Source organism: Chitinimonas lacunae (assembly GCF_042650885.1).
GTDB lineage: Bacteria > Pseudomonadota > Gammaproteobacteria > Burkholderiales > Chitinimonadaceae > Chitinimonas_A > Chitinimonas_A lacunae.
Map to the genome: position 1 here is coordinate 1832131 of NZ_JBHSBU010000001.1, position 230686 is coordinate 2062816.

187 protein-coding genes, 4 tRNA genes and 1 pseudogene (2 of these 192 running past the window's edge) are annotated in these 230686 nt (G+C 61.9%); 85 read left to right on the forward strand and 107 right to left on the reverse strand.

Going from position 1 to position 230686, the window contains the following annotated elements:
• On the forward strand, positions 1–421 hold the 3' portion of the coding sequence (locus ACFOW7_RS07415) for an alpha/beta hydrolase (RefSeq protein ID WP_378162674.1). 254 nt of this gene lie to the left of the window's left edge; the window shows 421 of its 675 coding nt (coding positions 255–675); its start codon lies off the left edge, out of view; its stop codon occupies positions 419–421.
• A 277-nt stretch (positions 422–698) separates the two neighbouring features.
• Here the strand turns inward: ACFOW7_RS07415 and ACFOW7_RS07420 are convergent, their stop codons facing one another.
• From ACFOW7_RS07420 to rpoE, 15 genes are all read right to left on the reverse strand, one after another.
• Positions 699–2423: a hypothetical protein gene (locus ACFOW7_RS07420; protein ID WP_378162676.1), complete on the reverse strand. Its 1725-nt coding sequence runs from the start codon at positions 2421–2423 to the stop codon at positions 699–701.
• 111 nt (positions 2424–2534) lie between these two features.
• A complete protein-coding gene (locus ACFOW7_RS07425) occupies positions 2535–2894 on the reverse strand; it encodes a SpoIIAA family protein (RefSeq protein WP_378162678.1) in 360 nt (119 codons plus the stop codon).
• A 105-nt stretch (positions 2895–2999) separates the two neighbouring features.
• Complete coding sequence (acpS, locus tag ACFOW7_RS07430) at positions 3000–3383, reverse strand: holo-ACP synthase (RefSeq protein WP_378162680.1); 384 nt, start codon at positions 3381–3383, stop codon at positions 3000–3002.
• 77 nt (positions 3384–3460) lie between these two features.
• Positions 3461–4264, reverse strand: a complete 804-nt coding sequence (recO, locus tag ACFOW7_RS07435; protein ID WP_378162682.1) for a DNA repair protein RecO — start codon at positions 4262–4264, stop codon at positions 3461–3463.
• 16 nt (positions 4265–4280) lie between these two features.
• Positions 4281–5180: a GTPase Era gene (gene era / locus ACFOW7_RS07440; protein ID WP_378162684.1), complete on the reverse strand. Its 900-nt coding sequence runs from the start codon at positions 5178–5180 to the stop codon at positions 4281–4283.
• Entirely contained in the window at positions 5177–5869 is a 693-nt protein-coding gene (gene rnc, locus ACFOW7_RS07445) for a ribonuclease III (protein ID WP_378162687.1), read from the reverse strand. The genes era and rnc overlap by 4 nt, the downstream gene beginning before the upstream one ends.
• A 28-nt stretch (positions 5870–5897) precedes the next feature.
• Positions 5898–6257, reverse strand: a complete 360-nt coding sequence (locus tag ACFOW7_RS07450; RefSeq protein ID WP_378162689.1) for a DUF4845 domain-containing protein — start codon at positions 6255–6257, stop codon at positions 5898–5900.
• Between the two features lie 91 nt (positions 6258–6348).
• A complete protein-coding gene (lepB, locus tag ACFOW7_RS07455) occupies positions 6349–7356 on the reverse strand; it encodes a signal peptidase I (RefSeq protein WP_378162691.1) in 1008 nt (335 codons plus the stop codon).
• 28 nt (positions 7357–7384) lie between these two features.
• Entirely contained in the window at positions 7385–9178 is a 1794-nt protein-coding gene (gene lepA / locus ACFOW7_RS07460; RefSeq protein ID WP_378162693.1) for a translation elongation factor 4, read from the reverse strand.
• A gap of 87 nt (positions 9179–9265) precedes the next feature.
• The gene (locus tag ACFOW7_RS07465) at positions 9266–9514 is read right to left on the reverse strand and encodes a glutaredoxin family protein (protein WP_378162695.1); all 249 of its coding nucleotides are present in this window, start codon (positions 9512–9514) and stop codon (positions 9266–9268) included.
• 2 nt (positions 9515–9516) lie between these two features.
• The gene (locus tag ACFOW7_RS07470; RefSeq protein ID WP_378162697.1) at positions 9517–11013 is read right to left on the reverse strand and encodes a DegQ family serine endoprotease; all 1497 of its coding nucleotides are present in this window, start codon (positions 11011–11013) and stop codon (positions 9517–9519) included.
• Complete coding sequence (locus ACFOW7_RS07475; RefSeq protein ID WP_378162699.1) at positions 11010–11525, reverse strand: SoxR reducing system RseC family protein; 516 nt, start codon at positions 11523–11525, stop codon at positions 11010–11012. Before ACFOW7_RS07475 ends, ACFOW7_RS07470 begins: the two co-directional genes overlap by 4 nt.
• Before the next feature lie 22 nt (positions 11526–11547).
• Positions 11548–12513: a MucB/RseB C-terminal domain-containing protein gene (locus ACFOW7_RS07480; RefSeq protein WP_378162701.1), complete on the reverse strand. Its 966-nt coding sequence runs from the start codon at positions 12511–12513 to the stop codon at positions 11548–11550.
• 28 nt (positions 12514–12541) lie between these two features.
• Positions 12542–13057 carry a sigma-E factor negative regulatory protein gene (locus tag ACFOW7_RS07485; RefSeq protein WP_378162703.1) on the reverse strand — a complete coding sequence of 172 codons (516 nt, stop codon included), beginning with the start codon at positions 13055–13057 and terminating at the stop codon, positions 12542–12544.
• Between the two features lie 16 nt (positions 13058–13073).
• Positions 13074–13679: an RNA polymerase sigma factor RpoE gene (rpoE, locus tag ACFOW7_RS07490; protein ID WP_378167988.1), complete on the reverse strand. Its 606-nt coding sequence runs from the start codon at positions 13677–13679 to the stop codon at positions 13074–13076.
• Positions 13680–14051: 372 nt separating this feature from the next.
• On the opposite strand from rpoE, the gene nadB reads away from it, so the two are divergent.
• Positions 14052–15632: an L-aspartate oxidase gene (nadB, locus tag ACFOW7_RS07495; protein ID WP_378162705.1), complete on the forward strand. Its 1581-nt coding sequence runs from the start codon at positions 14052–14054 to the stop codon at positions 15630–15632.
• Between the two features lie 385 nt (positions 15633–16017).
• On the opposite strand, the gene ACFOW7_RS07500 is transcribed toward nadB, so the two are convergent.
• From ACFOW7_RS07500 to ACFOW7_RS07520, 5 genes are all read right to left on the reverse strand, one after another.
• Positions 16018–18723 (reverse strand): TonB-dependent receptor plug domain-containing protein, encoded by a 2706-nt coding sequence (locus tag ACFOW7_RS07500; protein ID WP_378162707.1) that lies wholly within the window; start codon positions 18721–18723, stop codon positions 16018–16020.
• Positions 18724–19299: 576 nt separating this feature from the next.
• Complete coding sequence (locus tag ACFOW7_RS07505) at positions 19300–21963, reverse strand: TonB-dependent receptor (protein ID WP_378162709.1); 2664 nt, start codon at positions 21961–21963, stop codon at positions 19300–19302.
• A 252-nt stretch (positions 21964–22215) separates the two neighbouring features.
• Complete coding sequence (locus ACFOW7_RS07510; RefSeq protein ID WP_378162711.1) at positions 22216–22647, reverse strand: protein YgfX; 432 nt, start codon at positions 22645–22647, stop codon at positions 22216–22218.
• A 6-nt stretch (positions 22648–22653) separates the two neighbouring features.
• Positions 22654–23340 (reverse strand): SIMPL domain-containing protein, encoded by a 687-nt coding sequence (locus ACFOW7_RS07515; RefSeq protein ID WP_378162713.1) that lies wholly within the window; start codon positions 23338–23340, stop codon positions 22654–22656.
• A gap of 48 nt (positions 23341–23388) precedes the next feature.
• The gene (locus tag ACFOW7_RS07520) at positions 23389–23748 is read right to left on the reverse strand and encodes a hypothetical protein (protein WP_378162715.1); all 360 of its coding nucleotides are present in this window, start codon (positions 23746–23748) and stop codon (positions 23389–23391) included.
• 148 nt (positions 23749–23896) lie between these two features.
• On the opposite strand from ACFOW7_RS07520, the gene ACFOW7_RS07525 reads away from it, so the two are divergent.
• The gene (locus ACFOW7_RS07525; RefSeq protein WP_378162718.1) at positions 23897–24241 is read left to right on the forward strand and encodes a hypothetical protein; all 345 of its coding nucleotides are present in this window, start codon (positions 23897–23899) and stop codon (positions 24239–24241) included.
• A gap of 153 nt (positions 24242–24394) precedes the next feature.
• Here the strand turns inward: ACFOW7_RS07525 and ACFOW7_RS07530 are convergent, their stop codons facing one another.
• Both ACFOW7_RS07530 and rnr read right to left on the reverse strand, forming a co-directional pair.
• A complete protein-coding gene (locus ACFOW7_RS07530) occupies positions 24395–27115 on the reverse strand; it encodes an ATP-binding protein (protein ID WP_378162722.1) in 2721 nt (906 codons plus the stop codon).
• 3 nt (positions 27116–27118) lie between these two features.
• Entirely contained in the window at positions 27119–29392 is a 2274-nt protein-coding gene (gene rnr / locus ACFOW7_RS07535; RefSeq protein WP_378162724.1) for a ribonuclease R, read from the reverse strand.
• Positions 29393–29464: 72 nt separating this feature from the next.
• Between rnr and ACFOW7_RS07540 the strand changes: the two genes are divergently transcribed.
• From ACFOW7_RS07540 to ACFOW7_RS07550, 3 genes are all read left to right on the forward strand, one after another.
• A tRNA-Leu gene (locus ACFOW7_RS07540) sits at positions 29465–29551 on the forward strand.
• Between the two features lie 212 nt (positions 29552–29763).
• Positions 29764–29850, forward strand: a tRNA-Leu gene (locus ACFOW7_RS07545).
• A gap of 197 nt (positions 29851–30047) precedes the next feature.
• Positions 30048–30134: transfer RNA gene (locus tag ACFOW7_RS07550), tRNA-Leu, on the forward strand.
• A 155-nt stretch (positions 30135–30289) separates the two neighbouring features.
• On the opposite strand, the gene ACFOW7_RS07555 is transcribed toward ACFOW7_RS07550, so the two are convergent.
• From ACFOW7_RS07555 to ndk, 17 genes are all read right to left on the reverse strand, one after another.
• Complete coding sequence (locus tag ACFOW7_RS07555; RefSeq protein WP_378162727.1) at positions 30290–31045, reverse strand: pyridoxine 5'-phosphate synthase; 756 nt, start codon at positions 31043–31045, stop codon at positions 30290–30292.
• Positions 31046–31049: 4 nt separating this feature from the next.
• Positions 31050–32345, reverse strand: coding sequence for an adenylosuccinate synthase (locus ACFOW7_RS07560; RefSeq protein ID WP_378162729.1), 1296 nt, complete (start codon positions 32343–32345; stop codon positions 31050–31052).
• A gap of 116 nt (positions 32346–32461) precedes the next feature.
• Positions 32462–33619, reverse strand: coding sequence for an ATP phosphoribosyltransferase regulatory subunit (locus ACFOW7_RS07565; RefSeq protein WP_449252218.1), 1158 nt, complete (start codon positions 33617–33619; stop codon positions 32462–32464).
• A 143-nt stretch (positions 33620–33762) separates the two neighbouring features.
• A complete protein-coding gene (hflC, locus tag ACFOW7_RS07570) occupies positions 33763–34641 on the reverse strand; it encodes a protease modulator HflC (protein ID WP_378162731.1) in 879 nt (292 codons plus the stop codon).
• 1 nt (position 34642) lies between these two features.
• Positions 34643–35848 carry an FtsH protease activity modulator HflK gene (gene hflK, locus ACFOW7_RS07575; RefSeq protein ID WP_378162733.1) on the reverse strand — a complete coding sequence of 402 codons (1206 nt, stop codon included), beginning with the start codon at positions 35846–35848 and terminating at the stop codon, positions 34643–34645.
• Positions 35849–35851: 3 nt separating this feature from the next.
• Positions 35852–36958 carry a GTPase HflX gene (gene hflX, locus ACFOW7_RS07580; RefSeq protein ID WP_378162735.1) on the reverse strand — a complete coding sequence of 369 codons (1107 nt, stop codon included), beginning with the start codon at positions 36956–36958 and terminating at the stop codon, positions 35852–35854.
• Between the two features lie 91 nt (positions 36959–37049).
• On the reverse strand, positions 37050–37304 hold the full coding sequence (hfq, locus tag ACFOW7_RS07585) for an RNA chaperone Hfq (RefSeq protein ID WP_378162737.1): 255 nt from the start codon (positions 37302–37304) through the stop codon (positions 37050–37052).
• Positions 37305–37409: 105 nt separating this feature from the next.
• A complete protein-coding gene (der, locus tag ACFOW7_RS07590) occupies positions 37410–38738 on the reverse strand; it encodes a ribosome biogenesis GTPase Der (protein ID WP_378162739.1) in 1329 nt (442 codons plus the stop codon).
• A gap of 9 nt (positions 38739–38747) precedes the next feature.
• On the reverse strand, positions 38748–39875 hold the full coding sequence (gene bamB, locus ACFOW7_RS07595; RefSeq protein WP_378162743.1) for an outer membrane protein assembly factor BamB: 1128 nt from the start codon (positions 39873–39875) through the stop codon (positions 38748–38750).
• A gap of 4 nt (positions 39876–39879) precedes the next feature.
• Positions 39880–40512 carry a YfgM family protein gene (locus ACFOW7_RS07600; protein WP_378162745.1) on the reverse strand — a complete coding sequence of 211 codons (633 nt, stop codon included), beginning with the start codon at positions 40510–40512 and terminating at the stop codon, positions 39880–39882.
• Positions 40513–40539: 27 nt separating this feature from the next.
• The gene (locus ACFOW7_RS07605) at positions 40540–40776 is read right to left on the reverse strand and encodes a hypothetical protein (RefSeq protein ID WP_378162747.1); all 237 of its coding nucleotides are present in this window, start codon (positions 40774–40776) and stop codon (positions 40540–40542) included.
• A gap of 2 nt (positions 40777–40778) precedes the next feature.
• Positions 40779–42041 (reverse strand): histidine--tRNA ligase, encoded by a 1263-nt coding sequence (gene hisS, locus ACFOW7_RS07610; protein WP_378162749.1) that lies wholly within the window; start codon positions 42039–42041, stop codon positions 40779–40781.
• A 43-nt stretch (positions 42042–42084) separates the two neighbouring features.
• On the reverse strand, positions 42085–43350 hold the full coding sequence (ispG, locus tag ACFOW7_RS07615; RefSeq protein WP_378162751.1) for a flavodoxin-dependent (E)-4-hydroxy-3-methylbut-2-enyl-diphosphate synthase: 1266 nt from the start codon (positions 43348–43350) through the stop codon (positions 42085–42087).
• Positions 43350–44189: a helix-turn-helix domain-containing protein gene (locus tag ACFOW7_RS07620; protein ID WP_378162753.1), complete on the reverse strand. Its 840-nt coding sequence runs from the start codon at positions 44187–44189 to the stop codon at positions 43350–43352. The genes ispG and ACFOW7_RS07620 overlap by 1 nt, the downstream gene beginning before the upstream one ends.
• Positions 44190–44207: 18 nt before the next feature.
• Positions 44208–44969, reverse strand: coding sequence for a type IV pilus biogenesis/stability protein PilW (gene pilW / locus ACFOW7_RS07625; protein ID WP_378162755.1), 762 nt, complete (start codon positions 44967–44969; stop codon positions 44208–44210).
• Complete coding sequence (gene rlmN / locus ACFOW7_RS07630; protein WP_378162757.1) at positions 44966–46087, reverse strand: 23S rRNA (adenine(2503)-C(2))-methyltransferase RlmN; 1122 nt, start codon at positions 46085–46087, stop codon at positions 44966–44968. The genes pilW and rlmN overlap by 4 nt, the downstream gene beginning before the upstream one ends.
• An 11-nt stretch (positions 46088–46098) precedes the next feature.
• Positions 46099–46524 carry a nucleoside-diphosphate kinase gene (ndk, locus tag ACFOW7_RS07635; RefSeq protein ID WP_378162759.1) on the reverse strand — a complete coding sequence of 142 codons (426 nt, stop codon included), beginning with the start codon at positions 46522–46524 and terminating at the stop codon, positions 46099–46101.
• Positions 46525–46724: 200 nt separating this feature from the next.
• On the opposite strand from ndk, the gene ACFOW7_RS07640 reads away from it, so the two are divergent.
• The gene (locus tag ACFOW7_RS07640) at positions 46725–47852 is read left to right on the forward strand and encodes an SPOR domain-containing protein (RefSeq protein WP_378162761.1); all 1128 of its coding nucleotides are present in this window, start codon (positions 46725–46727) and stop codon (positions 47850–47852) included.
• A gap of 364 nt (positions 47853–48216) precedes the next feature.
• On the opposite strand, the gene tilS is transcribed toward ACFOW7_RS07640, so the two are convergent.
• The 3 genes from tilS to fliW form a co-directional block, all read right to left on the reverse strand.
• Positions 48217–49578: a tRNA lysidine(34) synthetase TilS gene (gene tilS / locus ACFOW7_RS07645; protein ID WP_378162763.1), complete on the reverse strand. Its 1362-nt coding sequence runs from the start codon at positions 49576–49578 to the stop codon at positions 48217–48219.
• On the reverse strand, positions 49547–50515 hold the full coding sequence (locus ACFOW7_RS07650) for an acetyl-CoA carboxylase carboxyltransferase subunit alpha (protein WP_378162765.1): 969 nt from the start codon (positions 50513–50515) through the stop codon (positions 49547–49549). Before ACFOW7_RS07650 ends, tilS begins: the two co-directional genes overlap by 32 nt.
• Before the next feature lie 227 nt (positions 50516–50742).
• Positions 50743–51159, reverse strand: a complete 417-nt coding sequence (gene fliW, locus ACFOW7_RS07655; protein WP_378162767.1) for a flagellar assembly protein FliW — start codon at positions 51157–51159, stop codon at positions 50743–50745.
• 211 nt (positions 51160–51370) lie between these two features.
• Here fliW and flgM point away from each other — a divergent pair, with 211 nt between their 5' ends.
• Both flgM and ACFOW7_RS07665 read left to right on the forward strand, forming a co-directional pair.
• Entirely contained in the window at positions 51371–51682 is a 312-nt protein-coding gene (gene flgM / locus ACFOW7_RS07660; RefSeq protein ID WP_378162769.1) for a flagellar biosynthesis anti-sigma factor FlgM, read from the forward strand.
• Positions 51683–51685: 3 nt separating this feature from the next.
• Positions 51686–52165 carry a flagella synthesis protein FlgN gene (locus tag ACFOW7_RS07665; RefSeq protein WP_378162772.1) on the forward strand — a complete coding sequence of 160 codons (480 nt, stop codon included), beginning with the start codon at positions 51686–51688 and terminating at the stop codon, positions 52163–52165.
• Between the two features lie 116 nt (positions 52166–52281).
• Here the strand turns inward: ACFOW7_RS07665 and motD are convergent, their stop codons facing one another.
• The 5 genes from motD to ACFOW7_RS07690 are packed head-to-tail and all read right to left on the reverse strand — an operon-like array spanning position 52282 to position 55995.
• Entirely contained in the window at positions 52282–53073 is a 792-nt protein-coding gene (gene motD, locus ACFOW7_RS07670) for a flagellar motor protein MotD (protein ID WP_378162774.1), read from the reverse strand.
• A 37-nt stretch (positions 53074–53110) separates the two neighbouring features.
• Positions 53111–54049 carry a S49 family peptidase gene (locus ACFOW7_RS07675; RefSeq protein WP_378162776.1) on the reverse strand — a complete coding sequence of 313 codons (939 nt, stop codon included), beginning with the start codon at positions 54047–54049 and terminating at the stop codon, positions 53111–53113.
• The gene (locus ACFOW7_RS07680) at positions 54046–54414 is read right to left on the reverse strand and encodes a Rieske (2Fe-2S) protein (protein WP_378162778.1); all 369 of its coding nucleotides are present in this window, start codon (positions 54412–54414) and stop codon (positions 54046–54048) included. Before ACFOW7_RS07680 ends, ACFOW7_RS07675 begins: the two co-directional genes overlap by 4 nt.
• Positions 54393–55049, reverse strand: coding sequence for an HAD-IA family hydrolase (locus ACFOW7_RS07685; protein ID WP_378162780.1), 657 nt, complete (start codon positions 55047–55049; stop codon positions 54393–54395). Before ACFOW7_RS07685 ends, ACFOW7_RS07680 begins: the two co-directional genes overlap by 22 nt.
• Entirely contained in the window at positions 55042–55995 is a 954-nt protein-coding gene (locus ACFOW7_RS07690; RefSeq protein ID WP_378162782.1) for an RluA family pseudouridine synthase, read from the reverse strand. The genes ACFOW7_RS07685 and ACFOW7_RS07690 overlap by 8 nt, the downstream gene beginning before the upstream one ends.
• A 592-nt stretch (positions 55996–56587) precedes the next feature.
• On the opposite strand from ACFOW7_RS07690, the gene ACFOW7_RS07695 reads away from it, so the two are divergent.
• The 6 genes from ACFOW7_RS07695 (at position 56588) to ACFOW7_RS07720 (ending at position 70844) form a co-directional block, all read left to right on the forward strand.
• Positions 56588–59818 carry an Rne/Rng family ribonuclease gene (locus tag ACFOW7_RS07695; RefSeq protein WP_378162784.1) on the forward strand — a complete coding sequence of 1077 codons (3231 nt, stop codon included), beginning with the start codon at positions 56588–56590 and terminating at the stop codon, positions 59816–59818.
• Positions 59819–60343: 525 nt separating this feature from the next.
• Positions 60344–61141 carry an HDOD domain-containing protein gene (locus ACFOW7_RS07700; RefSeq protein WP_378162786.1) on the forward strand — a complete coding sequence of 266 codons (798 nt, stop codon included), beginning with the start codon at positions 60344–60346 and terminating at the stop codon, positions 61139–61141.
• A 126-nt stretch (positions 61142–61267) separates the two neighbouring features.
• The gene (locus ACFOW7_RS07705; protein ID WP_378162788.1) at positions 61268–64015 is read left to right on the forward strand and encodes a response regulator; all 2748 of its coding nucleotides are present in this window, start codon (positions 61268–61270) and stop codon (positions 64013–64015) included.
• A gap of 613 nt (positions 64016–64628) precedes the next feature.
• On the forward strand, positions 64629–66659 hold the full coding sequence (fusA, locus tag ACFOW7_RS07710) for an elongation factor G (RefSeq protein WP_378162790.1): 2031 nt from the start codon (positions 64629–64631) through the stop codon (positions 66657–66659).
• Positions 66660–66802: 143 nt separating this feature from the next.
• On the forward strand, positions 66803–66946 hold the full coding sequence (locus ACFOW7_RS07715) for a hypothetical protein (RefSeq protein WP_378162792.1): 144 nt from the start codon (positions 66803–66805) through the stop codon (positions 66944–66946).
• Positions 66947–68099: 1153 nt separating this feature from the next.
• Positions 68100–70844 carry a collagenase gene (locus ACFOW7_RS07720; RefSeq protein ID WP_378162794.1) on the forward strand — a complete coding sequence of 915 codons (2745 nt, stop codon included), beginning with the start codon at positions 68100–68102 and terminating at the stop codon, positions 70842–70844.
• Between the two features lie 525 nt (positions 70845–71369).
• Here the strand turns inward: ACFOW7_RS07720 and ACFOW7_RS07725 are convergent.
• Positions 71370–72122, reverse strand: coding sequence for a helix-turn-helix domain-containing protein (locus ACFOW7_RS07725; protein WP_378162796.1), 753 nt, complete (start codon positions 72120–72122; stop codon positions 71370–71372).
• Positions 72123–72236: 114 nt separating this feature from the next.
• Between ACFOW7_RS07725 and ACFOW7_RS07730 the strand changes: the two genes are divergently transcribed.
• Complete coding sequence (locus tag ACFOW7_RS07730; protein WP_378162798.1) at positions 72237–72989, forward strand: ceramidase domain-containing protein; 753 nt, start codon at positions 72237–72239, stop codon at positions 72987–72989.
• Between the two features lie 83 nt (positions 72990–73072).
• Here the strand turns inward: ACFOW7_RS07730 and ACFOW7_RS07735 are convergent, their stop codons facing one another.
• Positions 73073–73930: a hypothetical protein gene (locus ACFOW7_RS07735; protein WP_378162801.1), complete on the reverse strand. Its 858-nt coding sequence runs from the start codon at positions 73928–73930 to the stop codon at positions 73073–73075.
• Positions 73931–74150: 220 nt separating this feature from the next.
• Between ACFOW7_RS07735 and serS the strand changes: the two genes are divergently transcribed.
• Entirely contained in the window at positions 74151–75434 is a 1284-nt protein-coding gene (serS, locus tag ACFOW7_RS07740) for a serine--tRNA ligase (RefSeq protein WP_378162803.1), read from the forward strand.
• Positions 75435–75638: 204 nt separating this feature from the next.
• Here the strand turns inward: serS and ACFOW7_RS07745 are convergent, their stop codons facing one another.
• Positions 75639–75959 (reverse strand): DUF2917 domain-containing protein, encoded by a 321-nt coding sequence (locus ACFOW7_RS07745; protein WP_378162805.1) that lies wholly within the window; start codon positions 75957–75959, stop codon positions 75639–75641.
• Between the two features lie 97 nt (positions 75960–76056).
• Between ACFOW7_RS07745 and gcvA the strand changes: the two genes are divergently transcribed.
• Entirely contained in the window at positions 76057–76953 is an 897-nt protein-coding gene (gene gcvA, locus ACFOW7_RS07750) for a transcriptional regulator GcvA (RefSeq protein ID WP_378162807.1), read from the forward strand.
• Positions 76954–77025: 72 nt separating this feature from the next.
• Positions 77026–79227 (forward strand): patatin-like phospholipase family protein, encoded by a 2202-nt coding sequence (locus tag ACFOW7_RS07755; RefSeq protein WP_378162809.1) that lies wholly within the window; start codon positions 77026–77028, stop codon positions 79225–79227.
• Between the two features lie 266 nt (positions 79228–79493).
• On the opposite strand, the gene ACFOW7_RS07760 is transcribed toward ACFOW7_RS07755, so the two are convergent.
• A complete protein-coding gene (locus ACFOW7_RS07760; RefSeq protein ID WP_378162812.1) occupies positions 79494–80825 on the reverse strand; it encodes an alpha/beta fold hydrolase in 1332 nt (443 codons plus the stop codon).
• A gap of 160 nt (positions 80826–80985) precedes the next feature.
• Between ACFOW7_RS07760 and rarD the strand changes: the two genes are divergently transcribed.
• The 5 genes from rarD (at position 80986) to ACFOW7_RS07785 (ending at position 86463) form a co-directional block, all read left to right on the forward strand.
• Positions 80986–81876: an EamA family transporter RarD gene (gene rarD, locus ACFOW7_RS07765; protein ID WP_378162815.1), complete on the forward strand. Its 891-nt coding sequence runs from the start codon at positions 80986–80988 to the stop codon at positions 81874–81876.
• A gap of 176 nt (positions 81877–82052) precedes the next feature.
• Positions 82053–82520, forward strand: a complete 468-nt coding sequence (locus tag ACFOW7_RS07770; protein ID WP_378162817.1) for a (2Fe-2S)-binding protein — start codon at positions 82053–82055, stop codon at positions 82518–82520.
• On the forward strand, positions 82517–84685 hold the full coding sequence (locus tag ACFOW7_RS07775; RefSeq protein WP_378162819.1) for a xanthine dehydrogenase family protein molybdopterin-binding subunit: 2169 nt from the start codon (positions 82517–82519) through the stop codon (positions 84683–84685). The genes ACFOW7_RS07770 and ACFOW7_RS07775 overlap by 4 nt, the downstream gene beginning before the upstream one ends.
• Positions 84685–85707 carry an XdhC family protein gene (locus ACFOW7_RS07780; RefSeq protein WP_378162821.1) on the forward strand — a complete coding sequence of 341 codons (1023 nt, stop codon included), beginning with the start codon at positions 84685–84687 and terminating at the stop codon, positions 85705–85707. The genes ACFOW7_RS07775 and ACFOW7_RS07780 overlap by 1 nt, the downstream gene beginning before the upstream one ends.
• A 123-nt stretch (positions 85708–85830) precedes the next feature.
• Complete coding sequence (locus ACFOW7_RS07785; RefSeq protein WP_378162823.1) at positions 85831–86463, forward strand: nucleotidyltransferase family protein; 633 nt, start codon at positions 85831–85833, stop codon at positions 86461–86463.
• A 324-nt stretch (positions 86464–86787) separates the two neighbouring features.
• On the opposite strand, the gene ACFOW7_RS07790 is transcribed toward ACFOW7_RS07785, so the two are convergent.
• Together ACFOW7_RS07790 and ACFOW7_RS07795 are read right to left on the reverse strand one after the other, a co-directional pair.
• Positions 86788–88161 (reverse strand): phosphomannomutase/phosphoglucomutase, encoded by a 1374-nt coding sequence (locus ACFOW7_RS07790; protein WP_378162825.1) that lies wholly within the window; start codon positions 88159–88161, stop codon positions 86788–86790.
• Positions 88162–88199: 38 nt separating this feature from the next.
• On the reverse strand, positions 88200–89201 hold the full coding sequence (locus ACFOW7_RS07795; RefSeq protein ID WP_378162827.1) for a YheT family hydrolase: 1002 nt from the start codon (positions 89199–89201) through the stop codon (positions 88200–88202).
• A 589-nt stretch (positions 89202–89790) separates the two neighbouring features.
• Here ACFOW7_RS07795 and ACFOW7_RS07800 point away from each other — a divergent pair.
• On the forward strand, positions 89791–91086 hold the full coding sequence (locus ACFOW7_RS07800; protein WP_378162829.1) for a peptidoglycan DD-metalloendopeptidase family protein: 1296 nt from the start codon (positions 89791–89793) through the stop codon (positions 91084–91086).
• Positions 91087–91235: 149 nt separating this feature from the next.
• Here the strand turns inward: ACFOW7_RS07800 and ACFOW7_RS07805 are convergent, their stop codons facing one another.
• Complete coding sequence (locus tag ACFOW7_RS07805; RefSeq protein WP_378162831.1) at positions 91236–91778, reverse strand: RNA polymerase factor sigma-70; 543 nt, start codon at positions 91776–91778, stop codon at positions 91236–91238.
• Positions 91779–91976: 198 nt separating this feature from the next.
• Here ACFOW7_RS07805 and ACFOW7_RS07810 point away from each other — a divergent pair, with 198 nt between their 5' ends.
• From ACFOW7_RS07810 to ACFOW7_RS07820, 3 genes are all read left to right on the forward strand, one after another.
• Positions 91977–92684, forward strand: coding sequence for a hypothetical protein (locus ACFOW7_RS07810; RefSeq protein WP_378162833.1), 708 nt, complete (start codon positions 91977–91979; stop codon positions 92682–92684).
• A 109-nt stretch (positions 92685–92793) separates the two neighbouring features.
• Entirely contained in the window at positions 92794–93948 is a 1155-nt protein-coding gene (locus tag ACFOW7_RS07815; protein WP_378162835.1) for a hypothetical protein, read from the forward strand.
• 257 nt (positions 93949–94205) lie between these two features.
• On the forward strand, positions 94206–96005 hold the full coding sequence (locus ACFOW7_RS07820) for a diguanylate cyclase (protein ID WP_378162838.1): 1800 nt from the start codon (positions 94206–94208) through the stop codon (positions 96003–96005).
• A gap of 232 nt (positions 96006–96237) precedes the next feature.
• Here ACFOW7_RS07820 and ACFOW7_RS07825 read toward each other — a convergent pair whose 3' ends face one another.
• A complete protein-coding gene (locus ACFOW7_RS07825; RefSeq protein ID WP_378162840.1) occupies positions 96238–97329 on the reverse strand; it encodes a DUF3616 domain-containing protein in 1092 nt (363 codons plus the stop codon).
• Positions 97330–97504: 175 nt separating this feature from the next.
• On the opposite strand from ACFOW7_RS07825, the gene ACFOW7_RS07830 reads away from it, so the two are divergent.
• A complete protein-coding gene (locus ACFOW7_RS07830; RefSeq protein ID WP_378162842.1) occupies positions 97505–97633 on the forward strand; it encodes a hypothetical protein in 129 nt (42 codons plus the stop codon).
• Between the two features lie 246 nt (positions 97634–97879).
• Positions 97880–99199, forward strand: a complete 1320-nt coding sequence (rlmD, locus tag ACFOW7_RS07835) for a 23S rRNA (uracil(1939)-C(5))-methyltransferase RlmD (protein ID WP_378162844.1) — start codon at positions 97880–97882, stop codon at positions 99197–99199.
• A gap of 65 nt (positions 99200–99264) precedes the next feature.
• On the opposite strand, the gene ACFOW7_RS07840 is transcribed toward rlmD, so the two are convergent.
• A complete protein-coding gene (locus tag ACFOW7_RS07840; protein ID WP_378162846.1) occupies positions 99265–99957 on the reverse strand; it encodes a Bax inhibitor-1/YccA family protein in 693 nt (230 codons plus the stop codon).
• A gap of 162 nt (positions 99958–100119) precedes the next feature.
• On the opposite strand from ACFOW7_RS07840, the gene ACFOW7_RS07845 reads away from it, so the two are divergent.
• From ACFOW7_RS07845 to ACFOW7_RS07885, 9 genes and pseudogenes are all read left to right on the forward strand, one after another.
• A tRNA-Ser gene (locus tag ACFOW7_RS07845) sits at positions 100120–100210 on the forward strand.
• 258 nt (positions 100211–100468) lie between these two features.
• Positions 100469–100699, forward strand: a pseudogene (locus ACFOW7_RS07850) (transposase); the annotation flags it as partial.
• A 466-nt stretch (positions 100700–101165) separates the two neighbouring features.
• Positions 101166–101888 (forward strand): substrate-binding periplasmic protein, encoded by a 723-nt coding sequence (locus tag ACFOW7_RS07855; RefSeq protein ID WP_378162848.1) that lies wholly within the window; start codon positions 101166–101168, stop codon positions 101886–101888.
• Between the two features lie 159 nt (positions 101889–102047).
• Entirely contained in the window at positions 102048–102785 is a 738-nt protein-coding gene (locus ACFOW7_RS07860) for a ubiquinone/menaquinone biosynthesis methyltransferase (RefSeq protein ID WP_378162850.1), read from the forward strand.
• Positions 102786–103179: 394 nt separating this feature from the next.
• Complete coding sequence (locus ACFOW7_RS07865; RefSeq protein ID WP_378162852.1) at positions 103180–103800, forward strand: hypothetical protein; 621 nt, start codon at positions 103180–103182, stop codon at positions 103798–103800.
• Between the two features lie 150 nt (positions 103801–103950).
• A complete protein-coding gene (locus ACFOW7_RS07870) occupies positions 103951–104892 on the forward strand; it encodes an ADP-ribosylglycohydrolase family protein (protein WP_378162854.1) in 942 nt (313 codons plus the stop codon).
• Entirely contained in the window at positions 104889–106040 is a 1152-nt protein-coding gene (locus ACFOW7_RS07875; RefSeq protein ID WP_378162856.1) for a M14 family metallopeptidase, read from the forward strand. The genes ACFOW7_RS07870 and ACFOW7_RS07875 overlap by 4 nt, the downstream gene beginning before the upstream one ends.
• On the forward strand, positions 106040–106756 hold the full coding sequence (locus ACFOW7_RS07880) for a hypothetical protein (RefSeq protein ID WP_378162858.1): 717 nt from the start codon (positions 106040–106042) through the stop codon (positions 106754–106756). The genes ACFOW7_RS07875 and ACFOW7_RS07880 overlap by 1 nt, the downstream gene beginning before the upstream one ends.
• Before the next feature lie 52 nt (positions 106757–106808).
• Positions 106809–107081, forward strand: a complete 273-nt coding sequence (locus ACFOW7_RS07885) for a DUF1653 domain-containing protein (protein WP_378162860.1) — start codon at positions 106809–106811, stop codon at positions 107079–107081.
• A 232-nt stretch (positions 107082–107313) separates the two neighbouring features.
• On the opposite strand, the gene ACFOW7_RS07890 is transcribed toward ACFOW7_RS07885, so the two are convergent.
• Positions 107314–107757 (reverse strand): helix-turn-helix domain-containing protein, encoded by a 444-nt coding sequence (locus ACFOW7_RS07890; protein ID WP_378162862.1) that lies wholly within the window; start codon positions 107755–107757, stop codon positions 107314–107316.
• Positions 107758–107915: 158 nt separating this feature from the next.
• Between ACFOW7_RS07890 and ACFOW7_RS07895 the strand changes: the two genes are divergently transcribed.
• Complete coding sequence (locus tag ACFOW7_RS07895) at positions 107916–109124, forward strand: glycoside hydrolase family 5 protein (protein ID WP_378162864.1); 1209 nt, start codon at positions 107916–107918, stop codon at positions 109122–109124.
• 127 nt (positions 109125–109251) lie between these two features.
• On the opposite strand, the gene ACFOW7_RS07900 is transcribed toward ACFOW7_RS07895, so the two are convergent.
• The 4 genes from ACFOW7_RS07900 to ACFOW7_RS07915 all read right to left on the reverse strand — a co-directional run bounded on the left by ACFOW7_RS07900 (position 109252) and on the right by ACFOW7_RS07915 (position 114413).
• Positions 109252–109701 carry a hypothetical protein gene (locus tag ACFOW7_RS07900; protein ID WP_378162866.1) on the reverse strand — a complete coding sequence of 150 codons (450 nt, stop codon included), beginning with the start codon at positions 109699–109701 and terminating at the stop codon, positions 109252–109254.
• Between the two features lie 15 nt (positions 109702–109716).
• The gene (locus ACFOW7_RS07905) at positions 109717–111021 is read right to left on the reverse strand and encodes a porin (protein ID WP_378162868.1); all 1305 of its coding nucleotides are present in this window, start codon (positions 111019–111021) and stop codon (positions 109717–109719) included.
• Positions 111022–111541: 520 nt separating this feature from the next.
• Positions 111542–113458, reverse strand: coding sequence for a sensor histidine kinase (locus tag ACFOW7_RS07910; RefSeq protein ID WP_378162870.1), 1917 nt, complete (start codon positions 113456–113458; stop codon positions 111542–111544).
• A 1-nt stretch (position 113459) separates the two neighbouring features.
• Positions 113460–114413 (reverse strand): ABC transporter substrate-binding protein, encoded by a 954-nt coding sequence (locus ACFOW7_RS07915; protein WP_378162872.1) that lies wholly within the window; start codon positions 114411–114413, stop codon positions 113460–113462.
• Positions 114414–114534: 121 nt separating this feature from the next.
• Here ACFOW7_RS07915 and ACFOW7_RS07920 point away from each other — a divergent pair, with 121 nt between their 5' ends.
• From ACFOW7_RS07920 to ACFOW7_RS07930, 3 genes are all read left to right on the forward strand, one after another.
• Positions 114535–116343 (forward strand): thiamine pyrophosphate-binding protein, encoded by a 1809-nt coding sequence (locus ACFOW7_RS07920; protein WP_378162874.1) that lies wholly within the window; start codon positions 114535–114537, stop codon positions 116341–116343.
• A gap of 118 nt (positions 116344–116461) precedes the next feature.
• Positions 116462–117256: a hypothetical protein gene (locus ACFOW7_RS07925; RefSeq protein ID WP_378162876.1), complete on the forward strand. Its 795-nt coding sequence runs from the start codon at positions 116462–116464 to the stop codon at positions 117254–117256.
• Positions 117253–118071 carry a hypothetical protein gene (locus ACFOW7_RS07930; protein WP_378162878.1) on the forward strand — a complete coding sequence of 273 codons (819 nt, stop codon included), beginning with the start codon at positions 117253–117255 and terminating at the stop codon, positions 118069–118071. The genes ACFOW7_RS07925 and ACFOW7_RS07930 overlap by 4 nt, the downstream gene beginning before the upstream one ends.
• A gap of 191 nt (positions 118072–118262) precedes the next feature.
• On the opposite strand, the gene ACFOW7_RS07935 is transcribed toward ACFOW7_RS07930, so the two are convergent.
• Complete coding sequence (locus ACFOW7_RS07935; protein WP_378162880.1) at positions 118263–118556, reverse strand: hypothetical protein; 294 nt, start codon at positions 118554–118556, stop codon at positions 118263–118265.
• A gap of 749 nt (positions 118557–119305) precedes the next feature.
• Here ACFOW7_RS07935 and ACFOW7_RS07940 point away from each other — a divergent pair.
• The 3 genes from ACFOW7_RS07940 (at position 119306) to ACFOW7_RS07950 (ending at position 123310) form a co-directional block, all read left to right on the forward strand.
• Positions 119306–121402: a TonB-dependent receptor plug domain-containing protein gene (locus tag ACFOW7_RS07940; RefSeq protein ID WP_378162882.1), complete on the forward strand. Its 2097-nt coding sequence runs from the start codon at positions 119306–119308 to the stop codon at positions 121400–121402.
• Positions 121403–121553: 151 nt separating this feature from the next.
• Positions 121554–122309, forward strand: a complete 756-nt coding sequence (locus ACFOW7_RS07945) for an SDR family oxidoreductase (protein ID WP_378162884.1) — start codon at positions 121554–121556, stop codon at positions 122307–122309.
• Between the two features lie 68 nt (positions 122310–122377).
• On the forward strand, positions 122378–123310 hold the full coding sequence (locus ACFOW7_RS07950; protein ID WP_378162886.1) for a class I SAM-dependent methyltransferase: 933 nt from the start codon (positions 122378–122380) through the stop codon (positions 123308–123310).
• Positions 123311–123376: 66 nt separating this feature from the next.
• Here ACFOW7_RS07950 and ACFOW7_RS07955 read toward each other — a convergent pair whose 3' ends face one another.
• The 3 genes from ACFOW7_RS07955 to ACFOW7_RS07965 form a co-directional block, all read right to left on the reverse strand.
• The gene (locus tag ACFOW7_RS07955; RefSeq protein ID WP_378162888.1) at positions 123377–123886 is read right to left on the reverse strand and encodes an AAA family ATPase; all 510 of its coding nucleotides are present in this window, start codon (positions 123884–123886) and stop codon (positions 123377–123379) included.
• On the reverse strand, positions 123879–124469 hold the full coding sequence (pnuC, locus tag ACFOW7_RS07960; protein WP_378162890.1) for a nicotinamide riboside transporter PnuC: 591 nt from the start codon (positions 124467–124469) through the stop codon (positions 123879–123881). The genes ACFOW7_RS07955 and pnuC overlap by 8 nt, the downstream gene beginning before the upstream one ends.
• Before the next feature lie 368 nt (positions 124470–124837).
• On the reverse strand, positions 124838–125578 hold the full coding sequence (locus ACFOW7_RS07965; protein WP_378162892.1) for a type II toxin-antitoxin system death-on-curing family toxin: 741 nt from the start codon (positions 125576–125578) through the stop codon (positions 124838–124840).
• Between the two features lie 149 nt (positions 125579–125727).
• Between ACFOW7_RS07965 and ACFOW7_RS07970 the strand changes: the two genes are divergently transcribed.
• The 12 genes from ACFOW7_RS07970 (at position 125728) to ACFOW7_RS08025 (ending at position 137739) form a co-directional block, all read left to right on the forward strand.
• Positions 125728–126504, forward strand: coding sequence for a ferritin-like domain-containing protein (locus tag ACFOW7_RS07970; RefSeq protein WP_378162894.1), 777 nt, complete (start codon positions 125728–125730; stop codon positions 126502–126504).
• A 253-nt stretch (positions 126505–126757) separates the two neighbouring features.
• The gene (locus tag ACFOW7_RS07975; protein WP_378162896.1) at positions 126758–127909 is read left to right on the forward strand and encodes an imelysin family protein; all 1152 of its coding nucleotides are present in this window, start codon (positions 126758–126760) and stop codon (positions 127907–127909) included.
• A 116-nt stretch (positions 127910–128025) separates the two neighbouring features.
• On the forward strand, positions 128026–129417 hold the full coding sequence (locus ACFOW7_RS07980; RefSeq protein ID WP_378162898.1) for a di-heme oxidoreductase family protein: 1392 nt from the start codon (positions 128026–128028) through the stop codon (positions 129415–129417).
• Between the two features lie 114 nt (positions 129418–129531).
• Positions 129532–130578, forward strand: a complete 1047-nt coding sequence (locus ACFOW7_RS07985) for an imelysin family protein (protein ID WP_378162900.1) — start codon at positions 129532–129534, stop codon at positions 130576–130578.
• The gene (locus tag ACFOW7_RS07990) at positions 130568–131614 is read left to right on the forward strand and encodes a DUF1513 domain-containing protein (protein WP_378162902.1); all 1047 of its coding nucleotides are present in this window, start codon (positions 130568–130570) and stop codon (positions 131612–131614) included. Before ACFOW7_RS07985 ends, ACFOW7_RS07990 begins: the two co-directional genes overlap by 11 nt.
• Before the next feature lie 302 nt (positions 131615–131916).
• Entirely contained in the window at positions 131917–132672 is a 756-nt protein-coding gene (locus ACFOW7_RS07995; protein WP_378162904.1) for a substrate-binding periplasmic protein, read from the forward strand.
• A gap of 8 nt (positions 132673–132680) precedes the next feature.
• On the forward strand, positions 132681–133583 hold the full coding sequence (locus ACFOW7_RS08000) for a substrate-binding periplasmic protein (protein ID WP_378162906.1): 903 nt from the start codon (positions 132681–132683) through the stop codon (positions 133581–133583).
• 155 nt (positions 133584–133738) lie between these two features.
• The gene (locus tag ACFOW7_RS08005; RefSeq protein ID WP_378162908.1) at positions 133739–134314 is read left to right on the forward strand and encodes a hypothetical protein; all 576 of its coding nucleotides are present in this window, start codon (positions 133739–133741) and stop codon (positions 134312–134314) included.
• Positions 134311–135054, forward strand: a complete 744-nt coding sequence (locus tag ACFOW7_RS08010; protein WP_378162910.1) for a pseudouridine synthase — start codon at positions 134311–134313, stop codon at positions 135052–135054. Before ACFOW7_RS08005 ends, ACFOW7_RS08010 begins: the two co-directional genes overlap by 4 nt.
• Complete coding sequence (locus ACFOW7_RS08015) at positions 135024–135515, forward strand: GNAT family N-acetyltransferase (protein WP_378162912.1); 492 nt, start codon at positions 135024–135026, stop codon at positions 135513–135515. The genes ACFOW7_RS08010 and ACFOW7_RS08015 overlap by 31 nt, the downstream gene beginning before the upstream one ends.
• A gap of 342 nt (positions 135516–135857) precedes the next feature.
• Positions 135858–136340 (forward strand): CesT family type III secretion system chaperone, encoded by a 483-nt coding sequence (locus ACFOW7_RS08020; protein WP_378162915.1) that lies wholly within the window; start codon positions 135858–135860, stop codon positions 136338–136340.
• Positions 136341–136350: 10 nt separating this feature from the next.
• On the forward strand, positions 136351–137739 hold the full coding sequence (locus ACFOW7_RS08025) for a hypothetical protein (RefSeq protein WP_378162917.1): 1389 nt from the start codon (positions 136351–136353) through the stop codon (positions 137737–137739).
• Between the two features lie 351 nt (positions 137740–138090).
• Here ACFOW7_RS08025 and ACFOW7_RS08030 read toward each other — a convergent pair whose 3' ends face one another.
• Entirely contained in the window at positions 138091–138672 is a 582-nt protein-coding gene (locus ACFOW7_RS08030) for an NUDIX domain-containing protein (protein ID WP_378162919.1), read from the reverse strand.
• Between the two features lie 53 nt (positions 138673–138725).
• Positions 138726–139283, reverse strand: coding sequence for a GNAT family N-acetyltransferase (locus ACFOW7_RS08035; protein ID WP_378162921.1), 558 nt, complete (start codon positions 139281–139283; stop codon positions 138726–138728).
• Positions 139284–139936: 653 nt separating this feature from the next.
• Here ACFOW7_RS08035 and ACFOW7_RS08040 point away from each other — a divergent pair.
• The 3 genes from ACFOW7_RS08040 to ACFOW7_RS08050 all read left to right on the forward strand — a co-directional run bounded on the left by ACFOW7_RS08040 (position 139937) and on the right by ACFOW7_RS08050 (position 141968).
• Complete coding sequence (locus ACFOW7_RS08040) at positions 139937–140587, forward strand: TetR/AcrR family transcriptional regulator (protein ID WP_378162923.1); 651 nt, start codon at positions 139937–139939, stop codon at positions 140585–140587.
• A 112-nt stretch (positions 140588–140699) separates the two neighbouring features.
• On the forward strand, positions 140700–141179 hold the full coding sequence (gene nudB, locus ACFOW7_RS08045; RefSeq protein WP_378162925.1) for a dihydroneopterin triphosphate diphosphatase: 480 nt from the start codon (positions 140700–140702) through the stop codon (positions 141177–141179).
• Positions 141180–141200: 21 nt separating this feature from the next.
• Positions 141201–141968, forward strand: coding sequence for an endonuclease/exonuclease/phosphatase family protein (locus ACFOW7_RS08050; protein ID WP_378162927.1), 768 nt, complete (start codon positions 141201–141203; stop codon positions 141966–141968).
• 586 nt (positions 141969–142554) lie between these two features.
• Here the strand turns inward: ACFOW7_RS08050 and ACFOW7_RS08055 are convergent.
• Positions 142555–143436 (reverse strand): YHYH protein, encoded by an 882-nt coding sequence (locus ACFOW7_RS08055; protein WP_378162929.1) that lies wholly within the window; start codon positions 143434–143436, stop codon positions 142555–142557.
• 330 nt (positions 143437–143766) lie between these two features.
• On the opposite strand from ACFOW7_RS08055, the gene ACFOW7_RS08060 reads away from it, so the two are divergent.
• The gene (locus tag ACFOW7_RS08060) at positions 143767–144432 is read left to right on the forward strand and encodes a hypothetical protein (protein ID WP_378162931.1); all 666 of its coding nucleotides are present in this window, start codon (positions 143767–143769) and stop codon (positions 144430–144432) included.
• Positions 144433–144485: 53 nt separating this feature from the next.
• Here ACFOW7_RS08060 and ACFOW7_RS08065 read toward each other — a convergent pair whose 3' ends face one another.
• A complete protein-coding gene (locus ACFOW7_RS08065; protein ID WP_378162933.1) occupies positions 144486–145118 on the reverse strand; it encodes a TetR/AcrR family transcriptional regulator in 633 nt (210 codons plus the stop codon).
• A 102-nt stretch (positions 145119–145220) separates the two neighbouring features.
• Here ACFOW7_RS08065 and ACFOW7_RS08070 point away from each other — a divergent pair, with 102 nt between their 5' ends.
• Positions 145221–146297 (forward strand): MBL fold metallo-hydrolase, encoded by a 1077-nt coding sequence (locus ACFOW7_RS08070; protein ID WP_378162936.1) that lies wholly within the window; start codon positions 145221–145223, stop codon positions 146295–146297.
• A gap of 69 nt (positions 146298–146366) precedes the next feature.
• Here ACFOW7_RS08070 and fabG read toward each other — a convergent pair whose 3' ends face one another.
• On the reverse strand, positions 146367–147107 hold the full coding sequence (gene fabG, locus ACFOW7_RS08075) for a 3-oxoacyl-[acyl-carrier-protein] reductase (protein WP_378162939.1): 741 nt from the start codon (positions 147105–147107) through the stop codon (positions 146367–146369).
• Positions 147108–147434: 327 nt separating this feature from the next.
• Complete coding sequence (locus ACFOW7_RS08080; protein ID WP_378162941.1) at positions 147435–149042, reverse strand: ABC-F family ATPase; 1608 nt, start codon at positions 149040–149042, stop codon at positions 147435–147437.
• Between the two features lie 165 nt (positions 149043–149207).
• On the opposite strand from ACFOW7_RS08080, the gene ACFOW7_RS08085 reads away from it, so the two are divergent.
• A complete protein-coding gene (locus tag ACFOW7_RS08085) occupies positions 149208–150752 on the forward strand; it encodes a hypothetical protein (RefSeq protein WP_378162943.1) in 1545 nt (514 codons plus the stop codon).
• Between the two features lie 449 nt (positions 150753–151201).
• Positions 151202–151987: a substrate-binding periplasmic protein gene (locus ACFOW7_RS08090; RefSeq protein ID WP_378162944.1), complete on the forward strand. Its 786-nt coding sequence runs from the start codon at positions 151202–151204 to the stop codon at positions 151985–151987.
• A gap of 45 nt (positions 151988–152032) precedes the next feature.
• Here ACFOW7_RS08090 and ACFOW7_RS08095 read toward each other — a convergent pair whose 3' ends face one another.
• Positions 152033–153829 (reverse strand): hypothetical protein, encoded by a 1797-nt coding sequence (locus ACFOW7_RS08095; protein WP_378162946.1) that lies wholly within the window; start codon positions 153827–153829, stop codon positions 152033–152035.
• A 483-nt stretch (positions 153830–154312) separates the two neighbouring features.
• Between ACFOW7_RS08095 and ACFOW7_RS08100 the strand changes: the two genes are divergently transcribed.
• Together ACFOW7_RS08100 and ACFOW7_RS08105 are read left to right on the forward strand one after the other, a co-directional pair.
• Complete coding sequence (locus ACFOW7_RS08100) at positions 154313–154921, forward strand: glutathione S-transferase (protein ID WP_378162948.1); 609 nt, start codon at positions 154313–154315, stop codon at positions 154919–154921.
• Between the two features lie 135 nt (positions 154922–155056).
• On the forward strand, positions 155057–157318 hold the full coding sequence (locus ACFOW7_RS08105; RefSeq protein WP_378162950.1) for an Orn/Lys/Arg family decarboxylase: 2262 nt from the start codon (positions 155057–155059) through the stop codon (positions 157316–157318).
• Here the strand turns inward: ACFOW7_RS08105 and ACFOW7_RS08110 are convergent.
• The 4 genes from ACFOW7_RS08110 to ACFOW7_RS08125 all read right to left on the reverse strand — a co-directional run bounded on the left by ACFOW7_RS08110 (position 157288) and on the right by ACFOW7_RS08125 (position 162286).
• Complete coding sequence (locus tag ACFOW7_RS08110; RefSeq protein ID WP_378162952.1) at positions 157288–157638, reverse strand: Hpt domain-containing protein; 351 nt, start codon at positions 157636–157638, stop codon at positions 157288–157290. The genes ACFOW7_RS08105 and ACFOW7_RS08110 overlap by 31 nt on opposite strands.
• On the reverse strand, positions 157635–158033 hold the full coding sequence (locus ACFOW7_RS08115; protein ID WP_378162954.1) for a response regulator: 399 nt from the start codon (positions 158031–158033) through the stop codon (positions 157635–157637). Before ACFOW7_RS08115 ends, ACFOW7_RS08110 begins: the two co-directional genes overlap by 4 nt.
• A 205-nt stretch (positions 158034–158238) precedes the next feature.
• On the reverse strand, positions 158239–161451 hold the full coding sequence (locus ACFOW7_RS08120) for a PAS domain S-box protein (protein ID WP_378162956.1): 3213 nt from the start codon (positions 161449–161451) through the stop codon (positions 158239–158241).
• Positions 161452–161602: 151 nt separating this feature from the next.
• Positions 161603–162286, reverse strand: a complete 684-nt coding sequence (locus ACFOW7_RS08125; RefSeq protein ID WP_378162958.1) for a response regulator — start codon at positions 162284–162286, stop codon at positions 161603–161605.
• A gap of 167 nt (positions 162287–162453) precedes the next feature.
• Here ACFOW7_RS08125 and ACFOW7_RS08130 point away from each other — a divergent pair, with 167 nt between their 5' ends.
• Positions 162454–163668 (forward strand): HD-GYP domain-containing protein, encoded by a 1215-nt coding sequence (locus ACFOW7_RS08130; RefSeq protein WP_378162960.1) that lies wholly within the window; start codon positions 162454–162456, stop codon positions 163666–163668.
• 175 nt (positions 163669–163843) lie between these two features.
• On the opposite strand, the gene ACFOW7_RS08135 is transcribed toward ACFOW7_RS08130, so the two are convergent.
• From ACFOW7_RS08135 to ACFOW7_RS08165, 7 genes are all read right to left on the reverse strand, one after another.
• Positions 163844–165175 carry an ATP-binding protein gene (locus ACFOW7_RS08135; RefSeq protein ID WP_378162962.1) on the reverse strand — a complete coding sequence of 444 codons (1332 nt, stop codon included), beginning with the start codon at positions 165173–165175 and terminating at the stop codon, positions 163844–163846.
• Complete coding sequence (locus tag ACFOW7_RS08140; RefSeq protein WP_378162964.1) at positions 165175–165849, reverse strand: response regulator transcription factor; 675 nt, start codon at positions 165847–165849, stop codon at positions 165175–165177. The genes ACFOW7_RS08135 and ACFOW7_RS08140 overlap by 1 nt, the downstream gene beginning before the upstream one ends.
• A gap of 1 nt (position 165850) precedes the next feature.
• Complete coding sequence (locus tag ACFOW7_RS08145) at positions 165851–166090, reverse strand: PepSY domain-containing protein (protein ID WP_378162966.1); 240 nt, start codon at positions 166088–166090, stop codon at positions 165851–165853.
• Positions 166091–166161: 71 nt separating this feature from the next.
• Positions 166162–166668: a glycine zipper 2TM domain-containing protein gene (locus tag ACFOW7_RS08150; RefSeq protein WP_378162968.1), complete on the reverse strand. Its 507-nt coding sequence runs from the start codon at positions 166666–166668 to the stop codon at positions 166162–166164.
• A 329-nt stretch (positions 166669–166997) separates the two neighbouring features.
• Positions 166998–167651: a Crp/Fnr family transcriptional regulator gene (locus ACFOW7_RS08155; RefSeq protein WP_378162970.1), complete on the reverse strand. Its 654-nt coding sequence runs from the start codon at positions 167649–167651 to the stop codon at positions 166998–167000.
• A gap of 32 nt (positions 167652–167683) precedes the next feature.
• Positions 167684–168088, reverse strand: a complete 405-nt coding sequence (locus ACFOW7_RS08160; RefSeq protein ID WP_378162972.1) for a hypothetical protein — start codon at positions 168086–168088, stop codon at positions 167684–167686.
• A gap of 108 nt (positions 168089–168196) precedes the next feature.
• Positions 168197–173854, reverse strand: coding sequence for an alpha-2-macroglobulin family protein (locus tag ACFOW7_RS08165; RefSeq protein ID WP_378162974.1), 5658 nt, complete (start codon positions 173852–173854; stop codon positions 168197–168199).
• Positions 173855–174129: 275 nt separating this feature from the next.
• Between ACFOW7_RS08165 and ACFOW7_RS08170 the strand changes: the two genes are divergently transcribed.
• A complete protein-coding gene (locus tag ACFOW7_RS08170; protein ID WP_378162976.1) occupies positions 174130–174705 on the forward strand; it encodes a TetR/AcrR family transcriptional regulator in 576 nt (191 codons plus the stop codon).
• Between the two features lie 75 nt (positions 174706–174780).
• On the forward strand, positions 174781–175548 hold the full coding sequence (locus ACFOW7_RS08175) for an SDR family NAD(P)-dependent oxidoreductase (RefSeq protein ID WP_378162978.1): 768 nt from the start codon (positions 174781–174783) through the stop codon (positions 175546–175548).
• A 185-nt stretch (positions 175549–175733) separates the two neighbouring features.
• Here the strand turns inward: ACFOW7_RS08175 and ACFOW7_RS08180 are convergent, their stop codons facing one another.
• The 4 genes from ACFOW7_RS08180 to ACFOW7_RS08195 all read right to left on the reverse strand — a co-directional run bounded on the left by ACFOW7_RS08180 (position 175734) and on the right by ACFOW7_RS08195 (position 183571).
• Positions 175734–176720 carry an MBL fold metallo-hydrolase gene (locus ACFOW7_RS08180; RefSeq protein ID WP_378162980.1) on the reverse strand — a complete coding sequence of 329 codons (987 nt, stop codon included), beginning with the start codon at positions 176718–176720 and terminating at the stop codon, positions 175734–175736.
• A gap of 136 nt (positions 176721–176856) precedes the next feature.
• Positions 176857–178422: an ABC transporter substrate-binding protein gene (locus ACFOW7_RS08185; RefSeq protein WP_378162982.1), complete on the reverse strand. Its 1566-nt coding sequence runs from the start codon at positions 178420–178422 to the stop codon at positions 176857–176859.
• The gene (locus ACFOW7_RS08190) at positions 178422–179201 is read right to left on the reverse strand and encodes an inositol monophosphatase family protein (protein WP_378162984.1); all 780 of its coding nucleotides are present in this window, start codon (positions 179199–179201) and stop codon (positions 178422–178424) included. Before ACFOW7_RS08190 ends, ACFOW7_RS08185 begins: the two co-directional genes overlap by 1 nt.
• 638 nt (positions 179202–179839) lie before the next feature.
• Positions 179840–183571, reverse strand: a complete 3732-nt coding sequence (locus tag ACFOW7_RS08195; protein ID WP_378162986.1) for a Calx-beta domain-containing protein — start codon at positions 183569–183571, stop codon at positions 179840–179842.
• Between the two features lie 135 nt (positions 183572–183706).
• Between ACFOW7_RS08195 and ACFOW7_RS08200 the strand changes: the two genes are divergently transcribed.
• The 5 genes from ACFOW7_RS08200 (at position 183707) to ACFOW7_RS08220 (ending at position 194431) form a co-directional block, all read left to right on the forward strand.
• Positions 183707–184864 (forward strand): hypothetical protein, encoded by a 1158-nt coding sequence (locus tag ACFOW7_RS08200; protein ID WP_378162988.1) that lies wholly within the window; start codon positions 183707–183709, stop codon positions 184862–184864.
• A gap of 610 nt (positions 184865–185474) precedes the next feature.
• Positions 185475–187697, forward strand: a complete 2223-nt coding sequence (locus ACFOW7_RS08205) for a type VI secretion system Vgr family protein (protein WP_378162990.1) — start codon at positions 185475–185477, stop codon at positions 187695–187697.
• A gap of 27 nt (positions 187698–187724) precedes the next feature.
• Positions 187725–188768 (forward strand): DUF2169 family type VI secretion system accessory protein, encoded by a 1044-nt coding sequence (locus tag ACFOW7_RS08210; protein WP_378162992.1) that lies wholly within the window; start codon positions 187725–187727, stop codon positions 188766–188768.
• A 3-nt stretch (positions 188769–188771) separates the two neighbouring features.
• Positions 188772–194093, forward strand: a complete 5322-nt coding sequence (locus ACFOW7_RS08215; protein WP_378162994.1) for an RHS repeat-associated core domain-containing protein — start codon at positions 188772–188774, stop codon at positions 194091–194093.
• Complete coding sequence (locus ACFOW7_RS08220; RefSeq protein WP_378162996.1) at positions 194090–194431, forward strand: hypothetical protein; 342 nt, start codon at positions 194090–194092, stop codon at positions 194429–194431. The genes ACFOW7_RS08215 and ACFOW7_RS08220 overlap by 4 nt, the downstream gene beginning before the upstream one ends.
• Before the next feature lie 316 nt (positions 194432–194747).
• Here ACFOW7_RS08220 and nadC read toward each other — a convergent pair whose 3' ends face one another.
• The 3 genes from nadC to ACFOW7_RS08235 form a co-directional block, all read right to left on the reverse strand.
• The gene (gene nadC, locus ACFOW7_RS08225; RefSeq protein ID WP_378162998.1) at positions 194748–195596 is read right to left on the reverse strand and encodes a carboxylating nicotinate-nucleotide diphosphorylase; all 849 of its coding nucleotides are present in this window, start codon (positions 195594–195596) and stop codon (positions 194748–194750) included.
• A gap of 131 nt (positions 195597–195727) precedes the next feature.
• Positions 195728–196747, reverse strand: coding sequence for a phosphate ABC transporter substrate-binding protein PstS (gene pstS / locus ACFOW7_RS08230; RefSeq protein ID WP_378163000.1), 1020 nt, complete (start codon positions 196745–196747; stop codon positions 195728–195730).
• Positions 196748–197073: 326 nt separating this feature from the next.
• A complete protein-coding gene (locus ACFOW7_RS08235; protein ID WP_378163002.1) occupies positions 197074–197442 on the reverse strand; it encodes an Mth938-like domain-containing protein in 369 nt (122 codons plus the stop codon).
• Positions 197443–197545: 103 nt separating this feature from the next.
• Here ACFOW7_RS08235 and ACFOW7_RS08240 point away from each other — a divergent pair, with 103 nt between their 5' ends.
• The 3 genes from ACFOW7_RS08240 (at position 197546) to thrC (ending at position 201679) form a co-directional block, all read left to right on the forward strand.
• Complete coding sequence (locus tag ACFOW7_RS08240) at positions 197546–198772, forward strand: pyridoxal phosphate-dependent aminotransferase (RefSeq protein ID WP_378163004.1); 1227 nt, start codon at positions 197546–197548, stop codon at positions 198770–198772.
• A gap of 167 nt (positions 198773–198939) precedes the next feature.
• On the forward strand, positions 198940–200253 hold the full coding sequence (locus tag ACFOW7_RS08245; protein ID WP_378163006.1) for a homoserine dehydrogenase: 1314 nt from the start codon (positions 198940–198942) through the stop codon (positions 200251–200253).
• A gap of 10 nt (positions 200254–200263) precedes the next feature.
• A complete protein-coding gene (thrC, locus tag ACFOW7_RS08250) occupies positions 200264–201679 on the forward strand; it encodes a threonine synthase (protein ID WP_378163008.1) in 1416 nt (471 codons plus the stop codon).
• A 184-nt stretch (positions 201680–201863) separates the two neighbouring features.
• On the opposite strand, the gene ACFOW7_RS08255 is transcribed toward thrC, so the two are convergent.
• The 7 genes from ACFOW7_RS08255 to ACFOW7_RS08285 form a co-directional block, all read right to left on the reverse strand.
• Positions 201864–202391, reverse strand: a complete 528-nt coding sequence (locus ACFOW7_RS08255) for an SMI1/KNR4 family protein (RefSeq protein ID WP_378163010.1) — start codon at positions 202389–202391, stop codon at positions 201864–201866.
• 636 nt (positions 202392–203027) lie between these two features.
• Positions 203028–203465 (reverse strand): tetratricopeptide repeat protein, encoded by a 438-nt coding sequence (locus ACFOW7_RS08260; protein WP_378163012.1) that lies wholly within the window; start codon positions 203463–203465, stop codon positions 203028–203030.
• A 35-nt stretch (positions 203466–203500) separates the two neighbouring features.
• A complete protein-coding gene (locus ACFOW7_RS08265) occupies positions 203501–204025 on the reverse strand; it encodes a hypothetical protein (protein WP_378163014.1) in 525 nt (174 codons plus the stop codon).
• A gap of 194 nt (positions 204026–204219) precedes the next feature.
• Positions 204220–205188, reverse strand: coding sequence for an IS30 family transposase (locus ACFOW7_RS08270; RefSeq protein WP_378163016.1), 969 nt, complete (start codon positions 205186–205188; stop codon positions 204220–204222).
• Between the two features lie 344 nt (positions 205189–205532).
• Positions 205533–205835, reverse strand: coding sequence for a hypothetical protein (locus ACFOW7_RS08275; protein WP_378163018.1), 303 nt, complete (start codon positions 205833–205835; stop codon positions 205533–205535).
• Positions 205836–205844: 9 nt separating this feature from the next.
• Positions 205845–208904 carry an RHS repeat domain-containing protein gene (locus tag ACFOW7_RS08280; RefSeq protein WP_378163020.1) on the reverse strand — a complete coding sequence of 1020 codons (3060 nt, stop codon included), beginning with the start codon at positions 208902–208904 and terminating at the stop codon, positions 205845–205847.
• 43 nt (positions 208905–208947) lie between these two features.
• Positions 208948–212754, reverse strand: a complete 3807-nt coding sequence (locus ACFOW7_RS08285) for a putative Ig domain-containing protein (RefSeq protein ID WP_378163023.1) — start codon at positions 212752–212754, stop codon at positions 208948–208950.
• A gap of 507 nt (positions 212755–213261) precedes the next feature.
• Between ACFOW7_RS08285 and ACFOW7_RS08290 the strand changes: the two genes are divergently transcribed.
• Positions 213262–214077: a substrate-binding periplasmic protein gene (locus tag ACFOW7_RS08290; RefSeq protein WP_378163027.1), complete on the forward strand. Its 816-nt coding sequence runs from the start codon at positions 213262–213264 to the stop codon at positions 214075–214077.
• A gap of 56 nt (positions 214078–214133) precedes the next feature.
• Here the strand turns inward: ACFOW7_RS08290 and ACFOW7_RS08295 are convergent, their stop codons facing one another.
• Positions 214134–214790: a glutathione S-transferase family protein gene (locus ACFOW7_RS08295; RefSeq protein ID WP_378163029.1), complete on the reverse strand. Its 657-nt coding sequence runs from the start codon at positions 214788–214790 to the stop codon at positions 214134–214136.
• 24 nt (positions 214791–214814) lie between these two features.
• Positions 214815–215510, reverse strand: coding sequence for an SAM-dependent methyltransferase (locus ACFOW7_RS08300; protein ID WP_378163031.1), 696 nt, complete (start codon positions 215508–215510; stop codon positions 214815–214817).
• A 324-nt stretch (positions 215511–215834) separates the two neighbouring features.
• On the opposite strand from ACFOW7_RS08300, the gene ACFOW7_RS08305 reads away from it, so the two are divergent.
• Both ACFOW7_RS08305 and ACFOW7_RS08310 read left to right on the forward strand, forming a co-directional pair.
• Entirely contained in the window at positions 215835–216593 is a 759-nt protein-coding gene (locus ACFOW7_RS08305) for an XRE family transcriptional regulator (RefSeq protein ID WP_378163033.1), read from the forward strand.
• Positions 216594–217283: 690 nt separating this feature from the next.
• Positions 217284–217583, forward strand: coding sequence for a hypothetical protein (locus ACFOW7_RS08310; protein ID WP_378163034.1), 300 nt, complete (start codon positions 217284–217286; stop codon positions 217581–217583).
• A gap of 104 nt (positions 217584–217687) precedes the next feature.
• Here the strand turns inward: ACFOW7_RS08310 and ACFOW7_RS08315 are convergent, their stop codons facing one another.
• The gene (locus tag ACFOW7_RS08315; protein ID WP_378163036.1) at positions 217688–219142 is read right to left on the reverse strand and encodes an aminotransferase-like domain-containing protein; all 1455 of its coding nucleotides are present in this window, start codon (positions 219140–219142) and stop codon (positions 217688–217690) included.
• Between ACFOW7_RS08315 and ACFOW7_RS08320 the strand changes: the two genes are divergently transcribed.
• Both ACFOW7_RS08320 and ACFOW7_RS08325 read left to right on the forward strand, forming a co-directional pair.
• Entirely contained in the window at positions 219141–219293 is a 153-nt protein-coding gene (locus ACFOW7_RS08320; protein WP_378163038.1) for a hypothetical protein, read from the forward strand. The genes ACFOW7_RS08315 and ACFOW7_RS08320 overlap by 2 nt on opposite strands.
• A 65-nt stretch (positions 219294–219358) precedes the next feature.
• On the forward strand, positions 219359–219628 hold the full coding sequence (locus tag ACFOW7_RS08325; RefSeq protein ID WP_378163040.1) for a DUF2917 domain-containing protein: 270 nt from the start codon (positions 219359–219361) through the stop codon (positions 219626–219628).
• 489 nt (positions 219629–220117) lie between these two features.
• Here ACFOW7_RS08325 and ACFOW7_RS08330 read toward each other — a convergent pair whose 3' ends face one another.
• Both ACFOW7_RS08330 and ACFOW7_RS08335 read right to left on the reverse strand, forming a co-directional pair.
• A complete protein-coding gene (locus tag ACFOW7_RS08330) occupies positions 220118–221368 on the reverse strand; it encodes a pyridoxal phosphate-dependent aminotransferase (protein ID WP_378163043.1) in 1251 nt (416 codons plus the stop codon).
• A 137-nt stretch (positions 221369–221505) separates the two neighbouring features.
• Entirely contained in the window at positions 221506–222252 is a 747-nt protein-coding gene (locus ACFOW7_RS08335) for an SDR family oxidoreductase (RefSeq protein WP_378163045.1), read from the reverse strand.
• A gap of 700 nt (positions 222253–222952) precedes the next feature.
• Between ACFOW7_RS08335 and ACFOW7_RS08340 the strand changes: the two genes are divergently transcribed.
• Positions 222953–224296: a cache domain-containing protein gene (locus ACFOW7_RS08340; RefSeq protein WP_378163047.1), complete on the forward strand. Its 1344-nt coding sequence runs from the start codon at positions 222953–222955 to the stop codon at positions 224294–224296.
• A gap of 3 nt (positions 224297–224299) precedes the next feature.
• Positions 224300–224947, forward strand: coding sequence for a response regulator transcription factor (locus ACFOW7_RS08345; RefSeq protein ID WP_378163049.1), 648 nt, complete (start codon positions 224300–224302; stop codon positions 224945–224947).
• 151 nt (positions 224948–225098) lie between these two features.
• Here the strand turns inward: ACFOW7_RS08345 and ACFOW7_RS08350 are convergent, their stop codons facing one another.
• The 5 genes from ACFOW7_RS08350 to ACFOW7_RS08370 all read right to left on the reverse strand — a co-directional run.
• The gene (locus ACFOW7_RS08350; protein ID WP_378163051.1) at positions 225099–225359 is read right to left on the reverse strand and encodes a hypothetical protein; all 261 of its coding nucleotides are present in this window, start codon (positions 225357–225359) and stop codon (positions 225099–225101) included.
• Positions 225360–225609: 250 nt separating this feature from the next.
• Positions 225610–226332 carry a hypothetical protein gene (locus tag ACFOW7_RS08355; protein WP_378163053.1) on the reverse strand — a complete coding sequence of 241 codons (723 nt, stop codon included), beginning with the start codon at positions 226330–226332 and terminating at the stop codon, positions 225610–225612.
• A 111-nt stretch (positions 226333–226443) separates the two neighbouring features.
• Complete coding sequence (locus ACFOW7_RS08360; RefSeq protein WP_378163055.1) at positions 226444–228015, reverse strand: SpoVR family protein; 1572 nt, start codon at positions 228013–228015, stop codon at positions 226444–226446.
• Positions 228012–229283 carry a YeaH/YhbH family protein gene (locus ACFOW7_RS08365; protein WP_378163057.1) on the reverse strand — a complete coding sequence of 424 codons (1272 nt, stop codon included), beginning with the start codon at positions 229281–229283 and terminating at the stop codon, positions 228012–228014. Before ACFOW7_RS08365 ends, ACFOW7_RS08360 begins: the two co-directional genes overlap by 4 nt.
• 78 nt (positions 229284–229361) lie before the next feature.
• Positions 229362–230686, reverse strand: the 3' portion of a protein-coding gene (locus ACFOW7_RS08370; RefSeq protein ID WP_378163059.1) for a PrkA family serine protein kinase. Its footprint extends 598 nt past the window's final position; 1325 of the gene's 1923 nt are visible here — the last part of the coding sequence; its start codon lies off the right edge, out of view; the stop codon is at positions 229362–229364.

Sequence of the window (230686 nt, forward strand, 5' to 3'; positions counted from 1 at the left end):
CGACGAAGCCGGCGTGCGCGCCTCGCGTGAGGCGATCCGTGCCTTGATCGAGCGCGAGAAGCAGCGCGGCATTGCGGCCGACCACATCGTTATCGCCGGCTTCTCGCAAGGCGGCGCCATGGCCTATACCGCCGGCCTGACCCACCCCGAGCGGCTGGGCGGGATCATTGCGCTGTCAACCTATCTGCCACTGCCCGACATGGTGGCCGCCGAAGCGACCGCCGCCAATCAGCACACCCCGATCTTTGCCGCCCATGGCACCCAGGACCCGGTAGTGCCCTACCCGCTCGGCGATCTGGCCCGTCAAGCGATCGCCAACCGTGGCAATCCGCTTGAATGGCATAGCTACCCAATTCCCCATGCCGTCTACGACCCCGAAACCGCCGCCATCGGCGCCTGGTTGCGCCGGCTGATGGCTTGAGTGTCCCCACGTCAGACGCGCTGTGTCCGCAGAAAGATCGCTGAGAGCGCATGTCCGGAAAAACTTGGCGTCAGCGGGTCCGGACCCAGCGCAGCAGACTCAGGCCGGTCGCTGACGCAACCCATGGAGTTGTGGACTTGAGCCGGTGGTAGAGGCGAACGGTTGTTGGTCCAAACGACAAAAAATAGCCATGCAAAATTTGCATGGCTATTTTTATTGATTTCGAGACTGAGTATGGCGTTTGGCTTGATCGCTATGCGCCCTGCGCATAGCTCATTCAACCACGCTTTACCACCTCAACCACCGCCCAGATCCAATCGGGGCCTTTTTCCAGGACTTCGGACAGCCGCACCAGGAATACCTTGTCGCGTGCCACCACTTCGAACAGCCGGCCGACCTGGTAGTCGGCCATATGCAGCAACAGCGTATTGGCGCGGCGGTTCTCGCTTTGATACGGGATATACAGACCCTGGCGTTGCAGCACCATGCCGACCGGCACCACATCGATACTGCCGGGCATCATCTCCAGATGGCGTTCCTGCTCCAGCGCCCGCATCGACATCGATACGGCCGTGGTGGTCAGGATCTGGATACCGGCGTAGAGCTGCTCGCTGTTGACCCGGTTGAGCCGGCGCACCACGGCGATCAGCCAGTGGCTCTTGTCGTCGTTGCGCATGGCCAGCAGGACGCCGAGCCGGACCCAGTCATGCCCCTGCAGCGGCAGCACGACGCCCAGCCCACCCTGGGATTGGTTGTCGATCACCCAGTTGTCGTGTTCCGCGGCAACCGGACGGTTGCCGTAGACCTGATGCTTGGTCGCCTGCTGCATCGCCAGCTTGCGCTGGGTGCGCTCGGTAACGTAACCATAGAGCTTCATATCGACCAGCTCGTCGGCATCCGGGGCGCGCGACAGGCCACTGCGCGACATCATCCTCTCGTCGTCCTGACGCACCACCTCAAAGATACTGTCAAGGCCGTGGATCACCTGGACCAGACGATTGACCTTGGTCCGCTCCTTGCGATGGATCTGCTGGTTACGCTCACGCGCCCACAGGATTTCGAGCTGGCGCATGAATTCGAGACAGGCCGGCATACGCGCGTCGTCGCCCAGGCCAAGTCTGGCTGGTGAATCGCCGGCTTCGAGCGCCTGCATGGTGCGATTCATTTCGGCGAGCAATTCGCCCACACCCCAGAAACGCATCAGATCGCCTTCGACCGCTGCGTGGATCTTGCTGGGACCGGTCGGCTCGGCCAGATTGACGCAGAACTGATGCACCCCGTCGCGGTAGCGGCGCTCGAGCTGGATATGGCGCGACCACAGCCCGAGCCAGCGGTCGGCCCAGTCGAACTGACGCAGGGTGAAGTTGCCGTTGTTGAGGGTGGCCAGCATCTGGATGCGCAGGAACTCGTCGGCACACGAGGTGGTGAGTTCCTCGTCATTGGGGTAGATCTCGAACGGATCGCAATCGACGCCGCTGACTTCGGACAGTCGGTACATCTGATTGGCACCGGCCCACAACTGTGGCGGCGGCGCCTCGAAGCGGAAGAAGTGCCATTTGACCTGGATGCCGATCAGCCGCAGCGCCCGCGCCAGCATCACGGGCGTGGCCTGGGTAAAGCCGGCCTCTTCGTCAGGGGCGGGGTTTTCGACCTTGATATAGCGGTGGTAGGCATTCAACATCGCGCGGGCAAAACCCATGATGTCGTCCCACAGCTTTTCCTCGATCTGCTTGCCCATGCGCGGATTCTGGATGTACTGCTGGCATAGCAGCTCGAAGCTCGGTTGGGCGGCTTCGTCGAGGCTGAACAGCGCCTGCAGGCCGGCGAGATCGAACACCTCGCGCTCGGGCACGCGCGACACGATCTCGCGTACCGACCGCAGTTGCTGCGATAGATCACCGCTGCGCTGTTCCTTGAGCCACTGCGTGGAGGAGCGCGGGTCGGACAATGGGTCCAGTTCCCGGCGCAGCAGGGTATTGAGCGATCCGATTAGTTTGCGCATGGGCGTCGCTTCAGGAAGGAACGGCCAATTATGACAAAATCCGGACGGCGTTGCCGTGCCGAATAGGGGCGGCGAGCCGCCCATCGCGCCGCGGGCCGTTGTCGCGGCGGGTCAGGCTGTGGCAGGGGCCTCGAGCAACCAGCGCTCGGCCTCGACTGCCGAGCTGAATATCTGCACATCGCTATCGACGAACAGCTGGGCCACCCAGGTTGCCCACGTGGTCCACTGATCGGTGGTCACGACCGCAATCCGGCCGAAATCGCTGCGATGGGCACGCGAGAAACGGATTTCCTCCCATACCACATCGAGCGTGTAACCAAGCATTTCCGTCAGGTCGAACAACAGATTGGGGCGGCCATGAAACTTGAGTTCGTACAGCACATTGTCTTCGAACTCCCGGTAGTCCTTCAGGCTGAATTCCCCAGCCACGGCGGCGAGTACGCAGTGCGCTTTGTGTTCGATGGCGATCATGGCAGCTCCGCGAGATAAAGACTGGCAACACAGGCTTGCCCTTCCTTTATATGTCGTCCACCGTCAGGTCGCTATGCCCGGTTTCCCACAGTGGCCGAGATCGCTTCAGTCAAGCCGCTCCAGCACCACAAAAGCCAGTGCCATCGTGCGCTCGTCGCTCACCGAAACCGAGGCGCGGCCGATGCCGCGTTGTGCCAGCCAGGCGGTCAATGGCTCATCGAAGCGCAGCTCGGGCCGGCCCAGCGCGTCGTGTTCAAGCCAGACCGAAGACAGCGCAAGCGGTGGCCGCACCCCCAGTCCCGTCGCCTTGGCAAACGCCTCCTTGACCGCCCAGCGCTTGGCCAGGAACCGCGCTGGCTCGGGCGCGGTAATAAAACCAGTGCGCTCGGCCGGAGCCAGAATCCGACTCAACAGCCGCTCGCCATGACGCTGATAGGCCCGCTCAAGCCGGGCGATTTCCACCAGATCGGTTCCGATGCCGTAGATCAAGCTGATACTCGAAAATAAATAATTCAGGAAAAACCTGTGCAAGAGCCTGTGCGGATTAGAACAAAAAACAAATCGATCTATAGACTTTGCAGATCCCGCAGCAACTGCCGGGTATAAAGCGGCGCCTCACCCAACAGGTCGGACAGGACACGGCGGATCAACGATTTGGCCTGCTGAGCGGCCTGCGGATCGGAGAAGTCCCCGGTCGCCATTGCCGCGACGGTGCTGCCGGACAAGGTGATGCCGGCCTGCTCGGCCTCGACTTCCGGCACAAAACCGCGACCGGCACAGAAACGGTAGGGCTGGGACGGGTCGAACAAGCGGCCAGCGCTATCACGATCAAGTGCCAGGCCATAACCCAGCTCACGCAGCAAAGCGAGCTCAAAGCGCCGCAACACCGGCTCCGCCTCACGCACGGTCGCGCGGGCCTCCCCTGGCGCGGCCTCGCGCGAGGCGACCTGATAGGGCTCGAGCGGACACCCTAGCGCCGCCAGATCGCGCACTGTGGCATCGTAGACAGTGAACAGGCCCGGGTGGCTGTCTTCACGCGGCAGCAGCCGCAACAGCAATTCATTGAGATAGAAACCGCAGATCAGCGGCAGACCGACCAGTTGTGGCACCCCGCCCTGCCATTCGGCTGCATGGAGAGTCTTGACTTCACCGCCGCCGAACCAGGACACGGCAAGGGGCTGAAAACCCAACAGCGTGCCGCGCAGCGCCGAGCCGGGCCGGCGGGCGCCGCGCGCCACCATGGCCACCCGGCCATGGTCGCGGCTGAACAGTTCGAGCAGCAGGCTGGTTTCGCGGTAGGGCCGCTGGTGGATCAGATAGGCAGGCGCGGCTTCGACCCGGTTCTTGGCGGTGGCGTAAGCATTGGCCATCGACGCCGCCCGCGCCTTATTCGTAACCGTACTGGCGCAGCAAACGGGTGTCGTCGGCCCAGCCGCTCTTCACCTTGACCCAGACCTCCAGATAGACGCGGCCGTCGAACAGTTTCTCCATATCGAGGCGGGCCTGGGTGGAGATTTCCTTGAGCTTCTCGCCGTTCTTGCCGATCAGGATGGCTTTCTGATTGTCGCGATCGACCAGCACGGCGGCGTAGATACGGCGCAGCGCACCTTCGAGTTCGAAGCGCTCGATCTCGACCGTGGTCGAATACGGCAGCTCGTCGCCGACCAGCCGGAAAATCTTTTCCCGGATCAGCTCGGCCGCCAGGAAGCGTTCGCTGCGGTCGGTGACCTGATCTTCGGGGTACATCAGCTCGCCTTCGGGCAGCAGCGGCCGGATGGTTTCGAGCAGCAGATCGATCTTCTGGCCGCGTCTGGCCGATACCGGCACCACGGCATGGAAGTCGAACTGGGCGGCCATCCGTTCGATAAACGGCAGCAGGCTGTCCTTCTGGGTCAGCAGATCGGCCTTGTTGACCACCAGGATCACCGGGCGGTTCTTCGGCAGCAGCTTCATGACCTCAAGGTCGCGGGCGTCGAACTTACTGGCTTCGATCACGAACAGCACCACATCGACGTCGGACAAGGTGGTGGTGACGCCCCGGTTCATCGCCTGATTGAGGGCATTGCGGTATTTGGTCTGAAAGCCCGGCGTATCGACAAACACATACTGGGCATCGGCGTCGGTACGGATGCCGGTGATCCGATGGCGCGTGGTCTGCGCTTTGCGCGACACGATACTGATCTTCTGACCGATCAGATGGTTGAGCAGGGTCGACTTGCCGACATTGGGCCGGCCGACGATGGCGATAAAACCGGTATGGAAGGGAGCGTCTGCGCTCGTCGTCATGTGGGGCGTTTCGTAGTCTTGGGCAGATTGGCGAGCGCGAGCGCGGCCGCCTCTTGTTCGGCGGTGCGGCGACTGGTGCCGCGACCGCAGGTGACGAGATCGAGGCCGTCGATACGGCATTCGACCTCGAACAGTTTTTCATGGGCCACACCCGATTCCGACAGGATGGTGTAGCGCGGCAACTTGAGCTTGCGTGCCTGCAACCATTCCTGCAAGCGGGTCTTGCTGTCCTTGCCGTGGCTGTCGGGGTCGATCGCGGCAATGGTCGGGGCCAGCAGATGTCCGACTGCGCCAGCCGCGGCATCAAAGCCGCCGTCGAGGTAGATGGCGGCGATCAGGGCTTCGAGCGCGTCGGCGAGAATCGACGGGCGGCCGATGCCACCGCTGCGCAATTCCCCTTCGCCGAGCCAGACATGGGCACCCAGATCGAGCCCTTGCGCCAGTTCGGCCAAGGTCTCCTTCTTGACCAGGCTGGCCCGCAGCCGCGACAGTTCGCCCTCCGAGCAAGCCGGGAACGCATCGAACAACAGGCGGGCAGCGGCGGCGTTAAGAATGCTGTCGCCTAAAAACTCCAGCCGCTCATTATGCGGCTGGCCGAAGCTGCGATGAGTCAACGCCTGCCGCAGCAGGCGTGTATCGCGGAAAACATAGTGGAGCGCTGTCTCCAGGCGTCGTGGATCTGCCGCCAAAACCCGTTCCTTTGGTCAAATAAAAGTCTCAGCCCCCACCGCCTTTGGCAGAGGTGCGGAATTCAAACATCAAGCTGGCATTGGCGATCAGCGGGACGATCTTTTTATAGTCGGCAATGATCTCGGTGCCTTCCTGATCCTGGATAATTTCCAGGTCTTCGGCACTGATCGCCTTGATATCCTCGATTTCAGCGCGCTTGCGGAACGCTTCGCGGATATCGGGCATCGGGGCGCTGGCGTTTTCCTTGGCCAGGATTTCGACGGTGCGCTTCACCGCGAAATACTCGGTGAATGCCGGCACCAATTTAAAAAACAACACCATGCCAAAGCCGAGCACGATGGCGGCCAATAGCATGGTGACGTAACTGAGTCCGCGTTGTTTCTGCATGGGATAGGCCTGTCTAGTCAGCAACAGGTCGGCACCGTGCCGACCTTTCGCCGCCATTTTAGGATTTTGTCATGAGAATTGGAACGCTCAATCACTCGATGCGGTTGCCGATGCGGCTGAATTCACCCAGATTCATCCAGATCAGGAAGGCTTTGCCCACCAGCAACTGGTCGGGCACGAAGCCCCAGTAGCGACCATCGTTACTGTTGTCGCGGTTGTCGCCCAGCATCATATAGTGACCAGCCGGCACCTTGCAGACAAAGCCGGTCTCGTCATACTGACAGGCATCGCGCTGCGGGAATTGCTGAATCTGCATCGGGATCAGCGTGGGCAGTTGCGGCACATTGAGTGTCTCGTACTTGACCCCACCCATTTCTTCCTTCATCCGCACGGCCTTGATCTCGTCGCGGGGCGGATCGGTGTACATATAGTCGCCGACCGGTGCGGTGGGCACCACCTGGCCGTTCACGGTGAGCTGCTTATTGCGGTATTCGACCGTATCGCCCGGCACGCCGACCAGGCGCTTGATGTAGTTGAGCTTGGTATCGAGCGGGAAACGGAAAACCACCACATCACCCCGTTGCGGCTTACCAAGCGGTACGATGGTCTCGCCCAGGAAAGGCAGTCGCACGCCGTAGGAGAATTTGCTGATCAGGATAAAGTCGCCCACGATCAGACCGGGCCGCATCGAACTCGACGGAATCTGCATCGGCTCGACCACAAAGGTCTTGCCGAAACCGATCAGCGCCAGAATCAGGGCATTGGAGAAACCGAACGCCGCCCAGTCGGGCAAGGGCCGGGTATTGCCCTTGGACTTGTAGCCGCGCGCCTTGGCCAGCAGCGCCAGCAAGGCCGGCACCATCATCACCACAAAGAACAGATCGCTCGGGTTGGCGTAGCTCATCAGCACGCCCCAGCCACCGATCAGCACCAGGAAATAACCCCACATCGCGGTTTCCGACAACTGATCGGTGTCGTACACCGGTTCCTTGGCCTTGCGCCGGCCATACCAGATCAGAAACACGCCCAGCAGCACCGCGACGATCGCCAGCCGCTGCCAGCCGATATCCTCGGACAGGAACTTCAACAGAGATTTCATCGATGGAGGGTCCGTTCGCTATCGATTCTTATTTGTCGCTGACCTGCAGAATGGCCAGGAAGGCCTCCTGCGGGATCTCCACATTGCCAACCTGCTTCATCCGTTTCTTACCGGCCTTCTGCTTTTCCAGCAGCTTGCGCTTGCGGGTGATATCGCCACCGTAGCACTTGGCCAGCACGTCCTTGCGCATGGCTTTGACGGTCTCGCGGGCGATGATCTGCGAACCGATGGCGGCCTGGATCGCGATATCGAACATCTGGCGCGGAATCAGTTCTCGCATCTTGGCCACCAGCTCGCGGCCACGATACTGGCTGGTGGAACGGTGCACGATCAGGCTCAGTGCATCGACCCGATCGCCGTTGACCAGCACGTCGAGCTTGACCAGATCGTCGGCGCGGAATTCCTTGAAGTCGTAGTCGAGCGAGGCATAACCACGGCTGACCGATTTGAGCTTGTCGAAGAAGTCCATCACCACTTCGGCCATCGGCAGATCGTAGGTCAGCATCACCTGGCGACCCATATATTGCATATTGCGCTGGGCACCACGCTTCTGGTTGCACAGGGTCATCACGGTACCGACATAGTCCTGCGGCACCAGGATGGTGGCGGTGATGATCGGTTCGCGGATTTCGTCGATCTTGGACAGATCGGGCAGGCGGGACGGGTTTTCGATCTCGTTGAGCGTGCCGTCCTTCATCAGCACCTGATAGACCACGGTAGGTGCCGTGGTGATCAGGTCCATATCGAATTCGCGCTCGAGTCGCTCCTGCACGATCTCCAGATGCAACAGGCCAAGGAAGCCACAGCGGAAACCGAAGCCCAGTGCCTGCGACACCTCGGGCTCGAAGTGCAGCGAAGCGTCGTTGAGCTTGAGTTTTTCCAGGCTGTCGCGCAGCGCGTCGTAATCGTGGCTTTCCACCGGGTAGAGGCCGGCGAACACCTGGGATTTGACTTCCTTGAACCCCGGCAGCGGCTCGGCAGCGGGCTTGCCGGCCAGGGTGATGGTGTCGCCCACCTTGGCGTTGGCCAGTTCCTTGATGCCGGCGATCACAAAGCCTACTTCACCGGCTTTGAGGCTGTCGCGCTGCACCGACTTCGGGGTGAACACGCCGACCTGCTCGCACAGATGCTGGGCTTTGGTGGACATCAACAGAATCTTGTCTTTGGGCTTGAGGCTGCCATCGACCACCCGCACCAGCATCACCACGCCGACATAGTTGTCGAACCAGGAGTCGATGATCAGTGCCTTGAGCGGGCCGTCGGGATCGCCTTGCGGGGCCGGGATCTTGCTGACCACCGCTTCGAGAATATCCTCGATGCCGATACCGTTCTTGGCCGAGGCGCGCACGGCATCGATCGCTTCGATGCCGACGATATCTTCGATTTCTTCGATCACCCGCTCAGGTTCGGCGGCGGGCAGATCGATCTTATTGAGCACGGCCACCACTTCCACACCCTGTTCGATCGCGGTGTAGCAGTTGGCCACGGTCTGGGCTTCGACCCCTTGCGAGGCATCCACCACCAGCAGCGCGCCTTCGCAGGCAGCCAGGCTGCGGCTGACTTCGTAGCTGAAGTCGACGTGACCGGGCGTGTCGATCAGGTTGAGGTTATAGATCTGGCCATCACGGGCCTTGTAGTGCAGGGCAGCGGTCTGGGCCTTGATGGTGATGCCGCGCTCTTTTTCGATGTCCATCGAGTCGAGCACCTGCTCGGACATCTCGCGAGCTTCCAAGCCGCCGCAGAACTGGATAAAGCGATCAGCCAGGGTGGACTTACCGTGGTCGATATGGGCGATGATCGAGAAATTGCGTATATGTTTCATGGCACGACAACCGCGGCCGAGGCCGCCTGAGATCCGGCAACAAAAATGGGCACGTTGCGCGTGCCCACGTTGGATGAAATTATAATTTTACCGGATTTTACCGAGGTAAGCATCTAAGGCACGGCGGTCCAGATGGTAAAAACAGATCACCTCCTCGTCCGCCCCCACTAATACCGGCACCATCGTATCGTAGCGCGCCTCGATGGCGTCGTCGTCATCGATATCGAACCAGTCGAGCCGGAAATCGAGTTCGGCCGCCAGCAGCCGCAGCTCGGCCAGCATCTGCTGGCACAAGCTGCAATACTCGCGGCCATAGAGGGTCAGCAGCGCCGTCACGTTTAGTCGTTCCGCTTGTCGTCGCCCTTCTCAGGCAGACGCAGGCTGACAAACAGGGAAGCCTGACCACGAATCACCCGCAAGGGCACCGAAGTACCCGGCTCGGCCTTGTTGACCACCGACTCGAGCTGGGCGTAGTTCTTGATATCCTCGCCACCGATACCGACCAGCAGATCGCCCGGCTGCAAGCCAGCCTGAGCGGCTGCGCCGCGTGCCTCGACCACTTGCAGGCCGAACTTGACCCCGGCTTGCGCCAGGGCTCGCGGATCGGCATCGCGCACGGTCAGACCAGAGCGGTTGAGCGGTTCCTGATTCTGCTTGCCGCGATACTCGCGGCTGCGCGAACGGCCATCGACCGGCTGCTCCATCTCGCCCACCGTCACGGTCAGAATCTTGTTGGCCTTGTCGCTGCTGCGCCAGACCTCCATCGTGACGGTCGAACCGGGCTTGGTGCTGCCGACGATACGCGGGAGATCGACCGAGTCATTGACTTCGCGACCATTGAATTTGAGGATCACGTCGCCTGCACGGGCACCGGCCTTACCTGCCGGGCCATCGACCTCGACATTGTTGATCAGCGCACCACGGGCAGTCTTCAGTCCGAAACCACGCGCCAGATCTTCGCTCAGCGACTGGATACCGACGCCGATGCGGCCGCGCACCACCTTGCCGCTGGCACGCAGCTGTTCCACCACCTGGAGCGCCTCATCGATCGGAATCGCGAAGCTCAGGCCCATATAGCCGCCCGACTGACTGAAGATCTGCGAGTTGATCCCCACCACCTCGCCGCGCACATTGAACAGCGGACCACCCGAGTTGCCCGGGTTAACGGCAGCGTCGGTCTGGATAAACGGCACCAGTTGCTCATCGGGAAGATTACGGCCCTTGGCGCTGACGATACCGGCGGTGACGGTATTCTCCAGACCGAACGGCGAACCGATGGCAACCACCCATTCGCCCACCTTGAGCCGGTCGCTCGAGCCCAGATCGACCTTGGGCAGATTCTTGGCGTCAATCTTGAGCAGCGCCACATCGGTGCGGGCATCGGAGCCTACCACCTTGGCCTTGAACTCGCGCTTATCGTTGAGCCGCACCGTGATCTCATCGGCTTCGGCGATCACATGGGCGTTGGTGAGGACATAGCCCTCGGTATCGAGGATAAAACCCGAGCCCAGCGACTGGGCACGTTCCTCGCGGGGCCGCTGGCCGCGTGGTGGCACCGGGAAGCCGAAGCGGCGGAACAGTTCGAGGGCATCATCGTCCATGCCCGGTGCCTGACGACGTACCAACTGGGTGGTACTGATATTCACCACTGCCCGGCCTTCCTTCTCGACCAGGGCGGAAAAGTCGGGTAGCCCGCTGACCAAGGGCACACTCGACGCCGCCACGGCTGCTGCCGGAGCCGGAGCAGCTTTAGGAGGAGGGGTGACCGAGGAAGCCTCGCTACAGCTGGCCAAACCGAGCGCGAACAGCGTGGCAGTCATTGCTTTTTGCATCATCGCTGGAAATCCTTCTGTTTTGCTTTGCATGAGAACAAAGGTGCGGAAATACCGCCGGACTCGCTCGTGTCCAGGCGGCGCACGACGACCGGTTCGAAACTCTGTCTTAGCGCAAGTTCCCGGGAACGCCAACGCAGGCCGAACAAAGCCAAAGTGAGGCCGACCCCCGCGCCACACAAGCCCCCAAGATCGGGCTGAATCGGCCATAGCCGGCTGCCCAGCAGTGCGCCACCCAACAGGGCCAGCAGCGGCAGCAGATAGGCCCACAACGCCGCCTGTAGCACTGCCTGAGCCGCCACCCCGACCATCACCCGTTCGCCGGCCTGCACTCCCAGCGGGTCGGCCACCCGGAAATGTTCCTCCTGGCCGGCAAACAGGCGGTTCAAGGCTACCGCGCCACAGCGGCCGCTATTGGCGCAGGCGGGGCAGAGCTGGGCTGGGCCCGGGCGAACCCAGGCAAACCCGGGCTCGACAGCCACGACCAGGGCTTCGTGTTCAATGGGGGCAGACAAGGACGACACGTGGTGCCGCAGATCAGCGTTCTTCGAACGCCTGGGTGAACAGTTTGACGGTTTGCAGTGGCACCGGTCCGATGGCGGTGACACGCCAGGTGCCGGTCTGTCGGGCAAAGAAACTGATATTGCCGCGTTTTTTCAGATCGATCGGCACGGTAACGGCCGCATTGCTGGCCGGTTCGATAAATACCGACACTTCGGCCAGGCCGTCGCTGTAGAGATAGTGGGCAGCGGGCACCGCCCCGCCCAGCAGGCGGCTGCGCGCTTCCTTGATCAGGCGAAAGCCCTGCGGCAGACGGCGCGCTTCAAGACCGACTTCGATATTGGGCCCCGCCACCTCGCGTTTGGCGGCATCGACCGGACCCCGCACGCCGTAGACAGGCTTGAGCAGTTTTTTATCAGCGACAGTAAATTCGAGTTGGGTAAAGGCGGCCTGCTCGATCGGCTCGCCACGCTCAGGGCTATAGCGCACCGATTTCAGCATCAGGCCGTGGCCCGGTTCGATACACAGTTTATGGGGATGGCGCAGACCATCTTTGGGTTCGAGCCAGACAGCCTGGCATTCGTAGCCGGCGACCCGTTCATTGTCGAGCCGGACGAAGTTGTAGTTGGCGAGCACATCGGCGATCTGGTCGGGTGCAATGCCAGGAAACCACTTGTTCGCCTTTTGTCGATCGAAGAAGGTGGAGTGCTTATTGGGGACGTTCATCACCACCATTTCGCTGTTGCGAATGTATTCGCGTGGCATCCCGTCGAGCGACTCGCGCCGCTCCTGCTCCCCGGAAGCGTCAAACAGATGGACCAGGCGCAGGGTCTCCATGGTCTGGGCTTCCTGGTACAGATAGACGCCGCTGTAATTGAGCATGCGCGCGGCGAAATTCATCTTTCGCATCAGGCCGGCTGCATCGGCGGCCGTCATCTGTTCGGCCGCCTGGGCGGTGACGGCCAGCAGCAGCAAGCCAAGGAGGCTCCAGCGCAACTTCATAGGGCGATTTGGTCTGATCTGGGAGAGGTCAATGGGTCATTGCCGGGCGAGACCGCATCCGCTCTGCTTCCTGACCCGTCAGGATCACGGGGCGATGCAGAACGGTAGTGCTGCCTACCAGGGACTGGTGAGCGGCCAGATAAGGATTGTCGACGGCTTCGCGCAGCACAGGGGTAGCGACCGGGGCATTGGCCGATACGATGGTTTCGGCATCATGGCTCAGGGCGGGACGACCCACATACCAGGCGGTGGCACTGACAAATGCGACCGAGGCGGCCATCGACAGGGCAACCCAGCGACGCCGTGGCAATTGGCGCCGCCGCTTGATGGCTGCCGGGGCGATCACGATCGGTTCGGCATCGAGCCTGGCCGAGAAGCGTTCCATAAAGTCGGACGACAGGACGGAATGCTGGTTCAAGGCATCGCCGATCAGGTGACAGGTATCCCAGTCGCGGCTGTCCTCTTCATCGAGCGCGGACAACAGTGCGTCCAGCTCGTGGTCGTCCAGCTCGCCATCGATCATAGCGGAGAGTTTTTCTTGCATCGTCATTCCACCCGAGTTACCAGCGCCGATCCTTGCCGGCGGTATCGATCAAGGGCCGCAGTTTGGCAGCGATCGCTTCGCGGGCACGGAAAATCCGCGAGCGCACTGTGCCGATAGGACAGTTCATCACTGAGGCGATGTCCTCGTAGGACAGCCCTTCCATTTCCCTAAGCGTAATCGCCGTGCGCAGTTCTTCCGGCAGGGCTTCGACCGCCTGATTGACCGTGGTGACGATCTGGCGGTTCATTAATTCGGTTTCCGGCGTATTGAGGTCGGGCAGCTGGGCTGCCGTATCGAGGGTTTCGCCGTCTTCATCCTCGTATTCGGTCGAGAGCAGCGGCCGGCGGCCCAATGAGGCCAGGTAGTTCTTGGCTGTGTTGATCGCGATCCGGTACAGCCAGGTGTAGAAGGCGCTCTCGCCACGGAACGAAGGCAGTGCCCGGTAGGCCTTGATAAACGCCTCCTGGGTCACATCTTCGATTTCGGCCTGGTCGCGGATCATGCGCGACAGCAGGCGGCCGATTTTACGATGGTATTTGGTCACCAGGAGCTCGAAGGCCTTTTTATCGCCTCGCTGCACTCGCAGCACCAGCTCCTGATCGATATCCCGCTCGCTCGCCATTTTCTTTTCTACCGCTACGACGGGGGTTTCAGCCACCGTCGCCGAAGCCTGCTGGACTTCAGTGATAGGGCGACGCTTGTCGTGGTCGATTGCTTTGCTTTGCTCGGGCGCGCGCTTGCGCTCCAGCTCCCAGGATTCGAGCAAGCTCGACGGACGCAGTGTAATCGTTTCCATCGGTTTACGGGCCTCTCTCTTGCTATTTTATTCCCTCGCGGGCACAGACCTTTGACCCCACCCCCCGCCAATAAGTTCCATCGATTCGGCATAACATTTCTTGCTGTGCTGCCAGCCCCGCTGGCGCTGCCGTCGAGCCCGAGCGGACGCTCTGCTATAGTGCTTCCCTTGTTCGATTGCTCCAGAAACCGGATCGCCATGCGTCATTTCGATGTGCTCGTCGTCGGCAGCGGACTCGCCGGCATGACCCTCGCCCTCCATCTTGCCAACCACAGCCGGGTCGGACTGGTGACAAAGCGCGCCCTGAGCGACGGCGCCAGCCAGTGGGCCCAGGGGGGTATCGCTGCCGTACTCGATCGCGAGGACAGCCTCGCCGCCCATGTCGAAGACACCCTGATCGCCGGCGCCGGTCTGTGCGATGAAGCCGTTACCCGGCATATCCTGGGCCACGCTGCCGCCGCCATCGACTGGCTGGTCGAACAGGGTGTGCCGTTCACCCCGGACGTCGCGCATGAAACCGGTTTCCATCTGACCCGTGAAGGCGGCCATTCACATCGCCGCATCATCCATGCCGCCGACGCCACCGGGGCGGCGGTGGTGACGACCCTGGCCGACAAAGTGCTGAACCACCCCAATATCACCGTTCTGCAAGATCATATCGCGGTCGATCTGATCGTCGGTGCCAAAGTCGGCCGGCCCGAGGCCGGTTGCCTGGGCGCTTATGTGCTCGACCGCCAGGCCGACCGGGTCATCACCCTGTCGGCCAGCCATACCGTGCTGGCCTGTGGCGGCGCCGGCAAGGTCTATCTCTATACCACCAACCCTGACACCGCCACCGGCGATGGGATCGCCATGGGCTGGCGGGCGGGCTGCCGGGTGGCGAATATGGAATTCATCCAGTTCCACCCGACCTGCCTCTACCACCCCTATGCCAAGTCCTTCCTGATTTCGGAAGCGGTGCGCGGTGAAGGCGGCTTGCTGCGTCTGCCCGACGGCACCCGCTTTATGCCGCAGCATGATCCGCGTGCCGAGCTGGCGCCGCGCGATGTGGTGGCGCGCGCCATCGACTTCGAGATGAAAAAGCATGGCCTCGATTGCGTCCATCTCGATATCTCGCACCAATCGGCCGAGTTTATCCGCCACCATTTCCCCACTATCCATCAGCGCTGCCTGGAACTGGGCATCGATATCACGCGCGAGCCGATTCCGGTCGTGCCGGCGGCCCATTACACCTGCGGCGGTCTGGTGACCGATCTGAACGGCCGCACCGACCTGCCCCATCTCTATGCCATCGGCGAGACCGGCTGTACCGGGCTCCATGGCGCCAACCGATTGGCCAGCAATTCGCTGCTCGAATGCCTGGTCCTTGCCCGCGCCGCGGCCGAGACGATTGCCGCAGCGCCGGCCCGGCACGCCGAGTCGCTGCCCGAATGGGACGAGAGCCGAGTGGTCGATGCCGATGAGCAGGTGGTGATTTCGCACAACTGGGACGAATTGCGCCGCTTCATGTGGGACTACGTCGGCATTGTACGGACCGACAAGCGCCTCCAGCGCGCAGCCAACCGAATCGAACTGCTCAAGCGCGAGATCGAAGAGTATTACGCCCATTTCCGCGTCAGCCACGATCTGATCGAGCTGCGCAATCTGGTCGATACGGCCGAGCTGATCGTGCGTTCGGCCCAGCAGCGCCATGAGAGCCGGGGTCTGCATTACAGCCGTGACTATCCCGATCTGCTGCCGCAGGCGCTGCCGACCATTCTGGCTGGGCGCAGCCGCTGAGCTCATGCTGGATGGGTAGCTTACCCATCCAGTATCAATCATTTATTTATCCAATTTTCCCGCACTGTGTCTTGCAGACATATTTCCTGATTTTTTATTAGTGTATTTCTGTCCAGAGCAGAGTCGCCGCCAAGCCTAGTCGGGTGCCAAGCGTCTGGGTTTTGCGATCTGTACACGCCGACTCCAACTCGGCCGGACAGGCGCTACAGCATTTCGCTGTAGATCGTCGGCACCGCCAAGTCTGGTTGAGCGCCATGTACCTGCACCCTGAGGGCCGGACACGCTGACCCCCAATGGCCTGGAAATGCGCTAGCGTCTCCCCCACCCAGCAAAAACGGCGACGGGGCCATACCCCGTCGCCGTCAATGGCGGATGCCAGGTCAGCTTAGAACTTGAAGGTCACGTTGCCGTAGAAGGTACGGCCGCGGGCGTCGCTGTAGCGGTTGTCAAAGCCCAGCTGTTGACCACCCTCGCTCTTGATCGACAGCGGCGGATCGCGATCGAACACATTGAGGATGCCCAGGGTCAGGCTCAGGTTCTTCATCGCCTGGAAGCGGGTCTGCCAATCGGTGGTCAGATCGGCGTGGACACGGCGGACCACATTGACGACCCGACCGGTCGGCCGGTCGTTCACGCCGAGTTCCTCGACGTTCTGCGGCTGATCCCAGTAGCGCGACTTGTAGTTCAGACCCAGGGTATGAGCCCAGGCGCCGTGCTCCAGCGTGGTGGACAGCTTGGCTTGCCAGCGGAAGGTGACGGCACCGTCGCTGTAGCGGCCGAGGTTGGAGTAGTACTCATCGCCGCCCGGACGCTGGAAGTCGTTCTTCAGCATATAGGTACCGGCCAGGGCGGTGACCAGCCGGCCGATCGGCAGCTTGGTGCCGACGCGGCCATCGAAGTCGATACCACGGGTACGCTGTTCGCCCAGGTTGGTGTTGAGCAGCGACACCGCCAGCTTCTGCTGGCCGAGCAGCGGATCGTTGTACAGCGAGAAGAACTGGCGATAGCGGACCGGATCGCCGAACACCACGTCTTCGGTCAGCTGGCCGATGGTGTCGCGCAGTACCACATTCCAGATATCCATACCGAACGAGACCTCGTTGCTCGGCTCGATCCGGAAGCCGAATGCCCATTGACGCGACTTCTCGGGCTTCAGATCGGGGTTGCCGCCGGCAAACTGGTCGTATTGCACTTCGCCGGCCGGGCAGTACTGCGACAGCGGGTCGTTGCGGCCGAACGGACAGGCATAGGGCGAACCGGTCACACCGTAGGATTGCAGAATCGGTGCAGTCTGTGGGACCGAAGGAGCGCGGAAGCCCGAGCCGATCGAGCCGCGCAGCAGCATCGAACGCGACGGCTGGTAGCGGGCAGCCAGCTTGTAGTTGGTGGTGCTGCCAAAGTCGGAATAGCGGTCATGGCGCAGCGCAGCGGTCAGTTCGAGGTCTTTCATGACCGGCAGGGCCAGTTCGCCGAAGGCGCCCCAGGCATGGCGCTTGACCAGGAAGGCCACTTCGCTCGACGAGTCGCCGACGATAAAGTTGCCGACACCACGGGCCATGGCGCTGGGCCGGTAGTCGGTCGATTCACGCCGGTAGTCGATACCGGCGCCCAGCATGGCCGCACCACCGCCGAGCTGGAACAGTTCGCCCGAAGCGTGGAAATCGACAAAGTCGAGCTTGGAGGTCGCGGCCTTGAACAGACCCCGGTTCTGAGCGTTGCGGATCAGGCTCATGCCCTCGTTGGACTGTTGGCCGATGCCAACAAACGGGTTGAGCTTGCCCGAATTGAGCGCTGCCAGCAGTTCGTTGCCCTTGAGCCAGCCGTCTTCGTGGGTTTCGGTCCAATCGTTGACCGAGTGGGTGTAAGCGGTCTCATAGTCCCAGCCGCCGATCAGACCCTTCATGCCGACCGTGACGTGCTTGGCCTCGGTCTCGTTGTTATTGGTGCGATGACCGGCATCGTAGAGGCGCCAGTGGGCGGTGACGTTGCCGGTGGCGCCGGCATCACGGGCGTAGTGGTAGAACGGAGAAGTGGTCGGAATCGGCACATCGCCCACCGACGGGGCGATCCGCGAAGTCAGCTCGAAGCGCGACCAGATCAGGTCGGCAAACAGCGTATGGTTGGCGCCCAGGGTCTTGCTGACCGAGACCAGCGCATTGTCGCGCTTCGATTCGGGCAGGATTTCAACCGAGCTGATGTAATCGAAATAGCAGGAGACATACTGCTTATTGGTGGTCGGATCGATATCGGTAACGGCCAGATGGTTGGCCGGACACTGGCCGTTGGCCTTGTAGTAGGGGCTGACCAGATAGCCATCGACCGCGATATTGGCCGGAATGCCGCGCGGCGAGCCGTTGAAGAACTGGTAGCGTTTGCCGCCGTAGGAGAAATTGATCAGGCCGGTCTTGGCAAAGTCGCGGTCGCCCGATTTGAGCAGCTTCTGCTCGTCGTGGCTGTAGGACAGCAGCACATTGAAGCCGTCGCTCGACAGGTCGCCAAAGCCCTTGGTGATATTGAAGCGGGCCTCTTCGCCACCACCATCCTGCGGCTTGATATAGCTGCCGAACACTTCGCCTTCGGTCTGCTTCTTGCGCAGGATGAAATTGATCACGCCGGCCACCGCATCGGAACCGTACAGGGCCGAGGCGCCGTCGGACAGCACTTCGATCCGCTCGATGGTGGCCAGCGGCAGGGTGTTGAGGTCGATACCGGCGCCGGCGCCGGTGATGGTCTGGCCGGCCCAGCTGGCGACGCGGCGGCCATTGACCAGCACCAGGGTGCGCGATTCGCCGATATTGTGCAGCGAGGCACCGGCAAAGCCGCCACCGCCACCACCGACTGCCTCGGACGACGCCGTGAAGCCCTGGATCGCCGGCAGTTTCTGTAGCAGTTCGGCCGCCGAGGTCGCACCGGTCTTCTGGATTTCGTCGCGGCGGAACACCTGCACCGGCAGCGCGCCTTCCTTGGCAATCCGCTTGATACTGGTACCGGTCACTTCGATCTTCTCGGCCTGCTGTACCTCTTCGGCCCAGGCATTGGCACCGACACAGCCGATGGCCGCGATGGCCAGCGCAACTCGCTTCAATTTCATTGATGTTCTCCCCTGCTGAAACGATTGGTTTGCGGAAGGCCCGTCTCCCGGCGGACCCACCGCGCGACGGCCGGAAAGGGCGACTAAGGTCGTCTGGCGTTTTCCGGTCGGATGCAAGCGATCATAGAAGGCAGCACCAAGGTGCAGCAATGAAGGTGTGCGCATTTGCCGCACGGCCCTGAAACCTGTATTCAATATGCAACATACAGCCTGGCAGACCTGTTGGTATCGTGCAGTTATCCCGCCTGAGGGCCTGGCTTCCCCTTGTGGCTCCGATCGGACGGCGAGACGACACCAAATACACCGTTATTGAATTTTTGTTTAAAAACACAAATACAATACTTCATGTCTTGCACAAATATTTCACATTTTTTTATTTTCCCTCCACAACTCCAGACATCGAGCACTCATCGCTGCTCACCTCCCCCGGCCCTCCGTCTTGCCGACCCAGCAGGTCAGCAGTGTTGCAAATAGATAACACCTTATCTGGCTCCCATAGCAAAAACGCCACCCTGCAACAGGGTGGCGTTTCTGTGTGAGTCCGGGCGAGAGCCCGACGCCGATCAAGCCGTTCGATCAGAAGAAGGTGTAGCTGCCGCTGATATAGAGCATGCGGCCACGACCATCGATCAGGTTGCCGTTGTAGCCGCTCGAGGCGGTCGAGCCGGACTGGATCGACGGTGGTTCGCGATCGAACAGGTTCTTGGCGCCGAACACCAGACGGGCACCCTTGATGCCCTTGTACGCCAGCTGCCAATCGACCGTGGTGAACGAGGACACGCGACGGGTCTGGGCGGTCACACGGCTCGGCACCTCGTCGTCGCTGTAGCTGTCGACGAAGTTGATATTGAGCGTGTTCTCCCAGCTGCCGCTGTCGAGGTTGAAGGTGGTGGCGTTGCGGATACGCGGGTAGTCGATGATATCGACGTATTCCTGGAGTGGATCGGCCACCTTGGTAGCCGGATCGACCACCGACTTCTTGTGGCTGCGCACATAAGTCATCGCATTGGCAAAGCTGAACTTGCCAACACTGCCAAGATCGGTCGAGAACTTCAGGTCGATGTCGAAGCCGTCGGTCTTGGTAACGCCCAGGTTGAGATATTTGTCGTAGACCTCAGCGATCGGACCGGGGATGCGAGTGCCATTGGGCAGCACTTCATCGGGCAGGCGACGCACGAAGCGCGGGTCGTTGGGGAACTTGTCCACCACCACTTCGCCGGTCAGGTTCTCGATCGACTTCTTCTTGTCGATGCGGAAGTAGTCGATGCCGAACGAGACATTACGCACCGGCTCGAACACCAGACCGAGGTTGTAGCTCTTGGCGGTTTCGGGCTCGAGTTCGGCGTTGCCGATCACCTGGGTCTTGAACTGGAAGCCGCCGCAGTCCTGGTCGACCTGTGTCACCGGGCAGCGCAGCGGATCGGTGATGAACTCGAACGACTCCGACTTCTTATAGAGCTGGAACAGCGAAGGCGCATGGAAAGCCTCGTTGTAGGAAGCACGCAGCAGCAGATTGCTGCTGGGCTGGAAGCGCAGGGCCACCTTGGGGCTGGTGTTGCTGATCGAGCGGCCGGCATATTTGTAGCGGTCGCCGCGCAGCGCCAGTTGAAGCTCCAGTTGTTTCAGCAGCGGCACATTGAGTTCGGTGAAGATCGAATCGACGTCCTGGCGGCCGTTGGCGCCGCTGTCCTGGGCGGTCGAGAACACGTTGCCGGCCTGGACATTGATATCCGGCACATTCTTGATCTCGTCGCGGCGGATTTCGAAGCCCACGGCCATACCGAGCGGGCCGGCCGGCAGTTCGGTCAGTTCGCCCGACAGCTTGCCGTCGATATATTTCGAAGTCGACTTGCCCTTGCTATGCATCGGGCCGACCAGCAGCGAATTGATCACTTCGGGGCTGTTGGTCTTGAACGGGTCGATCCGGCCGGTGGCCAGCGCTTCGCGGAACTTGCTCGCGTTGTAGTAGCCGTTCTGAATCTGCTCGGTTTCACTGGCCGAGTAGCCGGCGGCCACTTCGTAGTCCCAGTTGCTGAAGGTGCCTTTGACGCCACCGAGCAGGCGGTAGGTGTCGGTGTCGTAGTCCATGATCCGGCCGCCCGCTTCGAGCGGACGGTAGCGCACCAGGGTGTAGGCGCCGCTGCCACGGAACGGGTTGGTCGGGGCATCGGGGTTGATCAGGTAGCGGAAGGAGCCGTCCTGGTTGAATTCCTGATCGCCGACCAGCGGGCCGGGGGCAAGCCGGGTGGTGGTCTTGGAGTTGCTGAACGAGCCTTCGATAAACAGGCGGGCGTTCTCGCTCAGGGTCTTGTTGAACGAGGCGAAGGTGCTGTAGCGCTCGCTCTCGGGTTGCAGATCCTGATACGGGTTGAAATCGAATGCGCAGAAGGAGCTGTTGCCGCTGCGGCGGACATTCTCAGGCGGGCAATTGGCCGCGGACTGGAACACCAGCGGGGCATTGGGGGTACGCGGATCGTACTTGGCGTAAGAAATCGGAAAACCCGTGCCGCTGCGGCCGTCGCGGCCGTTGCGCGGACGCTGGTCGGCAAAGCGGCTCCACGGCCGGTCGACCTGGCGGATGGCTTCACGGGTCAGGAAGTCGAACGAGACCAGCAGGTTATAGCCGTCGGCTGCCAGGTCACCCAGACCGCCCGACAGGGTGGTGCTGAATTCCTCACCGTCGCCGCGATCGGACTGACGGTAGCCGGCCTTGGCCTCGAGGCCCTTGTAGTTACGTTTGGTGATGATATTGACCACGCCGGCGATGGCATCGGAGCCGTAGATGGCCGAAGCGCCGTCCTTGAGCACTTCGACCCGCTCGATCGCGCCGACCGGCAGGGTATTCAGATCGACGAAATTGCCGCCGCTCGAATCGAAGCTGGCCACCGCCACCCGGCGGCCGTTCAGCAGCACCAGCGTGCTGCTCGGGCCAAGGCCGCGCAGCGAAACCGAGGAGAAGCTGGCCGAGTCGGAGATCGCCACAGTCTGGTCGCCGAAGCTGCCGGCGTTGGCGGTCAGCGATTGCAGCACATCGGCCACCGTCTGGGCGCCCGAGCGTTCGATCTCTTCACGTTTGACCGTCACCACCGGCAGCGCGCCTTCCTTGCTGACCCGTTTGATACTGGTGCCGGTCACATCGATCCGCTCGGCTTTGGCAACCTCGGCGGCCTGGACGCTGAAACCCAGACCGGCATAACCGATCGCAGCCACGGCCAGCGCGACTCGTTTCAATTTCATCATTCTTAGTTTTCCTCTACCTGCTGAATAAGACGACTCCACAGCGTCACCGGCGCCAACCGGTCCATGCGCTTTGAAGACTCTCCGGATACTTGCGGGATGGGCCACCGGTCAGAGCTGGCGACCCGGCCCCGATCATAGAAGCCGGGCTTGATCAGCGGCAATCGAATCGGCCGGCGATACGACAGCGCTTGGCGCGAATGTTAAAAAAATACAACATTCTTGCCACTAACACTGGCGCGAACAGCGCGTCTGTCAGCGAGAAATCTGTTGTGAGGAAGAAACATCCGTGATCGACCAGGCCAGGCGGGCGCGCAGCCGCCGCCAGTCGTCGGCGCTCAGGCTATCGGGCCATAGCCACAGGCGCTGCGGAGCGCCGGGCAGCCGCAGCGCCAATACCACCAGCCAGCGGGTGCAGAGCAGAGGACGGTAGTGCTCGACGGCGTGCAAGGTGGCCGCGTCGCCGAGCTGCAAGCGGCCGTCCGGTTCGAATTCAAGCCGGACGGGAAAGGCGGGCTGGCGGCGGCTTTCGCCATAGAGCAGCAGTGCCGTCAGCGCACCGTATTCGGGAGCCAGCCCGGCCGCCCACGGCGCCAGCAGGGCGGCCATCCGCAACAGGGCGGCCGCCATGTCCTGCCGACGTGACGGTCGGAGCTGTAGACGCTGCGCGGGCGGGCCCGGGCGCATCGGAAATCACTCGAGTTCGATGGTGCCGTTGACGCTGACTGTCACCTGGCTGCTGCCGGCCTCGACCGGCGGCGAGGCCGGCGCGGCGGCCATCACGGCACCCCGGCTGAAGCTCTCGAAACGCGGCTGCGGTCCGCCGCTTTGCTGGGTATTGATGGCCAGACCGACCAGCTTGTAGCCTTTGCCGCCAAGGCTTTTCTGTACCGCCTCGGCACGCTGGCGGAAAGCCTTGACCGCGGCGTCGATCAGTTCGGTTTCCGCCTTGTCGCGGCTGGCCGGCGCCACCGAGAAATTCATTTCCGCCAACTGCATCTTGGCCTGCAATTTGCCGACCAGTTCGGCCAGCTGCTTGGGATCGCCGCTCTCCAGCCGCAGATCGGCCCGGCCGCGCCAGCCGGCCGGTTTATTGTTCTGGCTGTAGAGCGGGTAGGTCTGGTTGCCCGACACCGCCGCCTTGATCGCCGGATAGGCACGGGTCAGCGCCAGTGCCTCATCGAGCGAGCGGTTAAGCCGATCGGCCAGCGCCGCCGGCTGCGGGTCGCTGAATTCCACATACAGCGTGGCCTGCACCCAATCATTGACCACTTCGCGCCGGACTTCGGCCTGTAGGCTGATCTGGTTGTAGCGCGGCACCTCGGCTGAAGCGACGGTGGCTGCCAGGGCCAGCACGGCCAGGCGGATGGAAAACGGCATAGCAAACCTCCAAAGGCAAGCGCACAGCGGCGCAATAACGGCAACGGCCTAGTGCAGGCCGTGATCGACCGGGGAATTGTGGATGTCCTGATCGATGGTATCCATCACCACCGTATGGATCTCGACGTCGAACCACTCCCAGAACAACTTGAGCGTGCGGCTCTTGGGCCACAGCTTCTCGTCCTGATACCAGGAGGCCAGCTCCATCTCGAACACCTTGTCGGCGATATCGTCGATATAAGCGATACCGTCCTCCTGCTCGTTGACTTCGGGAATCATCAGGACCGTGCAGTCGCTGCGGATATCGGCCAGCGACAGGGTGACATCATTGCCGGGCATCTGGTTGAGCCAGTCGAGAAACGGCTGCTTGGGCTTGATGACGGCGATCGAACGATCCACGAAATACATCGGCATTCTCCAATAAGGGGTTGGCGCAATCGGGCAAGGGTAACACGCCCGCCATAGCGTCCGTCTTGGCGGCCGCGCGCGAGTTTACTTAGAATGAGGTCGAGCAGCGCCCCGGCCGGCGCACCCCTCCCCCACCCTACGGGCTGCCATGTTCGATCAACGCACATCGAGTCGTCGCCTGGTCCGCTGGAAAGCGGCCGTTATCCCGACCCACCAGCCCGACCACATCATTCAGGCCCATGCCACCGAGGTAGCGGCCAAAGGCATTTCACTGTTCTGTGCGGAACAGCTGTTTCCGCACTTCACCTACCGCATCATCCTGCAAATTCCCGACGTGCTGCATATCAGCGTCAGCTATGTCGAGGTCTACGGTAAACCGATCTATTCCTCGCTGGTCGGTCCGCTGGGCGAATTCCGCACCGGCGTCAAATTGACCGAGGTCAGCAATGAATACCGCACCAAGATCGACCAGTTGATCCGTGGCATGGCCTGAAGACGGCCTGAGCCGTCCTGGACACGGAACAGCCGGTCAGCGCATTCCGCATAAAATATCATGCAAAACATTTGCAAGATACATAGCGGAAAATAAAGAAAATATATTGGAAAGTGCCAGAAATCCGGACCACTTGTATTGACCGTTGGTCACTCAGCCCGGCTGGTGGACCCGCTCGGCCAGCCATTGCCGCAGCATGGCACCGGTGGCATCGCCCGCTTCGCGCAGACGACCGATCGCGTCAAGGTCAACCCGACCATCACGCCCGGCCCGCTCGACGGCATAGGCCGCATCGCTGGGCTGAGTCAGCGCGAGCGCGCCAAAACTTCCCTTCATCTTATGGGCCAATTGCGCCAGACCGGTCGGATCGGCCGCGGCCGTCAGCTGGTCGAGCAAAGTGCGCCGTTGCGGCCACTCTTCAAGCAGCAGGCCGACCAGCTCGGCCAGCAGGACCCAGTTGCCGCCACACAGCTCAGCGGCCCGGGCGGCATCCCAGTTGCGCGCCGGCGCGGAGGCGGACGGCTCCAATACAGAATCGAGAACCGTAGACAAGGAAGGGGTAAGCGCAGGTGGTGTCGGCATCATGGCAGCAGGGCTAGGTACAGCGGTGGCAGGCGGGGTGGCCGCAGGCAGCAGCGGCGCAGGCCCGAGATTGGCCGCCACCCGGGCCAGCACCAGATCGAGTGCTTCGAGCGATAGCGGCTTGGTCAGATAATCGTCCATTCCTGCCGCCAGGCAGCGACCTCGGCTGTCGGCCGTGACATCGGCGGTCATGGCGATGATCGGGATATGTCGTCCGGGCGGCTCCTCGGCCCGGATCAGCCGGGTGGCCTGCAGGCCGTCGAGTTCGGGCATCTGCATATCCATCAGGATCAGGTCGTAGTCGTGGTCGCGCTGCCGTGCCAGCGCCTGGGCGCCGTTGTGGGCAATGGTCACCCGGTGGCCGGCGCGTTCGAGCACGGCGGTGGCAAGCCGTTGATTCATCGCATTGTCTTCGGCCAGCAGGATATCGAGTGAGCGCAGCGAGCCCGAGGCCATCGGTATCACGGTTTCAGGCGGCGGGCTGGCCGGCTGGAGCTGGACCGTGAAATGGAAGGTGCTGCCGACACCCGGCAGGCTGTCGGCCCATAGCCGGCCGCCCATCGCCGCCACTAGCCGCCGCGAGATGGTCAGGCCCAGGCCGCTGCCGCCATAGCGCCGAGTGATCGATTCGTCGGCCTGGGCAAATGCCTCGAAAATCGCATCGAGCTTATGCGGCGGAATCCCGATGCCGGTGTCGAGCACGGCCGCGCTCAACTCGAGCGCATGGTCGTTGCCATTGGCCTCGAGCCGCAGCTCGACGCCGCCTGTTTCGGTGAATTTGATCGCATTGCCCAGCAGATTGATCAGCACCTGCCGCAAACGACCCTCGTCGCCCTCGACCCAGCGTGGCAGATCGGGCGATACCGTGAGGGTCAGGTTCAGATGCTTTTCCTCGGCCCGGAAGCGGATCAGCCCCATGGTCTTGCGGGCCAGGGCATGCAGATCGAATACATGCTGATCGAGCGCGAGCTTGCCGGCCTCGATGCGGGAGAAGTCGAGAATGTCGCCGACCAGCCCAAGCAGGCTGTCGGCGGCATAGCGGATCACTTCGAGATGACCCTGCTGACTGGGGTCGAGCACCGTATCCTGCAGCAGCCGCGCCATGCCAATGATCGCGTTGAGCGGGGTGCGGATTTCGTGGCTCATATTGGCCAAAAACTGGCTCTTGGCCTGGTTGGCCGCTTCGGCCGCCTCTTTCGCCGCCACCAGTTCCTGTTCGAATTGCTTTCTGAGCGACAGGTCGTACCACACCGCCAGCAGCAGGGTGCGCCGCCCCACCGTCACGGGCGACAGGGTGACTTCGACCAGAATCTCGCTGCCATCGGCGCGCAGCAGCAGCCATTCATAGCGATGCCAGCCGCGCTTGAGCGCGCGCTCGGCCATCTCGATGGCCTTGTCGCGCGAAGAACGGCCATCGCTTTGGCGTTGCGGATAAAAACGGGCCGGGTCGCCCTCGATCAATTGCTGGCGACTGGCCAGCCGCAGCAACTGCACGGCGGCCCGGTTGCAGTCGACGATGCAGTCGTCGACCGGATCGAACAGCAACATCGCATTGGCCGATTGCTCGAACAGTACCCGGAAGCGCTGTTCCGACTGGACCCGTTCGGTCACATCCTGCGCCGTCAGCAGCATGGCCTGGTCGCCGCTGACCGGGTCGATGGCGCGGTGCAGGATATAGCCGTACCAGCGCGGCTGCGGCTGACTGGCCAATAGCCGCTCCCCCTGGTCCACCCCGTTCTCGATCGCGCCACGCCAGACTTCGCGTCCCTCCTCGACCGGGTCGAACAGCTCGAAGAAGCTGGCACCTTCGCTGCCCAGTTGCGGAAAGGCCCGCAAGGCAGCCGGGTTCTTCATCAGTACCCCGCCTTCGAGATCGAACATCACCACGGCAATGGCGAAATGCAGGACCGCCTCGACCCCGCGCAGCGCCGCCGGGTCGGTTTCCCCGGCCCCGCGTTCGGCTTGCAGCAGCATGCCGTGACCGCCGCCCGCCAGATACATTGGCGCAGTGCTCAGCGCGATATGGTGGGCGCTCAGCCCGGGAAAACGATGCCAGTCAAGCGCCACCGGTTCGCCGCGCCACAGCGCTTCGTGCAGGGCACCGAGCGAATCCCAGGCCGCCTCGTCGCAGTCGAGCGTGCGCCGGCTCAACGCTGCCGCATCGTCGGCCTGCCATAGCCGCAATCCGGCGGCATTGGCCCAGACGATGCGCCGCGCCGCAAGGTCCAGTACCCATACGGGTACCGATAGCCAGGCGAAACGGTCGCATTCCTCCCAGGCAAGTGGCTTCATCGTCTATTTCCCTTTGCGCGCGGCGCGCGCCGGCTTGGGCTCGGAGGTGTCGGGCGACGCCGTGGCGGCTTCGACCAGAGTCAGCTCGATCCGGCTGGTTTCCAGATCGACCCGGGCCACCCGGACCCGCAAGCGGTCGGTCAGGCCAAAGCTGCGACCGCTGCGCTCGCCGCGCAAGGTGTGGCTCGGCGCATCGAAATGGAAGTAGTCACTGCCCAGTTCGGAGATATGCACCAGGCCTTCGACATAGAGGTCGCTCAGCAGCACGAACACCCCGAAACCGGTGGTGGCGGTAATGATGCCGTCGAATTCCTCGCCGATCTTGTCGCGCATGAAGAAGCACTTGAGCCAGTTCTCGACATCGCGGGTGGCTTCGTCGGCGCGGCGCTCGGTCGCCGAGCAGTGATGGCCGATCGCGGCCCAGTCGCCCGGCTGGTAGCGCGTGCCGGCCAGTACCGCCTTGATCGAACGATGTACCAGCAGATCGGGATAGCGCCGGATCGGCGAAGTGAAATGGGTATAGGCCTCATAAGCCAGCCCGAAATGGCCGAGCCGCTCGGGACTGTAGACCGCCTGTTGCAGCGAACGCAGCATCAGGGTCTGCAAGAGCGCCGCATCGGGTCGTGGCTTGATCTGGGTAATCAGCTCGGCATAGTCGCGTGCCTCGGGATCGTCCCCGCCGCCCAGGCTCAGACCGCGTTCGTTGAGAAAGCGCCGCAACGCTTCGAGCTTCTGTTCGGTCGGCCCTTCGTGGATACGGTACAAGGCCGTATGGTGATGCTGGCCCAGATAGTCGGCTGCGCAGACATTGGCCGCCAGCATGCATTCCTCGATCAGCCGATGGGCATCGTTGCGCCGGACCGGAACGATGCGTTCGATCTTGCCGTGGTCGTTGAATTCCATCACCGTTTCGGTGGTCTCGAAGTCGATGGCGCCACGCCGCTCCCGTTGCCGCAGCAGCACCTTGAACAAGGCGTATAAATCCTGCAGGCCCGCCACCAGCCCACCCCGCTTCTGGGCGGCTGGACCGATGGGCTGTTGCAGAATGTCCCAGACCTCGTTATAGGTGAAACGGGCCTTGGACCGCATCACTGCCGGATAGAAACGGTAGCTTTTGATCTTGCCGCGCGCGCCCAGCGTCATATCGCACACCATGCACAGCCGCTCGACTTCCGGATTGAGCGAACAGATACCGTTCGACAGCGCTTCGGGCAGCATCGGAATCACCCGGCGCGGGAAATAGACCGAGGTACCGCGCTCATAGGCGCTCCGATCAAGTGCATCACCCGGCCGCACATAGTGCGAGACATCGGCAATCGCCACCACCAGCCGCCAGTCGCGGCCCTGGCGTTCGGCATAGACCGCATCGTCGAAGTCACGCGCAGTCTCGCCATCGATGGTGACCAGATCGAGTTCGCGCACATCGACCCGCTCCAGCCCTTCGGGCGTCTTCCAATCCTGCTTCCTGACTTTTTGCGGGGTACGCTCGGCCTGTGCTTGGGCCTCGGCCGGGAATTCACGCGGCAGGTCGTGTTTGCGCAGGGCGATTTCGATTTCCATGCCCGGGTCGCCGTAATTGCCGAGCACCTGGACGATGCGGCCCATGGGCTGGGTATAGTGGCTGGGCTGGGTCAGCAGTTCGACCATCACCACCTGGCCCGGCTCGGCGGCCAGGCTGCCCGAGCCCGGCTCGATCAGGATGTCCTGACTGATCCGTTTTTCCTCGGCCACCACGAAACGCACGCCGCGATCGTCGAACAGACGGCCGACCAGCAGCTTATTGACCCGCTCCAGCACCTCGACGATCTTGCCCTCGCGCCGGCCACGGCGGTCGATGCCGATTTCGCGCGCCATCACCCGGTCGCCATGGAGCGCCTTGTACATTTCCTTGGGCGACAGAAACAGATCGGGACTGCCGTCATCGGGCACCACAAAGCCAAAGCCATCGGCATGGCCCTGCACCCGGCCCTTGATCAGGTCGAGCTTGTCGGCGACGCAGATGGCGCCTTTGCGGTTGATCACGATATCGCCTTCACGCGCCATGGCGTTCAGACGACGCTGGAAGAAATCGGCCTCGTCGGGCTGGATCGCGAACAACTCGACCAGTTCCTCGACCGGCATCGGGGTGCCACGTTCGACCAGCAGTTGCAGCATATAGCCGCGACTGGGCAATGGATTGGAATAGCGCTGCCGTTCCTGTTCGAGATAGGGGTCGGCGGCGCGCAGCGCCTGGGCGGCTTTGGGTAGATGGGTGTTTTTACTTTTTGTATTGTCCATGCTTGACATGGTTTTTTCTTTCTCTATAATGCGCATCTCTCGACGCGCTGCTGCGAAGCAGCGATGTTCGAAGCCCAGGTGGCGGAATTGGTAGACGCACTAGGTTCAGGTCCTAGCGGTAGCAATACCGTGGAAGTTCGAGTCTTCTCCTGGGCACCACCGAATTCAACAGAGACCGCGAAGCAATTCGCGGTCTTTTGTTTTTTCTGTAGGCAATTAGCGTGCGTCGGTCCAGCCATGGATTGGCAGACCCGCGCTCGGGGGAAACAAATCGGAAAGTTTTGCGGATGAAATATTGACACTCCGGCGATTTTCCCTATAATACGGCCCTCTACGCAAGACAAATCGTTGCAAATCGACTGTCTAGCGTTGCCCAGGTGGCGGAATTGGTAGACGCACTAGGTTCAGGTCCTAGCGGTAGCAATACCGTGGAAGTTCGAGTCTTCTCCTGGGCACCACCGAATTCAACGAAAGACCGCGAAGCAATTCGCGGTCTTTTGCTTTATCCCTGCCCATCAAGTTTCGCAATATCTATCCTCCGATTTGATCAAGCCGCTGGCCCGCTTCCATCCTTAAAATTTTTCGCATCAATCGTTGACAGACTTTCTGAAATCTCTATAATGCACAGCTCTACGCCAGACGACAGTCTGACGTTGCCCAGGTGGCGGAATTGGTAGACGCACTAGGTTCAGGTCCTAGCGGTAGCAATACCGTGGAAGTTCGAGTCTTCTCCTGGGCACCACCGAATTGCCAAAAGCCGCGAAATCGATCAGGTTTCGCGGCTTTTTCATATTTCTCTGTTTTGTAGAAAAAAATCTGCAAAACGTCTGCAAGACTCAGAAATCTATCTAAACAAAAAATAAAATAGCCGGCCCGTCGAACGGGCCGGCTATCGGCTTAACTGCGTGCGGCCGCAATCACCTTCAGGTAATTGGCAACCGTAGCCGCCAGTCCATCGTAGAGTGCCTCGCCGATCAGGGCATGACCGATCGACACTTCCTCCACTTCCGGCAAAGCGCGCAGGAATGGCCCCAGATTGCGCTGATCGAGATCGTGCCCCGCATTGACCGCCAGACCGGCCGCACGGGCGCGGCGGGCAGTGTCGGCGCAGCGGGCCAGCTCGGCCGCATAATCGCCGCGGCTGAAGGCTTCGGCATAGGGGCCGGTGTAGATCTCGATCCGGTCGGCACCGATATCGGCAGCCAGCTCGATATCGGGCGAACCGGCGTCCATGAACAGGCTGACGCGGCAGCCATGGAACTTGAGTTCACGGATCAGCGGCTTGAGCCGTTCGCCGTCACGGCGCAGATCAAAGCCATGGTCGGACGTGATCTGACCATCGCCGTCGGGTACCAGGGTGGCCTGGGCCGGTCGCGTTTCGGCAATCAGGGCGCTGAGGCCCGGATAGCTGCCGCGCGGCGGGGCGAACGGATTGCCTTCGATATTGAACTCGACCGTAGCGGCCGTCAGCGCGGCCAGCGCGCGTACATCATCGGGCCGGATATGGCGCTGGTCGGGACGTGGATGCACCGTAATGCCGCCGCAGCCGGCAGCGATACAGCAGCGGGCCGCCTCGACCACATCGGGCAGCACACCGCCACGCGAATTGCGCAATACAGCGATCTTATTGACGTTGACGGACAGCACGGTCATCAGATCAGGCCTCGAACGGGTGACGCAGCACGATGGTTTCTTCGCGGTCCGGGCCGGTCGAGATGATATCGATCGGCGCGCCGGTCACGGCTTCGATCCGCTTGAGATAGTTGCGGGCAGCGAGCGGCAGCTCGTCGTAGCGCTTGATGCCGACCGTGCTGTCGCTCCAGCCCGGCATTTCCTCGTAGATCGGCTTGCAGCCGGCCAGCTCTTCGGCGCCCACCGGCAGGATATCGCGGCGCTGGCCGTCGATTTCATAGCCGACGCAGATCTGGATCGATTCCATGCCATCCATCACATCCATCTTGGTGATGCACAGGCCCGAGACGCCGTTGATCTGGATCGAGCGCTTGAGCGCAGCGGCGTCGAACCAACCGCAGCGACGCGGCCGGCCCGTGACCGAACCGAATTCATTGCCGCGCTTGGCCAGGCCAGCGCCCACATCATCGAACAGCTCGGTCGGGAACGGACCCGAGCCGACCCGGGTGGTATAGGCCTTGGTGATGCCGAGCACATAGTGCAGCATCTGCGGTGCCACCCCAGCGCCCGACGAGGCGGTGCCGGCCACGCAATTGCTCGACGTGACAAAGGGATAGGTGCCGTGGTCGACGTCAAGCAGCGTGCCCTGGGCACCTTCGAACAGGAAACGGCGGCCTTCGGCATGGCGCTCGTTCAAGAGACGCGATACATCGGCCACCATCGGCTTGATCCGCTCAGCCAGACGGAAGGTTTCTTCGAGGGTCTGCTGGAAGTCGATGGTATCGACGTGGTAGTAGTTCTTGAGGATGAAGTTGTAATAGTCGAGGTTCTCGCCCAGCTTGGCGGCGAAACGCTCGCGGTGGAACAGGTCCTGCACCCGGATGGCGCGGCGGGCGACCTTGTCTTCATAGGCCGGGCCGACGCCACGGCCCGTGGTGCCGATCTTGCCGGCGCCCTTGGCCTGTTCGCGCGCCTGGTCCATGGCAACATGGTAGGGCAGGATCAGCGGGCAGGCTTCGGAGATCTTGAGCCGCGAGGCCACATCGACGCCGCCGGCTTCGAGTTCGTCGATTTCGGTCAGCAGTGCCGACGGCGACAGCACCACGCCATTGCCGATATAGCAGGCCACGCCTTCGCGCAGGATGCCCGACGGGATCAGGCGCAACACCGTCTTCTTGCCGCCGATGATCAGGGTATGACCGGCATTGTGACCGCCCTGGAAGCGCACCACCCCATCGGCGTGATCGGTCAGCCAATCGACGATTTTGCCTTTGCCTTCGTCACCCCATTGGGTGCCAATCACGACTACATTACGGCTCATTGGAATCTTCCTCGTTCAGACTTAGGGAGTCCGCCGCGGACGGCGGGCCGGACGGCCGCTCGAAGGCCGGCCGGACAGGAATCGACGCGCGGGCCCGGCCCGCGCACTTCTCTATCTTAGGCGCCGAGCGGCACCACTTGCCATTGACCGCCGCGCTCGACCAGTTCGCGGTCGGCATGCAGCTCCTCGACATCGATCACCTCGCCCAGCCGTACCACCACCGTTTCGCCGGCACTGCGCAGCGCACGGATCGCATCGGCCAGGGCCGGATCGAGCCGGTCGGGTGCCAGAATGGCGCGCCGGGCCAGTGCCGGCGCCAGCCGGCGGCTCAGTTCCTTCAAATCGACGCTGAAACCGGTGGCCGGACGCGGCCGACCGAAGCGCTCGCCGACATGGTCATAGCGGCCACCGCGCGCCACCGCATTGGCCCAGCCTTCGGCATAGGCGGCAAACACCAGGCCGGTGTGGTAGTAGCCCGAGCGCAGCTCGGACAGATCGTAATGCGGCACGATGCCACGCGCGGCCAAGGCTTCGGTCAGATCGCGCAGCGCGGCAAGCGCGGCCGTAATGGGTGGCAGCGCAGGAAGTCGTTGCTCGGCCGCAGCCAGCACCTCGGCGCCACCATAGAGGGTCGGCAAGGCAGCAAGACCTTGCGCCAGCGGGGCCGGCAGACCGGCCACCAGCGCAGCAAGGCTTGGCAGGTCTTTCTGCTGGATGGCCCGGAATACCGCTTCGCGCCGCTCGCCGCTTAGCGCTGCCGCATCGGCCAGCGCCAGGAACAGGCCGATATGGCCGATATCGAGATGGACCTGTTCGATCCCGGCCAACCGCAGGCACTCGCGCATCAGCTCCACCACCTCCACATCGGCGGCCACACCGGCAAAGCCGTAGATTTCAGCGCCAAGTTGCAGCGGTTCGCGCGAAGACAGGATACCGTCGGGCAGCGCATGGACAGTCGAGCCGGCATAGCACAGCCGCGCCACCCCCTGACGGTTGAGCAGATGGGCATCGATACGCGCCACCTGCGGCGTGATATCGGCACGCAGACCGAGCTGGCGGCCCGACAGCTGATCGGTCAGCTTGAAGGTTTTGAGCTCCAGCGCAGCATCGGCAGGCGGCAGCAGCGAATCGACATACTCGATCAGCGGCGGCAGCACCAGCTCGTAGCCGAAACCGGCCGCCAGATCGAGCATGGCGCGGCGCAGGGTTTCCACGCGGCGGGCCTCGGGCGGCAGCAGGTCGGAGATATGTTCGGGCAGAATCCAGTTACGCATGGTGATCAGGCTTGGCAGTCGGGCGCGGCAGGCGCGCTGCTGAAAGGAACGGCGGACAGCAATTGGCCCCCGCCGTTCAGGGCGAGGGCCAGCTGCCGGGACGGATTATCCCACAGATTGCATCTCCAACGCGGCTAGCGATACTACTTAGCGCCAGCGCCGCGCGGATCCTTCATGTACTTGAAGAAATAGGAATTGGGCTCGAGCACCAGCACGTCGCCCTTGTTCTTGAAGGTCTGTTTATAGGCTTCAAGACTCTTGTAGAAGGCGTAGAACTCGGCGTTCTGACCGTAGGCGCTGGCATAGATGCCGGCTGCCTGGGCATCGCCCTCACCCATCAGCTTCTGGGCCTTGCTATAGGCTTCGGCCAGAATCACCACCCGCTTGCGGTCGGCTTCGGCCCGGATCGTCACAGCCTGGGCCGCACCTTCCGAACGCAACTGATTGGCGACGGTCTTGCGCTCGGACACCATGCGGTCGTATACCGCGTTGCTGATGTCGTCGGGGAAATCGACCCGCTTGAGCCGCACATCGATAATCTTCACCCCGATCTTGCGCGCATCGGCATCGACCACATCGCGCACCACATCCATCACCTGGTCGCGCTTACCCGAGATCACATCCTGCACGGTCTGCCGACCGAACTCGGCCCGCAGCACATCGTTGACGGTGCGACGCAGCCGCGCCTCGGCCTGGGTGGCATTGCCGCGCACACTCTTGTAGTAGCGCTCGACATCGGCCACCTGCCATTTGACGTAGCTGTTGACCAGCACATTCTTCTTTTCGATGGTGTTGAAGCGCTCGGGCGCTTCGGCATCCATGGTCAGCGTGCGGCGGTCGAAATAGCTCTTGGTCTGTAGCAGCGGAATCTTGAAGTACAGACCAGGCTCCTTGATCACCCGGACGATCTCGCCCCATTGGCTGACCAGGGCGTACTGGCGCTGGTCCACGGTAAACACCGACAGGCTGAGGATCAGCAAGCCGAACAACACGATAATCAGGGTCGGAATCAGTTTCTGCATATCAGCGGCCCTCTCTTTCACCCCGGATGCTCAGGTCCACCTTGGGCCGCAGCAGTTCCGGACTGGTCGAAGTCGGCAGTTCGATACTGTTGCGGGCAGCGGTAGCCGGATCGACCGCCGGCTGGGCGGCAGGTGCCGCTGGCAGGGCCGACTGCTGGAGCAGCTTATCGAGCGGCAGATAGAGCATGCTGTTGCCACCCGATTTCTGGTCGACCAGCACTTTGCTGCTATTGGTGAGGATCTGCTGCATCGCCTCGAGATAGAGCCGATCGCGCATCACCTGCGGGGCTTTGTTGTATTCGTCGACCACCTGGCGGAAGCGGGCCGCATCACCCTCGGCGCGGGCGATCACCGACTGCTTGTAGCCCTCGGCCTCCTTGATCAACTGGGCGGCGTCACCGTCGGCCTTGGGCACCACGGTATTGGCGTAGGCCGTCCCCTCGTTGGTGAGCTTGACCTTGTCCTGACCGGCCTTGACCGCATCGGCAAACGCCGCCTGGACCGGCTCGGGGGCCTGCACGTCGTTGATGTTGACGCGCGACACCTGGACACCGGTGCGGTAATGGTCGAGCAGGCTCTGCATCAGACGGGTGGTTTCGGCGGCAATCTGAGCCCGGCCTTCGTTCAGGACGAAGTCGACCTTATTGCGCCCCACCACTTCGCGGATCGCCGTCTCGGCCGCCTGCTTGACCAGGTCGGTGGCGTCGCGGTTGGCGGTGGCGTTGTTGAACAGGAAGTCCTCGGCATCCTTGATGTCGTATTGGACTTCGAGTTGCATATCGATGATGTTCTGATCCTGGGTCAGCATCAGCGATTCTTCGTTCTGCCGTTTGGTATCGCCGCGCGCGCCAATCTCGACCGAACGGATTTCGGACAGGTTGACGATCTCGTGCGATTCGATCGGCCAGGGCATGCGCCAACGCAGACCGGCATCGGTGGTTTCGAGGTAGCGGCCGAAACGCAGCACCACGGCCTGCTCGCGCACATCGACCGAGTAGAAGCCGCTGCCGAGCCAGATCAGGCCGATCAGCGCCGCCACCACCCCGACGCCGCCGAGCACGGCGCCGCTGCCCGGCGGAGTGCCTGGCTGATTGGGCTTGCCACCGAAGAACTGCTTCAGTTTGTTGAAGTATTCGCGAATGATTTCGTCGAGGTCAGGCGGACCGTCGTTGCGACGGCGGCCCCATTGCGGATCGGGTTGCGACATTGCTTATTCCGTGGTTGGGGAGATGGGCATCGCTTCGACCAGCGCCTGCCGCAACAAATCCAGGCCCTGGTTCATTTTCGCGCTTATGCGGACAGCGCGGATCTTACCATATTCGTCACGCTCGACCTGCGGCTCGCCTTGCTTGAGATCGATCTTGTTCCAGACCAGGATTTGCGGAATCCGGTCGGCACCGATTTCGGTCAGCACCTTGTTGACCTCGACGATCTGCATCTCACGGGTATCGCTGGCGGCGTCTACCACATGCAGCAATAAACTGGCCCGCACCGTTTCCTCGAGCGTGGCACGGAAAGCTGCCACCAGGCCGTGCGGCAGGTCGCGGATAAAGCCGACCGTATCGGACAATACCAGCGAATGCTCGTGATCGAGAAACAGCTTGCGGTTAGTGGTGTCGAGCGTGGCGAACAACTGGTTCGCTGCATAGACATTGGCGTGGGTCAGGGCATTGAACAGTGTGGACTTGCCGGCATTGGTATAACCCACCAGCGATACCGAAAACTGCCCTGCCCGTTCGCGCGCCCGCCGCTGGGTATCGCGCTGCTTCTGCACCTGGAGCAGACGCTCCTTGACCGATTTCATCTTGTCACCGATCAGGCGGCGGTCGATCTCCAGCTGAGTCTCGCCTGGGCCGCCCCGGGTGCCGATACCGCCGCGCTGCCGCTCCAGGTGGGTCCAGCCACGGACCAACCGGGTCGACAGATATTGCAGCTGCGCCAACTCCACCTGCAGTTTGCCCTCGGCGCTGCGGGCGCGCTGGGCAAAGATATCGAGGATCAGCCGGACCCGGTCCGACACCCGACATTGCAGCGCCCGTTCCAGATTGCGTTCCTGAGCGCCTGACAGGGCGTGGTTGAACAGCACCGTGCTGGCATTGCTGGCCTGCACCGCGGCGGCGATCTCCTCGACCTTGCCGCTGCCGGCAAACAGTTTGGCATCGGGCTTTTGCCGTTTGCCCTGGATCACCACCCGGGCTTCATAGCCATTGCCTTCAGCCAGCAGTTTGAATTCTTCAATGCTTTCGAGATAGTCGGGTTCGCCGAAATCCAGGCAAACCAGCACGGCCTCGTTACCGCCCTGATGGCGTTCGAACACTTATTGAACCTATGGAATGGGAGATGGAGTGGCAGCACCAACAGCAAGAACGCGGAGCAGTGCTGCTCCGCGCTCCCAGGCGCCCCGGCGATCAGGCGTCGGACTGGGCCTGTTCTTTCTGGTTATCGTAGGGGATGCTGACCGGACGGGCCGGTACGACGGTGGAGATGGCGTGCTTGTAGACCATCTGGGTCACGGTATTACGCAGCAGGACCACATACTGGTCGAACGATTCGATTTGGCCTTGCAGCTTGATGCCGTTCACGAGGTAGATCGACACCGGAACATGTTCTTTGCGCAGAATGTTCAGGAATGGGTCTTGTAGCATTTGCCCCTTCGCGCTCATGTTGTAATTCTCCGTTAATTGATTGAAAAACGACGAAATTCCGTCAAATCGGCAGTCGACGCCTCTTGTCCTTCTTAGCAGTTTTTGCCCGAAGCACAAGCAGCGTCACGTTCCCTTCTTGTCGCCGAACGGGTTGGCCGAGCGTTTGAACTGGACCTTGAGTGGCGTGCCCTGCAATTTGAACATCTTGAGAAACGAATGTTCCAGGTAACGCCAGTAACTATCGGGTATATGTTCCAACGCCGTGCCATGCACCACCACGACCGGCGGGTTGACGCCGCCCTGGTGGGCGTATTTGAGCTTGGGTCGGACCATGCCCGCTCGCGGCGGCGCCTGCTTCTCGACTGCCAGTTGCAGCGCCCGGGTCAATCGCGGCGTGGGCAGCTTGACCATGGCCGCCTCGTAGGCGGCATCGATCGAGGCAAACAGGTCACCCACACCTCGGCCCTGCAACGCCGAAATGTAATGGAAACGTGCGAAGTCGAGAAAGCCCAATTTTCGTGCGATATCGCGTTTGACCTGCTCGCGCTGGCCGTTGTCGAGGCTTTCCCATTTATTGACCGCCACCACCAGGGCACGGCCGGCCTCAAGCGCGAAACCGGCGATATGGGCATCCTGCTCGGCCACGTCCTGGCTGGCATCGAGCACCAGCACCGCGACATTGGCGTCCTCGATGGCCTGCATGGTCTTGACCACCGAGAATTTCTCGATGGCCTCGTTGACCTTGCCGCGCCGTCTGACCCCGGCGGTATCGATCACCGTATAGGGGCGTTCATTGCGTTCGAACTCGATATAGATCGAGTCACGCGTGGTACCCGGCTGGTCGAAGGCGATCACCCGCTCCTCGCCCAGGATGGCATTGACCAGGGTGGATTTGCCGACGTTGGGGCGGCCGATGATGGCGATCTTGGGATGATCGAGCGTCTCGGGCTCGGGATCGACGGTAAAGCCGTCGAGGATGTCCTCCATCAGGCCCCGCACCCCTTCGCCATGGCTGGCCGAGATTGCCCACGGCTCACCCAGGCCCAGCTCGTAGAATTCGGCGGCCACGATGGACGCCTGCATCCCTTCGGCCTTATTGACCGCCAGCCGTACCGGCCGGTCGAGCTGCCGCAGCCGGTTGGCGATCAGCTTGTCTTGCGGGGTCAGCCCGATGCGGGCATCGACGATAAAGACCACGGCGTCGGCCTCATCGATGGCTTGCAGCGTCTGCCGCGCCATCTCGTACAGGATGCCGTCGTCAGCCACCGGCTCAAAGCCGCCGGTATCGACCACCAGATAAGGTTTGCCGCCGACGCGGCCGTGGCCATAGTGACGGTCACGGGTCAGGCCAGGCAGGTCGGCGACCAGCGCATCGCGGCTTTTCGTCAGTCGATTGAACAGCGTCGACTTGCCGACATTGGGTCGGCCGACCAGCGCTATGGTGGGTTTCATGCTACTTCCTCAAGGCGAAACAAAAGCGAACAGGCCGCCCGCCTCGGTCTGCACCAGCAGCTTGTCATCGACGAGCCGGGGAGCGACCAAGATACGGCTCTTGTCCGTAGTCTGACGGGCCCGGAATGAGCCGTCGGCCGGATCGAGCAGATGCACCACCCCCTCGAAGTCGCCAACCGCCACCAGACCCTGATACACGGCCGGTGCGCTCAGGCGCCGGCCATAGAGTTTGTCCTGCTTCCACAGCGTCCGGCCGCCGGAGCGCTCGAACGCCATCACATTGCCGGTCTCGTCGCTGACATAGACCTGCTTCTTATCCATCGCAAGGCCGGCATAGCTCGATACCTCGCGTGCCCACAGCTGCTGGCCGTTGCTGACATTGAAGCAGGCGACCCGGCCCTGGAAGGCCACGGCGCAGACTTCGCTGCCCTCGACGGCCGGAGCCGAGCTGATATCCGTGACACGCTCGAGTTCGGTGGCGCCACGCGGCGGCGCCACCACCGATTCCCACAGCAGACGGCCATCGCGCAGCGATACCGCCGCGAGCTTGCCACCGGCCATACCGACGAATACCACGCCATCGGCGATCGTGACGGGCGCGTAGTTGCGCAGCACCAGCGCCGGCTGGCTGCGCTGGAACTGCCAGCGGACCTTGCCATCTTCAAGCTCAAGCGCCCAGACCCGGCCATCGACGCTGCGCACCACCACCGCCCCCTCGGCGCTGACCGGCGGCGACACCACTTCGCTTGACACCTGGGCCCGCCATTTGAGCCGGCCACTCGGCTCGTAGGCCAATACCTCACCTTTGAGCGTGCCCGCCACCACCGTGCCGCGACTGGCGCTGATGCCACCCGCGAGCGGCCGCTCGGCGCGGAATTCGGCGAGCTTGCGGCCGTCGGCCTTGGCAAAGCCGGCAAAACCCTGGCTGGCGCTGGCCATATAGACTGCCTCGCCATCGATATCGGGGGCGAAACGATAAAGCTGGCCCGGGCCGAACGAGGCTTTCCAGGCAGTACGCAGCGTGGTCTTGGCGGCGATATCGCTCAGCGGCGTCGGCTGCGGGCTATTGTCGACACCGGCACAGGCGGCTAGCAGGGCGGCCAGCGACAGGGCCAGCGGGAAACGGAGCGGACGCACGGCGTTAGGCTCCCAGGGCGTTGAGCTTGGTTTCGACCAGCTTGCGCACCGGCGCCTTGGCGTCGAGCTTGACCAGGGCTTCCTGGTAGGCGGCCTTGGCACCGGCGATATCGCCCTTGATCGACAGCACATCGCCGCGCATATCGGCAAACAGCGCCGCGAAGCTCGCCACCTTGGCGCCCTGCACGGCCTTCAAGGCGGCATCGAATTGTTTCTGGTCAAGCAGCACCGCAGCCAGACGCAGATTGGCGGTATCGATCAGCGCGTCTTCCTTGGCGTTGGCCACCACCCATTCAAGCGACTTGCGCGCATTGTCGAGATCGCCAGCCTCAAAGGCGGTCTTGGCCGCCACCAGCATGGCACGCGGGGTCAGCGCGGCATTGGCATTGTCGGTGCGCATCTTCTCGGCAGCGGCGCGGACCTTGGCCGGGTCCTTGGCCTCGACCCCGGCCTCGACCGCGGCGTAGGCTTCGGCGGCACTATTGCCCTGGTTGTTCTGATACGCCTGCCAGGCATGGCGGCCCAGATAGCCCACCACCACGGCGATCAGACAACCGCTGACCAGCCGGCCCCATTTGCTCCACCAGGCCTTCAATTCATCGATCTGTTCCTGCTCTTGCAAATCGAATGCTGCCATTTGTCTGCTTTCTTTCCAAAACTAGATTTATAGGCGCTGGTGCTTGCGCTGTGCTGTCCTGATTTTCTTCATCAGAACCACGAAAAAGTAGGCCATCATGCCAAGGCCGGCGCCGAACAGCGCACCGGCCACGGTCTTGTCGGTCAGCCACGGCGGCAGCCAGCCACCGCCACCGGCGAGACCCAGCATGCCAAGGCCGGCGAGCAGGGCGCCCACCACATCGAGCGCCACCAGGCGCCACGACAGACCGAGTCCCGGCAGCATGATTAGCGTCCGAGTATGGCGGCGGCCAATTCGGCCTGCGCCAGCGTGCGTTGCTCGCCCTGGCCGCGCAGCGGCTTCAGCGTGGCGCTGCCCTGGCTCGCTTCGTCATCGCCCAGGATCACGGCAAACGCCGCACCGGCCGCGTCGGCCCGCTTCATCTGATTGGCGAACTTGCCGCCGCCGCTGTGCAGGATGACCCGCACACCAGCGTCGCGCAGCGCTTCGGCCAGACGGGGTGCCTGCCGGCTGGCGGCTTCGCCTGAATAGACCAGATAGGCGTCGAGTTCGTCGCTTGCCGCCACACCAAGTTCCTTCATCAGCAGAAGCACGCGCTCCATGCCAAGACCAAAGCCCACGGCCGGGGCCGGGCGGCCACCCATCTGCGCCACCAGTCCGTCATAGCGGCCACCGGCTGCGATGGTGCCCTGAGCGCCCAGACGGTCGGTCACCCATTCAAATACGCTGCGGTTGTAGTAGTCGAGGCCACGGACCAGGCGGGTATTGATCTGGTAAGCGACGCCGGCGTCGTCGAGCAGGCGGCACAGGCCGTCGAAGTGGGCGCGGCTGTCGCTGCCCAGTTGATCGAGCAGACGCGGTGCCCCGTCGATCATTTCCTGCATCGCCGGGTTCTTGCTGTCGAGGATGCGCAGCGGATTGGCATGGAGCCGGCGCCGGGCATCACCGTCGAGCAGCTCGGCGTGACGCTCGAAATAGCTGATCAGCTCCTGCCGGTAGGCGGCCCGCTCGTCGAGGTCGCCGATGGTATTGATCTGCAACGCCGCCACGTCCGCCAGGCCCAGCTCGCGCCACAGTCGCGCCAGCAGGATGATCTGCTCGGCATCGACGTCCGGACCATCAAAGCCGAACGCCTCGACCCCGATCTGGGTGAACTGGCGCTGCCGGCCCTTCTGCACGTTTTCGTGGCGGAACATCGGACCGGTGTACCACAGCCGGACCGGGCCGTTGTACACCATATTGTGTTCGATCACCGCACGCACCACGCCCGCCGTCCCTTCGGGGCGCAGCGCCAGCTTATGGCCGTTCAGCGCGTCTTCCCAGGCGAACATCTCCTTTTCCACGATGTCGGTATGCTCGCCAACCGCGCGGACAAACAGGGCGGTCGGTTCGACGATCGGGGTGCGGATATTGCGGTAGCCGTACTGCGACAGCACCCGCCGGGCGATGTCTTCGAGCTTGAGCCACAACGCCGACTCACCGGGCAGGATGTCATACATCCCTTTCACGCTTTGAATTTTTTCTGCCATAAGTGTGCAAGACTAGGTGCGACGTTTAAATAAAAATAAATATTTACACTATGTGAAGAGGAATTACCCGGCCATCGCGGCGACGCACGCCGCCCTCGCCGTAGTTCTCCTCGACATAGCGCTGGACGATCTGCTGGAACTCCTCGGCAATCGCCTCGCCCTTCAAGGTGACGGTCTTTTCACCATCGACATAGACCGGCGCCACCGGCACTTCACCGGTGCCGGGCAGGGAAATACCGATATTGGCCAGCTTCGATTCGCCCGGACCATTGACCACGCAGCCCATCACCGCCACGTTCATGGTCTCGACGCCGGGGTAGCGCTCGCGCCAGACCGGCATCTGCTCGCGCAGATAGCGCTGGATCTTCTGAGCCAGTTCCTGGAAGAAGGTACTGGTGGTACGGCCACAGCCGGGGCAGGCCGTCACCAGCGGGGTGAACGAGCGTATGCCCATGGTCTGGAGGATTTCCTGCGCCACCACTACTTCTTTGGTGCGCGGCTCACCTGGTTCGGGCGTCAGGGAGACGCGGATGGTGTCGCCGATGCCTTCTTGCAGCAGCACCGACAAGGCGGCAGTCGAGGCGACGATGCCCTTGGAGCCCATGCCGGCTTCGGTCAGACCCAGATGGAGCGGGTAATCGCAGCGGCTGGCCAGTTCGCGATAGACCCGGATCAGGTCCTGCACATCGCTGACCTTGCACGAGATGCAGATCCGGTCGCCCGGCAGACCCAGCTCCTCGGCCTTGGCCGCGCTCTCGAGCGCCGACTGGATCAAGGCTTCGCGCATCATGGCATCAGCCGGCCACGGTTCGGCCCGGCGCGAGTTCTCGTCCATCAGCCGGGCCAGCATGGCCTGGTCAAGACTGCCCCAGTTGACGCCGATGCGCACCGGCTTGCCGTAACGGATGGCGGTTTCGATCATGGTGGCGAACTGCTCGTCGCGCTTGCTGCCGCGGCCGACGTTGCCAGGGTTGATCCGGTACTTGGCCAGAGCCGCGGCGCAGTCGGGGTACTGACTCAGCAGTTTGTGGCCGTTGAAATGGAAGTCGCCCACCAACGGCACCGGACAGCCCATGGCATCGAGCCGGGCACGGATGGTGGCGACCTGGGCCGCCGCTTCGGGCGAATTGACCGTGATGCGGACCAGTTCGGAACCGGCCTGCCACAGCTCATACACCTGCTGCACGGTGGCGGCGGCGTCGGCGGTATCGGTGTTGGTCATCGACTGCACCACCACGGGCGCACCACCGCCGACCGGAACATGACCGACCATCACCTGGCGGGAGAGGCGGCGGGACAACTTGCTCATTATTTCAATTCCAGCGAAGCGACATCATTCTGGGTATGGGCGGCCAGATCGGCAGGCTGATTCTTGTAATACAGCTCGGCGCCCTGGGCGCGGCCGATCTTCACCTTATAGGGCGCAACGCCGCTCACCGCGCGCGGTTCACCGGCCTTGACCATGCCGTAGATCAGCCGCTTGCCGCTGCTGTCTATCACCTGGACCCAACTGTCCTCCTTGGTGACCAGACGGACTTCCCCTTCGACCGGGGCGGTGGGCGTAGCCGGTGTGGGTGGGGTGGCGGCCGGCGTCGCTGCCGTGGTGGCAGCGGGTGCAGTCATCGCCGGATCGGCGAGCGAGGGGGCAGTCGTCACGGCCGGCTGGGCCGGGGCGTCGGGCAAGGTGGCCGGCGGGCTCAAGGTAAGTTGCGGCTCCTTGCCCCCTAAATCGAGATAGCGCAGCGCCGCAAACGCCACCAGGGTGATCAATACCCCCACCACCAGCGCCGTGCCAAAGCCACGGCCATTGCTCGAACCATTGGGGCGCAGATCGGGCATGGCCTCGTCGGCGAGCTTGGGCAGCGCTGCCTGCGGCGTTTCGGCCGGCAGATGGCGGTCCAGGTAGTCGAGCAGCGGTTGTGGATCGAGCTGGAGCATGCGGGCATAGTTGCGCACAAAACCGCGCACAAAGGTATTGCCCGGCAGATCGCGGTAACGGTCGGCTTCGATGGCCTCGACCTGGCGCTTGGCGAGCTTCAGCTTGGCGGCGACATCGTCGACGCTATAGCCGGATTCGCGGCGGTGAGCGGCGAGGATGGCGCCGGCCGACAACGTCGGGGAAGTCTGGTCGGTACGGATGTCGGTCATGCCGTTGAGCGGGGCTGGTTAATCGAATTTTTGTTGCGCCAGCAGCTTGGCTTCCGGGCTGTCAGGAAAACGGGTACGCAATTCCTTGGCAAAACCCTGCTCCACGTCGCTGTTGCCGAGCTTGCGCTCGACCCGGATATTGAGCCACAGCGATTCGGCGCTCGGCGACACCAGGCGGGCCTGACGCAGCAACAGATCACGCGCCTGCTGCAACTCGCCGCGCCGGTAGGCAAGGCCCGCCAGGCCCAGCACCGTCTGGCCGTTATTGGGCAGCATACGGTCGGCCCGTTGCAGGTATTCCTCGGCCATCGCCAGATCGTTGCCGCGCAGCGCGCAGATGCCCACCAGCTGGATCGACTTGACCGGAGTGGCATAGAGCGGATTCTTCAGCGCAGCGAAGAAATAACGGATCGCTTCGGGATAACGGGCCCGCTTGTTGCACAGGAACCAGCCGTAGTTATGGTTGTTGTCAGGGTTGGTCGAGTCGATCCGCAGGGCACGCTGGAAACTCTGCTCGGCGGTATCAAGCTCGCCCAGATCCATATAGATCAGACCCTGGACGTTATAAGCGGGGCCATAGTCGCTGGCGGCCTCGAGCGCCGTCTTGACCTCTTCGAGCGCGACGGCGTACTGGCCGCGGGCATAGTAGCCGCCGGCCAGTTCGGTGCGCAAGCGCGCCAGTTCGGTCCTGGCGGCCGATTGTCCTTCCTCAGCCGCGACGGCCGTGGCCGTCAGGGCACCCGACAACAGACTGCACAACACCAACTGGACGATTCTCATGGGCGCGTCTCCCGGCTTAGCCGTATCGTGTGGGTGGTCTGCTCCGCGGCCGCCAACCTGAGCGTCCGCTTGGTCTTATCCTTCACCTGCCCGGCCAGTTGACCGCAGGCGGCATCGATATCGTCGCCCCGGGTCTTTCTGACCGTGACGACATAGCCTGCCTCGATCAGCCGATCGCGGAAGCGGCGGATGGCTTCGGGCTGGGAGCGTTGATAGCCCGAATTGGGGAAAGGATTGAAAGGAATCAGATTGAATTTGCATGGCACATCGCGTACCAGTGCAATCAGTTGCTCGGCGTGCAGCAGCGTGTCGTTGACGCCGTCGAGCATGACATATTCGAAGGTCACGAAATCGCGTGGCGCCTTTTCCAGATAACGCAGGCAGGCTGCCATCAATTCCTTGAGCGGGTATTTCTTGTTGATCGGGACGATCTCGTCGCGCAAGGGGTCGTTGGGCGCATGGAGCGACACGGCCAGCGCCACCGGACAGGCTTCGCGCAGGCGATCCATCGCCGGCACCAGGCCCGAGGTAGACAGGGTGACTCGCCGCCGGCTCAGGCCATAGGCGTGGTCATCGAGCATCAGCCGCAACGCGGCGACCACATTGTCGAAATTGGCGAGCGGTTCGCCCATGCCCATCATCACCACATTGGAGACGATGCGCTCGCCCTTGGGGTCGCGCCCCAGGGCTCGGTTGGCCCACCAGAGTTGGCCGATGATCTCGGCCGTGCTGAGGTTACGGTTGAAACCCTGCCGGCCGGTGGAGCAGAAGGTGCAGTCGAGTGCACAGCCGACCTGGCTCGATACACATAAGGTGCCACGGTCGTCTTCGGGGATGAATACGGTCTCGATACCGTTACCGGTACCGACATCGAGCAGCCACTTGCGGGTGCCATCGCTCGATGCCTGTTCGGTCAGAAGCCGCGGCGGCGCCACAATGGCCTCCGCCGCCAGCTTTTCCCGGGTCGTCTTGGCGATGTCCGTCATCTTGCCGAAGTCGTCTTCGCCGAAATGATGGATCCAGCGCAGCAATTGCTTGGCGCGGAATGGCTTCTCGCCGCGTTCGGCGAGAAAGGCGTTGAGACGGCTGGCGTCGAAATCAAGCAGGTTGACGGTCATCGCAGTACGGCTTAGCGGGAATAGACTTCAGAAGCGGGGAAGAAGTAGGCGATTTCGATCGCGGCATTCTCGGCGCTGTCGGAGCCATGGACGGCATTGGCGTCGATCGAGTCGGCGAAATCGGCGCGGATGGTGCCCTTTTCAGCCTTCTTCGGGTCGGTGGCGCCCATCAGCTCACGGTTCTTCAGCACGGCGTTTTCGCCTTCGAGCACCTGGACCATCACCGGACCGGACACCATGAAGTCGACCAAATCCTTGAAGAAGGGACGCTCTTTGTGCACGGCGTAGAAGCCTTCGGCTTCAGCGCGCGACAGATGCTTCATCTTGGCGGCGACGATCTTGAGACCGGCGTTTTCGAAGCGGGTGTAGATCTGACCCACCACATTCTTGGCAACCGCATCGGGTTTCACGATCGACAGCGTGCGTTCGATGGCCATTGAGATATTCTCCAAAAGCAGAATGGACAAGTTAAAACTGGAAAAAGTTTGCGCCACGGTGAATACGGGGCGCAAACTGCGTCGGTAAGCGGATAAGCCAGCTTGCCGACACCAGAACGACCTAATATTCTACCAGCTTTTGCCGCCCCGGCGACGGCCGTGGCGCAACGTTACGGAGCGCCCGACGCGGCGAACAGCTTATGGGACAAGCCTCGCTACACGACGAAGATTTGGCCGCACAGCAGGAGATCCGGCAACGCCTGATTCAACGGCTGGTCATCGCCATCTGCCTGATCGTTCTGGTAGCCCTGGCCATTACCCTGCTCAACCAGTTCGAGAAACCCACCGTCGCCGAAGATAGCAGCACCCGTATCAATCCGGTGCAGGCCCAGCCTCCAGCCGAGCCGACTCCCGCTCCACTGCCTCCCGTCACCGAACCACCGCAAGCGGCCCCGGTCACCCCGGCCCTACAACCAGTGCCCGACACCACGGCACCGGCAGCCATTGGACAGCCTTTGCCGCTGACCCCGCCATCGGCCAGCCAGCCCGCTCCCGTGCCCGCACCAGCCAGCGGCAGACTCGAAGCCGTACCTTCCGACCCCGACGGCGCCACAGCCACCCCGACAGCACCGGCGCCAGCCACTGGCCCCAACCCGCCTCCCGCCAACGCCGCCCAACCGTTAAGGCCGGCTCAACCCTCGACTTCGCTGACCCAGCCCGCGACAGGCGGCCAGATCCCCGCTCCCAACCGCGCCCCGGCTGCTTCGCAACCCAGCGCACCTGCCACCAGTCAACCCATGGCCCCTGGCCGCGCACCGGCTTCACCAGGCAATGCACCGGCACCCGGCAGCGCCCCCGCCACCTCCCCGGGCGCTGCACCCGCACCGGCCGCCCCGCCACCCGCACCGGCTGCCAGACGCACCACCGAACCGGAAATCCGCCTGGCCTCGGCCCCGGCCCGCCCGGTAGTCGCCAATCCCATTCCGCCCGATGCACCGCAGGTGGTGGCCGGCACGCCATTACGCACAGCCATCCTGCCGCCACCGCATCGGGACCCAAGCCGTCCGTCCACCGAACAGGCCATCGCCGCACTCGCAGCAGGCGTGCTGCCGGCGGGCAGTCAAGGCTATACGGTCCAGGCCGGCGTGTTCCAAAGCGCCGAGAACGCCGACAAGCTGATCTCCCGCCTCGAAAGCGCCGGCATCCCCGCCAGATTAGAGATGCGCGTACAGATCGGCCCGTTCAAAACCCGCGAAGAAGCCGATCTGATGGCACGACGGCTGCGCCAACTCGGCATCACGCCGGTGATGCAGGCCAGCGCCCAGTAAGCCAGGAAGCGGGTCTTGCAGGCAGGAAAAGCCTTTAGCGCATTTCCTGCCAATTCGGAGTCAGCATATCCGAACCGCAAAGCGCAAGCGTGCAGGCTTAGCGGTGACTCCGGCTTAAATGGAAATGCTCTAAATGAAAATATTCAGAAATTTTTTTGCAAGATAAGGGCAAGGAAAGGCAAGAAAAATCAAAATATCTCCCTATCCACACGCAATCTCCACCTTGCCGCAAAATCGAGCTGGTATTGTCTCAACGCGGCCTTATCCCAATTGAGGCCAGGCAAGCCTGCTTAGTGGAGAGAGGGATCAAATACAAATATCCTGAAAAATACTTGCAAGAAGTATGGCTGGACAGAAAGAAAAATTAAATATTTCCTCTTCCCCACTGCCATATAGGCTGCCAGCCTGCTCCCGTCGAATTACGACAAGCCGCTGCAATCGCCACCCCAGGCACCGCCACCAGCACCTCGCCTTGCCACAACAGGGGCCAGCCTCCCCGCCGCCAGGGCGGAATACCAGCCTCCTGCAACAGATGCTTGAGCAGGCGTGACGGCCCATCCGACCGCAACCTTAGCCGCTCTCCGCCTTCACGCGGTCGCATTTCGAGGCCGGGAAGCCAGTGCGCGGCAATCCCGTCGGCAGCGGGCGACCAGGACAGCCTGCCGGGCCAACTGGGCGGTGCGAGCGTGGCACCATCGGCCCAGGCCGGCTCGATCGTAGGAATCGCCTCAGCACGCGGCTCCAGATACAGCAGCCCCCGATAGCTATGGGCCATCCAGCCGCCTAGCCGCACGGCCAGCACGGCATCGGCGCGCGCCGACAGCAGCTGACGCAGCAGCTCGTTGAGCTGGCTGGTGTCGGGGTGCAGATCGGCACGGCGGGCCAGGAACCAACGCAGCAGATTGCGTTGGCGGGCGAGGGACAGGTCGGTCAGCAATGAAAGGGGGAGCGTGGCGTCCGGGGAATGTGGATCGGTCGATCCTGCGTCGGCCTTGGCCAGTTCATCGAGCAATCCGGCCGCTTCGGCGAAATGTTGGGCGTTGCGCGCCAACGTGGCGGCGGCGGCCGGAAAGCGGGCCTGTAGCACCGGCATCACCTGGTGACGCAGGTAGTTGCGGTCGTAGTCCAGGCTGGCGTTGCTGTCGTCTTCGATCCAACCAAGGCCGCGCAGGGCGGCATAGTCGGCCAGAACGGTGCGCGGCTCGGCCAGCAGCGGGCGCCAGAGCTGGCACCCTGCTGCAAACGGACGCAGCGGCAGCATCGCTGCCGCGCCATGCGGACCGGCACCGCGCAGCAGCCGATACAGCACGGTTTCGGCCTGATCGTCGCCGTGATGGGCCAGCGCGATATAGTCGCAGTCAAGTTCAGCCAGCGCGGCGTAACGGGCTTCGCGCGCCAGCGCTTCGAGGCTGTCGCCCGGTTGGCGCGTCAGACGGGCATGGCCACAGGAAAAAGGCACGGCGAGCCGGGCGCACAGCTCGCGGCAATAGCTCAGCCAGTGATCGGCCTGCGGGTTGAGTCCGTGGTGGAAATGGAAGGCGGCGAGCGGAAACGGCGTGGCGCAGCGATAGCGCCACAGCAGATCGAGCAGCACCACCGAATCGAGTCCGCCCGACAGGGCCAACGTGACCGCCGTGCCGGGCTTCAGCGTTGCAGCAGCGGTGGCTGCAAAACGACGATAAAGCGGATCGGCCTCAGCCGCCGCGCTCTTCCTTGAACTTGCCATAGCCGAGCAGACGCTCGTAACGGGCTTCGAGCAAGGTATCGATCGGTTTGTCCTGGAGGTTTTTCAGCGCGTCTTGCAGGCTCTTGCGCAGCGTGGTCATCATGGCCTGCGGGTCGCGATGGGCACCGCCCAGCGGTTCCGGCACGACTTTGTCGATCAGCCCCAGGGTTTTGAGACGGGCGGCGGTAATACCCAGGGTTTCGGCGGCTTCGGGCGCCTTGTCGGCACTACGCCATAGAATCGAGGCACAACCTTCGGGCGAGATCACCGAATAGGTGGCGTATTGCAGCATCTGCACCACGTCGCCCACGGCAATCGCCAGCGCCCCACCCGAGCCGCCTTCACCGATCACCGTGACCACCACCGGCACCCGCAATTGGGTCATCTCAAACAGATTGCGGCCAATGGCCTCGCTCTGACCACGCTCTTCGGCGCCGACGCCGGGATAGGCACCCTGGGTATCGACCAGGGTCAGCACGGGGATACCGAACTTCTCGGCCAGCCGCATCAGGCGCAGTGCCTTGCGGTAGCCTTCTGGCTTGGGCATGCCGAAGTTGCGGTAGATCTTTTCCTTGGTATCACGCCCCTTCTGCTGGCCGATCACCATCACCGACTGGCCATTGAAACGGGCAAGGCCGCCAACGATGGCCGGGTCGTCAGCAAAAGTACGGTCGCCGTGCAGCTCTTCGAAATCGGTGAACAGTCCCTGGATGTAATCAAGTGTCAGCGGCCGCTGCGGATGCCGGGCGACTTGGGAAATCTGCCAAGGCGTGAGCTTGGCGTAGATGGTCTTGGTCAGCTCCTGGCTTTTTTTCTGGAGGTGGCCGATTTCGACCGAGATATCGACCGCCGTATCGTCCTGGACGAAGCGAAGCTCTTCGATCTTGCCTTCGAGTTCGGCAATGGGCTGTTCGAAATCGAGAAAGGTGGTTTTCATCGTGTGAAGCATCCGGCGCCGCGCCTAAGGGCGCTCAATCCACGGGGAATGCCGTCGGGTCCGGGGCGGCAAGCGCACGGGCCGGCGGGACGACGACATTCTTATAATTTGTCTGACAGGTCCAAGCCGGCTTCCCGGCAAAACCGCGCCATCATAGCGGAACGCCCGGGAACCACAAGATTGACAAGCCCGGACACCAAGCATGTGTCCGGGAGCGGCAGGGAAACCTACTCATTAGTAAAGACAATCTCGGCCCGCAGCCCGGCTTTCTGGAGCGCCAGCCGGCTAGCCACATTGAGCAGGATGGGAGACTGGGTATTGGCACGGATTTCACCGCCGCCGTCCTGACGGCTCAGCGTCAGTAACAGGGCGATATCGTTGGGATCGTTGACTTGAAGCAGCTCGGCTTCGGCATCGCTCAACACAATCTGATAGTTGACCCCGAGCATCCCCGCCTCGATCAGGCTGAATATCACATCAGGGTCATCAAGCGATTGCAGCCACCACACCTTGGGCTCGGGCACGTCTTCATGCAGCAGCTTGAACTGGTGACAATGTTCGAAGCCTGGCAATCCCTGCGGAAAGCAGATGGTGGTGCTGTCGTCGATATCGAGGGCACCAAAGCGCGGAGAAATGATATTCATCGTGTCGCTCGCGTCTTTTGTTCTATCGTCAAGTTGACCTGAATCTAGCCGAAATTCTTTGAGCAAGCCAAGGCAGAACCGTTGCCAGAGCAAGCGGGCGGATCAGGAAAAAATATTGTTAACCAGGTCTAAAGTTCCTTGCTCCGCGTCCGATAAGGCACGTAGGATACCTCCGGGGTTTCGCGAGGCTATGGGAAGTAGAGGCTAAATCATGAAAATCGACAACAGCGGCAAACCGCTTCTTACCGGTTTGACCCGCCCCACCGACAGCCGCACGACGACGCGTGCGGCCACCGGCGAGACCGCCGCGCCGGAACAACGCGGCGACAGCGTCGAGGTCAATGCCTTCAGCGCCAAACTACAAGCGATGGAAGCCAATCTCGCCAACACGCCGGTCATCGATGAAAACAAAGTGGCCGAAATCCGACAGGCAATCGCCGAAGGCCGCTTTACCATCCGCCCCGATGCCATCGCCGACAAGCTGATGGCCAGCGTCAAGGAACTGCTCTCCGACAAGGGGTAAGTTTTGGAATCGCTGCTATCCCAGGCATTCGCGGCGGAGCTTATTGAGCTCGATCGTTTTATCGCCGTGCTCGAACGCGAGCAGGCGGCCTTGATCGCCAACGATCTCGCCGATCTGATCGAGATTGCCAAACAGAAAGCCGAGCGTGCACAGACTCTGGAAATGCTCGCACGCGAACGCAAACGCCTGTTTGATCTGAACGGCGTAGCAATCGACGACAATGTCCCGCATGAAATGCTTGCCGTCACCCGACTGCCAGCAGCCGACTTCCCCGCCCTCGCGGCACAATGGCGCGACCTGCTACAGAAAGCCCGTCACGCCAGCGCCCTCAATCAGACCAACGGTCAACTGATCAATACCCGCCAGCAGCAGAACCAGCAGATGATCGCCCTGTTCCAGAACGAACGCGCCGGCAATCTCTCCTACGACGCCTACGGCCAGCCTCGCCTGAGCAGCTCGGGCCACTCTCTGGGCAAAGCCTGATTGCCTCCACCTAGACCACCCGCACAAGGCGGCGGTCAATTTATTTCATTTCTGTTTTAATTCGACAACATGTATTGCAAAGGATTTGCAGTTTTCTTTCCATTTCAAGAAGCTGGCTACTGCCCATCAGCTTCAGGTATCGGCAGGGTAGCCACTTCCTCCTTCGCATCCGACAGTATCTGGATCGCCACTCGCCGATTGCGCGCCCGGCCTTCCGAGCTGTCGTTGCCATCAAGCGGCCGGTTGTCGGCGTAACCGATGGCCACCAACCGACGCGCCCCGACCCCGGCACTCTCGAACAGGCGCACCACCGTCCCGGCCCGTGCTGCCGACAATTCCCAGTTGGAAGGAAACTGGACCGAGCGGATCGGCTGATTATCGGTATGCCCTTCGATCTGGATAAGATTCTCGGCAGCCGCGAGCTTGCGGGCGATGGTCAGCAGGGTCTCGCTCGACTTGGCGTCCAGCGTGGCCGATCCGGTGGGAAACAGCAGACTGGCATTGATCTCAATCGCAATCCCCCGTCGGCTCTCCGTCACCCTGACCTGTCCCTCCTCGATCAGCGAGGCCAGGGTCTTTTGCAGATCGCGCGCCATATCCTTCATTTTCTCGGCTTGCTGCTGCCGCTCCTGGGCCGCGCGATTATTGCGAAAAGGCAGATCGATCAGCTTGGGCTGGGCCGAGCCGGTCGGTGGGGTATTGGGTTGGATCAGGGTGGGACTGGTGGGTTGCTGCTTGTTGAAGGCCAGTACCAGGGAATCGGACAGTACCCGGTACTTGCCTTCGTTGACCTGGGAGATGGCGTACATCACCACAAAAAAAGCGAACAGCAGCGTGATGAAGTCGGCATAGGACACCAGCCAGCGTTCATGATTCTCGTGCTCTTCGTGCTTGGTCTTGCGCGCCATCGCCCTCTCCCTGGTCAGACGGGCCGTCTGCTTGAGCTTAGCGCATCTTGAGTTCGAAGGTGGTGCCCAGCTGCTCGCCTGCGGCAGTGCCAAGCGAGCGGGCAAAGCGGTCCACCAACGACTCGCGCGGCGTGAAATCGACCAGGTTTTCGGCCTTGATCACATCGCGTGCCACCGTATCGGCGCTCGCCAGACCATCGGTCAAGCCCAGCGCCACGCTCTTCTCGCCGCTCCAGATCAGACCGGAGAACAAGGTCTGGTCTTCCTTGAGCCGCTTGCCCCGGCCTTGCCGCACCACATCGATAAACTGCTGGTGGACTTCACCGAGCATGGTCTTGGCATATTGGACCTGCTCAGGATTCTGCGGAGAGAACGGATCGAGAAAGCCCTTGTTCTCGCCAGCAGTCAGCAATCGCCGCTCCACTCCGAGCTTGTCCATGGCGCTGGTAAAGCCGAAGCCGTCCATCAGCACACCGATCGAACCGACCAGGCTTGCCTTGTCGACGAAGATCTTATCAGCCGCCACGGCCACATAATAGCCACCCGAGGCGCAGATATCCTCGACCACCGCGTAGAGCGGCACATCGGGATGGAGCTTGCGCAGACGGCGGATTTCATCATTGATCTGGCCTGCCTGGACCGGACTGCCGCCCGGGCTATTGATGCGCAGCACCACGCCCTTGGTGTTGTTGTCTTTGAACGCTGCACGCAAGCCTTCGATGACATTCTCGGCACTGGCGGCACTGCCCGGGGCGATGACCCCGCGCAATTCGACCAGGGCGGTATGTGGTCCAGTGCGCACCGGATCGGCGCTGCTGGCACTTTTCCAGCCAAAGATCAGCGCCAGCACCAAAAATAGATAGGAAAAACCCAATAGCTTGAAAAAGATGCCCCAGTTGCGGCTCTTGCGCTGCTCTTGCAACGCGGTGACGACCAGCCGCTCCAGTACTTCGCGTTCCCAGTTCTGCTCGCTCACACCTTGTCCCCTAGTTCACCGTCGGGCAGGTAATAGACCTCGCCCTCCTGCTCGACCACCGTCAATCGGGTCAGCCGCCTCCCCTTGCAGGGACCGCCCAGGCACAGCCCGTTATCGGGCCTATAGTACGCGCCGTGGGTAGCACAGACCAGATACTGCTTGCTCAGGTCAAAGAAGTCGCCTTCATTGAAGTCGAGCTCGATCGGGATATGCTGGCATTCGTTGAGATAGCCATAAACCCGCCCCATCCAGCGCACCACGAAAGCCGGCGCCGGCACACCGTGCCACTCGGCCTGGAAACGCCGCCCCAGGCCGCCATCGGTCAGGTCCTCGCTACGGCAGATCAGCCATTTTCGTTCAGCCATCGATCCAGCTCCGCAAAACTGTCGAATACCGCCAGCGGTGCCAGCGCTTCAAGCTCGGCACGTGGATGCGCCCCATAGCCCACCCCCAGCGCGGCCGTACCAGCATTGCCAGCCATCTGAAGATCATGGGTGGTGTCACCGATCATCACCGTGCGTCCGGCGATCACCCCAAGGTAATCACCGATTTCATGGAGCATCTGCGGATGCGGCTTCGAATGGCATTCATCGGCACAGCGGGTGATATCGAACAGATCGGAAAACCCCACGCTGCTCAATGCCCGGTCCAGCCCCCGGCGCGATTTGCCGGTGGCCACGGCCAGCCAGTGGCCGGCCTCCTTGTACCGTGCCAATGCCGCAGCCACCCCCTCGAACAGGGCAATTTCCCCATCACGGGCCAGATAGTGAGCGCGATAGCCATCCATGATCAACGCCAGGTCCCGGTCGCTGGCATCAGGTGCCAGATAGCGCATCGCGTCGGGCAGCGCATAGCCGATCACAAAGCTCGCTGCCTCGCGGCTTGGCACCGGGCGCCCCGCCTCGGCAAAGGCGGCCTGGATGGCATGGACGATCAGCGCCGTCGAATCAGCCAGCGTGCCATCCCAGTCAAACACGATCAGATCGAAGCGCTTAGTCATCGCCCAGCACCTCCAGACTGTCGAGGTAGCTGCTCAATTCCTGCGGCAGGGCCGCTTCCAGCTCAAGCGGCACTCCAGTCAAGGGATGAGGCAGACGCAGACGCCAGGCATGCAGGAACATCCGTTTCAGCCCTTGGCGCGGCAGCAGCTTATTGAGGGTGAAATCGCCGTACTTGTCGTCACCGAGAATGGGAAAGCCCGCCTGGGCCAGATGGACCCGGATCTGATGGGTACGACCAGTCTTGAGTTCGGCTTCGAGCAAGGTCGCGTCGCTGAAACGACGGTGGCGGTTGAATACCGTATGCGCCTCCTGCCCCTCGGGCCCGACCCGCACCCGGCGTTCGCCGCTCTCGGTGACGTATTTGAGCAGTTTGAAGCGCACATGACGGCGCGGATCGGGAAAGCAGCCTTTGACCAGCGCCAGATAGCGTTTATCGATACCTCGGTCGTCACGCAGCATCTCGTGCAGGGCTACCAGGGCGCTGCGTTTTTTGGCCACCAGCAAGAGGCCCGAGGTCTCGCGGTCGAGCCGGTGCACCAGTTCCAGGAATTTGGCCGTCGGCCGCAGGGCGCGCAATTGCTCGATCACTCCGAAACTGACCCCGCTGCCACCATGGACGGCCAGGCCGGCCGGCTTATTGATCACCAGCAGCGCCTCGTCCTCGAACACGATGGGCAGCGCCGGCCCCCGCGCCGCCTGCTCGCTTTCGAGTCGAGGCTGGGGCTCGGACAGCCGTAACGGCGGCACCCGCACCTGGTCGCCTTCGAGCATCCGATAGGTGACGTCGGCCCGCCCCTTGTTGACCCGGACTTCGCCTGAACGGACGATCCGGTAGATCAGCGATTTCGGCGCCCCTTTCAGGTGCTTCATCAGGAAGTTGTCGAGCCGTTGGCCCGCCTGTTCGGCGTCTACGGTCAGATAGGAAACTTTGCTCGGGGTGGTCATCTTGTCTTATACTTCGCTAGTCTTGGGCTCAGCAAATCGGCTCCCACAAGGTCGCCGCCCGCCTCGGACGAATCCGCCGTCGCCGGTCTGGTAGCTTCTCCGACACCTCGTCCCGGCCCATGTCAGGCGGATTATCTCACGCGCGACCGGCTCGCGCGGTTCTCGAATCCCGCTCTTTATCGCCACGTCGACACCCTCTTGCCGCGCCGGACCGTATTCTGATCCGAGCGCCATCGTGCGCAAGGCAGACGCCTAGAGGGAACGGGACCCAAGCCACCGAGCCGGTGGCTGGTTAACGTCGCTCACCAAATGAAAAACCCGGCGAACCGGGTTTTCGAGAAGCAGCGATGGTACTTGATTCGCAATACAGACGCACGAACCGGACATCGGGCGACCGCCACTCAGCGATCGCCAGCACGAGACGAGTACACCCGCGCGCGGGTACGCCCCGCAGCCGCGAAACCCACTGGGTCGACGGGAACGAGCCATCTTGCCAAGCGCAGCCAAACCCGCATAACCACCCAACGCCGGCGTCGCTGACGCCGTCGGTGTGCTCGTCCGCGCCCAGGTCCGGGTGCGGGAGAACCGTCCCATGAAACGCATGCTGTTCAATGCGACGCAAGCCGAAGAGCTGCGCGTCGCCATCGTCGACGGCCAGAAGCTCATCGATCTCGATATCGAGACCGTCGGCAAGGAACAACGCAAGAGCAATATCTACAAGGGGATCATCACCCGGATCGAGCCCTCCCTCGAAGCCTGCTTCGTCGATTACGGCACCGAACGTCACGGCTTTCTGCCGTTCAAAGAAGTCGCCCGCTCCTACTTCCAGGAAGGCAGCGAAGGCGGCCGCCCCCGTATCCAGGACGCCCTCAAGGAGGGCATGGAAGTCATCGTCCAGGTCGAAAAGGACGAACGCGGCAACAAAGGCGCCGCGCTGACCACCTTCATCTCGCTGGCCGGCCGCTATCTGGTCCTGATGCCCAACAACCCGCGCGGCGGCGGCGTATCGCGTCGCATCGAAGGCGAAGACCGGCAGGAACTGCGCGCCATGATGGACCAGCTCGATGTCCCGAGCGGCATGTCCATCATCGCCCGGACCGCCGGCATCGGCCGCAGCAGCGAAGAGCTGCAATGGGACCTCAACTATCTGCTGCAACTGTGGCGCGCCATCGAAAGCGCCGCCGGCGCCCAGGGCGGCCCGTTCCTGATCTATCAGGAAGGCAGCCTGGTCATCCGCGCCATCCGCGATTACTTCCAGCCTGATATCGGCGAAATCCTGATCGATACCGAGCTGATCTATGAACAGGCGCGCCAGTTCATGAGCCATGTGATGCCGGGCAACGTCAACCGGGTCAAGCTCTACAAGGACGACGTTCCGCTGTTCTCGCGCTTCCAGATCGAACACCAGATCGAAACCGCCTTCTCGCGCGAAGTGCCGCTGCCCTCGGGCGGCGCCATCGTGATCGACCATACCGAAGCCCTGGTCTCGGTCGATGTGAACTCGGCCCGCGCCACCAAAGGCGGCGATATCGAAGAAACCGCCGTCCGCACCAACCTCGAAGCCGCCGATGAAATCGCCCGCCAGTTGCGACTGCGCGATCTGGGCGGTCTGATCGTGATCGACTTCATCGATATGGAGAAGGCCGGCAATCAGCGCGAAGTCGAGAACCGACTGCGCGAAGCGCTGCGCCACGACCGCGCCCGGGTCCAGACCGGCAAGATCTCGCGCTTTGGCCTGCTCGAACTGTCGCGCCAGCGCCTGCAACCGTCACTGGGCGAAACCGCCCACCAGCCCTGCCCGCGCTGCCACGGCACCGGTTTCATCCGCGGCATCGAATCGTCGGCCCTGCATATCCTGCGCATCCTGCAAGAAGAAGCGATGAAGGAGAACACCGGCGCCGTCCACGCTCAGGTGCCGGTCGATGTCGCCACCTTCCTGCTCAACGAGAAGCGGGCCGATATCTTCTCAATCGAATCGCGCCTCAAGGTCAATGTGGTGCTGATTCCCAACATCCATCTGGAAACCCCGCACTACAAGATCATCCGCTTCCGTCATGACGATCTGAATCACGGCGACGAGATGCTGCCGTCGTACAAGATGATGGAAGCCCCGGCCGAGGAAGGCTATCAGCACGGCAATGTGGCCGAGAGCGCCAAGCCGCGCCAGGAAGCCGCTGTCAAAGGCATCACCCCGGCCCAACCGGCCCCGATCGCCGCCGAACCGGTGGCGCAGCCGGCCCAACCGCAGGAAAAGCCGTCGTTGATCCAACGTATCGTGCGCTGGTTCAAGGGCGAGGATGCCGAAACCGCCGCACCGCCGGCAGCCGCGCCCAAGCCCGCCCGTCCGCGCCGCGAAGCGCCGCGTACCGGCGACAGCCGCAGCAATACCCGCAACGACGCCAAGCCTGCCGATAACCGCCGCCCCAGCGGCAAGCCCCGGATCGAGGAAGACGAGCAGCCGCGTCCGCCGCGCCAGGAACGGCGCGAGCGCAGCGAGTCGCAGAGCCGCGAGGGCCGGCAGGAGCGCGAAGCCCGGGCCGAGCGTGAACCGCGTCAGGAACGTGAAGCCCGGGCCGAGCGTGAACCGCGTCAGGAGCGCGAAGGTCGCGCCGAACGCGAACCACGCCAGGAACGCGAAGGCCGCGCTGAACGCGAACCGCGCCAGGAACGCGAAGGCCGCGCTGAGCGCGAACCGCGTCAGGAACGCGAACGCCAGCCGCGCCAGGAACGCGAGCCGCGCAGCGAGGAAGCCCAGGTCAAGCAGCCAATGCAGGAAGTCGATGCCCTGACCAGCGACAGCATCCCGGCCGTAGCGCTCGAAGGCGAGACCATGGAGCAGGAAGGCCGTGGCCGTCGTCGGCGCGGTCGCCGTGGTGGTCGTGGTGGCGAGCGCAATGCCGAAGCCGGTGTGGTGCAGGAACAAGACAGCACCCAGGGAACGCCCGAAACGGGCAGCGAAGCCGCCGAAGCCGTCGCCAAGGACGCAGAACCGGTGCAGACGACAGCCGAAGCGCCGGTCACCGAACCGCATGCCGAAGTCGTGGCGCCGGTCGAGCCGCTCCGCCCCCGCGAGGAAGCCAGCAGCGTCCCGGAGCCAATCGAGACCGCTGAACCGCGCGTGGTCGAAACGCCGGTCGACACGGCAGGCATGCCTGCTCCAGCCGTCGAGGAAACCCTGGTCGTGCAACCCGTCGCGGCAGCGCCCATTGAACCGCCTCAGGTCAGCGAGCGCGATATCGTGATCGCCGAACCGGTCAAGCCCGCCCGCGGCGGACGCAGCCGCCAAAGCGAAACGGCCCGCGCCGAAGCCGCCCGTGCCGAGGCAGAAGCCGAATCGGCAGCGGAAAAAGCCGTCGAACCCGTCGCAGTCAGTGAAGCAGCCGAAGCCGCGCCGATTGCCGCCGCACCGGTCGAGCCCGCCGCTGCCGACGCAGCGCCGGTCGAAGCCGAACCGGCCAAGCCGGTCGAGGCTGCACCGGCCGAGGTGGCAGCCATCGCCAAAGCCGAGCAAACCGAAGCGGCCCCGGCGCCGAGCGAGAGCAAGCCCGCGCGCAAAGCCGCCGTCGCGGCCGATACCATCGTCGCTTCCATCGGCACTCCCGGAGAAGCCGGTCTGGTACAGGTCGCCACCCGGATGGCCCCGGTCGAGCCGCCGGTTGCACAAGAAGCCGAGTCCACCTCACCCCGCCGCCGTCGGCGCGACAGCCAGCAGCTCGAACCGCGCCCCATGGTGCAGGAGCAACTGGTCCTGGTCGAAACCCGCCACGAGATGGCCGCTTCGACCGAGCCGCCGGCTCAACACGACGACGCCGATAAGCGCTAAGTCGAACGCAGCAAAGAAAAGGGAGTCCTCGGACTCCCTTTTTTCATGCGCTAGGCCGCGTCGGCCGCAACAGCCCCCTCAATTGGCGCTGTATCCGGCACGGAACCTTACAGTCCACGGCCTGAAGCTGACGCGCTGTATCCGGACCCGCTGACGTCGAGTTTTTCGGAAATGCCCTGAGGGATTAGACGGATCCACCATCATGCTTTTTCAGCGCATCCGGACCTGGTTCGGGTCGGACTTGGACGCCAGGTGAGCGCCCGCCTCGCGCGCTTGGACACCATTCCTGACGAGAACTGAGGTAGAGGGTGATAGAGACCAGGGCTGCCACTTGGATGATGCGTACAGCTTTTAGCAGGATGCTTTATGACTTAAAATATTTATATTGTTACAAAAAAATCTAAATCTAGTAAATATTCTTCATATTTATTTCCATTTCTCTTACGACAGTCCCCCTCCATCTTCCCTCCTGCTCCTGCACGCACAGCAGCTAAACTGAGATGAGTCCATTTCGCGCCACCGCCTATGCCTGCCTCGCTTACCGATCTGCTGGAGCACACCAACCGCCTGGTGCCGATGCCCAATGTGGTGCGCGAACTGCTCGCCAGTCTTAACGACGAAGACGCCGATCTTCATCTTCTGGCCCGCAAGATCGCGCGCGACCAGATCATCGCGGCGCGGGTGCTGCGTTTGGCCAACTCGCCCCACTATGGCAATCAGCGCCAGATCGCCAGTATCGACGAGGCGGTCGTGATACTGGGCTTTCATACGCTGCGAACGCTGGTGATCGCCGCCGGCATTACCGGTGCCTTTACGCCGCAGGGTTTTGACCGGGTGCGTTTCTGGCGCCACAGCTTCGAAGTCGCCATCCTGGCGCGAGGCTTGGCGCGTCAGACTGGGCTGGGTGCCGATCTGGCCTTTACCTGCGGTCTGATGCATAACCTGGGCGAATTGTGCGTGCAGACCTTTTCCCCCGAGACGGCAGAAATGCTGCGTCGAGGCGGTGCGGAGCTGGGCTTCGACTTTCCCCAGGTAGGCGTCGCGCTGGCCCGGCAGTGGCACTTTCCCGACCAGCTTGCCGAAGCCATCGGCCAGCAGACCGCACCGACCCAAGGCGAACCGCCCTCCCCACTTGCCGCCGTACTATGGCTGGCCCAGCACATCAGCACGAGCTTCGCCGCCGAGGAAGACGACGAGACCATTGCCGCCGCCTTGCCGCCACCGCTGCTGGCTTTGGCCGGATTGGACACGACGCCGCTCGATGAACTGCTCAAATTGCTGCGGGTGCCGGAACAGAACTACGCCGAACTGATGGCCACCTAAGGGTCGCCCCCGGAGCCGCTGCCGACCTGCTATGCTGGAGCAACGCCTTGACTCGCGGCGCCGTCCGTTCCCTCCGGCGACGGCTAGCGCGGAATCACAGCCACCGTCCCCAGCAGCGAGGCCGTCGTGACCGAACCCGACCCCGTTCCTTCCTTATCCAACAGCCAGACCATCGAGGCACTGCAACAGCGTCTTTGCCAGCTCGAAGCCCGCAACGCCGAGCTCGAAGCGGCACTTGCCCTGTCACGCTCTGAACTCGATACCCTGATCGAAGAGGCCCCGCTATCGATTGCGGTGTTTGAAAGCACCAGCCAGAGGTTTCTCGCCCTTAACCGCAATTTCCGTGAAGTCCTGGGTTACGACCTGCACGATATGCCTTATGTGCATGACTGGTGGCCACTTGCCTACCCGGACAACGAATATCGCCAAGCCATCCGCACCGAGTGGGAGCGACGGGTACAGGAAGCGACTGAACAGGGCATCCAGATCGAGCCGATGGAAGCCATCGTGCGCTGCAAGGACGGCCGCGACCGGGTAATCCTGTTTGCCGCCCGCAGCCTGGGCCAGCAGAGCGTGGTGATGCTGGTCGATCTAAGCGATCTGCGCCAAGCCGAAGGGCAGTTGCGCCAGGCCACTCGCGAGGCTGAAGAAGCCACCCGGGCCAAGAGCGAATTCCTGGCACGGATGAGCCATGAAATCCGCACCCCGATGAACGCCATCATGGGCATGGCCCGGCTGGCACTTCAGACCGATCTCAACCCCAAACAGCGCGACTATCTCAACAAGATCAAGCTGTCTGCCCACACCTTGATCAATCTGATCAACGACATCCTCGACTTCTCCAAGATCGAAGCAGGCAAGCTCGAGCTGGAACAGACCGAATTCGACCTTGAACGGGTACTCGACGCGGTCGCCGATGTCATCATCCTCAAAGCCGAGGAAAAAAAGCTCGAAGTGCTGTTCTCGATCTCGCCCGACACGCCCCGCACGCTCTATGGTGACCCGCTGCGGCTTGGCCAGATCCTGATCAATCTGGCCACCAATGCGGTCAAGTTCACCGAGCGCGGCGAGATTGTGGTGACCGTTTCCACCGATGCCGTCGGAGAAGCTGAAGTTCAACTGCGCTTTTCGGTGCGCGATACGGGCATCGGCATCGAACCCGAACAGGCGGCCCAGCTATTCCAATCGTTTTCACAGGCTGACTCCTCGGTGACCCGCAAATATGGCGGCACGGGCCTGGGACTGGCGATCTGCAAGCAGTTGACCGAGATGATGGGCGGACGGATCTGGGTCGACAGCCAACCAGGACGAGGCAGCACCTTTACCTTTACCGTCCAGGCCAGACTGCCCGAGCGCAGCGAAGCTGTGCTGCCGCAGCGCTATGGCGGCCTGGGCGGCCGGCGCATCCTGATCGTCGATGACAATGCTTCGGCCCGCGACATCCTGCAATCGATGGCCGAAGCGCTGGGACTGAGCGCGGCAACCGCCGACTCGGCCGCCAACGCCATCGAGATGCTGCGCTATGCCTCCGACCGGGGTCAGCCATACGAACTGGTATTGATGGACTGGCGCATGCCGGAAGTCGATGGGTTGGCGGCTTCCAACCAGATCAAGAGCGATCCCCGCCTGATCCAGATCCCGGCGGTGCTGATGGTCACGGCCTATAGCCGCGAAGAACTGCTGCGCGAGGCCGACCAGCTCGATGGCATGCTGATCAAACCTGTGACCGAGTCGGCCTTGTTCAATGCACTCGCCGAAGTATTCGGCTGCGCCGACCAGCCCCGCGAAGAGGCCGCCGTCGAAACCCGGCAGGATCTCAGCCAGCTCAAGGGGCGACGGGTACTGCTGGTCGAGGACAACCCGCTCAATCGCGAAGTGGCGACAGAATTCCTGGCGGAAGTTGGTATTGCGGTCAGCGTGGCCGAAAACGGTCGTCAGGGCGTCGAGCGGGTCCATGCCGAACCGTTTGATCTGGTGTTGATGGATATCCAGATGCCCGAGATGGATGGGCTGACCGCTACCCGGGAAATCCGCCGCGATCCACGCTTTACCTCGCTGCCCATCATCGCCATGACGGCGCACGCGATGGCTGCCGCCCAGCGCGCCAGTCTCGACGCCGGTATGAACGACCATATCACCAAGCCGATCGACCCCGACACGCTCTACGACACCCTGCTGCGCTGGCTGCCCGACCGCGAGCGGCCCGGACAGCCCGGGCGGCGTCCGCCGCGAAGCAGCGGCGGTGCCGAGTCGGGCGACCTGTCGGGCATCGACCTGACCCTGGCCGTGGCGCGGCTTGGCGATAATCCCGACCGGCTGCTGCGCATCTTCCGAGGCTTTATCAAGGATTTCTCCACCCTGTCGGCCCAGCTCGACGAGCGAATGGCCGAGGGCGACCTGGGCGCCGTGGCGGCAGCGGCACATACCATGAAATCGGCAGCAGGCTATGTCGGCGCGGCGGAACTCGGCGAGACCGCCAAGTCGCTTGAAAACGCCGCCCGGGCTCATCAGGTCGAAACCAGCCGCGAACTGCTGATCCGCTTTCATGAGCAGCTCGCCACCGTGTTGAGTAGCCTGTGCAATCTCACCCAGGCTCCCAGCGCCTCGAACTCGCTGACCCCGAACCAGCGTCAGATCGCGCTTGAGCTGATCGACCAGGTGATGCCGCTGCTGGGCAAGGGCGACTTCACCGCCCTGACCTTGCTCGACGAGTTGGCAGGCCAGCTTGCCGGCTCTCCGCTGGCGCACAATATCGAGGAAGTCTGTCGGCTATTCGAGCAGCAGGAAACCGAACTGGCCTCACAGGCATTGCGGCGACTGCATCAGGCACTCAGCGGCGAAGGCGGTAGTAATTCACCTTGTTACATGATCTGACCTGATAGGCGATACGGAACGCAGATTATTATCGGCTGATTTATCAAAACCGCCCCGAAATGGCGCGAGCGAAATTAAAATTGATTTCGCTATTGACCGCCTGCAATTTCGCAAGGTATATTTCGACACCTTCAATCAGACAAGCAGAAAGGCAGATCGTGAAACATTACCCGTCCCTCAACGCCCGTATGTCCGCCGTGCAACGGCTGGCCATCGCACGCGTTGTCACGGGCGAAGCAAATGATTTGATGACCTAGCCTTTCGAGCCCAGCTCGGGAGGCCAAGGCCTTCCGGGTAAAGCAGAAAACCCCCGGTCGGCATAGCCCCCGGGGGTTTTGTTTTGCCGATTTTCTCTGAAAAAACAAGGGTTTTGCCATGCGCACCTACGACAAACTGATCAATACGATTCGCCCGTGCCAAGGGGCGCCGGGCTTGCGCCCGTCCCTTGGCACGGCGACGGCTACCAGCAACGCCGCCGCTTCGGCGCAGGCCAAGCGATAAGGATCGGACGATGAGCCAAAGCCACCGATCCAAACAGATTTAAATTCCGCCGGTAATCGGATAATTCGACCGGCGGAAATAGCCGGATTTTATCCGATTAAAGGTGTGAATTATGGAAACCCGAAAACTCCGTAATATAGGGATTATTGCGCACGTCGATGCGGGCAAAACAACGACGAGCGAACGTATTCTTTATTACTGTGGCGCCAGCCATCGAATGGGCGAAGTCCATGAAGGCTCGGCAGCCATGGATTTCGATCCGCAAGAGCAGGCACGCGGTATCACGATCAATAGTGCGGCGACCCAGGTCAACTGGCGCGATCACGCGATCAACCTGATCGATACCCCGGGCCATATCGATTTCAATATCGAGGTCAATCGCTCGCTGCGGGTACTCGATGGAGCCGTGGTGGTGTTCGATGCCGTCGCCGGCGTCGAGCCGCAAACCGAAACCAATTGGCGTCTGGCCGACCACTACCGGGTGCCGCGTATCGGTTTTATCAACAAGCTCGACCGGGTCGGTGCCGATGTGACGGCCGTACTCAGCGGCATGCGCGAACGGCTGGGTACTACCCCGCTCTTGCTGCAATGGCCGCTTGGCGAGGAAGACCAACTGCGTGGCGTGATCGATCTGCTGACCATGCAGGCACTGGTGTGGCCCGAGCAAGGTGCCGGCCACTACAGCGTGGCAGCGATTCCAGTGCAACTCCAAGCCATCGCCCAGGCCCGCCGCGCCGAGCTGATCGAAGCGGCCGCCGAGTTCGACGATGTGGCATTGGCCGATTATCTGGAAGGCCGCCAACCCGATATCGACCGGCTGCGGGCCGCCATCCGCCGCGCCACGCTGGCCGGCCTGGCTGTGCCGGTCCTGTTGGGCTCGGCCTACCGCAATAAAGGGATCGAGCCGCTGCTCGACGCCGTGCTGGACTATCTGCCCGCTCCCGCCGAGCTGGCCGAGCGCCAGCCGGTCGAGGCCGACAGCGCCGGGCCGCTTGCGGCGCTGCTGTTCAAAGTGAGCGCCGACGACCATGGCAACCTGGCTTATCTGCGGCTCTATCGCGGCAAGCTGCGGCCGGGCGATAGCGTGATCGACGGCGCCAGCGGCCGACGCGAACGGGTAGGCCGGCTGTATCAGATGCACGCCGATCGCAAGGTCGAGCAGACCCTGGCGGTGGCCGGTGACATCGTTGCCGTAAGCGGACTCAAGTCGTGCCGCACCGGCGACACCTTGTGTCATCCGCAGCATCCATTGCTGCTCGAATCGATCGTCGCCCCGGAGCCGGTGATCGAGATTGCCCTCGAAGCGCGTCAGCAGACCGAGCAGACCCGGTTGGCGCTGGGCTTGCAGACGCTGGTCCGGGAAGACCCGAGCCTGCGACTGCGGCAAGACGAACAATCGGGTCAGACGCTACTGGCCGGGATGGGCGAATTGCAGCTCGAAGTTACGCTGGAAAAGCTGCGCAGCCGCTTCGGCATGACCGTGGCGACCGGGCAACCCCGAGTGGCTTATCGCGAAACCATCGCGACCGCCAGTACCAGCCGCTATCTGCATAAAAAGCAGAGCGGCGGTCCAGGCCAGTACGCCGAAGTCGTACTGCGACTGGAACCGCTGGCAGCAGGCAGCGGTGTGCTGTTCGACAACCAGGTGGTCGGCGGTGCAGTGCCGCGCGAACTGGTGCCAGCAGTGGAAACCGGTATCCGGGCCGCCTGCGAGGCAGGTGTACTGGCAGCCTGCCCGTTGACCGATCTGCGTGTCAGCCTGATCGACGGCAGCTACCACGAACGCGACTCGTCGGCACTGGCCTTCCAGCTCGCGGCAGCCGAGGCCCTGCGGCAAGGGGCACGGGCAGCCGGACTGAAGTTGCTTGAACCGGTGATGACCGTCGAGGTGATCACCCCGGCCGAAGCACTCGGCGACTGTATCGGCGATCTGCAACGCCGACGCGGTCAGGTGCAGCACCAGCAGATACGCGGCCATGCCTTTGTCCTCGAAGCCGAGGTGCCGCTTGCCGAGATGTTTGGCTATATCGGCCGTCTACGTACCCTCAGTGCCGGACGGGCCAGCTTCAGCATGCATCTGGCAGGCTATCGCGAAGTACCGGCAGCGCTGACCAAAGTCGTGGTCGTCGCTACCACACGTTGATGAAATCGCCACTTTGGCATTGCTGTTTGAAATGACTTGTTGATGGCAGTACTAGCCGTCATGCCGGCATCAGCCGGTATGACGGCCCGCAGCAAAGCGGCAGCGGGCTCCCCGCCGTCTCGTATAACCAGGAGGAAAAAATAATGAATGTCACGATTTGGATACTGACTTGGATAGTGAAGCACCTGTCGCGCAGCGATGCCACGCTCCACAGCGCTGACGAACCGCTCCGGCAGGAACCGACGGGCAGAACCCAGTCTGTCGCCACCACCTTCCGTTACTTCTAAACAAGCTGCGATGCCCGGCATCGCCCACCAGATCAGCCAAGACCCCCCGGGTCTTAGCCATGCGGCCGGAACGACCAGTGATCCGACCGCAGCCAAGCAGCAATACCGCGCCCCTGGCGCGGACCGTTTCGATAAGTTGGGAATAGGTGTTTTGATGATTTAGGCAGCACTTGTTACTGCCCGCCTCCAGCGCGGCAGCCTGGCTGCGGAGCGGAATCACGGTACCGCGTGATCTCCACCCCGCTGGCCGGGAGGTTGACCCGGACAGTACCGCGTCCGAGTCACCCTCCGATAAGACTCGAAATATCTGGCGATGAAGTAGGTAGGTACGACTGACCGCGTGAAACCGTAGCACGCGGCAACGAGAGCAAGATGACGGCACCGCGTCGCTTTCTCCCAGCGGAGCTGGCCCAGCCAGCACCATGCTGGACCATCAGAGGAATCACTTCAGCAATAGATTTTGATAACAGCGGAATCACTTCTTATCCATTAAGCAGAAAAGCCATACGATCGCGTATGGCTTTTCTGCTTGTAGACAGGACCGACACAGCAAGCAAAATACAAATTTTAGGAAAAATGTCCGCAAGCTATAATCGCCATTAGGTAAAAAATTAAAAATATCTTCAGCATCCTGTATCTGACCACCCTATCCTCGGACCACTCAATTTTGCCGCCATCGCACCACCTACTTTCCATCTCCTCCCTCCTCAGCACCTCCCTTGCACGGGCAGACAATAATCCGGCCAATTGGCGAGCCTCAGATGGACGCTTATTGGCTAGTTTATGGGCCATCCGTGCCATTTTTGGCAAAAAATATCGCCTATCCATATGCAAAATGGATAGCCAACACCCAGGACAAATCAATAGAATGCCGCACTGTAAAGGCGTCAGTGTTTGCTGCGCCGACTGATACCACGCTTTGCTGCATACCCCAGACGGTACCCAATGCTTCTCGTCCCGGTTCCTTTTCCGGGAAAGGCGGACGAGTCAGGCGCTACAACCGTCGTTTCTCACCCGTTTGTCAGGTTTTGACCCGCCGGGTCGTGCCGATTGTTTTCGGTCCCGGAGCGGCAGGGGGTTACGCAAGCGTTATGACATCCACATTGCCGTGATTGACGGCAGTGAATAGTTACATTCCATAGGAGTTTTTACTGTGTCCGTCCGCTTCAGCCTGACCCCGATTGCCCTGGCGCTGGTCAGTAGCCTGGCCGTTCCGGCCTATGCCCAGACCGTTCGTGTTGCCGACTTCGAACCGGGTCATGCCCGGCTTGAAAATCCTGCACGCCCCACGCTGAACGCCCCGCAGATGCTGGCTGAACCGCGTGCCAACCAGTTCTCGGCCAGCCTCGACTGCAACGCAGTGGCCACCATGTCGCCCGCGAACCTGGTCAATGCGCTGCGCAATGCCGACAACCGCGCCTGTGAAAGCCATTTCTACAATGTCAGCGGCCGCACCGCTGCCAGCCTGTTCGAAGCCAATAAGGTGATCGCCGTCGCCGACGCGCTGACCAGCGAATCGCGCAGCTACCGCGGCGGCAAGAGCCCGGCGGTCTACAACCTGATCGCCTATCTGCGTGGCGCCTACTATGTGCGCTACAACCGCCCCGACGATATCGTCGACTTCGCCCCGACTGCCAATCCGCGCGTGATTGCCGCGCTCGACGCCATGTTCGGCAATGGCGCCCGCTTTACCCTCGACGACGATACCGACAGCATCATGCGTGAATTCTGGACCCTGGCCGCCAGCAATGGCCTGGGCGTCCAACGCCGCTATGTCCATCACGCCGTCGACCTGCTCGGCCGCTTCGACAAGACCTGGCTGGAAAAGAGCCGTGGCGCCCAGGTCTACGCGGTTTACAACATCTTCTTCCAAGGTTCGTTCAACGAAGACTACCGCGAGCTGATGAAGACCGACCGCACGGTCATCGACGCCCTGTCGCGCTTCTACGACAACCATCAGTGGCTGCTCGGTACCGCCGACCAGGTCATCCTGTCCAACGCAGTGCTCGAAGGCAGCCGTCTGCTGGGCCTCGAAGGTCAGAAGGAAAACGCCAGCGCCTTTATCCGCAAGGTACTGCACCAGCAGCAGAACAATGGCGTGCCCAACGCCCTGTGGATCAACGCCGCCAATGCCGTGGAGAACTACGACAAGGCAAACTGCGCCAACTACGGCGCCGGTGTGTGCGACTGGAAGAACACCACCATCAACGCCGTGCTCAAGGTCAACCATACTTGCAGCCCGACCATCCGCATCCGCGCTCAGGAACTGACCCGCGCCCAGCTCGACGACAGCTGCGCCAAACTCAGCCGTGAGGAAAAGCTGTTCCACAGCACCTTCGGCACCAGTGGCCGTCCGGTTGCCGATGACAACAACAGCGCCCTGGAACTGGTGGTGTTCAAGGACAACGCCAACTATGTGAACTACGGCGGTCCGCTGTTCAATTTCGATACCAATAACGGCGGTATGTATCTGGAAGGGGATCCGAGCAAGCCCGGCAACCAGGCCCGCTTCTTTGCCTATGTCGCGACCTGGATCACCGACCGCTTCCAGATCTGGAACCTCGAACACGAATACGTCCACTACCTCGACGGCCGCTTCAATATGTACGGCGACTTCGGTGCCTCGGGCAGCGCCCCGGTCACCTGGTGGGTCGAAGGCGTGGGCGAATACCTGAGCCATCAGCAGGACTACCCCGAAGCCGTCGAACTGGCCAAGAAGGGCAAAGTGCCGCTGTCGACCATCTTCGGCAACAGCTACGAGTCCGGCCAGGACCGCGTCTATCGCTGGGGCTATCTGGCCACCCGCTTCATGATGGAACAGAAGCGCAGCGTGGTCGAAGCCATGCTCAAGCAGTGGCGTACCGGCAAGTACGACGCCTATGCCGCCGATCTCGAACGGCAGAAGTACAACTACGACAACGAATTCAGCGCCTGGCTTGATGTACTGATCAAGAACGGCGGCGTCACGCCGACTCCTACGCCGACGCCGACTCCCACGCCGACGCCGACCCCCACACCGACGCCGACCCCCACACCGACGCCGACTCCCACACCGACGCCGACCCCCACACCGACGCCGACCCCCACGCCGACGCCGACTCCCACACCGACGCCGACCCCCACGCCGGATTCCGGCCTGGTGATGCCGACCACGCCCGATCTGCGCGTGACCGAGTCCAATGGCAGCCGTGGCGACGCCAGCATCATCAAGACGCTGTCGAAGCTGCTGAACCAGCAACTGCAAGGCAGCCAGAACGCCAACCGCGTGCTGCTGGTCAACGGCGGCGGCGCTTCGTTCAACTTCCTGCCGCTGTCGCGCAAGGCGAAGAGCGGTGGTCTGTCGGTCAGCGCCGAGCATGACGGCCGCTTCGTGCTGGTCGATGACGGCTACGAGACCGTGATGTCCACCATGCTGCCCGACCCGGCAGCGCTCGCCAGCTACCTGCGCAGCAAGGTCGATCGCTCGGCCAAGGTCGAAGTGCGCAACGATGGCAGCATCCGCCTCAACTACAGCGGTCGCACCTATCAGTACGCTGCCGACTGGATGTATGTCACCCAGCAGGACCGTCAACCCGAGATGAGTTCCGCCACCCAGGACGGCACCCGCAGCTTCCGCGACAGCAACGGCCGCACCACCCGCCTGCTGCCCGCCTTTGCCGATACCCGCAGCCTGGTGGCCGAACTGAAGGCGCTCGACCCGTGGGTCAAGGTGATGCGTGAAATCGACGCCTCGATCGTCGTCACCTTCGGCAACAGCACCCGCTTCACCCTGCAAGCCGATCCGGAACTGATCGACGTACCGAGTGAACATGCCAACGACGGCTGGTGGCTCGACAACGGCTGGCTGGTGCTGCGCAACGGCGACGGCAAGACCGCCCAACGCTTCACCGTCCGCTAAGCGATCAAGGCGGCCTTGGCCGCTAAAATCGGACGACCGGCAGTAAAGACGATGCCGATCCCTATCACGGGATCGGCATTGTTTTTTGGACCCGCCGGTTTGCGGCCTGAGCCACTACTCCCTCTCCCTGGTGGACGAAGAGAACCTACGCCGTTCAGCCTTTGCCGCCATTTTCAGCAGAAATCTGCCGGACACCGCCAACAAGACAATGCCGATCCTTTTCGGGAAATCGGCACAGAGCTGGTTGGGCGGGATAACGCATTTCCAGCCAATTCGGCGTCAGCGTGTCCGGACCTCAAAGCGCAGGCGTACAGCGCTCTACCAGGCTTAGCGGCGACGCCGATCGAAATGGGAGGGCGCTCGCCAGAGAAGCCAGCCGATCCGGATACAGCGCATCAGGTTCAGTCCGATCGACCAGCGCCCCAGAGGAAGGTGCGAAGAATTGTCTGCAGAGACCCTCAGAATATATTCATGCATTTTCAGTTTAAACCCGCACTGAATGAGGCAATTGTTTTTCATATTATTTTATTTTTTCTCACCTTCTTTTCTGCGCATCTTCAGGAATGCCGCCGGCTCCCAACTACGCTGCGCCAGTAACAATACGGTCCCCTGGCGCGATTCGGGCGGGGCATCGAGGCATTCCTGATGCAGTTCAGCCGCTTCCTGTACCAGGCGCCGCAGTTTCTGCTGCAAGCGCCGCTGGGCATCCTGGGTCAGCATGCCGCTGACGACATGCAGTGCTTCACCGATGCCATCGAACGGTGCACGCAGAAAGTCATCCTGGGCGTGCTCGCGGAAAAAGCGGTGGATCGGGCCATCGGGCAGCCAGGAGAAATCGCGCGCCACCCGAGGTTTCACCCGATTGCCGGGCAACAGGTCGATCAGACCGAGCCGGTCGAGCCGTACCAGATAGCCGATGCATTCGGCCTCTTCGATCTGGTAGTCGCGCACAATGCGCGCCATCGGCCAATGATTGAGGGCACAGACCGCGACCAGCAGCAGCCGCACATCGGCGGCCAGCTCGCGCTCCTGGGTCTCGGTCAGCCGATGCACCGTGGCGCGGCCGAAATCGGCTTCGCGCACCAGATCGCCAAGTTCTATATCGAGCAGTGTGCAGATCTGTTCGAGCCGCTGTAAGGTGAAGCGCTCGCCTGAGAACAACCGTTTGACGCTGGCTTCCGACAGATCGAGTTCGGGAGCCAGCCGGGCGTAGGTCCAGCCGCGTGCCTTCAGCAGGCGCTTCATGGCCAGAATCAGAGGATGATGGGCTTTTTTCATCAACAAAGTATCTACATACGATACTTTCAATGTCAAGAAAGCTCATATCCAGCACAATAGTTTCATAAATCATCAACAGCCGACAAGCTGGCGCATCTTCTCAAGGAGCGCGCCATGAGCCATCTTCGTTCCCACCGACTGCCGCTGTTTGTGGGCGTCCTCGTTCTGATTGTCCTGCTGTTCCATGGGCCGATTGTTCAACCGACCAACTATCACGATTTCGCCGATGACCGTCGTTGGCTTGGCATCGACCATGCAGCCGATGTGCTGTCGAATCTGGGTTTTCTGCTGCTGGGCGCCTGGGGAATCCATCATCTGCGCCGAACCGGTCAGGCGGAGCAAGCGGGTGATCTGGCTTGTCGCCTGTTCTGCGTGGCACTTCTGCTGACGGGCCTGGGTTCGATCTGGTATCACCTGGCTCCCGACAACCAGCGTCTGATCTGGGACCGCCTGCCGATCGCCTTCGCCTGTGCCATGCTGCTGGCCGCCACACTTGGCCGGCGACTTGACGTTGCCGGCTCACGGCTGCTGACTTCGCTGCTGACGCTGCTCGCTGTCGCGACGGTGGTGTGGTGGCGGCTCAGCGACGATCTGCGTCCTTATCTGCTGCTGCAACTGACGCCTTTATGGCTGATTCCGCTGTGGCTATGGCAACAGCGCGCCCCGGCCGCCGAGCAAGCGACCTTTGGCGCTGCGGTGCTGCTTTATGTGGCGGCCAAGCTGGTCGAAGTGTATGACCATGCCTTGTTCGAGAGTCTGAAGGTAGTGAGCGGACACACCTTAAAGCATCTGATCGCCACGATTGCCGCTGCGCTGATCGTGCGCCAGGCAGTCAGGGCACATCGCCAGCGTCACGTATCGGCTTGATAAAGACGCAATCCAGCATCGCCGTGACCAACAAAAACGGGGAGGACGCTGATCGTCCTCCCCGTCTGCTTATCACTTCCCCCTCAAGCCTGTAGATTCAGCAGCGACGCCGCGCCACGGCTTCCACCCTGGCTGTCGCGGCCAGCTGCCACACCCTGGCCATTGAGATCGAAGGCGCCAAGATCGGCCAGCCCTTCGATACCGGCCACATCGCGCGCCCAGATGCGCAGTTGGCCCATCATCTCGTCCATGCTCTTGAGCCAATCGGGCTTGTCGGCGTCCTTGTCCTTGCCGGCCTCGACCATCTCAGCGGCGTTTTCCTGCAACTTGGCCAGCAGTTGGCGCAGATTGCCGCCTTCGCCGGCACCCTGCATGCCTTGACGGTCGAAGTTCAGTTCAAGCGGCTGGTCGGTTTCGATCCGGGTCTGTTCGCTCTTGAGCGACAGGCGGGCGATGCTGATTTCAGCCTTGAATTCGAGCTGACGGCCGTCTTCGAGCTTGATCGTGCCCGATGCGCTGAAATGCAGCGCTTCCTGTTCGAAATCGATGGCGCGATGCTCGAAACGGGCAAGGCCACCCTGGCTGCTCAGGGAATCCGAGCTGAGCTGGACGCGGTCGCGCTGATAGTTGAGATCGGCTTTGAAATTATCGATGGCGAGGCCGCCATCGCTGCCCTGGTCGGCCGCCTTGACGCCGAAGCCGCTGAGCGTGGCGCCCAGGGCCTGGCCCAATAGATCGCGCCAGGGTAACTCGCCGACGGCGGCACTGAGATCGTCCAGTGCCGCCAGGGCTTGGGTAGGGGTGCTGAGATCGACCCGGCTGGCCTGGTCGCCGGAGGTGGTTTGTCGGGGGGTATCGCGCTGCTGGGTGGAAGAGCGCTCCATGTCAAAGCGCGGCAGCGTCAGATTATTCAGCGCAGAGCTTAGGGAATTGATCGCCATCGTTCTGTCCTCCATTGCGTAGTGATCGGTTATCGGCTGCCGGTTTCACCTCTTGAAACCGTCCGTCAGACCCCGGGCGAGTGAAGCCATTGGCGCTTGGCAGGGAAGGACGTATGCTCGTCGGTTCGCTTTCACAAACATCCATTCGTTATATCGAACGGATATTCGCTATAGCGAACAACCGTTAAAATGCCGAGACGAATTTCTAAGAAAGAGCGCCATGCTTGATATCCAGCTACTTCGCACCGACCTCGAAGCCGTGGCCGAGCGCCTGTCCGCTCGCGGCTTCAAGCTCGATACCGCCACCTTTGCTGCCCTCGAACACGAGCGTAAATCCTTGCAGACCCGTACCCAGGAACTGCAAGCCAAGCGCAACAGTTCCGCCAAGCAGATCGGTATCGCCAAGTCCAAGGGCGAAGACGTCTCGGCCATCATGGCAGAGGTCGGCGGTATCGGCGAAGAACTCAAGGCCTGCGAGGCTTCGCTGGCTGCCTTGCAGGAAAAGATCAACGACCTGCTGCTCTATATCCCCAATCTGCCGCACGAATCGGTGCCGACCGGCAACGACGAGCGTGACAATGTCGAAGTCCGCCGCTGGGGCACGCCGCGCCAGTTCGACTTTCCGGTGCGCGACCATGTCGATGTCGGCGGTCCGCTCGGCCTCGATTTCGAAACCGGCGCCAAACTGTCGGGTGCCCGCTTTACCGTGCTGCGCGGCAATATCGCCCGTCTGCACCGCGCGCTTGCCCAGTTCATGCTGGATCTGCAAACGCGCGAACACGGCTACACCGAGCTGTACACGCCGTATATCGTCAATGCCGAAGTGCTGTACGGCACCGGCCAGCTGCCCAAATTCGCCGAGGATATGTTCAAGGTGGAAAAAGGCGGTGATGAAGACGCGGCGGCCCAATACCTGATCTCCACCTCGGAAATCACCCTGACCAACACGGTGCGCGACTCGGTCCTCAAGGCCGACGAGCTGCCGCTCAAGCTGACCGCCCATTCGCCCTGCTTCCGCTCGGAAGCCGGCTCCTACGGCCGCGACACCCGGGGCATGATTCGCCAGCACCAGTTCGAAAAGGTCGAAATGGTGCAGATCACCCATCCGGACCATTCCTACGCCGCCCTCGAAGAAATGGTCGGCCATGCCGAAGCGGTGCTGCAAAAGCTGGGCCTGCCCTATCGCGTGATCACCCTGTGTACCGGTGATATGGGCTTTACCGCCGCCAAGACCTACGATCTGGAAGTCTGGCTGCCGGCGCAGAATACCTACCGCGAGATTTCGAGCTGCTCCAACTGCGAAGCCTTCCAGGCGCGGCGGATGCAGACCCGCTTCAAGAACGAGCAAGGCAAGAACGAGCTGGTCCATACCCTGAACGGCTCGGGCCTGGCAGTCGGCCGGACCTTGGTGGCCGTGCTGGAGAACTACCAGAACGCCGATGGCTCGGTCAGCGTACCCGAAGCGCTGCGGCCTTATCTTGGTGGTGTGGAACGACTGGGCTGATTGGGCTCGCGCCCGAGCCGTCGCTGAAAAAGCGCAATCTTGGGTTCGTCCCTGCCACCCAGTGAGCATCCAACAGGCTTGGATGCCAACGCTGAACCATCGCCCCAGCAAAAAACCTCGCCCAAGTCGTCGTGGCGAGGTTTTTTATTATTCATCTAATGAATGCTTTAACTCTGGCACTGATTTTTCAGAAAATTTTACTGATCAACCAACTGCCGTGCAGTCGCACTCACGCTGTGCCGGACGGCCGCCCAGTTCATGCCACAGCCGGGTAAACCAGCCGACTGTCGGCGCAGCAGGTTTCACCACCCGGACTTCGGCATTGGCCAGTCCTTCGACCACCGTGCAGCCATTGCCATGGAGCACATAGCGCTCGCCGGCAGCCAGCCAGTGGTCATCGCCACCTTGCTCGGTCAGCCAGAGCGAGCCGCTCAGGCATTCGATCACCGTTCCATCGATACTGCGCAGACTCAGCACCTCGGCGCGTTCCAGACGGCGTTCAAATTCGATAAAATCATGCAGCATTTTCATTCTCCTTCTGCCTGGCTGGCTAGTTCATGAGGCTGATTTTGCTGGGAATGCAGCTTTACAACAAACGATTGTTTTTCAGCGGAATAGTGAATTGAATTCAACATTTGAAAAACCGGTACGCCTGCCCTCGCTGGTGGCGCTGCGGGCCTTCGAAGCCACTGCCCGGCTGGGCGGCGTGGCACGCGCGGCGGCGGAATTGTTTGTGACGCCCAGCGCCGTCAGCCATCAGATCAAATCGCTCGAGACCGAACTGGGCATGACCCTGGTGGTGCGGCAAGGACGCGGCATCGTGCTGACGGCCGATGGCCGCCGGGTCGCCGCCGCCGCCGGAGATGCCTTTGCGGCGCTCAGTGCATCGCTGGCAGCCTTGCGGCGCGAATGCGAGCGGCCCCGAGTGGTCGTCACCGCCATGCCCTCCTTCGCCGCCCGCTGGCTGACCCCACGGCTTGGCCGCTTTATCGAAGCCCATCCCGAGATCGAACTGCGTATCCAGACCTCGCAGACCGTCGAGCATCTGGCCGCGCAAGGCATGGATCTGGCGATCCGCATGGGCCTTGGCAACTGGCCCGGCGTTCATTCCCGACCGTTCATGAATGATTCGCTGCTGGTGGCAGCCCGCCCCGACCTGGCTGGCGGCCTGCCCCGCTGCCCGACCGAACTGACCCACTGCACCCTGCTTGGCGCCGATGGCGAACCCTGGCCCGAATGGCTGGCGCAGACCGGGGTGAGCGGGGACAGTCCGCTGCGCGAGGTGACCTATTCCGACTCCGGCATGGTGGTGCAGGCAGCGCTCGATGGTCAGGGGGTGGCGCTGACCCGGCGCTCCCTGGTTGGCGACGAATTGCAGCGCGGCCGGCTGGTGCAGTTGTTCGGCCAGGAATTACCGCTGGAGCGCCGCTATTGGCTGGTGACGCCCGAGCCGCCGCCCTACCGCCCGGCCGTGGCCGCCTTTATCGACTGGCTGGAGCAGGAGAAGCTCCAGCCTTGAGGCCCGCGCCGGTGTGGCCGGCGTTCCGACTTGTTTTGCCGCACTGTGCGGCTACTGATCCCGGAGTTTCCGATGAGCCTTTCCCGCCGCTGTCTGCTCGCCAGCCTGTTGAGCCTGCTGGCGCTCAGCGCCACCGCCGAGCCGACCCCGCCCAAGACCGAGCGGCCGCGCGTCGCCCTGGTGCTGGGCGGCGGCGGAGCGCGTGGACTGGCCCATGTCGGGGTGCTCAAGGTATTGGACGAGGCGCGCGTACCGGTCGATTGCGTGATCGGCACCAGCATGGGCGCCCTGGTCGGCGGCGCTTACGCCGTCGGCCACAATGCAAGCCAAGTGGCCGAACTTGCCCGCAATACGCGCTGGCATGAAATGCTCAATGCCACGCCGCAGCGGCAGAACCGCACGATGCAGCACAAGCGTGATGACCATCTGAGCCTGATCGATCTGGAAATCGGCCTCAGCGACCAGGCAGAATTCAAGCTGCCCAAGGCCGCCATCGGCACCCACAAGATCGATCTGCTGCTGCGCCAGATCGCCGGCAATACCGACCTCAACAGCTTCGATGGGCTGCCGCTGCCGTTCCGGGCCATCGCCGCCGATCTCGAAACCGGCGATATGGTGGTGCTGTCGCGCGGCGATCTGGCCGAAGCGATGCACGCCAGCATGGCCGTGCCCGGTTTCTTCCCGCCCGTCGAGCGGGCCAGCCGGGTGCTGGTCGATGGGGGGCTGGCGCGCAACCTGCCCGTCGATGTCGGGCGTGGCGTCTGCGGTGATGTGGTGATCGCGGTCAATGTCGGCTCGCCGCTGATGCGCCGCGACGAGGCCAACAATGTGCTCAGCATCTCGGAACAGGCGCTGCGGGCGCTGACCCAGCGCAATGTGGACGAGCAGCTCAAGCAGCTCAACCAGCGCGATATTCTGATCCAGCCCGAGCTGGGCGCCTTGCAACCGACCGATTTCACCAACCCCGATGCCGCCATCGCGGCCGGCGAGACCGCCGCCCGCAACGCCCTGCCTCGGCTCGCGGCCTTGTCGGTCGAGCCCGAGCGCTACGCCGCCTGGCGGCGCGAGGTCGAGCAGCAGCGCCCCACGCCGACCATCAGCGCGGTGGACGTTCAGCCCACCCGCTTCGTCAATCCACAGGTCCTCAAGGAAGCGGTCGAGGTCAAGCTGGGGCAGGTGCTCGACCTGCCGAGCTTTCATGAGCGGCTGAGCCGGATCTGGGCCCGCGGCGACTTCGAGCAGCTCTACTATCAGATCAAGCCGACCGAGCAGGGCCATGTGCTGGTGCTCGAACCCCGCGAGAAATCGTGGGGACCGAGCTATCTCCAGTTCGGCATCGGGCTGCGCAGCGATTTCGAGGACGACTCGGCTTTCGTGGTGCTGGCCCAGTATCGCCGCACCTGGCTCAACAGCTTGGGAGGCGAACTGACCCTGCGCGGGCAGGTTGGCGAGAACCGCGGGCTCAGCGCCCAATGGCATCAGCCGCTGCGGCTTGACGGTGAGCTGTTTGTGACAGCGCGGGCCGATAGCCGTAACGATCCGCTGGCGTTCTACGCCGACCGCAAGCGGCTGGCCGAATACCGTGACGCCCATTCACTGTTCGGCCTCGACATCGGTTCGGCCTGGCGGCGCTGGGGCGAAGTGCGGCTGGGGGTCGAAGCCAGCCACCGCCGCCTCAAGCGCACCACTGGCGACGAGATTTTCGAGCGCGAAAAATTCAACGAGGCGGGCGCGCGCTTCAGTCTGACCTACGACCAGCTCGACGACGCCCGCAACCCGAGCCAGGGCCTGTATGGCCGGGTGGCGCTGTATCACTCGCTGACTGGGCTTGGCGCCGATCAACGCTATTCGCTGTTCAATCTGAATTGGCGCACCGCCGCCCGGTTCGGCCATTGGGTCGGCCAGGCCGAATTCGAATACGCCGCCTCGCTCGACGCTCCGCTCTATGCCCGGCCGGCCCTGGGCGGGCTATTCCGGATGTCGGGCTATCGGCAGAACGAACTGCGCGGCGAACGACTCAGCTTCGGCCGCTTGCAGATCACCCGCGACGTCACCCGCCTCGCCCCGCTGCTCGGCAATGCCGCGTTCTGGGGCGTGTCGCTCGAAACAGCCCATCTATGGGGCATGGAACACCAGACCACCACCTCACGCTGGTTCGGCTCGACCGCACTGTTTGTCGGCAGCGATACCCGCTTCGGCCCCGCCTATCTGGGCATCGCCCTCGATGAGCATGGCAAGGCGCGGGCTTATCTGAGTATCAATGGACAGTTTTGAGGAAGACGGGGCGGAATGGAATTCGAACAGAAAAATTCTGAATATACTCCGCAATACAAAAAGCCATATATAAAACAAAAATAAATTTTTCTGCACAATCAACACCTCGCAGGTGCGCTAGGCCGAAGGTCGTGACACACCAGTCCTCACTGACGATCGAGCAACAGCACATGACGGAGGCTAGGTGCTGTGTCTGGGTTGGATTTAACCGGACACACGCGATGAAGTCTGGGGAAGTTGGACGCCACTTTTAACGAGAAACCGGCTCAGGCCCCGACGTGCATCAATACCTGCCGTCCACCGGAAGCCTCGACCCGGCGCGCCAGTTCAGCCAAGGCAATCAGGCTGCCGACCATCCGGTCGCGCTCCAGCGCCTCGCCGCCCAGATCGAGCACCTTGGGACCGCAGCGCAATACGGCCGCCCAGGCTTCGCACAATTCGGCCGCCCGCAGCGCCGTGTCGCCTTCAAGCACCGTCAGCCCCCAGCGATTGAGCCCCTGCCAGGGTTCGGCGCGGGCAGGGTTATGGGTCGGCAGCCAGGACAGGCTGGCTTCGAGATGGCCAATCAGGGCATCGGGCAACTGGACCGTATCGGTCCGCTCGGCCGACCAGCCATACGCGGCAAGATCGGTCGTGGCAAAGCCCTCACCGACCCGTGGCGGCAACTGATCGGCGGCAAAGGCGTAGAAATCATGCTGCGTGCGTGGCGGGGCGACTTCGGTCAGGTCCTGCCGCAGGAATGCCTCCACCACATCGATCTGGTCTGCATGCATAAAGGTCGGCGCATGCCCCACCCCATCGAAATCGACCCACTGGGCGCGCGGCCCACGTTCGCTCATGGCGCAGGCGGTGTCCGACGAGATCAGATCGGATTCGACACCCCGGGTCAGCAGGGTCGGGCAGGTGATGCGCTCGTAGAACGGCCACAGATCGACATCCTTGCCGCTAAAGGTGCGACGGAACGGCTCGGCGATGGCGGGATCGTAGTTGATCCGCCAACCGACCTCGGCGCGGCGCAGCATGATGTCGCACAGAAAACCCCATTCGGCTTCGCTATGTGGCCCGAACGGCGCCGAAATCTGCCGGATATAGTGCTCGGCCTCGGCCCGATCGGTGAATACCGGCGCCTTGCCGACATAGTCGCCGATCCGCTGCAAGGCAACCGCAGACAGCACCGGCCCCACATCGTTGAGCACCAGACGCCGGATCGGCGTGCCTGGCAGCGAACCCAGCAACATCCCGATCAGACCGCCCATCGAGGTGCCGATCCAGGCCACCTGCTCGACTTGCAGATGGGCCAGCAGCACCAGCATGTCCTGCACATAGAGAGGAAGCTGGTAGCCCATGGGATTACGCAGCCAGTCGCTGTCCCCGCGCCCCAGCACATCGGGGCAGACCACCCGGAACCGCCGGGACAGTCGATGGGCCAGACGTTCGAAATCACGGCCGTTGCGGGTCAGGCCATGGGCACAGATCACCACTTGGGGATTGTCAGGCGCGCCCCATTCACGGAACGCCATGCGGTACACGCCCTCCTCACGGCCACACAGCACATGGCCCTGACGGTCGCACGGTAAGCCGGGGGCGAAATCGGACATGGCGAAGCTCCTGTCGAGGGCGGTGTGTCCCCACTATAGGAAAAACCACCGCGCCGTTGGTCTAGCCGGTACAGTACGCCAGCGCTGCTGTGCACCGTACCGTGTATAAGTCAGCGCATCCGTGCAAGATGACCCCCCAACCCTCTTCCGCGATCCGCTCATGCAAACCGGCATTCTCTACGCTGTCCTCGCTTATCTGTGCTGGGGTCTGCTGCCGCTCTATCTCAAACTGCTGCAAAGCATTCCGGCGCTGGAAATCCTGCTGCACCGGATGGTCTGGTCGCTGCTGTTTCTCTGTCTGGTAGTGCTTATCCGCAAACAATGGGCCTGGCTCGGCCCGGCGCTGCGCGACCCGCGCGTACTGGGCCGTTTTGCCGCCAGTGCGGCGGTGTTGTCGGTCAACTGGTTTATCTATATCTGGGCAGTCAACAGCGGCCGGGTAGTCGATGCCAGCCTGGGCTATTTCATTACCCCGCTGGTCAATGTGATGTTTGGCTATCTGCTGCTGAAGGAAAGATTGCGGCCCGGCCAATGGGGCGCGGTCGGCCTCGCTGCGCTCGGGGTGGTCTGGCTGACCTGGCAGGCGGGCCAATTACCGTGGATTGCCTTGGCACTGGCCGCCAGTTTCGGCAGCTATGCCTTGCTGCGCAAAACCGCCAGCCTGGGCGCGCTCGAAGGGCTGACGCTGGAAACCCTGCTGCTGTTTCCGTTTGCCTTTGGCTATCTGTTCTGGCTGGGCAGCCATGGCCAGAGCGGCTTTGTCGAGGCCAGCGGTGGCGTGAAACTATTGCTGGCGCTGGCTGGTCCGATCACCGCCATTCCGCTGCTGCTGTTTGCCGCCGGTGCCCGGCGCATTCCCCTGTCGCTGCTCGGGCTACTGCAATATATCGGGCCGACCTTGCAGATGCTGCTGGGGATTCTGGTCTGGCACGAACCGTTCGATAGCGGCAAATTGGTCGGCTTTGCCCTGATCTGGTCGGCACTGGCCTGCTACAGCCTGGAAAGTTTCGGCAATGCCCGGCGCCAACGGCTGGTGGCCGAGTCGAGCTAGGTATGCCTACCATTCATATATTGTTACTTGTGCTCAAGAATCAGTCTTGAAAATAGTTTCATGAGACATGACTTTTTCGCATAACTTCCCTGTCTTGCCTTAGTCTGCCCCATCGTCTTCACTGATAGCTGGCGTCGCCGGGAGGCCGGCCGCCATTCGCTCGGGGAGACGAATCGGTGTACGAAATCCATGTCAACGGCCGCGCGCATCAGGTAGACGCCGCCGCCGATACGCCCTTACTGTGGGTATTGCGCGACCATCTCCAACTGACCGGCACCAAATACGGCTGCGGCATGGCGCTATGCGGTGCCTGTACCGTCTGGCTCGATGGCCAGCCCAACCGCAGTTGCAGCATTCCGCTCTCGGCCGTCGGCAAGGCCAAGGTCGTCACCATCGAAGGCGCCGAGGGTCGGGCCACCCAAGCCGTGCAGGCGGCCTGGCAGAAACTCGATGTGGTGCAGTGCGGCTACTGCCAGTCGGGCCAGATCATGTCGGCGGCTGCCCTGCTCAGCCGCAATCAACGCCCCAGCGACGCCGAGATCGACGCGGCCATGGGCGGCAATATCTGTCGCTGCGCCACCTACCCGCGCATTCGGGCCGCCATCCATGAAGCAGCCAAACAACTGCGGGGGCGGCGCGCATGAATCCCGAACTGAGCCGCCGCGATCTGCTCAAGATCGCCTCGACCGGCGCGGCCATGCTGACGCTAGGTCTGTTCCTGCCCGGTCGTCGGGCAGACGCCGCCAGTCTCGCCCCGCTTGAGCCCAATGCATTTGTCCGCATCGACAGCAACGGCCGCGTCACCGTGATCGCCAAGCATCTGGAAATGGGCCAGGGCAGCCATACCGGGCTGGCCACCCTGGTGGCCGAAGAACTCGATGCCGACTGGTCGCAGGTCCAGGTCGAGGGCGCTGCGGCCGATGCGGCCCGCTACCAGAATCTGTTCTGGGGCGGCAGCCAGGGCACGGGCGGTTCGTCCTCGCTGGCCAATTCCTGGAAGCAATTACGTGAAGCGGGCGCCAGCGCCCGGCTCATGCTGGTCAACGCCGCGGCCGAGCGCTGGGGTGTGCCCGCGGCCGAGATCCGGGTCGAGCGTGGCGTCCTGAGCCATCGGGCCGGTCATCGGGCCGGTTTCGGCGAGCTGGTCGAAGCCGCCGCCAGGCAGCCCGTACCCACTCAGGTCAAACTCAAATCACCGGGCGAATTCCGTCTGATCGGCCGTCATGTGCCGCGCCTCGACAGCCGCGACAAAACCACCGGCCGCGCCCGCTTTACCCAGGATGTCCAACTGCTCGACATGCTGACCGCCGTGGTGGCTCATCCGCCGCGCTTCGGTGCCCGCTTGCGCGGTATCGACAGTCAGGCGGCCGCGAAACTGCCTGGTGTGGTCGAAGTGGTGCGGTTCGACCATGGCGTGGCCGTCCTCGGCCGCGATTTCTGGAGCGCCAAAACCGGCCGCGATGCGCTCAAGCTCGATTGGGATGAAAGCGCCGCCATGTCCGAAGGCAGCGCCGAGCTGCTGGCCAGCTACCGTGGACTGGCCAGCCAGCCAGGCGCCGTGGCCCGTCGTCTGGGCGACGCCGATGCCATCCTCAATCGCGGCGGTCGGGTGCTGGAAGCGGATTTCGTGTTTCCGTTTCTGGCCCATGCAGCGATGGAGCCGCTCAACTGTGTGGTCCATCTGCGCCCCGACGGTTGCGAAATCTGGAACGGCGAACAGATGCAGACCGGCGACCAGGCAGCCGTGGCCAAGCTGCTCGGCCTCAAACCGCAGCAGGTCAAGCTCAATATGCTGTACGCCGGCGGCAGCTTCGGTCGCCGCGCCAACCCGGCCGCCGACTATGTGCTCGAAGCGGTATCGATCGCCCGGGCAGCCCGCCATCGCGGCCCGATCAAGATGGTATGGACCCGCGAAGACGATCTGCGCGCCGGCTGGTATCGGCCGCTCTATCTGCATCGGGTCAGCGTCACGCTCGATGAGCACGGCCGGCCGCTGGCCTGGCGCCAGCGTATCGTCGGCCAGTCGATCATGACCGGCACGCCGTTCGAAGCCTTCGGCGTCAAGAACGGCATCGATTCGACCTCGGTCGAGGGAGCGGCCAATCTGGCTTATCAGGTGCCCCATCTGCAAGTCGAACTCCACAGCACCCAGAACCAGGTGCCGGTGCAATGGTGGCGTTCGGTCGGCCACACCCATACCGCCTATTCGACCGAAGTGATGATCGACCAGGCCGCCCGCGCCGCCAGGCAGGACCCGGTCGCCTACCGGCTGGCCCTGCTCGACCAGCATCCGCGCCATGCCGCCGTGCTCAAACTGGCGGCCGAGCGGGCCGGCTGGCAGCGGCCGTTCCAGCAAAAGGGCCCGCGTGGCCTGCGGCGCGGCCGTGGCGTGGCAGTCCATGAATCGTTCGGCACGGTGGTCGCCCAGGTGGCCGAAGTGGCGTTGGCGCGCGATGGCAGTCTCAAGGTCGAGCGGGTGGTCTGTGCCGTCGATTGCGGCATCGCGGTCAACCCCGATGTGATCCGCGCCCAGCTGGAAGGCGGCATTGGCTATGGCCTGGCTGCCATCTTGCACGGCGCGGTAACGCTCGAAGGCGGCCGGGTGCAGCAATCGAATTTCCATGACTATCCGGTGCTGCGCATCAACGAGATGCCCCGGATCGAAGTGCATATCCTGCCGTCGGACCGCCCGCCCAGTGGCGTCGGCGAGCCGGGCGTGCCACCGATCGGGCCGGCGGTGGCCAATGCGCTGGCCCATATCGAGGGCCGCTGGCCCACTGTGCTGCCGCTCAAGACGAGGTCGGCCTGATGGAAGATCCCGAATTCAGCGTGCTGACCCGGGTACGCGACTGGCTCGATACCGGGCATCGGGTCTGGCTGGTCAGCGTGATCGAAACCTGGGGCTCTTCGCCGCGACCACCGGGGGCGCTGCTGGCCGTGCGCGACGATGGCGCAGTCGCCGGTTCCGTATCGGGAGGCTGCATCGAGGACGATCTGATCCGCCGCATCCGCGCCGGCGAATGGCCCGAACGGCCCGAGACGGTGCGCTATGGCGTATCGAGCGAGCAGGCCTTCCGCTTTCGCCTGCCCTGCGGCGGTACGCTGCGGGTGCTGATCGAGCCATTGCACGAGGCATCCTGGCTCACTCCGCTGCTGACCCGGATCAGCCAGCGCCAGCTCGTCACCCGCACGGTCGAGCTGGCCAGCGGCCGGGTGACGTTGAGTCCGGGTCGCCGTGGCGAGCGGCCGGTCTACGATGGCGAGCGGCTGCACTGTCCGTTCGGTCCGCATTGGCGCCTGCTGCTGATCGGCGCCGGCCAGTTGTCGCAATTGCTGGCGCAGATGGCACAACCGGTCGGTTTCGAGGTGCTGGTCTGCGATCCGCGCCCCGGTTATCGCGTCGATTGGCCGACCGGACTTGGCCGCTGGATCGACGGCATGCCCGACGATGCCGTCAGCGCGATCAGCCCCGACCCGCGCACCGCCATCGTGGCCCTGAGCCATGATCCCAAGCTCGACGATATGGCCTTGCTCGAAGCGCTCAAATCGCCGGCCTTCTATGTCGGCGCCCTCGGCTCGCGCCGCCATAGCGCGCTGCGGCGCGAGCGGCTGGCGCTGTTCGATCTGGCCCCGCAGGAAATCGACCGGCTGCACGGCCCGGTCGGCCTCTACCTTGGCAGTCGCAGTCCAGCCGAAATCGCGGTGGCGGTGTTGGCCGAGATGGTGGCGGTCAAGAATGGGGTGGAAGTGCGTCAGCTTCCACCGCCGCTTCCGGCAGACAGTCCGCCCGAACCTGTCGCCTGCGGCATGGGACCGGCCTGTGCAGCCTGAAAGAGGCTGGGCGCCGATCCTGTTCGGTCCGGATGCCCTGTTGCGCAGCGCCGTCGGCGCCAGCCCTTCCTCCCCGCCCCGACAAGGAGCGTGCTTGATGAGCCATCGAATCGGACCCCGTCGATGAATACCGCCGGTCATCCGCCCCTGGTCGGCCTGCTGCTCGCCGCCGGCCGCGGCAGCCGCTTCAGCGCCGCCGCCGTCGAAAGCGAGCGCGACCGTGCCGATTGGGGGCATTGCAAACTGCTGGCACAAATGGCTAACGGCGACCCGGTCTGCGTCGCCAGCGCCCGCGCGCTGGCGGCCAGCGTCGATCGGGTGATCGCGCTGATTCCCTCGATCGACGACGCGCCCTGGGCCGATGGTCTGGGCGCGGTCTTGGCGATCCAGGGCTGCATCGTGCTGCCTTGCCCCAGTGCCCGACTTGGCATGGGGCACAGCATCGCAGCGGGCGTGATGGCCAGCAGCGCCGCCGCCGGCTGGCTGGTGCTGCCGGCCGATATGCCCTGGGTCAGCATCGATAGCTGCCACAAGGTGGCCGATACGCTAGCGATGGGCGCCACCATCGCTGCTCCGGTCTACCAGGACCGACGCGGCCATCCGGTCGGTTTCAGCCGTGATTGCCGGGCCGACCTGCTCAAGCTCGAAGGCGACCATGGCGCACGCAGTCTGTTGCTGAGCTATCCGGTGACCGAAGTCCCGGTCGAGGATGCCGGAGTGCTGCGCGACATTGATTTGCCTACAGACTTGGAGTGATGGGCTGATCGGGCCGATATGAAAATTTCAGGAAATCTGTCTGCAAGACACATAGCGGCATGCAAACGAAAATAAATCCCTACCCGAGACATCCAACCCATTCACCGTGAATTCGGAGTCGGCGTGTCCCGACCTCAAGGCACAGGTCGCAGCCAGCAACCAGGCTTGGCGGCAACGCCGACCCAACGGGCAGTGCACCAGCACTTCCCTTTCCCCTCCCGCGCCCGATCGCAGACCCAGCAACATTTCGTCTACCGGATGTCCAGGCTCACGCCGGACAGGCAGAAACGGCCGAAGCAAGGCAAGGACGTCGATATAGGTGGCTCAGAAGGGCAGCTCGTCGCTCACGGTACGCCGCAGCAGATGGCGGAAGCGGTCCTGGATGCGTTCCAGCGCCGCGCGGTCGTCACCCTCGAAGCGCAGCACCAGCACGGGGGTGGTGTTGGACGCGCGCACCAGGCCGAATCCATCGCCGAAATCGACCCGGATGCCGTCGATATTGCTGATTTCAGCGCCGGGACCGAAATCAGCGGCGGCGCGGATTTTCTCGATCAGCGCCGGCCCCTCGCCTTCGCCGATCGGCAGTTGCAGCTCGGGCGTTGCTTCGGTATGCGGCAGGGCGTTGAGGACGGCAGTCGGGTCATCGACCTGGGACAGGATTTCCAACAGACGCGCACCGGCATAGATGCCGTCGTCAAAGCCATACCAGCGTTCGGCAAAGAACAGATGGCCCGACAGCTCGCCGCCCACCAGAGCGCCGCAATCCTTGATCTTGGCCTTCATATAGCTGTGGCCGGTGCGAGCCATGATGGGCTTGCCTTTGTGTTCCTTGATCCATGGCGCCAGCAGCCGGGTCGACTTGACATCGAACACCACCTTGCCGCCCGGATTGCGGCTGAGCGCATCGGCGGCAAACAGCATCAATAGACGGTCGGGAAACACGATATTGCCTTCGCGGTCGATCACGCCCAGCCGGTCGCCATCGCCGTCGAAAGCCAGACCCAGCTCGGCATCGGTCATGGCGACCGCCTGGGCCAGGTCGCGCAGATTGTCCGGTTTGGCCGGGTCGGGATGGTGGTTGGGAAAGCGACCATCGACTTCGCAGAACAGCCCGCGCACGCGGCAACCGAGCCGGCGGTAGAGCTGCGGCGCGACCATCCCGGCCGCGCCGTTGCCGGCATCGACCACCACACTCAGACGCCGCGCCAGGGTCAGGTCGCCGACGATGCGCTGGTAGTAGGCTTCGCGGATATCGACCGTATCGTAGGAACCGTCGCGCTCGGCGAATTCGCCGCTGCGGCAGCGGGCATAGAGCTGCTGGATCGCCTCACCGGCCAACGTCTCGCCGCCCAGCATGATCTTGACCCCGTTGTAGTCGGGCGGATTATGGCTGCCGGTCAGCATGACGCCAGAACCGGTCTGGAGATGATGCGCGGCGAACCAGACCAGCGGTGTTGCCACCAGCCCCAGGTCGATCACCGCCACCCCACTGGCACGCAGGCCATCGGCCAGTGCCTCGGCCAGCAGCGGGCTCGACAGGCGGCCATCGCGCCCCAGTACCACGCGCGGCTGCTTGCGCGCCAGGGCCTCGCTGGCGATGGCTCGGCCAATCCGGAACATCGCCTCGACCGTCAGCGTCTTGCCGACCACGCCACGGATATCGTAGGCCTTGAAGATAGCGGGGGAAATCTGGCTCACCTTGCAAATCTCCTTATCAATAAGCGCCTGGACAGGGCCTAGGGCATAGCGAGCCCATCGAGCTGGGCACCGAAGAACGCCATCAGACAGCGCGGCAGCCAGTCGATGCGGCCGGGGAACTGACCTTCGGCGAAACCGACATGACCACCGCGCTCGGGCTGCAGCAGGGTCACGAAATCACTGACCTCGGCAGCACCGGGCAGGGCACTGGCAGGCAGAAACGGATCGTTGCGGGCATTGAGTACCAGCGTAGGCAGGGCAATACGCGACAGCCAGGGCTTGGCGCTGGCGCGTTGCCAATAATCGTCCACCCCATGGAAACCATGGAGCGGTGCCGTCACATGCTGATCGAATTCACGCAGCGTACGGGCGCCCGCCACCTTGGTGGCCGAGACACCCAGCTGCGCCAGCTCCGGCCCGAAACGGCCGAGCTGGCCAAGCGTCTTGGGGCGCAGCGTATTGAGAAAAGCACGGGTATAGACATGCTTGTTGAAACCGCTGCCCAGTACGCTGCCGGCCGCTTGCAGATCGAGCGGCGCCGACACCGCCGCTGCGGCCACGATCAACTGACTGGCCGCCGGTCCATTCTCGCCCAGCCACTTGAGCAGCACATTCCCGCCCAGCGACACGCCCGCCACCACGATAGGCCCGTCATGACGGCTGCGTAGGGTTTGCAGATACCAGGCGATCTCTTCGGTATCGCCGGCGTGATAAGCCCGCGGCCGTCGGTTGGGCAGGCCGCCGCAACCCCGGAAGTGCGGCACCACGCCGCGCCAGCGACGCGCCCGCACCGAATGCATCAAGGCCAGCGCATAGTGGCTGGCCGAGCTGCCTTCGAGTCCATGTAGCTGCACCACCAAAGGCGCATCGCGCGGGCCGTCCAGCCAATCGACCGCGACCTGATCGCCGTCGGGCGTCTCCCAGATTTCACGTCGATAGGCCAGACCAGCCGGGCGCAAGGCCAGGGCTGGATAGATAGTCTCGATATGTCCGCCGACAAGCCAGCGGGAAGGATGGTAGGGAGGCAGGTATGCATGCATGGCTTGCGATTGTAGAAGGGATGTTGCAGTGCGAAAAGCGTCATTCCGGTCCAGTCGAAGCGAGGTTTCAGCCAGCCATGTCCCTGACACGCCAGGCCTTGCCGGTTGGGCTGGCAGACCAGCTGTCTGGCATCAAACTTCGCCGCTTTCCCTAGCTCTGCCGCGCCATTTCGGCGCGCCCTGTCCGCTTTAGCGCGCTTGTACCGCCCTCTGACGACCCACCTCAGCCCGATCCGAGTCCGGTTTTTCCCTTTTCCTTGACCAAGCAAGCGACTGCTTCTGTGCTGCCCGACCGATTTTGGGCAGGAAAATTTCGTGATTTTTCACTAAACGCCTCCTTCCGCACCGATTGTTTCTTGCCGCAAAACCGCAGCCAGCCTGAAAAAGCAGCACTTTCGTACAAAGTTGAACCGGAAAATCTCAATGTTATTTGCATACAAATATGCGTAGGTCATGTATCTTGCACATATGAGCAATTCAAACACCGGCAAAACCGCCGGATCTGAGTCAATGCTCTAGTTCACCGGCCCTAGATTATGCTGCAATCATTTATTAGCAGCGTTCCTGTTGACAGCGTCAGGAGATTTAAATGTCCATGTCGTCCAGCCGTATCTCGCTTCAAGCCGTTCTGATCGCCAGCCTGTTTGCCGGCGCCGCCCAAGCTGCCCCGTCCGCCGAAACCGTTCCGGGTCTGGAGCAGGCTGCCAGCCAGGCCCTCGACCGGGTCGCGCCGCAGGTGAGAGCTGCTAAACAAGGCTTCGCCGATGCCCACGCCGACGAAGCCAACGTCATCGACGTCAGCAAGATCAACAAGGATAAGAATTGGGTACTGGGTACCGTCACCCGTAAGATCGAAGACGGCAAAGACGATGTACCCGTCTCGCGGCTGTTCGTCGCTTTCTGGACCGGCCAGAGCTGGGAAATCGCCCTTGAAGGCGAACAGCTGTTCGGCATCCTGACCAACGCCGCCCCGGCCGATGTGGTCAGCGCCGAAGAAAAGGCCATGTTCAAGAACCAGAGCGCCGTCGCCGCTCAGATGGCCAATCAGGCGCAAAACGTGATGGCCGACACCGGCGGCACGCAAACCGGCCTGAGCCTGCCCTGGGCTGAAGGGGTGTCCTGGTATATGGGCGGTGGCCCGCACGGCAACAGCGGCAGCAGCCGTCCGTTCGACTCGATCGACTTCTCGGGTGGCAACGGCCAGGTGCTGGCCCCGCGCGATGGCCGTATCTACAAGAGCTGTATCAACAGCGGCAGCGCGATCGTGCAACTGGTGCACGACAACGGCTACACCACCCGCTACTACCATATGATCAACCTGCCGAACATCGCCGACGGCACGCTGGTGCGCAAAGGCACCTACCTCGGCACCATCGGCAACGCCCTGCCCTGCGGCGGCTCGTCCACCGGCGCCCACGTCCACTTCTCGCTCAGCATGAATGGCCAGGCCGTGCCGGTGCATGGCAAGGTGATCGGTGGCTGGCAGTTCACCGAAGGCAGCCAGCCCTACGCCGGTTACGCCAGCCGTGGCAGCACCCGTGTCTACCCGGGCTACGCGGTGTACAACTACGGTGGCGGCAGCACCACCACCCCGACGCCGACCCCGACGCCCACGCCGTCGCCGAGCACCAAGCCTGGCATCGTGCGCTCGAACAGCAGCAATATGCTGGTCAATCTGCGCAGCGCCCCGAGCCTGAATGCCTCTATCCTCGGCACCGTGCGCGACGGCACCACCGTGCAGATCAGCTGCTACAAGCTGGGCGACTGGGTGACGGGCATGTGGCAACAGACCAATATCTGGAACCGCCTGAGCAACGGCCAGTGGATCAGCGACGGCTTCGTCGACACCGGCAGCAACAACCCGGTTGTACCGATGTGTAAGTAAGCCAGTGCCGTGCCGGGCAGAACTCAATGTCCTCCCGGCGACTGCTGGACAAACGGTAGTGGAAAAGCAGATGGGCCAGTCAGATGACTGGCCCATTTCTTTTGTTTTCTTTCACATAGAAGCCAGGTCTAGCACATAACAGACCTGTTCTATTTACTCATACCAGATTCGTAGCAAGCCAATGCCGTCTGACACTGGAGATGGGCATCGCGGATCATGAAATTCACCAAGGTCGGCGACACCCCCAGCTGCGCGGCCACCGATTTCTGGGTTTCGCCATCGATCCGATGCAAGGCAAAAGCATGGCGGGTACGCTCGGGCAGGCGGTTGAGCGCGCGCTCCAGCATCGCCAGGGTTTCGCGCTGGATCAGCCGGTTTTCCGGCGAGGGCCACGGACCGGTCAGCCGGGCGATTTCCTCTTCATCACCTGGCTCGTGGTAACGCGACTCAAGCGCGGCGCGGCGGGCACTGTCGATCGCATGGTTGCGCACCATCCGGAACAGATAGTGCAGTGGCCGCTCGATCGGCTGCGCCATATCGAGTTCGCTAAGTTTGATAAAGGCATCCTGGGTCAGCTCCTCGGCCCGCCAGCGGCAACCAACGATACGGGCAGCGGCATCGACCAAGGCACGGCGGTGGTGGATAAAGGCGTCGCGCAAGACAGGGGAGACGGTTTCTTGACCTGGGTACATGACGGTCGGCAGCGAACGAAAGGACACGGCCGACTCTACCGTTAATGATAATTATTATCAACAACTCAGCCGAAATGGGTATTCTTGGCAAAAAGACCGAAGGACCAACGGTAGAAAGGTGGCTGCTATGCTGAAAACGTCGACCCGGTCGGGCAGCCGGCGACCAGGTCACGCCTCGCCACTCCCAGGAGAATCCCCATGACCCTTACCCACCGTCTGGCCCACCCCACCTTCTCTTTTCTACGACTGCTGCTCTCTCTTGTACTGCTTTGCTCGGCCCTGGCCTGGTCTCCCCGCGCCAACGCCAGCGGCAACGGCCTATGGATGGCCGGTAACGACTACTTTGTCCTGATGCAGGACGTCAACAACGGCATCGTGGTCGCCCTACAGGTCCCGCAGACTTATAGCCCGCTGACCGTCTGGGTCGGATTGGCCACCAGCACCGGCATCAGCGTGCGCTCGGTCGCCAACGAAAATGACACGCTGACCGCCAACTACAGCAGCAATACCAACTTGAGCGGGACCAGCGTGATCAATGGCGTCAGTCAGCCCTTCAACGCCAATCTGCTTTATGCCTATGTCGGCAGCACCTACGATGGCGTCTGGCAGAAGACTGCCGCCAACAGTGCTTTTCTGGTCTATCTGACCTTGTCGCTATCGGGCGGGATCCTACCGATCCAGTTCGACGTCACCATCAACCCCGACAAGACCTATACCTATAACCTGTTTACCGGTAGCTACAACCCTAGCACCTATACCTTTACCGGTATCTCGCTGCTGACTCCAACGCTCGGTTCGCGGCTGGTGTTCAACGGCAGCAATCTGGCTGGCACTTATATCACCACCGGCCAGCCGCCTTCGACCACCAGCTTCAGCGCCAATCAGTTGATCAAGCTGGCCAATTAAGGCGCGCCATATCGCAATTTTCAAAATGAGTCAATTGTCATAAACCGATGGGTGCATCACTGTCTATACAGGTAAACTAGACAATCCGAAAATTGTCCATGAGCCTGCGATGCGTCCCATCGACTGCCCCGGTCCCGCCGATCTGCTGGCGGCGCTGAACCGCTGTTGGTTGAACCATCTGGCCGATCCACGCGGCAGTTTCCTGTCGGCGGCCGAGCTGGCCGGCCGGGCAGTCGCCGTCGATGCGCCGGCCCTGCACGGCTGGGCACGGCTGGTGCAAGGTCTGGCGGGTTACCGTTTCCAGGCGGCGGCCGATACCCGGCGGGTATTTGCCGACGCCCTGGCCAGCCTCAATGCCTGCGGCGATAGCCGTGGTGCCCGGCTGGCCCGGCTCGGCGAGCCGATCGCCTTGCTGCGCGAGGCGCGCCGGGCCGAGGCGCTGTCGTGGTTCGAGGCGCTACAACCGTCGTTCCAGGCCGATCCGGCCGATCCCGACGCCTTCTTTGTCTATCATGGCCTCGCTGTCTGCGCCATCTATGCCGGCCGTATCGACGAGGCACTGACCCAGTTCGGCCGGCTGTTCAAGCTGACCGAACAGCCCGAGCTCAAAGGCTTTGCCCGCGCCATCGTCTGCGTCAATGTGCAGCCGCTGCTGTTGCCGCTCGAAGAATATTCGCTGGCACTGCATTTCTCGTCCGAAGCCGAGCCGATTCTGGCGCCCTACCCGCACCATCCGCTCCATGTCATCGTGCAGTCGCACCGGATTTCTTCGCTGCTGCGCCTGGCCCGCCGCAGCGAAGCCCAGGCCCTGCTCGAAGTGCTGCTGCCGCGCGCCCGGCTCGAACCGATGGCGGCCCAGGCCGTGCTGATCAATGCCACCGAGCTGTTTATCGAACTGCGCGATTTCGACCGTGCCCGGCTGTTGCTGGCCGAGTCGCGGCTGCATGCGCGGGCGCCGTCGGAATATGCCCACTGCGACTGGGCCGAAGGGGCACTGGCGCGGGCCGAAGGCCGTCCCGACGAAGCGCTGGTGCTGCTGCGCGAAGCCTGCGCCAAGCTCGACCGGGTACGCGAGGCCAATACCACGGTGCGCAGTCTGGTCTTCCGCGATATGGCCGAGCTGCTGGGCGAACGCGGCCAGGCGTCCGAATCGGCACGCTGGCAGGTCGCCTACGATCTGGAGATCGAAGCCCTGACCGAAGCCCGTACCCGCGCCCGGCGTATCTGGTCGCATTGGAGCGGGTTGTCGGCCTACAGCTTCTGATCGGTACGGACGGGTACTATTAGCTCGAATATTTTAGTTTTCTTTTAATTTCAGAAATATGTCTTGCAAAGGTTTTGCAGGATATTTTATTTTTATCTCTCCGCCGCTTCGCCCCCCCGAGCCTCTCCCAACCAGTCCCCGGATCCGCCACCCCAGCACTGCCGATTGCGCAGACCGTCAAAAAAGTCGATAACGGGCTTTGGGAGCATCGGCAAGGAAAGGCTATGCGACGGGCCGTCGGATGGGCATTGGCATGGATGCTGGCATGGTCCAGCCTGGCAGCCGACGAGGCGGAGCGCGAGGTCACCCGCGATCCGCGCGGCGCTGTCGAGCGTGCCCAGATCAAGGTGCAGCAGGCCGCCCAGCGCGGCAACCGGACAGACGAGCTGGCCGGTCTGCTGATGATGGCGCGCGGTTACGGCCTGCTTGAAGAACACCGTCTGCTTGGCGACACCCTGGCACGCGCGCTGGCCCTGGCCGAATCGCTCAACGACAAGGCGACGCTGGGGCGGCTGTGGGTGATCAAGGCCGGCATGCTCAATGCGGCGGCCCAATACAAGGAAGCGGCCGCACTCTATGAGCGGGCCATCGTGCTGGCGCAGCAGCGCCAAGATAACGAACTGCTCGCTGACGCCTATTCAGGCAAGGGCTATCTGCTCGAAGGCCAGCGCCGCTCCAACGAGGCACTGGCCATGTTCTTCGCCGCCCATGCCCTCTACGTCAAGCTCGGCAACGAGCCCGATATCGGCAGCATCCTCGCAGCGATTGCCGATACCTATTCCAATCTGCAAGACCGCCAGCGCGCCCTCGAATACTACCAGCGCGCCCGTACCAAACTCTCCACCGTTGGGGATGCCCTGTCGCTATCGGTACTCGATTTCAACATGGGTGTCACCTATCACGAGCTGAACCAGCTCGATCAGGCCGAACGCCACTATCGCAGCGCGCTGGCCGGGTCGCAGCAGTTGCGCGACAACGTGGGCATCGCCTACGCCCGCTATCGGCTGGGCCGGGTGGCGGCCGAGCGCGGTCAACTTGACTACGCGCTCAGCGAACTCAAGGCCGCCCAGCAGGAATTCGAACGTAGCGGCAGTCTGCCGATGCGCTTTGTGGTCCAGCTACTGCGCGCCAAGGTGCTGGCGCAGCAGGGCCAGCCGATCGCCCTGGCAGTGCTCGACGATACCCGTACCCTGCTGGGTCAGCTCGATACGCCCGATCGCTGGCAGGAATTCCATCTGACCGCCGCCGAGGTCTACGCCCATTTCAACCGCTTCGAGGATGCCTACCGCCAGATGCAGCGGCTGCGCGAGGTCGATCAGGCCGAGATCGAGCGCAGCGACCGCAAGCTCACCGAGGAGATGAAGCTCAAGTTCGACACCCAGCTCAAGGAAGCGGAAAACGCCCTGCTGCGCTCCCAGCAGCAGTTGCAGCAGGCGGAACTCAACGAATCCAACGCCCGCCGTTTCGCGCTGGGTGCCGCCTTGCTGGCGACCCTGGTGATTCTCGGCGTGGTCGGCTTTCTGCTGTGGCGCCAGGTAGTGCTCAAGCGCCGGTTTGCCGATCTGGCCCTCCATGACGAGCTGACCGGCGCGCCCAATCGGCGGCATATCCTCGCTTATGCCAAGCGACAGTTGACGCTGAGCCGCGAGCTGGGCACACCGTTCTCGGTGGCGGTGCTCGACCTTGACTACTTCAAGCGCATCAACGACAGCTACGGCCACGATACGGGCGACCGCGTGCTGCTGGCCTTCGCCCATGCCTGCCAGGGCCAATTGCGCAGCGGCGACCGGCTCGGCCGCTTCGGCGGTGAGGAATGGCTGCTGGTGATGCCCGGCACCGATACCGGCCCATGCCGCAATGTGTTCGAACGGCTACGCGGCGCCTTCCAGGCCGAAGTGATCGAAGGCTTGCCGGCGGACTACACGGTCAGCTTCAGCATGGGCGTGGCCGAGCGGACCGAACGCGATCAAAGCCTCGATACCCTGCTTAAACGGGCTGATGAAGCGCTTTATCGGGCCAAATCGCAGGGACGCGACAGAATTGAAGTAGAGGGATAAATTTTACAAAAAACAGGAAAATTGTCTACAAGAATATCTGCGGCATTAATAAACAAATGAAATATTCTTGAACTCTTGCTTGATCACCTGACCCGGTCTGTTTCTTGTCTCGTCGGACGCGGCTTGGCGGCGTTTGCTTATGGCAGACGCAAAGGAAAAGGCTTCTCCGCAACGAAGAAGCCTTGGCAAGGAATGGGCGTCCGAGTGGGGCGGACGCCTGGAGCACGGAGCGTCAGCGCCGCAGCAGGTCGCCCAGCACCGTGTAAGGCGTAGGCTGGCGGTCGGCTCCGGGTGCGTCGTACAGCACCAGCCAGTGCGGCTTGTCGGTAAAGACGCCGGACGGAACCTGGGTGAGCGCCTCGGCCCGGTCAGTGCCGATACCGTGGGGCAGCTCCAATACCAGCTCGGGTGGCTCGTCCCACAGCAGCGCATCGGCGCGGGCATCGGCCGAATCAAGCAGCGCGGCAGCATCGTGCCAGCGATAGACCCGTACCGCCCCATCGAGCACCATGGTCGGGCCGGCCAACATATACAGGTCGCCGTTATACCAGTGCAGGTCGCGCACCCCCAGGCCCCCCACCCGCAGAAAATGCTTACGGTAAGGCCGCTCGCTGGCCGCTACGTCATCGAGCCGCAACGAGCCTTTCTTCTCGATCGGATTGAGTTCCAGCAGACAGGCCCAACCGCGCAATACCGGGCCGCGCAGGCCGAGCAGCACCCGTTGTTCGTCCACGGCCAGACCTTCGATATCGAAACCGTTGTCCTTGCCCGGAATATCGAGGAAAGCGCCCAGATGAGGGTCTTTATACAGGGCACGGGTCAGGTCGTTATGGCGGTCGTCGCCACGCAGGCGGGCAGCGATCCGGCCGTCATCGGTCCGACGGGCGAGGCTGGTGACGCCGTCCTTCTCCACCAGCGGAATACGCGCCAACAGATAGCGATTGCCGTCGTGGCTCACGGTTGCAAGCCGTTTCAGATTGGTAGCCTGATCGCGTTCGGGTTTGGGATTGCGCCGTTTGAGGCCATGCGAGCCGACCAGCCACAGATAGCCGCCGTGGACGTCGATCCCTTCGATATCGGCCTCGATATCGTGGGCATCGGGCAGGTCGAGATAGTCGGCCAGCGGGAAATTGACCGGATCGCCAAAACGCAGCTTCTCGTCACCAACCGGGTCGAGCCGGCGCAGCCGGTCCAGCCCGCAGGCTTCGTCGCCTGCTACCCACAAATCGTTGCGTACCCAGGCGGCGCCCGACAGATTGGCGTGGACCAGGGTGTCGCTTTCAAATTCGAGCCGGATGGCGTGTTGCAGCAGTTCGCGTGGCATGGCTTGTCTCTGCGGTGGGAAGAAAGCGCTGACGCTACAAGCGCAGCTGCCGCGACGCAAGTCGCCGCGCGACGGAGCGCAGGATCGCGGCGACGACGGACGACAAAAAAGCCGCGCAGGCAATCCGCGCGGCTTTTCGTGGGGGCGCTTGATGACTTAGCGCCGGAACAGGTAGATGACCCAAGCCATGGTCAATGCTCCTTTCGATTTCGGCATCGACGCCATCGAGGACGGCGTGTTAGCTGTACGCGGGCGGTTGCAACCCTTGCCATATTTCAACGAGACAACCACCGGCCACGGATAAGACAGCCATGCTTCGTGCTCCGCTCCGGCCCATATCGCCACCATGGCGACATGCTCTGCTTACGCGACGGCAAGCATAAGCCGCTGATATTACGCTATTTTTACTTTCCGCAAAAGCAATGCTTGAGTACAAATTCACATCGACCGCCTTTTGCCGCCCTGACGGCCCGACCAGAGGCAGCAAGGAAATTTTTCCTGTTGGGACAAGCGGTTATAATCCGGGGTTTTGCCTCGTTCCCGATCCCGCATGACTCAGCACCGCAATCCGCAGGCCCTGGTCGAATCGCTCGACTTCGAAGGGCATGGCGTCGCCCATGTAGGCGGCAAGACCATCTTTATCGACGGCGCCCTGCCGTTTGAAACCGTCGAATATTCGAGCTACCGCAAGAAACCGAACTTCGAGAACGCCCAGGCAGTGGCCATCCTCAAGGAAAGCTATCTGCGCGTCACGCCACGCTGCCGCCATTTCGGCGTCTGCGGCGGCTGCTCGATGCAGCATGTCGATGCCCGGGCCCAGGTCGCGGTCAAGCAGCGGGTGCTCGAAGACAATCTGAGCCGGATCGGCAATGTCAAACCGGATTCGATCCTGTCGGCCATCCATGGCCCCACCTGGGGCTACCGCCACCGCGCCCGGCTGTCGGCGCGTTATGTGGCCAAGAAAGGCACGGTGCTGGTCGGCTTTCATGAAAAACGCTCGAGCTATATCGCCGATATGCAGAGCTGCGAGATCCTGCCCGCCAAGATCTCGGCCATGCTGCCGGCGATGCGTGAGCTGGTGATGAATCTGTCGATCCGCGAGCGGATGCCGCAGATCGAGCTGGCGCTGGGCGATGCAGTGGATGTGCTGGTGCTGCGCATCATGGACCCGCTCAACGAGGCCGACGAGGCACTGGTGCGCCAATTCGCCGATCGGCATACGGTGCAGATCTGGCTGCAACCCAAGGGTCCCGATACCGCCTACCCCTTCTACCCGCTCGATGCGCCCACGCTGAGCTACAGCCTGCCTGAATTCGGCATTGTGATGCCGTACAAGCCGACCGAGTTCACCCAGGTCAATCCGCATATCAATCGGGTGCTGGTCAGCCGGGCAATCCGCCTGCTCGACCCGCAGCCGGGCGAGCATATCGCCGATATGTTCTGCGGCCTGGGCAACTTCACCCTGCCTATCGCCCGCCGTGGCGCCACGGTGCTCGGGATGGAAGGTAGCGAGGGCCTGGTGCAGCGGGCACGCGAAGGCGCAAAGCACAATGGCCTGGCTGAGCGGACCGAATTCCAGGTGGCCAATCTATTCGAGATCACGCCGGAGAAGCTCGCAGCGCTGGGCCGCTTTGACCGCATGCTGATCGATCCGCCACGCGACGGGGCGATGGAGCTGGTCAAGAGCATTGCCGAAGACGACAGCGCGCCGCGTCGTATCGTCTATGTGTCGTGCAACCCGGCGACGCTGGCGCGCGACGCCAATGTACTGGTCAATGTCAAAGGCTATCGGATGGAAGCGGCCGGGGTGGTCAATATGTTCCCGCATACCGGCCATGTCGAATCGATCGCCCTGTTCGACAAGCCATAAGCGGATCGACCCCAAGCATGAAAAAAGGCGGCCTAGGCCGCCTTTCTTGTTTCGCGCCGACTGAGCTAGTCGCGCTCACCACCGAGGCTCATCAGCAGATGGAGCAGGGAGGTGAAGACATTGTAGATGTCCAGGTAGAGCTGCAACGTGGCCCACACATAGTTGGTTTCGCCGCCGTTCACGATCTGGCTCACGTCATACAGGATGTAGGCCGAGAAGATCAGCACCGCAATCGCCGAGATCGCCAGCGACAGGGCCGGCAACTGAAGGAAGATATTGGCGACGGCCGTCAGCATCAGCAGGATCACGCCCACGAACAGGAATTTGCTCATGAACGACAGGTCCTTCTTGATCACGGTAGCGAGCGTCGCCAGCGTGAAGAAGATCGTCCCTGTGCCGGCCGCAGCCAGCCCGATCAGTTGCGCACCGTTGGAGAACTTGAGAGCGACTTGCAGAATCTGCGACAGCCACAGACCCATAAAGCCTGTATAAGCCAGCAGCAGCACCACACCGAGTGGGCTGTGCTTGGTCTTGGAAATCGCATAGAACATCCCGAAGCTGACAACCAGGAAGACGATCAGTCCGGTCCAGCCACGCATGGCGAACTGCATCGCCGTGCCGGCCCAGGCGCCAAGAGCCGTCGGGATCATCGTCAGTGCCAGCATCAGATAGGTGTTGCGTAGCACCTTGTTGCGGCTCTCCGCCACATCGCCGCTATAACCCTGGCCATGGGTTGCGGTTTGCCATTGGGGTTGCATGGTTCGCTCCTCAAAGTTGAACGTATTGATACCAGTCGGTAGATTAAGGCAACGGGCAAAAAGTTCAAGCCTCATGTTTGGGCGCCCAAGTATTTTTCCAGCAAGCAATGACAAGGAACGCTTGCCACATCCCAGGATGTCGGCTATTATTCGCGCCCTTACGGAAAGGTGGATGAGTGGTTTAAGTCGCACGCCTGGAAAGCGTGTATAGGTTAATAGCCTATCGGGGGTTCGAATCCCCCCCTTTCCGCCACTATTCGAGAAAAAGCCCTGATTCTTCAGGGCTTTTTCTTTTTGTCTTGCCGGGCATGCCATCTATAGCTCGCTGTTGATCATGTCCTACGCGCAAGCAAAACACCGCCTAAGCGTAATGCATCTCCTACCCCTAGCTGAAGCAGCTCAGCTCGACTCCCTGTCTAATCGAAAAAGAATTCTTTGGACCAAGCACCCAACCCGGGTTCTACCCCGTTAGCCTGGACACTTTCGAGTAAGCTCACATCGAGCTGAAGGAGTGTTCACGTCCAAGCGCAAGAAATACAGTACCGAATTCAAGCGGGAAGCCATCGAGCTGGTCCGTCGTTCAGGCGCAAGCTGCCGACAGGTGGCTCTAGAGATGGGTATTGCTCTCAACCTGCTTACCCGCTGGATTGGAGAGGCACAACCAGGCACAGAGAAAGCCTTTCCTGGAACGGGGAGCCCGAGGAATGAGGAGCGTGCCTGCCTCAAACGCGAGTTGGCCAAGTTTTCAGCCCTTTTCAAACCGTCCGTGGAAACGGGGTAGAACCTCAACAGGTACAACGTCCCCCACCACACTTCGTAGAGGTCAAGGGTGGGGGCTTGGCCCGTTTTCGAGCTCGCTCCAGTAGCAGCTCTATTCGTTCGAACTGTTCACAGCTTATGTCGCTTCCTTCTTGCTGGGATTGGACTCCAAATCCCCGTGCTACTCAATTCCGGGGGGACGTCGACGCGGCAACCCCTGGCAGCGCGATATCGGATTGCACCGAGCTGCTCCTTCCGGTCCATCCCGCTGACGCTCGGCGAGCAGGGCAATCTTCGAGGCGTTCCGGCCGGGCGGAACGGTCCGCCATCGTACCGCCGTCAAGCCCATCCAAAAATATTCATTTTTTCTAATTTAGACCTGGGATTTTCATCGCTGATGGGCTATTTCTCTGGGTGCAGGTTTTTTCATCACCCAAATGGAGTACGCCATGAAGTATGGCCTGTTGATGCTGCTGCTGGCCTCGTCCGCCTGGGCCGAGACAGTGACGATTGCAGCGGAAGATGATTGGCACCCCTACTGCGGCAAAGTGGGTACTGAGGCCAAGGGCATGGCCGTGGACATTGTCCGCGAAGCCTTCAAAGCCGCCGGGGTAGACGTCAGGTTCGAAGTGATGCCCTACGCCCGCTGTATGGAGCAGGCCAAAAGCGGCAAAGTGACCGGCTGCTTCGATGCAGCACGCAACAGCACGCTGGAGAACGACTACGTCTGGCACAAACCCGCGATGTTCAAGGCCCGGATCAATATCTATGCGCTCGCCAACTCGACCCAGTCGAATCTCGGCGTCAAGGATCTGGAAGGGAGGGAAGTCGCCGTCACCAATGGCTACGAATACGGCGAGGAATTCGATACCAACCCCAGGATCAAGCGCAGCGTCAACAATCAGGATGTTCTGGGCTTTCGCAAGCTGGCGGCCGGCCGAGTTCAGTACGCGGTGGCATATGAGAAGGTCGCCAATGCCGTGTTCGACAAGCACAAACCCGAATTCGCCGGCAAGTTCAAAGCAGTCGGGATGACGGCCGAGCCAGAGCTGTATATCGCCTTTACCAAGGCCAACCCCGACGGCGCCAAATTCGCCGCCAAGTTTGGCCAAGGGCTGGAAGCGATCATGAAAAACGGGAAGTACAAGGAAATCGAAAACCGCTGGAAGTAGATCCTTCCGCCCTCCAGGCCCGCTTCGGCGGGCTTTTTATTTTATGTATGTCCGGCAAAGGGTGCGGACACCCAAGCACAAAGCCCATCTCAAGCATAAATATTTGATTTTTCAAATAAAATTCACGCATAATGCATAAAATTTTCACGAATCTTACTGATGTCCTTCAATACCTCACCTTCGAATGCCGCTGAATATGCCTGGGAAAAGGATGATGTCTTCGGACGTATCGCCTCACGCTATGACCTGTTGTGCGATATGTTCAGCTGCGGCATCCATCGCCTGTGGAAGCGACGGGTCGCCCAACGCATCGCCAGCGAACCCTGGAATACCCTGATCGACGGCGCCACCGGCACAGGCGACATCATCCTGCGGCTGTTGCCCATCCTCTCTGCCCAGGGCCGCACGATGATCGCGGCCGATATCAGCCCCAAGATGCTGGCTATCGCCGAACGGCGGCTCGACCGGTTTGCCGAGACGGTCAAGCTGTGCCAGCTCGATGCTGAAAACATGTCCTCCATCGCCGACAACAGTGTCGACGCCTATTCCCTCTCCCTGGTTCTCAAGATCTGCGACCGACAACGGGTACTGCGGGAAGCCCTGCGTATCCTCAAGCCCGGTGGCCGGCTGATCGTGCTCGAAGCCTCGAATATCCGCATCGGTCTGCTGCACCGCGCCTATCTGCGCTATATGTCCATTTGCATGCCTGCACTTGGCTGGCTGGCCACCGGTGGTGATGCCTCGGCCTATCGCTATCTGCTGCAAGGCATCCGGGACTTTCCGACAGCCGAAGCCCTGGCCACTGAAATGACCCAGCTCGGCTTTACCGAGGTGGCATTCGAACGCCTCTCCCTTGGCATCGTCGCCATCCACAGCGCCCGCAAGCCCGCCGCCTGATCCCAGCTTCGGAGCGCGGTACCTCTGAACGCCCGCATCGTTTCGCAGCGCAACGGCCGAGGAGGCCAGCAAGCAGCTTTACCGCCTCCTCACCTTGCCCTCCCTGTCCTTTCCTTCCCCCAAGACAGGCTTGCTATAGTCAAGTCATCACGTCTTCCCCCATCGGTGCAGGATGTTCCCTGCCCGCTCAGCCATGCACGCGTCGATCCGCTCGTTTCGTCGTTCTGTCTGGTCAGCCCTGCTGCTTTGGCTCTGCCTCAGCCTTAGCGCCGCTGCCGAGGTCATTCATCTACGCCTGCCGACTTTTGAGGACGGCAGGCATCTGTATTTTCAGGAGCTGCTCGATACGGCACTGCGCCAGGCCGGTCATCGGGTTCAGATAGAGCAGGTCCCCTTGCCTCGGCACAAGCGGCAGTATCTGGCACTGGAGCAAGGGAAGGTCAGCCTGCTATGGCTGCTGCCCAGTCGTGAACGCGATCAGCGTCATGCCCGGGTCAATGAACCGCTGACTTTCGGGCTGATCGGTCAGCGTGTGCTGCTGATTCCGCCGGGCAATGCGCCGATCTATGCCAAAGTCCAGACCCTCGATGATTTTCGCGCCTTGGGCGTGGTGGCGGGCTTGGGGGCAGGTTGGGTGGATACGCGAATCTGGCAGGCCAATCATCTGCCGTTTAACGAGCATCCCGGTGACTGGACCCAGATTTATCGGCTGGTTGCCTCACGCCAGCGCGGCATCGACTATTTCCCGCGTGGGGCGGTCGAAGTGTTGGGTGAGGCGCACCGTCATCCCGAGCTGGAGATCGAGCCGCATCTGCTGCTCGACTATCACACCGACTTCTATTTCTATCTGCACCGCAACCAGGCACCGCTCAAGCCTGTGCTGGAAGCCGCCCTGGCCCAGGCACGGCGCAGTGGCCTGATGCAGCAGCTGTTCAACAAATATCACCAGGACATCGCCAACCGTTTGCATCTATCGAAGCGTCGGGTGATCGATCTGACCTTTGCGCCCGATTAGTTTTTATTTTTGAATATATACCGCACTAGACAATGCACACTGTTTTCCTGAAATTTTCCATTGAGTATTTCCATTGTCCAGCTCGGCAAGCCGCCTGTTAAGCTTCGCCCACGGCGTTCTGCCGGATTCCTATTCGATACCCCGACCGTTATGTCCACACCCCCTCTCTTCCTGCGCGACCGTTTCCAGGGTTGCCTGCTGGGGCTGGCGCTTGGCGATGCGCTAGGCACCAGTGTCGAATTCATGCCGCGCGGCAGTTTCGAACCGTTGCGTGGACTGCGTGGCGGCGGTCCGTTCGCCTTGCCCATCGGTGCCTGGACCGACGACACCTCGATGGCGCTGTGTCTGGCCCATAGTCTGTTGGAACGGCAGGGTTTTCATCCGGTTGACCAGATGAATCGCTATGTGAACTGGTGGCGCCACGGTTATCTGAGCAGCACCGGCGAATGTTTCGATATCGGTATGACCATCGCCCGGGCGCTGGCCCGTTATGAAGCCGATGGCGAACCGTTTGCTGGCAGCAGCAATCCCAGCAGCGCCGGCAACGGCTGTATCATGCGGCTGGCGCCGGTTCCGATGTACTACTTCGACCGCCCGGCAGCGCTGATGCGCTACGCCGTCGACAGCGCCCGCACCACCCACGGCGCGGCCGAAGCGCTCGACGCCACGGGATTGCTGGCAGCCCAGCTCCACCTGGCACTGGCCGGCGCCGACCGCCACGCCGTGGTACGCGACCACGGCTATCAGGCCCACACCCCAGCAGTTGCCGCACTTGCCCGTGCCGACTGGATCGAACTGCCCTATGCGGCACTGTCCGGCTCGGGCTATGTGATCGACTCGCTGCAAGCAGCGCTATGGTGCTTTTTCCATGGCGAAGACTTCGCGGCAGCCACCCTGGCTGCCGCCAATCTGGGCGACGACGCCGACACCACCGCCGCCGTCTGCGGCCAGTTGGCCGGCGCCCACCACGGCCGCAGCGGCCTGCCAGCCGACTGGCTTGCCGCGCTGGTAGCGCGCGAGCAGATCGAACGGCTGGCCGATCGCCTGTACGACGAACGCGCCCAACCCGAGGGCGCAGAGGAAAAACAATGACCCGACTTACCCTGAGCACCGCTTTTGACGCTGGCAGCATCGAGCTGGTCAGCCTGGAAGACCATCGCGACATCCAACTGCGTCTCCGGCCTGACAACGCCTCAGAATTCGCACAATGGTTTCATTTCCGCCTGCAAGGCGCAGCAGGTCTACCGCTCACCATGCGTTTCCTGAATGCCGGACAGTCGGCTTATCCCGAGGGCTGGGTTGACTACCGCGCCGTCGCCAGCTACGACCGGCAACACTGGTTCCGCGTGCCGACCAGCTATGACGGTCAGGTCATGACGATCCAGTTCACCCCGATGGCGCAAAGCGTTTATTTCGCCTATTTCGAGCCTTATCACTACGAGCGCCATCTCGACCTGATCGGGTTTGCCACCGAATCCGACCTGGTCGAAGTCGAACACCTGGGCCTGACGCTCGATGGCCGCGATATGACCCTGCTCAAGATCACCGACCCCGAAGCCGAGCTGCCCATCGAGCAGCGCCGCAAGGTCTGGCTGATCGCCCGCCAGCATCCGGGCGAAACCATGGCCGAATGGTTTGTCGAAGGCTTCCTTGAGCGGCTGCTCGACGGCGACGACAGCCTGTCGCGCTCGCTGCTTGGCCGTTGCGTGTTCTATGTCGTGCCGCATATGAACCCCGACGGCGCCGTGCGCGGCAATCTGCGCACCAACGCCGCCGGCGCCAACCTCAACCGCGAATGGCAGAACCCAAGCGCCGAGCGCAGTCCCGAAGTGCTGTGGGTGCGCAACAAGATGGAGGAAGTCGGCGTCGATCTGTTCCTCGATGCCCATGGCGACGAATCCATCCCCTACAACTTCGTGGCCGGTTGCGAAGGCAATCCCGGCTATACCGACCGTCTCTACGCGCTCGAAGAAGCCTTCAAGGCCGCCTGGCTGGCCACCACGCCCGATTTCCAGACCGAACAGGGCTATGAGCGCGATGAAGCGGGTCAGGCCAATATGACGCTGGCCACCAACTGGGTCGGCCAACGCTTTGACTGCCTTGCCTACACCATCGAGATGCCGTTCAAGGACAACGCCGCCTTCCCCGACCTCGAATACGGCTGGAACGGCGAACGCAGCCGCAAACTAGGCGCCAGCGTGCTGCAACCGATCTACGCCATGCTGCCGCGGCTGCGTTGATGCTGGACGACGAGCGTTTCCGCCCACCGCTGGCACCGCCCGAGGCGGTGGTGGCGGGAGCGGTGGGCCGGGTCGGCGAGGCGCTGCTCAATGCGCTCGTTGCTTCCGAGCGCTACGGCAAGCTCCATGTCCTGACCCGACAAACCCTGGTCAGCGCCCATCGGGCCGTCGCCGACTGGTGTGTGGCGGGTCGGCTCGACCATGAAACCCTGACGCTCGCGCCACCGCCGCCCGTGCAGGACGCCTTTTTGCTGGTCGGCGGCAGCCGGCTCCATTCGGCACGCGACCGGGCGGCCCATATGCTGAACCAGCACGAGGTGGCGCCCCTGGCCCAGGTATTGGCCTCGGCCGGGGCGCGGCGGCTGTTTCTGGTCTGTCCGGTCGGGCCGCTGACCCAAATGTCGGCCTTCCAGCATTTCTATGCGGCCGAGGCGATGCCGCAATTGATCCGGCTGCCGTTTCATCAGGTGGCGGTGCTGCTGCCGACCGACTCGGCACCGGCAGTGACCGCGCATGGCTGGCGTCGATTGCTTCAGATCTACCTGTCCCAGTTCCAGCTATTGCTGCCACGCAGCGGCCAGTCCTTCACCCCCGAGCGCTTTGCCGAAGCAGTGCTGGCCGTGGCGGCCGAGGAAAAACCCGGCCTCAGCGTCCACGACGCCCGCGCGCTGTGGCACAAGCTTGGCGTCAGCCGGCCGCCCGGCAGTTGGTGGTAGCGCCACGGCCGGCCCGACGTTTTTCATCTGCTGATTTTTCAGGAATCCCACAATGAGCACAGCACGCTATTTCCGTCATACCGATGGCGGCCTCTACCGTTTTATCGCCGACGCCCGTCACAGCGAGGACCAGAGCGCCGTGGTGGTCTATGAGCATCTGTGGCCGTTCACCCCGGGCGTGTGGGTGCGGCCGGCCCAGGAATTCCACGACCGCTTCACCCCGATCAGCGAAGCCGAAGTCTTGGCCGCCCAGCAAGGCGACCGGCTGGCGGCGCAGGAGGCCGTCAATCAGGCCAAGGCTGCCCGGCGGGCGGCGCGGGGTTGAGGAGGACGATAGAGAAGAGGCATAAATAGTGTCTTTTTATTTCTATACATGCCTCTGCCTAGTAGGTACTTTTCCTAAAATTTTCCTTTTGCAGAAATTCGCACCAAGACCATACAAGGTACCGTTTGCGTCCGTGCCTGCTGCCCTGTCGCCCTCGTGGAACGCGAGCTGAAAAGTCTCGCCACAAAAAAAGCGGGAGCGGCCGACGCCGCTCCCGCTTGGCTTTTCCTGCTCAGCCATCTGTCGCCGGCGACTGCTTCAGTCGATTAAGCAGCGCGTAGACACCTGACAGCGAGTATTCCACCCCGAATTCCTCCTTGAGCAAGCGGCACAGGTCTTCACCTCGCCAGGTGCTCACGCCCAGCTCAGCCGGCGGTCCGGCCTCGACCTTGGCCAGAAAGGCACGGCGCTGCTCGGCCGTCAGTCGGTTCGGTTTACCCGGGCGCGGGCGGTCGACCAGTCCTTCAAGGCCGAATTCGTTGTAGCGCTTGATCCACATCCGCAACTGCACGCCGCTCAGGCCAAACAGCCCGTCGGCCTCATTGGCCGAATGGCCCTGTGCCACATAGCCCAGTGCCAGCAGACGGCAGCGTACCCGTGGGTCGCGTTCCACATGGGCCAGGGCGCGGAATTCCTCGGCCGTATGGCCTGGCTTGATCAGCAACGGTCGTCTCATCGTCTCTCTCCTGCGCCCGGCTAATGATAGGGTATAAAGTGTAAGCCCTATTATACAAATCCCGCCGGGTTTGCCTATGACCATCGGCTTCGGGAACTCTACGTCGGCCGATTTGCCGAAGCGGCCCCGCCCCGTCCGGGGCACGGAGAATGACCTGCATGAAATATCCTCTCGATCGCCCCCGCCTTGCCGCCAGCCTGCAAGGCGGCCTCCTGGCCGCGCTGCTGGCACTGGGCAGTACTGCCAGTGCCGCTGACCTGATCAGCTTCTGGGATCAACCCCGCCATGGCGGCAACAGCTTCAACCGTCTGCCGCCCGATCAGCCTTATTTCGACGCGCTCAAGGCCTACGGCGCCAGTTGGGTGCGACTGAGCTACGACAAGTGGAAACCGGCCCGACGCGACTATCTGCTGGGCGACGCCGACCATTATCGCGGTCTGGAAGCCGACGATCTGCGCACCCTCAAGGCCACGCTGGACCGCGCCCAGGCGGCCGGACTCAAGGTGGTGCTGACCCCGCTGTCGCTGCCTTTTCTACGCTGGCGGCAAAACAACGGCGGCCGGGTGGACGATAGGCTATGGCAGGACAGGCAACGCTGGCAGGCCGCCGCGCGTTTCTGGCGCGATCTGGCGGCCGAACTCAAGGACCACCCGGCCATCGCCGCCTATAACCTGATCAATGAACCGGCACCGGAGCGGCAGGCCGGCGTGGACGAACACGCCGCCCCCGCCGCGCTGCAAGCCTGGTATGCCCGGCAAAAAGGCGGGGCGCGCGATCTGCCGGCCTTCTATCGGCAGTTGATCGCTGCCGTGCGCGAAGTCGATCAGCATACGCCCATCATGGTCGATTCGGGCTGGTACGGGGCGGCCGATGCCTTTGTCTACTGGCCCGCCCCACTCGATGACCAGCGAGTGCTGTACAGCTTTCATATGTACGAACCCTATGCTGCCACCAGCGCGCCCAATCTCAAGCGGGCCAAGCCCTACAACTATCCGGGCAAGGTGCCGTTCGGTGCCGGCAGCGAGTATTGGGACGCCAAGCGGGTCGCCAGCTATCTGCGCCAGCCGCTTGACTGGGCACGCCGGGTCGGGGTGCCGATGCAGCGGATGGTGGCCGGCGAATTCGGCTGCATCCGCCGCCTGCCGGGCTGCAAAACCTACCTGGAGGATGTGCTGACCACGCTCGATCGGGAAAAGCTGCACTGGGCGTTCTACAGCTTCCGCGAAGACAGTTGGGATGCAATGGACTACGAGCTGGGTTCGGGCGCCGTGCCGTGGCGCTATTGGGAAGCCATCGACAAGCACCAGCCCGACCCGGTGCCCCGGCAGGCGACGCCGGAATTCGAGCCGATCCGTAAACGGCTCTAAGGAGTGACGCCCGGACAGCGCCGGGATTTACCGCGACTTGTGGCAGGCGTGGCGCTATCGGTCCGGACAGGTTCGATGGGAAGTAACACGCCGCGTTATCCAACGCGGCGTGTTGATGGGCACCTGCTCAGTCCGGCGTGTAGAGCACCTTGAGCGAGCCGTCAACCTTGGCCTTTTCGATATAGCCGATCATCGCCGGATTACCCTTGAGCAGCTTTTTGACTTCATCGCTGCCCGCCACCCGCTTAGGCGGCTCGCCTTTACCGTTGAACATCATCTTGGCCCAGTAGGCGCTGAGCTGGTTCATGTTCTTCTTGGTGACTGCGCCGTGGAAGTCGCTGAACAACTGGCTGGTTTCCACCTGATCGAGCGGCACCACCAGACCCGAGCCGGACACTTCGGCAATCTTGCCCAAGTAGATATTCGATAACTGCTCGGCGCTGAGCGAGGCTACCTTGGTCTTGCTGTCGGCGACCACCACCCAATCGGCCGCCCAAGCCGGGGCAAGACAGATCAAGCCCAGCAGCAGACTCAGGCCCAGGCGGCTGGCGTGGCGCTTTTCCGATACATTTGCCATTTCCGCTTCCCCCGCTCAGAACACGAAATCGACCGAAAACGCCGCAACATGGACCGTCCCGTATTCGGACAGGAACTTGCCTTGCGGTGGCGGAACGATGGGGAACAGATTGCCGTTGCCGAACGTGCCGCCATATCGGCCGGGTTCGGGCTTGAGCCAGTCGTACTGGAATTTCAGCGCCACATTCTTGCGCAGGTCATACCGCAGACCGAGCGAGACGCTCGACTGGTCGGTCGAGGAATTGCGCAGCACCAGCGGCGGCCGGCTGGAGAAGGCCGGGGCCGGCGCCAGGATATATTGATCGGTATCGGATTTATGCCGCGACACGATGGCATACGGCAGGAAATTACCGAAGCGATAACCCGCCCCCACATACCAGGCATCGGCCGATGCGACCTGCGAGCCGGTCATCCGCTTCACATATTCGGCCTGGAGCAGCAGACTGCCATTGTCGTAGCTGCCGCCCACGGTGAACACATCAAAGCGCTTACGATCGACGTCGAGCCGGTTGGCCACCTCGGTATAACCCGGGTAGACCACTTCACAGCCCGGCCCCGGAATCACCGGCACGCCCGGCATCGGTGGTCCGGGCGGGCCGCCGCCGCAGCCTGGGGCATTGATCTGCGAACGGTTGACGTTGAAGACGCCGAACTGGTTTTCCAGCGAATGGGTGCTGTCCATATACGCCACCCGGAACAGCGTCTCTTCGCCCTGCAGGGTGAAGTTGATCCCTGCCATCCGGTGGTAATTGACGATGCCGTTATTGTTGATGTGCAGCTCGAACTTGCCCATGAACGGCTGCACCACATAGGACATCCCGCCCATCACCCCCTTATAGATCGCGTCGATCCCGTCCACATTGTTGAGGGTCAACAGGCCATACACCTCAAGCGGCGGCCTGATCCACGGATTGCTGTAATTGACGTTGCGATAGTCCGACGCCATCAGCATCGGCGTGATAAAGCGGCCGGCCCGCAGCGATAGGGCCGGGGTGGCCCGCCAGGCCACATACGCCCAATCGACCTGCGGGTCGAAGTTGTTCTTATGGTTGTGGCGCGACAGCAGCTGCAAGGTGAAATCGAGATTCTCGCGCGGCCGGTAACGGGTCTGCACCCCCAATACCGTATCGTTCTTGAACGACCATTTGTCCGAAACCCCATTGGCCTGCTGCGCCGCCGTACGCAAGGTCGCATGTTCGGAATCGTGGCGTGACAGATTGAGCGTGCCAAACCCGCTGATCCGGAAATCGCTGGCCGGCGACTCCTCTGCCAACGCCACAGCCTGCAATAACACCAACAACAGGCAGGCAGACTTGTTCATACGCTTACCCCCAGAAAATGCTGGCCCGGACGCCGCCGGGCCAAAATCGCCACGGTTAACACCACGAAGCGGCCGGAAAAGTGCCCGCCCCGATCCGTCTAAACCTAGCTGATCAAGCCGCGAATCCCAGCCCATCGCAGCAATTGTGCAAAGGTCGCACTCAATGAAAAGTCAAGCCGGGGAAAGGGGTTTCGGACCGACGGACATTGCGGTGCAGTCCATGGAAATATCCAATAAATAACCGTCAATTGAAAAAGGATAGTCTTCAAGCGAAGGCCATTGACAGCAGTTGCTGGAGGGAAGAGCCTGCCAATAAGCATTTCAAGAAAAATTTTATTTTCTTTTATAGATGCCTTTTTGTCTTGCAAAGGTTATGCACAATATTTTCTATAACTCCATCCTCTGCAATACAGCTCCGAATCCCGGGCAAAGGACACCCAGCGTCCCCCTCCAGCCCCATGCTCGAAGCGGTGCGAGCAGGAAAATAAAGCAGGAAATTTACTGCGTCGCTTGAACGGGCCTACGGTTCATGCTGCCCGCCCAAGGTAAAGAAGAAGGTGGCCCCTTCGCCCGGAACGGCTTCGGCCCAGATTTCGCCGCCGTGGCGATGGATCACCCGTTGCACCGTGGCAAGTCCGATCCCCGTTCCCTCGAAATCGCTATGTTGATGGAGTCGCTGGAACACCCCGAACAATTGGGCCGCATAAGCCATATCGAAACCGGCGCCGTTATCGCGCACATAGTGGGCATGGCGGCCCTGGCACAGGGCGGTACCGAATTCGATCCGGGTCTGCGGCTTCTTGGCGCTGTATTTCCAGGCATTGCCGAGCAGGTTTTGCAGCACCACCCGCATCAAGGCCGGGTCGGCATAGACCGGAGTGGTGGGCGAGATGCGAAATACCGCATCGCGTTCAGGTTCGGCGTGCTGGAATTCCTCGATGATGGTGCGCACGATCACCGACAGATCGACTTCGGCCCGATCGAGATGGGCGCGGGTGATGCGGCCCAGACTCAACAGCGCCTCGATCAGCTCGTCCATGCTGGCAATGCCCGAGCGGATACGGCTCAGATACATCCGGGCCGTTTCGTCGAACTGGTTGGCGTAGTCCTCTTCGAGCAGATGGCTGAAGCCGTTGATCCGCCGCAGCGGCGCGCGCAGATCGTGCGAGACCGAATAGCTGAATGCCTCCAGATCACGGTTGGCATTGGCGAGCGCCTCGGTGCGCGATTCGATCAGATCCTCCAGATGGGCCTGATGTTCGGCCAGCTCGGCCTCGGCCCGCTTGCGCTCGCTGATATCGTTGAGGATGCCGCTGGTCCCCAGGTATTCCCCATATTCCGAGAACAAGCTGCGCTGCCGCACCTCGAGCCAGACCAGCCGGCCATCGGCCCGCCGCAGCCGCAGTTCGCACTGGGTCGCCCCGGTCTGGTGGCTTTCCAGTTGCTGTAGGCAGTCGCTGAACACCGCCAGATCTTCGCCATGCAGATAGTCGCTGATCGGCTGCCCAAGTGACGCCTCGACCGCAAAACCGGTGATATCGGTCCAGGCCGGGTTGAGAAACTGCCAGCGGCCGAGCGCATCGCTCTGGAAGATCACTTCCTTGACCGTTTCGATCACCTCGCGATAGTGACGCCGACTCTCTTCGAGCGCCTGCTCGCGCTCGTCCAGCGCGGCCATCATCCGGTTGAAGGCTTTGGCCATGCCGGCGATTTCGCTCGAACCGCTCAAGCGCGCCTGCACGCCGCGCTGACCGCGCTCGGCCTCGGCCATCACCCGGGCCAGATCGGTCAGCGGTCGGGTCAGCCGACGGGACAGGTAGCGGATGCCCAGCACGAACACAAAGGCAAACAGAAAGGAAATCGCCAGATTGATGGTGAACACATCGACCACCATCCGACGCAGCGTGTCCTTGCTCTGCACCACCTGGACAAAACCGAGCAGCTGCTGCGGCGGGGTTTCGCCTTCGAGTTCCAGGGCGGTCGGCTGCGACAGCACGGGCGCCACGAAATGCCAGGCGCGCGCCGTTTCATGGCTCAGCACGGGCTGGCGCAGCTGCGGCGAGGGGGGCCGGGCATCGTTGGCATCGGCCGCCTGGCCCTGGCTCAGCAATACCTTGCCATCGGGCAGACGCAGCGTGACCTGGGTCACATCGGGAAAGGACAGCGTGGTCTTGACCGCCGCCAGGGCGTTGTCGGCCGAGCCGTAAACCAGGGCCAGATTCGATTGCGAGGCCATCGCCTCGGTAACGCGCAATCCCTGACCCAGCAGGCTGGTCTCAATCTGGCGGCTTGCCTGCCAGGTGCAGGCCAGTGAAGTCGCCAGCGCCAGCAGCATCGTGCCCAGCGTCACGCCGATACTGAGCTGGCGGCGGAACGACTGACGTTGCAGCCATCTCCGGCCGGGCAGCGAAGCATAGGCGAGCAGCCGGGCGGGCATCTCAGGGCTCCGGGAAGACCAGGTCGAACTGCTGTTTGGCGTCGAGCTGAATACCCAGGTGCCCGGCCGTTCGGACATTGACCGCCACCAGTACCTCCTTGAGCGGGACGACACCGGCGCGCACAGCCGTACCGATACCGGCCTGGGCATTCTGGGCCAGGCTCCGCCCCAGCTCGACATTATTGGGAAACAGGGAAAACAGGGCGCCGCGCTTGACATGGGCCACGCTCGACGAGAAGAACGGCAGGCTGCGCTCCCAGGCTTCCTGTAGCACCAGCGGCAGGACGGTGGCCTCGTCCACTGTGGTCGAGTCCTGCATCAGCCACAGGCTATCGGTCTTGCCATCGGCACCGGCCAGGATGGCCTGATAGTGCTGCACCGCCCCTCGCAGATCGGCCGCCTCGCGGCCGACCAGCTCCAGGCCCTGGCTGCGCGCCTTATCCTGGGCCTGCCGGAACAGCCAGTCGTTCTGCCTTGGATCGTAGACCACGAACACCCGGCGCGCGGCGGGAATAAAGCGCTTGAGCCGCTGAAACAGCAGCGCCGGATCGGGCGCCAGGCTATACACCGCCGCCCCACGCGCATCGGCCTCGGGCGGCGCCGACACCACCCCGCCCACCACCAGCCGCACCGCCGGGTCCAGACCCGCTGCCGCCTTGAGGCCATTGCGGCCCAGCGCGATCACCACCTTGACCTCCTGGCGGCGAATCTCGGCGGCAAAATCCTGGGCATTGAAGCCACTGCCGACCTGATAACTCGGCAACTTGCCCGCCTGGGCCTCGATGCCGCTCAGGATCTTGGCAAACACACTGCGGGCCGGCTCGGCCATATCGGGATAGACCACCGCAATACCGGCCGCCGACGCGCCAGCCATCAGCAGGACACAGCACAGTCCGCCCAAGGCCAGTCGCAATCCGGTTCGACAGTAGAGGAAGAGGGTGGGAGCGTCGCTCAAATCGCGTTCTGCATTGTTGGAAGAGGTTTACCGCCAGTTTAGGGCGAATTTGCCCCGATACGACCATCCGTCCGCCGGACTTGCGGCCGATAGGGGGTTTCTATAATGAAGCCGACCGCGCTTGTTGCCGGCCACCTTCCTGCTTGAAAGGATGATGATGCCGCATCAGACCCCTCCCCCAACGCCCGTCTACGAAGTCGCCGATCTGTTCATCGATTACCTCGATGCCCTGGGCATCGCTTATGTATTCGGTGTACCGGGCGGCGCCATTGAACCCCTCTATAACGCCATGGCCCGCGCCATGCGCCAAGGCCGTGGCCCCAAGCCCGTGGTCGCCCGCCATGAGAACGGCGCCGCCTTTATGGCCGATGGCTACGCCCGCGAAACCGGCAAGATCGGCGTCTGCATCGCCACGTCCGGCCCGGGCGCCACCAATCTGATCACCGGCGTCGCCTGCGCTTTCGACAACAGCGTGCCGCTACTGGCCATCACCGGTCAGCCCTCGCTGCCGTCGTTTGGCAAACGCGCCCTACAGGAATCGGCCTGCACCGGCATCAATACAGTAGGCATGTTCCGCCATTGCACGCGCTACAACTCGCTGTTGTCGCACCGCGACCAGGCCGAAGGCAAGCTGGTCAATGCCCTGATGCGGGCGACCCAGACACGCGGGCCGGTCCATTTGTCGGTCCCGGTCGATATTCTGCGCATGCCGCTCAAGCAGACCGGCCCTAGCTATGACCTCAGCACCCTGCTCTACCGTCCCTCACTGGTCGACGAGGCGGCCGTGCGCGAACTGGCCGAGCTGCTGCGCTCGACCAAGCGGCTGGCGATCGTAGTCGGCGGCGGCTGTGGCGAGGCGATCGACAGCATTCTCGAATTGGCCGAGCTGTTCGGCGCCCGCTTTGTCACCACCCCCGATGGCAAGGGGTTTATCAATCCGGCCCATCGGCTCTACTACGGCGTGTTCGGCTTTGCCGGCCACTACACCGCCAATGCCGTGCTGCTCGACGAACCCGAACTGGTACTGGCCATCGGCACCAGCCTTGGCGAATGGGTCAGCGCTGCCTGGTGCGAGACGGTGCTGAACGACAAGCTGATCCATATCGACGAGTCCGAAGAGCATCTGATGCGCTCGCCGATGGCCAAACTCCATGTGCGCGGTCGCATCAGCACGGTATTCCAGCGCCTGCTCGAACTGCTCAAAGCGGGCCATCTGCCGCCACCCCCGCCGGTTGCGCCCGAGGTGCGACCGATCGAGATGCTGCGCGAACCGGACAAATACCGCTGCAACGCCACCCCACTGAAGCCGCAGCGGCTGATGTACGAGCTGACCCGCTACCTGCCGCCCAGCACACGCTATGTGGCCGATGCCGGCAACAGCACCGCCTGGGCCATCCATTATCTGCAACACCACGACCGCCGCCGCGAGCACCACGACCTGCCACCGCTGGAGGAACGACGCCATTTCAACGGCGGCTGGCTGCGCGTCATCATGGATTTCGCCCCGATGGGCTGGGCCATCGGCGCCGCCATCGGTATCGCCCGGGGCAATCGCGACTGCCCGGTAGTCTGCCTCACCGGCGACGGCAGCTATCTGATGAACGGCCAGGAAATCACCGTCGCCGCCGAAGAGCAGCTCAATCTGATCTTTGTCATCCTCAACGACGGGGCGCTGGGCATGGTCAAGCACGGCCAGCGCCTGGCCGGGGCCGAACAGATCTGCTGGCAACTGCCTCGGGTCGATTTCCAGCTCCAGGCCGAATCGCTCGGCATTCCCGGCCATATCCTGCGCTCACCGCATGATTTCGAGCTGCTCGACTGGCAGGCCATCCTGCGCCGCGATGGCCCGACCTTGCTTGATGTGCGAATCGATGGCGAAGAGGTGCCGCCGATGAATCTGCGGATGAAAACGCTGGGAACAGGCAAATAGAAAATTTCTTGCAAATCCTCTGCAAGACACATAGCCGATAATTTCATCAAATAAACAATTCCCCGATTTTCTATCGAGCGAACGGCACAGACGCCCAAACCCTCAGGAGGATCGCGTCATGAGTCGCGACGACACCCTGCATACCCGAATCTGGCTGGAGCAGCCCGAACCGGACAATCCCTTCGCGGCCCGGGTGGCCTACTGTCATGGCTACGATGTATTTGGCGAGATGCTGGGGCGGGCACGCTGGGTGGAGATGCTGTATCTGCTGTTCCAGGGCGAGCGGCCCGACCCGCAGCAGGCGGCACTGTTGGAAGCGCTGGCGCTGGCGCTGGCCAATCCCGGGCCGCGCGACCCGTCCATCCACGCTGCCATGTGCGGCGGGGTGGGCGGCTCCACCGCCGCCGCCAGCCTGATTGCCGCCCTGGCCGTGGGCGCCGGCGGCACGGGCGGGGCGCATGAAGTGATGGTGGCGCGGCAGTGGTGGCAGCGCTGCGGCACCGATCTGGCGGCCTGGCGCGCGGCAATGGCGACACCCGAGCCCGAAGAGGCCAATACCTGGCCGGCGCTGGAACATCCACCGGGCTTCGACCCCAATGGCGCCACCACCCCGACTACCGTGCGGCAGGCGCTGAGCTGCTGCGCCACCTTAAGCCCGGGGCCGCACCTGCCTTGGCTCGCCGTGGAACTCACTGCACTGGAGGAAGCGGCGGGACTGCCACTATCGCTGGCGGGCCTGGCGGCAGCGGCATTTGCCGACCTTGGCTGCACGCCGGCCCAGTCGGAAATGCTCTATCTGCTGCTGCGCCTGCCCGGCGCCGCTGCCCATGCGCTCGAGCAGACCGCGTATGGCTTCAAGCGTTTTCCTTTCTACCCGATCGACCTTGGCGGTCCTCAAGGAGTGTTGCGATGAAACCCGGCCCGCAACGACTGGCCGACGCCGCCGGCCGGCTGCGCACCCGGATGGGCGCGGCATTTCCGGGCAGCCATGCGCTGTTTCGCGGACACGATCTGCACGCCGAACTCGGTCAGCTCGATTGGATGGCGCTTTATGTGTTCGGGATTACCGGCCGTCAGCCCAGTCCGCAACAGGTCGAGCTGCTTCATGCGCTGTGGGTCTATACGAGCTATCCGGATGCCCGCCTGTGGAATAACCGGGTGGCCGAGCTGGCCGGCTCATGCCGCAGCAGCGCCGCCTTGGCGCTGCCCGCTGCGATGGCGGTATCCGACGCCACCGTCTACGGCGGCCAGGCCGGCGCCCGCGCGCTCGATTTCTTCCTGCGCACCCAGGCAGCGCTGGAGCAGGGCGCCAGCCTGGCCGTACTGGTCGAAACCGAACGACGCCGGCGCCATCTGTCTGGCTATGGCCGACCGATCAATTCGCACGATGAACGGATTCCCTGGCTATTGGCCCTGGTCGAGCGGCTCGGGCTTGAACAAGGCCCCCATCTGCGGCTGGCATTTGCAGTGGAAAAGCTGCTGGTGGCCGAGCGACCGCAACTCAAGATCAATTACGCCGCCGTCTACGCGGCCATCATGGCCGATCTGGGATTTTCGGTACGCGAATACCAGGCATTCCGCATCCCAACCTTTCTGGCCGGCATGGCCCCCTGTTATCTCGAAGGGCTGGAACGGGCCGAGGGCACCTTCCTGCCTGTGGCCTGTGAGGCGGTACATTACGAAGGGGTGGCGATCCGGCGTTGGGAAAACTACGACGAGTCTCATTAAACGTCGCCAACAAAAATATCTTGCCACTTCTCGGCAGATTTCTGAGCGCTTGATTTGCTGCGGCTTGTAGGTCTCGTCAGGCTTATTGCACAGAATTTTTTAGCAGCCCCAAATCCTCCAAAAAAACTGTTCAGCAAAGATTCCTCGCCGGAGATTTACTGCAAATCCTGCAATGAATGCAGACTTTCCGCTTATGCTTGGATGGGTTTGTTTTTCGTATCAACAGAAAAATCATGATCATGTGCAGTGATGGCTTCTTCGGGCGATTCAAACCACATGCAACGATCCCGAGGCGATACATCAAGGAGCAACTCAACAAATTGCCGTTCGAATATGCGAAATTGTTCGCCCTCTATCGGCAATCTAAAAAAATCTGCACTCTGAATGGCATACTTGCCTGTCAGCATATCCTGGAGGCAAGAATATCTCACCGCAGAGGTTTCCCCAGTACGTTTCCAGATCATTACTTCCTTAAACAAATCCATTGCACACGATCCTTTTCCTGGAGCCTGTTATGAACCATGGCTGCAACCTGCCCCACGCCTTGATCTAACCCACCGGCATTTTATGTCTCAACTTGTTCTTTTATCGCTTTGTGCCGCGAAATATCTTGCAGATGTATGGCATAAATATTTAGCACACAGCACACCCCATCCCGGGATTTAATTCCCAGCCCGAATTAATTTTGCAGCAACCCAAAAGCCCAGTAATTAACCGGGCCGGACACGATAGGTTTTGCAGAGACCCCTGAAAGACACGGACACCTGTTCTTTTTACCTTCAAAAACCGAGCCTCCTAATTATCGAGGCAGCTCGATTCGTCACACTGCATGGATGTAATAGGAGACCGCATCAGTATTGCAGGCTTTTTATCTCCCCACTCGACAACTGCTTCACCTTGCCACACGGTCTCTCCCGAGCGCTCTTCAGTTCCTCTCACTGGTGATCCACGATGCGTCATTGCTCTGCGCGCGACGGGATAACCTCCCTACTGTTTCCAGCGCACTTATTGACGCCTGCTGCGACTGGTAACACCAGGACCGCCGTAGACCATGGGTGCGTAGGTTTGGTTTGTTTGGTTTGCATGACCACGCCAAGCAGATAGCAATGGTCTAAGTTGAAACAGTCCCGCGTGGAGCAGCTTCCGGCCGTTGGGCAGTGGCTGGCCGGATCATCGGGTACAAAGCCGATCAGCCCGCTTACCGACCGGTTTCAGGCATTCCTGGAGAACCGTCATGCAGACCCTGCACTACCGGCCGCTGTGCGCCATGCTGATCCTGATCTGGAGCGGCAGTTTGGGCGCGGCGGAGCTGGAAGAAGAAGAATTGGCGCTGGCCTATGGCGACAAGACCACCATCAGCCTCGCCACCGGTAGTCAACAGACCCTGCGCCGCGCGCCGGCGGTGGCCACGGTGATTACCGCCGCCGATATCGCCGCGATGGGCGCCACCGAACTCGATGAAGTGCTGGAAACCGTGCCGGGCATTCACGTCAGCCGGGCGGCCAGCCTCTATTCGCCGATCTATGTAATCCGGGGCAGCTATAGCCAGGTCGGGCCGCAGACCCTGCTATTGCAGAACGGCATTCCGATGACCACCACCTTTACCGGCAATAAGGGGAATATCTGGGGTGGACTGGGCATCGAGCATATTGCCCGGATCGAAATCATCCGTGGCCCAGGCTCGGCGCTTTATGGGGCTGATGCCTATTCGGGCGTGATCAATATCATCACCAAAGGCGCCAGCGACCTACAGGGCACCGAATTCGGCCTGCGCGGCGGTTCGTTCGATAGCTGGGATGGCTGGGTACAGCACGGCGGCCGGCTCGGGCCGCTCGATCTGGCCGCCTTTGTGCGGCTGGGCCGCAGCGACGGTCAGCATGAAACCGTGGCCGCCGATGCCCAGACCCGTAACGACACCCTGCTCGGCACCCGGGCTTCCCTGGCACCGGGGCCGGTCTCCACCGGGCGCGATGCCATCGATGCCGGCGTCGATCTTGCCATGTCCCACTGGCGACTGCGGCTGGGCTACAAGCTGCGCGACGAGGTGGGCGCCGGCGCCGGCGCCGCCTCGGCGCTCGATCCGGTCGGACGCGGCAAGAGTCAGCGGATCAACACCGATCTGTCCTGGATCAACCCGCAACTGAGCCAACATTGGGGTGCCGGGATCACCTTGGCCACCCTGCACTACAAAGAGCTGTTTACGCCGACGCTACAGCTATTCCCGCCGGGGACACGCTTTCCTACCGGCACCTTCCCGGTCGGCATGCTGGGCTCGCCCAATCGCTGGGAGCGACAACTTCGGCTGTCGGGCTACGCCACCTACAACGGCCTGGCCAACCACAGCCTGCGAGTGGGGCTGGGCCATGACGACCTGAATCTCTACCGCACCAGCGAGCTGAAAAACTTCAGCTTCAGCCCAAGCGGCGTGCCGGTGCCGACAGGCCAGCTACTCGACTTCAGCCACACCGCGCCCTATGTGCTGCCGCATCGGCGCAAGCTCGATTACGTCTATATCCAGGATGAATGGCGGCTCGGCAAAGACTGGACCGTGACGGGCGGCGTGCGGCGCGACCACTATTCCGACTTCGGCAACACCACCAATCCACGCTTTGCCGTGGTGTGGGATGCGGCCTACGACCTGACCGTCAAGCTGCTCTACGGCCGTGCCTTCCGGGCACCGGCTTTCAACGAGCAGCACAGCATCAATAATCCGGTCACGCGCGGCAATCCCAATCTGCGGCCGGAAACCATCAAGACCACCGAATTGGCCTTTTCCTGGCAACCGCGCAAGGAGTTGATGCTCAACCTCAATTTCTTCCATTACGACATGGAGGACATCATCCGGCTGATCCCCAACCCGGTGCCCGGTACCGGTTCGACCTATTTCAATATCGGCCGGCAGAGCGGGCGCGGGGCCGAGTTCGATTTCGGCTGGGATATCTCCCGCGATCTGCGCCTCGTCGCCAACTACGCCTACCAGCGCTCGACCGACAAGGCCACCCACCGGGATGCCGGCCACGCGCCGCACCATGAGCTGTACGGCCGGCTCGACTGGCGCATCAGCCAAGGCTGGCAGTTCTCGGGCCAACTGACCCATATCGCCGACCGCAAACGGGTAGCAGGCGACCTGCGCCCGGCCACCGCCGACTACACCAGCGCCGATTTCACCGTGCGCAGCGAGCGCGGCAAGGGCAAATGGGATGTGGTGGCGTCGCTGCGCAATGCCTTTGATGAAGCCATCCGCGAGCCAAGCGTCGCGCCGGGCCTGATTCCGCAGGATTTGCCGATGGCTGGGCGCAGTTGGTATCTGCAATTGCGCTATCAGTTGTGAGGCCGGCCGGCGAGTCAGCGATCGCGCTTCTTCAAGGCGTCCGGCTCCGTTCCACCAGGCGCGACTCGGACGCCAAGTAAGTGCCCGCGCACCCTAAGGGACTTTGGACGCCTGCGCGCCTTGCTTCCCAGAACTTCCCGAGGAGAAAGCCATGCAGAAACTCACCGGCAAAACCGCCCTGATTACCGGGGGCAATAGCGGCATCGGTCTGGCCACCGCCTTGCTGTTCCGGGCCGAAGGAGCGCAACTGGCGATCAGCGGACGCAATTCGGCCACTCTGGAGCAGGCTCGCGATGCCCTGGGCGAGGAAACCCTGGTCGTCGCCAGCGACGCCGGTCGGCTGACCGATATCACCATGCTGATGCAGAAGGTGGAAACCCGTTTCGGCCATCTCGACATCCTGTTCGTCAACGCCGGCAATTCGGTGCCAGCGCCGTTTGCCGAGGTCACCGAGTCGCAGTTCGACGAGATGAACGGTGTGCTGTTCAAGGGTGTGTTCTTCACCATCCAGGCGGCTTTGCCGCTGATGCGCAACGGCGGCTCGATCATCGTCACCACCTCGATCTCCAACGGCAAGGGCGCGCCCCATTTCAGCGTCTACGCGGCGTGCAAGGCGGCCTTGCGCTCTCTGGTGCAGACGCTGGGCGTTGAATTGATCGGGCGTGGCATCCGGGTCAATGCGATCAGTCCGGGACCGATCAGCACGCCCGGTTTCGGCCGCCGCTGGAATGCGCCGCAGGAAGTGGTGCAGGCCGCGCGCGAAGCCTTTGTCGAGAAGTCGCCGATCAAGCGTTTCGGCCATCCAGAGGAAGTGGCGCGGGCGGTGTTGTTTCTGGCGACAGAAGAGTCGTCTTATGTGGTGGGCACCGAGCTGGTCGTGGATGGCGGTGTCAGCCTGCCGCTATGATGCGCGCCTTGCCGCCGCCTTGAGCGGGTGGCGATTTCCATTCCCTCAGCAGCGAGGCCGCAGCTTGTATGCCTATCCGTTACCACATCGATAGTTTCACCATCTTTGAGCAGACGCTGGTAGTGGAAGGCTGGCTGTTTGCCGACGATGGCCAGGTGGTGATGCTCTGGGTCGAGCATCCGAACGGGGCCAGGCTGCCACTCGACTACGGCGGCCCCAGCGACGATGTGGTGCAAGCGCTGGGGCCGGCTGCGCGCGATTGCCGTTTTCGCTACCGTGGCCGCTCGCCGTTCACCGCCGAGGACACCTCCGCGCTGGTGCTGCACTTCCAGTTGGCCGACGGCCGGGTCGGGCAGGAAGTCGATTTCATCCGCACCACCTTGCTGCGCGAGCCGATCCATCAGCTCGTCGCCCAATTCCTTCACGAGCTGAGCCGCCAGGAACACGGCCAGGTCGTCGAACTCGGCGCCCGCGCCCGCTCGGGGGTGACGCGGCGCCATCTGATCCCGCCACGGTTCGACTATCTCGGCGTGGATGTCCTGCCCGGCCCCAATGTCGATCTGGTGGCCGATGCCCATGCCCTGTCGCGCTATCTGCCGCCAGCCAGCGTCGAAGCGGTGTTTTCGTTCTCGGTATTCGAACATCTGCTGATGCCGTGGAAAGTCGCAGTCGAGCTGAACCGGGTCATGCGCCCTGGCGGTCTGGGCTTGATCGTGACCCACCAAGCGTGGCCGGTCCACGATGCACCATGCGACTACTGGCGTTTCTCGGCCACTGCCTGGCGCAGTCTGTTCAACCGGGCGACCGGTTTTGCCATCCTCGACGCCCGGGTCAGCGATCCGGCCTATCTGGTGCCCAAGGTTGCCTTCACCGACCGGATCACCCATCAATCGGCCGACAACTTCCAGCAGTCAGCCGTGCTGTTTCGCAAGATCGGTGAGACACGGCTCGATTGGGAAGTGGAGGTGGGGGAGTTGGATGCGGGGCAGTATCCGGTTTAGCAGATACTGTCGCTTATATTCATTTTTGAATTAATCTAGCACCCAGTCTTACAGATGTTTTTCCTGTTATTTTATTTTTGTTTCCAGTGCTGCCAGTACAGCCGCCACACGCGCTTCGCGCCCACCACGGACGATCAGGAAAGGCACCTCATCGGCCAGCAAGGCCGCCCGATAGCGCTCAAACAAGCCGGGGCGGCCGTCGCTGTCTTCGCGTAGCGGGTCGTATTCCCAGGGAATATCCGGCGTGGGCAAGATATGCAGGAAATAGTCTTCAGGCCGCCAATGACGGGCGATCCAATCGGGACAGTGGCCAAAGCGCACTTCAGCCCAGATTTTGGTGACCAGCAGACTGGTATCGCAGACCAGCCAATCCGCCACCGGCGCCGCCGCTTCGGCGGCGAGCTGACCGGCGGCGATGGTGACGATGTCCTGGAGTTCGTAGGAAACGTCCGGCCGACCCGCGAACCATTCGCGGGCGTATTCGGCGACCCACGGTGCTTGCAGCGCTTGGGCCAGATCACGCGCCAAGGTGGTCTTGCCGCTCGATTCGGCACCGACGATGGCGAGCTTACGCATGATGCAGTGCCAGACGCCGCCGCCAATCGAACCAACCCCAGGCAGCCAGCCCGGTCAGGATCACATAGAGCAAAGCCGTGACGTAGAGCGATTTGTAGGCGTAAATACCGGCTGCGATCAGATCGAGCACGATCCAGAGCGGCCAGTTGCCGACCCGGCGCCGGGCTTGCAGCCATTGGGCGAGGCAGCCGAACACGAAGACGGTCGAATCCAGCCACGGCAGGTCGGTCGGCAGGAAATTGACTTGAAGATTGGCAACCGTCACGGTTCCTGCGATACCGACACCCCACAGAATGGCGTGGTCGAGGCGGGTCATGCGGCTGATGGGCAGTTCAGGTCCGGTGCCTCGGTGCCAACGCACCCAGCCATAGATCGCCAACACGCCGTAGAGACCATTCAGCGCGGCCTCGCCGAAGAGGTTGACGGTGAGGAAGAGGTAAACATAAAGGCCCGCTCCAAAGAACTGGAGGGGCCAGGTTTGCCAGCGGTTGCGGGCGGCTAAAAAAATAGCTGTCAGGGTAAGATAGAAGCCAGCCAGTTCAAGGACTGTGAGTGCACGGATTTGTTGAGCCAGATCAATCATAACCAGAAAAAATTCAACGACCCAGCATTATAAACGCTCAAATTAAAATATTACACCCCCTCAAAATTAAAATTCCCAGCACCGAAAAACCTCAAAGCCCAGAAACACAATTACCCAAATAATATTCTCCAACCCACCACAAAACCAGATCAAAAGCACACCCCCTGCCCCCATAAATTTACAACAGCGTGCCTTTTAGAAAATTCTCAGACCAAACCACACTTAACCTTAACCCGCAAAATCAATGATATGCCATAAAAATTTTCGACCAATTCACTCCCACCCCAAAAAAACTTTCAAGGCGAGAACCCTGCAAAAAACAAAAAATAGAAAATCTTAAAATTTATGCATACCTCCAATCTCCCCCACTAGGTTTTCGCAAGCCTTCTAAGGGCAACCATATAACGATGAATTTGCTTCCTTTCATCGTTCACGCCATCTTGGAACTCATTCAAGGATATACCAGCCGCAGCTTCAGCAAAACCCAACTCACGTAAGTAACGAAGTATCACAGAGCCATTTATTTTTTTTGTAGATTTACTAATCCTTATACTTCTTGATTTATTTGATATAACATAAACACCGCCACTTGCATTTTTGCAATTAGCGCCTGCCTTCACGCATTTATCTCTAAATTCAGACGTTTTCATCTCCGATAAACTATTATTCAATGACTCAGAATTAACTTTTATCCAATTTGCAACCACCTCAATTATCGCATCATCATCTAGCCCATGGTCTTTCTTGGGAAACTCATCAGCGGTAACAGAAACAACAAAGTCATAGATCTCATCATCTCCAACTGAGGGGGTGAGCAATCTATTGTTTCTATAGAGAGCCGTTAGCAAAGTAACTATTGCCGTCCTTTTATTTCCATTATGAAAGGCATGATTTTTTGTTAAGGAATGAAAGAGCGCAGCCAGCTTATGCTCCAAGGATTTATATTTATAGCATTCACCCAAACTTGTGTTTGGACGCTGACACGCAGATTCAAGCATAGATGGAAATTTGACTCCAACAGGAGAAATTGGATCATTTTCAAGCTCAAAGCTTTTAGCAATTTCATAATGAATTTTTTCAACCTCACCAGCACTAGGCAACCAGATCATCACATTCCCCCAACAACAAAAATTTAAAAAAAGAGCATAAACAACCAGCACCAAACATAGAAAAATATTACTATCAGCCACCTCCAAGAAAAACTGAACCAACAGAAAAACAGCCCCTTAAAACAGCAAAAATCTCAATTTAGACAATTATGATTAGACCCTTAGCTTTGTCCGCACTAGTCTTGACCACTCCAGATACTAAGGTCCAAGCCGTTGCTTCACTCTCTCTAGATAACATCATTGCCCCTGCTTCAGTTCTGCAACCTCTTGCCAAGATACCGGGCCGACCACTCCTTCCCGAACTAGTTAATCCATCGCAACTAACAAAACGTACTGTCAGCACCATTGAAGGGCGAGCCGCTCTAATCCACGCACTAGCCCACATCGAGTTCAATGCAATAAACCTAGCACTTGACGCCGTCTGGCGCTTCATCCAAATGCCTGATGATTTCTACAAAGACTGGATGCAAGTCGCCCGCGAAGAGGCCTACCACTTCACCCTTCTCAGCGATCACTTGAAGACCTTGGGCTACGAGTACGGCGACTTCCCTGCCCACAACGGTCTGTGGGAGATGGCCGAAAAGACCAAAGACGACCTGCTGGCCCGGCTCGCGCTGGTGCCGCGAACCCTGGAAGCACGCGGGCTTGATGCTTCGCCGCAGATTCGCGACAAGCTGCTGTCGGTGGGGGATAAGGAAGGGGCGGCGATTCTCGACATCATCCTGCGTGACGAGATCGGGCATGTGGCCATCGGCAACCGTTGGTACAGGTGGCTGTGTGAGCAGCGCGGGCTTGATCCGATTGCGACCTATGCCGAGCTGGCCGAACGCTATCAGGCGCCCAAGCTGCGTGGGCCGTTCAATCTGGAGGCCCGGCGTGCAGCGGGCTTTGATGAGGCGGAGCTGGAAGCGCTCCAGCGCAAGTGAAAAATAAGACGCCCGGTTCGGCTTGAACCGGGCGTCGTTATATGCATTTTCATAAAATTTTCTATATTTGAAATTTTCTGTACCAAATATTGCAATTAACATGCACATTATTTTAATAACCGCCCCCAATCGAATTTCTCCCAACCACCTTCCCTATTCTTGCGTCAGATCAATCCTTACCAGCCCATCATTTGATAACGTTTCTCAATACTCATATCATTCAGGACTTTATCGTCCACTGGAGTCCGCCCCGATGTCCTCGTTGCGTCGTCTTGCTCTTGCTGCCCTGATCGGCGGCGCTCTGTTTGCGCCGGTCCAGGCCGATCCGGTTCAGCCGCAGGCTGTGGCCGATCATTACGCCAGCCTGGTCCACGCCGGTTACAGCGACACACTGGCCGCTGCCAAGACCCTGCAACAGTCCATCGACGCCCTGCTGGCCAATCCGAACGAAGACACCCTCACTGCCGCCCGCAAAGCCTGGCTTGCTGCGCGCGAGTGGTATGGCCAGACCGAAGCCTTCCGCTTCTATGGCGGCCCGATCGATGCGGAAGACGGCCCTGAGCCACGCATCAACGCCTGGCCGATGGACGAAGCCTATGTGGACTACGTCAAGGGCAAGAACAAGGCCGGCATCGTCAACAATCCCAAGGCCAAGCTGAGCCGTGAAGTGCTGGTCAGCCTCAATGAAAAAGGCGGCGAGGAAAATATCAGTACCGGCTGGCACGCCATCGAATTTCTGCTGTGGGGCCAGGACTTGAATAAGGCCGGCCCGGGTGCCCGTCCTGCCAGCGACTTTGTCGACAGCAAGGCCAATAACGCCGAGCGGCGCCGCAACTACCTCAAGATCGTGTCCGACCTGCTGGTCGACGACCTCACTACCCTGGTCAAAGCCTGGGAACCCAACGCCGACAATTACCGCGCCCGCTTCGTCCAAGACCCGCAGGCCATCTCCAAGATGCTGACCGGTCTGGGCGTGCTGTCGCGTGGCGAACTGGCCGGCGAACGGATGGAAGTCGCCCTCGCCTCGCAATCGCAGGAAGACGAGCACAGCTGCTTCTCCGACAACACCCACCGCGACATCGTCGGCAACGCCCGTGGCATCCAGAACGTGTGGGAAGGCCGCTATCAGCGCGCCGACGGCAGCAGGCTCGAAGGTCCGTCGCTGCGCCAACTGGTCGCCGACAAGGACGCCAAGATCGCCGACAAGGTCTCGGCCGATATGGCCGCCAGCGTCAGCGCCGCCGAGGCGATCCAGGCGCCGTTCGACCGCGAGATCGTCGGCCGCGACGACGCCCCGGGCCGCAAGCGGGTGCGCGCCGTGATCGATGCCCTGAAGCAGCAGGCCAACGGCCTGGTGCAGGCCGCCAAGGCGCTTGGCATCAAACGACTCAATACCAAGGTCTGAGGCGAATCAGAGACCTGGAGGCGCTCCGGCGCCTCTGCGGACGATCAGCGTCCGATTTCTACCCGCCGGCCTCACCGACTTCGCCCGGTGCCGGCTTTTGTAAAGATGTACTGGTAATGAATGCTTTCGTCTTTCGCAGCCTGCTCGCCGCCGGCCTGATCGGAGCCGGTTTTGCCGCCGGCGCCGGCCTGGCTCCGCCGTTTGACCCCGCCGAGGAACGACCCGGTGGCGACACCACGGTGTTTGACGATGGCAAGAATGCCTTTGCCCATCCGGCTGCCAATCTTGACGACCGCCAGCGCACCGAATTCGTGATCGGCAATTCGTTTTTCAAGAAGAACTGGGTCGAAGCGCCCTCCTCGACCACCGCCCGCGATGGCCTGGGACCGCATTTCATCGCCCGCTCCTGCGGCAGTTGCCATACCGAGGACGGCCGTGGCGCGCCGCCGGCGTTTGAAAACACCTTGCAGTCGGAACAGCCGATGGCGCTGCTGTTTCGGCTGTCGCTGCCAGACGGCCGGCCCGAGCCGACTTATGGCGGCCAGTTCAACAACGACGCCGTCAGCGGGGTCAAGCCCGAAGGCCAGATCGAGATCCAGTATCAGGAAATCGAAGGCCGGTTTGCCGACGGCGAGGGCTATACCCTGCTCAAGCCCGCCTACCGCTTCAGCCAACTCAACTACGGCCCGATGCTGCCCGATACCCTGATGTCGCCGCGCATTGCCCCGCAGATGATCGGCCTGGGACTGCTGGAAGCGATCCGCGAACAGGACATCCTCAACAACGCGCGCCAACAGCAACAGGCCGGCGGCCCGGTGCGCGGTCGTCCCAACTATGTGCCGGACGCCTACGCCCGCCGTACCGTGCTTGGCCGCTTTGGCTGGAAGGCCAATACCGGCAGCATCGCCCACCAGTCGGCCGGGGCATTTCTCGGCGATATCGGCATCACCTCGTCGCGCTTCCCGCATGAGGAATGCACCAGCCGACAAAAGGACTGCCGCCGCTCGCCCTCGGGCGGCAAGCCCGAGATCGCCGACAAGCTGCTCGATCAGGTGATCCTGTACAGCCGCACCCAGGCGGTGCCGGCGGCGCGCAATCTCGATGATCCGAAGGTCAGAAGCGGCCGCGAAATCTTCCATGCCGCCCAGTGCGCCACCTGCCATGTGCCGAGCTACACCACCGGCCCATTCGCGCCGGTGCCGCAGTTGGGCGGGCAGAAAATCTTTCCGTATACCGACCTGCTGCTGCACGACATGGGTGAAGGACTGGCCGACGGCCGCCCCGATTTCCGTGCCGGCCCGCGCGACTGGAAGACGCCGCCCCTGTGGGGGCTGGGGCTGGTCGAAGCGGTCAATGGCCATACCCGCTATCTGCACGACGGTCGCGCCCGCAATCTGCTCGAAGCGGTGCTGTGGCACGGCGGAGAAGCCGAAGCGGCCAAGCAGCAGGTGCTCAGGCTCAGCCGCACCGACCGCGAGAACCTCGTCCGTTTTTTACAGTCCCTGTAGACTCGCCGCGACGGTGGTGCGCCGCGACCGCCGTCGCGGTTTCCGCACCACGCGGCGCCCCGGGCCGCCCTGGCCTGGGCGTCATGGTTTCCATTCGTCATCTAGAGGACCGCGATGCGACGCTTTCCGCTTCTGGCCCTGCTCGCCTGGCTCGCCGTACCGGCGTTTGCCGCCGAGCCGGCCACGATCCAGGCCGCGCCCCTGATCACTTACTGGCAGCGCGATGTGCTGCTGCCCCGTCATGAACAGCTCGCCACCGCGAGCAAGACCCTGGCATCGAGCCTCGATGCGCTGTGTGAACGCCCCAATGCCGCCCGGCTCGATAGTGCCCGGGTGGCGTGGAAATCCACCTTCCTCGCCTGGCGCGCCATCGAAGCGCTGCCGCTTGGTCCCACCACCGCCCGCCGGACGGCCTGGAAGATCGATCTGTGGCCGACCCGGATGCAGAAGATCGAAGAAGCGGTCAAGCTCTCGCGCCCCGATCTGCCGATTGCCGAGGGGATCGGCGCGGTAGCCCAGGGCTTGCCAGCCATTGAATATCTGCTGTGGGGCGACGACCGGGCCAAGGCCCAGCTTGGCCGGCTCCAGTTCAAGCAGCGCTGTCGTTATCTCAGCGCGCTTGGCACTGAAGTCGCCGAAGAAACCCAGGCGCTGGCCAATGCCTGGCGCAGCCACGCCGCCAGCCCGCCCGACGAGACCCAGGCCAAGGAAACCCTCGATCTGGCGGTCAATATGCTGGCCGTATCGCTTGAAGGCTTGCGCGACAAGAAACTGGCCCGGATGGGCAACCCCAAGGTCAAACGTCCGGTGCGGCAGGACTTTGACGCCTGGCGCAGCAAGAACACCCGCGACGGCCTCAAGGCCACGCTCGATGCGGTGGAAGGTCTGCTGTTCCACCCGATGCCCAGCAGCCAGAGCTTTGCCGACCAGTTGGCCAAGGCCGGCAAGCCGATGCTGGTGCAGCATCTCAAGGAAGAATTCGCAGCGGCCCATACCGAGCTGGCCAAGCTCCCGGGCGACCTGGCGCTGTATATCGCCGACGACCCGAGCCACGGCAAAGCGCTGCACGAATCGCTGGGCCGCTTGCAAAAGCTGGTCGAATTGCAGGTCGCCGACGCCCTGGGCATCACCATCGGCTTCAAGGATGGCGATGGCGATTGACCGCCGCCGCGCGCTGGCGCTGCTGGCCACGCTGCCCATGCTACCGGCGCTGGCACGCACCCCGGACGCACCGCTGCTGTCGGCCGGCTGGCGCGATCCCGGGCAGTGGCAGGCAGGCAGCCTGGGCGGCCCCGCCACCGCGCTGCCCGAGCGGGCGCACGATATCGTGGCCGACCCGCGCCGACCCGGCGAAGCGCTGGTGATCGCCCGTCGGCCAGGCCACTATCTGGCCCGGATCGACTGGCGCCGCGGCCGCCTGCTGCGGCTCAGTGAAGCCGAAGCAGGGCGCAGCTTGTTCGGCCATGGTGTCTTCAGCCCCGATGGCCGTCATTTCCTGACCACCGAGAACGACGAAGGCACGGGTCTGGGCCGGATTACGGTGCGCGACGCCACCACCCTGCGCCCGCTGGCCGACTGGCCAAGCCACGGCATCGGCCCGCATGAGCTGCTATGGCTCGATCAGGAGCGGCTCGCCGTGGCCAACGGCGGCATTCTCACCCTGGCCGAAACCGGCCGGCTCAAGCGCAATCTGGCCGAGATGGCGCCTTCGCTCGTCCTGCTCGATGGCCGCACCGGCAAGCTGCTGGCCGAATACCGGCTCGACGACCCCAAGCTCTCGATCCGCCACCTGGCGCGCGCTCAGGACGGCACGCTGGCCGCCGCGCTGCAAAGCGAAGCCGGTCCGCGCCCGCTGCTGGCCCTGCTGCGCCAGGACCGTTTCCGCCTGGCCGATACGCCGCCTGAACTGGTCCAGGCCATGGCCGCCTATGGCGCAAGCGTCGCGGCCAATGGCAACCGTTTTCTGCTGAGCTGCCCCAAGGGCGGTCTGGTGGCGGAATGGGACAGTGAAGGCCACCCAGGCGCTCAGGCCCAGCTCGCCAAACCCTACGGCGTGACCGCCCGCCACGGCGACTGGCTGGTCAGCGGCGAAGACGGCCAATTATGGCGGCTCGCAGCAGGCACGCTTGAGCTGCTGGCGAGCGAGCACTTTCCTGAGCTGCATTGGGATAACCACCTGCGCCTGTCTGTGGTCTGAGCGCTGTCTGATGCTGGCTCATCGCATCGACAGGGAAGATGGGGGGTGTCCGGGTCGGACCCGAACAGACACTGACAGTGGACACCAAAGCGACCAGGCGATCTCAGTCCGCTCCGCTGGCGACCTTGTCCAGATGGACGCCGTGTTGAAGGCAAATCGGCATCACCCAAGCACCCTTGCCCTGATAGCACCGTGAATCGACAGCCCGGCCTGCGCCGCCCAGACAGCCCGATGAAAGCTCAAGCAATGGCTATAGTTGAAGCTAGTCAAAGCAGATTACGGCCTGGCCAAGGGAGCGGAAGATGGGTTTAGGCAAACGTTTTTCCTGGTGCTGGCTGCTGCTGTCGCTGTGCTGCCTCAGTTTTGCCGAGCCGGTGACGTCACCGCCGCAGGTCCATCTGGTGACCTCGGCCTATCCACCCTATTTCGGCCCGGACCTTCCCAACCAGGGCATCATCTCTGAGATCGTTACCGAGGCTTACCGCCGGGCCGGCTACCGGGCCAAGCTCGAATTCCTGCCCTGGACGCGCTGTCTGGCCTATGCCCGCACCGGCCAGGTCGATGGCCTGTTCGGGGTCTGGTATCTCAAGGAGCGCGAGAGTTTTCTGCTCTACAGCGACCCAATGCCACCGATTCAGCTCGGCTTCTATACCAAGGTCAGTTCCAACATCCGCTACAAGACCCTGGAAGACCTGCGCCGCTACGTGATTGGCACGGTGCAGGACTATGGCGACCCGCCGCATTTTGTTGCTGCCCGCCTCAATACCGATGTCGCGCCTACCGACAAGCACAATCTGGCCAAGCTCCACGCCGGCCGGGTCGATCTGATCCTGATCGAGCGCGGAGTGGCACGTCATCTGATTGCGACCGAAATGCCCGAACTCCAGCAGGAATTGACCTGGATCGAGCCGCCCGTGGCCACCATGCAGCAATATGTGGCCCTGTCGAAAAAATCGCCGCGTGCCGAGCAATTGCGGCAGGCGTTCAACAAGGGGCTCAGGGAAATGAGCAACGACGGCACCCTACAGCGCCTGCTGGAAAGTTCGAACATCCTGTGAGCACAACGATGTGGCAACGCAGTCTCTATCGCTTCAACCTTCCGCTCGCTTTATTGCTGATCCTGAGCCTGTTGTGCAGTGCCCGCTCATGGGCGGCCGATCAGGTGATCTACCCGGCGCCTGAAGGCGTCAATGATGTGCGGCATGAGGACAAACTCGAATTCCTGCGCACGGCACTTGAGCGCACCCGGCCGCAATACGGCGATTACGAGTTGCGTCCGGCGGGTGTGGTGATGAATAAAGCCCGTCAGTTGCTGTCGCTTTCCACCAATCAGGAACTCACTTTGTCGTGGAGCGGCACGTCATTGGAGATGGAAAAGGATTTTCTGCCGATCCGTATCCCCTTGCGCAAAGGTCTTGGCGGCTACCGGATCTTTCTGATCGCCGCCGAGCGCCAGGCCGAATTCGACAAGATCAAGACGCTCGACGATCTCAAGCCTTTCATCATGGGGCAGGGTAACGGCTGGGCCAGCAATGAGGTGCTGCGTCGGGCGGGCCTCAATGTCGTCACCAGCAATTACGACAGTCTGTTCCGGATGGTGGGAGCAAGTCGGATCGACCTGTTTCCGCGCGGTCTGTCCGAAGTGTTCATCGAATACGAGGCCAACAGGCGCAGCGTCCCCAATCTGGCGGTCGAGCAGAACCTGATCCTGCGCTACGACAGCCCCTACTATTTCTTCGTCAACAAACAGAACACCCGGCTCGCCAAGCGGATCGAACAGGGGCTGCGGATGATGATCAAGGATGGCAGCTTCGATGAAATCTTCTGGCGCTATAACGGCGACTCGATCCGCAAAGCCCGCCTGAACGAGAGGCGGGTGATCTATCTGATTGACCACGACCTGCCGCCGGAAACCCCGCTCAAGGATAAAAGCCTCTGGTTCGACCCGACCAGCAGCAAGGCCCGCTGAGCGGGGCCGGGCAGATCGACCCAGCCCCGACTCCCTTGTCCTATCCGCCGCCCCAGGACCGCGCCGGGCGTCCTCCATTTAATGGAAAATACCCGGACATCCGTATGCCGCACCAAATCCTGTCATTAAAATAATTTGCCAAAAGGACTCCCACCATGCCCCGCTCGCTCGCGCTGACTGCGCTGTTTCTGCTGACCGCCTTGCTGTGCGGCTGCAATACCGTTCACTTCCAGCAGGCACTGGGCCGCGCCGACGACCCGGCGCTGAAGCGATTGCTGGGCACCTGGCGCTATGTCGGCCCGCCGATCGACCCCAAGCCGGTAGAAGGACCGATAGAGATCGTGGCCGAGCAGGGCAGCTATCTGGCACGCGACCCGGCCCAGCCCAAGGACCAGGCGTCGCTGCGCTATTTCGCCGGCAAACAAGGACGTTATCTGGTGGTGGAACTGGGGGAAGGCAAGGCCGAGGCCAAGGCTTATGCGGTATTCAAACTGGAGGGCGAGCCCCCGGCAGTCCGGGTGCTGCCGGTCGATCTGGCGCAGGCGATCCCGCTGCTGCGCGAAGCCGGCTTCAAGGTTGAGGAGAAACGCGAACAGTTCTTCCACTACGCCACGGCCCAGGGCGAGCGCCAGGCGCTGGAACGCTTTGTCTCCAGCCACGATGCCCGGCTGTTTGCACCCAGGCAGGCCATGCATTTCGAGCGGGTCAACACGCCAGAGGCCAAGCGATGAAGGAGACGCTGCCGCTGATCTATCAGGACGAGCATCTGGTCGCCGTCCATAAGCCGTCTGGCCTGCTGATTCACCGCAGCGAGATCGACCGCCACGAAACGCGCTTTGCCTTGCAGATCGTGCGCGATCAGATCGGCCGGCATGTCCATGCGGTCCACCGGCTCGATAAAGGCACTTCGGGGCTCTTGCTGTTTGCGCTGTCGCCCGAGGCCGCCAGCCGGCTCGGTCGGCTGTTTGAAGAAGGCGGTGTGGACAAGCGCTATCTGGCCGTGGTGCGCGGCTGGCCCGAGGCGGCCGGCCAGATCGATCATCCGCTGAGTCGCCGCGTCGACGATTACGAACAGCGCACGCCGGCCGTCAACGCCCCACCACAAGCGGCACTGACCCGTTTTCGCCGGCTGGCCACGGTCGAGCTGCCGATCGAGGTCGAGCGCTACCCGACCAGCCGCTACGCCCTGGTCGAGCTCGACCCGGTCACCGGCCGGCGCCATCAGTTGCGGCGCCATCTCAAGCATCTGTCCCATCCCATCATCGGCGACGCCACCTATGGCAAGGGCCGCCATAACCGGATGTTCGCCGAGCAGTTCGGCAGCCATCGTCTGCTGCTGGCCTGCACCATGATGCGCTTTGCCCACCCGCTCGATGGCCGCGAACTGACCCTCGCTTGCCCGCTGGCCGAAGACTTCCAGTCACTACTGAACCGCTTGCCATGGCAGCCACCTTATCCATCCGCCCAATGACCCCGGCCGATATCGGCACCGTCGCCCAACTTCATCTGGACACCTGGCGCCACGCCTACCGGGACGTCTATCCGCTCGACGCCATGACGCTTGCCGAGTTCGCCGGCCGCTGGCAGCGCGCTTTTGCCAGTCCCAGCCATAAATTCTGCTGCCTGCACGACGACCTGATCGTTGGCCTGCTGAGCGTCCATCTCAATGCCGATGCCGCAGAAATCCTAACGCTCTATGTGTCGCCCAAGGCGCAAGGCATGGGCTGTGGCACCGCCTTGCTCAACCATGGCCTGCGCCTGGCCAGCCAGTCGGGCTATGGCACGGCGGCCCTGTGGGTACTGGCCGATAACCGGCCGGCCATCGATTTCTATCGACGACGGGGCTGGCAGGAAGACGGCCGGGTGGCGACGGTGGAGCGCTATGGCTGTGCGCGGCAGCAGATCGGGATGGCGCGGACACTGAGCAATTAGCGTATTTCCAGCCCATCCAGACTCAGGGTGTCCGGACCCGCCGGCGGGCAGCACTCAGCCAGGCCGGGTGGCGACGCCGAGTTAAGCGGACAGGCGCCGGCCAGAGGTGGGCATCGACATTGAGTGCCACGGCCCGAGCTGGTAGCGGGGCCGCCCTGGAGACGGCTCAGGACGTTGCGCCCCGTTCAGTTTCTGTCGATGTCTCAGGGTCCGAGCCGGCCCGCCACACTTTGGCTCGACTCGGCTCGAGCAGGGCGGAACCGGGACCCGCCACCCGTTACTCAGCCGGTGTGCCGTCCTCGACGACCTGACTTTTCCAAACCGGCCAACAGGAAACCCCCGATGTCCAACCCTCACCGCACCCAGTTGGGCCAATGGCTGACCCGTCTTGGCGCCAGCCAGGCGAGCCGGCAGCTCGAACAAGGGATGGCGCTGCTGCGCCCGGCAGGCCATGCCGAACCGATCGCGCTGATCCATCCTGAAGAACCGGGTCAGCGCTTTCTGCTTTTCGCTCCGCTCTGCGGCCTCCCGGCCGGGCTTGGCGCGGCCACGCTGGAAAAGCTGCTGGCCATCAATCTCGAACCCGACTGCGCTGAAGCCGCCCTCGCCCTCGACCCTCAATCGCGCACCCTGTTTCTGCGCGGCCCCTTTTCCCTCCATGGCATAAGCGAAGCGACGTTCCACAATCTGCTGAGCCAGTTTGCCCTCAAAGCCCAATCGATCCGCGAGCGCGTCACCCAGTTGCTGCGCCAGGATGGCCATTCCCCGGCCGCCAGCCCCAGCAGTCCCGAAACGCTGAGCTGGCTGGTCAACCGACGCGCTTAGGAGTCCTGCCATGACCACCCCACTTGGCGACAACTATTTCCATTCGATCGATTACAGCCAGCTTGATATCGACCTCGACGAATCCGAATTCGATATCGATCAGCACGAGCTGTTTCTCCCATTGGAGCCGCTCAAATCGTCGCTGGAGCTGCTCGACAGCCCGAGCAGCCAGTTGCTGCGCTTTGATTCGTTCGATGACGACTCAGTCGTGATGGACTCACTGCTGGCCTCGCAGCAAGCCAGCGGCGGCGACCCGCCGCGCCGGCCCGACGGCAATCAGCCGCCCAGGGGACATTATCTCGACGGCCCGCCTTCCCTGGTGCCCGATAAGCCGATCTTTGCCGACCCGGCCATCCGCTCCGAACTCGACCCGCTGACCCGCGATCTGGCCCTGCGTCAGACGGCCGCCGCACGCGGCCTGCTGTATGCGCCGGGCGATCATTTGCGCAATGAGTTGGGGCTGGCGGCGGTCGAGCTGTATGGCCTGGCCGAATCACTCGGCGTCCACGACGGCATGCAACAGGCGCTGGGCGCGCGTCTGCTGGGTTCGGAAGGGATTCTGGCTCATCAGGGCCCCGATGCCTTGCTGGGCGCGCTACGCCGGGTAGCCCAGGATCTGCCGCCCGGCCCCAGCGTCGCCAGCGCGCAGGACCGCGCCGTGGTACTGGCCCTGATGGGTGATATTGGCGCGCTCTACGCCAACACGGGCGCCACCACCGGGGTCGAGGGTCGCAGCCCCGATCAGGCCGAAGCACTGCGCTTGCTGCTCAGCGATCAGATGGCACGCCAGGGCCTGACCCCGCCCGATACCGGCTCGACCCAGTTGGTCCAGGCATTCGGCGGCTCCAGCGCCGTGGGGCCGGCCAAGAAGGACGAGCGTATCCGGCCCGAAAACGACAGACCGCCTCGCAGCGGCATCCATAACCTCGGCCAGGAAGTCGACCAGATGCTGGGCATTCCCGCCAACGAGCGCCTGCCCGCGACCCGCTGGGATGTCGCCCAGTTGCGCGGCGAGCGGGTGTTGCAATCGGCCGAACCGCTGGTCGGCCATATGTCGGGTTCGCCCGCCGAGATTCTGCAGGTATGGGACATGCTGCGCGGTGACCCGCCTTATACGGGCGTGCTGCTCCACCAACTCTTCGTGCCGTCAAACGACCCCATGGGCCATCTCAGCCAGGCAGCCCAGGATGCCCATTACGCCCGCGCTGCCGGCGCCAGCGCTTTCCTGGTCGGCATGGGCTACCACAGTGCGGTTGAAGTGCTTGAAGGAACGCTGACTTATAGCGGGCAATCGGTCCGTGTCGCCATCGATGGCCAGCAGGACGCCGCCCATCTGTTCGGCCACGGTGCTGCGACCGATTTGATGAATGAGCTGATGGCCAGTCAGATGCAGCAATAAGCCGTATTCTCTTTATAAATGGCGTCCAAACCCGCCATCAACACGGCGCAGCAGCCGCAAGGAAGACTCAGGCACCACTGCACTGTCCCGTGTTACAGCTCATGACGGACACAGTGATGGGTTAGCTCTGTCCTCCTGCGGTATGGTATTCCTGGACGCCATAGGGAAAGCGAATTCATCGATAAAGCAACGGCGGCCATTGTGACCGCCGTGCTTGGCTGACGAGAAAGAGGGCGGGAGTAGAGGTCAGTGATTTTGAAATTTATCTGCAAAACCACTGCAAGATAGAATGGGAATTCTAGACAAAAATAAAATATTCCGCTCCACTTATTCCTCCACTCCGACACCTCCTTAACGGAACAGATGAAGCTGGGCGTACTGAAGCAGCATGATGGTCTTGGCATCGTTGATCTCGCCGCTTGCCATCATCGCCACGGCCTGCTCGAACGGGAGTTCGAGCAGCTCGATATCTTCGCCCTCCTCCTCGACGCCGCCGCCATGGCCGGCTCGGGCGCCCGGGTCGTATTCGGCCACGAAGAAATGCAGTTTTTCCGTTACCGAACCCGGGCTCATATACGCCTCGAACACCTTGCGCACCGTATCGACGCGGAAACCGGTCTCCTCGGCCACTTCGGCGCGGATCCGCTCGGCCGGATCGGCGTCATCAAGTAAGCCCGCCGGCGCTTCGATCAACAGATCGTCGTGGCCATTGAGCCAGACCGGCAGACGGAACTGGCGCACCAGCACCACCGTGCGACGCTCGGGCTGATACAGCAAGATGGTGGCGCCATTGCCCCGGTCGTAGGCTTCGCGCACCTGCGGCTGCCAGCTGCCATCGCGGCGCAGATAGTCGAATTCGTACTTGCGCAGCACATACCAATTGTCCGACAGCAGGGTTTCGCGTCGCATGCGGACGCGGTCTTTGATACTCATCCGGTATTCCTCCGATTGCCGGCCGCCCCATGCGGCCGGGTGCCGTATCCCGTTCAGGGCGCGACGCAGCCATACAGCATGGCATCGCCATCGGGATACCAGGCTCGCAACACGCCTTCCTGCAACATGCCGGCCTGTTCGGCCAGATGGCGCGAACGCAGATTATCGACATGGGTGACGCAGCTTACCCGACGCATCGCGCAACGGCTAAAGGCAAAATCGAGCACGCCCCGCACGGCTTCACGTATCCGCCCCTGGCCCAGCAGCGGCGTGTTGCCCCACCAACCGATCTCGCCGCGTCGCATCGCCCAGTTGAGCTGGTGCAGACCGCTACAGCCGGCCAGCTGGCCGCTTTGCTTGTCCCAGATCAACATCCATAAATCCTCGCCACGCTGCCACTTGGCAAGCGCTTCGCAACAGTTCTGCTCGGCTCGTTGAGGACAAGGCTCCGCCTGGGCCCAAAGCAGTGAAGTCGGCCAGGCGCGCAGTTGTGGCAAGGAGGCGCAGATCGCTTCATACAGGGCCATGCCGTCGCCGGGCAGCGGCGAGCGCACCAGCAGGCGCTCGGTTTCGAATTGGGTCGGTAAGTCGATGGGAAGCAGCGATGACATCAGCGATTCTCCGTTATTGATCCAACAGGCAAAAAAAGAGACGGGCACCTCAGGCGCCCGTCTCGGATGAATCCTGCAGCAGTCGATAGGCGCCGTCAGCTCATGGGGTAGCCCCGATTGGCATTCGGATTGGCCTGACGACGTGCCTTGCCCGGCAAAATACCAGCCGCGAAAACGGGGCCGGTGGTGGCAAGGCGTCCGCGCTGGCGGACGGTCAGATAAGTAGACATGACAGCCACTGTAAACGGAAAGCCGACACCGCGACAAACTGGCCATCTGTCACCTGGCGCGGCACTTTCGGGCCGCCTGGCTGCCAGAGCAGGAACAGGCAGCAACGATTTCTTCCGGAAAAACGGCGAAGGCGTGCGTAAAGCCGAGAACGGCCGGCGTCGCAAGACGACCGGCCGTTCGCTTTGCCGGATACAACTTTAATACAACTTTGCATCCAATTGCCTGGCCACCCTTGCATCGGCGTCAATGCCTGTGCCGGTGCGGCTTTGCCCGTTTCCGCCCGCTACGGCCAAGTTGAACACTCCCTCAGGAAAAACCCCAGCTCGCAGCGCGCCAGCGGCCGGATCGGCTACACTCGGCATCCCAACCGGGCGCAAAGACTGCGCCGTCGGTGGTTTCTCTTCTCCCACAGAGTGTGTTCCATGCCTCCACGCGCCCTCGCCCAGGAAGACAAAGCGGCCCGCCGGGCCGATATCCTGAACGCCGCCCGCGAGCTGTTTCTGGCCGACAGCCACCAGTTGCCCTCGGTAGCCCGGATTGCCGCCGCTGCCGGGTTGGCCAAAGGGACGGTCTATCTGTATTTCACCACCAAGGAAGACATCTTCCTGGCACTGCTGGGCAGCGAGTTCGATGCCGCCTTCGACCAGCTCGATGCCCTGCTCGCCATCGATCAGCCACTGGAAGCCCTATTGGCGGCATTTCTCGATGCCTATGCCGCCTACCTCGATGCCAACCCCGAATTCCTGCGGCTGGCCAGCATGTCGGCACCCGTACTGGAGCAGAACGTCGCCGAGGAACAGGGCTATGCCTTCAAATACGGTATCGCGCTGCGCCTGATCCGCTCGGGCCGACTGCTCGAAGTCCGCCTGCCGACACTGGCGCCAGGTCAGGGGGCGGCGCTGCTGCTGCGGACCTATGCCGTGACGCTGGGGCTGTGGCAGACGGTGGACTATCCGCAGCCCGTCAAATCGCGGCTGACCGACCCGATGTTTGCCGTGCTGCGCCCCGATTTCCGCACCGAACTGGCCGCGACCCTGACCCAGCTTTGGCGTGGTGCCCTGCTTCCCAACTGAAGCACGCTGCCGACCGGCGGCAGCCGGCCGGCGCACTGCTTGCTGTGCCGCTAGCGACGGCCCCTTGCCGTCGCAATGCTAGAATGCCTTCATTCAGCCCGACGCCCTCATCATGTCCGCCTATAAACAACCGGTCTCCGTCCTGGTGGTGATCTACACCCCGCAACTCGAAACCCTGATCCTCGAACGCACCGACTTCAAGGATGCCTGGCAATCCGTCACCGGCAGCATCGAGCCGGGCGAAACCCTGCGCAACGCCGCCATTCGCGAAGTCAAGGAAGAGACCGGTATCGATGCCTCGCTCTACCAGTTGCAGGACTGGGACCTCGTCAACACCTGGGAAATCTACGAAATCTGGCGCCACCGCTACGCACCGGGCGTGACCGAGAACACCGAGCATGTCTTCGGTCTGCTGCTGCCTGAGCGGGTCGAACCCCTTCTGTCCGAGCGCGAGCACAGTCATTGGCTGTGGCGCGAATACGGGGCCGCCGCCGAACAGGTATTCTCGCCTTCCAACGCCGAAGCACTGCGACTCCTGCCCGAGATTGCCCGCCGCTTCGGGGTCGACCAACCGATCGCGGGCCATGCCTGACCCCGACACCGGGAGAAGACGATGGAGCGACACCTCAAGATCGCCACCTACAACATCCATAAAGGGATGTCCACCTTCAACCGGCGCCATACCCTGCACGATCTCAAAATAGCGCTCGACAGCCTGCGGGCCGATCTAGTGTTCCTACAGGAAGTGCAGGGCGAACACCGCCGCCGCGCCGAGCGCCACGCCGACTGGCCCGACCAGCCGCAGCACAGTTTTCTCGCGGGCGATCACGACCATGTCTACGGCCGCAATGCGGTCTATCACGGCGGCCATCATGGCAATGCGGTGCTGTCGCGCTATCCCATCGTGGGCTGGCATAACCTCGATATCAGCGTCAACCGACTGGAGCGACGCGGTCTGCTTCATGCCTCGATCCAGGTGCCGCATTGGCCGGTAACGCTGCATGCCCTGTGCATCCACCTCAATCTGCGCTCGGGCGACCGCCGGATGCAGCTCGCGGCGCTGATCGAATATGTGCGTGAGCAGATTCCCGCCGAATCGCCGCTCGTGATGGCCGGCGACTTCAACGACTGGCGCCATGAAGCCACCCGTACCCTGCACGACGGGCTGGGTTTGCAGGAGGCTTTCCAGCAGGTCCACGGCCGCGTCGCCGCCAGTTTTCCGGCCCATATGCCGGTGCTGATGCTCGATCGCATCTATCTGCGCGGTTTCACCGTCCAGGCGGCCGAAGCCCATCGTGGCCTACCCTGGTCCAGACTGTCCGACCACGCCCCGCTGACTGCCATCGTGCGTCTCAATGAGCCGGCACTGGCGGCCGCTTGAAGACTCCTTTCAAAAAGCAATAAAACTGCAATCTGTCTGCAAGTAGTGGAGACATCATAGAGAGGAAATAAATATTTTCCCCTCCACAGCTTCAGCATCTCCCCCACCCCCACGCCACCACGACAAGTCCCACTTCGCCCTACCAATTACCGTCTCCAGACCAGCAACCCTAGCCCCATCAGCCTTGCAGACAGCGCTGGCAAGCCATCGCCTCCTCACTCACAGCGGTGTGGTGCTGGAAGGTATGGTCCGCTCGCCGCACGCTGGGATTCGCGTGGAGTGGGAAGTAAAGGGTTTACAGATCGCCTCGGAGAAATTGGCTGTGTGGAGGCGCAGGCTCGCGATTGGCCGGGACAATGCAGCGATGGCAGCAAAGCGCAAGGGATTTACAAGCTCGTCTTAAGGCGCGTCCTTTTGGACGCGGAAAGGGTTTACAGCTTTGTCGGAGCGTCGGTAGAGGCTGAGGAGGCCCGGTGGTTGAGCAGGCAGAAAGGCTCTGGTCAGAGCCTTTCCGTTTAGACTGGCAGTGCCGGTTGAGCGGCTGACATCTGATGCTGGGCGTCCGGCCAATCGGATGCCGAGTTCTCTAGCGTCGGATCGACATGGCCCGGTAGTTCACGACGCCCTTGAAACAGCCCAGCGTATAGGGAAATTCGCGGTTGATATGGTAGTGGTACTTGGTTTTGACCACGCCATCGATATCGAGCACGGGCGCTTCATGGCCGTGGCATTCGTCGAGTTCGTCATTGCTGATCAGCCGGCCACCATGGTCGCGCGGGCCGTAGATAAAGAAGCCGTCGAGCGCCACCCCGACCAAGGGCGAATGTTGATCCGCCTCGCCTTGCGGCAGGCAGGGGGAATCGTGGTGGTAGTGGTAGAGACCGCTTTGTTGCGGATGACCTTCGCAACTATCGAGCACTTCATGGGCGACGGCATCGCGGTTGTCAGCGTCGAGCGCGTTGAAGAATACCGCCCCGGTAATGGCCAGCCCGATCGGCCCGCCCGGCAGACAGGATGGCTTGGCAGCCACCTGGGGAGCGCTTGGGATGGTCAGGGTCATCACCTGGGCGGAAATCGAATTGGGATTACGGTCGTATCTGGCCGCCTCGCTGCCTGCGGCAATCGGAAATACGCCCGTACCGTGCAGCGGCAGTGCATTGCCTTCGACCCGGAAAACTCCATCACCTACCGTCGCTCCCAAGCCGCCCGACCAGGCAACCGAGCCTTCCACGACGGGTTTGTCAGCAAAATAGATCGTGCCATCAGGCCCGAGCCACGGCCGGCTCAGGGACTGGCCGAGCGTTGTGCCACGACAGGCGTAGAGGCTGTTGCGCGCCGGGGCATCGATGCGGCGACTGTCGATGGCGCCCTTGGCAGTGGCTTTCTGCGTCTTCAGCGACTCATGGGCCTGCGCGGCCGGCAGCGCGGCGCAAAGCAGGGACAAAGCGAGAACGGCAACGGGTTTCATGATGGGCTCCAGGCGGGGGACACGCCCAGTATCGACCTGGAGTATGCTCTGCCCGGAGCTGGCGACATCGGCAGCAACGGCTGAAACAATTTATTTACGTTTGTCCACACTATGGCCGGAACCTGCCATTTTCCGTTCGCAATGTGCAAACATCCGTCAGCGGCAACGGAACCGGACCGACCTCCCAGCAGTCACATGCGGCGGCGACTTGCCCGATGAAACTTCGCCAAATACTTTATTTATTTTATTTATACGGCCTGGATACTTGCATTATTTTTGCAGGTATTTTTCCAATCAACCTTGGACCCGGCAGAACCGCCCATCGTCTCCATGGCTTATCCAGCACTAGACCCGACTTCCGGCCCTGCTCCGCTATCGCTGCGGCGGGTGGCGATCTTTCTCGGATTGTCGGTGCTGGTCCACGGCCTGCTGCTGCTATGGCGACCGCCGGAGCCTTCCGCTCCACCCAAACCCGGCCTGACTTCGCTACAGGTGCAATTGCAACGGTTGGCCGAACCGACCGTGGTACCGCCACCGCCGCCAGCCAAGCGTCCGCCGCCACCTCCACCGCCCAAGGCCCCGCCACGCAAACACCCGCCGCCGGCAACCGAACGGAAAAAGACTTCCGCCGCCCCTACCGCGCCACCATCCGCCACGCCCGCCGCGGCACCAATGAGCGTGCCCGCCAGCACCAACGAGACCTTCACGATCAGTGCTCCAGCGGCCACGTCCTCCACCGAGACTTCCACGTCAGGCCGGCTCGACTTGGAGGGCGCCCGTCAAATGGCTCGCGATATCGACCGCAACCGGCGCGATAAGCCGGCGCCAGGCCATCCGGCACTGGCCCAACAACAGTCCGAACAAGAAACCGCGATGGCGCGCTCGATCAATAAGGCCGCCCGGCCGGACTGCCGTGAAGCCTATGCCGGCATGGGCCTGTTGGCGGCCCCGATGCTGATCAAGGATGGGGTGACCGATAAGGGCTGCAAGTGGTAAGGCGACTTCGCGTCCCGAGCCATACGGCGGACCTCTCCCGTGCTTGAGGCGCCCTAGTCCGGCTCTCCCGCCGTCTTGTCACAGCCATAGCAACTCAGGAACATCTCGACACAGCCATCGATCACCCGCGTCTGCGCAGCTTGGTCGAGTGGCGGCTGGCCCAGCGCAAGTTGCGGCCAGAAGGCAAAGGATTTCAGCAGACCTTGCAGTTGCTGTGCGGCAAAGACCGGATCGAGCGGCTTCAAACGGCCATCCGCTGCCGCATCGCGTACCCAGCGCCCGACCGCCTCCTCCTTCTCATCGAGCCGCGTCACCATTTCGCGCGCCCGCTCCGGGCTATGCATCATCTCGGCAATGGCGACCCGCACAAGGCCCAGGAAGTGTTCGTCATGGAGCAGCCGCATCTTCTGCCATAACAGCTCACGCAACTGCTCGGCCAACGGTCGGTCGGGCTGGTAGCTCAGATCGATACGCGCCAGGCTAAGCCGCCACAGCTGGGCCATGATCTCGGCGAACAGCTCATCCTTGCTGGGGAAATGGTTGTAGACCGTGCGCTTTGACACGCCGGCACGCAGGGCGACCTTATCCATGCTGGTGCCTTGAAAACCGTTTTCGCGAAATTCGGCGATGGCGGCATGCAAGATGGCTTCGTGCTTCTGGTCGGTCAGGCGGATAGACGAGGACATGGCGGCCGGGAAAAGCGGAAAACGAAAATATTACACTGATCAGTTTACTTTTCCAAAAAGCAAAACTACACTGTGCAGTGTAATTTATCCCAGGATCAGCGCATGCCCCACCCCTTCCCTGCTCTGCGCCGTAGCCTGCTTACCGGAGTTCTCGTCGCCATGAGCTATACCAGCCTGACCGCTTGCAGCAGCCCCAGCTACCCCGAAACTTCGCACTACCGCGACGGTCGCTTTTTCAACGCCAAGGTGACGCCGGAGAAAAGCCTCGGTGAGCGGCTGGGTATCTTCTGGCGCCTGCTGTTCGACCGCCCGGTCGGGACGGTGCCGAGCCAACCCATCCCGGTGCAGACGCTGACGCGCGAAGCCTTGCTGGCAGCGCCCGAAGACAGTCTGTTCCGGCTCGGCCATTCGACCTTGCTGCTTAAGCTATCAAGTGGATTCTGGCTGACCGACCCGGTATTTTCCGAGCGGGCCTCGCCTTTTCAGTGGATCGGTCCCAAACGCTTTCACCCAAGCCCGATCGCGCTCGATCAATTGCCGCCGCTGACCGGGGTGATTCTGTCGCATGACCATTACGACCATCTCGATCAGGACACGGTGCAACAGCTGGCTGACCAGGTGCAGTATTTCGTCGCCCCGGTGGGAGTGGGCGACCGGCTGATCGAATGGGGCGTGCCGGCCGCCAAAGTGCGTCAGCTCGACTGGTGGCAATCGACCGAAGCGGGCGGCCTGAAACTCGTCGCCACGCCAGCCCAGCATTTCTCCGGGCGCGGCCTGCATGACCGCAATCGCACGCTGTGGACGTCTTGGGTGATCCAAAGCGGCTCGCTCAAGCTGTTTTTCAGCGGCGACACCGGCTATTTCGACGGGTTTCGCCAGATCGGCGAGCGCTATGGTCCGTTTGATCTGACCATGCTGGAGACCGGTGCCTACAACAGCCAATGGCCCGATGTGCATATGCAGCCGGAAGAGACGCTACAGGCCCATCTTGATCTGAAGGGACGCTGGTTGCTGCCGATCCACAACGGTACCTTCGATCTGGCCATGCATCCATGGCAGGAGCCGTTTGAGCGGATTGCCACGCTGGCTGATCGGCAGCAGGTGGCGCTGACCACACCGCAGATGGGCCAGCGGCTCGATCTGCGCCGGCCCGAGAGCATGACGCGCTGGTGGCGCTGAACACACTTTGCGCCCGCCCAAATAAAAACGCCCTGACCGAAGTCAGGGCGTTCTTGTCGAGGGCATGGCTCAGATCACCAGACCGCCATCGACCGAGATCACGGCGCCATTGATGTAGCTGGCGTCGTCGGAGGCCAGGAAACAATAGACGCTGGCGATTTCCTCGGGCTTGGCCAGGCGGCGCATCGGCACTTTTTCCTCCATGGCCTGAATCACCTTTTCCGGCATCGACTGCAGGATCGGGGTGGCCACAAAGCCCGGGCAGACCGCGTTGGAGCGGATGCCCTTCTTGCCCAGTTCCTTGGCCCAGGTCTTGGTAAAGCCGATCACGCCGAACTTGGCGGCGGCGTAGTTGGTCTGGCCGAAATTGCCGTACAGGCCGACGACCGAGGAGGCGTTGAGGATCACACCGCTGCCCTGTTCCATCATGGTATCCACGACGGCGCGGGTGCATTGGTAGACGCCCTTGAGGTTGATATCGATGACCCGATCGAACTGCTCGTCGGTCATCTTGTAGAGTTGGGCATCGGCGACGATGCCGGCATTGTTGACCAGTACGTCGATACGACCCCAGGTGGACTTCACGCCGCTGACCATCTCGGCGATCTGCTGCTTGTCGGTGACATTGACCACATAAGCGATGGCCTCTCCACCGGCAGCGACGATCTCGTTCACCACGCCATCGATGCCGGCGGCGTTGAGGTCGCACACCACGACCTTGGCGCCTTCCTTACCGAAACGCAGGGCGGTGGCACGGCCGATACCGCTGGCGGCGCCGGTGATAATGGTGACTTTGCCAGATAGACGCATAAGAGCTCCTTTAACTGGCGCGACCGCGCCAAGAAAACAGCAACAAAGCGAAACGCGACCTCCCTTTCGGGAGGCCGCGGCTTCGTCTGCTCCATCCTTCTTCTTTGTATTCTATTCCGGGTCGGATCGCCCTTGCGGCGACCCCAAGTGGCAGGCGGCTTCAGCCGCCGACTTGGTCGCCCGACGCCTGGCGTCGGGCCGTACTGAGATTGCGCTGCACTATATACCCAAAATATTAGAGCAACAACTTTAATTTTGGGATTTTCGGCCCGCCTCAACGGGCCGTTGCGGTTTTGCCGCAGCGCTTGTCCGGATAAGCCGGACGAATTATTCGAGACCCTGGCTGGCCAGATAGTCTTCGTAGCCGCCGACGTAGTGAACGAAGCTACCATCGCCCTTGAGTTCGAGCACCTGGGTCGCCAGCGAACTGACGAACTGACGGTCGTGCGACACGAAGACCAGGGTGCCCTTGTACAGATCGAGTGCCAGGTTGAGCGATTCGATCGATTCCATATCCATATGGTTGGTCGGCTCGTCCATCAGCAGCACATTGGGCCGTTGCAGGATCAGCTTGCCGTACAGCATGCGGCCCTTTTCACCGCCCGACAGCACGCGGACCGGCTTTTTCACATCGTCGCCCGAGAACAGCAGCCGACCGAGAATGCCACGGATGGTCTGATCGTCGTCACCGGGCTGGCCCCATTGCTTCATCCAGTCAAACAGGGTCAGATCGCTATCGAAGTCGGCTTCGTGGTCCTGGGCGAAATAGCCCACTTCGGCCTTGTCGGCCCATTTGACGAAACCGTGCTGCGGGGTGAGTTCCTTGACCAGCAGCTTCATCAGGGTCGATTTGCCGACACCGTTGCCGCCGATCACCGCAAGCTTCTGCCCCGCTTCAAAGATCAGATTGAGATTGCGCACGATCGGCGTATCGCCGTAAGCAAAGCTCAGTTCGGTGGCTTCGAACGCCTGGCGGTGCAGTTTCAGCTTGTCGTCGAACTCGAAGCGCACATAGGGGTTCTGCCGGCTCGACGGCTTGACCTCGACCATATCGGCCTTGATCTTGTCGGCCAGACGCAGCCGCGAGGTGGCCTGACGCGATTTCGACTTGTTGGCGGCAAAGCGGGCCGCGAAGGCCTGCAATTCGGCCACTTTTTCCTTGGCCTTGGCATTGGCCGACAACTGACGCTCACGCGCCTGCATGCTGGCCAGCATGTAGTCGTCGTAGTTGCCCGGGTAGAGCTGGATCGTGTTGTAGTCCAGGTCGGCCATATGGGTGCAGACTTGGTTCAGGAAGTGGCGGTCGTGCGAGATGATGATCATGGTGGAATTACGCTCGTTCAGCGTATGTTCCAGCCAGCGGATGGTATTGATATCGAGGTTGTTGGTCGGCTCGTCGAGCAGCAGCACATCGGGGTCGGAGAACAGCGCCTGGGCCAGCAGCACCCGCAGTTTCCAGCCCGGCGCCACTTCGCTCATCGGGCCGTTGTGCAGTTCGGTCGGGATGCCCACCCCAAGCAAGAGCGCACCGGCACGCGCCTCGGCGTCATAGCCGCCCATTTCGCCGAATTTGACCTCGAGGTCGGCGGCGCGCATATAGTCATCTTCGGTCGCCTCGGGGTTGGCGTAGATGCTGTCCTTTTCGTGCATCGCCGCCCACAGCTCGGCATGGCCTTGCAGCACCACGTCGAGCACGCGCTGGTCTTCGTAGGCAAACTGGTCCTGGCGCAGCTTACCGAGCCGCACGCCCGGGTCGAGACTGACATGGCCGTTGGACGGTTCGAGATCGCCACCGAGGATCTTCATAAAGGTAGACTTGCCTGAACCGTTGGCACCGATCAGACCGTAGCGGTTGCCCTCGCCGAACTTGACCGATACTTTCTCGAACAGCGGCTTGGCGCCGAACTGCATGGTAATGTTGGAGGTGGTGATCACCGCGATGACTCCCGAATTCTGGACTAAGCCCGCCAATCGTCTTATAGACAATACGGCGACGCAAAAAAGGAAGCCGGCGGCGGGGCTGTCCCCGGCGCACGGCGTTTAGCGCGATTCTACCACACTAGCCCCCGCGAGCCGGCCACCGGTCCGGAAAGAACAAATATGTTCGATTTCAAAGGCTTGATCGACGCACTGAAACGCCGGGCCCGTGATGAGGCGCCCGGCGGTCCGTCCGCCACCCGCATGATGGCCGACCTGCCCCGCAATGAGGCGCTACAAGCCCTGGTCGAGATTGTGCGGGAACTGGCGGAACTCAACCGTAACCCCAAAGTGTCGCTTAAAGAACGCATCCGCACGGTGCTGTACTTTGACGACAAGGCCCAGCCGGTCACCCGGCTGCTGACGCGGGTCTACCGCGAAATCGAACATATCGAAGGCGTGTCGCCGCGTCAGGTGCTGCCCGGCCTGTTGGCCTGCTGGCAGGAAATGGCGGCAGCCTACAAGCTCTGCCTCAAGCAGCACGCCGAAGCCCCGTCGCGCCAGTTTATCCCGCAGGCCGAACTGGCCACGCTGCGCGCACTCTACTATTACAGCCTGCAAGCCAAATGGGCCTATCTGCGCTATTTCGAGGTCGACCCCCGGGTCTGGCGCAATATGCACCGGCTCTATCAGGTGGCCGAGAGCGGCGGTTTTCTCGATGCCCCGATCCAGCGCTTTCCCGACGAGCCGTTCGATGTCACGGTTCGCCATAGCTATCTGCGCACCATGCTGCTGTGGCTCACCGACCCCGACCGGCGCCGACCCGAGCAGATCTGGCTGATCGACGACTGGCTGATCGGCTGGACCGACCGGATCAAGATCGAAAAAGTGATCCGCCCGCGCGATCAGTTGTTCGCCATCAATCTCGACGACACCAAGCCGCCGATCAAACTGCGCCGCAATATGGTGGGCGAGCGCTACCGTTATTTCACCACCGAAGGCCTGTCGGCCCATCTGGCGCAACTGGCCAAGGATGCCTATCAGGGCCAGTTCGCACCCGAGCTGGGCGACTTGCCGCCCGGCCAGGAAATCGCCGTGGCCCAGTTGCTGGCCGATCTGGCCGAACTATGGTCACGCGAAGGCCAGATGCGCTCGCGCCGCCACGAACGCAGCGGCGCCAGCCAGCGCACGGTCGAGGTGGTACATGGCCTGGGCAGCATCTCGCGGCTGTTCGACAGCCACACCATCGAACTGCGCGAAGGCAGCGGCCAGAGCACGCCGGAATTCGAAGAATGGGCCGTCGACGACGAATCCGCCGTCGGCTGGGGGGCCAACTACAAGGCCCGCTTTGACGACCATCTGACCGTGGGCGAGCTGATCGCCATGAAGCCCGAACCCGGCCATAAGCTGTCGGTCGGCATCGTGCGCCGGGTCAACAAGACCCGGGAAAACCGGGTCAAGGTCGGCGTCGAGAAATTCGGCGGTCAACCGGTGGTGGTGGTGCTCGAAGCCCCCGACCAGCCGACCGTCGTTGCCCTCTACAGCGCTGACGCCCCGCAGGCGCAAGGCCAGCGCTGTCTGCTGGTCAGTCGCGACTGCTACGCCCCTCAACGCGATCTCACCTTGATCGCCGGCCATAAACGCTATCGCATCCGGCTCGGCCCGCCGCTTGAAGAATTGCCGGAGTACACCCTGTGTGGCTTCAGCGTGCTGGAAAAGCAGGGATAGAAAAAATCAGGAAAAACGTCCGCAAGACAGAATCAAAGTTAATAAAGAAATATCCTGTTTTAGGACACCCCTCTCTCACAACCACCTCCAGATCGGCCATGACGTCCCCCTCAGACGCCATGGCCGCCCGGCCCCCTTAAACGCTGGCGCATCGCCAGACAATCCGGCGTTGCATCTGACCTTCAAAGCCCAGGCGCCTAACCCTCAGCCAGTCTCAGCCGTGACGCCGATTTGAACGGACATAGCTCACAAAAAATCCGGCAAGACCTCTGCCAGCTCCTTATTCCTGTAATAAAGAAATCTCCAGCTTCCCGCTGCCGCCTTATCAGCGTTACCACCACGGCGGACGCCACATCAGCCAAAACAGCGTGCTGTCCCGTAGCGGCGGCACGCTGGCGGGTCGGCTATGCTGACTGGACATCGTTGCAATTTATGGAGTCATGGTGTTGTTGAAAACCCTACTGATACTCCTGCCGAGCCTGAGCGCGGTCCACGCCACGCCGCTACTGCTGGCCAGTGCCGAATTCCCCCCGTTTCGGGAAAAAATCGGCGACAGCTACCGTGGTGCCGACTATGAAATCGTGACCCAGGTATTCGAGCGCCTGGGCTATCAGGTAACGGTACAGTTCTATCCCTTGCAACGTGCCCTCAAGCTGGCCGAGAAAGGTGCCGTCGCCGGCTTTTTCACCCTGACCCGCAATCCTGAACGCGAACGGATCTTCCTGTTCACCGCTCCCGTCAGCACCGTCACCGATGTACTGTTCAAGCGCCGGCTCGACACGCTTACCTGGCAAAACCTGAGCGATCTGCGCGGCTACCGGGTCAGTGCCAGCGAAGGCTACAACTATGCGCCGGGCCTGCTGGCCAATCTCAAGCTCGGTGGCGCGCAACTGAGCATGGTGGTGGGAGAGAAACCGGAATACGAACATCTGCGCCAACTGTCGGCCGGACTGGTCGATCTGGCGATCTGCGAAGTCAGTGTCTGTAGTTCGCTGATCCAGCAGCATCCCGACCGCTTTGGCCATATCGACTATATCGACCGCCCCCTGGGTGAGACGCGCAGCTTTCATCTGGGCATTTCGCGCAAGCACCCCAATGCGGAAGGCCTGGTAGCCGCCTTCGATGCCGAACTCGCCAAATTCGCCGCCGAAGGCAAACGGGCAGAGATCTTCAAGCGTTACGGGATGCGGGTGTCGCTCGACAAGGCGGGCAGCAGATCTGCGGCTCAGCAGTAAGGACGGGATGCCCGCGCCGGCAGCAAGGCATCCCTGCCGGCCGGGTCACGGATTCAACAATCTAGCCGAGGTCACGAACGGCACCGAGCCTGAAGTCGTGGTCTGGATCGCGGTATACATCACCTGGAACGCCGACTCGCCGGTCGGGGCGAAGAAATGGTAGTCGTCGAGCTTGCTCTCTTCGGCGACGCTCAATTCGCTGCCATCGGGCCACAGATAGCGCACCTCGCGCGCCTGGGTCACGCTTTCCCAATCCTCGAAGATCAGCGCATGGGACGTCCCCTCGCCGTACAGCACCTTGACCGGCTTGGTATCGGTGGCCGGATTGTGCGGCTTGCCCATTTCCACCGTGTTGAAACTGAAATACAGCTTGTAGCGATAGCCGCCCATATGGGCGATCGACGGCGCCTGCACCCCTTCGAAACCCTTGGGACAGCGTGTATCGCGATAGTCGATCGACCAGCGGCTGCCATCCCAGCGGGCGTAGGCATTGAGGAATTTGTAGCGGTAGCCGCAGGTCTCGCCACCTGGCTGCGAGGCGCCGGGCAGGTCGGCCGTCACCACCATAAAGGTGCCGCCGCTGCCATCCCATAGCCAGGAATCGCGCGTGGGATAGCCGATGCGGAACTGGCGCAGATCGGTGATGGTCGGGTTGGCCAGCACGCTGTCGCCCTGTACCCCCATCAACAATGTCGGCTCGCAAGCGCCGCCCTGGGCGAAATCGCTGCCGTTGCGGCAACTGGTTGCACTGGCCGAGCGGTTGAAATCGAGGCCGAGGTAGCCATCTTGGCTGTCGAGCATATAGATGCGCGAACGGTTGTCGCTATGGGTGGCCTCGTAGAACAGGCGGATACGGCCAGCGTAAGGCACCGCCTGGGCCTGGCCGAGAAAACGCGGGTCGCCGCTGGTCTGCTGGTTGATCACGATGCCATAGCCGCTGGTCTTGTCGAACAGCGTGGCGCTGCTCGGGTCGTCGCGCTTGACCACACTGCGGCTCAAGGCAGGCTTCAGACCTTTTTCCTCGCGCACGGTCGGGTTGTAGTAGTAGCGCACCCGGCCGCTCAAGCTGCTGCCAGCCCAGTCGCCATAGACAAAACCGTAGGACAGCACATTGGCGTCGTCGACCAGCCTGATGGCATTGGCAGCTCCTGGAGCGGTGGCATTGATCAGCCACGATTCGATATCGGTGCTGGCCTCGACCGGCGCGCTGCTGGCGCGGCGCGAACAGGCCGCTTCGAGGCAGGCTTGTAGATAGACCCGGTACCTGGTGCCCGACTTGAGATCGCTCAGCACGCTCGACGCGCTGCCAGGCGTGAGCCGGGTCACGGCCATCCGACCGGTGACGGTATCGGTCGCCACCAGGCGGTAATGGTCAGGCGCCGCCGGCCCGCCATACCACGAAGCACCGAGCCGCGACGAGGAACTGTAGTGGCTGAGGCCCAGCGTTCCCGACTCCACATTGGTCAGCGTGAGACCCGGCGCCGCCACGACGGAGCCGGCTTCGAGCGTGAACCCGGCCAACGGGTCGGTGCTGCTGAGCCGGGCGGCATAGCTCTGGCCGGCAAAGTCGAAACGCGGAATCTGCAAAGACCACCGTCCGTTTTCGATGCTCAGCTGCGGCGGCTCGACCGTGCCGGGGTTGCTGTCGGACAGCACCGCTTCAGCCAGCCGGAATGATTGGCCATCGGTCGATTGCAGACGGGCCCGATAGGCTTGGCCATTGACCGAGATATAAGGCAGATCGACCGTCAGTACCCCTTCGGACAACACCACGGAAGGATTGCTGGCGAGCGCGGGCAAGGCCAGACACAGCAGCGGCACCACGAAGACCGGTTGGGACATCGCACACCTCGGCTTGGAAGTCGGATGCTGTAGTTATAGCGTCGCTGGCATTGCCGAGGGCGGCTGTGTTGAATATTTTTTATTTTTGTTATTAAGCCGGACAGATATTGGCAAATGATTTTCATATTATTTTAATTTTCTGCTGAAACTCTAGAATTACCGTTCCCGGCAATGGCTGAGTACGTCCGTCGCTTGGTCGCGCAATCCCTTGTGCAGTGCGGCAAAGCACGGTAAAACGACTCTGTCTTGCGACCGCCACGACCTTACCCGGCCCCGATCACCTCGCCTTCGGCCGCTATCATGGTCGTCCCCGGCTGAAGCGGTGCGATCCACCGTCAAGCCGGGGCTCTCCTTCGGCTGTCGCATATTTGTGCTGGATCAGGACCATTCGCACGGCCGTGCTGCACGGTCAGGCACGATTCGCCTAAAATTGGCCGCGATTGCCGGCTCCGGCCCCGCCAACCCCGCTCCCGATCGCGCCCCATGAAGCTGATTGCCTCGCTCACCAGCCCCTTTGCCCGCAAGGTCCGTATCGTCCTGCTGGAAAAACGCATCGACTGTCCGCTCAGCATCGACATTCCCTGGAATGCCGACAGCACGGTGGCACAGTTCAACCCGCTGGGTAAGGTGCCAGCGCTGGTGTTCGACGATGGGCATACCCTGTTCGATTCCCGGGTGATCGTCGAATATCTCGACAATATCTCTCCCGTCACCCAACTGATTCCCAAAGACACCCGCCAAGCCATGGCCGTCAAGCGCTGGGAAGCCCTGGCCGACGGTATCTGCGAGGCAGCCGCCCATATCGTGCTCGAACGGCGCCGGCCGGAAACCCAGCGCAGCGACGCCTGGATCGAGCGGCAGCAGGACAAGATCCATCGAGGCCTGGCCGCCCTTGCCAACGATCTGGGCGAGCGCAGCTGGTGCAATGGCGAGTCCTATTCGCTGGCCGATATCGCCGTCGGTTGCTGCCTGGGCTATCTCGATTTTCGCTTCGAGCAGATCGATTGGCGGGCCAGCTATCCTAATCTGGCGCGCCTGGCCGGCAAGCTCGCCACCCGTCCCTCGTTTGCCGAGACCGTGCCAGTGGCCTAGCGGGAAACAAGTCAGGTAAACTCGGGCCTAATAGGTTTCGACCGGGCTGCGCCGCGCGCAGCCCTTTTCTTTTTGGCGCCGCGCGGCGGCCAAGCGACAACAAGGTGCCTATCCGGCGCCATGCAGGAGATAACGATGAAATTCCGTTTCCCCGTCGTGATCATCGACGAAGATTACCGCGCCGAAAACTCCAGCGGTCTCGGCATCCGCGCACTGGCCTCGGCCATCGAACAAGAAGGCATGGAAGTGCTGGGCGTCACCAGCTATGGCGACCTGACCGGTTTTGCCCAGCAACAGAGCCGTGCCTCTTCGTTTATCCTGTCGATCGACGATGAAGAGTTCGACGACGAGGCGATGGGCGATGAAGTAATCCGCCGTCTGCGCGCCTTTGTCGACGAAATCCGTTTCAAGAACGCCGATATTCCGATCTTCCTCTACGGCGAGACCCGGACCAGCCGCCATCTGCCCAATGATGTGCTGCGCGAGCTGCACGGCTTTATCCATATGTTCGAGGACACGCCGGAATTCGTCGCCCGCGCCATCGTGCGCGAGGCCCGTGCCTACCTCGATTCGCTCGCCCCGCCGTTCTTCCGCGCCCTGCTCAACTATGCCCAGGACGGCTCCTACAGCTGGCACTGCCCCGGCCACTCGGGCGGGGTAGCGTTTCTGAAGAGCCCGGTGGGCCAGATGTTCCACCAGTTCTTCGGCGAAAACATGCTGCGCGCCGATGTATGCAACTCGGTCGATGAACTGGGTCAGCTGCTCGACCATACGGGCCCGGTGGCCGCGAGCGAACGCAACGCCGCCCGGATCTTCCATGCCGACCATCTGTTCTTCGTCACCAACGGCACCTCGACCTCGAACAAGATGGTCTGGCACGCCACCGTGGCGCCGGGCGATATCGTGGTGGTCGACCGCAACTGCCATAAGTCCATTCTGCATTCGATCATGATGTGCGGCGCAATCCCGGTCTTCCTGATGCCGACGCGCAACCACTACGGCATTATCGGGCCGATCCCGCTGAGCGAATTCAGCCCCGAGAATATCCAGAAGAAGATCGAAGCCAACCCGTTTGCCCGCGAAGCGCAGGCCCAGCGCCCCCATGTCAAACCGCGCATCCTGACCATCACTCAATCGACCTACGACGGCGTGCTCTACAACGTCGAGATGATCAAGGCCACGCTTGGCGAAACCATCGATACCCTGCATTTCGACGAAGCCTGGCTGCCGCATGCGGCCTTCCACGACTTCTACCGCGAAATGCACGCCATCGGCCGCGACCGGCCGCGTTCGAGCGATGCACTGGTGTTCTCGACCCAATCGACCCACAAGCTGCTGGCCGGCTTGAGCCAGGCGTCGCAAATCCTGGTGCAGGATTCGGAAACCCGCAAACTCGACCGCCACCGCTTCAACGAAGCCTATCTGATGCATACCTCGACCAGCCCGCAGTACTCGATCATCGCGTCCTGCGATGTGGCGGCGGCGATGATGGAGCCGCCCGGCGGCACCGCGCTGGTCGAAGAGTCGATCCTCGAGGCACTCGACTTCCGCCGCGCCATGCGCAAGGTTGATGAGGAATACGGCGATTCGTGGTGGTTCAAGGTTTGGGGGCCCGATTATCTGGCCGAGGAAGGCATGGCCGAGCGGGGTGACTGGATGCTGCGCGCCGGCGAGCGCTGGCACGGCTTTGGCGATCTGGCCGACGGCTTTAACCTGCTCGACCCGATCAAGGCTACCGTGATCACCCCGGGGCTCGATGTGGACGGCGAGTTCGCCGACTCGGGCATTCCGGCCGCGATCGTCACCAAATACCTGGCCGAACATGGCGTGATCGTGGAAAAGACCGGGCTCTACTCGTTCTTTATCATGTTCACCATCGGCATCACCAAGGGCCGCTGGAACACGCTGCTGGCCGCCTTGCAGCAGTTCAAGGACGACTACGACAAGAACCAGCCGCTGTGGCGCGCCCTGCCCGAGTTCGTGGCCAAGAACCCGCGCTACGAGCGCATCGGCCTGCGCGAGCTATGCCAGCAGATCCATGATGTGTACCGGCAGAACGATGTGGCGCGGCTGACCACCGAGATGTATCTGTCCGATATGCAACCGGCGCTCAAACCGGCCACGGCCTTTGCCATGATGGCTCACCGCGAAATCGAACGGGTGCCGCTCGACGAGCTGGAAGGCCGCGTCACCGCCATTCTGCTCACCCCTTATCCGCCCGGTATTCCGCTGCTGATCCCAGGCGAGCGCTTCAACAAGACCATCGTCGACTACCTCAAGTTCGCCCGTCGCTTCAACGAGCATTTCCCGGGCTTCGAGACCGATATCCACGGTCTGGTCAAGGACGAGGTCAACGGGGTGCAGGGCTATTTCGTCGATTGCGTGATGTTGGACTGAAACCGCACCACGGGCGGGCAGACGCGCGCCCGGGCAGCGGTGAGATGAAGGCCCACTCGGTGCGGCAACAGTTCCGGACCGGGTTGGCCCAACGCTTCTTCGATGGCGCGGGCATGGCGGGTGATTTCTTCGAGCCCGAACAGCGTGCCCGAGCCTGCCAGCGAGTGGGCCACCTCGACGGCGCGGCGACGTTGCAGCTCGTCGCCGTCGAGCAGCCAGCTCTCGAGCGCGCTGTCGAGCGCCTCGAGCCGCAGCGGCAGTTCGTTGACGAACTGCGCCGCCAGCTCGTTCAGGCGCTGTTCCAGCGCTTCCCGGCTCATGACTGGCCCATCTGGTCGCGTTCCCAGATCGCGTTGACCTGGGCCGCGAGTTGCAGCGGATCGAAAGGCTTGGGAATCACCGCCAGCGCCCCGAGTTTCTTCAGCGCCAGCACTTCCTCGGGCTGGACCTTGGCCGTCATGAACACCACCGGCAGCCGCATCCCATGCGGCAGCAGGCGCAGTTGCTCCAGCTTGGCCGGGCCATCCATGCCCGGCATCATCACATCGAGCAGGGCAAGCTGCGGACGGAATTCCTCCATTGCCTGCAAGGCATCGCGACCGGAACTACAGGCGTGCACGGTATAGCCGCCCACGGCCTCGAGTGCCAGCTTGGCAACTGCCTGGATATCGGGCTCGTCCTCGACATAGAGAATGCGGGTAAGCGGGGCCGGCATAACTACCTCCTTGGGTTTTCTGCCCTGAGTTCACATTTATTATCCTTTTTATGATGGCATGAATCTGTACGCGTTTTCGTGTAAAGATCATTCCTTATTTTTTATGTAAATTGTGGGATTTGGCATTGCGTTTGACTTTTTTCTTTTCCCCATAGAGAAGTCTGACGGTTGATCAGCAGGAAAATTATTGAACCACACCAACGGTTCAGGCCGAACGCTCGGTATAGGTGCGGATCGCCCGCAATAAGGCGTCATTGCTGCTGCCGGTCTTGGTCAGAGTGGCCGTCACCCCGACCGGTGGCTCGCCGTCGGGGTCGTTGGCCGAGTAGACCACCACCGGAATCTTGACCGGCCGGCCGCGCAGCAGTGGCAGCAGATCGTAGCCATCGCCATCGGGCAGGCCCGGGTCCAGCACCACCAGATCGTAATGGCGGGCATTGAGCCGCTGGCGTGCCTCCTTGAGCGAACCAGCCCGCTCGACATCGGCCACCTCGGCCACCAGGGCCGCCACCACGGCGCTCAGATCGGCGTCGTCCTCGACATGGAGCACGCGCGGCCGGCCGGCCGGTTTGGGCATATGCTCGCGCACCGTGGCAAGCAGCCGTTTTTCGTCGATCGGCTTGTCGAGCCATTCATCAGGGTTGCCGCGCTCGCCTTCGGGGAAGGTGCAGCGGCTCATCACCCCGATATAGACGATGGGAATCGCTTCACCTTCCGAAGAAAACACATGCCGCACGAGACCGACATCGTTGGCCGCCAGGATGGTATCGAACACCACCACCCCGAAGCGGCCGCTGGCCCAGCGTCTGGCCGCCTCGTCGACGGCGTAGGCGATCTCGGCGGCATAGCCGCCGTGACCGAGCATATAGACCAGCAGATTGGCGATATCGGGGTCGGCGCTACAGACCAGCACCCGCGGCGCTTCAGCGTCGATCGACAGGGTCGAGGGCTTGAAGGTCTCGAGCAGCGCCGGCAGTTCGAACCAGAACGTGGTGCCGGCCCCTTCATCGCTATCAAAGCCGATACTGCCGCGCATGCTCTCGACCAATGATTTGGTGATCGCGAGCCCGAGCCCGGTGCCATGGCGGCGGCGGGCGTCGGTGGCGTCGGCCTGGCTGAATTTTTCGAATACCGTATCGCGGAAATCCTTGGGCATCCCCTGGCCATGGTCGCGCACCTCGACCCGCAAGCGGTCCTGATGCACCAGCGCCGCCACTTCGACATTGCCGCCGCGCGGCGAGAACTTGATGGCATTGGACAGCAGATTGGCCATGATCTGACCAAAGCGGTCGATATCGACCTCGCATTGAAGGCCCGGCACGGCAGCGATCAGGCTCAGCGTCACGCCAAACTGGTTGGCATAGCCCAGATTGGCCTGTAGCGCCTGCTCCACCAAGGGCATCACCTCGGTGGTATGCATATCGAGCCGCAGCTTGCCCGACTCGATCTTTTCGATATCGAGAATATCGTTGATCAGCCGTACCAGCCGTTCGCTGTTCTTGTAGGCGATATCGATCAGTTCCTGGGCACGGTCGGGCAGTTGACCGACCACTCCGCCGTTGACGAGCCCGAGGGAGCCGCGGATCGAGGTCAGCGGCGTACGCAGTTCGTGGCTGACGATGGAGACGAATTCGCGCTTGAGCAGCTCGACCTTGTGCCGCTCGGACAGATCGTGCGCCACGCTCAGATAGCCCTGGATCGTGCCTTTTTCGTCACGCAGCGCCGAAGTCGACACCATCACCGGCAGCCGGCGGCCATCGCGGCAGACATAGGTCCATTCGCGCTCGTCCACCGCCCCGTCGCGGGTGCGCCAGGCAAACACATCGAAACTCGGCTTGATGGTGCAGCCCAGCTCGGCCGACAGCTGTTCGGCCTGGCTGGCGATTTCCTGTAGATCGTGGATCAGCAGCGGTGTCACCCGACCCACCACTTCCTCGGCGTGGTAGCCCAGCATCTTTTCGGCGCCGCGATTGAAGCTGCGGATCACCCCGTCGGTATCGGTGGAAATGATGGCGTAGTGGGTGCCATCGAGCACGGCGCGCTGCAGGGCAAAGGTCTCGCGCTGCTTGGCTTCGGCAGCACGCCGCTCGGTGATGTCCTCGACCGTGCCGACAAAGCCGGCCACCTGACCGCGCTGCACGATCACCGCCGCCTTGCAGTTGACCCACAACGACTGGCCGTCGGGGCGGCGGTAACGGAATTCCAGACTGAAGTTCTGATGGCGCTCGGCCGCGGCATACCATTCGCGCGCCACGGTAGCGCGGTCTTCGGGGTCGATCCGCTCGAGCCAGCCTTTGCCCAGCAGCTTGTCCATCGGCACGGCCGCCATCTGCAGATAACTCGAATTGACATGGATACAGTCGCCCTGGGCATCAGCCAGGAAGATGCCCAGCGGCGAAGCCTCGTCGATGGCGCGCAGCCGTGCCTCATTGGCCAGCACCGCCTGCTCCACCTCGGCCCGCCGCAGTTCCTGCCGGATCAGCGCCACGGTCAACAGCCCCAGTGCCAGCAGGGTAAAGCCCACCCCGACGATCACCATCCACATCTGACGATGCCATTCCGCCAGTGCCACCGCTTCGTTGATCGAGACATTGACCACAAAGGGATAGCGGTCGAGCCGCTGGCTGTAGGTGATGCGACGCTCGCCGTCGATCGAGCTCTTGCCGGTGATCACCCCGGCGTTCTGGCGTGACAACAGTTCGCGAAATACCGGCGAATTGCCGAAGGAATGGCCGATCCAGCTCTCATCGATCGGCCAGCGGGTAAGCAGGATGCCATCGGCCCGCATCAGGCTGACGGCCGAGCCGTGGCCCAGTTCGATCGAACGGTAGAGATCAAGCAGATAGATCGGGTCGAAGACTGCCACCAGCACGCCATTGAACTGGCCATCGGGTGTCTCGACCCGGCGACTGAGCGCCACCCCCCATTTGCCGTCGGTGCGACCGCGCACCGGCTCGCCCACCCGCATATCGGCCGAGCGGTCGGCCACATGGATCTGGAAGAAAGGCCGGTCGCCGATACTGTTCTGTGGCGTGGCGGTCAGAGAGTGGCCGATTACCCGGCCGTTGCGGTCAGCCAGCAATAGCTCGCGGACCTGGGGAACGCCGACGATACGTTGGCGGAAGTGATCATAGAGAGCAGGACTGGTCCATTCACGCCGTAACTGCTGATCTTCGCTGAGGCGCTCGATGGTGGCTTGCAGCAGCAGATCGACGCTTTGCACCGTATTGCGGGTCTGACCGGTCAGGACATAGCTGAGATTGCCCAGCTCGCGCTCGGTCTGATGCAGAATCTGGCTGCGCAGCGCATAGGCGGCATAAGCGGTCAGCGCGGCCGCCACCACCGACAGGCAGACATAAAGCAAAGTCAGGCGCCGGGTAGCTGGCACCTTCCAGGCAAGACGCAACTGCCCTGCCATTGCTTCGCCCGTCCGCCCCGACTGCATCGTTCGATCCCTCACTAGAATAACCGGCCGGCCCGTTCGCCTCCGTCGCTGGGCCATGCCGCCATGCGGCGAAACCAGCCTCGACAATGCGGCAAGGTCGGGATGCTGTCACCTAGGTGGAAACCTAGCCACCGCGTACGGTCCCTTCATCGCGCACCAGTCCGGTCAGGCCGGCGCGGGCGGCATAGAGGGTCAGACTGGCCACATCATGCAGGCCGAGCCGCTCGGCCAGCTTGGCGCGATGGAATTCCACCGTCTTGGGACTGATATCGAGTTCACGCGCGATCTGCTTGGTGGTCTTGCCTTCGGCCACCCGCTTGAGCACTTCGATCTGCCGGGCCGTCAAGGCGGCGATATCGCCCTGGCGGCCGCTGGCGATCAGGCGATGCACCTCGGGCGGCAGACTGGGACTCAGGAAACGCTCGCCGTTACGTACCGCCCCCAGCGCCACGGCCAGTTCGTCGAGCACGAAATCCTTGAGCAGATAGCCGTTGGCGCCGGCGGCCAGCGCTTCGATCACCGCCTCGGGCGTGCGCAGCGCCGACAGGCATAACAGCTTGAGATCGGGATAGGCGGTGCGGGCCAGCCGCACCACCTCGATTCCCGACAGTTCGGGCATGGCAATATCGACCAGCACCACCTCGGGCCGCAGCGCCGCGAGGCTGGTCATGGTCTCGACGCCATCGCTGGCCTCGCCGACCACTTCGTAGCCGCCCAGATGTTCCAGCACCGCCCGGATACCCATCCGGACCAATAGATGATCGTCGGCCACCACCACCCGACAACGTTGTTCGGCTGTTCCAGTCACGGAAGTCCCCCCTTCCTGTACGCGCAGGCTTCGCGGCGGCCTAGGAATCGGCCTAGGCGCCCGCGATATATGAACGATGGATAATCGCCGCACGGCCGTCCAACACGGGACGGCAACTATAGATATGGCGTATTGCAACAGTCGAGCCAAGCGGAGTCGAAACGGTCGTGATCAAGCATATCCCGGTCAGCGAGCTGAAAGTGGGCATGTATATCCACGATCTCGGCATCGACTGGCTGGCTCATCCCTTTATGCTGAAGAGCTTTCTTCTGCATTCGGAACGCGATCTGCAAACCATCATGCAGTGCGGTATCCGCAGCGTCGATATCGACACCGAGCGCGGGCTTGACCTCACTGCTGCGCCGCCGCGCGTCGAACTCGACGCGGTGGCCCACTCCCAGTTGATCAGCCTGGCCAGCGCCACCTCTCCACTGCCGGCGCAAGTCAGCCTGAGCGAGGAGATCGGCCGCGCCCGCGCCCTGAAGCAGCAGGCCAGCCGGGTGACGCGCCAGATTATGCAAGACGCCCGGCTCGGCCGGGTGATCCAGCTCGAACCGCTCGAACAATTGGTCGATGAACTGACCGCTTCACTACTGCGCCATCCTGGCGCCTTGATCAGCCTGCTCCAGGTCAAACGCCGCGATGAATACACTTTCCTGCATTCGCTCAGCGTCGGCGTGCTGCTGATCGCCTTTGGCCAGTCGCTTGGCTTTGACGAGGCCACGGTGCGTCAGCTCGGCCTGGGCGGGCTGCTGCACGATACCGGCAAGGCGCTGATTCCCGACGAGATCCTCAATAAACCCGGTCCGCTGAGCGTCGAGGAATTCGCCATCGTGCAGCGCCATCCCAACGATGGGCATGCCTTGCTGCAACGCAGTCCCGATGTCGGACCGATCCCGCTACGCATCACCCTGCACCATCACGAACGCTGTGATGGCTCGGGCTATCCCGATCGCTTGTCCGGCGAGGCCATCGATACGCCGACCCGGATGGCAGCCATCGTCGACGTCTACGACGCCATGACCTCGGAGCGCCACTACCATCGGCCGCAGGCGCCGACCGAGGTGCTGCGCTATCTGTTCGAAGCCAGTCCGCAGCATTTCGACGCCACCCTGGTCAAGGCCTTTATGCGCTGCGTCGGCATCTATCCGGTAGGCAGTCTGGTGCTGCTCGACAGCCAAAGGCTCGCCGTGGTGGTGGAGCACAATCATTCCAACCTGATCTGCCCCAAGGTGCGGGCGATCTACGATACCCGCCAGATGCGCTATATCACGCCCCAGGATATCGACCTGGCCCGCAGTGTCGGCCACGGTGGCGCTGACAGCATTCTGCGCCACGAAAATCCCGAAAAATGGCAGATCGACCCGTATCGCTTCCTATAAACGCGGCGTCGATCCATTCCATCCCATTCATAGCCGTTTCCAGGCCATCCTGCATCCCCTTCCCTGCACACCATTGCCTGCCCTATCGGATGCAGCACTCAAGCCAGAAAATCATAAAATTTTCATAAATCCTTATATAGCAAAACCTTGCTAGCAGACAGATTGCATATTTATTTTATTTTGCCAGTCTCAACCGTATCGCCGCACCGCCCAATTGTTCGCTGCGGCCGATATCGAGATCACCGCCATAGGCTGCGACAATATCGGCTACCACAGCAAGTCCTATGCCCTGGCCCGGCACTCGCTCATCGGCGCGCATGCCGCGCTGCAACACGGCGGACGGGTCGGCGATGCCCGGGCCGTCGTCCTCGATCACGATCCGCAGCGCCCGGCCTTCATTGCTCAGGCTCAGGCGCACCCGACTGCCAGCCCATTTGGCGGCGTTATCGAGCAGATTGCCGAGAATCTCGAACAGATCGCCCTCATCGACCCGGCCGACGCAGTGAGGATCGGCCGCCAGCTCGAATGCGAGTTCACGTTCGCGGTAGACCTTGGCCAGCGAATCGAGAATCCGCCGCGCCACCGGCACCACCGCCAGCGGCGGCGCCAGCTGGGCGCTGCCGCTGGCCGCCGCGCGGGCCAGTTGATACTGGACGATATGGTCCATCCGGCCGACCTGCTCGGTCACGGTCTGCGCCAGGGTCGCCGGCTCGGCCAGGGCACTGCGCAGCACGGCGAGCGGGGTCTTGAGGCTATGGGCCAGATCGCCCAGCGCGTCCTTATAGCGCATCTGCCGCGCTCTTTCGTGTTCGATCAGGCCGTTGAGATTGTCGGTCAAGGCAGCGATCTCGACCGGGTAGACGCCCTGGACCCGTGCCTGCTCGCCGGCTTCGATCCGCCGCAGCTCACGCGCGACCCGGCCAAGCGGCGTCAGGCCCCAGCCCAACAGCGCTGTCTGGGCCAGCAGCAGCACCACGGCAGCGCCGCCGAGCCAGACCCACAGATTGCGCTGGAACTGACCGATCTCGCGGCGGAACTCCCGCTCGTCCTCGCTCACGGCAAAAGTCAGCGGCATGGCGCGCGGCCCGGTGGCCCATTTGACGCCATAGGCAGCGGCCAGATAGGTGCGGCCGCCGACATGGAGTTCGGTAAAGCGCCACTCACCGGCTTCGAGCTGGCGCAGGAAAGGCACGTCGAGCCCCAGCGTGGACAGCGACTGCCACTCCTCCTTCAGACCGGGATTGGCGATATTGGCGTACAGGCCCGAATCGGGCAGCGAGAAGCGCGGCTCGGCAAGGCCAGCCGGCATGGCCAGCCCGCCACCGGCGTCGAGTTCGGCCGCGGCGAGCAGCAGATAGACATGGCTTTGCAGACGCTGGTAATGGGCGGAGCGGATATTGTCGGTAAAGGTGCGATCGAGCGCGTAGCCGGCCAGAAGCAGGAACACGGTCAGCACCACGCCGGCGCCGACCACGATGCGGGCGCGGATCGACAGTTGTCTGCGCATCAGCCGGTCAGCGTGAAACGGTAGCCGCGGCCGCGCAGCGTCTCGATCGGGCCGAGTTCGCCGCTGGGGTCGAGCTTGCGGCGCAAACGGCCGATCAGCACTTCGACCACGTTGCTGTCGCGGTCTTCGTCGTGCGGATATAGATAGTCGTTGAGTTCGGCCTTGCTGACCACCCGTTCGCGCTGCTTGACCAGCATTTCCAGCAGACGATATTCAAAGGCGGTCAGCTCGACGCTGGCCTGGTTCAGTGTGACGGCCTGGGCGGCGAAATCGATTTCGAGCGGGCCGAAGCTGAGTTTGTCGGAAGTGGCTTTCAGGGCGCGCCGCAGCAGCGCCTTGAGCCGGGCCGCCAGTTCGGGGTATTCGAATGGCTTGACCAGATAGTCGTCGGCGCCGGCTTCGAGTCCTTTTACTTTGTCCTGCCAGCTGCCCCGGGCGGTCAGGATCAGGATGGGCAGGGTCTTGCCGGCAGCGCGCAGTCGCTCGACCACGCTGATGCCATTGAGTTTGGGCAGGCCCAGGTCGACCACCACCAGATCGACCGGGTATTCGCTGGCCTGAAACAGGCCATCTTCGCCGTCGGCGGCCTCGTCGACCCGATAGCCGTCGGCTTCGAGACGCGACTTGAGCGACTGCCGCAGGGCGTGTTCGTCTTCGATCAGCAAAAGCCGCATATCACACCGGATTGCCTGTTTCGATATCGATCAATACCACCCGGACCTCACCGGCCGGCGTCACCACCTTGACGCGCCAGACCTCACGGTTTTGCTGCCGGGCCTGCTCGACCGACAGGACCCGGCCGCCGGTGATCCGTTGCGCGGTGGCGGCGGCATCGTCGCGGCTGGCCTTGGCCCAGACCGCCGGGGCGGCGGCGAGCAGGGAGAGGGTCATCAGACAGGCGAACAGGCGTTTCATTGCGGCATTCCAGGCAGGTTGAATGGAAACGGCCGTTATTCTAGCGGCAACTCAGGCGGCGGCAGCCGCGATCATTCGGGGGTGATATTGACCCGCAGACGCAGCTCACGGCCCGGATCGTTGGGCATAAAGGCGCTGTATTGCTGACCACGGTATTCATAGATCACCCGGTAGCCGATCAGCCGGCTTTCGCTGGCATCGACGGTGCGGCAACGGCGCACTTCACGCGGCTCGGTCGAGTAGGTTTCAACCCGGTCGGAATTGTCGATCCGGTCGCCGGCCAGGGCGCCGATCACGGCGCCGGCCGCCGTGGCGGCTTCACGGCCATGTCCCTTGCCGACCTGGTTGCCGATGATGGCGCCGGCGATACCGCCGACGATGGCGCCGCCGATTTCCCGATCGCCGCCGCGCCGGACCGTTTCATTGACGGTTTCCACCGTACATTCCTTGCGCGGCACACTGACGCGCTCGTATTCGGGGGTCGAGCTGCGCACCCGGGCGTAGTCGGTGAAACTCTCGGCATAGGCTGCCTGAGTCAGCGTGGCAGCAAGCAGGGTCAGAGACAGAGCGGTTTTCATCACATTTCTCCAGGAAGTGGCATTTATGGATTCGATAGCAGCCAGTTTGCCCAGCAACGACTGAATCGACACTGAACGGCCGCGCTGCTTTCCCAGCATATGGCCAGTCAGTTTTACCACGGCACGGCTAGGGCTTCGTAGCGCAAAAATCCCGCTTGGAGCCGACTTCGCAAGAGAACTGGATATTTCTTTACTATTTGAATAAAGATGACTACAGATCTTGCAAAGTTTTTGCAGATTATTTTAATAAAAGCAAAAAACCGACCAACTGCGTCGGCAGGGATACCTCGACGGCCGGGACGGCGACCGGCGCCGTCCGCGCGCTGGGCTCAGAAGGCTTCCGGCAGCTTCTGCAGCAGGATCAAGCGCTCGTTCTCGATCCGGACATAACCGCCGAAGACCAGCTCCTTCATGATGCGCGCCACCATCTCGCGCGAAGAACCGACGCGGTCGGCGATGGCCTGCTGGGTCATCGGTTCGTCGATCATCAGATGGCCGTCCTTCTCGACCGCCAGATCTTCGAACAGCAGACGCACGCGGCTGTAGACATCCTTGAGCGCCAGATTCTTGATCGATTCGGTCAATTGGCGCGAACGATGGGTCAGGCTCAGCAGGAGCTTGAACTGGATCGACGGGTGGTTGTGCAGCAGCGCCAGGAAGTCTTCCTTCTGGATCACCATAAAGGTCGAGTTCTCTTCGGTCTCGACCGAAGCGGTACGCGGCTCGTCGTCGAGCAGGGCCAGCTCGCCGACATATTCGCCGGGACCGAGGATGGCCAGCACGAATTCCTTGCCGTGGTTGTCGCTGACGAACACCTTGACCCGGCCCTGCACCAGTAGATACATCGAGCTGCCCGGATCGCCCTCATTGATGATGACGGTGCCCTTGGGATAGGAGTTGGTGGTGGAAGAGGCCTCGACATGGGCCAACTCCTCGCCGGTCAGTCCGGCGAACAAAGGGATCTGTTTAAGCGTCGCTATCATGCCTGCGCTCCACGGATTATTTTTTAACAGGTTTAGGAAGGTTGTCTCGGCGTGGTGGTGGCCGGCGGCGTGCCAGCCGGGGCAGCACCGCCCGTTGGAGTGCCGCCTGGCGGGGCACCGCCTTCGGTTTCGCCGCCGATCTGCACGGTCGGCTCGACCGAGCCCTTACGCGGTTGATCGGGTGGCGGCGGCACCACATCGAGTTTTTTGCTCGTCATATACTCGTTCATTTCCCGCCAGCCGGCATAGATATCGGCTTTGGGAACGCGCGGATTGCGCTGGAAACAGTCTTCCAGGGCCCGGCCGCTATGCCGGCAGGCAGCTCCGATGGCGCGGCCGTTGAGTTTGGCCTGATTGGTAATTTCATTCAGGCGCTCGCAGGCCGGCAGAACCAGACAGAGCAGCAGAGACAAGGCGAGTCGGTGGCGAAAGGTCATGTCACTCTGGCCCCGAGAGAAGGCGCTGAGCCAATTGTAAGCAAAATCCCGCACATTCTTCACACCTTATCCGGCTTCGGCACGGTTTTTCTCGCTCCCGACGGCATATTATTCGACTCGCAACGGCGGATTGGGCAATTCGCCAAACCGCTCAGGTGCATACATCGCTTCGACCCGGGTGGACGGCAGACGGAATTCACCGCGGTTATTGAGCCGCACCGTGTATTCGACCGTGGTCCGCCCCTTGCGCATCCAGGCGAAATAGGCACGATAGGCCGTCTCGCCGCGCTCTTCGAAACTCGGCCAGGCTCCGCTGCTCGCCTCGTTGCGCGCCAGCAGCGCCGATTCGCCGCTCAAGCCCCGCCCGAGCAAGGTCGCGCCGGCCGGGATCGGATCGTCGACCACCACCCAGCCCATATCGGCCTGGGCATCGATTTCCAGCCGCACCCGCCATACATCGCCACGGCCATAGCCGCGACCGCGGGTCTCGACCGGTTCCCAGCGCTTGCTGATGCTGTAGCCGGCGCGCAGCGGTGCGGTCAGCGGTACGGCCGAGTTGGCACTGATCAAGGCCCAGGGCCGGCCGGCACCCTGGTGTTCAAGCTTGAGCGTGGTCGGCTGGGCCGGCCAATCGAAGCGCAACTCGCCTCCCTTGGGCGACTTCTGCCACTCGAAGCGTTTCTCACCTTCGAGTCTAGCCACGGTGACACCGGCCGGCGGACCGGACTCGACCTCGGCGGCAAAGCGGCGCAGCGCCACCGCGCCCCAGGCGTTGGCGACCGTGGTATCCCAATGGCCCCGCTTCTGCCGCAGCACCAGCCCTCGGGCCAACCGGCCCAGTTCGGTGCGGTCGGTGCCACGACCGATGCTGCCCAGCAGCAGGCGGGCGGCGTTGCTGTCGGGCGAATCGAGCAGCCACCACCAGTAGTCGTCGCGCTCGGTCGAGAACACCAGGCTGCTGCCCGACAGATCGAGCCGGGCCAGCAGAATCTGCCGCGCCTCGGCCAGCCGCTCGGCCCGGCGTGGCACATCCTTCATCCGCTCCAGCAACTCGATCCAATCGAGCAGCGTGCCTACCGGCCAGCGATTGGGTTCGAGCGCCAGCCCCTCCAGCATCGCCGGCCGCGCCGCGCCATAACGGGCCAAGGCGGCAATCGCTTCGAGTTTGCGCTCGGCCAGATGGGTCGAATCGCGTGCCATCACCCGACCGTTGATATAGCCTTCCAGCCCGCTTTGCATCCTCAGCCGGGCAGCTTCGGGCAGCTCGAAGCCCGAATCTGCCGAGATGGCCAACAGATGGGCCGTGAGCCCAGGCGAGCCTTCCGACAGCGGCGGGAAGAATTTGGCCAGCCCGCTGCCGTCGAGATACAGCGGCAGCCGCGACATCAGCGCCGTCCATTGGCGACGGTCGTTGCGGCCGATGGCGCTCGAACTCTGCTGTTCGAGGCAGGAATAGGGATAGCGCTCGAAATAACGCTCCACCCCATCGAGCGCCAGCGCCAGACTCGGCGCCAGCGCCACCCGTACCCCGCCGCGTCCCGGCAGTGCATCGCGCGGTCGTTCGAGCGGCAGACCATGGTTGGGGGTCAACTGGACCAGGGTCGATTGCAGGGTGCGTACCGGTACCGCCTCGATCACCGCCTGACGCAATGCCAATTGGTCGTACTGACGGCCACCGTCGCCGTTCACGCTGACGGTCCATGCCAACTGCCGCAGTCCGACCGGTACTTCAACGGGCCAGCTCAACTCGCGTGCTGCCCCACCGGCCAGGGTCAGGGTCTGCGGCGGCAGCGGCGCCAGACCTTCGGCGCGGGCGCTGACCGTGAGCTTCACCGGCTGCTCCAGCGTATTGCGGACGGTAAAGCCCGCCTCGAACCGGTCCTCTTCCCGCACCGTATTGGCCAGCCCCGAGAACAGCATCACATCCTTGCTGGCGCGGATATTGGTTTCACCGCTGCCAAAGCGATCGTTGCCGGCCGTGGCGACTGCGGCGATCCGGAAACTGGTCAGCGAATCGTTGAGCGGCACCTCGACCGTTGCCTCGCCACGCGCATCGAGCGCCACGCGCGGTTGCCACAGCAACAGGGTATCGAACAGTTCGCGCAGGCTGGTGCGGCCGCCACCGCCGCCGGCGGCCACCGCCTTACGACCGAAATGGCGCCGGCCGATCACCTGACCCTGGGCCGTCGCGGTCGCTTCAAAGCTATAGGGCCGCTCGCCCAGCATGGCCGGCAGCAGTCGCCACGAATCATTGGGCCGCAGTGCCAGCAGCCCTTCATCGACCGCGGCGAGCGCCACCTCGGCTCCGGGAGGCAATGGGCGGCCGTCACGGGTCTTGACCGAGATGCGCACCCGCGCCTTGTCGCGCACCTGATAGACCGGCCGATCGGCCGCTACCTTGACGTCGAGCGCATAGCCCTGGTCGCCGACCTTGAGTTCGAGCATGCCGAGCTTATGGGCAGGCTTGCCCAGATCGATCAGGGCGGTAGGCGCAGGCTCGGCCACCCGGCCACGTACCACCAGCACCGAAACGAAGACATTGGGGCCGTAATGCGGCTTGATCGGCAGCTTGATCGTCGGGTCCGTCCCGTTGAGCGTCATGGTGTACCAGTCGAGCACCTTCTCGCGCTCCACCGCCACCAGGGCCGTGCCCTGCCGGAACGGCATACGGATCTGGATCGCCGCCGTCTCGCCCGGCTGGTACTGACGCTTGTCGGCCAGCAGGTCGATCCGGTCGCCGTCGCCCGCTTCCCACCAGTTGTCGCCCTCGCCTTCGCTATAGCTGCTGCTGTTGGCGTAGCTGATACGACCGGCGTCGTCCTGGGCGGCCACCCGCACCAGCAGCTCTCCCTGGCCCGGTCGCTTGATGTTGCAGTCGATCCGGCCGCGCGCATTGCTGCGGCCTTCGCAGATCACGCCAAGCGGCTTGTAATGGGTTTCATGGCGATAGGCGTAGAAGCCGCCCACCAGCCGGCGGCGATGGCTGACCGTCTCGCCCAGCCAGGCTTCGGCCTTGAGCGGGCGGCCGGCCAGCGGGCGGCCTTCCAGATCGGCCACACCCAGCGTTAACGGCAAGGTCGGCTCACCCGCCCGGGGATTGCCAAAACGCAGCCCCGCCTGCACAGCGGCCGGCCATAGCGTGGTGCTGCTGGCCGCGGTCTGGATCTCGCCGTTGGGGTCGCTGTATTCGAGTTCGGCCGTCAGACGCGAGGCGCGGCCCACGGCAGTCCAGCCGGACAATTCCAGCGAGGCCGCTCCGGTCTTGTCGAGCACCGCCTCGCGGGTGGCCAGCGGACGGTCATTGTCGTTGGGGCGCCATTCCTCGTCCCCCTGTGGCTGGCTCATCACCCCGGCCCGGACTTCGGGCGCCACATCGCCGTTGGCGAAGGTGAATTCCTCGAACTCGGGCAGCGGTGGCAGCGCCGCGTCGCTAAGCAACCCACGCAGCCTGACCCGTTCGCCGGCAGCCGGGCCGCCGGCCAGATATTGCAGTTGCACCGAGGCGTTGAGCCTGTCGGGCGCCACCGGCTTTTGCGGCAGTTGCAGCATGGCGCGCATCAAGGGCACGCGGAATTCGGACACGCTGAAATAACCCGCATCGTAGCTGCGACTTACCTTGGCATCGTCATCGAGTTTGCCGCTGCTGACCTCGGCGATCACGCTGTAGTTGCCGAGCTTGGCTTCGGCCGGTACTTTCCAGCTGCCGATGGCACTGCCTTGCTGCCAGGTGATCGGGACAAAGAAACTGTCGGATGAACCATAGTGGATCAGCCGCACCCGGTTGGGCTGCGCGGCTGCCGGCAAGGCCGCGAAACCCTGGCTGCTGTTGAGCCGACCGACCAGTTTGAACGACATGGTCTCGCCACGCCGGTACAGCCCACGGTCGAGCACCGCCCGCACCACTTCGCGGCGCGGCTCGGCGCCTTCGGTCGGAATATTGAAGCGCCATGGCTCGATACCGTCGTGCCAGTCTGACGACACCATGCCGATATCGTCGCCGCTGCGTGCCAGCACGAACTGCGGGCAGTCGTAGCGGGCCTGGGACAATTTACCCGGGTAGAGCCACACCCCCTGCTTGTTGGTACGGCCGCTGGCCAGCTGCTTGCCGTTGCAGTTGTAGATCGCTACCGCGGCATCGTTGACCAACCAGCCCTGGTCGAGCGTCGTCACCCAGACCAGCGACTCGTCGTTACCGGCGCGGAAATGCACGGCCAGATTGGTATGCAGCGCCGCCGAGGCCACATACATGGTCGGGTCGCGCTCAAGCAGCTTGCGGCCCAGCCGCTGGCTTTCCACTTCGATGATATGCAGGCCCGGCCCGGTCAGCGGAATGCCGATCACTTCGGCGGCCCGGTCATCCGCCGGCGCCGGCAGTCTACCCAGGTGCACCCCGGCTTCCTTTTTCAGAAACGAGAAGCTGCGGGTATCGCGCCCGTCCTGGCCTGAATGCCCGCGTTGCAGCTTGCGGTACCAACGCACGATATCGACATCGCGGGTCAGTGTCAGCCGGCGATAAGGCAGACCGAGCGCAGGCTTCTGCTCCTCGCTCGGCTGGTTGGTCATGGCACTGATCACCTTGTCGGCCAGCGTTGCGGGAGCAGGCTTGACGGCCGTCTTGGCCTCAGGCTGTCCGACATTGCGCAGCGTCACGGGCAGCGTGCCCACAGCACGCTCGACGATGCCGAAGTCGGCGGCGAATTTGGCAAGCGGCGGATATTGATCGAAGCGCACGGTAAGCGGGAATTCCCGCGCATTGGCCAGCGCACGGCCCGACTGGTCGCGCAGCTCGGCCGGCAGTTGCAGCTTCAGCTGGGCGCTTTCCGGGAATGGGGCGCGAAAACGCACCCGGCTACTGAAACGCTGCCGGCCGCCCAGTTCCTGGTCGAGGACATCTTCGCTCGCCACCGGTTCGGCTTTCCAGCGCTGGCGGCCGTCTGCGCTCACCAGCGCGATCTTGGCCGCCAGCTCGGCGCTGATCGGGGTGGTGAAATCGAGATGGAGATCGCTGACCGGCACGCACGGCGTCTTATCCTTATGACGCTCGCAGCGGAGTTCCGCCTTGAAGGGCGGCTGCACCTCAAACGAGAAACTCATCGGCTGGCGCAGCGGGGTGCCGATGGTCCCGGCAAGCCCGCTATCGAATACCAGTTGGACCTGTGCCCCTGCCGGCAAGGGCCGCTGGCAGCGGAAGGCTTCGCTATAGCTCGGTATCTGACTGCGGTTGCGCTCGAACAGGCCGGCGATGATCCGGTCGCGCTCGGCCGGGGCCAGTCGCAGCGCCGGGATGCGCTCGGCGATCCCTTCCACCACGCAACGGGCGTGCTTTTGCAGCGATTCGGCCGTAGGGGGCAGGGCAAAACTGACCAGGAAGGTCTGATCCTCGCTGATCCAGCCATAGGACGGCCAGGTCTGGATCGGTTCGGGACCGCCGGTGGAGAAGGCATAGCTGCGGCTGCCGACTTCGCTGCCGTCGAGCGCCTTGAGCGCTGTCGGGGTGAATTTGCAATGACTGCCGGCGGGAAGGTCCTGCTTGAAGTCGTAGACCCAGGTCCGCTCGTCGATCCAGCGGCCGCTGCCCTCACCCTGGCTGCATTGCACGCTGAACGGCATCGGGCCGCGCGGGTCGCCGAAACGCACCACCGGCCCGTTGAAGCGCGCCTTGACCTGACGTACCTGGCTAACGCCTCCTTGCGGTGAGAAAGATTCGATCTCAACCGCTGAGGCCGTCACGGCCGAAGCAAACAGCAGGCTGGCGATAAAGCGCATAATGCGGATCCTGGCAGGGAGCGATAGTCTTCCTACATTGTAAACGCATAATCACGCAAACTATGACAATCGCTTTAGCAGGCAATTGTGCCCATCACATATAAGCATTTTCTACTATTTGCAGCAAATTCCGGCTAATATGCAGATTTTGTAGCGAACGTCTGCTCTAATCCGAGCGAAGGCCCTAAAATGGCGGCCACGCCGGATATGCGATCCGGACTCGATGTCTGCCGGGATGGGCAGATGCTACGCGGACCAACCACGCCTTTCACACGATGACCACCTCAGAAGAGAAAACCCGCCGGGCCGAACTGATCGCAGCAGCCAGCCGTCTGTTCAAGGAGCAGGGCTATGAACGCACCACGGTACGCGACCTGGCCCAGGCGGTCGGGATGCAGTCGGGCAGCTTGTTCTACCACTTCCGGACCAAGGAAGAGATGCTGGTGGCGGTGATGGCAGCCGGTGTCGCCGAGCTGAGCGAGCGTCTCGAAGAAGCGCTGATCGGCACCAAAACCCCGCTCGACAAGCTCAAGACCCTGTTCCGGGTCCACCTCGACACCCTGCTTGGCGACGACAAGGGCGCCTTGTCGGTGTTGCTGTATGAGTGGCCCAGCCTGTCGGACAAAGCCCGTACCGAACTGATCAAGCTGCGCGACGGCTACGAGCGCGAATGGCAGCGCGTGCTCGACGAAGCCGCCGCAGCCGGGCTGGTCCACCACGATACCCGCCTGCTCAGAAAGCTGTTGCTGGGCGGCTTGCACTGGACCATCCAGTGGTACAAACCGGGCGGCGAGAGCACGCCCGCCGAGCTGGCCGAACGGCTGCTCGATCTGGTGCTGAAGAAGAAATAAGCCACTCGGCCCCCACGACGCCCGCCCTACCCGGCGGGCGTCGTTTTGCTTGATCCCCAAGAAGGAGACAAAACAATGAAACTCGACCAACAGGTATTTCTCGTCACCGGCGCCGCTTCGGGTCTGGGCGCGGCGGTGGCCCGGATGGCCGTGGCCCAGGGCGGCCGCGTGGTCATCGCCGATCGCAACGCCGAAGGTGCGGCGGCACTGGCTGAGGAATTGGGTCCCCAGGCAGTCAGCATCGCCACCGATGTCGCCGACCCGGGCCAGGTTGCCGCGGCCGTTGCCCTGGCACAGAACCGCTTTGCCCGGCTCGATGTGCTGGTGAACTGCGCCGGCGTCGTGCATGGCGAGAAAGTGGTCGGCAAGGAAGGCCCGCATGGTTTCGATGCCTTCAAGCGGGTCATCGACATCAATCTGATCGGCACCTTCAACCTGATCCGGCTGGCATCCGAGGCCATGAGCAAGCAGTCGCCACAAGAAGGCGGCGAGCGCGGCGTGATCATCAACACCGCGTCCGTCGCTGCCTACGACGGCCAGATCGGCCAGGCCGCCTATGCCGCCTCCAAAGGCGGCGTGGTGTCGATGACCCTGCCGATCGCACGCGAACTGGCCCGCTTTGGCATCCGCGTCGTCACCATTGCCCCGGGCATCTTCAAGACGCCGATGATGGCCAGCCTGCCGCAGGAAGTGCAGGACAACTTGGGCGCCAGCGTCCCCTTCCCGTCGCGACTGGGCGAAGCCGATGAATATGCCCATCTGGTGCGGGCGATCATTGAAAACCCGATGCTCAATGGCGAAACCATCCGGTTGGATGGCGCGCTGCGGATGGCACCGCGTTAAACAAAAAAGAGCTGCCGGGAGTTTTATAAATCTTTTCCTGGCAGCTATCTATCTTGCATCTGTATTGCAGAATTATTTAGTCAGTAAGACTTGTCCATCCCTTTCAAGTCTCCCCCCGAGTCTTTCCCCCCAAAGACAGGAATCGTCACCCGCCCTTGAAGGATGAAGGTGGCTGCCGGCATGGCTTATTGCTCATTCAGGCTGTAATTGACCGGCAACCAGGCATAGCCCTTCCCGTCACGGCGCAGATGGCCGATGCCGGGGAAGGACAGATGTGATGCCCCGACCCAATAGCCATGCTTGGCCGCTTCGGCGAAGGCGCCATGGCGCTGGCGGGCGGCGGCTTTGCTGTCGACGTCGAAGCGGATCGTGACGGCGGGCTTGGCAAACTGCACCGCGCCGGCATGGATCAGGTCGCCCCAGAATTCCATCCGCTGGCCTTGGCTTTCCACCACATAGAAACTGTGTCCCGGCGTATGGCCATGGGTCGGCTTGCTGCGCACGCCCGGCAGCAGCTCGGTTTCTCCTTCGAAGGTACGCAGCCGGTTGGCGGCCTGATAGGGGCCAAGTGCCTCCTTGGCATCTTTGAACATGCGCCGCTGGTCCTCCGCCACCGTGGATGCGTTGCGCTCGTCGAGCCAGAACTCGGTCTCGTGGCGGTCGGCATAGACCACGGCATGGGGAAACGCCGGCTTGCCCTCGATGGTGACGCCGTTGGAATGGTCGCCATGGATATGGGTCAGCAGCACCGCATCGATGTCTTCAGGCCGGTAACCGGCGGCTTTGAGGCTGGCGAGTATCCGCCCGGCCCCGGGGCCGAATTTATTGCCGGCACCGCTATCGACCAGCACCAGATGCTTGCCGGTATTGATCAGGAAGGCATTGATCGAGGTTTCGACCGGCTGCGGCAGGTAGTGACGGGCCAGCGTCGCTTCGACTTCCTTGGGGTGGATATCGGTGAGTAGCTGAGAAACCGGCAACTTGACCGTACCGTCGGACAAGGCCGTGATTTCCACCTCGCCCACCATCAAGCGATAAAACCCCGGCGCCTGGGTCTTGACTTGCGGCGCGGCTGCCTGGGCCGGCAGGGAGACCAGCGCAGCGGTCGGTGCCAGCAAGGACAAGGTACCGAGCAGCGCGGCATGGGAGAAGCGGGTAGTGATCGAGGACATCGCTTGGACTCTCCTGAGTGAGGGAGCAGCCTAGATGGTGGTGCCCATAGCGAAAACAATATGGCATCTAGTTTTTCGATAGCCCCAATTGTTAGCTCGATAGAACTTACGCAACTTACGCCGCAGGCTCAGCTATCTACTTCCACCGCAAACGCTCAAACCGGAACGGTGCCGCAGGCGATGGGGTAACGCCGCTCAATTCGACCCGATGGGCCAGGACTGCATAGGGATAGGCCAGCGTGGCCCAGGGCGACTCGGCGATAAAGCGGGTTTCGGCTTCGCGATAGCGCTGCTCGCGTCTGGCCGGGTCACTGTCGGCGCGGGCCTGGTCGAGCAGTTTGTCGAAGGCCGGGTCGCACCAGCGGGTGGCACTTGAGCGGGCGGCTTCGCAGCTCAGCAGATTGGCGTACAGCTCATCGGGGTCAAGGCTGTTCATCCAGCCCGAGATCACCACCGCGTGCTCGCCCTGCCGGGTGCGGCGGCTTAATTCGGCGCCATCCATCACAACCACCTCGGTCCGGATGCCGAGCCTGGCCCAATCGGCCTGGATCGACTCCGCCGACAGCTTGGGATTGAGATTCGATGTGCCTCCGCCCTGCCGTACCCAGATCGCCGTGGCAAAGCCATCCTGGAAACCCGCCTCGGCCAGCAGCTTACGGGCTGTCGCCAGGTCGGCCGCCGGCGCAGCGCTTGTCCCGGCACCCCACAATGTCTTGCCCGAATAAGGTCCGAGCCCACTATCCGCCGCACCTTCAAATACGGCGGCAATCAAGGCACGTCGGTCAATGACAATACTGAGCGCTCGCCTCACCCGGGCATCCTCGAACGGTTTTCTAGTGGTGTTGAAGGCCAGGAAACTGGTGATCTGCGGCCGGTAACTCAGCAGCCGCAGCCGGGCATCGGTCTTGATCGCCGCCTGATCGAGTGGCTTCAAGCCATCGACCAGTTGGCATTCGCCCCGCCGCAGCTTCTGCACCCGCACGGCCGGATCGGGCACGATCGCAAACAGCAGCCGCTCAATCGCTGCCCGGCCTTTGAAATAGTCCGGATGGGCACGATAGCGGATGGTTGCGCCCCGTTCATAACGTTCCAGCTGATAAGGGCCGGTGCCGACCGGCCATTGCGCCAGTTCGGCATCGCGGCCCGCAGCGGCCAGACGGGCGCCGTATTCGGCCGAGACGATCGAGGTCTGCCACGAAGCGAGCAATACCGGCAATGGCGCATAAGGCCGATGCAGCTCGATGCTGACGCGGTCATCGGCCACCTTTTCCACCTTGCGGATCAGCTGCGTCCACGCCCCGGAAATCGCCCCGGGAAAACCTGCCGGCGCCACCTTGGCGCCAGGATGGGCCGGGTCGAGCTGCCGGTTCAGACTCCACACCACGTCGTCGGCATTGAAATCACGGCTCGGGGCAAACCAGGCGGTGCGATGGAATTTGACACCGCGCCGCAGCGTCAGCAGATAACGTCGGCCATCGGTCGACACCGTCCAGGCACTGGCCAGACCGGCAATCGGCCGGCCCTGGGCATCGAGATCGAACAGACGGTCATATAAAGGCAAAGCCGCCGCCCGATGGGTTGCCGCCAGGTCCGAGCGGGCCGAATCGAAACCGTCAGGTTCGGCGTCGGCACAGTAGACCAGGGCCGGCGCCGCCTGGGCAGTCAGGGAACAGGCTGCCAGCCAGACAGCGACCAGCCTCATCAAGCCGCTCCCCGCAGCGCCGCGACAGCCTGGGCATGCAAGGTCCGGTTGGCTACCGCCAGCACCCTGCCCGCTGAATTGGCATCGAGCCGGCCGCCTTCCCAGTCGGTCATCACCCCACCGGCCCCCTCGATCACCGGGATCAGCGCCGCAAAATCGTGCAGCTTCAGTCCCTCTTCCACCACCAGCTCCAGGCCGCCGAAGGCAAGCTGACCATAGAGATAGCCATCTCCGCCCCACTGCATAAAGCGGGTCTGCCGCACCAGCGCCGCCAGCGAGGCCGAGCCCGCCACAGTGAAATACTCTGGACCGGTACTGCCCAGCCGCGACAGCGCCAATGTGTCGGCCTGACTCGTGCTGATCGGGCTGCCATTGAAAGTGGTCGGACGCCCCGTCACCCCCACCCAGCGCTCGTCCAGCACCGCCTGATCGATCACGCCAAGCACCGGCACGCCGCGATGCAGCAGGCCGATCAGGCTGACGAAGGTCGGCCGGCCGCAGATAAACGACTTGGTGCCATCGACCGGATCGAGCACCCACACCCACTCGGCGTCTTCACGTTGCTTGCCGTACTCCTCGCCGATAATGCCGTCCTGTGGCAGATGGGCCTCGATCAACTCGCGCATCGCCTGCTCGGCGCCTCGGTCGGCCAGGGTCACGGGACTTGCATCATCCTTGGCGATCACATCAAGCCGGCTGCGGTAATGCGGCAGGATGGCAGCACGGGCAGCTTCAGCCAGACGTTGCGCCAGGGCGATACGGGAGGAATCGGGCGTCATCGGGGAATCCTTGCGGCAAGCAAAGCGCCCATCTTAATACCCGGAACTTGAGGACGGGAGGACGGCTATCCCGACTCGTCCGTGATGGGGAAGACGGACAGCGATGAGGAGCGATGGCGGGGGGATGTGAGGTGGAGGCGGATAATTAGTGTTTTATCACTGTATCCGCTATCTATCCTGAAGACATTTTTCCTGAAATTTTTCTAATTGCCTGTCCGTACAAGGTACGAGCGATCCGTCCTTACCACCTCAACAACGGACACCAAGCAAGCCGACCTGGCAGCAGGCTGTCATCCTCCCCCTCGACCCAAACCGTAAGGAGGCCTGCCCGCGCCGCTTGGTGGCTGCGGCATTTCCGGGACATTCGGTATCGCCATGACTGCACCAGCCCAGCCGGACGACTACAGGGCTGCGATGAAGGTGATGGGATGTGTTGTAGCGCAGGCTATGGGATAGGGCGTCTGGAGAACTGCACTTAATGATTGTTTATTGCCGTTTATGGCTATATGTCTTGCATACTATTTTCCTGAAATTTTCTTATTTCTTCCCGGCATGACAAAAAAATGGCCCGGGGAAACCGGGCCAAGCAACACGATGGGCAAATCTGACAACGGCTGATATTGCCTCTCGCCGTTTGGTTAGCGCACGCTAACCGGTTGGGAGCGCAACTGAGACGCGGCCTGACCGGGGAAAGTTTCCAGCCCGGCGCCCGATTTCATCAACAGCGCGAAGAAAGTGTATTGACCACGCAGTTCCGGCGACAGCGGCAGGTTGTCGAGCGCCTTCACATAGCCGGTGCCACGGGTCAGGGTGCGGCGGTACGGAACCGGGTTGAGGCTGAACGAGGTCATGCCCGCCACGTCTTGCAGGAAGAACACGGTGCCGTCACCGAGGCGGATCGCCAGCCACAGGTCGACTGCATCGATCTTGCGCAGTTGGAGTTTGGCCCAGTCGAGATTGACCGCGAAGGTCAGGGTATCGAGATGGGTCACCAGTTCGCGCGGCAGGCCGTCGAAGCACAGTTCCTGGGAGCAGACGCCACCGTCGTTATCGACGATATCGACCTGGGCGGTTTGCAGACCGTTGAGGGTCACACCGGTGGGTTCGCTCAGCTCGACGGAGAAGCTCTCCAGCCCTTCCTTCTCGGTGTCGTCGGCGATACCGATATCGATCCACTTGGGCGAAGCATCGCCGTCGCCCCAGTTCAGGATGCTGTCGTGGGTCATATAGTCGACGCCATCGCGAGCACTGCCGGCACGGGTACGGACCCGTACCGAAGCGGCACCGGCAGCGCTGCCGTTACGGCGCACGGTCAGGCGGGCCTGCTTGCCGCTTTCCTCGACGCGGTACTGGCTGGCGTCGAAGCCCACGGTGCCCATCTGAGCGTCGTTGTCCATCACCGTGACGGTTGCGACCGAAGCCGTGCCGAGGGTGATGCCGACCGGATCGGACAGCAGCACCTCGAACTGTTCATTGCGCTCGGCATCGCCATCGTCGAGCACCGGAATCTCGACGGTCTTGTCGGTGACATCGCCATCGGCCCACACCACCATCTGATCGATTGCCGAGAAGTCGGTCCCTTCAGTGGCACTGCCGGCGCGGGTGGTGACCCGGACCTTGGCGGCTGCCGAATCGGTACCGGTGCGCTTCAGGGTCAGGCGGACCATGCCGGCCTGCTCGTCGACGCTGTAGGTAATCGGGTCGAAGCTGATGCTGCCGACCGTACCTTGATCGTCGTCCTTGATGGTGACACGGGCGCTGTCGGTGCCCAGACTGGCACCGGTCGGCTCACTCAACTGCAACTCGAAGTTTTCCGGACCTTCGACCCACTGGTCGTTCACGATCGGCACTTCGATCAGCTTGGTGGCGGCATCGCCATCGGCCCAGGTCAGGGTCTGGCTGACGAGGTTGAAGTCATCGCCTTCGAAAGCGGTGCCCGAGGCGGTCAGGAATTTGACGCTGACGGCACCGACGCTGCTGCCGTTGCGCTTGACGCCAACGCGCAGCACGCCGGCCTGTTCGTCCACCTGATATTCCTGGGCATCGAGGCCCACGGTGACGGAACCGGCCTGGTCATCGTCGACCACGCTGACCGTGGCGGTCGCGCCCTTGCCGACCCGGCCGCCATCGGCCTGCGACAGGGTGACGCTGAATTTTTCTTCGGTTTCCGGCACGCTGTCGTCCATCACCGGAATGTCGATGGTCCGGCTGTCACGGTCGCCGTCGGCCCAGCTCAGCACGGTGTCGAGCGACTGGTAGTCGCCGCCGGCCAGGGCGGTATCGTCCTTGGTGGCGATACGCACCGACAGCGCCGAGCTGCCGGTACGGCGCACCTTGAGGGTCGCCTTGCGCTGGCCTTCGACGGTACGCACGGCGACGCTATCGAATTCGACGATGCTTTCTTCGACCACCACGTCGTTGTCGCGGATCAGCACCGCCGACGTGCCGGTCTTGATCTGGCCACCGGTGGGCGAGCTGAGGTCGAGATAGAAGGTTTCGTCCTGCTCGACTTCCTCGTCTTCGATCAGCTTGACCGTGACGGTCTTGTCGCCATTGTCATTGGCGGCCCAGCTCAGCGTGCCGCCGGCGTTCTCGAAGTCACCGCCGACCTTGGCCGTGCCGGAACGGATACCGTAGCGCACACTGACCGGATGGGTATGGCTGCCTTTGAGGCTTACGGTGAAGCGCACTTCACCGTCGCCCTCACCCACCGTGATCGAAGCCGGATTCAGGATGAAATCGACCGGGGTGGTGTCGTTGTCGGTGATGGTGGCGGTGACGCGGCTGATGCTGCCGATTTCGGCACCGCTCGGGTTTTGCAGGCTGACGGTGAAGGTCTCGGCTGCCTCGACTTCGCTGTCGTCGGCGATCGGAATCATGATCGTTTTGACTGCGCTGTCGTTGGCGGCCCAGCTTACCGTTCCGCTGGTCGGGCCGTTGATGTCGCGGCCGCTGGTGGCGGTGCCGTTGGCAATGCTCCACTGTACCGAAGCGGCCTTGCTGGTGTCGCCGGTACGGCCGATCTGGATGGCCAGGTTGCCGGCGCCTTCGACCGTCTGGGCGGTGGCGGCCAGGAATTGCACCTTGCTCGGATCGGCGATCGGCGTACCCGTGCTCGGCATAAAGGCGGCGATATACGGCGCAGCCTTGGATAGCGACAGGGCGTTGTGGGCGGCATTGAGCGTATCGTTTTCCGAAACGCCACAGGCCTGACCACGGCAATCGAGATGGGGGCTGGAGAACTTGCCGATTTCCGGGTTGATATAGCTCATCACCGTACCGAAGCTGCCTTCGATACCGTAACCGTAGGAGTAGGGAAAAGCCCCCTTGGTATTGGGCGAGTTGGCGCGGTCGTGAGCGCTGCCCATATTGTGGCCAAGCTCGTGGGCCAGGGTCAGGTCGCTGCAATAACTACCGTCCGGGGCCTTGCCCACATTGACCACCGAGAAGCCGAATGCCTGCGAAGAGGCAATCTTGGTCTCGCCGCCGTTACCCGAGCCGATAACATAACCCAGGCCGCACCTAGGCTCGATCTCGGGTACGTAGTTGCGCAGATAGGTCACCAGATCGGCGCCGACTTCCTTACGCTTGGTGCCGACGTTGGCAAAGGCATCAAGATGCTGGCGCAGGGCTTCGAGCGTGGTTTTGTTGGTGGCCGACTCGGGGTAATCGACCATCTGGCTGTGCACCAGGCGCACCCGCATCGGCACATTGCTGTCGATATAGGCCTGATTGGCCAGGGCAATCGAGTTATTGATCTGGGTCTGCATGGCGCTCTCGCCCAGCTTGTCGCGCAGGGTACGCGAATAGAGCACCATCAGATCGATTTCCTGCGTGGCCGCAAAGCGGTTGGCCGGCACGACCGGGGGTTCCTTACCGCTGGCCGAAGGCAGGGAAGCAAGTTCGTGGTCGTGATCCATCGGCGCCGGGCGCAGGCCGGCTGCCTTGAGGTCGGTCAGGATGGAGAAACGGTTGCCGCTGGTGGTGGAGATATCGAACATCCCCTGCGGCGTCATCACACGGCCGATGGTGCCACCGGCGCCGTGGGTCAGGATGGTGCGGTAGTCGCTGCCATAGCCCTTGAGGAAACCAATCCAGGTGCGATCGCCGTTCTGGTGCAGTTCGGCCCGCTCGAAAACTACGTTATAGTCGCCGCGGCCGGGGACGTTGATGATCAGCTCGGTGCCCGGCGCCAGATTGAAGGCGGTTTCCGGATCGAAACGGACGGCGCTGCGTCCGGTCTCGGCGAAGCCGTTGACTGCGACCGGGTGCAGCAGGTGTCCCGGTTCGGCCGCCATGGCGGGCAGAGCCAGCGCAACAGCCAGGGTCAAAGGTTTGAAGGCAAGCTGTAACAGGCGACCTGGTTTCATCAAAAACGTCTTTCGCATAAATGCCGGGAAAGTAAAGGGATATGACGTATCAATAGCTGGCGCATCTTACGCAAGATCTGATGACGAATCAATAACATCGAGCATTTGCTTGGTTGCATCTGGAGTATCCCGCCCATGCTGAAATTCCCGGTTTTGCCCTGCCTGCTGCTGACCCTTCCGGCCTCGGCTGCCACGGTTGAAGAAGCCCGTCTCTTGCGGGCCGAAGCGGCCTTGCCAGCGACCGTCGCGACCTTCGGCAGCGAAGTCGGCCGCTTCGGCGAGCGCTGGCGACAAGCCGGCCACACCGCCGCGGCAGTCGAGGCAGCGAGGGAAGCCGGACGGGCTCTATGGCAGGCAGCCAGACAGCGGTTGACCAAGCAAGATGACAGCGACGACCGGCCGCTCTATTGGGCACGGCTACAATCGAGCCGGCTTGTTCGCGATGAGCCGGCTGGTTTTGCCATCGATGAGGCTGGACGCCAGGCCGCGCTGGCTGCCCTGGAGCAGACCAGCCGCGGCCGCGACGATATTGCATTTGCACCGGGTCGGCGGCGCATTCTGCTCACCGGTTTCGATCCCTTTTTGCTCGACCGTAACCTCGACCAGAGCAACCCCTCGGGCGTGGCGGCGCTGTGGTTCGATGGCCGGGTGATTGAAGCCGGCGGCATCACGGCCCAGATCGAGACGGCCGTGTTTCCGGTGCGCTATGCCGACTTCGATGCCGGCGTATTGGAAAACTGGCTGCGGCCATGGCTGCCCAACGTGGATATGGTGCTGACCGTCAGCATGGGTCGGCGTGATTTCGATCTGGAACGCTACCCGGGCCGACGCCGATCGGCCGAGTTTCCCGACAATGTCAACGCGATGGACGGCGGCAGCCGCCGTGAACCTATCGTGCCCAGGCTGGGCCAGCAGCCGCTCGATGGGCCGGAATTCGTGGAATTCTCACTGCCCGTCGCCGCGCTCGCTTCTGTGCAGACGCCCTTTGCCGTTCATGACAACCGCTGGGTCCGGGTCGTGCCCGATACCCGTTTCTCAGCCGGTGGCTACGCCACCTTGTTCCGCCGCACCGCCGTAGAAGGCTCGGGAGGCGGTTATCTGTCGAACGAGATTTCCTACCGCAGCGTCCGCCTGCGCGACCGGCTCGGCCTCACGCTGCCGGTCGGCCATCTGCATACCCCCGCCATTCGCGCCTTCGAACCGGACAAGACCCGCGCCATCGTGCGCCAGATCGAAGCCATGCTGCGCGCCAGCCTGCCTGAGCTGAAAAAGCCCCATCAGTCGCAGAAGTAAGCCCCGGCACCAAAAATAAATATATCTGCAAAATTGTTGCTATAAGTTGTGCGCCGTCCATATAAAACACAAAAAATAAGACTCAAACAGGTATCGCTTGGATAAAAGCCACTTCAGCGCCTGCTCAAAATAGTGTCCCCCCTCCCACCGCAGAGGGCGTTAACCGTACAGTGGTCTGACGCGCCACGGCTTTCGTTCTTATTCCAGCTCCCGGTGGAGGCAACGGTGGTGGCGTTCTTGCATGTCCTGCGAGAGACAAGGTCAATCTGCCGATTGCCGGTCATGAATATATTTAATTTTTTAAAACACTGTACCCACAAAATTCATCGCCTGGATTCTTGAATAACCAAGCAATGATTTATTTTATATTTCCTATCTTTTTATCAGCTGTGAATCACTTCGGCAGATTGTTGAATCTGTCGAAAAAGACCGTGTTGGACGCTACGGTATTTTTCCCTGCCAAGCACGGCCACTCTGCCTTTCCCGCATAGTTGCACTTTGCATAAAAGCATGATGCAATTGGCATCTTTTTTATCTAAGCCGCTGTTGCAAACAAGAAAATTCGAATTGCTTTCTGGTTCGGCATTTAAGGTTTCTAGGGGGAATAACCATGCAACGACTCGCGACCTTTCATTCACCGCTTGGGGACAATGCTTTATGGTTCCGGCGGCTCCAGCTCCGCGAATATCTGTCGCAACCCTTTGAAGCCGACATCGAGCTGCTGAGCCGCGAGCCGAATATCGCGCCCAACTCGATGCTGGGCCAGTCGGTCACGATCAAGCTCGACACCCACGCGCCGCAACAGCGCTTCCTCAACGCCCACGTTTCCCGCTTCGCCCAGATCGGCCGTGATGGCCGCTACTACGTCTACCGGGCCGAGCTGCGTCCCTGGTTCTGGTTTCTCCAGCGCACCATGGACTGCAAGATCTTCCAGAATCTGTCCGTCCCCGAAATCGTCCGCCAGGTCTTCAGCGACCACCCGATTGCTCAGTTCCTGGAACGACTGGCCGGCAGCTATCCCAAGCGGGATTACTGCGTCCAGTACAACGAATCCGACTTTACGTTCGTCTCCCGTCTCCTTGAGCAGGAAGGCATCAGCTACTGGTTCGAACACCAGAGCGGCCAACACCGGATGGTCCTGGGCGACGGCATGGGCGCCCATCAGCCGATGCCGGGCTACGAAGAACTACTTTGCCATCTGAACCCCAACGACGGGATGACGCTGGAGACGGAAACCGTTTCCGTTTGGAAAAGCCATCGCGAAGTGCTGAGCGGTCAGGTCGAGATCAATGACTATGACTTCCTGAAGCCGCGCGCTGACCTGACCAGCCGGGGCGCCGAGATTCGGCCCCATGCGCTGGGCGACTACGACGTCTATGGCTGGCCCGGCAACTACGTCGAGCCGGGCAACGGTCAGCGTTATGCCCAGATGCAAATCGATGAACTGCAGGCCCGCCACCAAGAAATTGAAGCGGCAGGCCCGCTTCGGGGCATCTCGGCCGGGCGGCGCTTTTCGCTGATCCAGCATCCCAACGCTGACCAGAACCAGGACTATCTGGTGGTTTCGGCCGAGCTGACCGTCACGGAATCCAATTACGCTTCAGGCGGGGAATCCTCGTGGGAAGCCCATACCTATTTCACCGTCCTGCCCTGGCAAGGCAACTACCGTCCGCCTCGGACGACCGAGCGTCCGATCATCCCGGGTCCGCAAACCGCTGTCGTTGTGGGGCCACCGGGAGAAGAAATCTGGATCGACGAGCACGGCCGCGTCAAGGTCCAGTTCCACTGGGACCGCTACGGCAAGAAGGACGACAAAAGCTCGTGCTGGATTCGGGTCGCTCAGCCTTGGGCGGGCGTGAACTTCGGCATGGTGGCGCATCCCCGGATCGGCCAGGAGGTGGTGGTCCAGTTCCTTGATGGGAATCCGGACACGCCGCTGATTACCGGCCGCGTCTACAACGCCTTGTCCATGCCGCCCTGGACACTGCCGGCCAACAAGACCCAGACCGGCATCCTGACCCGTTCCACCCCCAAAGGCGGTTACGACAACGCCAATGCCATCCGTTTTGAAGACAAGAAGGGGGAAGAACAGCTGTGGATTCATGCGGAGAAGAACCAGGACATCGAGGTTGAGAACGACGAGACGCATTGGGTGGGGCGTGATCGGACCAAGACCATCGACCGTGATGAGACGGTCCAGGTGAAGCGTGACCGGACGGAGACGGTGGATCGGGACGAAACGATCACCATCCACAACAACCGCAAGGAGCGGGTCGATCACAACGAATCGATTTCCATCGGTGATAACCGGACGGAAGACGTCGGCAAGAACGAGTCGATCCAGATCGGCATCAACCAATCGATCGACATCGGCAAGAACCGCGACGAGAAGGTCGGCAGCAACGAGAACGTCCGTATCGGCGGCAGCCGTACCCACAAGGTCGGGCGCAACCAGAGCACCAGCATCGGTGCCAACAAGATGGAGACGGTCAAGCTCAACGCCGCCATCACCACGGGCATTGCCAAGGTCGAGACCATCGGCGCGGCCTATATGCTCAACGTCGGCGCCATGTGGTCAAGCAATGTGGGCTTTGTGCATAACCATGCCGTCGGCAAGACCATGAGCACTTCGGTCGGCAATGCTTACACCGTGTCGGTGGGCGGCGGCAAAGCGATGCTCCAGATGAAGGACGACGGCACCATCATGTTGCAGGGCCAGGGCAACAAGATTGTACTGGAGCCCAACGGCAACATCCTGATCGAGGGGGCCGAGATCAACGTCAAGGCCACCACCGCCGTCAATATCAACGGCGAAAAAGTCCATCTGAACTGATCTCCGCCCAGCGCCCCGGACCGCCCCATGACCACCCAGATCGTCAACGCCAGCAATATGCTGGGCCACGGCGTCCTGCACGCCTTCTATCGTGGCAACCGCTACCACTGCCTGTTTCTCAAGGCCACCTTCGACTGGGTGGCCGATGGACTGATGCTGCCGGCCGCCGAACCGATGCCATTGCAGCTCAACGACAGCTTCGTCGATGAGCCCGAAACGGCCGACCCGGACTTCATTCGCGAAATCGCCCCGCTGCGCTATCCGGCCGATCTGACCCCTTTCCGCCCCAAGACCGACGTGGTGCTGGTCGGCGACGCCGTGGCGCCGGACGGCAGGCCGCAGCGTGACTGGCTGGCCCGGCTCAAGGTGGGGAAGCTCGAACAAGGGCTTCATGTCTGTGGACCACGATATTGGGAATACAGCCGGCTGTCGGGCTGGACGCTCAGCGAAGCCGAACCGGTCAGTTCGGTCGCGCTCGACTACCGGCTGGCCTTTGGCGGCAGCCGCGAAAACGAAGCCGGCGAGCTGGAATATTTCGAAGCCAACCCTGTCGGCTTGGGCTGGCTCGACCCGCAAAAGCTCGACCGCAACCAACGCTATCGCGCCCCACAACTGCTGCGGCCGGGCGAGCGGCTCAGCGATGAGCCCGGCAAGACCGTCAGCGTCGCGGGCTTTGCGCCCGTGTCGCCGTTCTGGGCGCCGCGCAGTCTGCTGGCCGGGAATTACCAAGGCGAAGAAGGCTATCCCGATGATTTCGAGCTGGGTTTCTGGAATGCCGCGCCGGAATCCTTGCAAGCCGAACCGATGCTCAAGGGCGGCGAATGGATCGAACTCGAAGGGCTGAGCGCGCAGGGCATCGAACGCAGCCGGCTCCCTACCTATATGGTCTGGGCCAGCGTCGATACCGGCACCGAGCGGCCTCGTCTGGCGTCGATGGGGCTCGATCTGGTCTACCTCGACTGGACGCGCCGTCAGGTGGTGATGCGCTGGGGCGCCGTGGTTGATGAAGCCGAAGGTGCCCGTCGCATCAGCCTGCACGCCACCGCCCTCGACCGTTCGCACCGGGAGTAAGCCATGGCCAATCCGATTCAGGCCGAAAAGCGGGTCGAGCATTTCGCCGCCATCGTGCCGCCGCTCTACGTGCCGTCCAAGATGGGCCGGATGGTGCCGACCGCCCCGGCCATCACGCTCGATAAAGCCTTGTTGCCGGCCGACCGGACGTTCGGTCGGACCCATCCGTATTTCCACCTCGGGTCGCAAGCCATCGACCCCAAGATCGGCACCTTCCGCCCCAGCATGGGCAGCAGCACGGTGGCGGTCGAATCGTTTCCGGCCTGCTGCCATGGCGATATGGGCATCTTTACCCCGATCTCGGGACCGCCGCAGCCCGCCGCGATCTATGCCGACCTCGACCAGCCGGTCTATCAGGACTGCCTGGCCGATGTGATCGCCCTGTTGGCGCAGATCCTCAAGGACCTGGCTGACAACTGGGGCGCGTTCATGAGCGCTACCCTCGACGCGGCGCTCGACTCGTTCGGCAATGTGTTCGAGGAGATGTGGGACACAGTCAAGGCGATCTGTAGCGCCGCCGTGGATGCGGCCGCCGAAGTCGGCGGTTCGATGCTCGACAGGCTGCGCAATCTCTCGGCCGAGGACATCGGCAACGCCCTGCTGCGCGCGGGCGGCGCGGTGCTGAAACTGCGCAATCTGACGGCCAAGGACCTGATGGACGCCGCCGTCGCCGGCGGCAAGATGATCGGCGAAGGCTATGACAAGGTCGCCAACGGCCTGCGCGACGCCTACCAGCAAGGCAGACAGGCCATCAACGAGATGATGGCCGAGCTGGAGGCACTCCAGCAGACGCTCAACGAGATGCTGAGCGACCCCGAAACCCTGCTCGCCACACTCGAAGAACTGCTCAAGGACATCGGCGCCAAGGAGTTGTGCGAACTGCGCGACGCCTTGCAGGAAACCGCCAAGGACCCGGCCAACAAGGTCGGCCAGGCCGTCGGCGAGATCATGGGGATTGCCGCAGCAGAAGGCGTCTGTACGGCAGTGGCGGCGCTGGGCAGCTTCCTGATTACCGTCGGCACGGGCGGCGGTGGTGCACCAGTAGCCGTGGCCACCTTGTCGATGCGCGTGGCGGCCATCACCCGTCGGGCCTATCAGGTGGCCAAGCCGGTCACCAAGGCGCTAAGCCGCATCCTCGACCCGAAGCGGATCAAGGAAGCGCTCGAACGCGCCAAGGACAAACTGCGCACCCGCCCCGACCGCCGCACGCCGGCCGATCCAAAGAAGGACGACAAGAAGGCCGAGGACGGCAATAACACGCCCGGCAAACGCGGCCAGCCCGATATTCCCTGTCTGGTGCTTTGCAACAAGGTCGGCCGTCCGGTCAATGCCCTGCTCGGCAGCAAGGTGCGCGACGGCGCCGAGGAACGCGACTTCGACCTGCCCGCCCCGCTGCCGCTCACCTGGCAGCGCAGCTACAACTCGAAAAACGCCCGGGTCGGTCTGCTTGGCCAGGGCTGGACCCTGCCACTTGGCCTGGCGGTGGAAATCCGTCCAGGCAGCGCCACCGTTCATGATGCCCTGGGACGCAAAATCCGCTTCGACGCGCTGGCCGTCGGCGCCTCAGCCTATTCCCCCTTCGAGCAGATCACCCTCAAGCGCGGCGGCGGGGCCGCCCAGACCCGGATCGCGCTGCCGGCCGATCTCGCCTGGGACGAACAGGCCATGGTGGTCGAGGATGACGGGCTGCTGCTGTACTTCCGCCGCCCCGAACATGGCCGCCGCCGCAGCCTGTGGCCGCTGCGCGCCATGATCAGCCGCCATGGCTATGTGGTGCGGTTCTTCAGCGATGCCGAAGGCCGCCCGCACGGCCTGATCGATAGCGCCGGCCGCCATCTGCTGTTTTCGCTGACCCGCGTCGACAGCGACCTTACCGGGGACGATGGGCTACGGCTGGCCGGTGTGGTGCTGGCCTACGATCCGCAACGCGACGGCGCGCGCGGCGAACTGCCGGCCGACCCGACCACCTACCCCGCTTCGCACTGGCTGGTCCGCTATGACTATGACGAGGCGGGCGATCTGGTCCAGGTCCGCGACGGCCATGGCCGTACCCGCTGCCGGATGAACTACCGCAACCACTTGATGGTGCGTTTCGGCCATCCCGACGGCCTGGTCACCGAATACGAATACGACAGCTATACCCCAGCCGGCCGGGTACTCGTACAGCGGGCGCTGCACGCCGATGGCGAAGCCCCGGCCGCGCTCAGCTATCAGTTCGACTACCAGCCCGGCCGCACCGTGGTCACCGACAGCCTGGGGCGCACCACCTCCTATCTGTTCAGCGGCCGGCCACGCACTGCCTCGCAGCGCTGGGTGGGCACGATCCATCCCGATGGCAGCGAGGAGCAGTTCCGCTACGACGGCTTTGGCCATCTGATCGAAACCATCGATCAGGCCGGCCGTGCCATCCGGCTCCATGTCGACGGTGGCGGCCGCCCCGTGACCATCGAGTCGGCCGCCGGCCGGATCGAACTTCAATACGACCCGGCCGGCCACCTACTGGCCCGTACCGATACACTGGGCCGGCGCTGGCAGTTCGCTTACGACGAGCGTGGCAATCTTCTGGAGGAAAACGACCCGCTAGGCCAGCTCACCCGCTATTTCTACGACGACCCGCAACTCCCCGACCGCCCGACCCGGGTGCAGGACGCCCGCGGTGGGGTCAGGCACTTGCAGTGGCATCGCAGCGGCCAGTTGCTGAGCCAGACCGACTGCTCCGGCAAGACCACGCGCTACGACTACGATCAGGCCGGCCGGCTCTGTGCCATGACCGATGCGCTCGAACAGACCATGCGCTATCAGTACGACGACCATGGCCGGCTGGTCGCGGTCCATTGGCCCGACGGCTCGACCGAAGGTTTTGCCTATGACCAGCTCGACCGGATGGTGGGCTATCGCGACCGGGGCGGCGTGGCCACGGCCTACCGCTTCGATCGTGCCGGCCGGCCGCTGCTGCGGCGCGACGGGCTGGGCCATCAGCTGGTCTATCGCTACGACCCGGCCGGCCGTCTGCTGACACTTTGCAATGAAAACGGCGCCGAGTACCGCTTCGACTACGATCTGGCCGACCGGATAACCGAAGAAATCGGCTTCGACGGCCGCCATCTGCGCTATCGCTACGACAGCGCCGGTCAGATGGTCGAGCGGCTGGAATTCCCCGATACCCCGCACGTCCGCCGCACCGCCTACCGGCGCGACCCGCTTGGCCGACTGGTCGAGAAACACAGCAGCAGCGGCACCACCCGCTATCGCTACGACGCGGCCGGCCAGTTGCTCGAAGCGCGCAATCGCGCCGGCTCAGTCCAGCTCGACTACGACGCCCGCGGCCGGATCGTGCGCGAAACCAGTACTGCCGAGGGCATCAGCACCACGCTGCACCACCGTTACGATGCGCTTGGCAATCGCATCGCCAGCGTGCTGCCCGACGGCCGCACGCTCAACTGGCTTCATTACGGCTCGGGTCATCTGCATCAGGTCAATCTCGACGGCGAGACGATCTGCGATATCGAACGTGACGATCTGCATCGGGAAATCCTGCGCCGCCAAGGTGCGCTCGAGAGCCGCTTTGCCTACGACCGCAGCGGTCAACTGGCCTGGCAGGGCGTGTTTGGCCGCGACAGCAGCACCAGCCGCCTGGCTCCGCGCCCGATCGACCCCAGCGACCCGGTCTACGGCGACCCGCTCGCCTGGGAAGCCCTGGGCGGCCGCCCCACCGGCTCGGCCCGACTGGCCCGCAGCTACCGCTACGATGCCAGCGGCCGGCTCGACCAGCTTCACGACAGCCGGCTCGGTATCTTCCACTACCGCTACGACGCCATCGGCCGTCTGCTCGAAGCCCATCATCCCGATGGTCGTACCGAGCTGTTTGCCTTTGACCCGGCCCATAATCTGCTCGACTTGCTCAACCAGCACGACGAAGCCACTGATAGAAAAAAATCTGCAAATTCACCTCAAGATATAGATGCGGATTTAAGAGAAAAAATAAAAGAATTACTGGCCGACCCCGAATGGAATCCGCTGACCCATCCGCTCACCCCAAGCCCCAGCGGCAGCCAGGACAACCGGCTGCGGGTCTACCAGGACAAGCGCTTTGACTACGACCGCTACGGCAATCTGATCGAGAAACGGATCGGTCGGCATACCGTGATGCGCTTCAGCTACGATGCCGAGCATCAATTGGTGGAAGCGCGGGTAACGCGCAACGGTGTCACCCAGACGACCCGCTACGGCTATGACCCGTTCGGCCGGCGGGTCAGCAAGCGCGACGCCTTCGGCCTGACCCGCTTTGCCTGGGATGGCCAACGCCTGCTGCTGGAGCGGCGCGGCTCGCTCAGCCGCCTGTTCGTCTACGAGCCGGACAGCTTTGTACCGATGGCCCAGCTCGAACTGGCCGACCCCGCTGCGGTGGCGGCTGACGACGAGCAGGACGACTTCGCCCCGCCTGTGCTGCCGCTTGGGCGCGATGAGCGGCTGGCGGCGCTGCAAGCGCTGTCCCAAAAGGCCCAGGCGCAGCCACAGGCCAGCGGGACGGTCCGGATCCGCTACTACCATTGCGACCACCTGGGCACCCCACGCGAACTGAGCGACGGCGACGGCCGGCTGGTCTGGGCAGCGCAATACCGCGCCTGGGGCAATACGGTCCGGATCGACCACCCCGACCTCGCCGACCCGGTCGAGCGCCAGCAGATCGAACAGCCGCTGCGTTTCCAGGGCCAGTACTACGATGCGGAAACCGGGCTGCACTACAACCGCTTCCGCTATTACGACCCCGATGTCGGCCGCTTCGTCTCGCAGGACCCGATCGGTTTGCGCGGCGGCGCCAACAGCTATCAGTACGCCCCCAACCCATTGGGCTGGATCGACCCGCTCGGCCTCAGCCGCACACCGTTCTCGGGCAGTTGCCTCGACGATGTGGCGCGCCAGGTGCTGGAGAACACCAATGCCAAGTCGATCCGCAAAAACAAGGAATACGGCGGGCTGATCTATGAAAAGGGCGGCAAGTACTACGCCACGATTCCTGTACCGGGCACCAAGCGGACCTTTATTCCCAAATTCGCCAAACCCCAGCTTCCAAACGGCGCCAGAGTGGTGGGTGACTACCATACCCACGGCGATTATTCGGTGCTGGGCATGAAGGGCGAAATCATCCGGACCAGCGATCCGATGCGCGACGATTTCAACAGCGACAACTATTCCCCGGCGGACAAGGAAGGCAATATGATGGCCGCCGCCCAGAACAAGAATCCCTGCCACCGCTCCTACCTGGGCACCCCCAGCGGAACGTTCAAGGTCTACTCGCAAGCCGGAGGCGAACAAATCCTATGACTGCCGCCACCCTTCCCAAAGAAGAACGCTACCCACCCGACCAGCGGCTCGACGGCCGCCTGTTCGCCCTGGCCGAACATGGCAAAGCCCTGCTCGAGCAGGTCTTTATCCAGCACTTCGACGGCCGCCGCTGGCCCATCGAGGGCTATACGCTGCTGATCAACCTCTACGAGGAAAACGGCTGCGGTTCGGTCTCGTTCTGCCCCAAGATCGAACAGGAAGTCGGCGGCACCCCGTTTGAAGTGCCCGACCAGGGCTTGTGGCAGAACGGACCGGGCGTCACCTTCTATCTCGACCTGAAAGACTATTCGCTGATCAAGCGGGTGTTTATGCGCTAGGGAAGAGAGGAAAAAGGAAAATTTCAGGAAAACTGTCTGCAAGACTTAAGGGTCGTTATATGGACGAATAAATATATCTTCCATCAACGCCTGCCATTGCAGCGTCCAGCCCCAGGCAGTCGGCGGCACAGATCGGAGACCATAATCGGCCATCTTGCTGCCCGCCTTGCCCCGGCCTTCGCACCATCCTGAGGCTCCCGTGGGTCCGTCCCAGCGGACGCATTGTGTTCAGGGATGTGAGCATTGGAGCCGGACGCTCTGCTCTAAGCATGAGCATGATTTCCGGCTCGTCCACCGCCTTCGAAGCACCTCAGCCCTAGTTGCTAAATCCGAAACGCATCGAGAAATCGATCGCCTGAATATCCTTGGTCAGCCGGCCGATCGAAATCCGGTCAACTCCGGTCTCGGCAATCGCCCGCACGCTGCCCAGATCGACTCCACCCGAGGCTTCCAGCAAGGCGCGGCCAGCGGTGATGGCCACCGCTTCGCTCATCTGCTCAAGCGACATATTGTCGAGCAGGATCGAGACGGCGCCCGCAGCCAGGGCTTCGCGCAGTTGTTCCAGCGTTTCCACTTCGATCTGCACCGACACGCCAGCCGGTGCCAGCTCAGCCGCGGCTTGCAGTGCCGCACTGACGCCACCCACGGCCATCAGATGGTTTTCCTTGATCAGAATGCCGTCGTAGAGGCCGATACGCTGGTTTTCGCCGCCACCGACCCGGGTGGCGTATTTCTGCGCCAGCCGAAAGCCGGGCAGGGTCTTGCGGGTGTCGAGAATCCGGGCACGGGTGCCGGCCACCGCTTCGACATAGCGGCGGGTCAGGGTGGCGGTGGCCGACAGGGTCTGAAGGAAATTGAGCGCCGAGCGCTCGGCCGTCAGAAGTGCCCGGGCCGGACCTTCGATACGACAGACGGTGCGGCCCGAGGACAAGGATTCGCCCTCCTCTGCCAGCCAGATCACCGTAGCGCGTGGATCGACCTGACGGAAACACTCGTCGAACCAGGCCGTCCCGCACAGGACCGCCGGCTCACGCACCACCACGCTGGCCTGGCCGCCACGTTCGGCCGGGATCAGGCGCGCGGTCCAGTCGGCGCCGCCGATATCCTCGACCAGGGCCGAGGCGACTTGTTGGGAAATCAGATGCGGAGCAGGAAGCGAGACCATGGCAGCGAATCGTCACAGAAGCGGAAAAGGCCGCCATTTTAGCGCCATGGACAAACAAAAAGCCGCCGCTCCTACGAGCGGCGGCCTGCTGACCGGAATAGATAAACGATTCAAGCGGAATCGCTCAACGCTCAGGGCGCCGGATGGTAGTTGAACTGACGGGCCCAGGCCTTGCGCACCCCGGCCTTCATCGAATCCGACAGCGGCACATAGCCCGCTTCACGCATCGGCGCATCGCCATTGCGGTAGGCCCAGCGCAGGAAATCGAGCATCTTGGGCGCGCCGCTGCGCGGCAGCAGCGCAAAGGTGGCGGTAGCGAGCGGCCAGCCGTTGTAGGTGTCGTTATTGGCCAGCACCAGATAGAAATCGGGGTCGGCCGAATAGATCAGCTTTTCCGCATCGTATTTGGCGGCGGCCTGGATGGACTCGGCCGACGGCTTCATATGGATACCGACCCGGTTGGGCAACTGGACCGGATTGAGCCGGTCTTGCTGCACCCGACCGAAATCGACATAGGCGATGGCACCGGGCGTGCGCTTCAGGGCCGCCACCATGCCTTCGTTGCCATTGGCCGCTTCACCGCCATTGATCTTGAGCTGACGATTGACGCCCGGGCCGTTTTTCCACTCGGGCGACAGGGCGCTCAGGTAGTAGCTGAAGACGAAACTCGACCCCGAAGCATCGGCCCGGTAGATCGGCTTGATCGGCAGATCGGGCAGCTTGACGCCGTCGTTGAGGGCGGCGATATCACCGTCGCTCCAGCGGCGGATTCGACCCAGATAGATCTTGGCCAACAGTTCGGCATTGAGCTTGATCTGACCGGCCGGCACGCCCGGCAGATTGACCACCGGCACCACGGCCCCGAGCGCCACCGGGTATTGGCGCAAGCCCTTCTGCTCCAGCTCATCGCGCTTGAGCGGCTCGTCGGAGGCGCCGAAATCGACCTTCTTGGCGCCGACCTGGGCGATACCCTCACCCGAGCCGATGGCGCTGTAATCGATGCCGCTGCCCGCTTCGGCCTGATAACGGCTGCTCCACTTCTTGTACAGCGCCTCGGAGAAGGTCGAACCGGCGCCTTGCAGATTGGCGGCCGAGACATTGAAGGTCAGCAAGGCGGTGGCGATGGCGGTAAGCAAAGCGGCGGATTTCACGGACAGTTTCCCCTGCGTCATGGAAAGCGATCAAAAATCGAAAAGCTCAATAGGATACTGTCATCATCCGTTCGCCACAAGATCGATAGCCCTTAAAAATCAATCAATTGCGGAAAACACTAGGTGTGTGCAGACGGGACGCCGTTGTGAAAACACGCCGGAGACTTTGGCAGAAAAGATAAATTTTTGCACAAATGTCTTACTGGGATTAGCAAAGATTTTGCATATTATTTGCTATTGGCAATCGGTCGCCTATAACCCAGTTTAAAAGGCCCGATCATGGCAATGCCATTTGCATACTCATGACCTCAACCCTCTATCCTGCTTCAGTTGAACAACACCAGGGCCACCACGCGGCGGTCTTCGCCGACCAGGATATTGAAGGTGCGGCACAAGGCCGACAGATCCATCGCATCGACCCCGACATGGGCATGCAACAGTCCCTGGGTCAGCCGTGGATGGGGAAAGCGCAACTGACTGCCAGTCCCCAGCAGCACCACTTCGGGCTTGAGTTCGAGCAAAGCGGTGAAATCCTGCTCTTGCAGATCATCGAAACCGGCCGGACGCCACGGCTTGACCGCTTCGGGCGTCACTACCAGGCTGCCCTGGTGGCGGACCAGATTGACATTGACGTAGTCCAGGCCGTAGCCGGTAAACACATTGAGCTTGGACGAGGCGTTGGCATGCAGCTTCATAATGGCGGTCCAGAGGGAAACCAGGCCGATTCTAAGCGCTTATTGCGGTGCAAGAAACTCGGCTACAATCGACCGCCCTACCATTGCCTTCCTTCTGCTTACTATGCGTCCGGTCAAGAAATCCCAGAAACTCGACAATGTCTGCTACGAGATCCGTGGACCGGCCCTGACCCGAGCGCGGCAGATGGAAGAAGACGGTCAGCGGGTGATCAAGCTCAATATCGGCAACCTCGCCGTATTCGGCTTCGAACCGCCCGAGGAAGTGGTCCACGATGTGATCCACAATCTGCCGGCCGCTGGCGGCTATGTCGATTCCAAGGGACTGTTCTCGGCCCGCAAGGCAGTGATGCATTACTGCCAGCAAAAGCAGATCCACGGCGTGACGCTCGAGGATATCTACATCGGCAACGGCGTATCCGAGCTGATCCTGATGTCGATGAATGCGCTGCTCAACAATGGCGACGAAGTGCTGGTGCCGGCGCCCGACTATCCGCTGTGGACCGCCGCCGTCTCGCTCTCCGGCGGCACGGCACGCCACTATCGCTGCGATGAGCAGAACGGCTGGCTGCCCGATCTGGACGATATCCGCGCCAAGATCACCGACAACACCCGCGCCATCGTGGTGATCAACCCCAACAATCCGACCGGTGCGCTCTACCCGGACGATCTGCTCAAGGAAATCCTCGAGATCGCCCGCCAGCACCAGTTGATCGTCTATGCCGACGAAATCTACGACAAGACCCTGTACGACGGCGCCCGCCACACCTCGATCGCCTCGCTGGCCGAGGACGTGTTCTGCGTCACCTTCGGCGGCCTGTCGAAAAACCACCGCGCCTGCGGCTACCGCTCGGGCTGGATGATCCTGTCGGGCGACAAGCGCCACGCCGGCGACTATATCGACGGCCTCAATATCGTGGCGTCGATGCGGCTGTGTGCCAATGTGCCGGGTCAGTTCGCCATCCAGACCGCACTGGGCGGCTATCAGAGCATCGATGAGCTGGTGGCCCCGTCGGGCCGGCTGACCCGGCAGCGCGATCTGGCCTGGGAGATGCTGACGGCGATCCCGGGCGTCAGTTGCGTCAAGCCCAAGGGGGCGCTCTATCTGTTCCCCCGGCTCGACCCCAAGCTCTATCCGATCGCGGATGACCAGCAGTTCATCCTGGAATTACTTGAAGAAGAAAAGGTGCTGGTGGTGCAGGGCACCGGCTTTAACTGGCCGCAGCCCGACCATCTGCGGGTGGTGTTCCTGCCGCATATCGACGAGCTGGAAGATGCGCTGTTGCGTATCACCCGCTTCCTTGATCATTACCGCAAGCGCCATGGCGGCTGAGTTCCGCCGCCCGACTCATTATTGCCGGCGCAGGCCCGAGGCGGCGCGGTGAACCCAGCCGCTCTGACACGCCCACGAAGCGCCATCCGCCAAGCGCGCCACGACCTACCTGATGCCGTGGCGCTGCGCCGGTTTTCCCAAGCAATCGAAAGCGTAGGTAATCGACTATGAAACCCGTATACGTTGGCCTGCTCGGTTTCGGCACCGTGGGCAGCGGCGTGGCCAAAGTGCTGGCCCGTAACGCCGAGGAGATCAGCCGTCGCGCCGGCCGCGCCATCGAAGTCAAGCGCGCTGCCGTGCGCAATATCGAGAAGGCCAAGGCGCTGGCGCCGGCCGATGTGGAAATCGGCACCGACCCGCTGGCCGTGGTGGACGACCCCGCGGTCGATATCGTGGTCGAGCTGATCGGCGGCACTTCGGATGCCAAGGAGCTGGTGCTGCGCGCCATCGCCAACGGCAAGCATATCGTCACCGCCAATAAGGCGCTGCTGGCCGAGCACGGCAACGAAATCTTCGCCGCCGCCCGCGCCAAGGGCGTGATGCTGGCGTTCGAAGCGGCCGTGGCCGGCGGCATCCCGATCATCAAGGCCCTGCGCGAGGGCCTGACCGCCAACCGGATCGAATGGATCGCCGGCATCATCAATGGCACCTCGAACTTTATCCTCAGCGCCATGCGCGACCAGGGCAAGGGCTTTGACGAGGCGCTCAAGGAAGCCCAGGCGCTGGGCTATGCCGAGGCCGACCCGACCTTCGATATCGAAGGCCATGACGCCGCCCACAAGCTGACCATTCTGTCGGCAATCGCCTTCGGCACCCCGATGCAGTACGAGCATGCCTATCTCGAAGGCATCTCCAAGCTGACCCGCGAAGATATCGCCTACGCCGAGCAGCTCGGCTACCGGATCAAACTGCTTGGCATCACCAAGCGGCGGCCGCAGGGTATCGAGCTGCGGGTGCATCCGACGCTGGTGCCGGCCAAGAAGATCCTGGCCAATGTCGAAGGGGTGATGAATGCCGTGCTGGTCAACGGCGACGCCGTGGGCCAGACCCTCTATTCGGGCCGAGGCGCCGGCTCCGAGCCGACCGCGTCCTCGGTCGTGGCCGACCTGGTCGATATTGCCCGCCTGCTGACCGCCGACCCGGGCCACCGCGTGCCCTATCTGGCCTTCCAGCCCGATCGGATGGTCGATCTGCCGGTGCTGCCGATCGAGGAGGTCGAGACCAGCTACTACCTGCGCCTCAAGGCGCACGACCGCCCCGGCGTGATGGCCGACATCACGCGCATCCTGGCTGACCTTGGCATCTCGATCGACGCCATGATGCAAAAGGAGCCGCAGTCGGGCGAGCAGGTGGTGGATATCATCATCCTGACCCACCAGTCGCTGGAGCGCTCGATCGATACGGCGATCAACCTGATCGAGTCGCTGCCGACCATTTCCGGTCCGATCACCAAGCTGCGGCTGGAAAACCTGGACAACTGAGGAGCCGACCATGGACTACATCAGCACCCGTGGCGGCATGGCACCGCAGTCGTTCTGCGACATCCTGCTGGGCGGCCTGGCTCCCGACGGCGGCCTGGTGGTGCCCGAGCGCTACCCGCATATCGATGCCGCGACCCTGGAGCGCTGGCGCACGCTGAGCTATCCGCAGCTCGCTTTCGAGATCGTGTCGCGCTTTGCCACCGATATTCCGGCCGAAGACGTGAAAAGGCTGGTCGAAGCCGCCTACACCGAGGCGCAGTTCGGCTCGGCCGATATCACACCGCTGACCCGGCTCGAAGACGGCCTCTATCTGCTCGAACTGTCCAACGGGCCGACCCTGGCGTTCAAGGACATCGCGATGCAGTTGCTGGGCCAGTTGTTCGAATATGTACTGGCGCGGCGTGGCGAGCGGGTCAATATCGTCGGCGCAACCTCAGGCGACACCGGCTCGGCCGCCGAGTACGCCATGCGCGGCAAACGCGGCGTCAATGTCTTTATGCTGAGCCCACACGGCCGGATGAGCCCGTTCCAGCGCGCCCAGATGTTCAGCCTCGCTGACGCCAATATCCATAACCTCGCCGTCGAAGGCACCTTCGACGACTGCCAGGACATCGTCAAAGCCATCAACGCCGACGCCGCCTTCAAGGCCGAATACAAGATCGGCGCGGTCAATTCGATCAACTGGGGTCGGGTGGTGGCGCAGGTGGTCTACTACTTCCGCGCCTATCTGGCCGCGGCGCCCAAGATCGGCGACCCGGTCGATTTCGTGGTGCCGTCGGGCAATTTCGGCAATATCTGCGCTGGCCATATCGCCCGCCAGATGGGCCTGCCGATCGGGCGGCTGGTGGTTGCCACCAACGAGAACGATGTGCTCGACGAGTTTTTCCGCACCGGCAATTACCGGGTGCGCAGCTCGGCCGATACGCTGGCGACGTCCAGTCCGTCGATGGATATCTCCAAGGCATCCAATCTGGAGCGCTTCGTGTTCGACCTGATCGACCGCGATAGCGAAGAACTGGCACGGCTATGGCAGGAGGTCGACCGCACCGGCGGCTTCGATCTCGGCAAGACCCCGTATTTCGCCCGAATGGTCGGCAAGTTCGGCTTCGCCTCGGGCAAGAGCACCCATCAGGACCGTATCGATACCATCCGTCTCGCCAAGTCACGCTGGAATCGGGTGATCGATCCGCATACCGCCGACGGAGTCAAGGTGGCTCTGGAACAGCGTCGTGAGGGCGTGTCGATGGTGACACTGGAAACCGCACTGCCGGCCAAGTTCGAGACTACCATCGTCGAGGCATTGGGTGAAAAGCCGCAGCGCCCAGCCAAATTCGCCGATCTGGAGAAACAGCCCCAGCGCTTCCAGGTGGTGGGCAATGATGCCGCGGCGGTGAAGAAATTGGTGGTGGAGACATTGGCGAGTTAAGTCGCTAATTCTTCATCTCCAAAATAATGGAGCCATGCTTTTCATGCATGGCTCTTTTTTATTGATGACTCTCTCAATGCATGGGCCGACTTCCTGCCATGCAGGAAATCGGCCCAGCACAACAAATAGCAGATTATTTTAAAAATTGGACGGCCTCTCTCTACCTGGGAGGAGTGCCAGCTTCTTAATGATCATCAGCCCCTCGCAGAGAGAAAACTTCCTCTCGATTGTAATCGACCATCGCCAAGAAAAATTCATCAAAATTTTCAAAGCGATCAATCTCCTCACCTGCGAACCACAATACTGTACCGGCAATGGAAGTATGAGGTTTCGCGAGAAGAAAAATGTCCTTATCACAAGAGGTAGCGGCAATGGGAATAACATCTTCCCTTGTTATTCCAGCTTGCTCTAGAGCCCCATCTTCAGTGGCCCGCAACAATTCAAGTGCCTGTTGCATCTTTTTGTTACCGGACAATTCATTACAACCAAACAAATCAACTGTTTGATAAAACCCCTGCCATCCATCCGCGTAAAGCAGAAAACTAGCGTATTGGGGATCAAGCGAACAACCCAAGTCTTTTTCCAATTCTGACAAGCGGGTTCGACTTGCTGCCACTTCCGGAAAATGATAAGACCACCAGCCCTTTTTATCTACCTTTGCCAGCTCCTCTTTAACAAAGACAAGTATGGCAATCTCTTCAGGCCAATTCACTATTTACCTCTTTAGTAAAATGTGTGTATCCAATCTTAGCTCCTCCGTTTTTTTGGCTGTGGCACATCCGTAGACAGCGCCACAAGATGCTGTAATGTGTTCATCACTTATTTCTAACCTCTAAAAAGCATGAGGAACTGACTCAGAGCCGCTAACAAAAAATAGTTTGAACAAGCAGGCGAAGGAGGCGATGATTCAAAGCCCGACGAAAAATCAAGCGCTGTAATCGAAGCTGTAGAAAAAACTACCTTGTTTCCTGCCATCGAGGAGACCGAGGTCGTCCTCGTTTAGATGACCAAGCGGTCATGAACGGTATTTTTGCAGACGGCTCATGACACTTTCTTGAGGGCCTCAGTTTGAGGCTCTTGGTGTGTCCAGGAAACCCGGGGCGATTTACGGCAGGATTAAACTGGACCCTGGTGCTCAGACATCAAGATCAAAGCACTCCTCCTTCATCGTCCCAAATAGCAAGCGAATTTTGAATGTATTGCTGAATTAGATGAACTTCGTTCATTTCAATACAATCTAGCGGACCCCATATTCTTATATATCTCTCCCCGCCCACCAAAATTTCTACCTCTGTTCTTTCCAACACCAAACCTGTGTAATCAGGTGGGGGCACAGGTATGCAGCTATCTAAATTTTCGCTTTTTTAACTAAGAAATCAAAATAACGCTGGTCCTCTTGAGCAAAGATCTCTCCACCCCCTCCCAGGTAAGCTCTCATCAGCTCATCAGCCGCTTTGTCCAGCTCGCCTGCATCAAACAGAACCTGACCTAATCGGAGATGAAGAAAGGGATTCCCTAATCCCCCTGGACAATACATTGCATATTCCAATGCTTGCCGGGCAGATTTCCTTTTACCCATAAAAAAACAAGCATCGGCAATAGCAGCCAATACCCATGTAGAGGCTTCCCACTCATTTTTTGGCTCAGGAATCATCTCCCAGGCTTTGTTGTATTGAAATACGGCTTCTTCATAACACTCTTGCTCAGCAAGAGCATCCCCAGAAATACAATACTCCGTAATTTCGGCATGCACTGATTTGCTTAGTTCAGACGGGAAAGAATTCATAATTAATCCATGACATTTACCTATTTTTACATCCCCTACAATTTTTTATATTGAATCCCCCCCATCACTTCGAACTCTCCAAGCCCTCTCCCATGCTTATATAACTTTGTCTCAAAAGCGCTTCCGTCCGTATTGGGATATACAAGGATATAGTCCCTTTCAAAATTCAACTTCAGCCCAAAAGGCTCCCAATCCTCGTCAATCGTCAGAGCTTCTACAGAGACAATTTTTTTGCCCACGATCTCAGAAAAAACCTCTTGCCCCGATACATCATAAAAGACATAAGCATACTCAACCTCCTTCTCCCCGTTCAAAATAGCAGGAAGATCTCTTTCAAACTCAAGCCATGCTTTAAACTTGGGAACGCAAACGAACGCCGCCTTTATTGCCCAATTATCTTCAGAGGAAACGAAAATCAGCAGCATTTCCTTTTCCCCTAAGAGCCTTAGCCCTACAGATATATCGGCACTAGAAAAATCTCCCTCTCCATAAGGAGGAAATATTCTTAGAAAAATTCCTTCTACCACTCTCCCATTTAGGAATTTCATATTTTCCAACATTAGAGCACTCCATTTCAAGGCCGAACAAAAATTGGGGGCATCAACATACCCCCAATCCCGGAAAAATTTACATCAACGGCTTAGCCAAATGGTACCACTTATTAGTTGTTTTACCAATTGCAGTGATGAATGTGCCTGCCGAATCAACGACAATCATTCTTCCACCAGCAGGAATCATTACAGCATCGGTGAATTCAATTTTGAAGTGCAATTCCAATTAAATTATGGACTTGCGTCATTCCCGTTAGCTTTTCGAATTGTTGCAGCGGCGCCACATAGCCAAACCGCTTTCGAGGACGAGTATTTAAGCGCTGCATAGCAAAGTGAAGGTCGGCCTCTCGCACTTTATCCAAAGGTGATCCTTTGGGAAAATATTGGCGCAATAGACCATTCGCGTTTTCATTGCTCCCCCTCTGCCAAGGGGAATGCGGCTTGGCAAAAAAGAAATCCGCTTCTAATGCTTCAGCAATTTGTTCATGACGCGCAAACTCTGTCCCATTGTCACTCGTAATCGTTTTGACCCACTCCCGAATCGGTGTCAATAAATGGATCATGCCTATCTTGACCGCCTCGGCCGTTTTCTTCGCTAGCGGATAGGTCAACATTAAACCTGTTTTACGCTCGGTCAGCGTTAAGATCGCCCCTGCTTGACCCGCCCCAATCACCGTATCGGCTTCCCAGTCACCCACCCGTTCTCGGCTTTCCACCACCGCTGGGCGGTTCGAAATATCTCGACGATTCATCAGGATGCAACGCTTCACCCCTCGTCGCCATGGACGCCGACGCGGTTGGCGGCGGCGTAGATGGCGCCACAGCTCATTCTCCGAGTTGGCATAAATCCACTGATAAATGGCCTCATGACTGATGGCCCGGCCTAATGAAGCCGAGATTTGCTCAGGACTCCAATCTTCTTTTGGCTTGAGCACAACGTCTTGCCACAGAGATTCTTTTATGTACGAGCCAGTTCTTTTCACTTGACTGCTGCGTTCTTGAGCTGTCACGGCTCGATACCCTGGCTGGCCACCGTTTCGCTTGATTTCTCGGCTCACTGAGGACGCGCTTCTACCCAGCAACTCCGCAATCGCTTTTTGTGAAATTCCTTCCCACAACCCTTTTTCTATCTGGTATCGTTCGGCTTGGCTGAAGTGCCTGTAGGAATTCATGGGTTTTTATTTTCTTGGCGGAAAACGGAAGCTCATCCTATAGCACTTCGCCTCCCTCTGCTTTTTTCTTTGCTTCCCGATTGCACTTCAAATTTGAATTCGCCGGGCCTCAGTTTGAGGCTCTTGGTGTGTCCAGGAAACCCGGGGCGATTCAGGCGGTCGGGCCGGTGCATTCCGGATCGGTCAGCTCGGCGCGGATCGGAACATTGATCTGCTCGCCTTTATTCTGATTGGCCTCCATCCGAAAGCCAGGCGGCGAGCCGGACAGCTTCTATGCCATACAAAACAGAAGAGCCATGCGTTTTATGCATGGCTCTTTCTCATTATTGCTATACCCTTCGGCTTTAGGCATCTACTGACTGAACAATACCAGACCCTACAAGCCGGCTCATCTCCCGAATCTCAAAAATATCACCAGGCTTTATTTGCCCACCAAAAAAGGCCCAGCTTGGAAATGTAATTTCCGCCATGACAGTTTCACCAGGATAATGAATTTCCGAATCAACATAAGAATGAAATCCGCTAACCAGGTACTCCACTCCGTCAAATTTGTGATGAGGTGCGTACCCGCTCCTAACTCCTCCGTTTTTTGGCTGTGGCACATCCGTAGATAGCGTCACAAGAGCTGTAATATGGTGATCACTCATCTTTCACCTCTAAAAAGCATGAGTAACTGACTTAATAACACTGTTAAGGTTATTAAGCGCCCCTTGCCCTTCAATCGTTAGCACTCCACTTTTGAAGATAAAAGGATCAATTTGCCCATGAGTGACGTTAAATTTACTAAGTGAGTCAGTCGGGATTTTTACCCGAAGGATTGCAGCATAGTCTCGCTGAAAATCAGAAAATCTCAGCACTTCTTTAAGGTCAAATCCAAACTGTTTCATCTCACTACCATTTGGCGGAAAGGAAAATCTTTTTGAGTTCATTGCCTCATGAAATTCCTCCGGCCCTACAGCCCGATAAAGATCTGTTGTTTTGGAGCTTGAATGCTTTATCGACTTACCACGCTTACACTTCTTTAGAGCCTTGCTGAGTCGACCTAATGCCTTCAGATATTGAATCTGATTCTTAAAATTCCTGGCATTACCAACTAGGCGGAAAGCGAACCCAGCGGCCCGAGCAGCGCTCATCCGCCCATCTTCATCCACACTACTGAGCGGATCATTTGCCGTATAAGTGTAGAGATTAGGCCCAGCCTCTACCCCCAACGGATCCGGCTGCAAGAACCGTCCCGTATCCGGGTCATAAGTCCGGACCCCATTCTGATACAGCCCCGTCTCCACATCGTGATACTGCCCCGGCAGACGCAGCGGGAATTCAAAGCGCTTGCCATCACGATCCGGGTCGGCATCCGGCGCACCATTGCCGAAAGCATCCGGGTTCCAGCTCCACACCACCTTGCCTTGGGCATCGGCAATCGAACGTGGCGTACCCAGCATATCGGCGTGGACGTTGTAAACCGCGCCACCTTGCAGCACCGCCACCGGCAGATCTTCGAACCACACGATCTCCAGCACGGGCTGGCCGTTCTCATACTCACCGATCAGCCGTTCATTCTCGTCGTAGACGAAATCTCGGGTCTTGCCGGCTACAGTCTTGGAAATGCGGTAGCCCGAGGCATCGACCAGATAGTCGACCTTGACCTTGTCAAACGTCACCGACTTCACATAGCCGCGCGCATCGTACTCGATGCTGCGCAGACCATCGTTGAGCACGTTGCCAGCGCCGTCGTAGCTGAACTTGCGGTTACCGATGCTATCGAGGCGGTTGCCCGTGTAGGTGTACGCCGTGGTCGCACCGTTAGCCGTGCGGCTCAGCCGGTTGCCGTTGGCGTCGTAGCCGTAGCTTTTGCCCGGCTCTTCGGTCAGCCAGTCGCGGTTGTTGTGGACGTAGGCCGAGGTCTTGCCGCTATTGAGGTCGACCAGCTTGTCGACCTTTTCTGCCGCCGTCCAGCTATAGGTCAGCGACAGTGCCTTGCCAGCGTCGATCTGCCGCGGGAAGCCGCTTTGATCGTAGAGACGGATATGGCGCTGGCCATTGGCGAGCTTCCACCCCTCGACCTCGCCCGACATCGCCACCGAGATCTCGCTCAGCAGCGGTTTGCCATCGAGCAGCAGCGCGACCGGTTTGCCGTTCTGATACTGCCACGTCACCTTGCGCTTCGACGGATAGGTCATCGACGCAAAACGGCCGCCTTCGTCAAAGCTCCAGTCGAGCGCATAGCTGCGACCGGCGATCGTTACGGTCTTGCCGCTTGCACGAGCCAGCGCGTCATAACGATATTCGGTCGAGCTGGACGGGTCGCTGACCTTATGCAACTGACCATAGCCATTCGCTGCGCTGTCCCAGGTATAGGTCAGCGTGCCGCTGGCAAAGCTGGCTTTCTTGATTCGGCCCAGACCGTCGTACTCGTACTGCGTACTGCGGCCGGCACCATCGGTCATCTTGCTGATGCGGCCGGCACCGTCGTAGACAAAGCTGGTTTCGCCCGTATCGGGGCTGTTGATCTTGCCGATCTCGCCCAGGCTATTGATGGTGTAGCGCGTGGTCTGGCCGTTCGGGTCCTTGAACGAGGTCAGCTCGTCGCGGAGGTCGTAATCCATCTCGATCACGCGCTGGTCAGGCAGCACCATCCGCTTCGGGCGACCCAGCGCATCGTACTCATAGCCGACGGTGCGGTTGGCCGCATCGGTCTGGCTCGTCACCTGACCTGCTGCGTCATAGACCTGGCTCTTGCGCCGGCCCATCGCGTCAATCGACGCAGTCTGCCGATTGAGCGCGTCGTACTCGAAGCGCGTCTCGATCACCGAACCCGTGCCGGCAGGAGTCGGGTTGGGCGTCGGAGTAGGGGTCGGCGTCGGAGTGGGTGTCGGCGTCGGAGTGGGTGTCGGCGTCGGAGTGGGCGTCGGCGTCGGAGTGGGCGTCGGCGTCGGAGTGGGCGTCGGCGTCGGAGTGGGCGTCGGCGTCGGCGTCGGCGTCGGAGGCGGCATCAGCTCCAAATGCTTCACCGTCAGCGTCAGCGACTTTTCGTCGGCGCTTTCACCATGGCAGTCCTCGCCCCGTACCGTCAGGGTATGGGTGCCGACGCCCATCTTGATCGGGCCTTCATAGAAGTGAGCGGCGTTGAAGTCACGCTGTGGGGTGACGTCCTTACCGTTGAGGAAGATGGCGGTCGGGCCGGTGCATTCCGGATCGGTCAGCTCGGCGCGGATCGGAACATTGATCTGCTCGCCTTTATTCTGATTGGCCTCCATCCGAAAGCCAGGCGGCGGGCCGGACAGCTTGATCGTCGGCTTCTGGTTGCGTTTTACCTCGAATTGCAGCGGGGCCGATTCAAGGCTGCGGCCTTGTGCATCGAACAGCTTGATAGTGAAACGGTGACTACCGATCGGCAGGCCACTGACCACGATATCGTCTGCCGAAACGATGTTCTGCCGAAGCTGGCCGTTGTGCCACAGCTCAGCCCGCACCACCATCCGGTCGGGATCAGAAAAATTGATGCCAAATCGCAGCGTACCGCTGGTGAAATTGGTGCGTGCCGAAGCAACCAGTGGCGAGGCTCGCTCACTGGTGACCCGTTCAAACAGACTGACGCTGGGCAGCGTCAGCGCATAGAGCGGAGCCGTCACACCGACGGCCAAACCCGCCGTCGCCAGTGCGGCGCCGATTCTGGATAACTTCATTCGTTGATCTCCATTGAAATCGAAAAACATTCCCCGCCCGCCGGTCTGCTGGGCCGGCAGGGGAGAAAGCGGCTTAGCGCAACTTGAAACCTTGGCTATGGCCGTCGAAGTAGTTGACGTAGTGGGTGTCGCCTTCCTGCCAGGTGTCAGCGCCAGCGCGCTCAGCAGGGGTAGCGATCAGACGGTAGTCGGGTTGCAGCAGCAGACGGCGGCCGTTGACGCTGGCAGTCAGACTGCCATCGGCGTTATGGGTGAGGCCCGCTGCCGCATCCTGAGTGCGGATCAGGCTTTCCACCCGTTTCCAGTCGGCAAAGGCCGGCCACAACGTCTGGGCGCGGCCATCGCTGACGATGCGCACCAGACCTTCGGCATTGCGCTCCATGCCCTGACCCGAAGCCGGCAGCACGGTCCAGTCGGGGCGCAGTGCCCAGCTTTCCTGTTCCAGCTTGACGATCAGGGTGCCGTTGTCGAGGCGCTTCACTTCGCTGCCCGGCACACCGGCCAGCAGCTTGTCGAGCTGATGGGCCACCGGTACCAGCCGAGTCACCACGCCATCGGTGCTCAGCTCCACACTGCCGTCGGCCTGGAGCTTTACGCCGTTCTGGCGCAGCGGATCGACCGGCAGCATGCCAACCGGCTGGGTTTGCAGGCTGGAACCGTTCCCAAGGCCGAATTCCACCCGACCGTCCGGATTCTGCTGCGGAGCCTGCAATTGCAAGCCGAGACTCTGCTCGAACAGCGGCGCGAAGCGCTCCATCAGTTGGGCGCCGCCCAGACGTACCAGCGGCTCATTGACTCGGGCAGTGGTCAAGCCATCCTTCGACGACTCGACCGCCGCGGCGCTGCCGATCCGGTGATTGCTGAGTCCGGCTTCCGGCGACCAATCGATCGCTTCGCCGGCAAGCAGCCGTTGATCCGCCGGGCCACCGGCGATAGGCAGTCGGACCGAACTGGCACGGGCGCTGATATGGAGCAGCCCAGCCTTGGCTGCAGCGACTTCGAACACCGTCGCCCGGCCGTCGCCAACCAGAACGTGATCGCCTGCCAGCAGCATCGGCTGCGCTGCCGTGGCGCTCTCGATCCGCACCTTGCCGCGCAGCACACTGGCGGCAAAACGGCTCTCGCCATTGACCAGCACCGCGACCAGTTTCACTTCGGCATCGGCTTCGAGCGGCGTCAGCAACAGTTGCTGACCGCCCGCTTCCACCACCATCGCAGCCTGACCGGCAGCGGAATAACCGAGCGTCAGCGTTTCGCCATTGAGCGCTTGCAGGCTGTCGGCCTGCCAACGCATCCCGGCTTGCCAGCGGCCGAGCGGCTTACCGGCCACCTTGAACGGTGCCGCCTCGGCAAAACTGCCCGGTGCTCCTTGTCCCCCCTGGATCACCTTCAACTTGCCGTCATAGGTGGCTTGACCGGCACGGTTGGTGGCGGTCACCTGAATGTCCACGCCCTTCGGGTCGGTCAGCTCGGTTGGCGTTCCATAGATCACGCCGCTCTCATCAAAGATCAGCCCTTTGGGCAAAGTGCCCTTGAGCGCATATCTCGGTGCCGGTGAGCCTCCGGCATGCAAAGTGAAGACATAGCGCTCATTGGTACGGGCAGCCGGGATCACCAGCGGGTCGCCATTGGTCGCCCGGCTAAATGTTGGCGCCACATCGGCCAAGGGACTGACGTTGAGGCTGAAGCTCGCACTGACTTCGCCTTGGGCATTCTTGGCTTTGAGGGTGAATTGGTAGTTGCCGGCAGCCGAGAGCTGGCCGCTCAGGGTGCCGTCGGGCGCCAGGGTAAGCCCTGCCGGCAGATTGCCTTGTGCCAGCGTCACCGTGGCAGCAGGCTGCGCTGCCAGCGCCACCTTGGCTTGATAGGGCAGTCCAGCCATTGCACCCGGCAGGCTGGTGCCAAGGAAGACCGGTGCGCTCAGCGTACCCGGCTGCCACTGGGCATTGGGCTGGCTGATACGCAGCACCTTGATATTGCTTTCGCTATCGAGCTCGTAGTCGATGCGGTTGCCGGCACTGTCCACCACCGCCACCAGCCGCTCGGCCGCGTCGTACTCATAGCGCTGCCAGGTCTGGTCGGGGAAGGTGGTCCGCAGCAGCTTTTCCATCCCGTCGTATTCGTAGGTCCAGCTCAGATTGCCGACCCGGCGCTCGCGCACCCGGTTGCGCACGTCGTAGACCAGGCGGGTGCTGACCCCATCGGGCGTATCGATACGCCGGGCAAAACCCGAGGCATTATGCTCGGCAAACACCGTTACCTTCTGCTGCGGGTCGGTCATCTGAAGCAGATTGCCGGCGGCGTCGTACTTATAGGTAGTGGCCAGACCAGCCGGATCGACCGACTTGGTCATCAGGCCATTGCTGTCCCATTCCCAGCGCCAGACCAGCGTTTTGCCGGCAGCGGTGACCTTGCGCTCCTTGAGGTTGCCCAGGGTGTCGTAGTCGAGTTCGGTGACCCGGTCAGGTTCGATGATCTGCTTGGGCTGGTTCCATTGCGGATGCCAGACCGTCTTGGTCTCGCGTGCGAGTGCGGTGCCGGCGGCTTCGATTTCCGAGGTCAGCAGATGACGTTGCGGGTCGTAGGCGTATTCGGTACGCACGGGCTGGCCATTGACCTTTTCCGGCCCTACCTTGACCTTGAGCAGGCCATTGGCGTGGTACTCGAAGCGGGTCACGCTGCCATCGCGGTCGATCAGCTCAGTCGGCAATGCCAAGCCGTTGATCACGCTGACCTTGCGTTGCTGGGTACGGCCCAGCGAATCGGTATTGCTGCTGTTGCCGCTGCCTTCATACTTCATCACGGTCTTTTCCACGCCACCGCTGAGCTGACTGCTCAGCGCGCGGCGCGGCCGATTGGGCGTCATGTCGTAATCGAACTGGGCAATCGAGCGGAATTCGCTATTGAGCTGCTCCTTGATCAGATACCAGTCCTGCTCGCCCTTGCCATAGAGATAGCGACGGGTGCTGCCGTCGGGGAACAGGGTGCGGTCATAGCGATAGGTCTGTTCGGAATATTTCCCACCGGACAGATACGGCCCCGTGCTGATCAAGAATTGATATTCGTCGCCTTTGCCATCGGCCTGTTCTTCGTCCTTGGCAAGATTGGCCGGTCCCCACATTTTTTGCAGACCGGTGATCTGCGAACGGAAACGCAGTTTCCGTCCGAAATTGTCGGTGATCCGAATCAGGCGCTGTACGCCATCGACCGTCTCGTATTTAAGGCTTTCCGAACGACCGCCCCGATATTTGATCTGTTCCAACCGACCATTGGCCGCAAAGATATCGACCGTGTCGTCATCGTCGGTAAAGCGCCAACCGCCGCCGGCCGACTCCAGCTTCAGCATCGGCAGCGCTGGGCAGCGCCAAGGCGCAGTGGCACTGTCGCGCACAAATTCGATCACCTGTCCGTCGCCGCGCACCACCAGCACTTTCTTGTCCGAGACGTCCACCACCTTGCGGTGGTAGTTGTGACGCCAGCCGAAACCGAAGCCGGCGTCGGTCTCCTGAGTCATGCTGTTATAGAAGCGGTTGAATTGCAGCGTGCCGTGCACCGTGCCGCCGAACACCTGCTCGGCCAGAAACTTATTGCCGGTGGCGTAGTTGATCGGGTGGGAACTCAGGCTCTCGCACAGGTTGAACAGCACTCGCGCAGCCGGGCAGCTACCCAGGTTGGGCTGCGAGGTCAGCTTTCGGTGAGCATCGTTATCGCTGCAATAGGTGGGCATCGGTACCGGAATATCGATGGTCGACGGGATCACCTCGCCGGTGGTGGTCCACTCGATGCACATCGCAGCCGATGCAGGCGTAGCCATGAATAGGAGACCCGCCTGGCATAACAGGGCAGCCAGCGGGGTGAGTTTGGTGCGCAAAGAAACCATGCAAACCTCGACATGAAGAAAAAACCTGCCCACGTCGGCAGCAGCAAACCCGGCTCGATGGCTCGATCCGGACGCGACAAGGCAGACGAGGGCCGCTATCCGGCGCAATGCGGATAGGGCGGAATAAAGGGAACCGGGAAATACGGTGCGGAATCAGCCGTTTAGCCGGGCCGGCAGGCCCTACGGCACGATGCGGCGCCGCGGTGGCGGCGACTCGCTACAAGGAGGCGACACGATGGCGCCAGGGCGCCAGGACAGAGGAGGTTTTATGCTGATTCATATCCAAATACATATTATTTGATGCTAAGGGCCAGCGATTATAGAGAGACGCCCAGCATGCTCAACCCTTTTTTTGTAAGTTTCACGCAAGATTTATGGCACGTGCGTGCAACACATTGAGCGCAAATAAAATATTATGACATAGGGATTTCCCTAGGCCCCTGCCGGCCCAGCACCCCTTGAGGCACTGACTTATATTGCCTGTAGTCCCCCCGGAAATCGTGCTTGATGTTCTCCATCCTAGCCCTGCCCCTGTTGCTGATCGCTTTGCCTCCCAGGCCTGGCTGGCCACCGGGCAGCCCATTGCTGGCGTGCGACGATATCAACCAGTGGCCGCCTTATACCTACCGCGACAATGGCGCGCTGATCGGCTATTCGGTCGATGTGCTGCAACAGATCGCCCATGCGCAGCAGTGGAGGGTCCAGATCGATCTGCTGCCGTGGGAGCGCTGTCTTAATGCCGTGCGCGCCGGTCAGTACCACCTGGCGCTCAATGCATCCGACAACCAGCAACGGCGCCGTCATTACCTGATGACCCGACCCTACTATTTCACCCACAGCGTCTATTTCTATTCGCGCCGTCACCACAGCGAACTCGATATCCACCAGCTCGCCGACCTGCGCCGCTACCGGCTGTGCGGCCTGTTCGGCTACAACTACGAGCCTTACGGCCTGAGCACGCACGACCTCGACCTTGGCACCACCCGCTTTCCACAGTTGATCGCCAAGCTCCATCTGGGCCGCTGCGATCTGTTCGTGGAAAAACGCGAAATCATCGTGGGCTTTAGCCTGACCGATCCGGAAATGAACGCCCTGCTGCGCGACCCGCAGCTACAGCAACGCCCTCTGCCCGGTGTTGCGCCGACCGGGTTTCACATGCTGATCTCGCGTCGCATTCAGGCGGCCGAGACATTGCATGCGATCCTGGAACAGGGATTGGACGATATGGCGCGTCGCGGCAGACTGACGCGGCTGTTGCGGCGCTATGGCGTGGAGAATCAGCCCATTCCGGAAGGGATGGACAGGAAACAGCAACAAAGATAAAAAATCAGGAAAAGTCTTTGCAAGACAAGGAGACTGTATTAAACAAAAATTAATATTTAATACAGACTGATATCCATGGCGGCCTGACTGCTGTCACCCCCGCGATCTCCCACCCATTCCATCGGCACAAAGGCCGGCTGTGCCCGGACCCGTTCCAGCCAGGCTTGAATGGCCGGATAAGCCGCCATTGCAAACCCACCCTCCTCGGCCACCTGCGTATAGGCGAACAGGGCAATATCGGCCAGGGTATAGCTCTCGGCCACCAGAAAACGCCGGCTGCTCAAATGGCGCTCCATGATGGCCAATGCCTCGTGGCCGCGCTCATGGAGGCGCGGCAGTTCGGCACGGCGTGGATGGTTTTCCGGCAGAAAACGACAAATAAAACGCGCCACGGCGACATAAGGCTCATGGCTGTATTGCTCGAAAAACATCCATTGCAATACTTGGGCACGCAACCAGCGATCATCGGGAAACAGCGGCGTGCCATCAGCCACATAACACAGGATGGCATTCGATTCGGCCAGCAGACGGTCTGTGTCGATCTCCAGCAACGGCACTTTGCCTTGCGGATTGAGCGCCAGGAATTCGGGCCGCCGGGTGTCGCCGGCCAATACATCGACCTCGATCCAGCGATAAATGGCGCATAACTGCTCCAGCGCCAGCCGGACCTTATAGCAGTTACCCGACAAGGACATGCCATAGACCTTATACATCGCACCTCCCAATAGACATCCGCCTCAGATGCGCCGCAACCAGCGCCCTTCCAGCATAAAGGAACGGAAGAAAGGCTGTCCGGCATCAAAGCCTGCTTCGTTCAGCAAAACGCCGGCCCGGACCGGGGCAAGGGGATAGACGTGATTGGCCAGATGGTAGAAATCCAGCGCCACCGCCTCAGGCCGCCGACTCGCCAATTGCTGACTGCGCCAGGCGGCAAATAAAACGGCCTGCTGGGCCGGATCGTCACAGGCCGCCAGATCGGCCAGCAAACACGATGCCCCGCTGGGCAACAGGCTGGCCAAGCGGGCAAGATAAGCCGACTTGGCACCGTCGTCGGGCAGGAAATGCAGCACCAGCAAGGACACGGCGGCATCGAATGGCCCGGTCAGCGCGGCGCTGCCCAGATCGGCCTCGACCAGCTCGATACGTGCTTCCAGCCCTGCCGCCACGATTTTCTCGCGCGCCGCCTCGTTCATCGGCGCAGCAGGTTCCACCCCCACCAGCTGCCAGGTCGGATCGAGCGCGGCATAACGCAGCAACTCCTCCCCGGTGCCGCTGCCCACCACCAGCACCCTGGCGCCGGCCGGCAGACATTGCGCCAGCAGAAACGCCGTCGTCTCGTGCAATACCTCATAACCCGGCATCAGCTTACGGATCTTGCGGTCATACGCGGCGGCATGCGCCGCGTCATAACGGACGCCCTGCGGGTCGGTCATGGCAATCAACTCGGCGGTAAATTCGATTTGCCGATCATAACGGGACTGCCCCAGCCACGTAACCAGCACAGCAGCAGACAGGCCAAACCTCCAGTGATGATTCGGATTGCAGAGATGGCGAAATCGGGGCCGCTGTAGCGGGCCGGACCGGTCGGCGGATGGTCGGCGTGAACAAAGAGAAATGACTATGACGGGAGAAAGGGAAAAACTTGATTGAGGTCGGGTTTTTTGCCGATTCATTTATGCATAAAATATGGATAATCAGCAGACGAAAATCCCTTTCCGCCCTTTATCGAAGATCGAACCTGGGCGTATCATGCCGCCATGAATGCCGTTAACCGCAACCTATCCAAATTGATGATGCAACACCGCATGACGCAAGCCGAACTCGAAGCAGCGTCAGGCGTGCCGCAGTCGACCATTAGCCGCATCCTGTCCGGACGCACCCCCAACCCCAAACTCGAAACCCTGCAAGCGCTGGCCCGCGCCCTCAATGTCTCGGTCGCCACCCTGGCCAGCGAAGCACCCACCCCGCCGCCGACCCGCACCCGCCCTGGCGCCGAAGTCGTGTCGGAGATGGAGCCGGGCAATATCGCCACCCAACCGCGCCCCATCGTCGCCTGGGACCATGAAGACCCGGTCCACGACGACGAGGTCGAAGTGCCGCGTCTGGCACTCAAGCTCTCGGCCGGTCACGGCCGCCTGCAATGGGAAATCGACGCCGAAGGCACGCCCAACCGCTTCCGGCTCGCCTGGTGTCAGCGCAATGGACTGAAGGCCGAGAAGCTGGTCACGGTGGTGGTGGAAGGCGATTCGATGTTGCCGACCATTCCGCCCGACGCGGTGGTCACCCTCAATACCGAAGCCACCTCGATCCGCAACGGCCGTATCCATGCGATCGATTACCTGGGCGAGTTCTTTATCAAGCGCCTGTTCAAGGAGCCCGACGGCTCGATCCGCATCGTTTCCGACCATCCCGACAAGTCGCGCTACCGCGATATCGTGGTCCGCCCGGAACATGCCGAATCGCTGCGTATCCTTGGCCTGCCGGTCAATATGAGCGTCAATATGATAGGCATGTGATCGCCTGTCGCCGCCCAGGGCGGGCCTGAACCAGGGCCCGCTCTCGCCTCAAAATCTGCGCCGCACCTTCTCCAGTCTTCTCGCTGTTCAGCCTATTTCCTGCAAGTTTTCAGCATCTCACGCAAAAAAATCCTACAAAAACGCAAAAAAGACTGGCATGCATATGCATTAATGCATATAATGTCTGTGTGTCGCGATGCAGTGCTCTCCCCCGCATCCGACACCCCACCCAGGAGGAGGAACCTTTACCCGCGCATCATCCCGCGCTCACAGACGGGACGAGCCCAAAGCCCCTGGCGTGATAGCAGCAAGCCAAGCCATTCCCCGCCGCTTCTCCCCTTGTGCGGCGGGGAAGCGCAAGGACGACCGACACCGTCCTGGCTTGATGGTGGAATCCCTGTAAATAAGCTGAGGAATCATTGCGACATCAAAGAGGAATCGCTGGGAATGCAGTGATCGGCGTAGCGCAGAAAAGTAGTACATTTGATTTATTTTTTATTCTAAGCAACACAGTATCTAGCGAATATATTTCCTGATATTTTCATATCTTGATACTGATGCCCGGGCGTCTCCGGGGCTTGCACCAGGTCGCGGCCGGCGCCCGCCGCGACAGCTTTGGGACGCGGCCGCTGGGCAGAGCGGCCGCGTCCGGACAGTGGTATTCCAGCGATACGCCAAAAAGGAAAAACAATGCCAAAGCGATTGTCAGCCCTGTTCTTGCCACTCGCCCTGCTGTTGTGCACGCTCAGCCAAGCCGCCGAGCCACAAGTGGCCAATGGGCCGGTGCCAGGCAGCCCGACCAAACCCGGCAAACCGCCCTATGACCCTGTGCCCACGCCGGACAAGGACCCGACCCCGCCTGAGCCGCCCGATGAAACCACCCCCGGCTCCGGCATGCCCACCGGTCGCGGCCCACGGGCTAGCTGCTCGCCGATTCTGCAATTGCTCGGACTGGGCCCGGTGACTTGCCCGTCCAAATCTATCCGCTGATACGCCCCCCACGCCTCGGAGGGCAGCCCTGCGCCACCAGCGTGGGGCGCTGCAACGGTGGCCAGCCGAAGCCACCGACCAGCTGCCCTCTTCCTGCTCTTTCCCTAACGCCCCAGCGGTATAGCGCTGCGGGTGCGGCGCGGCGGCCGATCGAGCTGCCGCGCAGCCAACTCTCCCAGGCGCGCCAGCGCCGTTTCCATTTCCGCCGACCACGGCTCGCCGCAGCATAGCCGCAGATAGTTGTGGTAGGCATCGCGAGCCGTGAACAGACGCCCCGGTGCAAAGGTGATGTCTTCCTCGATCGCCTGCTCCAGCAATAGCGAGGTATCGCAGCCCGCCGGCAGCTCGACCCAGCACAGATAGCCACCACGCGCCTCGGTCCAGCGCGTGCCTTCAGGAAAATAACTGGCCAGCGCCTCGGCCGTATGGGCCAGCTGCTCGGTACAGAACCGCCGCAGACGGCGCATATGCAGGTCGTAGCTGCCACACTCGAGAAAGCGGGCCAGTGTGGCCTGCATCAATGCCGGGGTCGAGAAGGTATTGATGTACTTGAGGATTTCCACCCTAGACTGATAACGCCCCGGGGCAATCCAGCCCACCCGCATCCCGGGTGCCGCGAGCTTGGTATAGCTGGCGCAGTAGAGCACATTGCCCCAGCGGTCGAACGCCTTGGCCGGACGAGGCCGTTCGCGTCCGGCATGAAATTCGCCGTAAATATCGTCTTCGATCAAGGGCACGCCACGCTGTGCCAGCAGCTCCACCAGCTTTTGCTTGCTGGCGTCAGGCATCAGGCTGCCGGTCGGATTGCTGAAATTCGGCATCAATACACAGGCTGCTACGCCACCATCACGGGTGGCCAGATCCAGCGCCGCCAACGACACCCCTTCACCTGGGTCGCTCGGGATTTCCAATGCCTGCAAGCCCATCGCCTCGAACAACTGCAGCAGGCCGAAATAGGTCGGCGATTCGACCGCCACCACATCGCCAGCCTGGGTGACGGCCCGCAGCGCCAGATTGAGCGCTTCGATGCCGCCCGCCGTCACCACGATATCGTCGGGGCCGAGCTGGCCGCCCCAGTCCATCGAACGGCGGGCAATCTGACGCCGCAGCGCCGGCAGGCCGGTCGGGCCGCCGTATTCGGACAAGATGGTGGGCTGGCGCTTGATTACTTCATTGATCTGCTTTTGCAGCAGTGCATTGGGAAACAGCTCGGGCGACAGCACCGCATAACCGAAACTGCGCCGCTCGGAACGCTTGAGCAGTTGCAGATGCTCCCACAGGCGCCGGTTGACCGTGACGGCGGCCGGCTCGATCGGCAAGGGAGGATGGGCCGGTTGCTGGCGCAAGCGCACGAAAAAGCCCGATTGCGGGCGCGCTTCCACCAGACCGCGGTCTTCGAGCTGGCGGAAGGCTTCGGTAACGGTGGAAAGACTTAAACCACGCCGGTCGCGCAATTCACGCAGGCTGGGCAGCTTGTCGCCAGGACGCAGGCTGCCGGCAGCGATCAGGGCGGCGATCTCGTCGGCAAGGGCAGCATAGAGCGGAGGATCGGCTTTCATGGGCAGCAGTAGCTCGGACAAGCGTCAGCTTGAAGGAATCGATCATCTTGCGCTGCAACATGCGTTCGGCAAAGTGACAGTTGCCGGCCAAAACGACCAGGACAGTTGCAGTACAGCCAATACTGTCACGGTCAATTCAATGACAGTCTGAGTCTGCCGCGCCGGACAGGTGCGGCGTAAGGTAGTCACTGTTCAAGACCAAGCCAGGAGGCCATCATGCAGATCGCTCAAACACTGCCACAAGACAGGCTACTCGCCATCGATATGCCTAAAGGCGGCAAATTGCGGGTCAGCGAAGGATGTGTCTGGTTCACCGTCGATGGCGAAGACGTGGTATTGACCGCCGGACAACGCTTTCAAGCACAACAGGCCGAATCCTGGCTGTTGCAGGCGCTCAGCGACAGCCGGGTGGAAATCGCCCTGCCGCAGGAAGCGCCCAAGCACTGGTGGAGCACCTGGATCGATCGGCTGCCTTCGCTAGGCTGATGAGATCTGAAGCGAGGTGGTAGGGGCGGGTAAGCGGGACCGATTCCCTTGGCAGTCCGGGTCGGGTCCGGACGCTGAGCCAGCACCACTACGCAACATCAACGCTCATCAAGATCGGCGTCAACAATCCAGAAATCACCAGGGGCGTCAGCCGTAACACGGCACAACGCCCCCTCGTCTCCGCCCGCTGTCAGCTTGCCGCTGGACGCAAGGGCCAGTCACGACCCATGACCTCATCCAGCCTCGTTTCGCAGCCAACGCATTGCCGTTCGGATCGGCCTGAGCCTGTCACGTGGGGTCCGGACGCTCCGATGCCGAGCCTTGTAGAGCTGCGCTGATACCACTTCTGGCTTCCAGCACGCTGGTGGACAGTCCGGACACCGGCACAGCATTTCCCCTAGCCAAGCCTCCCGATTTCCCTGGCCTCGACAGCGCAATCGTGTCTCCAGCCAGGCGCACAGCAGTTCCTCATCAATGCGGGCCGCCTACTCAGGCCGCCCGCTCCCATGGACCATGCCAGCGTTGCGACCGGATACTGCGCAAGCGATCGAGCGCCGCCTCGAATACCTGCTGACTTCCGCACAGCGCCAGACGCAGCGAGGCCGCGCCCCGCTCGCCGTAGACCGCGCCCGGCAAGGTTGCCACGCCCCGGCTTTCCTGCAGATAGCGCGCCACTGCCTCGCCGATGCTGTATCCCGGCGTGCGGTAGCTTGCCGGCATCGAGCGATAGAGCCGCGAGACCTCAGGGAACAGAAACATTCCACCGAGCGGCTGGCGGGGCCATTGGAAGCCCAACTCCTCGGTCAGGGTCTGGCGGGCGATCCAGGCCCGTTCGGCCATCATGCCGGCCATATCGTCCAGCCAGGAATCGTGCCGCCGATCGAGCAGTCGGATGGCGATGCGCTGGTACTGCGGATTGACGCCGAGATAGAGATAGTCATGCGCCTTGGCCGCCTGCTCGATCAAGGCAGCCGGCGCCGCCAGCCAGCCGACCCGCAGGCCCGGCAGGCCGAATTTCTTCGACAGGCTATTGACCAGCACGGCATTGGGCGCCAGCGCAGGCTCAAGCGCCGCCGGCCGATGCGGACGCTCGAAGGCCATGGTGTCGTAGCGTTCATCGTGGATCACCCAACAACGCCGCGCCGCCGCTTCGTGTCCGAGCACCGTCCAGTCGGTGGCACTCGCCACATAACCGGTCGGATTTTCCGGCGAATTGACGATCAGCGCCCGTACGCCGTCGGGCAGCGCCGCCGCAGCGGCAAACTCGTCGCCACCCAGCGAGCGGGCAATCCGCTCACCCCGCCGTCCCAGTACCTCGACTGCCTGGGCATAGCGCGCCAGGGCCGGATCGCTCAGCGCCACCCGGTCGCCCGCTTCGGTGGTGGCCAGCACGGCCAGGGTCATGGCCTCGATGCCACCGTGCGTCACCAGAATTTCCCGCTCCGGATCGACGGCCAGCCCATAACGACGTGCATACCAGTCGGCGATGGCCTGACGCAGCGCCGGGTTGCCCCGGCTGTCTTCCTGCCGTTTGGCACCGTCAAGAAAAGCGGCCAGCGACAGATCTTCCCGTTCGATGCCATCAAGGCAGGCATCAGGCGGACCGAAGGCCGGCTCGCACACGCTGAGGTTGAGCAGGGCCGGATCATTGCTGGCAGCCAGCGAAATGGCCTTGGCCTGGTAACGATCCATCGACTGGAGCCGGGCATTGAGCGGCGGCGGAAAAGCCGGAGTTTGCATCTGGATTTCCTCGGTAGATTTTCTTATGGAAGAAGGCGCTGCCAGGCCGCACCGGTTGTCGGCACGATTCGGCAGACGCAGCCACTGCGGCGCAACGCCGTCAGCAGGACGGCAGAACAGGGAAAGATGGGGGCGCCTCAGCGACCGCCCGCGACGTCGATAAAACTGCCTGTCACATAGGAAGCCTGGGGAGACAGCAGCCACAACACCGCTTCCGCCACTTCCGCAGGCTGGCCGCCGCGCTGCATCGGCAAGGACGGTGCCATACGCACCACCCGCTGCGGTTCGCCCCCCAGGGCATGGATATCGGTAAAGATGAAACCCGGTCGCACCGCATTGACCCGGATGCCCTCGGCCGCCACCTCGCGGGCCAAGCCGAGGGTGAAGGTATCGATGGCCCCCTTGGTGGCGGCGTAGTCGACGTACTCGCCGGCAGCCCCGAGTTTGGCGGCAACCGATGACAGATTGACGATGGCGCCGCCGCGACCGCCATGGACAGTGGACAAGCGGCGTACCGCCTCACGGGCACACAGAAACGCCCCAATCACATTGACGTCGAACAGCCGGCGCAAGCGCTCGGTGTCGATCTGCTCGACCCGGCACTGGGTTGCCAGGATCGCCGCGTTATTGACCAGCGCCGTCAACGGTCCCAGGCGGGCAGCGGCCTCCGCAAACAGGCGTTCCACCTCATCCTCGCGCGACACATCGGCCGCCACCGCAATGGCCTCGGTGCCCGCGGCGGTCAGCTCGCGCCGCAGCGACTCTGCCGCCTCACGGTCACGCAGATAGTTGATACAGACCCGATAGCCCCGCTGCGCTGCCAGTCTGGCGGTGGCCGCACCAATGCCTCGGCCACCGCCGGTAATGATCACCACATCATCCATAGGCTGCCTCCGGGGTCCAGATCGAGAGAAGCCGGCACGGTTCCGGCAGGGAAACCCCCTCGCTTTTCCGACCGTCCGTCGAGGTGGAAAAGGAGGGGGTGTATGAAAAATATAAATCTTCTATATGAATCGCCACTAATCTAGCGGCATATTTGCAGAATATTTTAATTTATTAGCCTATGCACCACGTTGCGGCGTGGTGGGTGGCAGGACGGATTCCGGGCCGTCCTGCCTGGGGCAGGCACCGGGTCCGGGGCGGCTCACGCCGCCGCAAAACCCGGTACCGCAGGAAACCGCTTCAGCACCATGAGCTGGCGCTGACGTCCACACCAAGCACCAGCGGGGAGACAGGAACAGCAATACAACTGACGGATAGACAATGGAAACGGCCGGATCGGCCCGTCGAGCGCTCGACCGGCAATGGTCGATGGATAGGCAAAATCATGCTTTTCCTCCCCTGCACTTTTATCCGGCGGCATTGGCCGGACGCATTTTTTTCCGCCCAAATTGGAGCACACTGGCACTCGGGGTCGGGCAGTCGATATAGCCGCTACTATTCTCCTTGTCGCGCTTTGTTAGAATTCGCAGTTCTACCGGCAGCCGCTCGGTAGAACTACTTAGGGCCGTTTTTCAGGCTTACCTCGTGCTGGCGCAGTCTGTTGTTTTCCTACCGATCAACCGTTGTGCGACCACCCCATCCATGAAATTCAAATACAAAATTGTCGCCCTGACCGTCCTGCCACTGCTGTGTGCGGTGCTGGTGATCGGCTTGCTGGTGCACTATCAGGCGCAGCGGATGGTCGAGCAGCAAGCGGCGCTGATCGAAGAAGACTTTCTCGCCGCCAAACGGATAGAACTCGCCCATTACGTCGAGATGGCCAACAGCCTGATCGAGCCCCTCTATCGCCAGCGCAACGACGAGGAGGCCAAGCGTCAGGTCAAGGCGATCCTGCAGGCGCTCGACTATGGCGACGACGGCTATTTCTTTGTCTATGACCTGACCGGGCGCAATCTGGTCCACCCACGCCAGCCTGAGCTGGTGGGCCGCAATCTGTGGAATCTGACCGACGCTCAGGGCCGTTATGTCATCCGCTCGCTATTGGACGCGGCCCGGCGTGGTGAAGGCTACCGGCGCTACAGCTGGCGCAAGCCCTCCACCCGCCAGGTCGCGGAAAAGCTCAGCTATGTGGTGCTGATACCGGGCTGGGACTGGATGATCGGCACCGGCCTCTATCTCGACGATATCGACCGCGCCACCGCCCAGGCGCGTGAGCGGGCAGCGGCTAATGTGCGCGCCACCTTATGGGGACTGGCGGCGGTGGCGCTGGTAGCGGTCCTGCTGGTGTGTGCGGCGGGCTTTGCCCTCAATGTCAGCGAGTCGCGGCTCGCCGATGGCCGGCTCAAGGTGATGGCGCAACGGATCGTCAGCCTGCAGGAGGCCGAACGAGCCCGAGTCTCGCGCGAATTGCACGATGGGATTTCGCAATTGCTGGTCTCGGTCAAGTTCCAGTTCGAGCTGGCCCAGCATCGGCTCGAACAGGGCCATCCGGGCGCCGCAGCCGATCTGGCCAAGGGACTGGCGGGACTCTCTGATGCCATCGGCGAAGTACGCCGGATCTCACACGATCTGCGCCCCTCCGTCCTCGACAGCTTCGGCCTGCCGATCGCGCTGGCTCAGCTCGCCGACGAATTCTCGCGTCGTACCGGCATGCCGGTGGAACTGTCCGATACCCTGGGCGAGCAGACGGTGCCGGACACCCTGGCCGTGGCGCTGTTTCGCATCGCCCAGGAAGCCCTGACCAATATCGAGCGCCATGCCAGCGCCAACTCGGTCCGGATCGAACTGACCCATGCCGACCGCATCGTGACGCTGGCGCTGTGCGACGACGGTCGCGGCTTCAACCCGTCGCAATTGCGTACCAGCGGTGGCATCGGGCTGCGCAATATCCGCGAGCGAATCGAGCACCTGGGTGGCCGGGTCGATCTCTGCTCATTGCCGGGCGCCACCCGGCTTGCCGTCAGTGTTCCTCTTTCCGAAGGCTAAGCCATGTCCCTGACTCCCCCCTCCGCCAAGTCTGCCATCCGCCTGGCGCTGGTCGACGATCATCCGCTGGTGCGCGACGGCCTGCGCGCCCGCCTCGAAGCCGTGCCCGATTTCCAGGTCGTCGGCGAGGCCGGCAGCGGTGCCGAGGCCCTGGCGCTGGCAGAAACGGTGCAACCCGATCTGATGCTGGTCGACGTAGGCATGAAGGATATGAGCGGCATCCAGCTCACTTCGCTGTTGCATGGCCGCCATCCGACGCTACGGGTGTTGATACTGAGCATGTATGACCATCCCGAATACGTCACCAGTGCCGCCCGGTCCGGGGCGCGCGGCTATGTACTCAAGGATGCCGGTTCGCAGGAAATCATCGCCGCCATCAAGGCGGTCGCAGCAGGCGGCAATTACTACAGCGCGGCGGTAGTCCAGGCCGCCCTGGCCCCGGCGGCCCCGGCCGAGGCCGCCCTGACGGAACGGGAGCGCGAAGTACTGATCCTGTTGGCACAAGGGCTCTCCAACAAGGCTGCCGCCCGCCAGTTGGGCATCAGCGTGCGCACCGCGGAAACCCATCGGCTGAGCCTGCGTCGCAAGCTCGGCATCGAGAGCACCACCGGACTGGTGCGCTTTGCGCTCGAAAGAGGATGGATAGGCTGAAACGGCATCAGGGCGAGGACGGTTCAATGTCCTGGAGCATGTCTCACAGTGCCTCTTCGCTTAACTCGGCGTCGAGGTTGAGTCTGCTTGAGTGCGACGCGCCCACACTTTGCAGTCAGGACACGCCGACTCCGAGTTGCCTCAATATGGCCTAATCGCCAAAACAGAAACGCACCCCAACCAAGCCCAGCAACAACAGATAGGTATCGAGCACAATGCCCGGCCGGCTGAAAAACCAGCCGTTGACCACCGCCATGATCCAGGGCATCAGGATCAGGTTGGCAAGCTGTAAAACCAGGGTCTCCAGCCAGAGATGCGGAAAATAGTGCAGGCTGAAACAGCCAAGCAGCAAACCTGTCAGCAAGGCCAGAAAGGGCGTGCCACGCGGCCCCCGCGCCCCGGCATCGGGCAACTTACACGCTCCGTCCAATAACGCCTCAAGGAGCAACTCACACGCTCCCTCCAACAGCGTTCTTGGTCTGGCCAGGAGTGGAGGATGGAGAGTAGCGACAGTGTGCTGGGGCCAACAGAGAGCACGATTAAAATTTCAGGAAAATTGTTTGCTAGATAGCTAGCCTTACACAAATAAAAATAAACATATCTTCTTTTAGGTCATCTTATATGGCTGTCCGCGGGCCTCCTCCGACACAGCACGAACACCGCTACTTCAACAGCGCCAACAGATCAGCCAATACGACCTTTTTGCCGATCTTATGGCCCAGCTCATCCAACTCGGCCAGCACATGGGCCAGCTCGTCGGCACTGGGTTTAAGCGGACGCAGCCCTCGGGCCAGTGCTGGCAGGACATGCTGACGCATATACCGTCTACCGCTGGTGAGGTAATGCCAGCTCACCACAGCCGCGCCCAGCACCATAAAGACGACGACAGGGACAGCGGGTAGCAGCATCGGGCCGATCAGGCACAGCACCAGCGCGGCTGCCAGGGCCAGGCCGGTGTGATAGTCGAGCTTGAAGGCGGAGAAATGACGTTCCACCTTTTCCGACAGGCACAGCAGGACATTGCGGATCAGGCCATGCCGCTCGGCGGGTGGAAACGCGAACGGGTCGTACTCGATACGGCGGACCAGCTCGAGCTGGTCATGGTGGACATGGTCAAGATTGGGAAAAGTCTCGGCCTGCAGTACGTCCAGCTCGGCGGGCCGCTCGGCCAACGCGCGATAGCGGCCCGGATCGGTCTGAAAGGCGGTCGTGCAATTCAGGCAGATCCGTTCATGCCCGGCCAGGCGACCCTGGCCGACGCCGTAGTGCGTAGGACCGATCCGGTCGATGGCAAACACCTGGGCCCCATGGCATATCGGGCAGAAATCGGCCGCGTAGCCGATCCGGCTGGCTTGGCGCTCCCTGCCACTTCCCAACAAGCGCATTGCAGGTGCCTTTCACTTTTTATTCAAAACAAAAAGAAAACTGCGCCATCTCTGGCGCAGTGTTTACCTGTTAATCTAAAAAACCGACACGCTACGGCTTGCGCCGCCCGTCTACATGCCGTGGCGTTTTTCCAGCTTGCATTCATAGGTCAGAATCACCCGCCCCTGCATATCGACCGACTCAAGTCGCACCGAAAAGCCCCACAACCTCGCGACATGCTTGAGCACTTCATGGACCGTATTGCCCAAGGGCCGGCGCTGGTGCTGGAAATGGCGCAGCGTCAGCGAACGGTCGCCCCGGGTGTTGACGTCCCAGATCTGGATATTGGGCTCGCGATAGCTCAGGTTGTACTGGTCGGACAGCCGCTGGCGCAGATAACGATAGCCGGCATCGTCGTGGATCGCCGCGATCTCCAGCTTGGCCTCATGGTCGTCGTCGAGTACCGAGAACAGCTTGAAATCACGGATCACCTTGGGCGACAGATACTGGGCGATAAAGCTCTCATCCTTGAAATTGCGCATGGCGAAGTCGAGTGTCTTGCGCCAGTCGGCGCCGGCAATATCCGGAAACCACAGCCGGTCTTCCTCGGTCGGGTCTTCGCAGATGCGTCGCAGATCGCAATAGATCGCGAAACCCAGGGCATAGGGGTTGATGCCCGAATACCAGCGACTGGTGACCGGCGGCTGGTACACCACATTGGTGTGGGAATGGAGGAATTCCATGATAAAGCCGTCAGTCACCAACCCTTCGTCGTACATCCGATTCAGGATGGTGTAGTGCCAGAAGGTGGCCCAGCCCTCATTCATCACCTGGGTCTGCCGCTGCGGATAGAAATACTGCGCAATCTTGCGCACGATCCGGATCAGCTCGCGCTGCCACGGTTCGAGCAGCGGGGCGAACTTCTCGATGAAATACAGCAGGTTCTCCTGCGGCTCTTCGGGGAAACGGCGGGTGGTGGCTTTTTCCTCGGCCTCCTGGCGACGCGGCAGGGTCCGCCACAGCTCATTGACCAGAGATTGCTGGTAGTTCTCGCGCTCGAGCTGGCGCTGCTTTTCCTGTTCCAGCGACAGCTTGGGCGGGCGTTTATAGCGGTCCACCCCGTAGTTCATCAGCGCATGACAGGAATCGAGCAGCTCCTCGACCGCATCGACGCCATGACGCTCCTCGCACTGGGCGATATAGGTACGGGCAAAGACCAGGTAGTCAACGATGGCCGAGGCATCGGTCCAAGCGCGGAATAGATAGTTGCCTTTGAAAAAGGAGTTGTGGCCGAACGCCGCATGGGCAATCACCAACGCCTGCATGGTCATGGAGTTTTCCTCCATGAGATAGGCGATACAAGGGTTGGAATTGATCACGATTTCATAGGCAAGCCCCATCTGGCCACGCTTATAGCCCTTTTCGGTATGGAGGAAATGCTTACCGTAGCTCCAGTGGTGGTACATCACCGGCATGCCGACCGAAGCGTAGGCATCCATCATCTGCTCGGCGGTAATCACTTCGAGCTGGTTGGGGTAGACATCGAGGCCGTATTCCTTGACGGCGATGCGTTCGATCTCCTTGTAATACTTGTCGATCAGTTCGAAGTTCCACTCGGACCCGACGGAGAGCGGCTTGCGCCGCCGCGACCGACGTTTGCCCGACCCGGCGGAAGAAGGGGACAGAACGGTATCGGTAGTCATGTATGCAAGCTCGTCTTCTTGAACAGGTCGCGAAAGACCGGGTAGATATCAGCCGGAGTCTGGATCTTGCGCATCGCAAACTGCGAATGGCTGGCGGCGACCTGTTCGTATTCCAGCCACAGATTTTGCGGCTCGCCTTCGGTGATCTCGATATAGGCGTAGTACTGCACCAGGGGCATGATGTCGCGCTGCAAGATTTCGCGACAGATGGCCGAATCGCTGTCCCAGTTGTCGCCGTCGGAGGCCTGGGCGATGTAGATATTCCAGTCCACCGTGGGAAAACGCTGGTCGATGATCTGCTTGACCAGCTTCAGCGCCGACGACACCACGGTGCCGCCCGTATCGCGGGCATGGAAGAAATCGTGTTCGTTGACTTCGGCCGCCTGGGTATGGTGGCGCACGAACACCACCTCGATCTTCTCGTAGGCCCGGGTCAGGAATAGATAGAGCAGGATAAAGAAACGTTTGGCAGTGTCCTTTTTCTGTTCGTCCATCGACCCCGACACATCCATCACGCAGAACATCACGGCCTGAGTATGCGGCTTAGGCTGTTTGACCCGATTGCTGTAACGCAGATCGAACGGATCGATAAAAGGAATGCCCAGGATACGAGTCTTGAGCGAGCGGATTTCTTCGCGCAGGGCGATAACGGCCGGGTCGTCCTCATCGTGGGTTTCCAGCAGCACATCGAGTTCTTCGCGTGCCTCGTTCAACCTGGCCATCGGTCCCGACGACAAGGCGATACGCCGGCCAAGCGCGCCCTTGAGCGAGCGCACCACATCGATATTGGAAGGCGTGCCATCGGCGGTAAAGCCCGCCCGCACATTCTTGAACGCCTGGGTGGCGGTCAGTTGGGTCTTGATCAGATTGGGCAGCTCGAGATCATCGAAGAAGAAATTGAGAAATTCTTCGCGGCTCAGCTCGAAAGCGAAATCATCCTCGCCTTCGCCTTCATTGGATGCCTTGCCGCTGCCACTGCCACCACCGCCGCCATCGGGGCGGTCGATCTTGTCTCCCTTGAGATATTCCTTATTGCCCGGGTGGACGGTTTCCCATACCCCACCGCGAGCATGCCCGAATACCGGTTCGGATACATCCTTGACCGGAATCGAGACCTTCTCCCCGCTATCGATATCGGTAATCGAGCGGCCCTTGACTGCCCGCGCAACCGCTTGCTTGATCTGGCCTTTGAAACGGCGCAGGAAACGCTCGCGGTTGATGGCGGACTTGTTCTTGCCGTTGGGACGGCGATCGATGATATGCGTCATGCTCAGCCTCGTGAAAAGCACCCGGCGACCGGAACACGACGCGCGCAGAAGCGCGCGCCTTCCCTTTTCACCTCAGGCTCAGGACGACTTGCGCACGCGCAGATACCAATCGCACAACAACCGCACCTGTTTGGCGGTATAGCCCTTGGCCACCATACGATTGACGAAGTCCTCGTGTTTTCTGGCGTCCTCGGCACTGGCTTTGGCGTTGAACGACACCACCGGCAAGAGTTCCTCGGTATTGGAGAACATCTTCTTCTCGATCACCGTGCGCAGCTTCTCGTAGCTGGTCCAGTGCGGATTCTTGCCGGCATTCTGAGCCCGGGCCCGCAGCACGAAATTGACGATCTCGTTGCGGAAGTCCTTGGGGTTGGAGATGCCGGCCGGCTTCTCGATCTTTTCCAACTCGTTATTGAGCGCATTGCGATCAAAACTCTCGCCGGTATCGGGATCCCGGTACTCCTGATCCTGGATCCAGAAGTCGGCAAAGGTCACATAGCGGTCGAAGATATTCTGACCGTATTCGGAATAGCTCTCGAGATAGGCAGTCTGGATTTCCTTACCGATAAACTCGACATAGCGGCTGGCCAGGTATTCCTTGATATAGGAAAGATATTTCTGCTCCAGCTCGGGGGCGAACTGTTCCCGTTCGATCTGCTGCTCCAGCACATAGAGCAGATGGACCGGGTTGGCCGCCACTTCGGAGTGATCGAAGTTAAATACCTTGGACAGAATCTTGAAGGCCCAGCGGGTCGAGAGGCCCAGCATCCCTTCGTCAACGCCGGCGAAATCGCGGTATTCCTGGATCGATTTGGCTTTGGGGTCGGTGTCTTTGAGATTCTCGCCGTCGTAGACCTGCATCTTGGAATAGATGCTGGAATTCTCCGGCTCTTTGAGTCGCGACAGGGTGGAGAATTGCGCCATCATCTTGAGGGTACCCGGAGCGCACGGCGCTTCTGCAAGTGAAGAATTACGGATCAGCTTTTCGTAAATCTTGACCTCTTCCGATACCCGCAGGCAGTAAGGCACTTTGACGATATAGATACGGTCGAGGAAGGCTTCGTTGTTCTTGTTGTTCTTGAATTGCTTCCATTCCGATTCATTCGAGTGGGCAAGCACGATACCGTCGAACGGAATGGCGCCAAAACCCTCGGTACCCTTGAAATTGCCTTCCTGGGTAGCGGTCAGCAGCGGATGCAGCACCTTGATCGGCGCCTTGAACATTTCGACGAATTCAAGCAGACCCTGGTTGGCCAGGCACAGGCCTCCCGAATAGCTGTAGGCATCGGGATCGTCCTGGGCGTATTTTTCCAGCTTGCGGATATCGACCTTACCGGTCAGAGAGGAAATATCCTGGTTATTTTCGTCACCCGGTTCGGTCTTGGAAATGGCGACCTGACGCA

Coding starts and splice junctions, on each gene's coding strand:
- ACFOW7_RS07420 (WP_378162676.1), bottom strand. CDS start 2,423: ATGCGCAAACTAATCGGATCGCTCAATACCCTGCTGCGCCGGGAACTG.
- ACFOW7_RS07425 (WP_378162678.1), bottom strand. CDS start 2,894: ATGATCGCCATCGAACACAAAGCGCACTGCGTACTCGCCGCCGTGGCT.
- recO (WP_378162682.1), bottom strand. CDS start 4,264: ATGGCCAATGCTTACGCCACCGCCAAGAACCGGGTCGAAGCCGCGCCT.
- era (WP_378162684.1), bottom strand. CDS start 5,180: ATGACGACGAGCGCAGACGCTCCCTTCCATACCGGTTTTATCGCCATC.
- ACFOW7_RS07450 (WP_378162689.1), bottom strand. CDS start 6,257: ATGCAGAAACAACGCGGACTCAGTTACGTCACCATGCTATTGGCCGCC.
- lepB (WP_378162691.1), bottom strand. CDS start 7,356: ATGAAATCTCTGTTGAAGTTCCTGTCCGAGGATATCGGCTGGCAGCGG.
- lepA (WP_378162693.1), bottom strand. CDS start 9,178: ATGAAACATATACGCAATTTCTCGATCATCGCCCATATCGACCACGGT.
- ACFOW7_RS07470 (WP_378162697.1), bottom strand. CDS start 11,013: ATGATGCAAAAAGCAATGACTGCCACGCTGTTCGCGCTCGGTTTGGCC.
- ACFOW7_RS07480 (WP_378162701.1), bottom strand. CDS start 12,513: ATGAAGTTGCGCTGGAGCCTCCTTGGCTTGCTGCTGCTGGCCGTCACC.
- ACFOW7_RS07485 (WP_378162703.1), bottom strand. CDS start 13,057: ATGCAAGAAAAACTCTCCGCTATGATCGATGGCGAGCTGGACGACCAC.
- rpoE (WP_378167988.1), bottom strand. CDS start 13,679: ATGGCGAGCGAGCGGGATATCGATCAGGAGCTGGTGCTGCGAGTGCAG.
- nadB (WP_378162705.1), top strand. CDS start 14,052: ATGCGTCATTTCGATGTGCTCGTCGTCGGCAGCGGACTCGCCGGCATG.
- ACFOW7_RS07500 (WP_378162707.1), bottom strand. CDS start 18,723: ATGAAATTGAAGCGAGTTGCGCTGGCCATCGCGGCCATCGGCTGTGTC.
- ACFOW7_RS07505 (WP_378162709.1), bottom strand. CDS start 21,963: ATGATGAAATTGAAACGAGTCGCGCTGGCCGTGGCTGCGATCGGTTAT.
- ACFOW7_RS07510 (WP_378162711.1), bottom strand. CDS start 22,647: ATGCGCCCGGGCCCGCCCGCGCAGCGTCTACAGCTCCGACCGTCACGT.
- ACFOW7_RS07515 (WP_378162713.1), bottom strand. CDS start 23,340: ATGCCGTTTTCCATCCGCCTGGCCGTGCTGGCCCTGGCAGCCACCGTC.
- ACFOW7_RS07520 (WP_378162715.1), bottom strand. CDS start 23,748: ATGTATTTCGTGGATCGTTCGATCGCCGTCATCAAGCCCAAGCAGCCG.
- ACFOW7_RS07525 (WP_378162718.1), top strand. CDS start 23,897: ATGTTCGATCAACGCACATCGAGTCGTCGCCTGGTCCGCTGGAAAGCG.
- ACFOW7_RS07530 (WP_378162722.1), bottom strand. CDS start 27,115: ATGAAGCCACTTGCCTGGGAGGAATGCGACCGTTTCGCCTGGCTATCG.
- rnr (WP_378162724.1), bottom strand. CDS start 29,392: ATGGACAATACAAAAAGTAAAAACACCCATCTACCCAAAGCCGCCCAG.
- ACFOW7_RS07555 (WP_378162727.1), bottom strand. CDS start 31,045: ATGACCGTGCTGTCCGTCAACGTCAATAAGATCGCTGTATTGCGCAAT.
- ACFOW7_RS07560 (WP_378162729.1), bottom strand. CDS start 32,345: ATGAGCCGTAATGTAGTCGTGATTGGCACCCAATGGGGTGACGAAGGC.
- ACFOW7_RS07565 (WP_449252218.1), bottom strand. CDS start 33,619: ATGCGTAACTGGATTCTGCCCGAACATATCTCCGACCTGCTGCCGCCC.
- hflC (WP_378162731.1), bottom strand. CDS start 34,641: ATGCAGAAACTGATTCCGACCCTGATTATCGTGTTGTTCGGCTTGCTG.
- hflK (WP_378162733.1), bottom strand. CDS start 35,848: ATGTCGCAACCCGATCCGCAATGGGGCCGCCGTCGCAACGACGGTCCG.
- hfq (WP_378162737.1), bottom strand. CDS start 37,304: ATGAGCGCGAAGGGGCAAATGCTACAAGACCCATTCCTGAACATTCTG.
- der (WP_378162739.1), bottom strand. CDS start 38,738: ATGAAACCCACCATAGCGCTGGTCGGCCGACCCAATGTCGGCAAGTCG.
- ACFOW7_RS07600 (WP_378162745.1), bottom strand. CDS start 40,512: ATGGCAGCATTCGATTTGCAAGAGCAGGAACAGATCGATGAATTGAAG.
- ACFOW7_RS07605 (WP_378162747.1), bottom strand. CDS start 40,776: ATGCTGCCGGGACTCGGTCTGTCGTGGCGCCTGGTGGCGCTCGATGTG.
- hisS (WP_378162749.1), bottom strand. CDS start 42,041: ATGGCAGAAAAAATTCAAAGCGTGAAAGGGATGTATGACATCCTGCCC.
- ispG (WP_378162751.1), bottom strand. CDS start 43,350: ATGAGCAAGTTGTCCCGCCGCCTCTCCCGCCAGGTGATGGTCGGTCAT.
- ACFOW7_RS07620 (WP_378162753.1), bottom strand. CDS start 44,189: ATGACCGACATCCGTACCGACCAGACTTCCCCGACGTTGTCGGCCGGC.
- pilW (WP_378162755.1), bottom strand. CDS start 44,969: ATGAGAATCGTCCAGTTGGTGTTGTGCAGTCTGTTGTCGGGTGCCCTG.
- rlmN (WP_378162757.1), bottom strand. CDS start 46,087: ATGACCGTCAACCTGCTTGATTTCGACGCCAGCCGTCTCAACGCCTTT.
- ndk (WP_378162759.1), bottom strand. CDS start 46,524: ATGGCCATCGAACGCACGCTGTCGATCGTGAAACCCGATGCGGTTGCC.
- ACFOW7_RS07640 (WP_378162761.1), top strand. CDS start 46,725: ATGGGACAAGCCTCGCTACACGACGAAGATTTGGCCGCACAGCAGGAG.
- tilS (WP_378162763.1), bottom strand. CDS start 49,578: ATGGCAAGTTCAAGGAAGAGCGCGGCGGCTGAGGCCGATCCGCTTTAT.
- ACFOW7_RS07650 (WP_378162765.1), bottom strand. CDS start 50,515: ATGAAAACCACCTTTCTCGATTTCGAACAGCCCATTGCCGAACTCGAA.
- fliW (WP_378162767.1), bottom strand. CDS start 51,159: ATGAATATCATTTCTCCGCGCTTTGGTGCCCTCGATATCGACGACAGC.
- flgM (WP_378162769.1), top strand. CDS start 51,371: ATGAAAATCGACAACAGCGGCAAACCGCTTCTTACCGGTTTGACCCGC.
- motD (WP_378162774.1), bottom strand. CDS start 53,073: ATGGCGCGCAAGACCAAGCACGAAGAGCACGAGAATCATGAACGCTGG.
- ACFOW7_RS07680 (WP_378162778.1), bottom strand. CDS start 54,414: ATGGCTGAACGAAAATGGCTGATCTGCCGTAGCGAGGACCTGACCGAT.
- ACFOW7_RS07685 (WP_378162780.1), bottom strand. CDS start 55,049: ATGACTAAGCGCTTCGATCTGATCGTGTTTGACTGGGATGGCACGCTG.
- ACFOW7_RS07690 (WP_378162782.1), bottom strand. CDS start 55,995: ATGACCACCCCGAGCAAAGTTTCCTATCTGACCGTAGACGCCGAACAG.
- ACFOW7_RS07695 (WP_378162784.1), top strand. CDS start 56,588: ATGAAACGCATGCTGTTCAATGCGACGCAAGCCGAAGAGCTGCGCGTC.
- ACFOW7_RS07700 (WP_378162786.1), top strand. CDS start 60,344: ATGCCTGCCTCGCTTACCGATCTGCTGGAGCACACCAACCGCCTGGTG.
- fusA (WP_378162790.1), top strand. CDS start 64,629: ATGGAAACCCGAAAACTCCGTAATATAGGGATTATTGCGCACGTCGAT.
- ACFOW7_RS07715 (WP_378162792.1), top strand. CDS start 66,803: ATGAATGTCACGATTTGGATACTGACTTGGATAGTGAAGCACCTGTCG.
- ACFOW7_RS07725 (WP_378162796.1), bottom strand. CDS start 72,122: ATGAAAAAAGCCCATCATCCTCTGATTCTGGCCATGAAGCGCCTGCTG.
- ACFOW7_RS07730 (WP_378162798.1), top strand. CDS start 72,237: ATGAGCCATCTTCGTTCCCACCGACTGCCGCTGTTTGTGGGCGTCCTC.
- ACFOW7_RS07735 (WP_378162801.1), bottom strand. CDS start 73,930: ATGGCGATCAATTCCCTAAGCTCTGCGCTGAATAATCTGACGCTGCCG.
- serS (WP_378162803.1), top strand. CDS start 74,151: ATGCTTGATATCCAGCTACTTCGCACCGACCTCGAAGCCGTGGCCGAG.
- ACFOW7_RS07745 (WP_378162805.1), bottom strand. CDS start 75,959: ATGCTGCATGATTTTATCGAATTTGAACGCCGTCTGGAACGCGCCGAG.
- ACFOW7_RS07755 (WP_378162809.1), top strand. CDS start 77,026: ATGAGCCTTTCCCGCCGCTGTCTGCTCGCCAGCCTGTTGAGCCTGCTG.
- ACFOW7_RS07760 (WP_378162812.1), bottom strand. CDS start 80,825: ATGTCCGATTTCGCCCCCGGCTTACCGTGCGACCGTCAGGGCCATGTG.
- rarD (WP_378162815.1), top strand. CDS start 80,986: ATGCAAACCGGCATTCTCTACGCTGTCCTCGCTTATCTGTGCTGGGGT.
- ACFOW7_RS07775 (WP_378162819.1), top strand. CDS start 82,517: ATGAATCCCGAACTGAGCCGCCGCGATCTGCTCAAGATCGCCTCGACC.
- ACFOW7_RS07780 (WP_378162821.1), top strand. CDS start 84,685: ATGGAAGATCCCGAATTCAGCGTGCTGACCCGGGTACGCGACTGGCTC.
- ACFOW7_RS07785 (WP_378162823.1), top strand. CDS start 85,831: ATGAATACCGCCGGTCATCCGCCCCTGGTCGGCCTGCTGCTCGCCGCC.
- ACFOW7_RS07795 (WP_378162827.1), bottom strand. CDS start 89,201: ATGCATGCATACCTGCCTCCCTACCATCCTTCCCGCTGGCTTGTCGGC.
- ACFOW7_RS07800 (WP_378162829.1), top strand. CDS start 89,791: ATGTCCATGTCGTCCAGCCGTATCTCGCTTCAAGCCGTTCTGATCGCC.
- ACFOW7_RS07805 (WP_378162831.1), bottom strand. CDS start 91,778: ATGTACCCAGGTCAAGAAACCGTCTCCCCTGTCTTGCGCGACGCCTTT.
- ACFOW7_RS07810 (WP_378162833.1), top strand. CDS start 91,977: ATGACCCTTACCCACCGTCTGGCCCACCCCACCTTCTCTTTTCTACGA.
- ACFOW7_RS07815 (WP_378162835.1), top strand. CDS start 92,794: ATGCGTCCCATCGACTGCCCCGGTCCCGCCGATCTGCTGGCGGCGCTG.
- ACFOW7_RS07820 (WP_378162838.1), top strand. CDS start 94,206: ATGCTGGCATGGTCCAGCCTGGCAGCCGACGAGGCGGAGCGCGAGGTC.
- ACFOW7_RS07825 (WP_378162840.1), bottom strand. CDS start 97,329: ATGCCACGCGAACTGCTGCAACACGCCATCCGGCTCGAATTTGAAAGC.
- ACFOW7_RS07830 (WP_378162842.1), top strand. CDS start 97,505: ATGACCCAAGCCATGGTCAATGCTCCTTTCGATTTCGGCATCGACGCC.
- rlmD (WP_378162844.1), top strand. CDS start 97,880: ATGACTCAGCACCGCAATCCGCAGGCCCTGGTCGAATCGCTCGACTTC.
- ACFOW7_RS07840 (WP_378162846.1), bottom strand. CDS start 99,957: ATGCAACCCCAATGGCAAACCGCAACCCATGGCCAGGGTTATAGCGGC.
- ACFOW7_RS07855 (WP_378162848.1), top strand. CDS start 101,166: ATGAAGTATGGCCTGTTGATGCTGCTGCTGGCCTCGTCCGCCTGGGCC.
- ACFOW7_RS07860 (WP_378162850.1), top strand. CDS start 102,048: ATGTCCTTCAATACCTCACCTTCGAATGCCGCTGAATATGCCTGGGAA.
- ACFOW7_RS07870 (WP_378162854.1), top strand. CDS start 103,951: ATGTCCACACCCCCTCTCTTCCTGCGCGACCGTTTCCAGGGTTGCCTG.
- ACFOW7_RS07875 (WP_378162856.1), top strand. CDS start 104,889: ATGACCCGACTTACCCTGAGCACCGCTTTTGACGCTGGCAGCATCGAG.
- ACFOW7_RS07880 (WP_378162858.1), top strand. CDS start 106,040: ATGCTGGACGACGAGCGTTTCCGCCCACCGCTGGCACCGCCCGAGGCG.
- ACFOW7_RS07885 (WP_378162860.1), top strand. CDS start 106,809: ATGAGCACAGCACGCTATTTCCGTCATACCGATGGCGGCCTCTACCGT.
- ACFOW7_RS07890 (WP_378162862.1), bottom strand. CDS start 107,757: ATGAGACGACCGTTGCTGATCAAGCCAGGCCATACGGCCGAGGAATTC.
- ACFOW7_RS07895 (WP_378162864.1), top strand. CDS start 107,916: ATGAAATATCCTCTCGATCGCCCCCGCCTTGCCGCCAGCCTGCAAGGC.
- ACFOW7_RS07900 (WP_378162866.1), bottom strand. CDS start 109,701: ATGGCAAATGTATCGGAAAAGCGCCACGCCAGCCGCCTGGGCCTGAGT.
- ACFOW7_RS07905 (WP_378162868.1), bottom strand. CDS start 111,021: ATGAACAAGTCTGCCTGCCTGTTGTTGGTGTTATTGCAGGCTGTGGCG.
- ACFOW7_RS07910 (WP_378162870.1), bottom strand. CDS start 113,458: ATGCCCGCCCGGCTGCTCGCCTATGCTTCGCTGCCCGGCCGGAGATGG.
- ACFOW7_RS07925 (WP_378162876.1), top strand. CDS start 116,462: ATGAGTCGCGACGACACCCTGCATACCCGAATCTGGCTGGAGCAGCCC.
- ACFOW7_RS07930 (WP_378162878.1), top strand. CDS start 117,253: ATGAAACCCGGCCCGCAACGACTGGCCGACGCCGCCGGCCGGCTGCGC.
- ACFOW7_RS07935 (WP_378162880.1), bottom strand. CDS start 118,556: ATGGATTTGTTTAAGGAAGTAATGATCTGGAAACGTACTGGGGAAACC.
- ACFOW7_RS07940 (WP_378162882.1), top strand. CDS start 119,306: ATGCAGACCCTGCACTACCGGCCGCTGTGCGCCATGCTGATCCTGATC.
- ACFOW7_RS07945 (WP_378162884.1), top strand. CDS start 121,554: ATGCAGAAACTCACCGGCAAAACCGCCCTGATTACCGGGGGCAATAGC.
- ACFOW7_RS07950 (WP_378162886.1), top strand. CDS start 122,378: ATGCCTATCCGTTACCACATCGATAGTTTCACCATCTTTGAGCAGACG.
- ACFOW7_RS07955 (WP_378162888.1), bottom strand. CDS start 123,886: ATGCGTAAGCTCGCCATCGTCGGTGCCGAATCGAGCGGCAAGACCACC.
- pnuC (WP_378162890.1), bottom strand. CDS start 124,469: ATGATTGATCTGGCTCAACAAATCCGTGCACTCACAGTCCTTGAACTG.
- ACFOW7_RS07965 (WP_378162892.1), bottom strand. CDS start 125,578: ATGATCTGGTTGCCTAGTGCTGGTGAGGTTGAAAAAATTCATTATGAA.
- ACFOW7_RS07970 (WP_378162894.1), top strand. CDS start 125,728: ATGATTAGACCCTTAGCTTTGTCCGCACTAGTCTTGACCACTCCAGAT.
- ACFOW7_RS07975 (WP_378162896.1), top strand. CDS start 126,758: ATGTCCTCGTTGCGTCGTCTTGCTCTTGCTGCCCTGATCGGCGGCGCT.
- ACFOW7_RS07980 (WP_378162898.1), top strand. CDS start 128,026: ATGAATGCTTTCGTCTTTCGCAGCCTGCTCGCCGCCGGCCTGATCGGA.
- ACFOW7_RS07985 (WP_378162900.1), top strand. CDS start 129,532: ATGCGACGCTTTCCGCTTCTGGCCCTGCTCGCCTGGCTCGCCGTACCG.
- ACFOW7_RS07990 (WP_378162902.1), top strand. CDS start 130,568: ATGGCGATTGACCGCCGCCGCGCGCTGGCGCTGCTGGCCACGCTGCCC.
- ACFOW7_RS07995 (WP_378162904.1), top strand. CDS start 131,917: ATGGGTTTAGGCAAACGTTTTTCCTGGTGCTGGCTGCTGCTGTCGCTG.
- ACFOW7_RS08000 (WP_378162906.1), top strand. CDS start 132,681: ATGTGGCAACGCAGTCTCTATCGCTTCAACCTTCCGCTCGCTTTATTG.
- ACFOW7_RS08005 (WP_378162908.1), top strand. CDS start 133,739: ATGCCCCGCTCGCTCGCGCTGACTGCGCTGTTTCTGCTGACCGCCTTG.
- ACFOW7_RS08010 (WP_378162910.1), top strand. CDS start 134,311: ATGAAGGAGACGCTGCCGCTGATCTATCAGGACGAGCATCTGGTCGCC.
- ACFOW7_RS08015 (WP_378162912.1), top strand. CDS start 135,024: ATGGCAGCCACCTTATCCATCCGCCCAATGACCCCGGCCGATATCGGC.
- ACFOW7_RS08020 (WP_378162915.1), top strand. CDS start 135,858: ATGTCCAACCCTCACCGCACCCAGTTGGGCCAATGGCTGACCCGTCTT.
- ACFOW7_RS08025 (WP_378162917.1), top strand. CDS start 136,351: ATGACCACCCCACTTGGCGACAACTATTTCCATTCGATCGATTACAGC.
- ACFOW7_RS08030 (WP_378162919.1), bottom strand. CDS start 138,672: ATGAGTATCAAAGACCGCGTCCGCATGCGACGCGAAACCCTGCTGTCG.
- ACFOW7_RS08035 (WP_378162921.1), bottom strand. CDS start 139,283: ATGTCATCGCTGCTTCCCATCGACTTACCGACCCAATTCGAAACCGAG.
- ACFOW7_RS08040 (WP_378162923.1), top strand. CDS start 139,937: ATGCCTCCACGCGCCCTCGCCCAGGAAGACAAAGCGGCCCGCCGGGCC.
- nudB (WP_378162925.1), top strand. CDS start 140,700: ATGTCCGCCTATAAACAACCGGTCTCCGTCCTGGTGGTGATCTACACC.
- ACFOW7_RS08050 (WP_378162927.1), top strand. CDS start 141,201: ATGGAGCGACACCTCAAGATCGCCACCTACAACATCCATAAAGGGATG.
- ACFOW7_RS08055 (WP_378162929.1), bottom strand. CDS start 143,436: ATGAAACCCGTTGCCGTTCTCGCTTTGTCCCTGCTTTGCGCCGCGCTG.
- ACFOW7_RS08060 (WP_378162931.1), top strand. CDS start 143,767: ATGGCTTATCCAGCACTAGACCCGACTTCCGGCCCTGCTCCGCTATCG.
- ACFOW7_RS08065 (WP_378162933.1), bottom strand. CDS start 145,118: ATGTCCTCGTCTATCCGCCTGACCGACCAGAAGCACGAAGCCATCTTG.
- ACFOW7_RS08070 (WP_378162936.1), top strand. CDS start 145,221: ATGCCCCACCCCTTCCCTGCTCTGCGCCGTAGCCTGCTTACCGGAGTT.
- fabG (WP_378162939.1), bottom strand. CDS start 147,107: ATGCGTCTATCTGGCAAAGTCACCATTATCACCGGCGCCGCCAGCGGT.
- ACFOW7_RS08085 (WP_378162943.1), top strand. CDS start 149,208: ATGTTCGATTTCAAAGGCTTGATCGACGCACTGAAACGCCGGGCCCGT.
- ACFOW7_RS08095 (WP_378162946.1), bottom strand. CDS start 153,829: ATGTCCCAACCGGTCTTCGTGGTGCCGCTGCTGTGTCTGGCCTTGCCC.
- ACFOW7_RS08100 (WP_378162948.1), top strand. CDS start 154,313: ATGAAGCTGATTGCCTCGCTCACCAGCCCCTTTGCCCGCAAGGTCCGT.
- ACFOW7_RS08105 (WP_378162950.1), top strand. CDS start 155,057: ATGAAATTCCGTTTCCCCGTCGTGATCATCGACGAAGATTACCGCGCC.
- ACFOW7_RS08110 (WP_378162952.1), bottom strand. CDS start 157,638: ATGAGCCGGGAAGCGCTGGAACAGCGCCTGAACGAGCTGGCGGCGCAG.
- ACFOW7_RS08115 (WP_378162954.1), bottom strand. CDS start 158,033: ATGCCGGCCCCGCTTACCCGCATTCTCTATGTCGAGGACGAGCCCGAT.
- ACFOW7_RS08120 (WP_378162956.1), bottom strand. CDS start 161,451: ATGGCAGGGCAGTTGCGTCTTGCCTGGAAGGTGCCAGCTACCCGGCGC.
- ACFOW7_RS08135 (WP_378162962.1), bottom strand. CDS start 165,175: ATGCGCAGACAACTGTCGATCCGCGCCCGCATCGTGGTCGGCGCCGGC.
- ACFOW7_RS08140 (WP_378162964.1), bottom strand. CDS start 165,849: ATGCGGCTTTTGCTGATCGAAGACGAACACGCCCTGCGGCAGTCGCTC.
- ACFOW7_RS08145 (WP_378162966.1), bottom strand. CDS start 166,090: ATGAAACGCCTGTTCGCCTGTCTGATGACCCTCTCCCTGCTCGCCGCC.
- ACFOW7_RS08150 (WP_378162968.1), bottom strand. CDS start 166,668: ATGAAAACCGCTCTGTCTCTGACCCTGCTTGCTGCCACGCTGACTCAG.
- ACFOW7_RS08155 (WP_378162970.1), bottom strand. CDS start 167,651: ATGATAGCGACGCTTAAACAGATCCCTTTGTTCGCCGGACTGACCGGC.
- ACFOW7_RS08160 (WP_378162972.1), bottom strand. CDS start 168,088: ATGACCTTTCGCCACCGACTCGCCTTGTCTCTGCTGCTCTGTCTGGTT.
- ACFOW7_RS08165 (WP_378162974.1), bottom strand. CDS start 173,854: ATGCGCTTTATCGCCAGCCTGCTGTTTGCTTCGGCCGTGACGGCCTCA.
- ACFOW7_RS08170 (WP_378162976.1), top strand. CDS start 174,130: ATGACCACCTCAGAAGAGAAAACCCGCCGGGCCGAACTGATCGCAGCA.
- ACFOW7_RS08175 (WP_378162978.1), top strand. CDS start 174,781: ATGAAACTCGACCAACAGGTATTTCTCGTCACCGGCGCCGCTTCGGGT.
- ACFOW7_RS08180 (WP_378162980.1), bottom strand. CDS start 176,720: ATGTCCTCGATCACTACCCGCTTCTCCCATGCCGCGCTGCTCGGTACC.
- ACFOW7_RS08185 (WP_378162982.1), bottom strand. CDS start 178,422: ATGAGGCTGGTCGCTGTCTGGCTGGCAGCCTGTTCCCTGACTGCCCAG.
- ACFOW7_RS08190 (WP_378162984.1), bottom strand. CDS start 179,201: ATGACGCCCGATTCCTCCCGTATCGCCCTGGCGCAACGTCTGGCTGAA.
- ACFOW7_RS08195 (WP_378162986.1), bottom strand. CDS start 183,571: ATGAAACCAGGTCGCCTGTTACAGCTTGCCTTCAAACCTTTGACCCTG.
- ACFOW7_RS08200 (WP_378162988.1), top strand. CDS start 183,707: ATGCTGAAATTCCCGGTTTTGCCCTGCCTGCTGCTGACCCTTCCGGCC.
- ACFOW7_RS08205 (WP_378162990.1), top strand. CDS start 185,475: ATGCAACGACTCGCGACCTTTCATTCACCGCTTGGGGACAATGCTTTA.
- ACFOW7_RS08210 (WP_378162992.1), top strand. CDS start 187,725: ATGACCACCCAGATCGTCAACGCCAGCAATATGCTGGGCCACGGCGTC.
- ACFOW7_RS08215 (WP_378162994.1), top strand. CDS start 188,772: ATGGCCAATCCGATTCAGGCCGAAAAGCGGGTCGAGCATTTCGCCGCC.
- ACFOW7_RS08220 (WP_378162996.1), top strand. CDS start 194,090: ATGACTGCCGCCACCCTTCCCAAAGAAGAACGCTACCCACCCGACCAG.
- nadC (WP_378162998.1), bottom strand. CDS start 195,596: ATGGTCTCGCTTCCTGCTCCGCATCTGATTTCCCAACAAGTCGCCTCG.
- ACFOW7_RS08235 (WP_378163002.1), bottom strand. CDS start 197,442: ATGAAGCTGCATGCCAACGCCTCGTCCAAGCTCAATGTGTTTACCGGC.
- ACFOW7_RS08240 (WP_378163004.1), top strand. CDS start 197,546: ATGCGTCCGGTCAAGAAATCCCAGAAACTCGACAATGTCTGCTACGAG.
- ACFOW7_RS08245 (WP_378163006.1), top strand. CDS start 198,940: ATGAAACCCGTATACGTTGGCCTGCTCGGTTTCGGCACCGTGGGCAGC.
- thrC (WP_378163008.1), top strand. CDS start 200,264: ATGGACTACATCAGCACCCGTGGCGGCATGGCACCGCAGTCGTTCTGC.
- ACFOW7_RS08260 (WP_378163012.1), bottom strand. CDS start 203,465: ATGAATTCTTTCCCGTCTGAACTAAGCAAATCAGTGCATGCCGAAATT.
- ACFOW7_RS08265 (WP_378163014.1), bottom strand. CDS start 204,025: ATGTTGGAAAATATGAAATTCCTAAATGGGAGAGTGGTAGAAGGAATT.
- ACFOW7_RS08270 (WP_378163016.1), bottom strand. CDS start 205,188: ATGAATTCCTACAGGCACTTCAGCCAAGCCGAACGATACCAGATAGAA.
- ACFOW7_RS08275 (WP_378163018.1), bottom strand. CDS start 205,835: ATGAGTGATCACCATATTACAGCTCTTGTGACGCTATCTACGGATGTG.
- ACFOW7_RS08280 (WP_378163020.1), bottom strand. CDS start 208,904: ATGTTTTTCGATTTCAATGGAGATCAACGAATGAAGTTATCCAGAATC.
- ACFOW7_RS08285 (WP_378163023.1), bottom strand. CDS start 212,754: ATGGTTTCTTTGCGCACCAAACTCACCCCGCTGGCTGCCCTGTTATGC.
- ACFOW7_RS08290 (WP_378163027.1), top strand. CDS start 213,262: ATGTTCTCCATCCTAGCCCTGCCCCTGTTGCTGATCGCTTTGCCTCCC.
- ACFOW7_RS08295 (WP_378163029.1), bottom strand. CDS start 214,790: ATGTATAAGGTCTATGGCATGTCCTTGTCGGGTAACTGCTATAAGGTC.
- ACFOW7_RS08300 (WP_378163031.1), bottom strand. CDS start 215,510: ATGACCGACCCGCAGGGCGTCCGTTATGACGCGGCGCATGCCGCCGCG.
- ACFOW7_RS08305 (WP_378163033.1), top strand. CDS start 215,835: ATGAATGCCGTTAACCGCAACCTATCCAAATTGATGATGCAACACCGC.
- ACFOW7_RS08310 (WP_378163034.1), top strand. CDS start 217,284: ATGCCAAAGCGATTGTCAGCCCTGTTCTTGCCACTCGCCCTGCTGTTG.
- ACFOW7_RS08320 (WP_378163038.1), top strand. CDS start 219,141: ATGGGCAGCAGTAGCTCGGACAAGCGTCAGCTTGAAGGAATCGATCAT.
- ACFOW7_RS08315 (WP_378163036.1), bottom strand. CDS start 219,142: ATGAAAGCCGATCCTCCGCTCTATGCTGCCCTTGCCGACGAGATCGCC.
- ACFOW7_RS08325 (WP_378163040.1), top strand. CDS start 219,359: ATGCAGATCGCTCAAACACTGCCACAAGACAGGCTACTCGCCATCGAT.
- ACFOW7_RS08330 (WP_378163043.1), bottom strand. CDS start 221,368: ATGCAAACTCCGGCTTTTCCGCCGCCGCTCAATGCCCGGCTCCAGTCG.
- ACFOW7_RS08335 (WP_378163045.1), bottom strand. CDS start 222,252: ATGGATGATGTGGTGATCATTACCGGCGGTGGCCGAGGCATTGGTGCG.
- ACFOW7_RS08340 (WP_378163047.1), top strand. CDS start 222,953: ATGAAATTCAAATACAAAATTGTCGCCCTGACCGTCCTGCCACTGCTG.
- ACFOW7_RS08345 (WP_378163049.1), top strand. CDS start 224,300: ATGTCCCTGACTCCCCCCTCCGCCAAGTCTGCCATCCGCCTGGCGCTG.
- ACFOW7_RS08355 (WP_378163053.1), bottom strand. CDS start 226,332: ATGCGCTTGTTGGGAAGTGGCAGGGAGCGCCAAGCCAGCCGGATCGGC.
- ACFOW7_RS08360 (WP_378163055.1), bottom strand. CDS start 228,015: ATGACTACCGATACCGTTCTGTCCCCTTCTTCCGCCGGGTCGGGCAAA.
- ACFOW7_RS08365 (WP_378163057.1), bottom strand. CDS start 229,283: ATGACGCATATCATCGATCGCCGTCCCAACGGCAAGAACAAGTCCGCC.